Annotated in this window: 206 protein-coding genes, 4 tRNA genes, 1 pseudogene and 1 riboswitch (1 of these 212 cut by a window edge); of the genes and pseudogenes, 108 read left to right on the top strand and 103 right to left on the bottom strand. The window is 66.1% G+C overall.

Features of this window, described 5'->3' with window-relative positions; genetic code table 11:
* Nucleotides 1-111, top strand: partial view of a hypothetical protein gene (locus IEW02_RS20900; RefSeq protein WP_188546830.1) — the final stretch only. The gene continues 450 nt to the left of window position 1, outside the view; 111 of the gene's 561 nt are visible here — the last part of the coding sequence; its start codon lies beyond the left edge, outside the window; it ends in the stop codon at nt 109-111.
* A gap of 7 nt (nt 112-118) precedes the next feature.
* Here IEW02_RS20900 and IEW02_RS20895 read toward each other — a convergent pair whose 3' ends face one another.
* Nucleotides 119-544, bottom strand: coding sequence for an HIT family protein (locus IEW02_RS20895; RefSeq protein WP_188546829.1), 426 nt, complete (start codon nt 542-544; stop codon nt 119-121).
* Between the two features lie 173 nt (nt 545-717).
* Here IEW02_RS20895 and IEW02_RS20890 point away from each other — a divergent pair, with 173 nt between their 5' ends.
* The 3 genes from IEW02_RS20890 (at nt 718) to IEW02_RS20880 (ending at nt 4,974) form a co-directional block, all read left to right on the top strand.
* On the top strand, nt 718-1,959 hold the full coding sequence (locus IEW02_RS20890; protein ID WP_188546828.1) for a bifunctional glycosyltransferase family 2/GtrA family protein: 1,242 nt from the start codon (nt 718-720) through the stop codon (nt 1,957-1,959).
* Nucleotides 1,956-3,959, top strand: coding sequence for a glycosyltransferase family 39 protein (locus IEW02_RS20885; RefSeq protein ID WP_188546827.1), 2,004 nt, complete (start codon nt 1,956-1,958; stop codon nt 3,957-3,959). The genes IEW02_RS20890 and IEW02_RS20885 overlap by 4 nt, the downstream gene beginning before the upstream one ends.
* 160 nt (nt 3,960-4,119) lie before the next feature.
* Nucleotides 4,120-4,974 (top strand): DUF559 domain-containing protein, encoded by an 855-nt coding sequence (locus IEW02_RS20880; RefSeq protein WP_188546826.1) that lies wholly within the window; start codon nt 4,120-4,122, stop codon nt 4,972-4,974.
* A 39-nt stretch (nt 4,975-5,013) separates the two neighbouring features.
* On the opposite strand, the gene IEW02_RS20875 is transcribed toward IEW02_RS20880, so the two are convergent.
* Genes IEW02_RS20875 through IEW02_RS20865 form a run of 3 tightly spaced genes read right to left on the bottom strand, consistent with a single transcriptional unit; the run spans nt 5,014 to nt 7,725 of the window.
* Nucleotides 5,014-6,165 carry an MFS transporter gene (locus tag IEW02_RS20875; protein ID WP_188546825.1) on the bottom strand — a complete coding sequence of 384 codons (1,152 nt, stop codon included), beginning with the start codon at nt 6,163-6,165 and terminating at the stop codon, nt 5,014-5,016.
* 1 nt (nt 6,166) lies between these two features.
* Nucleotides 6,167-6,643, bottom strand: a complete 477-nt coding sequence (locus IEW02_RS20870; RefSeq protein ID WP_188546824.1) for a helix-turn-helix domain-containing protein — start codon at nt 6,641-6,643, stop codon at nt 6,167-6,169.
* Nucleotides 6,640-7,725, bottom strand: a complete 1,086-nt coding sequence (locus tag IEW02_RS20865; RefSeq protein WP_188546823.1) for a serine hydrolase — start codon at nt 7,723-7,725, stop codon at nt 6,640-6,642. The genes IEW02_RS20870 and IEW02_RS20865 overlap by 4 nt, the downstream gene beginning before the upstream one ends.
* Nucleotides 7,726-7,814: 89 nt before the next feature.
* On the opposite strand from IEW02_RS20865, the gene purD reads away from it, so the two are divergent.
* Both purD and IEW02_RS20855 read left to right on the top strand, forming a co-directional pair.
* Nucleotides 7,815-9,074 carry a phosphoribosylamine--glycine ligase gene (gene purD, locus IEW02_RS20860; RefSeq protein WP_188546822.1) on the top strand — a complete coding sequence of 420 codons (1,260 nt, stop codon included), beginning with the start codon at nt 7,815-7,817 and terminating at the stop codon, nt 9,072-9,074.
* A 71-nt stretch (nt 9,075-9,145) separates the two neighbouring features.
* Nucleotides 9,146-10,255: a pyridoxal phosphate-dependent aminotransferase gene (locus IEW02_RS20855; protein WP_188546821.1), complete on the top strand. Its 1,110-nt coding sequence runs from the start codon at nt 9,146-9,148 to the stop codon at nt 10,253-10,255.
* 35 nt (nt 10,256-10,290) lie between these two features.
* Here IEW02_RS20855 and IEW02_RS20850 read toward each other — a convergent pair whose 3' ends face one another.
* A complete protein-coding gene (locus tag IEW02_RS20850) occupies nt 10,291-11,301 on the bottom strand; it encodes a threonine aldolase family protein (protein WP_229746200.1) in 1,011 nt (336 codons plus the stop codon).
* A 50-nt stretch (nt 11,302-11,351) separates the two neighbouring features.
* Between IEW02_RS20850 and IEW02_RS20845 the strand changes: the two genes are divergently transcribed.
* Nucleotides 11,352-11,972: a TetR/AcrR family transcriptional regulator gene (locus IEW02_RS20845; protein ID WP_188546819.1), complete on the top strand. Its 621-nt coding sequence runs from the start codon at nt 11,352-11,354 to the stop codon at nt 11,970-11,972.
* Between the two features lie 11 nt (nt 11,973-11,983).
* A complete protein-coding gene (purB, locus tag IEW02_RS20840) occupies nt 11,984-13,405 on the top strand; it encodes an adenylosuccinate lyase (RefSeq protein ID WP_188546818.1) in 1,422 nt (473 codons plus the stop codon).
* A gap of 141 nt (nt 13,406-13,546) precedes the next feature.
* Here the strand turns inward: purB and IEW02_RS20835 are convergent, their stop codons facing one another.
* On the bottom strand, nt 13,547-14,959 hold the full coding sequence (locus tag IEW02_RS20835; protein ID WP_188546817.1) for an MDR family MFS transporter: 1,413 nt from the start codon (nt 14,957-14,959) through the stop codon (nt 13,547-13,549).
* Between the two features lie 59 nt (nt 14,960-15,018).
* Here IEW02_RS20835 and IEW02_RS20830 point away from each other — a divergent pair, with 59 nt between their 5' ends.
* Together IEW02_RS20830 and IEW02_RS20825 are read left to right on the top strand one after the other, a co-directional pair.
* Nucleotides 15,019-15,903 (top strand): phosphoribosylaminoimidazolesuccinocarboxamide synthase, encoded by an 885-nt coding sequence (locus tag IEW02_RS20830; RefSeq protein WP_188546816.1) that lies wholly within the window; start codon nt 15,019-15,021, stop codon nt 15,901-15,903.
* A complete protein-coding gene (locus IEW02_RS20825) occupies nt 15,900-18,017 on the top strand; it encodes a S9 family peptidase (protein WP_188546815.1) in 2,118 nt (705 codons plus the stop codon). Before IEW02_RS20830 ends, IEW02_RS20825 begins: the two co-directional genes overlap by 4 nt.
* A gap of 30 nt (nt 18,018-18,047) precedes the next feature.
* On the opposite strand, the gene IEW02_RS20820 is transcribed toward IEW02_RS20825, so the two are convergent.
* Nucleotides 18,048-18,737, bottom strand: coding sequence for a response regulator (locus IEW02_RS20820; RefSeq protein ID WP_188546814.1), 690 nt, complete (start codon nt 18,735-18,737; stop codon nt 18,048-18,050).
* Nucleotides 18,734-20,272: a sensor histidine kinase gene (locus IEW02_RS20815; RefSeq protein ID WP_188546813.1), complete on the bottom strand. Its 1,539-nt coding sequence runs from the start codon at nt 20,270-20,272 to the stop codon at nt 18,734-18,736. The genes IEW02_RS20820 and IEW02_RS20815 overlap by 4 nt, the downstream gene beginning before the upstream one ends.
* Nucleotides 20,273-20,408: 136 nt before the next feature.
* On the opposite strand from IEW02_RS20815, the gene IEW02_RS20810 reads away from it, so the two are divergent.
* The 3 genes from IEW02_RS20810 (at nt 20,409) to IEW02_RS20800 (ending at nt 23,269) form a co-directional block, all read left to right on the top strand.
* Nucleotides 20,409-21,791, top strand: coding sequence for a cation:dicarboxylate symporter family transporter (locus IEW02_RS20810; RefSeq protein WP_188546812.1), 1,383 nt, complete (start codon nt 20,409-20,411; stop codon nt 21,789-21,791).
* Between the two features lie 115 nt (nt 21,792-21,906).
* The gene (locus IEW02_RS20805; protein ID WP_188546811.1) at nt 21,907-22,407 is read left to right on the top strand and encodes a glutathione peroxidase; all 501 of its coding nucleotides are present in this window, start codon (nt 21,907-21,909) and stop codon (nt 22,405-22,407) included.
* Nucleotides 22,408-22,468: 61 nt separating this feature from the next.
* Nucleotides 22,469-23,269, top strand: a complete 801-nt coding sequence (locus IEW02_RS20800; protein WP_188546810.1) for a DUF2334 domain-containing protein — start codon at nt 22,469-22,471, stop codon at nt 23,267-23,269.
* Here the strand turns inward: IEW02_RS20800 and hglS are convergent.
* Both hglS and IEW02_RS20790 read right to left on the bottom strand, forming a co-directional pair.
* Nucleotides 23,227-24,519, bottom strand: coding sequence for a 2-oxoadipate dioxygenase/decarboxylase (gene hglS / locus IEW02_RS20795; protein ID WP_188546809.1), 1,293 nt, complete (start codon nt 24,517-24,519; stop codon nt 23,227-23,229). The genes IEW02_RS20800 and hglS overlap by 43 nt on opposite strands.
* Nucleotides 24,520-24,564: 45 nt before the next feature.
* On the bottom strand, nt 24,565-25,167 hold the full coding sequence (locus IEW02_RS20790) for a TetR/AcrR family transcriptional regulator (protein WP_188546808.1): 603 nt from the start codon (nt 25,165-25,167) through the stop codon (nt 24,565-24,567).
* Nucleotides 25,168-25,231: 64 nt separating this feature from the next.
* On the opposite strand from IEW02_RS20790, the gene IEW02_RS20785 reads away from it, so the two are divergent.
* Nucleotides 25,232-26,875: an FAD-binding dehydrogenase gene (locus IEW02_RS20785; RefSeq protein ID WP_188546807.1), complete on the top strand. Its 1,644-nt coding sequence runs from the start codon at nt 25,232-25,234 to the stop codon at nt 26,873-26,875.
* 70 nt (nt 26,876-26,945) lie between these two features.
* Here the strand turns inward: IEW02_RS20785 and IEW02_RS20780 are convergent, their stop codons facing one another.
* Nucleotides 26,946-27,590, bottom strand: coding sequence for an MBL fold metallo-hydrolase (locus tag IEW02_RS20780; protein WP_188546806.1), 645 nt, complete (start codon nt 27,588-27,590; stop codon nt 26,946-26,948).
* Between the two features lie 66 nt (nt 27,591-27,656).
* On the opposite strand from IEW02_RS20780, the gene purS reads away from it, so the two are divergent.
* The 5 genes from purS (at nt 27,657) to IEW02_RS25215 (ending at nt 31,481) form a co-directional block, all read left to right on the top strand.
* Nucleotides 27,657-27,890, top strand: coding sequence for a phosphoribosylformylglycinamidine synthase subunit PurS (gene purS, locus IEW02_RS20775; RefSeq protein ID WP_188546805.1), 234 nt, complete (start codon nt 27,657-27,659; stop codon nt 27,888-27,890).
* Nucleotides 27,887-28,564 (top strand): phosphoribosylformylglycinamidine synthase subunit PurQ, encoded by a 678-nt coding sequence (gene purQ / locus IEW02_RS20770; RefSeq protein WP_188546804.1) that lies wholly within the window; start codon nt 27,887-27,889, stop codon nt 28,562-28,564. Before purS ends, purQ begins: the two co-directional genes overlap by 4 nt.
* Nucleotides 28,565-28,705: 141 nt before the next feature.
* Nucleotides 28,706-29,689: an alpha/beta hydrolase gene (locus IEW02_RS20765; protein WP_188546803.1), complete on the top strand. Its 984-nt coding sequence runs from the start codon at nt 28,706-28,708 to the stop codon at nt 29,687-29,689.
* The gene (locus IEW02_RS25220; protein WP_229746199.1) at nt 29,686-30,612 is read left to right on the top strand and encodes a glycosyltransferase; all 927 of its coding nucleotides are present in this window, start codon (nt 29,686-29,688) and stop codon (nt 30,610-30,612) included. The genes IEW02_RS20765 and IEW02_RS25220 overlap by 4 nt, the downstream gene beginning before the upstream one ends.
* Nucleotides 30,609-31,481: a glycosyltransferase family 2 protein gene (locus IEW02_RS25215; protein WP_229746198.1), complete on the top strand. Its 873-nt coding sequence runs from the start codon at nt 30,609-30,611 to the stop codon at nt 31,479-31,481. The genes IEW02_RS25220 and IEW02_RS25215 overlap by 4 nt, the downstream gene beginning before the upstream one ends.
* Before the next feature lie 3 nt (nt 31,482-31,484).
* Here the strand turns inward: IEW02_RS25215 and IEW02_RS20755 are convergent, their stop codons facing one another.
* The 3 genes from IEW02_RS20755 to IEW02_RS20745 are packed head-to-tail and all read right to left on the bottom strand — an operon-like array spanning nt 31,485 to nt 34,053.
* On the bottom strand, nt 31,485-32,297 hold the full coding sequence (locus IEW02_RS20755) for an ABC transporter permease (RefSeq protein WP_188546802.1): 813 nt from the start codon (nt 32,295-32,297) through the stop codon (nt 31,485-31,487).
* Nucleotides 32,294-33,091, bottom strand: coding sequence for an ABC transporter permease (locus IEW02_RS20750; protein ID WP_188546801.1), 798 nt, complete (start codon nt 33,089-33,091; stop codon nt 32,294-32,296). The genes IEW02_RS20755 and IEW02_RS20750 overlap by 4 nt, the downstream gene beginning before the upstream one ends.
* Before the next feature lie 5 nt (nt 33,092-33,096).
* The gene (locus IEW02_RS20745; RefSeq protein WP_188546800.1) at nt 33,097-34,053 is read right to left on the bottom strand and encodes an ATP-binding cassette domain-containing protein; all 957 of its coding nucleotides are present in this window, start codon (nt 34,051-34,053) and stop codon (nt 33,097-33,099) included.
* A gap of 181 nt (nt 34,054-34,234) precedes the next feature.
* Here IEW02_RS20745 and IEW02_RS20740 point away from each other — a divergent pair, with 181 nt between their 5' ends.
* Both IEW02_RS20740 and IEW02_RS20735 read left to right on the top strand, forming a co-directional pair.
* Complete coding sequence (locus tag IEW02_RS20740) at nt 34,235-51,235, top strand: non-ribosomal peptide synthetase (protein ID WP_188546799.1); 17,001 nt, start codon at nt 34,235-34,237, stop codon at nt 51,233-51,235.
* Nucleotides 51,232-52,098, top strand: a complete 867-nt coding sequence (locus IEW02_RS20735) for a glycosyltransferase family 2 protein (protein WP_188546798.1) — start codon at nt 51,232-51,234, stop codon at nt 52,096-52,098. The genes IEW02_RS20740 and IEW02_RS20735 overlap by 4 nt, the downstream gene beginning before the upstream one ends.
* 1 nt (nt 52,099) lies before the next feature.
* Here IEW02_RS20735 and IEW02_RS20730 read toward each other — a convergent pair whose 3' ends face one another.
* Both IEW02_RS20730 and IEW02_RS20725 read right to left on the bottom strand, forming a co-directional pair.
* Nucleotides 52,100-53,329 carry an alpha-amylase family protein gene (locus tag IEW02_RS20730; protein ID WP_188546797.1) on the bottom strand — a complete coding sequence of 410 codons (1,230 nt, stop codon included), beginning with the start codon at nt 53,327-53,329 and terminating at the stop codon, nt 52,100-52,102.
* 41 nt (nt 53,330-53,370) lie between these two features.
* On the bottom strand, nt 53,371-54,339 hold the full coding sequence (locus IEW02_RS20725; protein WP_188546796.1) for an aldo/keto reductase: 969 nt from the start codon (nt 54,337-54,339) through the stop codon (nt 53,371-53,373).
* 33 nt (nt 54,340-54,372) lie between these two features.
* Here IEW02_RS20725 and IEW02_RS20720 point away from each other — a divergent pair, with 33 nt between their 5' ends.
* The 5 genes from IEW02_RS20720 to IEW02_RS20700 all read left to right on the top strand — a co-directional run bounded on the left by IEW02_RS20720 (nt 54,373) and on the right by IEW02_RS20700 (nt 60,812).
* A complete protein-coding gene (locus IEW02_RS20720) occupies nt 54,373-55,680 on the top strand; it encodes a M18 family aminopeptidase (protein WP_188546795.1) in 1,308 nt (435 codons plus the stop codon).
* Nucleotides 55,681-55,777: 97 nt separating this feature from the next.
* Nucleotides 55,778-58,045 (top strand): phosphoribosylformylglycinamidine synthase subunit PurL, encoded by a 2,268-nt coding sequence (purL, locus tag IEW02_RS20715; RefSeq protein WP_229746197.1) that lies wholly within the window; start codon nt 55,778-55,780, stop codon nt 58,043-58,045.
* Between the two features lie 4 nt (nt 58,046-58,049).
* Nucleotides 58,050-59,837: an alpha/beta hydrolase gene (locus IEW02_RS20710; RefSeq protein ID WP_188546793.1), complete on the top strand. Its 1,788-nt coding sequence runs from the start codon at nt 58,050-58,052 to the stop codon at nt 59,835-59,837.
* Nucleotides 59,834-60,442: a CPBP family intramembrane glutamic endopeptidase gene (locus IEW02_RS20705; RefSeq protein ID WP_188546792.1), complete on the top strand. Its 609-nt coding sequence runs from the start codon at nt 59,834-59,836 to the stop codon at nt 60,440-60,442. The genes IEW02_RS20710 and IEW02_RS20705 overlap by 4 nt, the downstream gene beginning before the upstream one ends.
* A complete protein-coding gene (locus tag IEW02_RS20700) occupies nt 60,432-60,812 on the top strand; it encodes a sterol carrier family protein (RefSeq protein WP_188546791.1) in 381 nt (126 codons plus the stop codon). The genes IEW02_RS20705 and IEW02_RS20700 overlap by 11 nt, the downstream gene beginning before the upstream one ends.
* A 73-nt stretch (nt 60,813-60,885) precedes the next feature.
* Here IEW02_RS20700 and IEW02_RS20695 read toward each other — a convergent pair whose 3' ends face one another.
* Entirely contained in the window at nt 60,886-61,212 is a 327-nt protein-coding gene (locus IEW02_RS20695; protein ID WP_188546790.1) for a hypothetical protein, read from the bottom strand.
* Between the two features lie 109 nt (nt 61,213-61,321).
* Here IEW02_RS20695 and IEW02_RS20690 point away from each other — a divergent pair, with 109 nt between their 5' ends.
* Nucleotides 61,322-65,368, top strand: a complete 4,047-nt coding sequence (locus IEW02_RS20690; RefSeq protein WP_188546789.1) for a bifunctional nitrate reductase/sulfite reductase flavoprotein subunit alpha — start codon at nt 61,322-61,324, stop codon at nt 65,366-65,368.
* 45 nt (nt 65,369-65,413) lie between these two features.
* On the opposite strand, the gene IEW02_RS20685 is transcribed toward IEW02_RS20690, so the two are convergent.
* Both IEW02_RS20685 and IEW02_RS20680 read right to left on the bottom strand, forming a co-directional pair.
* Nucleotides 65,414-65,992 (bottom strand): ATPase, encoded by a 579-nt coding sequence (locus tag IEW02_RS20685; protein WP_188547016.1) that lies wholly within the window; start codon nt 65,990-65,992, stop codon nt 65,414-65,416.
* Nucleotides 65,989-66,375: a TA system antitoxin ParD family protein gene (locus IEW02_RS20680; protein WP_188546788.1), complete on the bottom strand. Its 387-nt coding sequence runs from the start codon at nt 66,373-66,375 to the stop codon at nt 65,989-65,991. Before IEW02_RS20680 ends, IEW02_RS20685 begins: the two co-directional genes overlap by 4 nt.
* Before the next feature lie 105 nt (nt 66,376-66,480).
* On the opposite strand from IEW02_RS20680, the gene IEW02_RS20675 reads away from it, so the two are divergent.
* The gene (locus tag IEW02_RS20675) at nt 66,481-67,146 is read left to right on the top strand and encodes an SDR family NAD(P)-dependent oxidoreductase (protein ID WP_188546787.1); all 666 of its coding nucleotides are present in this window, start codon (nt 66,481-66,483) and stop codon (nt 67,144-67,146) included.
* Nucleotides 67,147-67,162: 16 nt separating this feature from the next.
* On the opposite strand, the gene IEW02_RS20670 is transcribed toward IEW02_RS20675, so the two are convergent.
* Entirely contained in the window at nt 67,163-67,678 is a 516-nt protein-coding gene (locus IEW02_RS20670; RefSeq protein ID WP_188546786.1) for a DUF427 domain-containing protein, read from the bottom strand.
* Nucleotides 67,679-67,847: 169 nt separating this feature from the next.
* On the opposite strand from IEW02_RS20670, the gene purF reads away from it, so the two are divergent.
* The 6 genes from purF (at nt 67,848) to purM (ending at nt 76,128) form a co-directional block, all read left to right on the top strand.
* Nucleotides 67,848-69,356 carry an amidophosphoribosyltransferase gene (gene purF / locus IEW02_RS20665; protein WP_188547015.1) on the top strand — a complete coding sequence of 503 codons (1,509 nt, stop codon included), beginning with the start codon at nt 67,848-67,850 and terminating at the stop codon, nt 69,354-69,356.
* Nucleotides 69,357-69,520: 164 nt separating this feature from the next.
* The gene (locus IEW02_RS20660; RefSeq protein WP_188546785.1) at nt 69,521-71,137 is read left to right on the top strand and encodes an ABC transporter substrate-binding protein; all 1,617 of its coding nucleotides are present in this window, start codon (nt 69,521-69,523) and stop codon (nt 71,135-71,137) included.
* 2 nt (nt 71,138-71,139) lie between these two features.
* Nucleotides 71,140-72,228 carry an ABC transporter permease gene (locus tag IEW02_RS20655; protein ID WP_188546784.1) on the top strand — a complete coding sequence of 363 codons (1,089 nt, stop codon included), beginning with the start codon at nt 71,140-71,142 and terminating at the stop codon, nt 72,226-72,228.
* Between the two features lie 16 nt (nt 72,229-72,244).
* Nucleotides 72,245-73,204: an ABC transporter permease gene (locus IEW02_RS20650; RefSeq protein WP_188546783.1), complete on the top strand. Its 960-nt coding sequence runs from the start codon at nt 72,245-72,247 to the stop codon at nt 73,202-73,204.
* Nucleotides 73,201-74,850 carry an ABC transporter ATP-binding protein gene (locus tag IEW02_RS20645; RefSeq protein ID WP_188546782.1) on the top strand — a complete coding sequence of 550 codons (1,650 nt, stop codon included), beginning with the start codon at nt 73,201-73,203 and terminating at the stop codon, nt 74,848-74,850. Before IEW02_RS20650 ends, IEW02_RS20645 begins: the two co-directional genes overlap by 4 nt.
* A gap of 180 nt (nt 74,851-75,030) precedes the next feature.
* Nucleotides 75,031-76,128, top strand: a complete 1,098-nt coding sequence (gene purM, locus IEW02_RS20640; protein ID WP_188546781.1) for a phosphoribosylformylglycinamidine cyclo-ligase — start codon at nt 75,031-75,033, stop codon at nt 76,126-76,128.
* Nucleotides 76,129-76,216: 88 nt separating this feature from the next.
* Here purM and IEW02_RS20635 read toward each other — a convergent pair whose 3' ends face one another.
* The 4 genes from IEW02_RS20635 to ygfZ form a co-directional block, all read right to left on the bottom strand.
* Nucleotides 76,217-76,405 (bottom strand): DUF3073 domain-containing protein, encoded by a 189-nt coding sequence (locus tag IEW02_RS20635; protein WP_188546780.1) that lies wholly within the window; start codon nt 76,403-76,405, stop codon nt 76,217-76,219.
* 221 nt (nt 76,406-76,626) lie between these two features.
* Nucleotides 76,627-77,589, bottom strand: coding sequence for an asparaginase (locus IEW02_RS20630; RefSeq protein ID WP_188546779.1), 963 nt, complete (start codon nt 77,587-77,589; stop codon nt 76,627-76,629).
* Nucleotides 77,586-78,224 carry an MOSC domain-containing protein gene (locus IEW02_RS20625; RefSeq protein ID WP_188546778.1) on the bottom strand — a complete coding sequence of 213 codons (639 nt, stop codon included), beginning with the start codon at nt 78,222-78,224 and terminating at the stop codon, nt 77,586-77,588. The genes IEW02_RS20630 and IEW02_RS20625 overlap by 4 nt, the downstream gene beginning before the upstream one ends.
* Nucleotides 78,225-78,226: 2 nt before the next feature.
* Complete coding sequence (ygfZ, locus tag IEW02_RS20620; protein WP_188546777.1) at nt 78,227-79,348, bottom strand: CAF17-like 4Fe-4S cluster assembly/insertion protein YgfZ; 1,122 nt, start codon at nt 79,346-79,348, stop codon at nt 78,227-78,229.
* A gap of 38 nt (nt 79,349-79,386) precedes the next feature.
* Between ygfZ and IEW02_RS20615 the strand changes: the two genes are divergently transcribed.
* Nucleotides 79,387-80,235 (top strand): aminodeoxychorismate lyase, encoded by an 849-nt coding sequence (locus tag IEW02_RS20615; protein WP_188546776.1) that lies wholly within the window; start codon nt 79,387-79,389, stop codon nt 80,233-80,235.
* A gap of 302 nt (nt 80,236-80,537) precedes the next feature.
* On the opposite strand, the gene IEW02_RS20610 is transcribed toward IEW02_RS20615, so the two are convergent.
* Entirely contained in the window at nt 80,538-81,218 is a 681-nt protein-coding gene (locus IEW02_RS20610; RefSeq protein WP_229746196.1) for a heme-binding beta-barrel domain-containing protein, read from the bottom strand.
* A 291-nt stretch (nt 81,219-81,509) separates the two neighbouring features.
* Here IEW02_RS20610 and IEW02_RS20605 point away from each other — a divergent pair, with 291 nt between their 5' ends.
* A complete protein-coding gene (locus tag IEW02_RS20605) occupies nt 81,510-83,009 on the top strand; it encodes a cutinase family protein (protein WP_188546774.1) in 1,500 nt (499 codons plus the stop codon).
* Nucleotides 83,010-83,082: 73 nt separating this feature from the next.
* Here IEW02_RS20605 and IEW02_RS20600 read toward each other — a convergent pair whose 3' ends face one another.
* From IEW02_RS20600 to IEW02_RS20580, 5 genes are all read right to left on the bottom strand, one after another.
* Complete coding sequence (locus tag IEW02_RS20600) at nt 83,083-83,388, bottom strand: DUF1416 domain-containing protein (protein ID WP_188546773.1); 306 nt, start codon at nt 83,386-83,388, stop codon at nt 83,083-83,085.
* 2 nt (nt 83,389-83,390) lie between these two features.
* A complete protein-coding gene (locus IEW02_RS20595; protein ID WP_188546772.1) occupies nt 83,391-84,224 on the bottom strand; it encodes a sulfurtransferase in 834 nt (277 codons plus the stop codon).
* Between the two features lie 51 nt (nt 84,225-84,275).
* Complete coding sequence (locus IEW02_RS20590) at nt 84,276-84,746, bottom strand: DUF4395 domain-containing protein (RefSeq protein WP_188546771.1); 471 nt, start codon at nt 84,744-84,746, stop codon at nt 84,276-84,278.
* A gap of 230 nt (nt 84,747-84,976) precedes the next feature.
* Complete coding sequence (locus IEW02_RS20585; protein WP_188546770.1) at nt 84,977-85,411, bottom strand: thioredoxin family protein; 435 nt, start codon at nt 85,409-85,411, stop codon at nt 84,977-84,979.
* Nucleotides 85,408-86,187: an LmeA family phospholipid-binding protein gene (locus IEW02_RS20580; protein WP_188546769.1), complete on the bottom strand. Its 780-nt coding sequence runs from the start codon at nt 86,185-86,187 to the stop codon at nt 85,408-85,410. Before IEW02_RS20580 ends, IEW02_RS20585 begins: the two co-directional genes overlap by 4 nt.
* A 151-nt stretch (nt 86,188-86,338) precedes the next feature.
* On the opposite strand from IEW02_RS20580, the gene IEW02_RS20575 reads away from it, so the two are divergent.
* The 6 genes from IEW02_RS20575 to pstB all read left to right on the top strand — a co-directional run bounded on the left by IEW02_RS20575 (nt 86,339) and on the right by pstB (nt 92,209).
* Nucleotides 86,339-87,112 (top strand): winged helix-turn-helix transcriptional regulator, encoded by a 774-nt coding sequence (locus tag IEW02_RS20575; protein WP_188546768.1) that lies wholly within the window; start codon nt 86,339-86,341, stop codon nt 87,110-87,112.
* A 13-nt stretch (nt 87,113-87,125) separates the two neighbouring features.
* Nucleotides 87,126-88,022, top strand: a complete 897-nt coding sequence (gene mshD / locus IEW02_RS20570) for a mycothiol synthase (RefSeq protein WP_188546767.1) — start codon at nt 87,126-87,128, stop codon at nt 88,020-88,022.
* A 190-nt stretch (nt 88,023-88,212) separates the two neighbouring features.
* Nucleotides 88,213-89,331 (top strand): phosphate ABC transporter substrate-binding protein PstS, encoded by a 1,119-nt coding sequence (pstS, locus tag IEW02_RS20565; protein WP_188546766.1) that lies wholly within the window; start codon nt 88,213-88,215, stop codon nt 89,329-89,331.
* Between the two features lie 131 nt (nt 89,332-89,462).
* A complete protein-coding gene (gene pstC, locus IEW02_RS20560; protein WP_188546765.1) occupies nt 89,463-90,512 on the top strand; it encodes a phosphate ABC transporter permease subunit PstC in 1,050 nt (349 codons plus the stop codon).
* A gap of 2 nt (nt 90,513-90,514) precedes the next feature.
* On the top strand, nt 90,515-91,420 hold the full coding sequence (pstA, locus tag IEW02_RS20555; protein WP_371829987.1) for a phosphate ABC transporter permease PstA: 906 nt from the start codon (nt 90,515-90,517) through the stop codon (nt 91,418-91,420).
* Between the two features lie 12 nt (nt 91,421-91,432).
* A complete protein-coding gene (gene pstB, locus IEW02_RS20550) occupies nt 91,433-92,209 on the top strand; it encodes a phosphate ABC transporter ATP-binding protein PstB (RefSeq protein WP_188546763.1) in 777 nt (258 codons plus the stop codon).
* 163 nt (nt 92,210-92,372) lie between these two features.
* On the opposite strand, the gene phoU is transcribed toward pstB, so the two are convergent.
* From phoU to IEW02_RS20525, 5 genes are all read right to left on the bottom strand, one after another.
* Nucleotides 92,373-93,041, bottom strand: a complete 669-nt coding sequence (gene phoU / locus IEW02_RS20545) for a phosphate signaling complex protein PhoU (protein WP_188546762.1) — start codon at nt 93,039-93,041, stop codon at nt 92,373-92,375.
* Nucleotides 93,042-93,149: 108 nt separating this feature from the next.
* The gene (locus IEW02_RS20540; RefSeq protein WP_371829984.1) at nt 93,150-95,159 is read right to left on the bottom strand and encodes an LCP family protein; all 2,010 of its coding nucleotides are present in this window, start codon (nt 95,157-95,159) and stop codon (nt 93,150-93,152) included.
* 87 nt (nt 95,160-95,246) lie between these two features.
* Nucleotides 95,247-96,386, bottom strand: a complete 1,140-nt coding sequence (gene dusB, locus IEW02_RS20535) for a tRNA dihydrouridine synthase DusB (protein ID WP_188546760.1) — start codon at nt 96,384-96,386, stop codon at nt 95,247-95,249.
* A 118-nt stretch (nt 96,387-96,504) separates the two neighbouring features.
* Nucleotides 96,505-97,470 (bottom strand): acyl-ACP desaturase, encoded by a 966-nt coding sequence (locus tag IEW02_RS20530; RefSeq protein ID WP_188546759.1) that lies wholly within the window; start codon nt 97,468-97,470, stop codon nt 96,505-96,507.
* Nucleotides 97,471-97,642: 172 nt separating this feature from the next.
* Complete coding sequence (locus tag IEW02_RS20525) at nt 97,643-98,536, bottom strand: LysR family transcriptional regulator (RefSeq protein WP_188546758.1); 894 nt, start codon at nt 98,534-98,536, stop codon at nt 97,643-97,645.
* Between the two features lie 71 nt (nt 98,537-98,607).
* Between IEW02_RS20525 and IEW02_RS20520 the strand changes: the two genes are divergently transcribed.
* Genes IEW02_RS20520 through IEW02_RS20505 form a run of 4 tightly spaced genes read left to right on the top strand, consistent with a single transcriptional unit; the run spans nt 98,608 to nt 101,948 of the window.
* Nucleotides 98,608-99,846, top strand: coding sequence for an MFS transporter (locus IEW02_RS20520; protein WP_229746195.1), 1,239 nt, complete (start codon nt 98,608-98,610; stop codon nt 99,844-99,846).
* A 54-nt stretch (nt 99,847-99,900) separates the two neighbouring features.
* Nucleotides 99,901-100,509: an AIM24 family protein gene (locus IEW02_RS20515; RefSeq protein ID WP_188547013.1), complete on the top strand. Its 609-nt coding sequence runs from the start codon at nt 99,901-99,903 to the stop codon at nt 100,507-100,509.
* Between the two features lies 1 nt (nt 100,510).
* Complete coding sequence (locus IEW02_RS20510; RefSeq protein WP_188546757.1) at nt 100,511-101,188, top strand: AIM24 family protein; 678 nt, start codon at nt 100,511-100,513, stop codon at nt 101,186-101,188.
* A gap of 7 nt (nt 101,189-101,195) precedes the next feature.
* On the top strand, nt 101,196-101,948 hold the full coding sequence (locus tag IEW02_RS20505; protein ID WP_188546756.1) for an AIM24 family protein: 753 nt from the start codon (nt 101,196-101,198) through the stop codon (nt 101,946-101,948).
* Between the two features lie 14 nt (nt 101,949-101,962).
* Here IEW02_RS20505 and IEW02_RS20500 read toward each other — a convergent pair.
* A tRNA-Lys gene (locus IEW02_RS20500) sits at nt 101,963-102,038 on the bottom strand.
* Between the two features lie 542 nt (nt 102,039-102,580).
* On the opposite strand from IEW02_RS20500, the gene IEW02_RS20495 reads away from it, so the two are divergent.
* From IEW02_RS20495 to IEW02_RS20480, 4 genes are all read left to right on the top strand, one after another.
* On the top strand, nt 102,581-103,228 hold the full coding sequence (locus IEW02_RS20495; RefSeq protein ID WP_188546755.1) for a TetR family transcriptional regulator: 648 nt from the start codon (nt 102,581-102,583) through the stop codon (nt 103,226-103,228).
* 99 nt (nt 103,229-103,327) lie between these two features.
* Nucleotides 103,328-103,400: transfer RNA gene (locus IEW02_RS20490), tRNA-Glu, on the top strand.
* 69 nt (nt 103,401-103,469) lie between these two features.
* Nucleotides 103,470-103,543: transfer RNA gene (locus IEW02_RS20485), tRNA-Asp, on the top strand.
* A gap of 39 nt (nt 103,544-103,582) precedes the next feature.
* Nucleotides 103,583-103,659, top strand: a tRNA-Phe gene (locus IEW02_RS20480).
* Between the two features lie 18 nt (nt 103,660-103,677).
* On the opposite strand, the gene IEW02_RS20475 is transcribed toward IEW02_RS20480, so the two are convergent.
* Nucleotides 103,678-103,983: a hypothetical protein gene (locus tag IEW02_RS20475; protein ID WP_188546754.1), complete on the bottom strand. Its 306-nt coding sequence runs from the start codon at nt 103,981-103,983 to the stop codon at nt 103,678-103,680.
* A 42-nt stretch (nt 103,984-104,025) separates the two neighbouring features.
* Entirely contained in the window at nt 104,026-104,280 is a 255-nt protein-coding gene (locus IEW02_RS20470) for a hypothetical protein (RefSeq protein WP_188546753.1), read from the bottom strand.
* A gap of 263 nt (nt 104,281-104,543) precedes the next feature.
* Between IEW02_RS20470 and IEW02_RS20465 the strand changes: the two genes are divergently transcribed.
* Together IEW02_RS20465 and IEW02_RS20460 are read left to right on the top strand one after the other, a co-directional pair.
* On the top strand, nt 104,544-105,437 hold the full coding sequence (locus IEW02_RS20465) for an SDR family oxidoreductase (protein WP_188546752.1): 894 nt from the start codon (nt 104,544-104,546) through the stop codon (nt 105,435-105,437).
* 93 nt (nt 105,438-105,530) lie between these two features.
* A complete protein-coding gene (locus IEW02_RS20460; protein WP_188546751.1) occupies nt 105,531-106,187 on the top strand; it encodes a response regulator in 657 nt (218 codons plus the stop codon).
* Here the strand turns inward: IEW02_RS20460 and IEW02_RS20455 are convergent, their stop codons facing one another.
* Nucleotides 106,188-106,559 carry a response regulator gene (locus IEW02_RS20455; RefSeq protein ID WP_229746194.1) on the bottom strand — a complete coding sequence of 124 codons (372 nt, stop codon included), beginning with the start codon at nt 106,557-106,559 and terminating at the stop codon, nt 106,188-106,190. It lies immediately after the preceding gene.
* Between the two features lie 96 nt (nt 106,560-106,655).
* On the opposite strand from IEW02_RS20455, the gene IEW02_RS20450 reads away from it, so the two are divergent.
* The 5 genes from IEW02_RS20450 to IEW02_RS20430 all read left to right on the top strand — a co-directional run bounded on the left by IEW02_RS20450 (nt 106,656) and on the right by IEW02_RS20430 (nt 112,195).
* Nucleotides 106,656-108,479, top strand: coding sequence for a GAF domain-containing sensor histidine kinase (locus IEW02_RS20450; protein ID WP_229746193.1), 1,824 nt, complete (start codon nt 106,656-106,658; stop codon nt 108,477-108,479).
* A 108-nt stretch (nt 108,480-108,587) separates the two neighbouring features.
* Nucleotides 108,588-109,301, top strand: a complete 714-nt coding sequence (locus IEW02_RS20445; protein ID WP_188546749.1) for an alpha/beta hydrolase — start codon at nt 108,588-108,590, stop codon at nt 109,299-109,301.
* Entirely contained in the window at nt 109,298-110,914 is a 1,617-nt protein-coding gene (locus tag IEW02_RS20440) for an MFS transporter (RefSeq protein ID WP_188546748.1), read from the top strand. The genes IEW02_RS20445 and IEW02_RS20440 overlap by 4 nt, the downstream gene beginning before the upstream one ends.
* Nucleotides 110,915-111,008: 94 nt before the next feature.
* A complete protein-coding gene (locus IEW02_RS20435; protein ID WP_188546747.1) occupies nt 111,009-111,830 on the top strand; it encodes an alpha/beta fold hydrolase in 822 nt (273 codons plus the stop codon).
* Nucleotides 111,827-112,195, top strand: a complete 369-nt coding sequence (locus IEW02_RS20430; protein WP_188546746.1) for a VOC family protein — start codon at nt 111,827-111,829, stop codon at nt 112,193-112,195. Before IEW02_RS20435 ends, IEW02_RS20430 begins: the two co-directional genes overlap by 4 nt.
* Here the strand turns inward: IEW02_RS20430 and IEW02_RS20425 are convergent.
* Both IEW02_RS20425 and IEW02_RS20420 read right to left on the bottom strand, forming a co-directional pair.
* Entirely contained in the window at nt 112,180-113,685 is a 1,506-nt protein-coding gene (locus IEW02_RS20425; protein ID WP_188546745.1) for a phytoene desaturase family protein, read from the bottom strand. The genes IEW02_RS20430 and IEW02_RS20425 overlap by 16 nt on opposite strands.
* Nucleotides 113,686-113,737: 52 nt before the next feature.
* Nucleotides 113,738-115,972, bottom strand: coding sequence for an NADP-dependent isocitrate dehydrogenase (locus IEW02_RS20420; protein ID WP_188546744.1), 2,235 nt, complete (start codon nt 115,970-115,972; stop codon nt 113,738-113,740).
* Between the two features lie 162 nt (nt 115,973-116,134).
* On the opposite strand from IEW02_RS20420, the pseudogene IEW02_RS20415 reads away from it, so the two are divergent.
* Nucleotides 116,135-116,359: pseudogene (locus IEW02_RS20415) on the top strand (response regulator); the annotation flags it as partial.
* A 121-nt stretch (nt 116,360-116,480) separates the two neighbouring features.
* Here IEW02_RS20415 and IEW02_RS20410 read toward each other — a convergent pair.
* On the bottom strand, nt 116,481-116,765 hold the full coding sequence (locus tag IEW02_RS20410) for a protealysin inhibitor emfourin (RefSeq protein ID WP_229746192.1): 285 nt from the start codon (nt 116,763-116,765) through the stop codon (nt 116,481-116,483).
* A 5-nt stretch (nt 116,766-116,770) separates the two neighbouring features.
* On the bottom strand, nt 116,771-117,865 hold the full coding sequence (locus IEW02_RS20405; RefSeq protein WP_188546742.1) for a M4 family metallopeptidase: 1,095 nt from the start codon (nt 117,863-117,865) through the stop codon (nt 116,771-116,773).
* Nucleotides 117,866-117,962: 97 nt separating this feature from the next.
* On the opposite strand from IEW02_RS20405, the gene IEW02_RS20400 reads away from it, so the two are divergent.
* Genes IEW02_RS20400 through IEW02_RS20390 form a run of 3 tightly spaced genes read left to right on the top strand, consistent with a single transcriptional unit; the run spans nt 117,963 to nt 121,161 of the window.
* Nucleotides 117,963-119,741, top strand: a complete 1,779-nt coding sequence (locus IEW02_RS20400) for an N-acyl-D-amino-acid deacylase family protein (protein ID WP_188546741.1) — start codon at nt 117,963-117,965, stop codon at nt 119,739-119,741.
* Entirely contained in the window at nt 119,738-120,343 is a 606-nt protein-coding gene (locus tag IEW02_RS20395; protein WP_188546740.1) for a TetR/AcrR family transcriptional regulator, read from the top strand. Before IEW02_RS20400 ends, IEW02_RS20395 begins: the two co-directional genes overlap by 4 nt.
* On the top strand, nt 120,340-121,161 hold the full coding sequence (locus tag IEW02_RS20390) for an alpha/beta fold hydrolase (protein ID WP_188546739.1): 822 nt from the start codon (nt 120,340-120,342) through the stop codon (nt 121,159-121,161). Before IEW02_RS20395 ends, IEW02_RS20390 begins: the two co-directional genes overlap by 4 nt.
* Here the strand turns inward: IEW02_RS20390 and IEW02_RS20385 are convergent.
* Nucleotides 121,158-122,870, bottom strand: coding sequence for a cutinase family protein (locus IEW02_RS20385; protein ID WP_188546738.1), 1,713 nt, complete (start codon nt 122,868-122,870; stop codon nt 121,158-121,160). The two genes, IEW02_RS20390 and IEW02_RS20385, sit on opposite strands and share 4 nt — an antisense overlap.
* A gap of 122 nt (nt 122,871-122,992) precedes the next feature.
* A complete protein-coding gene (locus IEW02_RS20380; RefSeq protein WP_188546737.1) occupies nt 122,993-123,454 on the bottom strand; it encodes a hypothetical protein in 462 nt (153 codons plus the stop codon).
* A gap of 79 nt (nt 123,455-123,533) precedes the next feature.
* Here IEW02_RS20380 and IEW02_RS20375 point away from each other — a divergent pair, with 79 nt between their 5' ends.
* Nucleotides 123,534-124,628: a hypothetical protein gene (locus IEW02_RS20375; RefSeq protein WP_188546736.1), complete on the top strand. Its 1,095-nt coding sequence runs from the start codon at nt 123,534-123,536 to the stop codon at nt 124,626-124,628.
* On the opposite strand, the gene IEW02_RS20370 is transcribed toward IEW02_RS20375, so the two are convergent.
* The 4 genes from IEW02_RS20370 to IEW02_RS20355 are packed head-to-tail and all read right to left on the bottom strand — an operon-like array spanning nt 124,579 to nt 127,203.
* Entirely contained in the window at nt 124,579-125,475 is an 897-nt protein-coding gene (locus IEW02_RS20370) for a pseudouridine synthase (protein WP_188546735.1), read from the bottom strand. The genes IEW02_RS20375 and IEW02_RS20370 overlap by 50 nt on opposite strands.
* Nucleotides 125,476-125,493: 18 nt before the next feature.
* Nucleotides 125,494-125,916: an organic hydroperoxide resistance protein gene (locus IEW02_RS20365; RefSeq protein WP_188546734.1), complete on the bottom strand. Its 423-nt coding sequence runs from the start codon at nt 125,914-125,916 to the stop codon at nt 125,494-125,496.
* A complete protein-coding gene (locus IEW02_RS20360) occupies nt 125,913-126,371 on the bottom strand; it encodes a MarR family winged helix-turn-helix transcriptional regulator (RefSeq protein ID WP_188546733.1) in 459 nt (152 codons plus the stop codon). Before IEW02_RS20360 ends, IEW02_RS20365 begins: the two co-directional genes overlap by 4 nt.
* Nucleotides 126,372-126,408: 37 nt before the next feature.
* Nucleotides 126,409-127,203: a DUF1206 domain-containing protein gene (locus tag IEW02_RS20355; protein ID WP_188546732.1), complete on the bottom strand. Its 795-nt coding sequence runs from the start codon at nt 127,201-127,203 to the stop codon at nt 126,409-126,411.
* A 207-nt stretch (nt 127,204-127,410) separates the two neighbouring features.
* On the opposite strand from IEW02_RS20355, the gene IEW02_RS20350 reads away from it, so the two are divergent.
* Complete coding sequence (locus IEW02_RS20350) at nt 127,411-128,469, top strand: 3-deoxy-7-phosphoheptulonate synthase (RefSeq protein ID WP_188546731.1); 1,059 nt, start codon at nt 127,411-127,413, stop codon at nt 128,467-128,469.
* On the opposite strand, the gene IEW02_RS20345 is transcribed toward IEW02_RS20350, so the two are convergent.
* Both IEW02_RS20345 and IEW02_RS20340 read right to left on the bottom strand, forming a co-directional pair.
* Nucleotides 128,447-129,112: an alpha-ketoglutarate-dependent dioxygenase AlkB gene (locus IEW02_RS20345; protein ID WP_188546730.1), complete on the bottom strand. Its 666-nt coding sequence runs from the start codon at nt 129,110-129,112 to the stop codon at nt 128,447-128,449. The genes IEW02_RS20350 and IEW02_RS20345 overlap by 23 nt on opposite strands.
* A gap of 36 nt (nt 129,113-129,148) precedes the next feature.
* A complete protein-coding gene (locus tag IEW02_RS20340) occupies nt 129,149-130,348 on the bottom strand; it encodes a PucR family transcriptional regulator (protein ID WP_188546729.1) in 1,200 nt (399 codons plus the stop codon).
* A gap of 129 nt (nt 130,349-130,477) precedes the next feature.
* Here IEW02_RS20340 and IEW02_RS20335 point away from each other — a divergent pair, with 129 nt between their 5' ends.
* The 3 genes from IEW02_RS20335 to IEW02_RS20325 are packed head-to-tail and all read left to right on the top strand — an operon-like array spanning nt 130,478 to nt 134,252.
* Complete coding sequence (locus IEW02_RS20335; RefSeq protein ID WP_188546728.1) at nt 130,478-132,208, top strand: aldehyde dehydrogenase family protein; 1,731 nt, start codon at nt 130,478-130,480, stop codon at nt 132,206-132,208.
* A 4-nt stretch (nt 132,209-132,212) separates the two neighbouring features.
* Nucleotides 132,213-133,820 (top strand): GMC family oxidoreductase, encoded by a 1,608-nt coding sequence (locus tag IEW02_RS20330; RefSeq protein ID WP_188546727.1) that lies wholly within the window; start codon nt 132,213-132,215, stop codon nt 133,818-133,820.
* Between the two features lie 6 nt (nt 133,821-133,826).
* On the top strand, nt 133,827-134,252 hold the full coding sequence (locus IEW02_RS20325; protein WP_188546726.1) for a VOC family protein: 426 nt from the start codon (nt 133,827-133,829) through the stop codon (nt 134,250-134,252).
* A 12-nt stretch (nt 134,253-134,264) separates the two neighbouring features.
* Here the strand turns inward: IEW02_RS20325 and IEW02_RS20320 are convergent, their stop codons facing one another.
* Nucleotides 134,265-135,305: an AraC family transcriptional regulator gene (locus tag IEW02_RS20320; protein ID WP_188547035.1), complete on the bottom strand. Its 1,041-nt coding sequence runs from the start codon at nt 135,303-135,305 to the stop codon at nt 134,265-134,267.
* A gap of 10 nt (nt 135,306-135,315) precedes the next feature.
* Nucleotides 135,316-136,518 carry a pyridoxal phosphate-dependent aminotransferase gene (locus IEW02_RS20315; RefSeq protein ID WP_188546725.1) on the bottom strand — a complete coding sequence of 401 codons (1,203 nt, stop codon included), beginning with the start codon at nt 136,516-136,518 and terminating at the stop codon, nt 135,316-135,318.
* A 96-nt stretch (nt 136,519-136,614) separates the two neighbouring features.
* Here IEW02_RS20315 and IEW02_RS20310 point away from each other — a divergent pair, with 96 nt between their 5' ends.
* Complete coding sequence (locus IEW02_RS20310; protein ID WP_188546724.1) at nt 136,615-137,601, top strand: LLM class F420-dependent oxidoreductase; 987 nt, start codon at nt 136,615-136,617, stop codon at nt 137,599-137,601.
* Nucleotides 137,602-137,608: 7 nt separating this feature from the next.
* Here the strand turns inward: IEW02_RS20310 and IEW02_RS20305 are convergent, their stop codons facing one another.
* The 3 genes from IEW02_RS20305 to IEW02_RS20295 form a co-directional block, all read right to left on the bottom strand.
* Nucleotides 137,609-138,298 carry a DUF3239 domain-containing protein gene (locus IEW02_RS20305; RefSeq protein ID WP_188546723.1) on the bottom strand — a complete coding sequence of 230 codons (690 nt, stop codon included), beginning with the start codon at nt 138,296-138,298 and terminating at the stop codon, nt 137,609-137,611.
* A 2-nt stretch (nt 138,299-138,300) separates the two neighbouring features.
* Nucleotides 138,301-139,956 carry a DNA repair helicase XPB gene (locus IEW02_RS20300; protein ID WP_188546722.1) on the bottom strand — a complete coding sequence of 552 codons (1,656 nt, stop codon included), beginning with the start codon at nt 139,954-139,956 and terminating at the stop codon, nt 138,301-138,303.
* A 172-nt stretch (nt 139,957-140,128) separates the two neighbouring features.
* Entirely contained in the window at nt 140,129-142,432 is a 2,304-nt protein-coding gene (locus IEW02_RS20295) for a helicase-associated domain-containing protein (RefSeq protein ID WP_188546721.1), read from the bottom strand.
* Between the two features lie 60 nt (nt 142,433-142,492).
* On the opposite strand from IEW02_RS20295, the gene IEW02_RS20290 reads away from it, so the two are divergent.
* Nucleotides 142,493-142,684 carry a hypothetical protein gene (locus IEW02_RS20290; protein ID WP_188546720.1) on the top strand — a complete coding sequence of 64 codons (192 nt, stop codon included), beginning with the start codon at nt 142,493-142,495 and terminating at the stop codon, nt 142,682-142,684.
* A 117-nt stretch (nt 142,685-142,801) separates the two neighbouring features.
* Here IEW02_RS20290 and IEW02_RS20285 read toward each other — a convergent pair whose 3' ends face one another.
* From IEW02_RS20285 to IEW02_RS20270, 4 genes are all read right to left on the bottom strand, one after another.
* Complete coding sequence (locus IEW02_RS20285; RefSeq protein WP_188546719.1) at nt 142,802-143,410, bottom strand: transglycosylase family protein; 609 nt, start codon at nt 143,408-143,410, stop codon at nt 142,802-142,804.
* A 9-nt stretch (nt 143,411-143,419) separates the two neighbouring features.
* A riboswitch (cyclic di-AMP (ydaO/yuaA leader) is annotated at nt 143,420-143,604 on the bottom strand.
* A gap of 72 nt (nt 143,605-143,676) precedes the next feature.
* Nucleotides 143,677-145,092, bottom strand: a complete 1,416-nt coding sequence (locus tag IEW02_RS20280; RefSeq protein WP_188546718.1) for a glycosyltransferase 87 family protein — start codon at nt 145,090-145,092, stop codon at nt 143,677-143,679.
* 109 nt (nt 145,093-145,201) lie between these two features.
* Nucleotides 145,202-145,597, bottom strand: a complete 396-nt coding sequence (locus IEW02_RS20275; protein ID WP_188546717.1) for a YccF domain-containing protein — start codon at nt 145,595-145,597, stop codon at nt 145,202-145,204.
* Between the two features lie 10 nt (nt 145,598-145,607).
* On the bottom strand, nt 145,608-145,823 hold the full coding sequence (locus IEW02_RS20270; RefSeq protein WP_188546716.1) for a hypothetical protein: 216 nt from the start codon (nt 145,821-145,823) through the stop codon (nt 145,608-145,610).
* Between the two features lie 184 nt (nt 145,824-146,007).
* Here IEW02_RS20270 and IEW02_RS20265 point away from each other — a divergent pair, with 184 nt between their 5' ends.
* The gene (locus tag IEW02_RS20265; RefSeq protein ID WP_188546715.1) at nt 146,008-146,424 is read left to right on the top strand and encodes a cold-shock protein; all 417 of its coding nucleotides are present in this window, start codon (nt 146,008-146,010) and stop codon (nt 146,422-146,424) included.
* A gap of 18 nt (nt 146,425-146,442) precedes the next feature.
* On the opposite strand, the gene IEW02_RS20260 is transcribed toward IEW02_RS20265, so the two are convergent.
* The 3 genes from IEW02_RS20260 to IEW02_RS20250 all read right to left on the bottom strand — a co-directional run bounded on the left by IEW02_RS20260 (nt 146,443) and on the right by IEW02_RS20250 (nt 149,430).
* Nucleotides 146,443-146,940, bottom strand: coding sequence for a DUF2771 family protein (locus IEW02_RS20260; protein ID WP_188546714.1), 498 nt, complete (start codon nt 146,938-146,940; stop codon nt 146,443-146,445).
* Entirely contained in the window at nt 146,937-148,532 is a 1,596-nt protein-coding gene (locus IEW02_RS20255; protein ID WP_371829986.1) for an MFS transporter, read from the bottom strand. Before IEW02_RS20255 ends, IEW02_RS20260 begins: the two co-directional genes overlap by 4 nt.
* 97 nt (nt 148,533-148,629) lie before the next feature.
* On the bottom strand, nt 148,630-149,430 hold the full coding sequence (locus IEW02_RS20250; protein WP_188546712.1) for a glutaminyl-peptide cyclotransferase: 801 nt from the start codon (nt 149,428-149,430) through the stop codon (nt 148,630-148,632).
* A gap of 60 nt (nt 149,431-149,490) precedes the next feature.
* Here IEW02_RS20250 and IEW02_RS20245 point away from each other — a divergent pair, with 60 nt between their 5' ends.
* The 3 genes from IEW02_RS20245 to IEW02_RS20235 all read left to right on the top strand — a co-directional run bounded on the left by IEW02_RS20245 (nt 149,491) and on the right by IEW02_RS20235 (nt 153,669).
* Complete coding sequence (locus IEW02_RS20245) at nt 149,491-150,342, top strand: DUF3027 domain-containing protein (RefSeq protein WP_229746191.1); 852 nt, start codon at nt 149,491-149,493, stop codon at nt 150,340-150,342.
* A 76-nt stretch (nt 150,343-150,418) separates the two neighbouring features.
* Nucleotides 150,419-153,106: a sacsin N-terminal ATP-binding-like domain-containing protein gene (locus IEW02_RS20240; RefSeq protein ID WP_188546710.1), complete on the top strand. Its 2,688-nt coding sequence runs from the start codon at nt 150,419-150,421 to the stop codon at nt 153,104-153,106.
* Nucleotides 153,103-153,669: a phosphatase PAP2 family protein gene (locus tag IEW02_RS20235; protein ID WP_188546709.1), complete on the top strand. Its 567-nt coding sequence runs from the start codon at nt 153,103-153,105 to the stop codon at nt 153,667-153,669. Before IEW02_RS20240 ends, IEW02_RS20235 begins: the two co-directional genes overlap by 4 nt.
* Here the strand turns inward: IEW02_RS20235 and IEW02_RS25375 are convergent.
* Complete coding sequence (locus IEW02_RS25375; RefSeq protein WP_268236759.1) at nt 153,663-153,797, bottom strand: hypothetical protein; 135 nt, start codon at nt 153,795-153,797, stop codon at nt 153,663-153,665. The two genes, IEW02_RS20235 and IEW02_RS25375, sit on opposite strands and share 7 nt — an antisense overlap.
* 142 nt (nt 153,798-153,939) lie before the next feature.
* Complete coding sequence (locus tag IEW02_RS20230; RefSeq protein WP_188546708.1) at nt 153,940-154,197, bottom strand: DUF2530 domain-containing protein; 258 nt, start codon at nt 154,195-154,197, stop codon at nt 153,940-153,942.
* A gap of 130 nt (nt 154,198-154,327) precedes the next feature.
* Between IEW02_RS20230 and IEW02_RS20225 the strand changes: the two genes are divergently transcribed.
* Both IEW02_RS20225 and IEW02_RS20220 read left to right on the top strand, forming a co-directional pair.
* The gene (locus tag IEW02_RS20225) at nt 154,328-154,759 is read left to right on the top strand and encodes an Rv0880 family HTH-type transcriptional regulator (RefSeq protein WP_188546707.1); all 432 of its coding nucleotides are present in this window, start codon (nt 154,328-154,330) and stop codon (nt 154,757-154,759) included.
* Nucleotides 154,760-154,828: 69 nt separating this feature from the next.
* Nucleotides 154,829-156,049, top strand: a complete 1,221-nt coding sequence (locus tag IEW02_RS20220) for an MFS transporter (protein WP_188547010.1) — start codon at nt 154,829-154,831, stop codon at nt 156,047-156,049.
* Here the strand turns inward: IEW02_RS20220 and IEW02_RS20215 are convergent.
* Nucleotides 156,046-157,293, bottom strand: a complete 1,248-nt coding sequence (locus IEW02_RS20215; protein WP_188546706.1) for a GNAT family N-acetyltransferase — start codon at nt 157,291-157,293, stop codon at nt 156,046-156,048. The genes IEW02_RS20220 and IEW02_RS20215 overlap by 4 nt on opposite strands.
* A 44-nt stretch (nt 157,294-157,337) precedes the next feature.
* Between IEW02_RS20215 and IEW02_RS20210 the strand changes: the two genes are divergently transcribed.
* Complete coding sequence (locus IEW02_RS20210) at nt 157,338-158,138, top strand: TrmH family RNA methyltransferase (RefSeq protein ID WP_188546705.1); 801 nt, start codon at nt 157,338-157,340, stop codon at nt 158,136-158,138.
* Nucleotides 158,139-158,408, top strand: a complete 270-nt coding sequence (locus IEW02_RS20205) for a DUF2537 domain-containing protein (protein ID WP_188546704.1) — start codon at nt 158,139-158,141, stop codon at nt 158,406-158,408.
* An 11-nt stretch (nt 158,409-158,419) separates the two neighbouring features.
* Here the strand turns inward: IEW02_RS20205 and IEW02_RS20200 are convergent, their stop codons facing one another.
* The 5 genes from IEW02_RS20200 to IEW02_RS20180 form a co-directional block, all read right to left on the bottom strand.
* The gene (locus IEW02_RS20200; RefSeq protein ID WP_188546703.1) at nt 158,420-159,139 is read right to left on the bottom strand and encodes a DUF6928 family protein; all 720 of its coding nucleotides are present in this window, start codon (nt 159,137-159,139) and stop codon (nt 158,420-158,422) included.
* 46 nt (nt 159,140-159,185) lie between these two features.
* Nucleotides 159,186-160,109 (bottom strand): septation protein SepH, encoded by a 924-nt coding sequence (gene sepH / locus IEW02_RS20195; RefSeq protein WP_188546702.1) that lies wholly within the window; start codon nt 160,107-160,109, stop codon nt 159,186-159,188.
* Nucleotides 160,110-160,197: 88 nt separating this feature from the next.
* Nucleotides 160,198-161,319 carry a phosphoserine transaminase gene (serC, locus tag IEW02_RS20190; protein WP_188546701.1) on the bottom strand — a complete coding sequence of 374 codons (1,122 nt, stop codon included), beginning with the start codon at nt 161,317-161,319 and terminating at the stop codon, nt 160,198-160,200.
* Nucleotides 161,320-161,365: 46 nt separating this feature from the next.
* Nucleotides 161,366-162,445 (bottom strand): GNAT family N-acetyltransferase, encoded by a 1,080-nt coding sequence (locus IEW02_RS20185; protein ID WP_188546700.1) that lies wholly within the window; start codon nt 162,443-162,445, stop codon nt 161,366-161,368.
* A gap of 123 nt (nt 162,446-162,568) precedes the next feature.
* Complete coding sequence (locus tag IEW02_RS20180) at nt 162,569-163,702, bottom strand: citrate synthase 2 (protein WP_188546699.1); 1,134 nt, start codon at nt 163,700-163,702, stop codon at nt 162,569-162,571.
* A gap of 171 nt (nt 163,703-163,873) precedes the next feature.
* Here IEW02_RS20180 and pdxH point away from each other — a divergent pair, with 171 nt between their 5' ends.
* Complete coding sequence (pdxH, locus tag IEW02_RS20175) at nt 163,874-164,503, top strand: pyridoxamine 5'-phosphate oxidase (RefSeq protein WP_188547009.1); 630 nt, start codon at nt 163,874-163,876, stop codon at nt 164,501-164,503.
* A complete protein-coding gene (locus IEW02_RS20170; protein WP_188546698.1) occupies nt 164,500-165,765 on the top strand; it encodes an MFS transporter in 1,266 nt (421 codons plus the stop codon). Before pdxH ends, IEW02_RS20170 begins: the two co-directional genes overlap by 4 nt.
* A 1-nt stretch (nt 165,766) precedes the next feature.
* On the opposite strand, the gene IEW02_RS20165 is transcribed toward IEW02_RS20170, so the two are convergent.
* Complete coding sequence (locus tag IEW02_RS20165; RefSeq protein WP_188546697.1) at nt 165,767-166,684, bottom strand: NAD-dependent epimerase/dehydratase family protein; 918 nt, start codon at nt 166,682-166,684, stop codon at nt 165,767-165,769.
* A gap of 108 nt (nt 166,685-166,792) precedes the next feature.
* On the opposite strand from IEW02_RS20165, the gene IEW02_RS20160 reads away from it, so the two are divergent.
* On the top strand, nt 166,793-167,482 hold the full coding sequence (locus IEW02_RS20160) for a TetR/AcrR family transcriptional regulator (protein WP_188546696.1): 690 nt from the start codon (nt 166,793-166,795) through the stop codon (nt 167,480-167,482).
* 7 nt (nt 167,483-167,489) lie between these two features.
* Here the strand turns inward: IEW02_RS20160 and IEW02_RS20155 are convergent, their stop codons facing one another.
* Nucleotides 167,490-168,299 (bottom strand): CPBP family intramembrane glutamic endopeptidase, encoded by an 810-nt coding sequence (locus IEW02_RS20155; RefSeq protein WP_188546695.1) that lies wholly within the window; start codon nt 168,297-168,299, stop codon nt 167,490-167,492.
* On the opposite strand from IEW02_RS20155, the gene IEW02_RS20150 reads away from it, so the two are divergent.
* The 3 genes from IEW02_RS20150 to IEW02_RS20140 all read left to right on the top strand — a co-directional run bounded on the left by IEW02_RS20150 (nt 168,298) and on the right by IEW02_RS20140 (nt 171,535).
* Complete coding sequence (locus IEW02_RS20150) at nt 168,298-169,242, top strand: aldose 1-epimerase family protein (RefSeq protein ID WP_188546694.1); 945 nt, start codon at nt 168,298-168,300, stop codon at nt 169,240-169,242. The genes IEW02_RS20155 and IEW02_RS20150 overlap by 2 nt on opposite strands.
* Nucleotides 169,239-170,159 carry a carbohydrate kinase family protein gene (locus IEW02_RS20145; protein ID WP_188546693.1) on the top strand — a complete coding sequence of 307 codons (921 nt, stop codon included), beginning with the start codon at nt 169,239-169,241 and terminating at the stop codon, nt 170,157-170,159. Before IEW02_RS20150 ends, IEW02_RS20145 begins: the two co-directional genes overlap by 4 nt.
* 68 nt (nt 170,160-170,227) lie before the next feature.
* Nucleotides 170,228-171,535, top strand: coding sequence for a citrate synthase (locus IEW02_RS20140; RefSeq protein ID WP_188546692.1), 1,308 nt, complete (start codon nt 170,228-170,230; stop codon nt 171,533-171,535).
* A 161-nt stretch (nt 171,536-171,696) separates the two neighbouring features.
* On the opposite strand, the gene IEW02_RS20135 is transcribed toward IEW02_RS20140, so the two are convergent.
* The gene (locus IEW02_RS20135) at nt 171,697-172,488 is read right to left on the bottom strand and encodes a carbon-nitrogen hydrolase family protein (protein ID WP_188546691.1); all 792 of its coding nucleotides are present in this window, start codon (nt 172,486-172,488) and stop codon (nt 171,697-171,699) included.
* 32 nt (nt 172,489-172,520) lie between these two features.
* On the opposite strand from IEW02_RS20135, the gene IEW02_RS20130 reads away from it, so the two are divergent.
* The gene (locus IEW02_RS20130; RefSeq protein ID WP_188546690.1) at nt 172,521-173,174 is read left to right on the top strand and encodes a GntR family transcriptional regulator; all 654 of its coding nucleotides are present in this window, start codon (nt 172,521-172,523) and stop codon (nt 173,172-173,174) included.
* Here IEW02_RS20130 and IEW02_RS25210 read toward each other — a convergent pair.
* Nucleotides 173,146-173,745 carry an MFS transporter gene (locus IEW02_RS25210; protein WP_229746189.1) on the bottom strand — a complete coding sequence of 200 codons (600 nt, stop codon included), beginning with the start codon at nt 173,743-173,745 and terminating at the stop codon, nt 173,146-173,148. The two genes, IEW02_RS20130 and IEW02_RS25210, sit on opposite strands and share 29 nt — an antisense overlap.
* Complete coding sequence (locus IEW02_RS25205; RefSeq protein WP_229746188.1) at nt 173,646-174,488, bottom strand: MFS transporter; 843 nt, start codon at nt 174,486-174,488, stop codon at nt 173,646-173,648. The genes IEW02_RS25210 and IEW02_RS25205 overlap by 100 nt, the downstream gene beginning before the upstream one ends.
* 123 nt (nt 174,489-174,611) lie before the next feature.
* Between IEW02_RS25205 and IEW02_RS20120 the strand changes: the two genes are divergently transcribed.
* Nucleotides 174,612-175,295, top strand: a complete 684-nt coding sequence (locus IEW02_RS20120) for a DUF2848 domain-containing protein (protein ID WP_188546689.1) — start codon at nt 174,612-174,614, stop codon at nt 175,293-175,295.
* 56 nt (nt 175,296-175,351) lie between these two features.
* Entirely contained in the window at nt 175,352-175,711 is a 360-nt protein-coding gene (locus IEW02_RS20115; protein ID WP_188546688.1) for an FKBP-type peptidyl-prolyl cis-trans isomerase, read from the top strand.
* Between the two features lie 4 nt (nt 175,712-175,715).
* On the opposite strand, the gene IEW02_RS20110 is transcribed toward IEW02_RS20115, so the two are convergent.
* Genes IEW02_RS20110 through IEW02_RS20100 form a run of 3 tightly spaced genes read right to left on the bottom strand, consistent with a single transcriptional unit; the run spans nt 175,716 to nt 178,812 of the window.
* Nucleotides 175,716-176,735: an isopenicillin N synthase family dioxygenase gene (locus IEW02_RS20110; protein ID WP_188546687.1), complete on the bottom strand. Its 1,020-nt coding sequence runs from the start codon at nt 176,733-176,735 to the stop codon at nt 175,716-175,718.
* 23 nt (nt 176,736-176,758) lie between these two features.
* On the bottom strand, nt 176,759-178,090 hold the full coding sequence (locus IEW02_RS20105) for a sensor histidine kinase (protein WP_229746187.1): 1,332 nt from the start codon (nt 178,088-178,090) through the stop codon (nt 176,759-176,761).
* 2 nt (nt 178,091-178,092) lie between these two features.
* Entirely contained in the window at nt 178,093-178,812 is a 720-nt protein-coding gene (locus IEW02_RS20100) for a response regulator transcription factor (protein WP_188547007.1), read from the bottom strand.
* A gap of 115 nt (nt 178,813-178,927) precedes the next feature.
* Here IEW02_RS20100 and IEW02_RS20095 point away from each other — a divergent pair, with 115 nt between their 5' ends.
* The gene (locus tag IEW02_RS20095; RefSeq protein WP_188546686.1) at nt 178,928-181,105 is read left to right on the top strand and encodes a glutamine synthetase III family protein; all 2,178 of its coding nucleotides are present in this window, start codon (nt 178,928-178,930) and stop codon (nt 181,103-181,105) included.
* Nucleotides 181,106-181,171: 66 nt separating this feature from the next.
* Nucleotides 181,172-182,515: a cryptochrome/photolyase family protein gene (locus IEW02_RS20090; RefSeq protein ID WP_188546685.1), complete on the top strand. Its 1,344-nt coding sequence runs from the start codon at nt 181,172-181,174 to the stop codon at nt 182,513-182,515.
* 68 nt (nt 182,516-182,583) lie between these two features.
* Here the strand turns inward: IEW02_RS20090 and IEW02_RS20085 are convergent, their stop codons facing one another.
* Complete coding sequence (locus tag IEW02_RS20085) at nt 182,584-184,449, bottom strand: propionyl-CoA synthetase (RefSeq protein ID WP_188546684.1); 1,866 nt, start codon at nt 184,447-184,449, stop codon at nt 182,584-182,586.
* A gap of 43 nt (nt 184,450-184,492) precedes the next feature.
* Here IEW02_RS20085 and IEW02_RS20080 point away from each other — a divergent pair, with 43 nt between their 5' ends.
* Nucleotides 184,493-185,203, top strand: coding sequence for a GOLPH3/VPS74 family protein (locus IEW02_RS20080; RefSeq protein ID WP_188546683.1), 711 nt, complete (start codon nt 184,493-184,495; stop codon nt 185,201-185,203).
* A gap of 4 nt (nt 185,204-185,207) precedes the next feature.
* On the opposite strand, the gene IEW02_RS20075 is transcribed toward IEW02_RS20080, so the two are convergent.
* The 12 genes from IEW02_RS20075 to IEW02_RS20020 all read right to left on the bottom strand — a co-directional run bounded on the left by IEW02_RS20075 (nt 185,208) and on the right by IEW02_RS20020 (nt 196,816).
* Complete coding sequence (locus tag IEW02_RS20075) at nt 185,208-186,275, bottom strand: ABC transporter substrate-binding protein (RefSeq protein WP_188546682.1); 1,068 nt, start codon at nt 186,273-186,275, stop codon at nt 185,208-185,210.
* 67 nt (nt 186,276-186,342) lie between these two features.
* Nucleotides 186,343-187,083 carry an ABC transporter permease gene (locus IEW02_RS20070; RefSeq protein ID WP_188547006.1) on the bottom strand — a complete coding sequence of 247 codons (741 nt, stop codon included), beginning with the start codon at nt 187,081-187,083 and terminating at the stop codon, nt 186,343-186,345.
* A 98-nt stretch (nt 187,084-187,181) separates the two neighbouring features.
* Nucleotides 187,182-187,988, bottom strand: coding sequence for an ABC transporter permease (locus IEW02_RS20065; RefSeq protein WP_188546681.1), 807 nt, complete (start codon nt 187,986-187,988; stop codon nt 187,182-187,184).
* Nucleotides 187,985-188,800 (bottom strand): ABC transporter ATP-binding protein, encoded by an 816-nt coding sequence (locus tag IEW02_RS20060; RefSeq protein ID WP_188546680.1) that lies wholly within the window; start codon nt 188,798-188,800, stop codon nt 187,985-187,987. The genes IEW02_RS20065 and IEW02_RS20060 overlap by 4 nt, the downstream gene beginning before the upstream one ends.
* Nucleotides 188,801-188,860: 60 nt before the next feature.
* On the bottom strand, nt 188,861-190,339 hold the full coding sequence (locus IEW02_RS20055) for a carboxyl transferase domain-containing protein (protein WP_188546679.1): 1,479 nt from the start codon (nt 190,337-190,339) through the stop codon (nt 188,861-188,863).
* Between the two features lie 60 nt (nt 190,340-190,399).
* Nucleotides 190,400-191,584, bottom strand: a complete 1,185-nt coding sequence (locus tag IEW02_RS20050; RefSeq protein ID WP_188546678.1) for an ABC transporter permease — start codon at nt 191,582-191,584, stop codon at nt 190,400-190,402.
* Complete coding sequence (locus tag IEW02_RS20045; protein WP_188546677.1) at nt 191,581-192,471, bottom strand: ABC transporter ATP-binding protein; 891 nt, start codon at nt 192,469-192,471, stop codon at nt 191,581-191,583. Before IEW02_RS20045 ends, IEW02_RS20050 begins: the two co-directional genes overlap by 4 nt.
* A gap of 26 nt (nt 192,472-192,497) precedes the next feature.
* Complete coding sequence (locus tag IEW02_RS20040) at nt 192,498-193,040, bottom strand: hypothetical protein (RefSeq protein WP_188546676.1); 543 nt, start codon at nt 193,038-193,040, stop codon at nt 192,498-192,500.
* Complete coding sequence (locus tag IEW02_RS20035) at nt 193,037-193,318, bottom strand: helix-turn-helix transcriptional regulator (protein ID WP_188546675.1); 282 nt, start codon at nt 193,316-193,318, stop codon at nt 193,037-193,039. Before IEW02_RS20035 ends, IEW02_RS20040 begins: the two co-directional genes overlap by 4 nt.
* 108 nt (nt 193,319-193,426) lie before the next feature.
* Nucleotides 193,427-195,061 carry an ABC-F family ATP-binding cassette domain-containing protein gene (locus IEW02_RS20030; RefSeq protein ID WP_188546674.1) on the bottom strand — a complete coding sequence of 545 codons (1,635 nt, stop codon included), beginning with the start codon at nt 195,059-195,061 and terminating at the stop codon, nt 193,427-193,429.
* Nucleotides 195,058-195,669 carry a hypothetical protein gene (locus tag IEW02_RS20025; RefSeq protein ID WP_188546673.1) on the bottom strand — a complete coding sequence of 204 codons (612 nt, stop codon included), beginning with the start codon at nt 195,667-195,669 and terminating at the stop codon, nt 195,058-195,060. Before IEW02_RS20025 ends, IEW02_RS20030 begins: the two co-directional genes overlap by 4 nt.
* An 82-nt stretch (nt 195,670-195,751) precedes the next feature.
* Nucleotides 195,752-196,816, bottom strand: coding sequence for an NAD(P)-binding domain-containing protein (locus IEW02_RS20020; RefSeq protein WP_188546672.1), 1,065 nt, complete (start codon nt 196,814-196,816; stop codon nt 195,752-195,754).
* A 50-nt stretch (nt 196,817-196,866) separates the two neighbouring features.
* Between IEW02_RS20020 and IEW02_RS20015 the strand changes: the two genes are divergently transcribed.
* Nucleotides 196,867-197,601 (top strand): enoyl-CoA hydratase, encoded by a 735-nt coding sequence (locus IEW02_RS20015; protein ID WP_188546671.1) that lies wholly within the window; start codon nt 196,867-196,869, stop codon nt 197,599-197,601.
* Here the strand turns inward: IEW02_RS20015 and IEW02_RS20010 are convergent.
* On the bottom strand, nt 197,589-198,572 hold the full coding sequence (locus IEW02_RS20010) for an iron-siderophore ABC transporter substrate-binding protein (protein ID WP_229746186.1): 984 nt from the start codon (nt 198,570-198,572) through the stop codon (nt 197,589-197,591). The genes IEW02_RS20015 and IEW02_RS20010 overlap by 13 nt on opposite strands.
* A 175-nt stretch (nt 198,573-198,747) precedes the next feature.
* On the opposite strand from IEW02_RS20010, the gene IEW02_RS20005 reads away from it, so the two are divergent.
* From IEW02_RS20005 to IEW02_RS19975, 7 genes are all read left to right on the top strand, one after another.
* The gene (locus IEW02_RS20005; protein WP_188546669.1) at nt 198,748-200,427 is read left to right on the top strand and encodes a purine-cytosine permease family protein; all 1,680 of its coding nucleotides are present in this window, start codon (nt 198,748-198,750) and stop codon (nt 200,425-200,427) included.
* A 90-nt stretch (nt 200,428-200,517) separates the two neighbouring features.
* Nucleotides 200,518-201,624, top strand: coding sequence for an MBL fold metallo-hydrolase (locus IEW02_RS20000; protein ID WP_371829983.1), 1,107 nt, complete (start codon nt 200,518-200,520; stop codon nt 201,622-201,624).
* Nucleotides 201,625-201,651: 27 nt separating this feature from the next.
* Nucleotides 201,652-204,036: an HAD-IC family P-type ATPase gene (locus IEW02_RS19995; RefSeq protein ID WP_188546668.1), complete on the top strand. Its 2,385-nt coding sequence runs from the start codon at nt 201,652-201,654 to the stop codon at nt 204,034-204,036.
* A gap of 32 nt (nt 204,037-204,068) precedes the next feature.
* A complete protein-coding gene (locus IEW02_RS19990; protein ID WP_188546667.1) occupies nt 204,069-204,293 on the top strand; it encodes an antitoxin in 225 nt (74 codons plus the stop codon).
* A gap of 62 nt (nt 204,294-204,355) precedes the next feature.
* Complete coding sequence (locus tag IEW02_RS19985) at nt 204,356-205,978, top strand: Na+/H+ antiporter (RefSeq protein WP_188546666.1); 1,623 nt, start codon at nt 204,356-204,358, stop codon at nt 205,976-205,978.
* Nucleotides 205,978-207,189 carry a lipase family protein gene (locus tag IEW02_RS19980; RefSeq protein ID WP_188546665.1) on the top strand — a complete coding sequence of 404 codons (1,212 nt, stop codon included), beginning with the start codon at nt 205,978-205,980 and terminating at the stop codon, nt 207,187-207,189. The genes IEW02_RS19985 and IEW02_RS19980 overlap by 1 nt, the downstream gene beginning before the upstream one ends.
* Complete coding sequence (locus tag IEW02_RS19975; RefSeq protein WP_371829982.1) at nt 207,186-208,358, top strand: sensor histidine kinase; 1,173 nt, start codon at nt 207,186-207,188, stop codon at nt 208,356-208,358. Before IEW02_RS19980 ends, IEW02_RS19975 begins: the two co-directional genes overlap by 4 nt.
* A gap of 3 nt (nt 208,359-208,361) precedes the next feature.
* On the opposite strand, the gene map is transcribed toward IEW02_RS19975, so the two are convergent.
* On the bottom strand, nt 208,362-209,126 hold the full coding sequence (gene map, locus IEW02_RS19970; protein WP_188546664.1) for a type I methionyl aminopeptidase: 765 nt from the start codon (nt 209,124-209,126) through the stop codon (nt 208,362-208,364).
* 44 nt (nt 209,127-209,170) lie between these two features.
* Between map and IEW02_RS19965 the strand changes: the two genes are divergently transcribed.
* Nucleotides 209,171-209,422 (top strand): helix-turn-helix domain-containing protein, encoded by a 252-nt coding sequence (locus IEW02_RS19965; protein ID WP_188546663.1) that lies wholly within the window; start codon nt 209,171-209,173, stop codon nt 209,420-209,422.
* Here IEW02_RS19965 and IEW02_RS19960 read toward each other — a convergent pair.
* Nucleotides 209,410-210,471: a lipase family protein gene (locus IEW02_RS19960; RefSeq protein WP_188546662.1), complete on the bottom strand. Its 1,062-nt coding sequence runs from the start codon at nt 210,469-210,471 to the stop codon at nt 209,410-209,412. The two genes, IEW02_RS19965 and IEW02_RS19960, sit on opposite strands and share 13 nt — an antisense overlap.
* Nucleotides 210,472-210,510: 39 nt before the next feature.
* Between IEW02_RS19960 and IEW02_RS19955 the strand changes: the two genes are divergently transcribed.
* The 9 genes from IEW02_RS19955 to IEW02_RS19915 all read left to right on the top strand — a co-directional run bounded on the left by IEW02_RS19955 (nt 210,511) and on the right by IEW02_RS19915 (nt 220,001).
* Nucleotides 210,511-210,942: a PPOX class F420-dependent oxidoreductase gene (locus IEW02_RS19955; protein WP_188546661.1), complete on the top strand. Its 432-nt coding sequence runs from the start codon at nt 210,511-210,513 to the stop codon at nt 210,940-210,942.
* 53 nt (nt 210,943-210,995) lie between these two features.
* On the top strand, nt 210,996-211,772 hold the full coding sequence (locus tag IEW02_RS19950) for a LytR/AlgR family response regulator transcription factor (RefSeq protein ID WP_188546660.1): 777 nt from the start codon (nt 210,996-210,998) through the stop codon (nt 211,770-211,772).
* On the top strand, nt 211,769-212,140 hold the full coding sequence (locus IEW02_RS19945) for a hypothetical protein (RefSeq protein ID WP_229746185.1): 372 nt from the start codon (nt 211,769-211,771) through the stop codon (nt 212,138-212,140). The genes IEW02_RS19950 and IEW02_RS19945 overlap by 4 nt, the downstream gene beginning before the upstream one ends.
* A gap of 2 nt (nt 212,141-212,142) precedes the next feature.
* Nucleotides 212,143-213,861 carry a sodium/solute symporter gene (locus tag IEW02_RS19940; RefSeq protein WP_229746184.1) on the top strand — a complete coding sequence of 573 codons (1,719 nt, stop codon included), beginning with the start codon at nt 212,143-212,145 and terminating at the stop codon, nt 213,859-213,861.
* A 172-nt stretch (nt 213,862-214,033) separates the two neighbouring features.
* Entirely contained in the window at nt 214,034-214,426 is a 393-nt protein-coding gene (locus tag IEW02_RS19935) for a DUF485 domain-containing protein (protein WP_371829981.1), read from the top strand.
* Complete coding sequence (locus IEW02_RS19930) at nt 214,423-216,060, top strand: monocarboxylic acid transporter (protein WP_188546658.1); 1,638 nt, start codon at nt 214,423-214,425, stop codon at nt 216,058-216,060. Before IEW02_RS19935 ends, IEW02_RS19930 begins: the two co-directional genes overlap by 4 nt.
* A gap of 70 nt (nt 216,061-216,130) precedes the next feature.
* Nucleotides 216,131-216,562 carry a type II toxin-antitoxin system Rv0910 family toxin gene (locus IEW02_RS19925; protein WP_188546657.1) on the top strand — a complete coding sequence of 144 codons (432 nt, stop codon included), beginning with the start codon at nt 216,131-216,133 and terminating at the stop codon, nt 216,560-216,562.
* A 103-nt stretch (nt 216,563-216,665) separates the two neighbouring features.
* Nucleotides 216,666-218,288, top strand: a complete 1,623-nt coding sequence (locus IEW02_RS19920) for a substrate-binding domain-containing protein (protein ID WP_188546656.1) — start codon at nt 216,666-216,668, stop codon at nt 218,286-218,288.
* Between the two features lie 135 nt (nt 218,289-218,423).
* Nucleotides 218,424-220,001, top strand: coding sequence for a substrate-binding domain-containing protein (locus IEW02_RS19915; RefSeq protein ID WP_229746183.1), 1,578 nt, complete (start codon nt 218,424-218,426; stop codon nt 219,999-220,001).
* On the opposite strand, the gene IEW02_RS19910 is transcribed toward IEW02_RS19915, so the two are convergent.
* Genes IEW02_RS19910 through IEW02_RS19900 form a run of 3 tightly spaced genes read right to left on the bottom strand, consistent with a single transcriptional unit; the run spans nt 219,998 to nt 223,058 of the window.
* Nucleotides 219,998-220,300 (bottom strand): hypothetical protein, encoded by a 303-nt coding sequence (locus IEW02_RS19910; RefSeq protein ID WP_229746182.1) that lies wholly within the window; start codon nt 220,298-220,300, stop codon nt 219,998-220,000. The genes IEW02_RS19915 and IEW02_RS19910 overlap by 4 nt on opposite strands.
* Before the next feature lie 2 nt (nt 220,301-220,302).
* The gene (locus tag IEW02_RS19905; RefSeq protein WP_188546654.1) at nt 220,303-221,028 is read right to left on the bottom strand and encodes an energy-coupling factor transporter transmembrane component T family protein; all 726 of its coding nucleotides are present in this window, start codon (nt 221,026-221,028) and stop codon (nt 220,303-220,305) included.
* A complete protein-coding gene (locus IEW02_RS19900; protein ID WP_229746181.1) occupies nt 221,025-223,058 on the bottom strand; it encodes an ABC transporter ATP-binding protein in 2,034 nt (677 codons plus the stop codon). Before IEW02_RS19900 ends, IEW02_RS19905 begins: the two co-directional genes overlap by 4 nt.
* Before the next feature lie 59 nt (nt 223,059-223,117).
* Here IEW02_RS19900 and IEW02_RS19895 point away from each other — a divergent pair, with 59 nt between their 5' ends.
* On the top strand, nt 223,118-224,410 hold the full coding sequence (locus IEW02_RS19895) for an MFS transporter (protein WP_188546653.1): 1,293 nt from the start codon (nt 223,118-223,120) through the stop codon (nt 224,408-224,410).
* Here IEW02_RS19895 and IEW02_RS19890 read toward each other — a convergent pair.
* The 3 genes from IEW02_RS19890 to IEW02_RS19880 all read right to left on the bottom strand — a co-directional run bounded on the left by IEW02_RS19890 (nt 224,390) and on the right by IEW02_RS19880 (nt 227,996).
* Nucleotides 224,390-225,781 (bottom strand): DEAD/DEAH box helicase, encoded by a 1,392-nt coding sequence (locus tag IEW02_RS19890; protein WP_188546652.1) that lies wholly within the window; start codon nt 225,779-225,781, stop codon nt 224,390-224,392. The genes IEW02_RS19895 and IEW02_RS19890 overlap by 21 nt on opposite strands.
* A gap of 237 nt (nt 225,782-226,018) precedes the next feature.
* The gene (locus IEW02_RS19885; RefSeq protein WP_229746180.1) at nt 226,019-226,489 is read right to left on the bottom strand and encodes an excalibur calcium-binding domain-containing protein; all 471 of its coding nucleotides are present in this window, start codon (nt 226,487-226,489) and stop codon (nt 226,019-226,021) included.
* Nucleotides 226,490-226,568: 79 nt separating this feature from the next.
* Complete coding sequence (locus tag IEW02_RS19880) at nt 226,569-227,996, bottom strand: APC family permease (RefSeq protein WP_188546651.1); 1,428 nt, start codon at nt 227,994-227,996, stop codon at nt 226,569-226,571.
* Between the two features lie 33 nt (nt 227,997-228,029).
* On the opposite strand from IEW02_RS19880, the gene IEW02_RS19875 reads away from it, so the two are divergent.
* Nucleotides 228,030-228,623 carry a TMEM175 family protein gene (locus tag IEW02_RS19875; RefSeq protein ID WP_188546650.1) on the top strand — a complete coding sequence of 198 codons (594 nt, stop codon included), beginning with the start codon at nt 228,030-228,032 and terminating at the stop codon, nt 228,621-228,623.
* Between the two features lie 16 nt (nt 228,624-228,639).
* Here the strand turns inward: IEW02_RS19875 and IEW02_RS19870 are convergent, their stop codons facing one another.
* Nucleotides 228,640-229,464 (bottom strand): class I SAM-dependent methyltransferase, encoded by an 825-nt coding sequence (locus IEW02_RS19870; RefSeq protein ID WP_188546649.1) that lies wholly within the window; start codon nt 229,462-229,464, stop codon nt 228,640-228,642.
* Nucleotides 229,465-229,531: 67 nt separating this feature from the next.
* The coding region (locus IEW02_RS19865) for an HNH endonuclease signature motif containing protein (protein ID WP_188546648.1) at nt 229,532-230,686 on the bottom strand (1,155 nt) is incomplete at its 5' end.

Here is a 230,686-nt window from a genome sequence, read left to right as displayed (position 1 = left end):
ACGATCGAGGTGGATGGCGCGTCGTGCACATCGGCCGAAACCGGTGTGACGTGTTTCGACGCCGGCCATGCGTTCCGACTCTCCGTTGACGAGTCGGTCATCTACAGCTGAGTCGTCGTCAGGCTGGGACGTGACTTCCGTTCCCGAGACCACGCAGCGCGCGCTTGATCTTTTCCTGCGCTTCGTCGAGCGACTCGGCAGTCGGCGACGGGTCGGCACCGGAGATGTCGAAGTCGCCCATGTCGAAGGCCGGGAACACATGCAGATGCAGGTGCGGCACTTCGAGACCGGCGATCAGCAAACCGGCACGGGGCGCGTCGAACGCTGTCCGCACGGCCTTGCCCACCTGCTGCGCAACGATTGTCAGACGACCGAACGTCGCGGGATCGAGGTCCTGCCACTGGTCGATCTCCGCCCGCGGCACCACCAGCGTGTGGCCCTGAGTGACCGGATTGATCGTGAGGAACGCGACGAGGTCGTCGTCCTCCCACACGAAGCGTCCCGGTAGGTCTCCCTTGATGATTGCGCTGAACACCGATGCCATGTTCTGCACACTAGCGGGCAGGCCGGAGGCCGGTCGGAAATGACGGGCAGGCCGGAGGCCGGTCGGAAATGGCGGGCAGGCCGGAGGCCGGTCGGAAGTGACGGGGTCCGTTCACAGGAAACTGCCAGCCCGAGTGCAGGGTGGTCCCAGAGCCGACCACCAGAGTTCGACGTATGACAACGAACGTATCCATCGGCGCAGGTGAGCAGCGCGCGGCGTCCACGTCGACCAGCGCTGTTGCCACCCTCGAAGTGGTCATCCCCGTCTACAACGAAGAGCGAGATCTGGAGACCTGCATCCGCCGACTCCACTTCTTCCTGACCACCACCGTGCCCTACGCCTCGCGGATCACCATCGCGGACAACGCGAGCACGGACTCCACCCTCGAGGTGGCGCGGCGTCTCGAAGCCGAGATCGACGGGGTTCGTGTCCGTCATCTCGGCGAGAAGGGTCGCGGGCGGGCCCTGAAAGCGGTCTGGCTCGAATCCGAGGCCGACGTGGTCGCTTACATGGACGTCGACCTGTCCACGGACCTGAACGGTCTGATGCCGCTGGTTGCCCCTCTCGTCTCCGGTCACTCCGATCTCGCCATCGGTTCACGGCTCGCGAAACAGTCACGTGTGGTGCGAGGAGCGAAGCGCGAGTTCATCTCTCGCAGCTACAACCTCATTCTGCGTACGTCTCTGCGAGCCAAATTCTCCGACGCGCAGTGTGGGTTCAAGGCCATCCGCACCGATGTCGCGCGCGAGTTGCTGCCCCTCGTTCAGGACAACGGGTGGTTCTTCGACACCGAATTGTTGGTGCTTGCCGAGAAGGTCGGCCTGCGCATCCACGAGGTGCCGGTGGACTGGGTCGACGACCCGAATAGCAGCGTCCACATCGTCGACACGGCCGTGCAGGACCTCAAGGGCTGCTGGCGGGTGGGTCGGGCGTTGGCGTCCGGTGCGCTTCCCGTCGCGGACCTGCGCCGGAGTTTGGGACGCGAACCACTCGTGAGCGGGGTGCCCGTGGGAATGATCGGCCAACTGGTGCGTTTCGGCATCGTCGGCGTGCTGAGCACCATCGCGTACGGCGTTCTCTATCTGCTTCTGCAGGACATGATGGGCGCGCAAGGAGCGAACTTCGTCGCGCTCCTGATCACCGCGGTGCTCAATACCGCTGCGAATCGGCGGTTCACGTTCGGCATCAGCGGGTCCGACGGCGCCGTCGGACACCAATTGCAGGGACTCTTCGTGTTCGCCTTCGGCTGGGTCATCACCGCAGGATCACTGTTCGCTCTGCACCAATGGGTGCCGGACGCGTCCAAGCATGTCGAGTTGGTCGTGCTGGTGATCGCCAATCTCGTTGCTACCGTGACCCGATTCGTCGCCCTGCGTTGGGTGTTCCGCCACTCCACCTCCGGGGTGACGGCATGACCGCCACTCTGGACGCAACCCACGATGCCTCGGCTGCGCCCGTCCACCCTTCCGGACGCAGCCGCTGGGAAACGATCGCCGTGACCGGCCTCCTGGTCGGCACGGCGATCGCCTACATCGTCAACCTCGGCTCTAACGGCTGGGCCAACTCCTTCTACTCCGCTGCGGTACAGGCGGGTTCGGAGTCGTGGAAGGCGTTCTTCTTCGGATCGTCGGACGCGGCCAACTCGATCACCGTCGACAAGCCACCGATGTCGTTGTGGCCGATGGAGATCTCGGTCCGCATCTTCGGGCTGAATTCGTGGTCGATTCTGCTGCCGCAGGTGATCATGGGTGTCGCCTCCGTCGCGCTGCTCTGGATCATCTGTCGGCGGCACTTCGGACCCGCCGCAGGATTGCTGGCCGGACTCACGCTCGCCCTGACTCCCGTTGCAGCACTGATGTTCCGGTTCGACAATCCCGATGCGCTGCTGGTGCTGCTGATGATCGGTGCCGTGTGGGCACTGCTGCGGGCTGTCGAAGACGGGCGCACCCGCTGGCTCGTACTCGTCGGAGTGCTGTGCGGATTCGGATTCCTCACCAAGCAATTACAGGTCATGCTGGTGGTGCCGCCGCTCGCGTTGACGTACCTGCTAGCCGGGCCGGTCGGCATCGGAAAGCGCATCGGTCAGCTGTTCGTCTCACTGGGCACCATGATCGTCGCAGCCGGATGGTGGATCGCCATCGTCGAACTGTGGCCGGCGTCGTCGCGCCCGTGGATCGGTGGGTCTCAGAGCAACTCCATCCTCGAACTGACGTTGGGCTACAACGGATTCGGACGACTCAGCGGCGAGGAAACCGGATCGGTCGGGGGAGGCGGCATGCGCGCCGGCGGCAGCATGTGGGGAGAGACCGGCATCTTGCGCATGTTCGACTCGCAGCAGGGCGGCAACATTGCATGGCTGATCCCGTCGGCGCTGATCCTTCTCGTCGCCGGCATCGTGCTGCGCGGCCGATCTCCTCGCGTCGACGTGCGCCGCGCGGCGTTCGTGGTGTGGGGTCTGTGGTTGCTGGTCACCGGTCTGACGTTCAGTTTCATGGCGGGTATCTTTCACCCGTACTACACGGTGGCACTCTCTCCGGCGATCGCCGCGTTGGTGGGAATCGGGAGTGCCACACTGTGGCGCACCAAGTCTCGGTATTGGGTGCGCATCGTCATGGCAATCTCGGTGCTCGCGGCCGGTGCGATGTCCTGGATCGTGCTCTCGCGCAGTGACACCTTCGTGCCGTGGCTTCGCTTCGTGATCGTCGCGTTCGCAGCGATCGCCGCGATCGCTCTGCTCATTCCGTATCTGACGAAGGGCCGCCTCGCGGTGGTGACGATTCTGGCGGCCATGTTCGCTGGGCTCGCTGGGCCCACGGCATACGCGATCGACACGATTGCTACGCCGCATCAGGGCTCGATCGTGTCCGCCGGGCCGAGCACCGGCGGGTTCGGTCCCGGCGGAATGGGCGGCGGGCGAGGCGGTTTCGGTGGCGCTCGTAACGGCGGTGCCGGGATGCCGGGTGGTGGGCAGATGCCGGCTGCTACCGGGATGCCGGGTGGTGCGCGTATCCCGGGAGCGCCCGGCGCGGCCGCGATGCCCGGACGATCCGGGGGTGCCGGCAGCCTCCTCATGGGCAGCACCCCGAGCGCTGCGGTCACTGCACTGCTGGAGCAGAATTCCGACCAGTACACCTGGGTCGCTGCCGCCATCGGCTCGAACAGTGCATCGGGATTCCAGCTCGCCACACAGGATCCGGTGATGCCGATCGGTGGGTTCAACGGCACCGACCCGTCGCCGACGCTGGCGCAGTTCCAGCAGTACGTCGCCGACGGCCGGATCCACTGGTTCATCGCCGGTGGCGGCATGATGGGCGGCTCCAGTTCGGGAACGTCGGCGGAGATCACCAGTTGGGTCGAGGCGAACTACACGGCCCAGACGGTGGACGGGGTGACGCTGTACGACCTGACCAGGTAGGTGCAAGGTGGTCCACTTTTCGGTCCGAGGCGCGGGATACCGCGCATTGCACCGGAAAGTGGACCAATGCGCATGTTTGGCCCTGTGGACAACCGGCGACTTATCCACAGATCCCGAGGTGACACTGGCGCGGAGACGCTGAATCGTCCACGGTGTGCCGATGGGGGTATTCACATCGGAACAATTGGGGCTCGGCCGTGGCGCAATCGCGTACCGGGTGAAATCGCAACGATTGATCCGCGTCTTGCCCGCGATCTACGCAACCGAAAAGCCGGACTACCTCGACTTGTGTACCGCCGTGACGCTGTGGAAGCCGAATGCGGTGTTGAGTCATCTAACGGCCGCGTGGTTATGGGACATGATCGACTCCGAGCCGGAGACGATTTCGGCGTCGGTGCCTCCCGATAGTGCACGCCGCGCACCGCAATGGGTGCGGCTCTTTCGCCGGCAACTCCCCGAGCATTCACGTCGTCGCGGACTGCCGGTGGTGACGAGGGCTCAGACTTTTGTCGACGTAGCCGCGATGCTGCACGGCAGCCAGCTAGAACTGTTCTTCGATACTGCGGTTCGCACGCCTGCCGAACGTCGAGAATTGGTGACGTTGTGTGAGCGCTCCAAGGGGATGGCAGGAATGACGGCGCTCCGACAGCAACTTCGACGGTGCGTGCTCAACACTCGATCGGAACCCGAGCGCCTCGTGGGACGTGCGATGTCGGCGCGAAACTTCTTCATGGAAATCAATGCGCAAATCGGGAGGTATTTCGGTGACTTCGTCGACTTTCGTGCTCGGGTGGTCGTCGAGATCGACGGTCGCGAGTTCCACATCTCGCCCGATGCGTTCAACAACGACCGGAGCCGCCAGAATCACTTGATGTTGAGCGGGTGGTTGATTCTGCGCTACTCCGCGGTGCAGGTCATGGCAAACATGGACCGCGTGATCGACCAGATCATGGCTGTGGTGCGTCGACGTCGTCGGTCGATCAACGCGTGCATGCCGGAGTGGCCATTTTCATGACTCAGACGCGAGATCCCGCGCTTCGAGCCGAATAATGGCTCATTTTGCATGACCGGCCAACGCCCTCGCCAACACGACCACCAGAACCCCGGCCAGCGGCACCACGATCAGCCCCACCCGCAGGCCGGCCGTGTCCGCGACGAGGCCGACGATGGGCGGTGACACCAGGAAACCGATGCGCATGAGCCAGCTGACGACGGCCAGTCCGGTGCCGTGGCGCAGACCGGGAAGGTCGTCGGCCCCGGACATCGCGGCGGGAACCAGGGTGGCCACACCGAACCCCGCCGCGGCGAACCCGACGATGGTGCCGGGAACCGACGGGAATGCCAGCGCCGCACCCATTCCGACGGCGGCGATCGTGCCTCCGGCCCTGGCCACCGCACGTTGGCCGAACCGGTCGACCAGCCGGTCACCGAGAAGTCTGCCGACGGTTTGAGCGCCGACGAGCGCGACGAAGCCGAGGGCTGCGACGGCCGGAATCGCGCCGAGGTCACCGTTCAGATACACCGCAGCCCAGGAGCTTCCGGCGTCCTCGACCAGTGCGCCGCACACGGCGATGACGACGAGTGCGGACAGAACGGCCACTTTGGGACCGACGGAGGACTGCGTCGGCAGCTCACCGGTCTTGGACAACGGCTCCGGTCCGGGAAGCATGAGGAAGTAGCACCCGACCGCGATCAGCGACATCAGGACGGTCGACGTGCCGAGATGGATACCGAGGGGGATGTCGAATCCTGCTGCTGCGCCGCCCATCACACCACCGGTGACCGCGCCGATACTCCAGACAGCGTGGAAGGAATTGAGTATGGAACGGCCGTAGGCTCTTTGGACGCGCAACCCGTGCGCGTTCTGGGCGACGTCGGTGATCGAATCGGCCGCACCGGCCAGAAACAGCGAGGCGGCCAAGGTGACCCACGTCGGCGACACTCCTGCCGCCACGACGCCGATCCCCGTGACTATCGTGCCCGCCACCGCGACGCGTGACGAGCGGTAGCGGCGCACGAGCAGACCGGCCGCGAGCCCCGACACCAACGCGCCGAGAGGAAACATGGCGAGAGCGACGCCGTAGATCGTGTTGGTCAGGCCGAGTTCGGCTTTGATCGCGGGGTACCGCGGAACGAGGTTCGCGAACAGTGCACCGTTGGTGAAGAACAGCAGTGAGACCCCGATGCGGGCGTTGCGAGGTTGCACGTCAGGTACCCAGATCCCCGGCTACGTCCGACGACGCGAGCAGGATGGTGAGGATCGGGACGACGTGCGGTCCGGAGATGCGGTAATCGCCACGACCTCGTTGCTCCACCAGTCGTGCCGCAGTCAAGGACTTCAGGTGGTGGTAGAGCTGGCCCGGTGACGACAAGCCCACCGCTGCCTGGAGATCGGCCGCGTCCACCGGCCCGTTCAACAGGTGCCGAACGATGCCCTGCCGCACCGGGTGGCCCAGTGCGGCAAGGACATCGACGGAGTTCTGCATCGGAAGGCGGAGAACACCGTCGGGCGTGTACTCGATCTCCCACGTCACGCGGCCGTGGAGATTGGATTCCCCCCGGTAACCGATCAGTCCACCGGAGCCCGCGCCCGGTGACGGAGGGGCGGCGACCGGCGCCTCGAGCGCAGCAACCCGTGCCTCGAGTGCGGCGAGCCGCTCCCTGAGGTCGGGTTCGTCGGTCACGCCACGCAGGCTATCCGGTCCAGCGTCGCGCGATCGCGCGCGGCGTCGATGATGAGTTGCTGCTGGTTACCGAAATTCTCCAGTACCGATGTGAACGTGGATTCGTCCATTCCTGACATCAGCCAGACCGCGGTGGCCTGTGAGCCGTCGTCGAGTGTGAACTCGAACGCCTGGGTGAGGACGCCCGGTACGCTTCCGCCCTTGAATCCCATGGCGGTGAAACCGTCGGGGGCGGGTCGCCACTCGAGTTGACGACGGATGGTGTCGGTCGCCGCTCCGAACGTTCCGCTCAGGATCGACCGGTACACCGACGTCAACTCCGAGGCGGTTCCCATCGGGCCGTTCTGCGACAGGTACTCTGCTTGCTCGCTGAGCGGGGTCGTTCCCACCAGAGTGCCGCTGTAGGCAACGCGGAAGGCGTCGTCGAATGCAAAACGTTGCGCCAACGGCCACAGGTCCCCGGTCGGATGCTCCGGATCGACTGCGCCCAGCGTCGACCCGACCAGCGTGGGGACTTGGAAGTCGGCCCAACCACCGGTCGCGGCTGCGTCGATCAGGGCCTGATCGCCCAAGCGGTAGCGCAAGTAATCGGCGGTCGCATTGTCGCTTTCCTGGATCATGGCCGAGACCATGTCGTCCAACTTCACCGTGCCCGACAGATCGTCGGGAAACACGCCGTTGTTCGGAATTCCCAGCCGGGTCAGTGCCTGCGGGTGCGCTCCGCCGTCCACGCCGGACGCGTGCCACCGCTCCCAGTCCAGGATCGGTACCTGCTCGTTCGGATCGAGCTTCCCCGCCGCCACCGCTTGTGCGTACGCCGCGAGATGTACCACCTTCACGGCGGATGCCAAGGGCTGAACCGCGTCGGGTCGGTGATCGACCACGGTCCCCTTGCCGTCGTCGATGACCAGGCTCGTGGTCTCCGACTGCGCGGGAATCTGTCCGATCCACCCCTCGGGCTGGGTGAGATCGACGGCCGGCGTCGATTCGCAGGCGGGGTCCGCCGCCGCAGGAGGGTCCTCGGCTGCGGCGCATCCCGCGAGAACCAGCAGGGCGGCGAGTGGAGCGACGAACCTCTTCATCTCATCCTCCAATATTCCGGTATTCCGTATTTACGAAACAACAAGTTAGCGGCCCGCGAGTGGAAAGTCCAGAGAAGTAGGCTGCTCCCGTGCGCGTACTCGTCATCGGCTCCGGAGCCCGTGAACATGCCCTGGTTCTCTCCCTGTCGGAAGATTCCGACGTCAGCGCGGTCCTCTGCGCCCCCGGCAATGCCGGGATCGCGAAGGTTGCCGAGACCCGTGCGGTCGACGTGGCGTCCGGACCCGCGGTCGCGGAGCTCGCAGCAGAGGTCGACGCCGACCTCGTGGTCGTCGGACCGGAGGTGCCACTGGTTCTGGGAGTGGCCGATGCCGTCCGTGCCGCAGGAATCGCGTGCTTCGGGCCGTCCGCCGAGGCCGCGAAGATCGAAGGATCGAAGGCGTTCGCCAAGGACGTCATGACCGTCGCCGGCGTGCGCACCGCGCACAGCGAAATCGTCGACAGCCCTGCACGACTCGATTCCGCGCTGGATCGCTTCGGTCCGACCTGGGTGGTCAAGGACGACGGCCTCGCCGCGGGCAAGGGTGTCGTCGTCACGGCGGACCGACTGACCGCTCGGGCTCACGCCGCCGATCTCCTCGAACACGGGCACCCTGTACTTCTCGAGACGTTTCTGTCCGGACCCGAGGTGTCGCTCTTCTGTCTCGTCGACGGCACCGACGTCGTGCCGCTGCTCCCGGCGCAGGACCACAAGCGGGTCGGCGACGGCGACACCGGACCCAATACCGGCGGAATGGGCGCCTACACCCCGTTGCCCTGGTTGCCGGAGGGCGCAGTCGAGCGCATCGTCGCCGACGTCGTCGAACCCGTTGCCGCCGAGATGGTTCGACGCGGATGCCCGTTCAGCGGACTGCTGTACGCGGGCCTCGCCGTCGACGCCGACGGACCCGCGGTCATCGAATTCAACTGCCGCTTCGGTGATCCTGAAACACAGGCGGTACTGGCCCTGCTCGATTCGCCTCTCGGAGCAACTCTGAACGCGGTCGCCACCGGAACCCTGAAAGACCTTCCGCCGCTGCAGTGGAAGGACGCTTCCGCCATCACCGTGGTGGTGGCCGCCGAGAACTACCCCGGGCGCCCCCGTACCGGAGATCCGATCACGGGAATCGACTCACCCACCGTGCTGCACGCAGGCACCGCCGTGAACGCCGACGGCGCCGTGGTGTCGGCGGGCGGACGCGTACTGAGTGTCGTGGGTGTGGGGGCCGACCTCGACGAGGCCCGCACGTCCGCATACGAGACGATGTCGCATATTCGTCTGGCCGGCAGCCACTTTCGAACAGATATCGGGCTCGCTGCGGTCGAAGGCCGTATCTCCGTACCGTCGTGAGATCCGAGCAGGAAGGCCGGAGGTCGGCCGAAACGAACAGTCGGCGCTCGCGCGTCGAACCGTTCCATGTCATGGACGTGTTCGCGGCCGCGGCGGCACGGCAGGTCACGCACGGCGATGTGCTGAGTCTGGCTGCGGGACAACCGTCCACGCGCGCACCCAAGCCGGTACTCGACGCCATGCACGCTGCCCTCGATTCACATCTGCTCGGGTACTCCGAAACGCTCGGGATACGCCCGCTCCGTGAGGCCGTCGCCCGCTACCACTCCGAGCGCTCGAATATCGCCGTCGACGCGGACGACGTGGTGATCACAACGGGCTCGTCGGGCGCCTTCACGTTGCTGTTCCTCGCTGCGTTCGACGCGGGCGACACCGTCGTCATGGCACGCCCCGGCTATCCGGCGTATCGAAACACGTTGGCCGCGTTAGGCTGCCGTGTTGTCGAACTGGATTGCGGCAGTGACGTCCGCTACCAGCCCACGGTGGAGATGCTCGACGCCCTGCCCACCCCGCCGGCGGGACTGATCGTGGCCAGCCCAGCCAACCCCACGGGAACCGTCATCGATCCGACGGAACTCGCGAAGCTCGCACGCTGGTGCGACGAGCACGGAACGCTGCTCGTCTCGGACGAGATCTATCACGGCATCTCCTACGGCGACGTCGCCACGACCAGCGCATGGGAAACATCCCGCGAATCGGTCGTGGTGGGCTCGGTGTCGAAGTACTTCTCGATGACGGGATGGCGACTGGGTTGGATGCTGTTGCCGCGCAGTCTCACTCGCGCAGTGCAGCGACTGGCGTCGAACATGACGGTCTGTCCGCCCACCACGTCGCAGGTCGCTGCAATCGCCGCGTTCACCGACGAGTCGCGTGCCGAGATCGACGCCCACGTGCACCGCTACGCCGTCAACCGGGACATCCTGCTCAGCGGTCTACGCGGCGCGGGCATCACGGATCTGGCGCCGGCCGACGGCGCGTTCTACGCCTACGCGGACGTTGCGCACCTCACCGACGACTCCCTGCGCTGGTGCTCGGACATTCTCGACCGCACCGGTGTCGCGTTCGCTCCGGGCATCGATTTCGACACCGTGCGCGGCTCGCACACCGTGCGGTTCTCCTTCGCGGGCGCCACCGCGGACGTCGAGGAAGCAATCGAGCGTCTGCGCCCGTTCCTGCACTAGGTGTATTGCCCGAGAAGTGTGCTGCCCGAGAACAACTAGGCGAGCTGGTGCAGAACCGTCTCGACGTCCGCTCGACCGACGTCGCGGTGCGTCACGAAGCGCACCTTCCCCGCCACCGACACCGCTCCGATTCCCTTGGCGGCCAACTCGGTCACCGTAGCCGACGGGTCGGGTGAGTCGGCCAGCACGATGTTCGTGTCCGGGTCGGTCACCGTCCACCCGCGCTCACGCAGGCCGTCGGCGAGCACCCTCGCATTGGCGTGATCGTCGGCAAGTCGGTCCATCGACTGCAGCGCCACCAACCCGGCTGCGGCGAGCATGCCGCCCTGACGAACGCCGCCGCCCAACATCTTTCGAATACGTCGGGCTTCCTCGATACGGGTCGCGTCCGACGCCAGTACCGATCCCACCGGAGCCCCGAGACCCTTGCTCATACACACCGTGACCGTGTCGGCGCCGCGCGTCAGCTCGGACGGCGGCACCTCCAGCGCCACCGCAGCGTTCCACAACCGGGCGCCGTCGAGATGGACGAGCAGCTCGTTCTCCTTGGCCGCGGCCACCAGGTTCGCCCAATCCGCGGGGCCGGTCACCGCCCCGCCCGCGAAGTTGTGGGTGTTCTCGAGGCACAGCAGCGTGGTGCGGAGGGCGAAGTACGGGCCGCCCGCTGCGCCCTCGCGGCGAACGGTGTCGACGGAAGGCCGACCCGGGCCACCGTCGTGCGGCAGAGCGCGAGGCATCCCGAGTGCGAGCCACGCTGCGGTGCCGAGCTCGGATCCGAGGACGTGCGCGAAGTCCGGTGCGAGAAACTGATCTCCGCGGCGTAGGTGCAACATCAACGCAATCACGTTGCCCATCGATCCGCTGGGAACCCACAGTGCGGCCTCGAAGCCCAAGACATCGGCGACGGTTTCCTCGAGCTTCGCCATCGTCGGGTCGTGATCGAGCACGTCGTCGCCGAGCGGCGCGTCGAACATCGCCTTCTTCATGTCGTCGTCGGGCGTGGTTACGGTGTCCGAGCGCAGGTCGATCTGTGGGAGTGGAGCCATGATTCCATTCTGCCCGGCTGGGGCCCCTCGAAGTGGCAGCATGTGTTCCCATGCCAGCAGGTACCGCGACGAGGGCGACGCCGAAGGGAAAACGGCGTCGGCAAGCCTTGATCACGGCGGCGGCCGACCTTCTGCTCGCGGGGGGATACGACGCGGTGCGACACCGCAGCGTCGCCGCTCGCGCGAGCCTGCCGCTGGCGTCGACCACTTACTACTTCGATTCGCTCGACGACCTCGTGGCACGCGCAGTCGAACTCAACGGCGCACGTGAGCTCGAAATCGTGCGGAACCGTCTCTGCACGATCACTCCTCGCGCCCGGGGTGCGGAAGCGACCGTGGAGTTGATGGTCGATCTCGTGGTGGGACCCGACACCGACGACAGCCGCAGAGACCTGCTGATCGCGCGATACGAACGGTTCATCGCGTCGGCTCGTCATCCCGAGCTGCGAACCATTCAGCGGCAGCTCCGGACCGACATGGAGACCCTCCTCGTCGACGCACTCGATCGGGCCGGTCGCTGCATCAGCCGGGCCGGTGCGCGCAAGATGCTCGCGATGGTCGACGGGGTGATCCTTGGCGCGCTCGGCGACGTGGACTCCGATCCTCGTGAACGCGTCCGCGAAGTGCTGCTCGGTTTGGTCGACCACGAGGCACCGCTGCTGCAGCCGTAAACTTCCCAGCTGTGAGCCGTATCCCGAATGTCCTTGCCACCCGCTACGCCAGCGCCGAGTTGGTGGATCTCTGGTCACCCGAACACAAGATCGTGCTCGAACGTCAGCTGTGGATCGCAGTGTTGCGAGCGCAGGCGGAGCTGGGTGTCGACGTTCCCGCCGACGCCATCGCGGACTACGAGCGGGTGCTGGGCGACGTCGACCTCGAGTCCATCGCGGCTCGCGAACGGGTGACCCGGCATGACGTCAAGGCGCGCATCGAGGAGTTCAACGCACTCGCCGGACACGAGCAGGTGCACAAGGGGCTGACCAGCCGCGACCTCACCGAGAACGTCGAGCAGCTGCAGATTCTGCGCTCCCTGGAACATGTCCACAGCCACGGAGTTGCCGTCGCGGCGCGGCTGGCCGAGCGCGCCGCCGAGTACAGCGGCATCGTCATGGCCGGCCGCAGCCATAACGTTGCGGCGCAGGCCACCACGCTCGGCAAACGGTTCGCGTCGGCGGCCGACGAGCTTCTGGTGGCCCTGACACGCGTGCGCGAGCTGATCGCGCGGTACCCGTTGCGCGGTATCAAGGGCCCGATGGGAACGGCGCAGGACATGCTTGATCTCCTGAACGGTGACGCTGCCAAACTGCAGCTCCTCGAGTCGAAGGTCGCCGAGCACCTCGGCTTCGCGCACGTGCTGACCAGCGTCGGGCAGGTGTACCCACGCTCGCTCGACCACGACGTGGTGTCCGCACTGGTCCAGGTCGGCGCCGGACCTTCGTCGTTCGCGCACACCGTCCGGTTGATGGCCGGGCACGAGCTGGTCACCGAGGGGTTCCAGCCGGGCCAGGTCGGGTCGTCGGCCATGCCGCACAAGATGAACACCCGCTCGTGCGAACGCGTCAACGGACTGCAGGTCATCCTGCGGGGGTACGGATCGATGGCCGCGGAGCTGGCCGGCGCGCAGTGGAACGAAGGCGACGTGTTCTGTTCCGTCGTCCGCCGCGTCGCGCTGCCGGACGCGTTCTTCGCGATCGACGGAATGATGGAGACATTCTTGACCGTGCTCGCGGAAATGGGCGCGTACCCGGCCGTCATTGCTCGTGAACTCGATCGCTACCTACCGTTCCTGGCCACGACCCGCGTCCTGATGGCGGCGGTCCGTGCCGGAGTAGGGCGCGAGACCGCGCACGAAGCCATCAAGGAGCACGCGGTGAAGGTGGCGTTGGCCATGCGTGAAGAGGGTCGCGAGCCGGATCTGCTGGACCGCTTGGCGGCGGACGATCGGCTACCTCTGGACCGGGCCGCATTGGACGCAGCGCTGGAGGACAAGTCCGCGTTCGTCGGGGCAGCGCAATCTCAGGTGGCTGCCGTGGTTGCTGCGGTCGAGGATCTGGTGGCGCAGTACCCGGAAGCGGCGAAGTACACGCCGTCGCCGATTCTCTGAGAACAACTTCGGTGTAGCCACGTGCGCTTGGCGCATGCGATGGCACCGAACGGCTCGCTGCCTGACCGAGCGACCGGAAGCCGCCGTAGCAAAAGATTTGTCTGGCAATCGGGTGCTGACACGTGCGCTCAGCGCACGCCATTACACCGAAGATTTCTTCTTGGGCAGCAGGAGGGCCAGCAGCAACATCAACACCGCCGTGCCCGCTACTCCCAGGAAGACCAGATGGATTGCGTCGGCCAGTTGGTCGGGCGGGGGATTGCCCGTGGTGTCGACGCGCGAATTCACCACGGCGCCGAAGATCGCCACGCCCACCGCGCTACCGATGGACCGGGCGAAGAGGTTGGTCGAGGTGACGACACCGCGTTCGCTCCAGTCGACGCTCGACTGCGCCGCGATGAGCGTCGGGCTCGCGACGAGGCCGAGTCCGATGCCGGTCACGAAGCACACGACCCCGACCTGCCACACCTGCGCGTCTCCGGTGATCAGGACAGCCGAGCCGGCGCCGAGCACGGTGAAGGCACCGCCCACCAGAGCGGTGGTCCGGAAACCGAAGCGCAGGTAGATCTTGCCGGACTGCGACGCGGCGATCGGCCACCCCAACGTCAGCGTGGCCAGCGCGAATCCGGCCACGATGGCGCCGGTGCCCAACACGCCCTGAACGTAGGTCGGAACGTAGGTCGTGAGGCCGAGCACCAGGGCGCCGATGAGCAACGACAGCGCACTGCTCACGATCAACAGTCGACGAGTCAGGACCCACAGCGGGAGGATGGGGTGGTCGGTATGGGATTCGATCCAGGTGAACAACGCCAAGGACGCCACGCCGAGGACGAAGATGCCGACGCCGATCGGTGACCACCACGCCCACGAATGCCCGCCTTCGAGCAGGCCCAGAATGATGGCGGCGGCACCGATGGTCAGCGCGGCGGCGCCGGCGTAGTCGATTTTCGGACGATCGCGCACTGCCGACTCGTGGAAGTTGCGCATCAGCATCCACGCAGCCACCGCACACAGCGGGATGTTGACGAAGAAAATCCAGCGCCAGGTCAGATACTCGGAGAACACACCGCCGAGCGTGGGCCCGAGTACGGACGAGATGGCCCAGACACTCGCGAGGTAGCCCTGGGCCTTGGCTCGCTCCTTGATCGTGTAGATGTCCCCGGCGATGGTGATCGACATCGGTTGCACCGCGCCGGCGCCGAGGCCTTGAACAGCGCGGAAGGCGATGAGGGCCGGCATGCTCCAGGCAAATCCGCACAGGATCGACCCGACGGCGAACAACGCGATCCCGAACAGCATCACGGGCTTGCGGCCGAAGATGTCGGCGAACTTGCCGTACAACGGGACCGACACCGCCTGAGCAAGAAGGTAGATGGAAAAGAGCCACGGAAACTGCGAGAAGCCGCCCAGGTCGTCGACGATGCTCAGGACAGCGGTTGCGATGATCGTCGAATCGAGCGCGACCAGTGACGTGCCGAGCATCAGTGAGATCAGGATGGGGCCCCGCTCGGAGCGGAAGCCCACGTCGACCTTGGTATCAGCGTTCGTTGCCATCGCTACCAGTATGACGGGCGCGCGTGACGTATCCGCAACCTTGATTAGGGTGGACTCTCGTGCGTCCCCCACTTTCGCAGTACCCGCATGTAGCGGGCGGTAAGGTCCGCGATCTGTATCGCGTCGACGACGACCATCTCCTCCTCGTGGCCAGTGACCGCATCTCGGCCTACGACCACATCCTGTCCACGCCGATCCCGGACAAGGGTCGCGTCCTGACGGCGATGAGCGTCTTCTTCTTCGATTTGCTCGGGGGGGTCAACCATCTCGCCGGCGATGCCGAGGACGAGCGCATTCCACAGGATCTGCTCGGGCGTGCGCTGGTGGTGCGGACCCTGAAGATGGCGCCCATCGAGTGTGTGGCGCGCGGCTACCTGACCGGGTCCGGGCTCTCCGACTACGAGGCCACAGGCTCGGTCTGTGGGGTGTCGCTTCCGGACGGCCTGGTCGAGGCGAGCAAGCTGCCCGAGCCCATCTTCACCCCTGCATCCAAGGCCGAACTCGGTGATCACGACGAGAACGTCGACTTCGCTGCGGTGGTCGACGCACTGGGTCCCGAACTGGCCGAGAACCTCCGGACCGCCACCGTCGACATCTACGAGCGCGCAGCGCGTTACGCCGCGACCCGCGGAATCATACTGGCGGACACCAAGTTCGAGTTCGGTGTCGACGCCGACGGCACCTTGGTCCTTGCCGACGAGGTGCTGACACCCGACTCGTCACGCTACTGGCCCGCGGATGGATACGAGCCGGGCAGAGTGCAGCCCAGCTTCGACAAGCAGTTCGTCCGCGACTGGCTCACGGGGGAGTCGGGTTGGGACCGAGCCGGTGACGGGCCTCCGCCTCCGCTGCCGGCCGACATCGTCGACGCAACCCGCGCGCGCTACATCGAAGCCTACGAACGCATTTCGGGCCTGAACTTCAACGATTGGGTTACACCATGACCGTCACACCTCCGATCGCAAAGACCGTGCCGCTCGAGCGGACGCATCACGGCGACACGTTCGTCGACAACTACGAATGGCTCCGCGCGAAGGAAGATCCCGAGGTGATCGCCTACCTCGAAGCGGAGAACGCGTACACCGATCAGCAGACCGCTGATCTGGAACCGTTGCGCACCAAGATCTTCGACGAGATCAAGTCCCGTACGCAGGAGACGGATCTGTCGGTACCCACTCGCCGCGGGTCGTGGTGGTACTACGGCCGCACCACCGAGGGCAAGAGCTACGGCATGCAGTGCCGCTGCCCCGTCGACTCTCCGGACGACTGGACGCCACCCGACCTCGCCGTCGGTGCCGACGTTCCCGGGGAAGAGATCGTGCTCGACGCGAACGTCGAGGCCGAGGGACACGACTTCTTCTCCCTCGGTGCCTTCTCGGTGAGCGACGACGGGCACCTACTCGCGTACTCCGTGGACACTGCGGGCGACGAGCGGTACACGTTGCGCGTCAAGGACCTTCGCACGTACGAGATGCTTTCCGACGAGATTCCGAACACCGCGCCCGGTGCCACCTGGTCGACCGACCAGCAGTACCTTTTCTACCAAACCGTCGACGAGGCGTGGCGACCCGACAAGGTGTGGCGACACAAGCTGGGTACTTCTGCGTCCGAGGACGTCAAGGTCTTCGAGGAACCCGACGAGGCGTACTGGGTCGGGTTCGGCGGCACCCGTAGTGACAAGTACCTGATGATTTGGGTCGGATCCAAGGTCACCACCGAAGGCTGGTATCTCGAAGCCGACGATCCCACCGGTGAATTCAAGGTCATCCTCCCGCGTCGAGAGGGCGTCGAGTACAGCGCGGAGCACGCCGTCGTCGGAGGGGAGGACCGGTTCGTCATCCTCCACAACGACGTGGTCGACGGGATCAAGGCGGAGAACTTCGTCCTGGCCGACGCTCCGGTGTCGGACCCGACCGACATGACGGTGCTGATCCCGCACCGCGACACCGTCCGACTAGAAGAGGTCGACGCGTTCGCGGACCACCTCGTCGTGTCCTACCGTCGCGAAGCGCTGACTCGTATTGCTCTGTGGCCGTTGGGTCCCGACGGTTACGGTGAGGTGACCGAACTCGAGTTCGACGAGGAACTGTTCTCCGTCGGACTGGGCGGGAACCCGGAATGGACTGCGCCGCTGCTGCGGTTCGGATACACCTCGTTCATCACCCCGTCGCAGGTGTACGACTACGACCTGGCCACGGGTGAGCGCATCCTGCGCAAGTCGCAGCCCGTACTCGGCGACTTCGATCCGTCGAAGTACGAGCAACGCCGCGAATGGGCGACCGCGGAGGACGGCACGAAGATCCCGCTGTCCGTCGTCAGCCGCAAGGACGTACCGGCAACGGGTGTGGTGCCCACACTGCTCTACGGGTACGGCTCCTACGAGGCCAGCATGGACCCGTCGTTCTCCGTCGCACGATTGTCGCTGCTCGATCGCGGCATCGTGTTCGTCATCGCCCACGTGCGCGGCGGCGGTGAGATGGGCCGCCAGTGGTACGAGAACGGCAAGATGACGACGAAGAAGAACACGTTCACCGACTTCGTCGCTGCCGCAGAGTATCTCACCGAAGCCGGTCGCGCCGACAACGAACATCTGGTGGCCGACGGTGGCAGCGCCGGTGGCCTCCTGATGGGCGCGGTGGCAAACCTGGCGCCGGAGCTGTTCTCGGGCATTCTCGCCAACGTGCCGTTCGTCGACCCGCTGACCTCCATCCTCGACCCGTCACTGCCGCTGACGGTGATCGAGTGGGACGAATGGGGAAACCCGTTGGAGAGCAAAGAGATCTACGACTACATGAAGTCCTACAGCCCCTACGAGAACATCGAGGCCAAGGACTACCCGGCCATCCTCGCCATCACGAGCATCAACGACACCCGAGTGCTCTACGTTGAGCCCGCGAAATGGGTTGCGGCGCTGCGGTCGACGAAGACCGGGGATTCCGAGGTACTGCTCAAGACCGAGATGAGTGCGGGCCACGGCGGTGTCAGCGGGCGGTACGAGAAGTGGCGCGAGGTGGCGTTCGAGTACGCGTGGATCATCGCGCGGACCGGGGCGGCCTAGCGGGAAGGCCGGAGGCCGGCCGGAATTCGATCAGCGCCAGGTGTAGCGGATCTGAGGTCGCCCGGCACGCCCGTACTCGGTGTGCCGTTCGACTATCCCGTCGTCGGCCAGGCGTTCGAGGTAACGCCACGCGGTGACGCGCGAGACGCCCACCGCTTTGGCGGCCTCGGACGCTCCCATGCCCTCGGGCCGAGACTTGACGGTGTTCGAGATCTCGGAGAGTGTCTGCGGAGCAATGCCTTTGGGAGCTGCGGCGCGCTCGTCGGCAGTGCGAAGGGAGGCCATCGCGCGGTCGATGTCGCGTTGGCTGACGGCGGTGTCGCTGTTCGCCAAGGCAGTGCGGAACTCCTGGTAGCGCTCGAGCTTGTCGCGAAACGCCGCGAACGTGAAGGGTTTGAGCAGGTAGAGCACCACCCCGTGCGCGACTGCAGACCGCACCACGGCAAGGTCGCGCTCGGACGTGATCGCGATGACGTCGGGACCGGGCCGCAGTCCACCGAGGGCGGCCGCGACATCGACGCCGTTCGCGTCGGGGAGGCCGATGTCGAGGAGCACCAAATCGATGGGCCGATCGGCCGCAATCGCATTGGCTGCGGCGCGCATCGCCGCCGCCGCCGTGTGGACCATGCCGGCGACCTCGAATCCCGTGACGCGACCGACGTAGGTTGCGTGGGCTTCGGCAATGAGGGGTTCGTCCTCGACGATGAGAACGCGGATCACTGCTTCGCTCCGACCAGAGGAATCGTTGCCGTCACCACTGAGCCGTAGGAATTCTCGGCCGTGAGAGTGCCGCCGTGGCGGGCGACGACCTGGCTGACCAACGCCAGTCCCAGTCCGCGCGAACCGGATTTGGTGGAGAAACCGCGCGCACGGGCTGCTCCGAGTGCGTCCGGGTTCATTCCCGGTCCGCTGTCCGCGACCTGCACGACGAGGTGACTGTCACGCTCGCGCACCGTCACCTCCACCCAGGGTTGATCCGACGCCTTGGAGGCGTCGATGGCATTGTCTATCAGATTGCCTGCCAGAGTGACCAATTCGCGTGGATCCGATCCGGTCGAGCCCAGTGCGGTGTCCTCGGTGACCGTCAGCTCCACCCCCTGCTCCGCCGCCTGGCTGATCTTCCCGAGAAGGAGCGCGGCCACAGCCGGCTCGGTCACGGTGTTCATCAGGCGATCGATCAAGTGTTGCGAGAGTTCCAGCTCCGCGGTCGCGAACTCGACCGCTTCCTCGGCCCGGCCGAGCTCGACCATCGTGATCACCGTGTGCAATCGGTTCGCGGACTCGTGAGCCTGCGAGCGCAGCGACTCGGCGAACGTCGTCATGGAGTCCAGTTCACCTGTGACACGCTGCAACTCCGTGTGATCACGGATCGTCATGACCGTTCCCAGCTGCCGGCCCTGCCACATCACGGGCACCTCGTCGACCACCAGGATTCGGGTGTCGGTCAGATGCATCCCGGCAGAATCTTTCTGCTGCAACGATTCCGGGAGGTCCGATCGCTTCACCGGTCCGTCGGCCAGGTTCAACAGTCGCCGTGCCTCGTCGTTGACCACGTCGGCCCGATCGTCCGAATCCCACACGATCAGACCCTCCCCGATCGAGTGCAGTACAGCGTCGTTGTGCTCGTACATCCGGCGCAGCTCGTCGGGCGCCATTCCGAGAGTCTGGCGACGCAACCGCCGGCTCAGCGCACCCGATGCGACGACGGCCAGCGCCAGTGCGCCGGCCAGGGCGCCGAGAAACACGGGCAGGCCCGACACGAACCGGTCGGTGATCTTCTCTCGGGTCAGCCCGGCCGAGACCAACCCGACGACTCGGTCACCGTCGTACACCGGCGTGACGGATCGAATGGACGGTCCGAGCGAGCCCACATAGGTCTCGGTGAACGTCTCCCCTGCCAGGGCTCGGTCGATGTTGCCTGTGAACGGTTTTCCGATCAGGTCGACGGTGGTGTGGGTGAATCGCGTGCGATCCGGCGCCATCACCACGATGAAGTCCACGTCGTTGGCTTTGCGAATCTGCTCCGTCACCGGTTGGAGCAGCGCGGTGGGGTCGGGGGACTCGATTGCTGCTGTCGTCGACGGCGTCGACGCGAGGGAGACTGCGATGGCGACGACCTGCCGACGCGTGGCGGCGTCGCTGTCATGTCGCTCGTTGATCAGTGCCAAGGTGCCGCCGAGTGCAACGAGGACGACGATGGCGGCCAGTTGCCAGACGAACAGCTGGCGGGCGACGCTCCTCGATTCGCGAGCCATCTGTTCCTCCGATCTGTTTCGTGAAACAAATTTACATATGGGTGACTCGGGTCACTTGGATGGGCGAGTATTTGACTACACCGAGCGTGACACGCCTCACGCTCCTCCGCTTCACCTCGAATCCTAAGGAACACCCATGAGCTCCAGCCTGGACGACCGGTCTGCCTACCCGCCGGTGAAGAAGAAGAGAGACAAGACCCACTGGCTCTACATCGCGGTCATCATCGCGGTCGTGGCCGGTGTCATCGTCGGTCTCGTCGCCAAGGGAGTCGGCGTCGAACTGGCCGTCCTCGGCACGATCTTCGTCAGCCTCATCAAGATGATGATCAGCCCGGTCATCTTCTGCACCATCGTGCTCGGCATCGGCTCGGTCCGCGCCGCTGCCAGCGTCGGAAAAGTCGGCGGCCTCGCCTTGGCCTACTTCCTCTCGATGTCCACCATCGCGCTGGGCATCGGCATGGTCGTCGGCAACCTCATTCAGCCCGGTACCGGTCTGAACATCCCGACCGGCACCACCCCGGCAGTCGACAAGGCGTTGGATGCAGCAGAGGGCGCAGGCGGGACCCTCGACTTCATCCAGGACATCATTCCGACGTCCCTGCTGTCGTCGCTCACCGAGGGCAGCGTCCTGCAGACACTGTTCGTCGCCTTGCTCGTCGGCTTCGGCATCCAGGCCATGGGCAAGCAGGGTGAGCCGCTTCTTCGTGGCATCGGCATCGTCCAGAAGCTGGTCTTCCGCATCCTCGCCGGCATCCTCTGGCTCGCCCCGATCGGTGCCTTCGGCGCCATCGCCGGCGTGGTCGGCGCCACCGGATTCGACGCCGTCATTCAGCTCGGCACCCTGATGCTCGCCTTCTACATCACCTGCGCCATCTTCGTCTTCGGCTTCCTGGGCCTGATCCTGCGCTTCGTCGCCGGAACGTCGATCTTCAAGCTGGTCAAGTACTTGGCCCGTGAATACCTGCTCATCGTCGCCACCTCCTCGTCCGAGTCGGCACTGCCGCGACTCATTGCCAAGATGGAGCACGTCGGAGTCGAGCGCACCACCGTGGGAATCGTTGTCCCGACCGGATACTCGTTCAACCTCGACGGCACCGCGATCTACCTGACCATGGCCTCGATCTTCATTGCCGACGCCATGAACCTGCCGCTCTCGATCCCGGAGCAGCTCTCGCTCCTGCTGTTCATGATCATCGCCAGCAAGGGTGCAGCCGGCGTCAGCGGCGCCGGTCTCGCCACCCTGGCCGGTGGACTGCAGAGCCACCGCCCCGAACTGGTCGACGGTATCGGCCTCATCGTCGGCATCGACCGGTTCATGTCCGAAGCCCGCGCCGTCACCAACTTCTCCGGTAACGCCGTGGCCACCCTGCTGGTCGGAACCTGGACGAAGACGATCGACGCCGAGCGAGTCAAGGACGTTCTGGACGGCAAGCTCCCGTTCGACGAGACCACCATGGTCGACGACGGTCACGGCGCCGCACGCGAGCCCGAATCGAAGCCGGAGATGACCAAAGCCTGACTTTCGAAAACCGACCGTCTGCCCGACAGGATCCCTGCGATCCTGTCGGGCAGTTCGTCGTTGCCGCTGCGGGTTGGCCGGAGCCCGGCCGGAAGGCATCAGATACGGTGGCGCAATGACTGAACTGCAGAACATCGGCATCAACACGCTGGGCGGGGCGCCGACCTCCCTGGAGGAGTACGACGGCCGCGCGGTGTTGCTGGTCAATGTGGCCTCGAAATGCGGCCTGACCCCGCAATACACCAAGCTCGAGCAGCTGGCCAAGGAGTACTCCGACCGGGGCCTCACGGTCATCGGAGTGCCCTGCAATCAGTTCGGTGGCCAAGAACCGGGCTCGGCGGAAGAGATCGAAACCTTCTGCTCCACCACGTACGGAGTCACCTTTCCCTTGATGGAGAAAGTCGACGTCAACGGGGACGATCAACACCCGCTGTACGCAGAGTTGACGCAGACTCCCGACGCAGACGGCGAAGCCGGCGCCATTCAGTGGAACTTCGAGAAGTTCCTCATTGCTCCCGACGGCACGGTTGCCGGGCGGTTCCGCCCCCGGACCGAGCCCGACGCTCCCGAGATCATCGCCGCGATCGACAAGGTGCTCCCCGTCCGGACGCTCTGAGTTCAGCTGGAGTCAACATCGACAGAAACCGTCGTACACCCTGGTGTGCGACGGTTTTCGTATGAGCGCACCTGTCACTCCGACCGGCCTCCGGCCTGCACCTGTCACTCCGACCGGCCTCCGGCCTGCCCGCTTGATCGTCTCCGTGTCGGGAATCCGCGACGAGACACGCGACGCAGCTGCCGAGTTCGCCTCCGAGCTGTCGAACAAGGGTGTCCGGCTGTCCCTCCTGGTGGCGCCTCGCCTCAAGGACAAGTACCGGTTGACGAAAGATTCGCAGACTCAGGACTGGTTGCGCGAGCGCAAGGAGGCCGGTGACGCCATCGTGTTGCACGGCTACGACCAGGCCGCCACCAAGCGTCGCCGCGCCGAATTCGCCACCCTTCCCGCTCATGAAGCACGGTTGCGGCTCACGGCCGCCGATCGCGTGATGGAGGAGATCGGATTGCGCACGCGGGTGTTCGCGGCCCCACGCTGGATCGCGTCACCGGGTGCCGTATCCGCGCTCCCCGCAGCGGGTTTCCGCCTGCTGGCTGGAGCTACCGCCGTCCACGACCTCGAGCGCGGAACATCGGTACGTTCGCGCGTCTTCGGAATCGGTGAAGGCTTCGGCGCTGGTTCCGGCGGCTACGTCTGGGAACCCGGCACGACGGAACCCTGGTGGTGTCGCGCGTTGGTCATGGGTGCCGGACGAGTGGCGCGCCGCGGCGGCGTGGTGCGGCTCGCCATCAGTGCGAAGCAGGTCGGTCGGCCGGGTCCACGGCAGGCGCTGATCGACGCAATCGACCTCGCTCAGTACCACGGCGCCGAATCGGCGCTCTACGAGTGGCTTCCGAGGGTGTCGTCGCGCAACATCGCTTGAAGCGACGCCGTCGACTGCGCCCGATAGAGGTCGTGTGGATCGGCCACGGTACGGCCGATCACCTCGGACATCCTGTCGACCGACCACGGTGAGCCCTGCTTCGCGTCGTCCTTGGCGCCGTCCCCGGTGAGGTTCGACCGGAAGATCCCAGCGGCCGAGGCGGGCAGGAAATCTTCGTAGACAATGGGATTCGGGATCAGCCACCCGCCCCGGATCGCCGTCGCCAGGTCCGCCGGTCGATCGTCCTGCGGCCGGTCGGGATTCATCGAGTAGGTGAAGTAGCCGATGTCCTGCGCAGCCAGCTCTGGTTCGGTGTCCGGGTAGTCGCCGTCGGCGTCGTAGATCGTTCGACCCTTCTCGGTCAGTGCGATCCCACGTGCCTCGACCTCGCCGAAGCGGACGCGCAGCGAGTCGGTGTACACGCTTGCGTCCGAGGAGCGAAACGTCCTGGGTTCGGCGAGCGCCCGAAACGACGTCTGACGCAACAGGACTGCAGGGCCGTCGGTCCGCGGTGGGCCCTGGATGCGATCGATCATCTCGATGCCGCGATCCTGCATCCTCGTGTAGAGCTCGTCGATGTCGAGGACACGCGGAGTCAGGTGATTGATATGGGTGGTAGTCACCCCGCCGATGTCGGCCGCGACCGACGACACCGCCTCGAGGGTGTCGTACCACTCGCGGTCGACCGGTTCGGAGCCGATTTCGAAGGCTGCCGTGGCGAGTTCGACGAACCGGTCCGCGTCGGAGTCGTCGAGGTCCCCTTGCTCGGCCAGCTCGAGAAGTTCCGGTGAGAACAGGGTGCGCTCGTCCAGAAAGGTCTCGAGGCGCTCCTGAAGTTCAGGACCGAAGAAGCGCCGATCGTCGGTCACCAGGAGCGAGGTGAACACCCGAAAAGGGTTGCGCGACAATTCGTCCGGGTCGACAGGCCGGAACGCCGTCGACACCACCGGAATCGGGGTGGCCGCGTCGCGCAGGTCGTAGAACCCCACGGGGTACATGCCGAAGGCGGCGAAGATGGTTGCGACGGAACGCATCTCGTTGGGAGTGCCGACACGGATGGCGCCGTGCCGTTCGGCCGACACCCGTGCAAGGGTTCCGAGGCGCTCGGCATCGGCACCGTCGCGATGCATGACATCGCGATTGACCTCCTCGGTGACCTCGACGAGCGTGGTGTACGCAGGGACTTCCCGGCCGTACATCGCGGACAGCGAGGCGGCGAAGCGGGCGCGGAGAGTCGATGTCGGCACCATCTGGCCGATGGTATCGGTGCGCGGTGGTTGTCGAGGCCACATGCGTCATCCAACGGTGACGAGTCGTCCCAACACTTCGCCGATCAATTCGACCGGCACGACGCCGGGTTCGGCCAATTCCTCGATGGCGAGGCCGTTCGAGAGGCCCAGCAGAACGAACGTGACCCATTCGGCGGGAACATCCGTCGTGACGGTGGACGACAGCGCCTGCTGCACGGCCTCGGTAATGGATGCACGGACCTGCCGGCGATGGTCGGCGAAACGTGCGCCGACGTCGGGGTCGCGAAGCGCGCGCGCCCAGTAGTCCATGAACAGCAGTTGCCACTCACGGTTGGCGACGATGGCACCGGTCAGCCGCGTTCCGAGCGCGGTCCGTGCGTCGGATGCGTCGGCCGGGAGGTTCGCCAGAACGTCCGCGACCAGCTGAGACCGGGTGTCGATCTGCTGGTCCATCAACGCGTAGAACAGATCCTCCTTCGACCCGAAGTTGGAGTAGACCGCACCCTTGGTGAATCCGGCGGCCACGGCAATGGCGTCGAGAGTGGCGCTGTCGAAGCCCCGGACCGAGAACTCGGCGAGGGCGGCCACCAGAATTCGCTCGCGGACCTGCGCTCGTGGGGGGCGGCTGACGGTAGTTCGAGAGGTCACCCGGCGAACCATACTCTCGATACCGACGGTATCGAGATCGATGGGAGTGAGTTACCGTGGTCACATGAACACTCGCGCAGCGGACGTCGTGGTCGTCGGAGCCGGACTGGCGGGCCTGGTGGCCACCGCGGAACTCGTCGAAGCAAGGAAACGCGTCATCCTGGTCGACCAAGAGAACGCGAACAACCTCGGTGGTCAGGCGTTCTGGTCCTTCGGCGGCTTGTTCCTCGTCGATACCCCGGAGCAGCGCCGGCTCGGAATCAAGGACTCGTACGACCTCGCCCTCCAGGACTGGATGGGCACGGCCGGGTTCGACCGTGCCGAGGACTACTGGCCTCGGCAGTGGGCGCAGGCCTACGTGTCGTTCGCGGCGGGGGAGAAGCGCAGCTGGCTGCGCGAACGCGGATGGAAGGTCTTCCCGTTGGTCGGCTGGGCCGAGCGCGGCGGATACGGAGCAACCGGTCCGGGCAACTCGGTACCGCGATTCCATCTGACCTGGGGGACCGGTCCCGCTCTGGTGGAGGTCTTTTCGCGCATCGTTCGCGAGGGTGTCGCCACCGGTCTGGTGACCCTCGCGCATCGTCACCAGGTGGACGAGATCGTGCGGACGAACGGAGCGGCCACCGGTGTGCGGGGGACGGTGCTCGAACCGTCGTCCGTTGCGAACGGAGTTCCGTCGTCGCGCGTCGGGGTGGCGGAATTCGAGTTCTCGGCGGGAGCGGTGATCGTCACGTCCGGCGGCATCGGTGCCAATTGGGAACTGGTACAAAAGAATTGGCCGAAGCGCATGGGAAAGCCACCCAAGCACATGCTGACCGGAGTCCCCGCGCACGTCGACGGCCGCATGCTCGGCATCACCGAAGCGGCGGGCGGCAACATCATCAACCCGGACCGGATGTGGCACTACACCGAGGGCATCACCAACTACGACTCGATCTGGCCCAACCACGGCATCCGCATCCTGCCCGGACCGTCGTCGATCTGGTTGGACGCCACCGGTAAGCAGCTCCCGGCGCCATTGTTCCCGGGTTTCGACACGTTGGGCACGCTCGAGCACATCGTCACCACGGGGTACGACTACACCTGGTTCATCCTCGATCAGAAGATCATCGAGAAGGAGTTCGGACTCTCCGGCCAAGAACAGAACCCTGACCTGACCGGGCAGGACATCCGCAAACTGCTCGAACGAGTACGTCCGGGAGCGCCGGAGCCGATCGAGAAGTTCAAGCAGCGCGGTGAGGACTTCGTGGTCGCGGACACCCTGTCCGATCTCGTCGCCGGCATGAACAAGATCGGCGAGACAGATCTGGCGCTCGAGGACATCGAGCGGCTGATCGTGGCCCGTGACCGCGAGATGGACAACGACTTCAGCAAGGACCTGTCCGTCTCCGCCATTCACGCCGCTCGAAACTACAAGGGCGACAAGGCGGCTCGCATCGCTGCGCCACACAAGATGCTCGACCCTGCGTCGGGGCCGCTCATCGCGGTCAAGCTGCACCTGCTCACCCGCAAGACGCTCGGTGGTCTCGAGACCAACCTCAACTCGCAGGTGCTGAAGTCCGACGGAACCGTGTTCGACGGCCTGTACGCAGCGGGCGAGGTCGCCGGGTTCGGCGGCGGCGGCGTACACGGTTACCGCTCGCTGGAGGGCACCTTCCTCGGCGGGTGCATCTTCTCCGGACGGGCAGCGGGGAGGGCGCTGCGGTAGGCGCCTTCGGCACACGGGTGTGAAAAAGAGTCCTCCAGCACGCTTTTCCGCACCCGAGTGCCGCAGGCGCCTACACGGTCAGGCTGTTCTCCTGCGAGAACTGGCGGAACTCCGTGCCCTTGTCGGCGAGGTTGCCGAACATGCCGAAGTAGATCGGTCGCGCACCTTCCGCCACGACGGCCTCGTGAATGGGGAAAGCGAGGCGTGGCTTCACAGCGCGCAGGAAGTCGACACCCTCCGACACCTTCATCCACGGCGCCCCGGTGGGCAAAGCCAACACGTCGACCGGCTGATCGGGCACGAACAGCGAGTCGCCGGGGTGCAACAGCTGTCCGGGCTTGTCGGCCGATCCGAGCAGGAAACCGACGTTGTCGATCAGCGGAATGTCCGGATGGATCGTGGCGTGTGTGCCGCCGACGCCCGTGGCCTGCAGATCGCCGACGGTGACGACGTCCCCTGCGTTCACCGCGGTCCACGCGTCGCCCAGCTGCGCCGCGGTCTGCGGATCGCTGAACAACCGAGCGTTCGGGTTGGCGTCGACGAGCGCGGGCAAGCGGTCGACGTCGACGTGGTCGGCGTGTTGGTGCGTGACGAAGATGGCGTCGAGGCCGGTAATTCCCTCGAATCCGTGGCTGAAGGAGCCCGGATCGAAGAGGACCGTCGCCCCCTCGATGGTGGCAAGTACACAGGAATGTCCGAAGTGAGTCAGCTCCATGTCTACGAGTATGCGCCGGGACGGTAAACTCTACAGGTCATCCCCCGATCCTTCAGGAGCGCTCACGTGGCCCGTGTCGTAGTCGACGTCATGCCCAAAGCCGAGATTCTCGACCCCCAGGGCCAGGCCATCGTCGGTGCTCTGCCGCGTCTCGGGTTCGCCGGTGTCTCGGATGTCCGTCAGGGCAAGCGGTTCGAGCTCGAGGTCGACGACAACGTCGGTGACGACGAGCTCGCGACCATCGCCGAGTCGTTCCTCGCGAACACGGTCATCGAAGAGTGGAAGGTGACGCGGCTGTGACCGCACGCATCGGCGTCATCACCTTCCCCGGCACACTGGACGACATCGACGCATCGCGCGCGGTGACGACGGCCGGCGCCGAAGCGGTGTCGCTGTGGCACGGCGATGCGGATCTGAAGAAGGTCGACGCGGTCGTCGTTCCCGGTGGATTCTCCTACGGTGACTACCTCCGCGCCGGGGCGATTGCACGCTTCGCTCCGGTGATGGGCGAGGTCATCCGTGCTGCGCAGGCCGGTATGCCGGTGTTGGGCATCTGCAACGGTTTTCAGGTCCTGTGCGAAGCCGGTCTGCTGCCGGGTGCGCTCACCCGCAACCAGAACCTGCACTTCATCTGCCGCGATCAGTGGCTGAAGGTCGAGAGCACCGGCTCGGCGTGGTCGTCGCGGTACGAGTCCGGTGCCGAGATCCTGGTGCCGCTGAAATCCGGCGAGGGACGCTTCCAGGCGTCGGAGGCCGTGTTGGACGAACTCGAAGGCGACGGTCGGGTGGTGTTCCGGTACGCCGGTGACAACCCCAACGGCTCTCAGCGCTCCATTGCCGGCATTTCCTCGGCGAACGGACGCGTCGTCGGATTGATGCCGCACCCCGAACACGCCACCGAGGCACTGACCGGGCCCAGCGACGACGGACTCGGGATTTTCTATTCCGCGCTCGACGCCATCGTCAAGGCCTGACACGTCGTAGCGGTCGGTCGCCCCGTTCGTCAGCGCCGAAACGGGGCACCGAACTGGTTGGTCCTGTCGATCGGGAACGGTCCCCGGTACCGCTCCGTCGATCTCGCGTGAGCGGCTCGGGTATGCGTAACCTGTTCTCCCATGAGGTCATTCGGTGCTCGAATGTTCGCCGTCGCCCTCGTGGCATCAGCTGTGTCGGTGCTGGGGGCAACCCCGGCGAGCGCCGACGCACATGTGACCTCGCTCGATCACGTCGAGGGCTCACGCTGGACCATGACGGTGTACTCCCCGGCCATGGGCCGTGAAATCCCACTCGACGTCATCCGCCCTGCCGGAGGCGCGCCCGCACCCACTCTCTACTTGCTGAACGGGGCAGGAGGCGGCGAGGACGGTGCGAACTGGCAGTCGCAGACCGACGTCGTCGACTTCTTCGCCGACAAGAACGTCAACGTCGTCACGCCGGCGCAGGGTCTCGGAAGCTACTACACCGACTGGATTGCTCGCGATCCCGTTGTCGGACAACCGATGTGGGCGACTTTTCTGACGGACGAGCTACCCGGTGTCGTGAACGGAGCGCTCGGTACGAACGGTCGCAACGCTGTTGCCGGAGTATCGATGTCGGCGACGTCGGTGCTCGACCTGGCGATCGACAGACCCGGGCTGTACGACGGTGTCGCGTCGCTCAGCGGGTGCGCTCGCACCGCCACCCCAGAGGCCCAACTGGCGATCCGGGGCGTCGTCCGAGTGGCGAACGGCGGCAACGCCGACAACATGTGGGGACCCCCGAACGCCCCGGCGTGGTTGGATCACGATCCGTACCTGAGGGCCGAGGAGCTTCGGGGTACCGAGCTCTACATCTCCAGCGGTAGTGGGCTTCCTGGCCGATTCGACACCCCGGAAGCCCCGCGTCACGCCGGAGCGCCGCCCCTGCTCGACCAGATTCTGGTGGGCGGTGCCATCGAGGCGGCAACCCGTTACTGCACGGTGTCGATGGCAGACCGATTGCGGGATCTCGGCATTCCGGCGACGATCGACCTTCCCGGTGACGGCACCCACTCCTGGCTCTACTGGCAGGACCAACTGCACAAGGCGTGGCCGGTGCTCGCACAGTCGGTGACGCGATGACGCGCTCGGTGTTCGCGGTGGTGACCGCGTTCAACCCCGGGATCAGTCTGGTCGAGACCTGCGTCGCCGCCGAGAAGCAGGTCGACGCCGTCGTGATCGTCGACGACGGGTCCCCGACGGACGTGTCGGACACGTTGGCGGACTGCCGATCCCGAGGATGGACCGTGATCGAATCCGAAGACAACGGCGGCATCGCGCGAGCCCTCAACCGGGGTGTCACGCACGCACTGGCGGCGGGCGCGGACGTCGTGTTGACGTTGGATCAGGACACGATCATCGGCGGCGACTATGTCGAGCGCGGCTGCAGACACCTCGACCTCGCGGAGTCGCTGGAGCTGACGGACGTGATGGCGTCGGCGGCAACCATCAACGATTTGGTTGCGCCGTTCTGGTTCGCGCACAAGGGTTTGACGTTGGCGTTCGAGCCCATCCAGTCGGGTCTGATGATCACGAGATCGCTGCTGGAGAAGGTCGGGTTGTTCGACGAGGGCTTGTTCATCGACTGCGTCGAGACCGAGTTCTACCTCAGGGCGCGGGCGCACGGCGGGCACGCGCTGGTCATCCCCGGTGGGGGAATCGAACACCTGATGGGTCAACCTCGACGGTGGGTGGCCCCGCGCCCGCTGCGCTGGATCCTACGAGGGTCTATGGGCGCGTTCGAGTTTCGCGAGGACGCGGCCTTTCGGCATTACTACATCATGCGGAACCGGTGGACCGTGTATCGCCGATACGGACGGTCGGAACCCCTGTGGTGTGCGGTGTCCATCCTCAAGGACATGTTCACCCGGCTGGGCGTCTTTGCGTTCGGGACTCGGCGAATTGCCCGAATGTATCTGACCGGGTCTGGTTTACGTGCATCCATGCGAGGTGAGACGGGCAAGATCCCGGACCGAGTGCTCAGGCGGGCGAGGTTGGTTCGGTGACCCGTGGACGCCCGAGATCGGTATCGGTCGTCATCGCGGCACACAACGCGGCACATACGATCGGTACCCAACTCACTGCACTGGCCGAGCAGACGTACGACGGTGACGTGGAGATTCTGGTGTGCGACAACGGATCGACGGACGGCCTGAAAACCGCCGTGTCGGGCCACCCAGTCCGGTACGTCGATGCGAGTGGCCGACAGGGCGCGTCGTTCGCCCGCAACACCGGCGCTCGTATCGCGTCGGGAGATTTCCTTGCCTTCTGCGATGCGGACGACGCAGTGCATCCCGATTGGCTCCAGGAGCTGACCGCTGCCGCACGCCACCACGACGTGGTGTCGGGAGCACTCGAGACACGCTCGCTCAACTCCGCGACCGTGCAACGCTGGCGCACGATGATCGACCCGGACACACCGTACGAGTGGTGGAACTATCTTCCGGTGGTGTGCGGCGCCAACTTCGGCGTCTGGCGTGATGCCTACACATCGGTCGGTGGGTTCGACGAGTCCTACGATCGCGGTGCCGAAGATGCGGACCTGAGCTTCCGGCTGCAGCTCGCGGGTTGGACGCTGACCCACGCTCCGCGTGCGCTCGTGGCCTACAGATTGCGAGATACGGAGATCGGCCTGTGGCGGCAGTCCGTGATGTGCGGCGAAGGCGACGCGATGCTGTACTCCGACTACCGGCACTACGGGATGCCTCGAAAGCCGGTGATCGCGCTGATCGACGTGACTCTTCTGGTGTTGCTCCGCAATCCTCTGCTGCCGACGTTCATCACGCGCTTGTCACGCGGGCGGTGGATCTTCTACGCGGGAAATTTACTGGGGCGCATCAAAGGCAGCCTGAAGCACCGAGTGTTCTGGGTGTAGACCTCACCTCACGACTGCCGCGCGGTACCCCCGGATTGCGGCGGGAGCGAAGGCCAGCGCGGCACCGACCGACCATGCGGCCGTGAGCAGCAGGGGCTTCGTCACGTCGAGGCCGGCCGCCACCGCTCTGATCGCGTCGACCGCGCAACTCAGAGGTTGATATTCGATGATCGGTTGCAGCCACGACGGATACGAGGCAACGGGAACGAAACCGGAATTGAAGAACAGGGCGACGTTGGTGCCGATGGCTGTCCACTCGACGATGCGAGTGTCGCCGGCGAGCAGCGCGAACGCCGTGATCATGACCGAGAACGACAGGCCGAAGCCGAGCGCAATGGCCAGTACGGCAAGTCCGCCGGGAACGCCGGTGTCGATCCGGAAACCGACGACGGCACCGACCAGCAGCACGAAGGCGACGGTGACGAGGATGCGGATCGACTCGGCGCACAGGCGGCCCACCATGGCCGAGGACCGATGCACCGGAAGGGCCCACATCTTGGCCAGCTGGCCGTTGTCGCGTTCGCGCTGCAGTCCGAGTCCACTGATCGACGCGCCCGACATCGCACCGACGAGGGCAACCATCGGAACGAGGCCGTACGAACTCGGTGCGCCCGAGTTCGGCGTGCTGCCCAGCACCAGCCAGAACAGAAACACCATGAGTGCCGGGTAGACCAGCGCTTGCAACAAGGTGACCGGATCGCGTGACCAACCGACAAGGATTCGTCGGCACTGCACACCGGACGCGCGTCGTAACGATCGAGCGCTCGACTCCGGGGAGAAGCCGTCTCGTCGGTCGAAGGTCAGGTCGTTGCTCATCGCCGATGCCTCTGTGCGTACAGAGCAAGCGGGGTGAACGCGGCGAGCAGACCGAGCAACCACAGTGCCGCGGGCACGACCGTCGCCGATGTCAGGGACCCGTCGGCAAATCCGCGCATGACGGCGGCGAAGTGCGATACGGGCTGATTGCGTGCGAACCCGCGAGCCCACGCCGGGAACGACGACTCGGGGGAGAACCCGGTCGAGAGAAGTCCGAGTACGAGTTGCGGCAGCACGAGCAGCTGAGACGTGGCCTCCGGGCTGCGCGCAATCAACCCGAGCGCGTCCGCACCGAGCGAGAGCACGGCCGAGACCAGGAGTGCGAACGCCACGAACGCAACCCCACCTCCGAATCCGCTGGTGAATCGGAATCCCAGGGCATAGCCGTAGGCGATCGCCGCGAGGATCGATACGAAGGACCGCACACCGTTGGTGACGGTGCGTGAGAGCAGGGGGATCAGCGGGTGCATCGGCATGGTGGACAGACGCCGATTCATCCCACGCATGGCGTCGAGCGCCGAACGCTGCGCCGCGCTGACCGCGGTGAATGCGGCCGTCTGCAGAACGATGATGGGAACCAGGAACTGGGCGTAGTCGAGACCGCGCTGTTCCATCAGTGTCCGAAGCGGTAGGTACAGCCCGAGTGCGAACACCGCAGGCATGACGAGCGCGACGACGAACTCGTTCTGCGTCCACGCCGAACGCAGTGCGCGGGTGGTCATGGCGACCGTCTGCCGCACGGCCGCGCGGGTCCCCCGACGGTCCGCGAGACGAGCGGTGTCGGGCCACGTCATGGCTGTCACGGGGCGGCCGGCGAGGTCAGGGTCAGGAAGACGTCGTCGAGCGACGGGTTACGAAGACCGATGTCACGCAACCGGATCGACGCGATACCCGCACACTCGATGATCTGCGACATGGTGTCGACCCCGTCGGGAGCGCGCATCCGAACGACGCCCGCGGCGGTTTCGGTCAGTGCTGACTCGCCGAACTTGTCGCGCAGAAGCGCGGCGAATCTGTCGGTGTCGCCGGGGTTCTCCAACAATGCTTCGCAGCGGGTGTCGCCGACGGCGGCTTTGAGATCGGCGGCGGTTCCGTCGGCGACGACGCGCCCATGGTCGACGACGACGATTCGGTCGCTCAATCTGTCTGCTTCGTCCAGATACTGGGTGGTCAGAATCGTCGTGATGCCGTCCTGCGACAGCGATTCGACGAGATCCCAGACCCGACCTCTGCTGCGGGGGTCCAACCCTGTCGTCGGTTCGTCCAGGAACACGACCGACGGCTTGACGACCAACCCGCACGCAATGTCGAGCCGTCGGCGCATTCCGCCGGAATACGTGGACACCGCTCGCGACGCCGCATCGGTCAGATCGAAACGTTCCAACAAGTAATCTGCGCGAGTGCGGGCTGTTCGGGTGCGCAGGCCCATCATCGCGCCGAAGAAGATCAAGTTCTCGCGGCCGTTCAATGTTTCGTCCAGCGCGGCGTATTGACCGGTCATCGAAATTCGCTCGCGCACGGCCGCAGGGTGGGTGGCAACGTCGAATCCGCAAACGGTTGCTTTACCCGAATCCATTGTCGACAACGTGCAAAGAATGTCGATCACCGTCGTTTTTCCGGCTCCGTTCGGGCCCAGAATACCCAAAACCGACCCGACGTCCGCCGAGAAGGTGAGACCTTGCAAGGCGTCGACGGTCCCGAACGATTTGCAGACGGAATCGACCTCCACTGCTTTTCCCTCGGTCTGGGACGTCATGTCGTTTCCTGTCACCTTTGGCATCGAGATGTATTGTCCATCAGTTTGTTTCGTGTTCATATTCGGTACCGATACCTGCTCGGGCGCTGTGCGTTTCCCATCATGCCACCGAAGCCCTCGGCCATCGGACTCTTCCCGCCCACGGTGTTAAGGTCCAATGCGTGCTCGAAAGTGGTGCGAAATGAACGAGTTCCCACTGTCGGCCGCGCAACGCAGTATCTGGTTCGCGCAAGAAATGGACGCTGAAACGCCCCTGGCAATTGCGCAATACGTCGATGTGCGTGGGCCGTTGGATACTGCGCTGCTCAGTGCGGTCGGTCGCGATGTCGCGCGCGAGTACGACACCGTGATGGTGCGTTTGCGTCCGACCGACACCGGTCCCGTTCAGGTGGTGGACCGCACTCTGCGAGACGAAATGCTGCACCTCGACTTTCGTGATCGCGCGGATCCGCACGCCGACGCGCTGAACTGGATGTACGAGGAGTTCTCGCGCCCCGTCGACCTGTACACTGACAGGCTTCTCGAGGTCGCCACCGTCCGCGTCGAAGACCGACGGTGGTTCTGGTACACCCGCATTCACCACATGTTGCTCGACGGGTACGGAGCATCGGTCTTCGCCGAGCGGGTGGCCGAGGTCTACACCGCACGCGTTCGGGGGACGCAACCCGGCCCCAATCGAGCGGGCACCCTCGGGGCGTTGGTGGACGACGACCTCGCGTACCGCGCATCCCCACGTTTCGAGCGTGACCGCGCCTACTGGGCCCAGCGCCTGCGTGGCCTGCCCGACCCGATCCGATTGGCGGACGGTGCCGGCCGGCCGGCGGCGCGATCACGGATCAGCGGAGTCGTCCTCACGTCGGCGGACCGGGCGGCGATCGGGCGCGTGTGTGATCAGCTGTCCACCACTCTCCCGGCGCTCGTGAGCGCAACGGCTGCACTGTATCTCGCCAGGATGGCCGACGCCGACGAAGTCGCCCTGAGTCTCCCCGTGTCCGCTCGGACGAACGCGCTCCTGCGTCGATCCGGCGGCATGGTGTCGAACGTCCTTCCGGTTCGTGCCTCGGTGTCCGCCACCACCACGGTGCGCGAACTGATCGCCGAGGTGGGTGCACAGATACTCGGCGGGCTACGGCATCAGCGCTTTCGGTTCGAGGACATGCAGGGCAGCGGTGCCGGCGGGCCCCGCGGTGGCACGCGGGCGTTCTTCGGTCCGGCGGTCAACGTGATGACGTTCCGCGGCGACGTGGTTCTGGGCGAGTGCGTGGGCAGCGCAACGATTTTGAGCACCGGACCGGTGGAGGACCTTGCGTTCGACGTGTACTCCGGGATCGGCGACGGCGATATCCGCATCGATCTCGAAGCGAATCCGTCGATCTACACCGACGCCGATCTCGATGGCCACCGCGACCGGTTCCTGTCGCTCCTGCGCAGCGTCCTCTCCGCGGACTCCGAGAGCCTGGCCGTGGACGCTCCGATGTCCGGGGGCCACGGCATCGGGTCTGTGCGTTCGGGGCCGGATGCTCCACCCGCACTGGCTCTCCCGGAGGTCTTCTCGCGCACCGTAGAGCGACACGGCGACGCCGTGGCGATCGTGGCCGGTTCGCAACGGCTGACGTACGTCGAGGTGGATGCTCGCGCCAACAGGTTGGCCCGACTGTTGATCGCGCGCGGTGTCGGGCCCGGAACCATCGTCGCGATTCTGCTGCGGCGCGGTGTGCACGCGATCGTGGCTCAATTGGCGGTCGGGAAGGCCGGCGGCGCTTTCGTTCCGGTGGACCCGACGCTTCCGGCGGATCGAGTCCAGTTCCTGCTGAAGGACAGCAGAGCGGACGTCGGTATCACCGACGAGGGACGCGGGCGTGCGGCCGGAGCCGGAACGTGGTTGCGCATGGGCTCTGCGGATCTGGACGTCGAGTACCTCACCGCCTCGCCCGCACCGGTCACCGACGCCGATCGACGTACACCACTGCACATCGACCATCCGGCCTACATGATCTACACGTCGGGTTCGACGGGAACTCCCAAGGGTGTGGTGGTGTCGCACCGCGGGATCGCGTCGTTCGCCGACGAACAGCGTCGCCGGTACGGTGTCGGACCCGGCTCCCGCACCTTGCATTTCGCATCACCGAGCTTCGACGCGTCGGTGCTCGAACTTCTGCTCGCCGTCACCGACGGCGGAACCATGGTGATCGCGTCGACGGATGTGTACGGCGGTGCCGATCTCGCGAATCTCCTGGCGACCGAACGCGTGACCCACGCATTCGTCACACCGGCTGCGTTGGCCACGGTCGACCACACCGACCTGTTCGACCTCCGCGTCGTGGTGGTCGGGGGAGAAGCGTGCTCGGCAGACCTCGTCGCGAGATGGGCACCGGGACGCAGAATGTTCAACGCCTACGGGCCGACCGAATGCACCATCATGGCCACCGTCTCGGGACCGCTGACTGCCGGCGAGCCCGTCGATCTCGGAGCACCGATCACGGGAACCGGTGTCATCGTCCTCGACCATCGACTCCGCCCGGTACCGGTGGGCGGCGTGGGCGAGCTGTACGTGTTCGGCCACGGCGTCGGTCTGGGATACCACCGCCGAGCCGCTCTCACCGCCGGTAGGTACCTTCCGAATCCGATGGCCGGCAACGGGTCGCGGATGTACCGAACCGGCGACGTCGTACGTCTCGGAGCCTCCGGCGCCCTGTTCTACGTCGGGCGGTCCGACGACCAGGTCAAGGTGCGGGGCTACCGGATCGAACTCGGTGAGGTCGACGCTGCGTTGCGAGCAGTCGTCGGTGTGGCCTTCGCGGTTGCGGACGTTCGAGAGGTCGCCGGGCGGCCGACCCTCGTTGCTTACGTTCAGCCGGAGTCCAGTTCGGCCCGCAGCGGCTTCGACAGTGTCGTCTTGGACCACGTACGCAAGATCCTCCCTGCCTACAGTGTTCCCGCGATCGTCGTGACCGTGGACAAGATCGCTCTGACCGTCTCGGGGAAGATCGACCGAGCCGCTCTGCCCACGCCGGAGCGTGTCCCGCACGAGTACGTTGCGCCGCGAACAGAACTCGAGACCACGGTGGCGAAGCACTTCGCGTCGATCCTGAGCTCCGACGACACCGACGAACAGGGGTTCGGCGCAACCGACGACTTCTTCGCAGTCGGCGGAAATTCGCTGTCCGCAACACGTCTGGCGTCGGCACTGGGCAGCGAACTGGGTGTCACCGTTCCGGTGCGGTCCGTGTTCGAGAACCCCACCGTTGCGGCGCTTGCGGTCCATGTGGGCAATCTCGATCCGGCGCAGGGCGTCCTGCCGCTGCGTCGCTACGACATCGGCAGCGGGTCGGTCCCGGTGTCACCCGCACAACACCGCATGTGGGTGCTCAACCAATTCGACACGGGCAAGGCCACGTACAACGTTCCGATGGCTCTGCGTCTACGCGGGCCTTTGAACAGCGATGCACTCGCCACCGCCGTAGCGGATCTGCTCGAACGCCACGAAAGTCTGCGCACCAGCTACCCGGACACCCCGGACGGTCCGGTGCAGCGCGTTCATGCCGTCGACGAGTTGACGGGCCGGCTCGAACTCGGCGCCGTCTCGATGTCCGAATCGGCGGCGTTGCAACGCTTTCACGAGGTCGCGAGCATCGGGTTCGACGTGACCCACGCGGTGCCGCTGCACATCGAGCTGGTGCGTGTCGGCGCCGACGATCATCTGTTGGTGTGCGTCGTCCACCACATCGGGGCGGACGGATCCTCCACGGCGCCACTCGCACGAGATCTCGCTGCCGCATACCGAGCCCGCACCGCCGGCGCCGCTCCCGAGTGGACGGCCCTGCCGGTGCGTTACCGCGACTACACGCTGTGGCACAGCGAGATGATGGGTAGCGAGGGGGATCCCGATTCGGTTGTCTCACGACAGCTTCGGTTCTGGATGGACCGACTCGGCGGCATGCCGGACCGGATCGAACTCCCGCTCGATCGGCCCCGGCCCGCCATCGCCTCGCTGCGCGGTGGACGAGTGTATCGGGTGGTGAACGCCGAGACCGTGCACAGCATCGCCGAGTTCGGCGTGCGCACCGGCACGACGCCGTTCATGGTCACCCATGCGGTGTTGGCCGTGCTGCTCGCGCGGGTGACCGGGTCCGACGACGTGGCCGTCGGAACGCCGGTGGCGGGTCGGGGGGAGCCGGACCTCGCGGATCTGGTCGGCATGTTCGTCGGCACGGTCGTGCTACGCAACCGGATTCGACTGGATCTGTCCTTCGACGACGTGGTGCGGAACGTTCGCAGCGACGACCTCGCCGCGCTGGAGAATGCGGACGTGCCGTTCGAGCGGTTGGTGGAGTTGATGAACCCGCCGCGCTCGGCCGGTCACCACCCACTGGTGCAGGTCGGCTTCTCGTACCAGAACATGGCCCCGAACCGATTCGACCTGGAGTCGGTTGAAGTGGAGGTGGTGCACGCCGACATCGACGTGGCGAAGTTCGACCTGCATCTCACCGTCGTCGAGGCCGACGGGACGCTCGATGTTCAGTGGGAGTACGCCCGTGACCTCTTCGATCACGAATCGGTCGAGCGCCTCGCCGACATGTACGAACGCGTCCTGGTCGGCGCGCTGGAGCGCCCGAACGTCGCGGTCGGTGACCTCGATGTGGTTGCTGCCGAACAACTGTCGACGATCGGTCTCGACGTGGTCCCCGAGTCGGGGGTCGACCGGACCCTGGTCGACTTCTTCGTCGACGTCGCCGGCGCATTCGCAGGGTCGATCGCACTCGTCGACGCGAGTGCGGCGGATCTCACGACGACGTACTCCGAGCTGCTCGCTCGGGTGAATGCTCGTGCCCGCGCGCTCATCGCTGCCGGGGTCGGACCCGAGGACCGGGTTGCGATCGCGTTGCCTCGCTCGGCCGAACTCGTCGAAACTGTTCTCGCTGTCCTCGTGGCCGGCGGCGCATACGTGCCACTCGATCCTTCGTCGCCGGGCGAACGGGTAGCTGCGGTGCTCTCCTCGTGCGGGCCCGCGGTGGTGATCGCCGAGCTCGGCGGAGTGGTCGCCGACGGCGCCGGAGCTCTGTCCATTCCGGTGCTCAGGCCGTCGGCGACCGGAGACGGTGGTGTGGTGCACGACGTCGAACGCCGAACACCGTTGCGGCCGAGCAACACCGCCTACGTCGTCTACACCTCCGGATCGACCGGCACTCCCAAGGGCGTCGCGGTGTCGCATCGGGCCATCGCGACACAACTGAGGTGGAAGTGCGAGCGCTTTCCCCTCGGTCCTGCGGACACGACGCTCTTCAAGACGCCGACGACCTTCGATCTGTCCGTGTGGGAATTGTTCTGGCCGTTGCTGTGTGGGGCGCGGCTGGTGATCGCGGCGCCCGACGGTCACCGCGACCCCGCATACATCGCCGACCTGATCGAGCGTCACGGGGTGACCGCCGCACACTTCGTTCCCTCACTGCTCGACGCTCACCTGGACGCGGTGGGTGAGCGATCGACGGATGGATCGGGGCTGTCGCGGATTCTGTGCATCGGCGAGGCACTCAACGCGGTCACCGCCGAGCGGGCGCAGCGCGTCACGGGAGCATCCGTGGTCAACCTGTACGGACCGACCGAGGCGGCCGTCGGGGTCACCGTGCACGGCGTCGACGCGTCGGACGCCAGTGGAATCACCGGTACGGTGTCCATCGGTGGAGCCGTCCCCGGTACCCGCATCTACGTCCTGGACGGTCGACTGCATCCCGTTCCTCCCGGCGTTCGCGGTGAGATGTACTTGGCTGGTGCGCAACTCGCGTCGTTCTACGAGGGGCGGCCGGATCTCACGTGCGAGAGATTCGTCGCCGATCCCTTTGTGGGCGGCCGAATGTACCGCACCGGGGACATGGCGCGCGTACGCCCGGACGGCAACCTCGAGTATCTCGGCCGCAACGATCTGCAGGTCAAGATCCGCGGCCAACGCATCGAGTTGGGTGAGATCGAAGGAGCGCTGCTTCGCGATCGCCGCATCGCCTCCGCTGCCGTCACCGTTCACGGCGGCGAGCGGCTCGCGGCATATGTAGTTGCGGCGCAGTTGGATACGGACGAGGTGCTGGCTTCACTGCGAGAGAAACTGCCGACGTACATGGTGCCGGCGACGGTGACGGTTCTGGATTCGTTGCCGCTCGGTGGAACCGGCAAGCTCGATCGTCGTCGTCTGCCGGATCCCGGTGTCGCACCGGCGCGCTTCGATCCGCCGGCCACGGCGACCGAACGCACGGTCGCGGGGATCGTCGCGGACCTTCTCGGGCTCGAGGACCGGGTCGGGGCCGGAGACAACTTCTTCGATCTCGGTGGCAACTCTCTGACCGCAACGCGTGTGACCGCTCGGGTCGGCGCCGCGCTCGATGTCCACGTGCCCGTGACGGCCGTGTTCGAAGCGCCGACGGTGCGGGGGCTCGCGCGGTGGGTGGACCGCACGAGGACCGAGGCGCTCCCGCCGATCACGCCGCGCGACAGAGCGATCCCCGCACTTCTGTCCAGCAGTCAGATGCGGATGTGGGTCCTGAACCAGCTCGACGTGACCTCGCCGCTCTACAACCTCCCACTGTCGGTACGACTGTCGGGCGATGTGGATCGTGGTGCGATGGTTGCCGCGCTCACCGATGTTCTCGCTCGCCACGAGATCCTTCGCACCGTGTACCCGGCGGCGGGGGGTGTGCCGCAGCAGGTCGTCGTCGAGTGCGCAGCACCCGAACCGGAATCGGACGCGGAAGCCATGATCGTACGAGGTTTCGACGTGACGGTGGACGTCCCGATCCGATGGGCGATGAGTGCCGCGAGTACGGAGACCGACGTGACCATGGTGTTCCACCACATCGCTGCCGACGGTGCGTCGTTCGCACCGCTGATGCGAGACTTGATGACCGCCTACGTGCACCGAGTCACGGGGACGGTATCGACCCTTCCCGCGCTCGGCGTGCAGTACGCGGACTTCGCGTCGTGGCAGCGCCGGCTTCTGGGCACCCGGTCGGAGAACAGACACCCGGTGCTGCGCCGGCAGAGCGAGTACCTCGCCGACGTCCTGCGTGCCCTCCCGGGACCGCTCGCACTGCCCACGGACCGCGCTCGTCCGGCGAACCCCAGCCATCGCGGGCGCACGATCACGAGCTCGATTCCGACCCGAGTGCTGCGGGACCTCCGACCCGTGATCGAACGCGGTACAACCTTGTTCATGGTTGCGCACACCGCGTTGGCGGTCGTCCTGTCGCGCCTGTGCGGAACAACGGACGTCGTCATCGGCACTCCGGTGTCCGGTCGGGGCCGCGCCGAACTCGACGATCTTGTCGGCATGTTCGTCTCGACACTCGTGCTCAGAACCGACATCGACCCGTCGGCGACGCTCGGTGAACTCGTCACGAGGGTGGCAGCTGCGGACGTCGCGGCCTTTGCGTCTCCGGACATCCCGTTCGACGAAATCGTCGACAGATTCGAGCCCGATCGTGCGGCGGCAGTCCATCCGATCTTCCAGGTCATGCTGGCGTTCCAGGACGCGGTGCCGGAGCCGGTCGATATCGCGGGTATTCACGCAACCGTTGCGCCACTGGACCTTCCGGTGTCGCGATTCGATCTTCACGTCACGATCGACGTGCCGTCGAGCGACACGCACGACGCACTGGTGCGGTGGACGTTCGCGACCGACCTCTTCGACGCCTCGACCGTGACCGATTTCTCCGCCATGTTCCTGCGGGTACTGGACGCTCTCGCCCGGGACCGGTCCGTGCCGCTGGACCGACTCGACGTCCTCGGACCGGACCGACGCCGAGAGGTTCAGAAGTGGAGCCGCGGAGAGGATTCCGCTGAACCCACGTTCGTACTGCCCGACCTGCTGGAAAACACGATGCATGTCGACGGTGACACGATCATCGTGACGTCCGGCGGCACGTCCGTGACACGGAGCGAGTTCACGAGGCGAGTGGCGAGAGCGGCGCGCGTCCTGATCGCCCACGGGGTAGGGCCCGACGCCGTGGTGGGCGTCGCGCTCGAGCGGTCTCTCGACATGTTCGTCGCTCTGCACGCAGTCGTCGTGGCGGGCGGCGCATATCTTCCGATCGATGTGTCGCAGCCCGCGTCTCGAACCGAAGCAATGCTGCGGGCGGCGAAACCGGTATTGATCGTGGCCGAGGATGCGGATACGTTCGACTCGGCGACGGCGCTCCATCCGCGTGCGCTGACCGAACCCAGTGTGTCGGAGGGCCCGCTGCACCGCGGAGAGCGGCTGAGCGTCCTGCGTCCGGACCACCTTGCCTACGTCATCTTCACCTCCGGCTCCACCGGTGAACCCAAGGGGGTCGGTGTCTCCCACGCAGGAATCGTGAACCGCCTTGCCTGGATGCAGCACGATTATCCGATCGACAGCTCCGACACGGTGCTGCACAAGACCCCCATCACGTTCGACGTGTCGGTGTGGGAGCTGTTCTGGGGACCGATCTCCGGCGCACGCACCGTGATCGCCGGGCCCGGTGAGCACCGCGACCCGGTGCGCATCGCCGAACTCGTGGACGCGCAGTCCGTCTCGGTGATCCACTTCGTACCGTCGATGCTCGACGTGTTCGTGGCCGGACCCGGTGGGCAGTTCCACGACAGCCTGCGTCTGCTGTTCACCAGCGGCGAGGCGTTGGCACCGCCGACCGTCGCGGCGGTGCGCTCCCGAACGCACGCCGCCGTTCACAACCTGTACGGTCCGACCGAGGCGTCGGTCGATGTGACGTCCCACGAGGTTGCCTCCTACGGCGCGGCACCTGCACTGGCAGAACGTGTTCCGATCGGTGGACCGGTTTCCGGAGTCACGACGACCGTGCTCGACGACCGTCTACGACCGGTGGACGGCGGCGTGTCCGGCGAGTTGTATCTGGGGGGTGTGCAGCTGGCACGGGGGTACCTGCGGAGGCCCGGGCTGACCGCGACGCGATTCGTCGCCGACCCGGCCGGGGGAGGCCGGCGGGTGTATCGAACCGGTGACGTGGTGCGGTGGAGGCGGCCGCTCGACGACGAGCGGCCCGTTCTGGAATATCTGGGTCGCAGCGACTTTCAGGTGAAAATTCGCGGCCAGCGTGTCGAGTTGGGTGAAATCGAATCCGTTCTGCTGGCCCACCGCGATGTGTCCGCTGCGGTGGTCACGGTGACGTCGGACCCGTCCGAGCTGATCGCCCACGTCGTCGCTTCCGTGGTGGGTGACGCAGAAGGTGTTCTGCGCGAACATGTCCGACATCGGCTACCGGGCCACATGGTTCCCTCTCGCGTCGTGTTTCTCGACGCGCTACCGCTCGGCTCCGCCGGCAAGGTGGACCGCCGCGCACTACCCGATCCCGGTCGACGGACGTTCACGGTCGTTCCACCTCGCACCGACAGCGAGCGCGTCGTCGCCGACGTCTTCGCCGGCTTGCTCGGAGGAGACGAGGTCGGTGCGCACTCGGATTTCTTCGAGGTGGGTGGGAACTCGCTGACGGCCTCGCGCGTCGTGGCCGAGATCCGACACCGTCTCGGCGTCACGATCTCGCTCGGCGACGTGTTCACGGCACGCACGGTCGCCGCACTCGCACACCTAGTCGACGACACCGAACCGGATGAGGTGGCGCAGCGGGCAGCGCTCGTGCGTCCGGCTCGTATCCCGTTGTCCGCTCAGCAGTACCGCATGTGGGTGCACAGCCGGATCGACCCGACGTCCGGTGCGTACAACATCGTGGCCCCGATGACGGTCGACGGACGGGTCGACGTGTCCGCCCTGCGCGCCGCCGTCACCGATGTCCTCGTCCGGCACGAGGCATTGCGGACCGTGTACCCGGAGGACGCAGACGGGCCCTACCAGTCGGTGCTCGACCCGGCGGCCGCCGTGCCGATGTCCGAGAACGTCGTCGTGCGGATCGATCCCTCCCACGACGCCGCTGAGAGAGCGATGCAGGGGTTCGATCTCGAATCATCGCTGCCTCTTCGACTTCTGGTGCAACAGTCGTCCGACGAGACGACACTCGTGCTCGTCGTGCACCACATCGCTGCCGACGGGTGGTCGATGGGCGTTCTCTCCACCGACATCGCCGCTGCCTACGCTGCACGGTCGGCCGATCGATCACCGGTGTGGGCCGGCCGAGCCGGTAGCTTCGTCGACGCGATGCTGCGACGATCCGCCCGCGCGGGGGCGGTGAACGATCCGAATTCGGTTGCGGCAGCTCAACGCGACTACTGGGTCGACAGACTGCGTGACGCCCCCGCCGCGACGGTCGTTCCGAGTGATCGCCCGCGGCCTCCGATGCCCACCCACCGGGGCAGCGCCGTCGGCGCGCGTGTGGGCGAGCGCGATCTCGCTCGCCTGTCGACGCTGGCGGGGCGCCTCGGAACCGGTCTGTTCGCCGTTCTGCACGCTGCGCTCGTGACCGCACTGGCCAGGTCTGGTGCGGGTGACGATGTGGTGCTGGGCGTTCCGACTGCGGGGCGGGACGACGCCGATACCGTCGACACGGTGGGAATGTTCGTCACGATGGTGCCGATGCGGACCCGTTACCGCCCGAAGGCGACGCCCGTGATGGCGATCGAGGAGTCCGCCGCCGCCGTCGTGGCAGCGCTGGCTCACCGCGACGTCGAACTGGACGACGTGGTCGACGCGCTCGGGATCGTGCGTGACAGTGCACTTCACCCGATCTTCCAGGTGACGCTGAACTTCGACGAATCTGCCCGTCCGGCTGCGGAATCCGTTGCGATGACCGACATTGACGTCGCGGCAGCCCGGTTCGACATGGAGTTCACGGCAACGCGTTCGGGTGATGGACTCGACCTGCGTCTGGTCTTCTCCGACGACCTGTACGTGCCGTCGACTGCCCGAGCGGTCCTGGACCGCTACGCAATGGTGTTGCAGGAGATGGGCGCCGAACCCGAGCGCGCCTTGCACCTCGTCGACCTCGGCCCCCGTGTGCCACTTCCGGAGGGAACGAACGAATCCGAACCGCGCTTCCTGTCAGACGTCCTGGCCGCGGCCGGCGACGTCGTCGACGGACGTGACGGGTCGGTCCATTCCGCGGCCGACATCTCGACATCGGCGCGGAAACTTGCTCGACTACTCATCGGCCACGGTGTCGGCGGGGAGGACATCGTGGCGTTGGCGCTCACGCGGTCGATCTCGTCCGTGACCGCCGTCCATGCCGTGGCCCTGACCGGAGCAGCGTTCGTCCCCGTCGACCCGGCCTTACCCGCCGAGCGCATCGCGTACATGCTCGCCGATTCGGGTGCGTCCCTGGTCGTGACGACCTCGGACGTGTGCCCGCAGTTACCGTCCGCTCCGGTTCTCGTACTGGACGCCGACGACACCGTAGACGCCTTGCTGGCACACGACTCCGGTCCCATCGCGGAGCGCGAACGGTCCCGGCCGAGGCATCTCGATCAGCCGGCCTACCTGATCTACACCTCGGGTTCGACCGGAATTCCGAAGGCGGTCGCCACGACGCACCGCGGCATCGCAGCGTTCGCGGACGAGCAAGTGCGACGTTACGACGTTCGATCCGGCGACACGACACTGCATTTCGCATCGCCGAGCTTCGACGCGTCCGTTCTCGAGTTGCTGATGGCGGCGCGCGGCGGAGCCACGATGGTGGTGGCGCCGACCGACGTCTACGGCGGCGACGAGCTGGCCGAATTGCTCGAGCGACTTGCCGTCACCCACGCGTTCCTCACGCCGGGAGCACTCGACACGATCGGTGATCACGATCTGCCCGCGCTGCAGACGATCGTCGTCGGCGGCGACGTGTGCCCACCGGCGTTGGCCCACAGGTGGATCGGGCGAGGTCGGCGCGTGTTCGATGCGTACGGGCCCACCGAGTCGACCGTCATGGCAACCCTCGCGGGGCCGCTGGAGGCGTCGGACGTCACGGCGTCGGTCCCCGTCGGTCGACCGATCGGTGGGACGTCGGTTCAGCTCCTCGACCCGATGCTCGGGCGCACCCCACTCGGCGTGGTCGGCGAAATGTACATCGCCGGGGCAGGACTCGCCCGCGGGTATCGGAACCGGCCCGCTCTGACCGCGGCCACCTTCGTCGCCGATCCGTTCGGTCCTGCTGGGTCGCGGCGATACCGAACCGGCGACCTGGTTCGGTGGATCGACCTCGAGTCCGGCCACGCACTCGAACACGTCGGTCGGGCGGACTCGCAGGTGAAGATTCGCGGGCATCGGGTGGAGATCGGTGAGGTCGAGCGAGCCGTACGCGCCAACTACGGTGTCGACGCGTGCATCGTCACGGCGCGCGAAGGAATGCTCGTAGCCTACGTTCAGGGGAGTGCAATTCGCCCGCGTGCGGTCTTCGACGAACTTCGAAAGTCTCTGCCCGCCTACATGATCCCGAACTTCGTCACGGTGGTCGAATCCATTCCGCTCACGACGTCCGGCAAGGTGGACCTGCGCGCGCTCCCCGAACCAGAGATCGTCGCGCGGGAGTTCGTCGCACCGACCGGCGCGCACGAGGTGACCATCGCCGGCATAGTCGAAGACGTCCTCGGAATGCCTCGGGTGGGCGCGGACGACAACCTCTTCGAGGTCGGGGGGAACTCCCTCTCCGCCACGCGAGTGGTGTCGCGCATCCGCCGCGCGACGGGTCGCAACGTCGCCGTCCGTGACCTGTTCGACGCGCCGACGGTGCGTGGGTTGGCCGAACGAGTGGGACGCGCCGACGTGGTGAAGGAAGCCGAGCTCGGCACGCTCGCGCGCCCGAGCATCGTTCCGTTGTCGCCTGCACAGCAACGGATGTGGTTCCTCAACCGGTTGGATCCGTCGTCGACGACCGAGAACGTTCCGATCGTGTTGAAGCTGACCGGCGACCTCGACCTCGCCGCGTTCCAGTCCGCTCTGACCGATCTCGTGGAACGGCACGAGGCGCTGCGTACCGTCTACCCGGATTCGGTGGACGGACCGCACCAGGTGGTCGTCGACCCACAGGACGCACCGGTCAAGATCTTTCCCCAACTGGTGTCGGAGGCGGCGCTCCTGCGCGCAGTGGACGCCGTCGTGCACACCGGTTTCGACGTCACGGCGGCGCCGCCGCTGCGGGCGGAACTGTTCGCCGTCGACGACCTGGCACGTGGCGCTCGACCGGTACACGTGTGCGTCGTGGTCGTCCACCACATCAGCGCCGACGGAGTCTCCGTCGTCCGGCTCGCGGGCGAGTTGGCCACCGCGTACAGCGCGAGAAGTCGCGGGGCAGCGCCGCAGTGGCAGCCGCTGCGCGTGCAGTACGCGGACTTCGCGGTGTGGCAACAACACGTGCTGGATACGAGCGGGTCACGAGCCGCATCGGAACAGCAGTACTGGACCGAGCGGCTTCGGGATGCACCGTCCGTGCTCGAACTCCCGGCCGACCGTGCTCGGCCACCGCGGCGGTCGGGGCGTGGTCGAAGAGTGTCGTTCGCTCTCGACGCCCGAACGCACCGCGCGATGGCAGAGGTTGCGGCAGCCCATGATTCGAGCGTGTTCATGGTGGCTCACACGGCATTCGCGATCCTGCTGGGCCGTCTCGGCGGAGTCTCCGACGTCGTGGTGGGCACACCGGTCGCGGGACGCGGTCACGAGGATCTCGACGGTGTCGTCGGCATGTTCGTCAACATGGTTGCGCTGCGGTCGACGTTGCCCGCTGCACTGGCCGGACGCGACGCACTCGAGCAGGTGCGACACCACGACCTCGATGCGTTCGCACACGCGGAAACTCCCTTCGACCGTGTAGTGGAGTACGTGGACCCACCCCGCTCCCGCGCGCACCACCCGGTCTTCCAGGTGGCCTTGTCTTTTCAGAACATCGGTGTCGCCGCCGCCGAACTAGACGGGGTCGACGTCGAGATCCTCGACGACGACACCGAGGTCGCGGAATTCGATCTGCACATGACGTTGGTCGACACGCACGACGAGAACGGAGCCGAGGGACCCGTCGAAGGATCGATCTCGTACTCGACGGACCTGTTCGACGTCGCCACCGTCGAGTCGTTCGCCCGGCGATTCGAACGTGTTCTCGCGCACTTGATCGGGGACCCGTCGCGGCCGATCGGCGCGTACGACGTACTGCTCGATTCGGACGTCACCGGTACCGCCGCGGTCGTCGGCCCGGCGTCGTCCACCACTCTCGCCGATGCGTTCGTGACGTCGTCGTCCGCGAACCCGGACGCCGTGGCCGTTCGCTTCTGCGGCACCTCGCTCACCTACGCAGGGTTCGCCTCTCGGGTCCACGGTTTGGCGCGCCGGCTGATCGCACTCGGCGTCGGTCCGGAAACGACCGCTGCGCTGGCGATGTCGCGCGGAGTGGACCAGCTCGTCGCCATGTATGCGGTGGTAGTGGCCGGCGGTGCCTATGTCCCGGTCGACGGCGCCGCCGAACGCGTCCGGACCATTCTCGACACCGCGCGTCCGGTGGTGGTTCTTGTTGCGGAGGACGATCCCTCTCCGCACCTCGACGTTCCCGTTCTCGACGTACGTACGGTCAGCGACGCGGATTGCACCCCGATTTCCGACGTCGACCGTATCGCGCCGTTGCGTCCGCAGCATCCGGCTTATGTCCTGTTCACCTCGGGATCGACCGGAATTCCGAAGGGAGTCAGCGTCTCTCACGCTGCCGTGGCCGAGCAACTGCAGTGGATGCAGCGCCGCTACCCACTGAGTGGCGATGATGCAGTACTGGTCAAGACCTCAGCGGGCTTCGATCTGTCGGTGTGGGAATACTGGTGGGCGGCACGCGTGGGTGCACGCATGGTTCTCGCCCCGGTCGGGGCGGAGCGTGATCCACGAGAACTCGCCGCCGTCATGGCCGACGAGGACGTGACCGTGCTCTGCACGGTTCCGTCGAGCCTGTCGATGCTGATCGGTACCGACAGCGTTCCCGACTCGTTGCGCCGAATTCTCTGCATCGGTGAGGAACTGCCGCCCGAACTGGGTTCGGCCGTCGCTGCATCGTCGGCGGCGGAACTGCACAATCTGTACGGCCCGACGGAAGCGGCGGTCAGTGTCACCGGCCACGAGGTCCGGCCGCCGTTCGGCGCGCGGATCCCGATCGGCACCCCGCAGGACGCGGTCGGAACCGCGATCCTGGACGAACGGCTGCGACCGGTCGTCGGTTCCGGTGTGGGTGAGTTGTACCTCAGCGGACCACAACTCGCGCGTGGGTACCACCGGGATCCGGTACGCACCGCGCTGTCGTTCGTTGCTCGGTCCAGCGGTGAACGCATGTATCGAACCGGTGACCTCGTCCGCCGTCGACCGGGCGGTGCCCTGGACTACGTGGGCCGGTCCGACAGTCAGATCAAGATCCGTGGGTTCCGTATCGAGATCGGAGAGGTCGAGTCGGCACTGCGCGGGGTCGACGGAGTCGTGGACGCAGCGGTGGTCGCCGCGGACCTCGGGACCGATCGAGCTCGGCTCGCCGCATATGTCGTGCGGACCGACGCCGCGGTGACCGTTCGTGACTCGCTACGAGAACTCCTCCCGGCGTACATGATTCCGACGTCCATCACCGAGGTGGACGTGCTGCCGCGCTCGGTCACGGGAAAGGTGGACCGCGCCCGGCTACCGGTCCCGGCTCCGGTTCGGCGCGAGTACGTTGCGCCGCGATCGTCGACGGAGAAGCTGGTCTGTTCGATCGTCGCCGACGTGACCGGCTCCGAGAAGGTCGGCGTCGACCACGGATTCTTCGAACTCGGCGGGAACTCGCTGGCTGCGACCTCCGTCGCGTCGAAGATCGAACAGGCAGTGGGGACACGTGTTCCGGTCCGCGTCCTGTTCGACACCGACACGCTCGGTGAGTTGGCCGCGGCTGTCGACGCGCTGTCCGAGACCGAGGACAGTGACCGTCCCGACGTGTGCGTCCGCCGCACCGAATCGAACGAGGCACCGGCGGCTCCCGCGCAGGAACGCATCCTGCACTGGGTGAGCACCCGGCGCACGCAGGACTGGAACGTCCCGGTGGCGCTCAGACTGGTGGGGGAACTGGACATCGACGTCGTGCGCGCGTCCGTGGCCGACCTGGTATCGGCGCACGATTCGTTGCGCACAGTGCACGCACAGACGGAATCCGCGCCATGGCTGCGCGTGCTCGAACACGCCGTCCCGGAACTCGACGTGATCGCGGTGACCGAGAGCGCTCTCGCCGATGCACTGGACGCGTTCGCCCGGTCACCGATCGACGTGACGACCGAGACTCCGGTGCGCGTGCGGTTGTTCGAGTGCGGTCCTGCGAATCATGTTCTGGCTGTGGTGGTTCACCACCTGGTCGCGGACGGTCGTGCGATGGCCGTACTGATGCGCGACATGCTGACGGCGTTCGCGGCCCGCACCGCAGGTGCACCCGGACTGCCGGCCGGTCGAGTTCGGTACGTGGACTACGCCGCGTGGCGTCACGACGTACTCGGTGACCCCCGCGACCCCTCGACCGAGTTCGCGCGCCAGCTGCGTCATTGGGACGCGCTGATGGCACGGGAGAGCGACCGGCCGAGACTGCGAACCGACCGGCCGCGCCCCGCCGTGTGGGAATCGGCAGGCGGCGCAGTCGAATTTCGAATCGAGCCGAACCGGCACGCGAAACTCGGACTTCTCGCTCGATCGGCCGACGCCGGGGTGTTCGTCGTTCTGCAGGCGGCGTTCGCCGTCGTCCTCGCCCGTCGCGGCGACGACCCCGACGTCACCGTGGCCACGGCCACCGCGAACCGACCGCACCCGGACCTCGCCGACGTCGTCGGAAACTTCTCCGAGGACCTACCGATGCGGTTGTCGGTGAACGACAGTCGGACGTTCCGCGACCTGATGGGCGGCGTGCGCAGAGCCCTCGCCGACGGTCTGGCCAACCCGGACGTCTCAGCGCCGCGCCTGGCGGCTGCGCTGGGAGTGCCGATCACGACAGCCGAGCATCCGTTCTTTCCCGCCACCCTGATCGTGCAACCGGCGGCGGACATGGTGGACAGCATCGATATCGGCGGGGTCACGGTGAGCCGAGAACCGATCGCCAACACCGTGGCGAAGCACGAACTCGAGATCACCCTCGCCGAGCACCCGGACAGTGGTGGTCTCGACGGGACTCTGCTGTACCCACTGTCGCTGTTCGACCCGTCGACGGCAGAGTCCGTCGTGCAGGGGTTCCTCGCCGTCCTCGATGCCGTCGCCGCTGACGCGGATCCAACCGTGGCCGAACTGAAAGAGCTGTTGTGACAGAAGTATCCGTGGTCATCGCTGCCTACCGGGCAGCGGACGTGATCGACGTTCAACTCGAGGCGCTCGCCGAACAGGACTACTCCGGTTCGTGGGAGGTCATCGTCAGTGACAACGAGGGCAGCGACGCGTTGCGCCGCTATCTGGCCGCTCACCCGCTGCGTGACTCTCTGTCGCTGCGGGTGGTCGACTCGTCCGACGTGCCGGGAACATCGCACGCCAGAAACGTGGGCACGAGAGCGTCGTCGTCGACGTTCGTCGCGTACTGCGACCAGGACGATGCCGTCCACCCCGGTTGGCTCGCAGCCCTCGTCGCCGCCTCCGCTGCCGCCGACCTCGTCGGAGGCCCCCTCGAACGCGACACGCTGAACGACCCGGTCGTCGCGTCGTGGCGGGCGCTGCCGGACCCCACCGAGCCGGTCGTTCTCGGTCGATACCTCCCGATGACGTTCGGCTGCAACCTCGGCATCTCCAGAGCGGTGTTCGACGCAGTGGGCGGGTGGAACGAGGACTATCCGACCGCCGGGGGCGACGTCGAATTCTGTTGGCGTGTGCAGAAGCTCGGCTATACGTTCGCGTTCGCGCCCGACGCGATGGTCGCGTACCGCTACCGCACCGAGCTCGTCCCGACATTCGAACAGGCCGCGCAGTACGGATGCGCCGAAGCGCGCGTGGCCGCGCACTTCCGGGCTCCCGGGCGCCAGTGGTGGTGGTTCCCGGCCCACGCCGCTGTGGTGGTGGCATTGGCGCCGGTGTGGCCCTGGGCGTGGTCACGCCGACGCCGCGGGGAGTGGATGTGGGTGAGCGGCAACCTGTTCGGACGAATCCAGGGGAGCCTGCGGTACCGCTATCGGTACCTGTAGGTCATCCCTCGTGTACGGCCCAGCTGTGCCCTGCCACGTCGCCGCCCGGTGACGACACAGGATCGTCGCCGAGGTTGAGCGTGAGGGTGAGCGTCGCTCCCTCGTGCGAACTCGACAGCGTCACAGCGGTGTTGGACAAATTGCTCACCTGTGACGGGGTGCGGTGCAGCCAGGGGTGCCGACGACGGATGCCGATCAGCTCTTGATGGGTGCGGAAGGTCTCGGCTCCGTACGGGGCGAGATCGTCCGGCCCGGCGGGGAATTCGGGTCGCACTGCGTCGTCCCCGCCGACTCGTTCTTCCTTCACGCCGCGGAAACCCTGCTCGTCACCGTAGTAGACGCTCGGAACTCCGGCGAGAAAGAACAACAGGGCGACCGCGTGCGGGACGTGCCGCTCGTCGGTGATGGTGCTGGCCACCCTGGTGACATCGTGGTTCCCGACGAAGGTGGCCGGAACGAAGGTGTCGAGCAAGTCGTTGCCACGTTCGATCGCGTGCGCCAGCTCGAAGAAGTTGGCGTCCTCGATCGCGCTCCAGGTCGCCTTCCACAACTCGTACTGGGTGATGGAGTCCAAACCCGACACGTTCACGTACTGCGCGTAGTCACCGTGGATCATCTCTCCCACGAACCACACGTCGGGATGTTTCGCCCGGACCGCATGAACCACCGACGCCCAGAACTGAGGCGGCACAGCGTAAGCCGCGTCCAACCGCCAGCCGTCGATGCCGCGGTCCAGCCAGTGATTCATCACGGACGCGACGTACTCGGCCACCGCGGGGTTGTCGTGGTTCAGCGTGACGAGAAGATCATGTCCCTCGAATGCAACGGGTTCGTCTCCGCGCCAACGGAACCAGCCGCCGGCCTCCGACTCCGGTCCGTCGGCCAGGGCCTGCCGAAATTTCTCGTGTTCGCGTCCGACGTGGTTGAAGACACCGTCGAACAGAATCTTCACGCCTTTGCCGTGCGCGGCCGCGATGAGGGCATCGATGTCCGCGTCGTCCCCGAGGCGGCCGTCGATACGGAAATGGTCGACGGTGTCGTAACCGTGGGTCTCGGAGGCGAACACCGGACCGAGCGAGAGGCCGTTGCACCCCAGTTCCAGGAGGTAGTCCAGCCAGTCACCGATGCGGCCGATGCGGTGCTCGACGGTGTCGATCGCTTCGGTCTCGGCCCCCACGAACCCCAGGGGATACACCTGCCACCACACGACGTGTTCGACCCAGTTCGGCACAGCAGACCCTCTCGTAGCGTTGTGGTGACTCTACGGTCCGGTCAGAACCCCGCCACCGACCGCGGCTCGTACGGCGCTTCCAGCCGGGCGACCTCGTCGTCCGTCAGTTCGACATCCAGCGCGGCAATCGCATCGTCGAGGTGAGAGATCTTGGTAGCGCCCACGATCGGCGCGGCAACGGTCGGGTGTTGCGCCACCCACGCGAGCGCGATCTGCGCACGTGGGATCCCGCGCGCCTCCGCGATGGCAGCGACCTCGTCGACGATGGTCTTGTCGCCCTCCTTGTAGAGGGTCTTGCCGAAGTTGTCGGTCTCGCTGCGCGCACTGGAGGAATCCCAGTCACGCGTGAGGCGTCCACGAGCCAGGGGGCTCCACGGAATGACGCCGATTCCCTGATCGTCGCAGAGCGGCAACATCTCTCGCTCCTCCTCGCGGTAGAGCAGGTTGTAGTGGTTCTGCATCGACACGAACCGCGTCCACCCGTTCAGATCTGCTGTGTACAGCGCCTGGGCGAACTGCCACGCGTGCATCGACGACGCACCGATGTAGCGAGCCTTACCGGCCTTCACGATGTCGTGCAGCGCCTCGAGCGTCTCCTCGATCGGAGTGAGCGGATCCCAGCGGTGGATCTGATACAGATCGACGTAGTCGGTTCCGAGTCGACGCAGACTCTCGTCGATCTGCCACATGATGTGTTTGCGCGAGAGACCGCCGCCGTTCGGTCCCGGCCGCATGCGTCCGTGCACCTTCGTCGCCAGCACGATGTTCTCGCGCTTGGTGAAGTCCCGGAGCGCGCGCCCGACGATCTCCTCGCTGGTGCCGTCCGAGTAGACGTTGGCGGTGTCGAAGAAGTTGATGCCGTTCTCCAAAGCATGTGCGATGAAGGGCCGCGAGGTGTCCTCGTCCAACGTCCATTCGTGATTCCCACGATCGGGAATTCCGTAGCTCATGCATCCGAGCGAGATGCGGGACACTTCCAGACCGGTGGCGCCGAGGCGTACGTACTGCATCCTGCCGACCCTACGCGGGCATAATTCGTAGCCATGGCGACAACACCGAGACCATCCCGACCGGCCTCCGGCCTATCCGCCGGAGCGACCGCACTCGGACTCTGCACCTTCATCGACGCCTCGCCGTCCCCGTTCCACGTGGTGGCGACGGTGGCGGTCGAACTTCGGGCAGCCGGTTTCGTCGAGGTTTCGGAGACCGATGCCTGGTCGGCCGAGCCGGGTCGGTACTTCGTCGTGCGCGGCGGGTCGATCGTGGCGTGGTCGACCGAGTCGGCGCCGGACGGTGTGTTCCGCATCGTCGGCGGCCACACCGACAGCCCGAACCTGCGCGTCAAGCAACACCCCGATCTGCGGTCCGGTGACTGGAACCTCGTCGGACTCGAGCCGTACGGCGGTGCATGGCTGAACTCCTGGTTGGATCGCGATCTCGGAATATCCGGACGCCTCGCCGTCGGGACCGGCTCCGAGGTGACGGACGTTCTGGTGCGAATCGACGAGCCGATTCTGCGCGTTCCGCAGTTGGCCATTCATCTGTCCGAGGACCGCAAAGGGGTGACACTGGATCCGCAACGGCACGTCAACGCTGTATGGGGGACCGGAAACGCGCCTGCGCCCTTCGTATCTCATCTCGCCGAGCACTTCGGCCTGGACCCGAACAGTGTTCTCGGTTGGGAACTGATGACGCACGTCGTGGCGCCGGCCGTCGTGTTCGGCGTCGGCGACGACATGATCAGCGCTCCCCGCTTGGACAACCAGGGCACGTGCTACTCGGGAACTCGGGCGTTGCTCGCCGCCGTCGATGACGAGCCGTCGGCGATTCCCGTTCTGGCACTGTTCGATCACGAGGAAGTCGGAAGCCAGTCCGACCGCGGTGCCGGGTCCGACCTCATGAACACCGTCCTCGAGCGCATCGTGCTCGCCCGCGGCGGCGGACGCGAGGATTTCCTGCGCGCGATGGCCGGGTCCATCCACGCGTCCGGCGACATGGCCCACGCGACGCATCCGAACTACCCCGAGAGACACGAACCGGCACACCGGATCTCGGTCAACGGCGGACCGGTGCTGAAGGTGAACCAGAATTTGCGATACGCGACCGACGCCGTCGGGTCCGCCGCGTTCGCACTCGCCTGCGACCGGGCCGGAGTGCCGCTGCAGCGGTACGTCCACCGTGCGGACCTGCCCTGCGGATCGACGATCGGGCCCATTCTCGCTGCCCGAACCGGACTGAAAACCGTCGATGTCGGGGCCCCGCAGCTCGCGATGCACTCCTCTCGCGAGTTGATGGGTGCCGGCGACGTCCCGATGTACGCCGATGCGTTGGCAGCGTTCCTGGTCGGCTGACCGCGGTGACCTGCAGTTCGGTGCCCTGAACACTGGTGCCCTAAACTGGATCGGTCCACTACTGAGCCGGTTCAACCCCCGGAAGGATCCACCCCACGTGTCTGTCGACTCGGTCTCCGACGCAGCCTCCACCCCCGACACTGCGCAGCCGTACCGGGAACTCGGTCTCAAAGACGACGAGTACGCACGCATCAAGGAGATCCTCGGGCGCCGCCCCACGGACGCCGAACTGGCGATGTACTCCGTGATGTGGAGTGAGCACTGCTCGTACAAGTCCTCGAAGGTCCACCTGAAGTACTTCGGCGAGACCACCACCGAGGAGATGAAGGCCAACATGCTCGCCGGCATCGGCGAGAACGCCGGGGTCGTCGACGTCGGTGACGGTTGGGCCGTCACGTTCAAGGTCGAAAGCCACAACCACCCGTCGTACGTCGAGCCGTATCAAGGCGCGGCCACCGGAGTCGGCGGCATCGTGCGCGACATCATGGCCATGGGCGCACGTCCGATCGCCGTCATGGATCAGCTGCGGTTCGGGGCGGCGGACGCACCGGACACACGCCGCGTGCTCGAGGGGATCGTCCGAGGGGTCGGCGGCTACGGGAACTCGCTCGGCCTGCCCAACGTGGGCGGCGAGACCGTGTTCGACGCGTCGTACGCCGGAAACCCATTGCTCAACGCGCTGTGTGCCGGGGTGATGCGCGTGGAGGACATGCACCTCGCATTCGCGTCGGGCGCAGGCAACAAGATCATTCTGTTCGGCGCGCGTACCGGCCTGGACGGCATCGGCGGGGTGTCCGTGCTCGCGTCGGAGAGCTTCGACGCCAAGCAGGGTCGCAAGAAGCTGCCGGCGGTGCAGGTGGGGGATCCCTTCACCGAGAAGGTGCTCATCGAGTGCTGCCTCGAGCTGTACGCCGAGCACCTCGTGGTCGGGATCCAGGACCTCGGTGGGGCCGGATTGTCCTGCGCCACTTCCGAACTCGCAGCCGCGGGTGACGGCGGTATGCACATTGCGCTCGATCGGGTGCCGCTGCGCGCCGAAGGTATGACCCCCGCCGAGGTGCTCTCCAGTGAGTCGCAGGAGCGCATGTGCGCCGTCGTGACACCGGAGAACGTCGACAAGTTCATGGCCGTATGCGCGAAGTGGGACGTGCTCGCGACGGACATCGGTGAGGTGACCGGCGGCACCAACCTCCAGATCACCTGGAACGGTGACACCGTCGTCGACGTCCCGCCGCTCACCGTGGCGCACGAGGGGCCCGTGTACAACCGTCCCGTCGAGCGGCCCGCGTCGCAGGACGATCTGATCGCGAACACCACCGCCTCCTTGGAACGGCCCGTCGGCGCCGATGCGTTGCGGGACACGCTGATGACCATGATCAGCTCGCCTCAGCTGTGCAGTCGTCGGCTCATCACCGAGCAGTACGACCGGTACGTCCGCGGCAACACGGTTCTGGCCGAGCACGCCGACGCCGGCGTGGTGCGAATCGACGAGAAGACCGGCCGCGGAATCGCTTTGGCCACCGACGCTTCCGGTCGGTACACCGCCCTCGACCCGTACCGCGGTGCGCAGCTCGCTCTCGCCGAGGCGTTCCGCAACGTGGCCACCACCGGTGCCACACCGAAGGCCGTCACCAACTGCCTGAATTTCGGGTCTCCCGAGGACCCCGGCGTCATGTGGCAGTTCCAGCAGGCCGTCCGCGGACTGGCCGACGGATGCGCCACGCTCGGAATTCCGGTCACCGGCGGCAACGTCAGCTTCTACAACCAGACCGGCGCGACGCCCATCCTGCCCACCCCCGTGGTCGGTGTGCTCGGCGTGATCGACGACGTTCATCGCCGTATCCCGACGGGCATCGGGCTGGAGCCGGGGGAGACGCTGATTCTTCTCGGCGAGACACACGACGAGTTCGACGGATCGATTTGGTCGCAGGTAGTCCACGACCATCTCGGCGGAGTGCCGCCGAAGGTGGACCTCGCGCGCGAACAGCTGCTTGCCGACATCCTCACGGCCTCTAGTCGCGACGGCTTGGTGTCCGCCGCACACGACCTGTCCGAAGGCGGGTTGGCGCAGACGATCGTCGAAGCAGCGCTCGCCGGCGAGGCGGGGTGCCGGATCCTGTTGCCCGAGGGAACAGATCCGTTCGTCACGCTGTTCTCGGAGTCGGCGGGTCGTGTGCTGGTCGCGGTACCGCGCACGGAGGAGACCCGCTTCACCGGAATGTGCAGTGCGAGGGGGTTGCCGTGGGAGCGGATCGGCGTTGCCGACGAGGGGTCGGATTCGATCGAGTTCCAGGGCCTGTTCACCGTGCCGATCGCCGAGCTCCGGGAGGCGTACGAGAAAACGTTGCCCGCTCTGTTCGGGTGAGCGAGTGACTGACACCGTTCACGAAACCCCACTCGAACGGCTCGAACAACTACCGGATTTCGTCCTGCATTCGGCGCTTCGGACGGTGCGCAAGCACCCGGTCGTGGGGTGGGCCTGGAGTCTTCTGCGACTGGACTTCACCGGCATCGCATTCGGCGCGTTCTTCGTATGTTGGTCGCTGACACCGTCGTTGCTCCCTCGCGGCTGGCTGTTCCAGGGCATTGTCAGCGGCATCAACGCGGCAATCGGGTACGGCGTGGGTGTTGCGGTTCAATGGGCCGTCAAACGCTGGTTCCTTCACAAACAGCCGTGGTGGCCGCTGCCGGATCGCATCGAGCGTGCGCTGAAGATCGTCGTACCGGTCCTGTCGACTCTCGCAGTGGCGATCATGCTCGCGGTGTCGGCGCAGTGGCAGCGCGAACTGTCAGCACTCATGAGCGCCGAGGGGACGACGACAACCGGATACTTCCGCACCGGCGCCATCATGATCGTCCTTGCGGCGCTGCTGATTTCGTTGTGGCGGACGCTGCGCGACCTCCGTCGCTACATCGCACGCAAGATCCTTCGCCGGACCAGAATCCCACGCGGGATGGCCAACGCGATCGGCGTGGTACTCATCCTCGTCGTCGGCGTCACCTTGGTTCAGGGTGTTCTGTTGCGTGGTTTCATCAGCGTCGCGAACTCGATCTCGAGCGTCAAGAACGACGAAACGCGAAGCGGCGTGGTGCAACCCACCGACGCCGAACGGTCGGGCAGTTCCGCGTCGACGGTCTCGTGGGACTCGCTCGGGTACGAGGGCCGCAACTTCGTCGCCGGGGGCCTGACGGCCGATCAGATGACCGAGGTGACCGGCCGCCCCGCCGAGGAACCGATTCGTGCGTACGTCGGTCTGGCGTCGGCGCCCACCTCGGACGAGCGTATGTCCATGGTGGTCGACGAGCTCGAACGCACAGGGGCGTTCTCGCGCAAGGCGATCGTCGTGATGCCGACCACCGGAACCGGCTGGGTCGATCCGGTGTCGGCCCGCGCGTTCGAGATGATGTACGACGGTGACACCGCGATCATCGCGACGCAGTACTCGTATCTACCGAGCTGGATCTCGTTCATCGCCGACCGTGAGGCATCGGCCGCGGCCGGCCGCATCCTGATCGACACCGTGCAGAGACGGTGGTCGAGTGAGCCCGAGGAAACGCGTCCCAAGCTCTACGTCTACGGCGAGAGTCTCGGATCCCAGGCCGGTGAAGCCGCGTTCACCGACATCAGTGACATCCGGGACAAGGTCGACGGGGTCCTCTGGGTCGGCCCGCCCAACTCCAACCGCATCTGGCAGACCTACGTCACGCGGCGCGATCCGGGCACCACCGAGGTCGAGCCCGAGTACGCGGGTGGTCTGCTCGTCCGATTCGCCGACAGCGCGGAGCGTTTGGACGCGCAGGACGGCCCATGGCCGCAGCCGCGGGTGCTCTACATGCAACATGCGTCCGACCCGATCGTCTGGTGGTCACCGAGCCTGCTGTTCGAGCGTCCGGACTGGTTGGCCGAGCCGCCCGGGTCGGATCGACTGGCCAGCATGCGGTGGTTCCCCATCGTCACCTTCTGGCAGGTCACGGCCGACATGACGAATTCGCTGGGAGTGCCGTCCGGACACGGTCACAGTTACGGCGCGTCCGCCGTCGACTCGTGGGCCGCTGTGGCGCCGCCCGAGGGGTGGACGAACGCGGACACCGAGCGAGTCCAGGCCGACATGGACGAGGTCGGCGAGAAGTTCCCGAATCTCGATGCGCCGGAATGAGTTCGAGCCCGGTGACAGCGGCCGCGGCCGCGTCCGCGCTGGTGTGGAACAACCTCGTCGCGCCCGCGGTCACGTCGTCGCCTCGTAGTCGCGCTGCGGCGAATGCTGTTGTCGCGGTGGTGTCCACCTGTGCCGCTCGACGACTGGGTGTGCGGGATCTCGGCCTGAACGGCCGAGGCTTTCGAGTGGGCGCAGCGGCGGCCTCGATCCCACTGGCCGCGTACGCAGTCGTCGGTGCGGTCCCCGCGCTGCGCACGCGATTCGTCGGTCCCCCCGAGGATGCCCCGCTGGAATGGGTGCTCTTTCGGATTCCCGTCGGCACCGTCGTCACCGAGGAGCTGATCTTCCGGTCGGTGTTGCACTCGTTGTCGCGCAGCACATTCGGGCCACGCTGGTCGCCGGCCTTCGACAGCATCGTGTTCGGGCTGTGGCACTGGCGAGTGGCCAACGGCTCCCTACCGGCCATCGCGTTCACCGGCGCGTCGGCATTGGTGTTCGACGGCCTGCGACAGCGAGGTGGCGGTGTCGTCGCACCGGCGATGTTCCATTACGCGGTGAACGGCGGCGGGGCAGTGCTGCGAAGCTGGGTTCACCGTGGCGCCTAGCAAGAAAGTCGATCCGGCCGCGCTGCGGGCGTCGCTGTTGGCAGTGTCCCCGTGGCTGGACGACCCGAGTCTCCCGAAACCCCCGCGCGCCGAGCTCGCATCCGCGGTGCGGCTGAGCGCACGCACCTTGGAGCAGACCGCTCCGGGGTCCAGCGTCGAGGTGCGCGTACCGCCGTTCGTTGCGGTGCAGTGCATCGTCGGCCCGCGGCACACCCGCGGGACACCACCGAACGTGGTGGAGACCGATGCGCGAACGTGGCTGCTGCTCGCGACCGGGCGCCTCGAGTTCGACGCCGCGTCGGCGACACTGACGGTGTCGGGCGGGCGTGCCGGGGAGATTGCGCACTGGTTGCCGCTGCTACGGCTGTAAAAATGTCCGACCGGCCTACCCGCTGCTCTCGACCGGCCTCCGGCCTACCCGCTGGTCCCGACCGGCCTCCGGCCTACCCGCTGGACCACGGTGTGATCGGTGGCTTGACCCACATGATCTTCTCGTCGACGTAAGCCCGGGCCGACGACGGATGAGCCGGATTCGCGGCTGCCCACGACGCCTTGTCGTCGAGCATGCGGGCCACGGACGTCCACGTCTCGTTCGTGCTCGGCGGGTTGATCGAGGCGGCCCTCGCCAGCTTTCGGCGTAGGTCGGGGGTCATCGACTCGAGGTCGGACGAGTCGATGTCGCGGTCCCAGAGGTAACGTGCCAGCGCTGTCGCCTTTGATTCCCGCGACTTCTGCGCGTGGTCGGAATGCGAGTAGTCCTGCGGAGCCATTCGGTGTGTCTACCACCTCACACGGTGCGCCCGCATCGGTGAGGTCGGCGTGATCTGGAGATAACCCGCGGGCAACCTCCTCGAACCGGGAGTCGCGCACCATGGGGCCATGGGTGAGACGCGCGTGTCGACGAGGACTGCGTGTTCCTACTGCGGCGTCGGGTGCGGAATCGTCGTCGAGACGTCCCACGGAAGTGGATCACCTGTCATCGCGAAGGTCAGCGGCGACAAACTGCACCCCACCAACTTCGGCCGATTGTGCACCAAGGGCGCCACGCACGCGGAGATGATGCTCGGCGACGGACGGATGACGACGGCGTTCGTACGCGAGAAGCGGGGGCAGGAACCCGTCGCGGTCTCCGTCGACGACGCCGTTCGCGACGCCGCCGACCGGTTGCGCGCCATCGTCGACGAGCACGGTCCCGACGCCGTCGCGCTGTACGTCTCGGGTCAGATGTCGTTCGAGTCGCAGTACCTCGCGACCAAGCTGGCGAAGGGATTTCTGCGGACGGTGCACATCGAGTCGAACTCACGCTTGTGCATGGCGAGCGCCGGAACCGGATACAAGCAATCGCTGGGGGCCGACGGGCCACCCGGGTCCTACGCCGACTTCGATCAGGCCGACTTGTTCTTCGTCATCGGGTCGAACATGGCCGACTGTCACCCAATCCTGTTCCTGCGCATGGCCGATCGGCTCAAGGCCGGCGCCAAACTCATCGTCGTCGATCCGCGGCGCACCACGACAGCGGACAGAGCCGATCTGTTCCTCCCCATCGCGCCCGGCACGGACCTCGCACTGCTGAACGGATTGCTTCATCTGCTGGTCGAGAACGGCGACATCGACGAGGACTTCATCGCCGAGCACACCGACGGATGGGACGCCATGCCGGCGTTCCTGGCCGAGTACACCCCCGACCGCGTCGCCACGATCACCGGTCTCGACGAAGCAGACATCCGTACGGCCGCACGGTGGATCGGCGAGGCCGGAAAGTGGATGTCCTGTTGGACAATGGGTTTGAATCAAAGTACCCACGGGACGTGGAACAGCAACGCCATCTGCAATCTGCATCTGGCGACGGGCGCGATCTGCACACCCGGAAGCGGCCCGATGTCTCTCACCGGGCAGCCGAACGCCATGGGTGGACGCGAGATGGGCTACATGGGCCCGGGCCTGCCCGGCCAGCGCGCCGTGATCTCGCCCGACGACCGGGCGTTCGTCGAGCGGCAGTGGGGGCTCGACGAGGGGACCATCCGCACCGACGTCGGCCCCGGCACCATCGAGATGTTCTCCCGCCTCGCGGAGGGCGACATCAAGGCTGTGTGGATCATCTGCACCAATCCTGTTGCATCCGTTGCGAACCGCAAGACTGTGGTCGCCGGTCTGGAAGCGGCCGAGTTGGTGATAGCCCAGGACACCTACACCGATACCGCCACCAACGCCTATGCGGACATTCTGCTCCCGGCCACGCTGTGGTCCGAAGCAGATGCCGTGATGATCAACTCCGAGCGCAACATGACGTTGCTGCAGCAGTCCATCGAACCCGCCGGAGATTCTCGGCCGGACTGGCGGCTCATCGCAGACATGGCGTGCGCGTTGGGTTTCGAGGCAGACTTCGACTACAAGAGCAGCGAGGACGTGTTCGAGGAAATTCGACGCTTCTCCAATCCCAAGACCGGCTACGACCTGCGGGGCGCTTCCTACGACCGGTTGCGCGAGACGCCGCTGCAGTGGCCGGTTCCGCCGGACGACGACGCCGATCGCCACCCCGTCCGGTACGTGAACGACGGCGTCAGCCAGGACCTCTTCGTCGACTCCGACGGTCATCGGCCGCGACTGGCGTTTCCGACCGCGAATCGCCGTGCGGTGTTCTTCGGCCGACCGCACATGGACGCCGCCGAACTTCCCGACGACGACTACCCGTTCGTGCTCAATACCGGACGGCTACAGCATCAGTGGCACACCATGACGAAGACGGGAAAGGTGGCCAAACTCAACAAGCTGAACCCCGGCCCGTTCGTCGAGGTGCACCCGGACGACGCCGATCGCCTCGGCGTCTCCGACGGCGCTCGCCTGGAGATCGGATCGCGTCGCGGCCGCGCCGTCCTCCCTGTCGTCGTGACGGATCGGGTGTTGCGCGGCAACGTGTTCGCGCCCTTTCACTGGAACGACGAGCAGGGCGAATACCTCACGGTCAACGCGGTGACCAACGACGCGGTCGACCCGGTGTCGCTGCAACCGGAGTTCAAGGTGTGTGCGGTGGCCCTACGAGCGGTGGCTCCCGTCGCCGAGCCCGCGGCAGTTCATCCTCTTGCGTCCGTCCTGGGTATCGCGGCACAGGCAGTACCGGTGTTGAGTGACGTCGAGAAGATGTACGTCGGTGGTTTTCTGTCGGCACTGGTGGGTGACGTGCATGGGGTGCCGAGCCTTCCTGCCGCAGCGCCGTTGTCGCAGTCGACACGCGTGTGGGTCGACGGTCTGCTTGCCGGAATGTATTCGCGCGCAATAGCACCGGTCGAGTCTGTCGCCGACGACCGTGAACGGGTCTCGGTACTCTGGGCGTCGCAGACGGGGAACGCCGAGGAGTTCGCACAGTCGTGCGCAGCCCGGTTGTCGGACGCCGGGCTTCGACCGGAACTGACGAACATGGACGACTGCGACCCGGGCGCGCTGACCGGTGCCGTTGTCGTGGTCAGCAGTACCTTCGGCGATGGGGGCCCACCCGACAACGGCGCCGATTTCTGGTCGCGCATCACCGCGGAGAACGCCCCGTCTCTCGATGGGGTCCGCTTCGCCGTACTCGGCATGGGCGATTCGTCGTACGACGACTTCTGCGGGCACGCACGCGCACTGGACGCACGCTTCGAATCGTTGGGCGCCCGGCGCCTCGTCGATCTCGTGCGATGCGAACCGGGCGAGGACGAGGCGGCCGCCGACTGGTTGTCGGCCCTCGCGCAGGCACTCGGCGAGAACGAGCCGACGGCGATCGGAACCCCGTCCGACAGTGGTGGAGGCGTCGCCGTCCTCGAACGAACCGCGGCGAAGAAGTTCACGAAGGCCGATCCGGTGCACGCCACCCTGACCACCAATGTCGTTCTGTCGAGCCCGAACTCGGCCAAGGAAGTGCGGCAGTTCGGATTCGATCTCGGTGACTCGGGTGCGACGTACGAACCGGGCGACTCGTTGGGCATCGTTCCCCGCAATTCACCGACCACGGTGCGTGCCTGGCTGGCGGCAACCGGATTGGACGGTTCCCGCTCGGTCGACATGGACGGCATGGAGACACCACTGTCCGAGGCGTTGGCGACGCGGTACGACATCGCGAAAGTCTCGCCCGCGCTTCTCGACTTCGTCGCCGCCCGCAACTCGGACCCCAAGTTGGCGAAGCTCCTCCGGCGCGACAACCGGACCGAGCTCGACAACTGGCTCTACGGCCGCCAAGCCCCGGATCTGCTACGGGCTTTCCCCGTACACGCAGACATGGTCGAGTGGAACAGCGTGCTCAAGAAGCTTGCGCCCCGGCAGTACTCGATCTCGTCGAGCCCGCTCGTGAGTCCGCAGGAAGTGCAGCTGACGGTGTCGGTGGTGCGCTACCGCGGAGAGAACGACAGCGAACTCGGGGGTGTCTGCTCGACGTACCTGGCCGACCGAGCGGGAACCGTCCCGGTGTACCTGCAGAAGTCACCGCATTTTCGTCCACCGTCCGACCCCTCGACGCCCATGATCATGATCGGGCCCGGCACCGGCATCGCACCGTTTCGCGGGTTTCTGCACCACCGCCGTGCGCTCGGCCACGCCGGCCGCAACTGGCTCTTCTTCGGCGATCAGCATGCCGACCACAACTTCTACTACCGCACCGAGCTCGAGGACATGTTCCGTGACGGGTTCCTCAGCCGGCTCGACCTGGCCTTCTCGCGCGACCAACGTGAGCGGATCTATGTGCAGGACAGGATGATCGAGCACGGGGCCGAGTTCTGGAAATGGCTGCAGGACGGTGCCAACGTGTACGTGTGCGGAGATGCGTCGCGGATGGCGAAGGATGTCGACGACACATTGCTGACCATTGCGTCCGTGCACGGCAAATTGAGCGAGGACGACGCGCTGGCGTTCAGGAAGAAGTTGGTCGCGGATAAGCGCTACGTGCGCGACGTGTACTGACCTCGAGTAGCCCGGACATGACACCCGCCCGGTCGCATATAGCGACTAACTCGACCAGCGATCCGTGAGCGCCCTAGGTGTCCAGCTCGGCCATTCCAGGTGTCCCACCGCAACGCCGCCGACGACCCTCGCGACCACGCGCGGGCCGCGAACGGTGCTGTTGTCGTAGAACGTGGTTGTGTCACAGTGCGGTGCCGCACGGGCTACCAGCGCCCACAGGCGCCCGTATCGTTCGCGTATCTTGACCTCGGGGACCGAGTGGCCTCCAGCCCGCACTCGGCTCGCAACTCTGTGCACCGCAAGATCTTCGGGAATCATCACGACGTGGAGTTCGATCGTGTATCCCGCGACGCGTGCGTGCTCGACCAAGCGGAGCTTCGACTCGTGAGAGAACACGGTCTCCGCGATGAAGGAGCGGCCCGCGTCGATCAGCGCTGTGCGGGTATCCGCTGCCACGAGGGCGGCGTCGTACGAACGGGACGCGGGATCTTCGGGCCACCGCTGCTTGGCGATCTCGTCTGCGTTGACGAAGGCGCTACGGGGAAGCAACGGTGCAAGGGTGAGGGCGACAAAGGTGGATTTACCGGCACCGTTGCATCCGACGACCAGATCGAGACGTTTCAGGAGTGTTGCTCCACGACCGCGACGGTGCCGTCGGGTCGATGCTCGACGATGTTCCCGAGCTCGTCCAGCGCAACGGTGGTGATGTTCTGTGCGGCTAGGAGATTGCCGTAGTGAGCGTCGGCAAGGCTCTCGTCGATCGCCGCGGAAATTTCGGCGTTGAACACGACACCTTCCTCCACGGTCAGGTCGGTCGTGTTCAGGTCCCCTCCGAGAGCGGCTTCGACGCGGCGGCGTGATGCGGTGTGTTGACTCGATACCGCCCGTCCCACGCGGGCCCAATGGTCGAGTTGTTGTTTTGCGGAACGACTTTGGCGCGCCCCTTCAGCTGCTGCGCTGTCTGCCAGGTCGGCGGCAACCCGAGTGACACGATCGGCGACTGTCATGACGTCCTCTTCTGTAGCGTTCTGCTACGACTGTAGCAGCATGCTACAAGTGCGCTCGTCGGCGACATGGGAATAGTCCGGGCGGTTGGGTGTCTTGCACTGGGTATGACTTCAATAGCAATCATCGGAGCAGGTTCCGGACTCGGCGCGGCCGTGGCACGCAAATTCGCCTCGGAAGGCTTCGCGGTGGGTCTGGTCTCGCGTAACCAGACACGTGTCGACGCGTTGGCCGACGATCTGGCTTCCGAGGGCATCCAGGCCAAGGGCTTCGCCGCCGACGTGCGCGACCCCGCGTCGATCGCGCACGCACTCGAGCAGATCACCGAGGCGCTCGGCCCCATCGAGGTGCTGCAGTACAGTCCGCTGCCGCAGAAGGACTTCATGCGGCCCGTTCTCGAGACGACGCCCGCCGACATGGTGGGACCGGTCGAGTTCTCGATTTACGGCCCCATTGCGGCTGTGCACCAGGTGATTCCGGGTATGCGCTTCCTCGGCGAGAACAAAGGAACCATTCTGTTCGTCAACGGTGGATCCGCGGTGACGCCCGGCCGCAACGTCACCGGTACGTCCATTGCCTTCGCAGGCCAGGCCGCCTACGCCCAGTTGCTGAACGAGGCACTCGGCGAGGAGGGCATCCAGGTGTCGCAGCTGATCATCGGCGGCGCGATCGTCGAGGGAGATCCGGAGAAGGATCCGAAGGTGCTTGCCGAGCACCTGTGGGACCTGCACATCAAGCGCGACCGGTTCCGGTTCCAGGTGAGCGCGGACTAGAAGGCGCGCTCGACGATCACCACCCCCAGGAGCCAGGAATCCCCTTGAACGGCCCCACGACGTCCGACGTGATCCACCCCGCGTAGAAGCCGCCCTCTTGCGCGAGGGCGGTTTCCCCGGCCAACTCGCACGTCAGTTGAGCGGGGGAGAAGGACAGGGCACCGGCGATGTCGCGGAACGGCGCGGTCGGTGACTCGTAGCTCCACCCGCCCGCTTCGAGAACCGACCCGTCGTCGCCGACGATGTCCCAGTAGGTGGCCGCACCCTTCCACTCACACATGGTCGAGCGGGCGGCGGACCGACGGATTCGGCTCGAATCGACGTCGGAGCGCGGGATGTACCAGGTGGGAGGGTGCGACGTCTCCAGAACGCGCCACGGCCCACGGCTGTCGGCGACCACTGATTCACCGAAACGGACCACGGCTCTCTTCGTCGACGATTCCAGTAGTGGGGGCCTCGGGTAATCCCAGACGGATTCCTGGCCGGGGCCGGGTGTTTCGGGCTCGACGCCGGGAGGCAAGTTTCGCTTCATCCCTCGATGATGCCCTCTTGCTCTGAGGTAGGGATCACACACACGCTCGGAATCGGTCGGGATCGAGGTCGTGTTGTTGATCGGGGAGGCCGTAGACTCAGGCCTGCACCCCTCGCCTAGCCCACAGGGAGCGCTACCCGTGACATCTGCACCATCCACACCCTCCTCGATGGACGAACCCGAAACCGAGCCACGCGAGGAATGTGGAGTCTTCGGAGTCTGGGCGCCCGGTGAAGACGTCGCAAAAATGTCGTACTACGGCCTCTACGCCCTGCAGCATCGCGGCCAGGAAGCGGCCGGAATTGCCGTCGCGGACGGATCCCAGGTGCTGGTGTTCAAGGATCTCGGCCTGGTCAGTCAGGTGTTCGACGAGCAAACGCTCGGCGCGATGCCAGGACACGTCGCCATCGGTCACTGCCGCTACTCCACCACCGGATCCACCACGTGGGAGAACGCGCAGCCGATCTTCCGCACCACCGCCGCCGGCAGCGGAGTCGCGCTCGGCCACAACGGCAATCTGGTCAACACCACCGAACTGGCATCGCGCGCCCGCGAAGCCGGATTGATGGGGAACCGTCGCGGGAGCGGCACCTCCGATTCCGACGTCGTCGGGGCGCTGCTGGCTCATGGAGCCGCGGACAGCACGCTCGAGCAGTCCGCGATGGAGCTGCTGCCGACGCTCGAAGGCGCGTTCTGCCTCACCTTCATGGACGAGCACACCCTGTACGCAGCTCGCGACAAGCACGGTGTCCGCCCGCTGTCGCTGGGACGGCTCGACCGCGGGTGGGTCGTCGCGTCGGAAACAGCGGCACTCGACATCGTCGGCGCGTCGTTCGTTCGCGATATCGAGCCCGGCGAACTGCTGGCCATCGACGCCGACGGAGTTCGCTCGTCCCGCTTCGCCACCCCCGAGCCCAAGGGCTGCATCTTCGAGTACGTCTACCTGGCTCGACCGGACAGCGTGATCGGCGGACGTTCGGTGCACTCGACACGCGTCGAGATCGGTCGTCGACTGGCCGAGGAACACCCCGCCGAGGGCGACCTGGTCATTCCGGTACCCGAATCGGGGACGCCTGCCGCAGTCGGTTACGCCCAAGGTTCGGGCATTCCGTACGGCCAGGGTCTGATGAAGAACGCGTACGTCGGCCGCACGTTCATTCAGCCGTCGCAGACCATTCGTCAGCTCGGTATCCGTCTCAAGCTCAACCCGCTCAAGGAAGTCATCCGCGGCAAACGCCTTGTGGTGGTGGATGATTCGATCGTGCGCGGAAACACCCAGCGCGCACTGATCCGGATGCTGCGCGAAGCGGGCGCACTGGAGATCCACGTGCGCATCGCGTCACCGCCGGTGCGGTGGCCCTGCTTCTACGGCATCGATTTCGCCTCGCCCGCCGAGTTGATCGCGAACGGTATGGATTCCGAGGACGGCATTCTCGAAGGTGTGCGGCACGCCATCGGCGCGGACTCGCTCGGCTACATCTCCATCGAGGGCATGATCGCCGCGTCCGAGCAACCAAAGTCTCGACTGTGCGCTGCGTGCTTCGACGGCAACTACCCGATCGCGCTTCCCAGCGAGGCGTCGATGGGCAAGAACGTCCTCGAAGGCATCCTCGGCCGCACCGCGGGTGATCCGCTGGTGCCGGACGACGACAACGTCAGCGCGCTGTCTCGGCCCTGATCGATGCGGGCTGTCCGCACTGAATTTCTACCTCCGGTCCTGCCGTCTGACAGGTAAGTACCGGTCATGTTAAAAAATTCGTAGTGTTCGTCATATGAACGACACCGGGACTCGGTAACGTGCCGTTCACCGAATCACAGAGCACCTACGAAGGACGTCCCACCATGAGCGTGCCCTCCAGAGGACGCACCACCGCTTTGATCTCGATCCTGTCCGTCGCCGCACTCACTGCCGCGGCGTGCGGATCGGGACGCACCGACGAGGGTTCCTCAGGGTCCGGCGACGCCGGCGCCGCACTTCTCGTCGGAACCACCGATCAGGTGTACGCACTCGACCCCGCCGCGTCCTACGACAACGGCTCGTTCACCATCATGAACCAGGTCTATCCGTTCCTGATGAACTACGCGCCCGGTAGCGACGAACTCGTTCCCGACGCCGCGCAGAGCTGCGACTTCAGCACTCCCACCGTGTACTCCTGCACTCTGAAGGACGGCCTGACCTTCGCCAACGGTGACCCGCTCACCTCCGCCAGCGTCAAGTTCTCCTTCGACCGCATCGTCGCGATCAACGACCCCAACGGTCCGGCTTCGCTGCTCGCGAATCTCGCCTCGGTCGCCGCACCGACGCCGACGACGGTCGACTTCACGTTGAAGTCCGCCAACGACCAGACGTTCCCGCAGACCCTCGCCACCAACACGGGCCCGATCGTGGACGAGAAGGTGTTCCCCGCCGACTCGATCATGGACGACAACGCGATCGTCGCCGCGAAGCCGTTCGCCGGCCCCTACTCCATCGACAGCTACGAGAAGAACTCGCTCGTCAGCTTCTCGAAGTTCGACGGATACAAGGGCGCGCTCGGAGCGCCCAAGACCGGCAGCGTCACCCTGCGCACCTACACCAGCTCGGACAATCTCAAGCTCGACATGCAGAACAAGTCGATCGACGTGGCGTGGCGCTCGCTCACACCCACCGACATCGACTCGCTCACCTCAGTCAACGGACTCACCGTGCACAACGGCCCCGGCGGCGAGCTGCGCTACATCGTGTTCAACCTCAACACCATGCCCGGCGGAACGCCCGAGCAGAAGCTCGCCATCCGCAAGGCCATGGCGGCGTCGGTCGACCGACAGGCGTTGTCGGACAACGTCTACAAGGGCACGTACACCCCCGCGTGGTCGGTGGTCCCCAGCGGTCTCGCCGGATCCAACACCGCGTTCAAGGATGTGTACGGCGAAACCCCGAACAAGGACGAGGCAGCCGGATTCCTCAGTGCCGCAGGCGTCACCACTCCGGTCGCGATCAACTTGCAGTACAACCCGGATCACTACGGGTCCAGCTCGTCCGAGGAGTACGCGGCCGTGAAGTCGCAGCTCGAAGCGTCGGGTCTGTTCACCGTCAACCTGCAGTCGACGGAGTGGAACACCTACAACAAGGCCCGTGTCGCCGACACCTACCCGGTGTACCAGCTCGGCTGGTTCCCGGACTTCCCGGACGCGGACAACTACCTGACGCCGTTCTTCGCTCCGGACAACTTCTTGCAGAACCACTTCGAGAACCCGGAGATCACCGCGCTCATCGACCAGGAGCGCACGACGACCGATCCGGCAGCACGTGAGGCAGTCATCGGCCAGATCCAGACGCGGATGGCCACCGACTTCGTCTCGACCCTCCCGCTGCTCGAAGGCAAGCAGATCGCCGTCAGCACGGACCAGGTGTCCGGCGTCGACCAGACGCTCGACGCATCGTTCAAGTTCCGCTTCACCCCGCTCTCGAAGGGCTGATCATGGCCACCACCACGCCGGCACCGGTGGAGGTGGGGAAGGACTCTCGGGCGAGCGCGTCGTCACGCTACGGCGCGCTCGCCCGTTACCTCGGAATTCGGTTCCTGCTGATCATTCCGACAGCCTGGATCCTGGTGACCGTCGTCTTCTTCCTCATGCGCGTGCTCGGTGACCCGATCAGCGCAGCTCTCGGAGGTCGTCTTCCCGCCGACCAGATCGCCGAACGTCGAGCGGCGGCCGGCTACGACCGGCCGATCCTCACGCAGTACTGGGAGTACCTGACCGGGCTCCTGCGGGGAGACTTCGGTCGGGCCTCCACCAACAACGTCCCCATTTCCGACGTGCTCATCACCAACGGCGCCGCGACACTGGAACTCGCGTTCTGGGCGCTGCTGGTCGCGTTCGCCGTCGGGGTACCTCTCGGCTTCTTCGCCGCGACCCACCGCGACTCGTTCTCGGACGGAACGCTGCGCATCTTGGCGATCCTGTTCTACGCGGCACCCGTGTTCTTCGTCGGCATGCTTCTCAAGCTCGTCTTCGCCGTGAAGCTCGGATGGCTCCCCGTCGCGGGTCGCGCCAGCACCAACGTCGAACTGGCTCTGCAGAACGTGTCGCCGAAAACGAACATCCTGCTGATCGACTCGTTCCTCTACGGCGACACCGGCTACACCATCGACGTCCTGAAACATGCCGTGCTTCCCGCCGTCGCACTCGGATTGCTTACTGCGGGAGTGTTTCTCAGGCTCGTCCGTGTGAACCTGCTGCAAACCCTGCAGTCCGGCTACGTCGAGGCCGCGCGGGCACGCGGGGTCGGGGCCCGGACCGTCACGCGTCGCCACGCGTTCCGCAATGCGCTCATTCCGGTGGTCACCGTGATGGGGCTGCAGATCGCCACATTGCTCGGTGGCGCAGTACTGACCGAGACGACGTTCGAATGGCAGGGCCTCGGGTTCCAGCTCGCGCGTTATCTGCAGGCTCGCGACTTCATTGCCGTGCAGGGCATCGTGACATTCCTGGCGATCGTGGTGGCCGTGATCAGCTTCCTCACCGATGCCATCGTCGCGCTCATCGATCCCAGGGTTCGATTCTGATGACAGTGAGGTTCCGATGAGCGTCGAAGTCAGCGTCGGCGAGCTCGAAGCGCCGAAGCCCCGCCGGGGCATTCCCGGTGTCGCCCTGATCAAGTCCAGTGCCGGTCTGCAGAAGTGGACCATCATCATCGGCCTGCTTCTGGTGGCAGCCTTCGTGATCGCGGCGGTGTTCGCACCGCTCATTGCGCCCTTCGATTTCGCGCAGACCAGTTCCGGCGGAGTCGATTTCGCCAGACAGGCTGCACCGAGCGCCGATCACATCTTCGGCACCTCCGTGCGCGGTGAGGACGTGTTCTCCCGCGTCGTCTACGGCGCCCGGACCGCGTTGCTGGTGATCGTGACGTCGCTGGTGCTCTCGATCGCCATCGGTGTTCCGCTCGGCCTCGCCTCGGGATACATCGGTCGGTGGCTCGACCGTGTCCTGGTGTTGTTCATGGACGCGATGTACGCGTTCCCGAGTCTGCTTCTGGCCGTTGTGGTCTCGATCGTCGTGGCCGGTGGTCAGTCCAGCAGCTTCGGCGGCATCCTGTCCGCGGCCATAGCGATCACCGCCGTGTTCGTCCCGCAGTACTTCCGGGTGGTCCGCAACGCGACGGTGTCGGTGAAGACCGAGCCGTACGTCGACGCGGCCCGCGTCACAGGCGCCGGCACGGTGCGAATTCTGTTCCGCCACATTCTCGCCAACGTCACCCAGACCCTGCCGGTCATCATCACCCTCAACGGTGCAGAGGCCATTCTGACCCTCGCCGGACTCGGCTTCCTCGGCTTCGGAATCGAGCCGACAGCGGCTTCGGAGTGGGGTTACGACCTCAACAAGGCGCTGCCCGACATCTCGAACGGCATCTGGTGGACGTCGATCTTCCCAGGTCTGGGCATCGTGCTCGTCGTGCTGGGCATGACCATGGTCGGCGAAAGCATCAGCGAGACACTCAATCCGGTGCTGCGGACACGTCGAAAGTTCACGGTGAAGAAATGACAACTCCAGCCCTGTCGCTCGATTCTCTGAACGTCACCTTCGACACCGACGGCGGCACGGTGAACGCCGTGCGGGGTGTCTCCTTCGAGGTGTTTCCCGGCGAAGTACTTGCCGTGGTGGGGGAGTCGGGATCGGGCAAGTCGGTGAGCGTGCGATCGGCCATCGGGTTGCTGCCCACCACCGCACACGTCGATGGGCTCGTCACGCTCGCATCCTCCGATGTCACGCACCTGACGGACAAACAATGGGCCAAGCTTCGCGGCGACGCAATCGCCATGATCTTCCAGGAGCCGGGCAGCGCACTGGACCCGCTGTACACCGTGGGCTACCAGATCGTGGAAGCGTTGCGCGCGCATCCCGGTGCCGACGGCAAGGGCATGGACAAGAAGGCCGCGAAGGCGCGCGCAGTGGAACTGCTCACGATGGTCGGCCTACCCGATCCGGAGCGTCGATTCGGTTACTTCCCGCACGAACTCTCCGGCGGCCAGAAGCAGCGCGTCATGATCGCCATTGCGATCTCGTGCGAGGCCAAGGTGATCATCGCGGACGAGCCGACGACCGCGCTGGACGTCACGGTGCAGGCCGAAATCCTGCGCCTCCTCCGTGATCTGAAAGATCGGCTGGGCTGTGCGATCGTCCTGATCACGCACAGCATGGGCGTCGTGGCCGACATCGCCGACCGGGTCGTCGTCATGAAGGACGGCGAAGTGGTCGAAGAAGCGTCGGTCAGCGATCTGTTCAATGCGCCGAAGGCCGACTACACCAAACGGCTGCTGGCCGCGGTGCCGACGCTCGACCCCGAGCAGACCGATCGAGAGATCGACCGGTCGGGTGCACCGGTTCTCGGCGTGCGAGATCTGGTGGTCGAGTTCTCCGGTGGTGTCGGTCAACCGATGTTCAGAGCCGTCGACGACGTCACCTTCGATCTGTTCGCCGGCGAGACCCTCGGACTCGTGGGGGAATCCGGGTCGGGCAAGTCGACGATCGGCCGGTGTGTGGCGGCCCTGCAGAAGCCGACGTCCGGACACATCGACGTGCTCGGTCAGGACGTCGGTGCGCTGAAGGGCAAGGCGCTCAAATCGCTGCGCAAGAGGTTCGGCTTCGTTTTCCAGGATCCGTCGACGTCGCTGAATCCGCGTCTGACCGTGGGGCAGTGCGTCGCCGAGCCGATGATCGTTCATCGGAAGTCATTGGGTCGTTCCGCAGGCTCCACTCCCGGCCCGGCATCCAAGGCGGAGATTGCGAAGACCGTCACCGACTGGCTCGACTCGGTGCAGCTGCCGAAGGGGACCGAGAAGCGCTACCCACACGAGCTCTCGGGCGGACAGCGTCAGCGGGCATCGCTGGCACGGGCTCTGGTGCTGCGACCGGACCTGCTGGTGGCGGACGAGCCGACCAGTGCGTTGGACGTGTCGGTGCAGGCGGCGGTGCTGGACCTGTTCGAGGAACTGCAGCGCGAGCTGAACTTCGCGTGCCTGTTCATCAGCCACGATCTGGCGGTGGTCGACCGTCTGGCGCACCGCGTCGCGGTACTGAAGGACGGCGGTGTCGTGGAGATCGGCACGCCGTGGAAGATTCTCCGCGAGCCCGAGCAGGAGTACACGAAACGCCTCATCGCGGCCATCCCCAAGCCGGAAGTGCGCTGACGCACCCGGGTGCGAAAAGGAGTATCCCAGCACTCTTTTTCACACCCGTGCGCGAAGCGCCTGAACGTGTGGCCTGACCGGCCGGTACCGTAAGGACGCGTCTCGAGCCATCAGGACGGCCCGAACCGACGATCTACGAAGACCGACGAGACCCACAGCACAGGCTGGAGCCGCTGACACATGACCGACGACACCGACCGCACCGACGACCGACCGGCGAGGGGTTCCTCGTACGCCGCGGCCGGGGTCGACATCGAAGCGGGAGACCGCGCCGTCGAACTGTTCGCGCCACTGGCCAAGAAGGCCAGCCGACCGGAGGTCATGGGAGGACTCGGCGGGTTCGCCGGCCTCTTCGCTCTCAAGAGCAGCTACCGCGAACCACTGCTTGCCGCCTCGACCGACGGCGTCGGCACCAAGCTCGCGGTCGCGCAAGCCCTGGACAAGCACGACACGGTGGGCCTCGACCTCGTCGCCATGGTGGTCGACGATCTCGTCGTGTGTGGAGCGGAACCGTTGTTCCTGCAGGACTACATCGCCGTCGGCCGGGTAGTGCCCGAACGCGTGGCCGAAATCGTCAAGGGCATCGCCGAAGGGTGCATCCAGGCCGGTTGTGCGCTGCTCGGCGGGGAAACCGCCGAGCACCCCGGCATCATGGCCGACGGTGACTACGACCTGTCCGCCACCGGAATCGGTGTGGTGGAAGCCGACGCCGTCCTGGGGCCCGATCGTGTCCGACCCGGTGACGTGGTCATCGGCATGGGGTCGTCGGGACTGCACTCGAACGGGTACTCGCTCGCTCGCAAGGTGTTGCTGGAGATCGACCGCATGTCGCTCACGGGCCATATCGAGGAGTTCGGACGTTCCCTCGGCGAGGAGCTGCTCGAGCCCACCCGCATCTACGCCAAGGATTGCCTCGCGCTCGCCGCCGAAACCGACGTGCGTACGTTCTGCCACGTGACCGGCGGCGGGCTCGCAAACAACCTGGCGCGTGTCATGCCCGCAGGTCTGGTGGCCGAACTCGATCGCGGTACCTGGAGTCCGGCACCGGTGTTCGCTCTGATCGCTCAGCGCGGCCGGGTCGAGCGTTCGGAGATGGAACGCACCTTCAACATGGGCGTCGGCATGGTCGCCATAGTGGCGCCCGAGGATGTGGACAGGGCGCTCGCCGTGCTGACGGCACGCCACATCGATTGCTGGACCTTGGGGACGGTGCGCAAGAGTGCCGACAAGGCGACCGACGAACGCGCCGTGCTGGTGGGTACCCACCCGCGTTTCTAGCAGACGCGAACTGCGGGGACATCCGATCGGATGTCCCCGCAGTCAACGGTGAGATGTCTTCAGAGAAGTGCGGGTGACGCGAAGATCGTCAGCGTCGCCAGTCTTCGTATTCGTCGTCGTAACGGGACGGCTCCCGTTCGACGACGCCTCCGCTTCGATGCGAGTCGGGCGAACCTGTGAGCTCCTTCTGGAGGCTCTCGAAGTCCGTGGACGGTGAGCTGTACTTGAGCTCACGCGCAACTTTGGTCTGTTTTGCCTTAGCCCGGCCACGGCCCATGGCTAACCCCCTCGCGAGTTGCGGGGCGGCCTGGGATTTTTTGGCGGCCCCGTCAGTTTGTTTAGTCTTCCTGAAGGACACTCTAGCGTGCGAAACGGCTACGCGCTCCCAGGGAATCGCCGGGGTCGCGCGCGCCTACGGCGAGTCGTACCGAATCGCTTCGATGGCGCCTCCGGATGAGGCGAGCATCACGTGTTCGCCACCCGAATCAGACCGCTCGGTCAGGTCAGAGGCGTGAATTCGACCATGGCTCGTACGGTGCCGACGCGATCGGCGCCCCCCATGACCGGTCGTTCCGCCAACGCCTCGAGTTCGTCGGACCACGGGGCTCCGCACCGACGAAGCGCCGCGGCGGCCAAGGGCAAACGCGCCCGGTCGTGGCCGTCGTCGATCTTGAACGCGAACGCCGTTCCGTCGGGCAACGCTGCCGCGAACACGCCGTCCGCACCCGACTTGCACAACAGCCCCGGAACGGCGGTCATGAGAATCTCGTCCTCCTTGCCGGTTCCGGAGATCAGGAACGGGTGTTCTCGTACCGCGTCGGCGACGGCGCGCTCAGGGGTGCCGGGTGCGGACGTCACGAGTCGACCGAACGAACGCGCAAGGTCGGCCAGCGACACCGGAACGATGGGCAGTCCGCACCCGTCCACACCGAGCGCGGCGGTGCGTTCGGAGGTCAGGTCGGCAATGGACGCCCCGATCGCGACCTGCAACGGGTGGGTGGGGTCCAGATAGTCCGCGAGCGGCCATTCGTTGACCACACAGGTCGCCAGCATCGCCGAATGCTTTCCCGAGCAGTTCATGAACAGCGGCGTCGGTTCGATGCCCGCCGCCATTGCGTCGGCCCGCGCCCGATCGTTCGACGGCAGCGCCGCTGGACACCGAAGGTGCGCGGCGGTGAGTCCGAAGCGATCCAGCAGCGACTGCACCAAGCGCACGTGTTCGCGCTGACCCTCGTGGGACGCGGCGGAGATCGCCAGTTCGCTCGACGTGAGCGGAACGAAGCCCGCGCGCAGCATCGCAACGGCCTGCAATGGCTTGTTCGACGAGCGGGGAAAGATCGGGCTCTCGGTGTCACTGATCTCGGACATCGACGAGCCGTCCGCGTCGACGATCACGGCGGATCCACGGTGCGTGCACTCGCGGAATCCGGACCGGACGACCTCGACGAGGGCTTCGCTCACGACCTGGTTGCTTTCTTCAGGGCTTTGGCGGCATCGCGGTAGACCTTCGGCGCGAGGTTCTTCTCGTCCATCACCCGGCGCATCTTGTCGGCGTCCGTGCCGACGAACAGGTCACGAACGGTGACGCCGTGGGCGGGGACGTTCGTGACCGTGACGGTGTCACCCGCACGAACCGAACCCGGCTGCAGCACACGGAGATACGCTCCGCAGTCACTTCTCTCGGTGAACCGTTTGACCCAGTGCGGTTCCTCGCACCACCGTGCGAAGGTGCCGCACGGCGTACGCGCGATCGTCACCTCGAGTTCCGCCGTCCCGACGATCCACTTCGAGCCGACGACGGCGTCCGTGACCGCCATCCCCTCGACCCGGAAGTTCTCACCGAACCATCCGGGGGCGAGGTCACGGCCCAGTTCGCGCGCCCACCGCTCCGCTTCCTCCGCGGAATAGGCGTACACCGCTTGATCGTGACCGCCGTGAAACTTAGTGTCGCAGCTGCGGTCTCCTTCGACACCGAGCTCACCGATCCGGACCGGCCCGTCGACCGGCCGCTTGTCGATGGCCGAGTCGACGACGCCCTTGCGGCTCAGTGGCCGGATCTCACCGACCACGCACACGGCCTGTAGTACGCCCCCCACCGTCAGCGACCTCTGAGCCGGTCGACGGCCGCCCGGCCCGCCTGCACCGCCGTCTCCTCCCGCACCGAATCGGGATCGATCGACGCGGCGCACGGTCCGGCTTCGAGCGGAGTGTCGACGGGAACGGTGCGCTTGATCAGGGCGAGAGCAATCGGCCCCAGTTCGAAATGATCGACGACGGTACCGATGCGTCCGACGGCGCGCCCCTCCGCGGAGATGCTGTCTCCGGGCTCGGGTCGTCCGTCGGCGGACCCGTCGAGATGAAGCATGACGAGTCGGCGCGGCGGCTTGCCCAGATTGTGCACGCGCGCAACGGTTTCCTGGCCGCGGTAGCAGCCCTTGTCGAGGTGGACGGCACCGAACTCGGTGACCCCGCCGATCCACCCGACCTCGTGAGGAATGGTCCGCTCGTCGGTGTCGAGATCGATGCGCGGCCGCACCGACTCCACTCGGAGGGCCTCGTACGCCCAGCTGCCGGCCGGTGCGGCACCCGCATCGACCAGCCGAGTCCACCAGCTCGTCAGCTCGCTTCGCGGGATCAGAAGGTCGAACGAGTCGGTGCGCGTCGGCCAAGGCATCCGACGAACGAAGCCGCCGTCCACGGCCTCGGCCGCGTAGGGGAGCGCCGGGGCGGAAATGCCCAGGGACGCCAGAACCGTCGCCGACTCGGGGCCGAGGAGTGAGAGGACAGCCAACTCACTGCCGTCGCGAGGCTCGGCCTTGGCCCAGAAGACCATCTTGGTCAGGAACGTCAGCAGAGCGGGACCGTGTGCGGGGTCGGTGTCGATCCAGGTGGTTGCGTCGATGTCGGTCTGTACGAAGTGGTGTTCGACGCGGCCGTTGACGTCCAGGCTCAAGTTCTCTGCGGACTGGCCGTCGGCGAGCGCGAGCAGATCCTGGCTCGAAATGGTGTGCAGCCACGTGAGCCGATCGTCTCCGCCGATCGCGATCACGGCGCGAGTGGATCGGTCCACGACCGCCGAGGTGGTGACGGCGGACCGTTGCTCACGCAGCGGATCGCCGTAATGCCACGCCGTTCCTTCGTCCGGACCGCCCTCCGGAGACGGCACCGCACCCGGGAGCCGGAGTAGAGGACTGAGCCCGACCGTCGAAGTATGTGACACACCGACAGTCTAGAAGCTTTCGGCACTACCCTCGTCGCATGTCGTCGCGTGTACTGGTCGGGTTGGACGGCGCGGTCCTGGATCCGGACGCGCCACTGCTCTTCGCGGACGATCTCGCCGCGGTCCGCGGGGACGGCATCTTCGAGACGTTGCTGGTGCGTGGGCGGCGGGTGTGCACGCTCGATCTGCACCTCGCGCGCTTGACGACGTCGGCCGAGGCCATGGATCTGCCGGCGCCCGACCTACCGCGGTGGCGGACGGCTGTCGCGGCAGCGGTGAAGGCGTGGGATTCCGACGACGAGGGTGTCATGCGCATGTCGATCGGTCGGGGCCGCGAGAGCGGTGGTCCACCGACCGGGTACGTCACGGTGGGCCCGCTCGCCGACCGCGTCCGCTCCGCCCGCCGCGACGGGGTGTCCGTCGTGACGCTTCCGCGCGGGCTCTCGATCGAAGCCGCATCGTCGCCGTGGCAGCTCCTCGGCGCCAAGACGTTGTCCTACGCGATCAACATGGCGGCCCTGCGCTATGCGGCCGGCCTGGGGGCCGACGACGTCGTCTTCGTCAGCAGCGAGGGCATGGTTCTGGAGGGGCCGAGGTCCACCGTGGTGGCGGTCACGGGTCAGTCGTTGCTCACGCCGCCGGTGGAGTACGGGGTGCTCCGAGGAACCACGGTGTCGGCCCTGTTCGAGGTGGCGTCCGGTTCCGGGTACGAGTGTGCGTACGCGCCGCTGCGTCCCGCGGATCTCATTGTGGCCGACAGTGTTTGGCTCGTGTCGTCGGTGACGCTCGCTGCGCGGGTCCGTTCGTTGGACGGGCTCGCCCGCGCGGAACGGCCGGGTGACGACGAGATTCGAACGCTGGTCGATCTGGCCGTGGAAAGCATCTGAAAAAAGTCGTTGCCGAGATTCGGAAGTCCGCGTAACTTCGGATGTACACGAGAGAGGAGGTGGTCTGAAGTTGAATTCTTCTAGGACGCGTGAGGTGGCTGTCAGCTAGCCGCAACCGCTGACGGATTGGTTTTCCGCGCGAGCGGCGAGCGAATTCCAGGCAGCTACCCGACCCCCGAGCCCCCGGTCCGTCCAGACCGGGACCCTTGTTTCGGCAGTGCATTTGTTTGTGTAATGCATTGCACGTGGAACAGCGGTAGGGCTCGGGGGTCGTTGCGTTACACGACCTGTTCCGAATGTGGTCAGCCCACGTACCGCTGAAGCCTCGCCGACAGACGCGGTTCGAGTGACCCGTCCGCCCCGATGCGCTCCTCGACGTACGCGAGGTCACCACCCTCGACGATTCCGTACAGCCGCTTTGCGCCGCCGACCAACGCGCCGGACGTGCTGCGCGCCACGACGTCGGTGACGAGTTCCCACGACGACTGGTTCAGAGCGTGGCCGTAGAACAGCTCGAGCAAGCCGGAGCTGTGGGTGAGAAGAAGTTCGATGACTTCGGCGTTCTCGTCTCCGGGAGCGCCGGAACCGCTGACCCTCCAGAAACCGCTCTCGCGCAGATCCGGGGCGAGGTAGCTGCCGCCGGTGTCGAGCTTCCAGGACCGCGCTTCCCAGCTGAGATACGGACCACCGTCGTGCTTGACGACGATCTGTTGCCCGAACGGATAGTCGCCGGTCTCGGGGTCGTGACCCTCGCCGTCGCCTCGCCATACTCCGACGAGGGGGATGAGAGCGAGCATGTCGTGATTCAGGTCGGGGCCCTGCCGCAGATTTGCGGTGTCGTCGGGCGCCGGAAGATCGTCGAGCGCAGGCAAATTGCGCCCAGCGGTCACTCGCGCGCGTTCTTCCGCATCGGCTACAGCCTGATCACCGCTGGTAACGGGCGGAAGAACCGGTTCGGAACTCTGATCGTGCGGGTCGCTCACGACTCGTCGGTGACCAAGCGGTACACGACGTACAGCGCGAACCACCCGATGAGGATGGACGCCAGGACCAGCAGGACCTCGAAGAAGATGACCACGTTCTCATCTTAACTCAGGGGGTCTAGTACAACTCTCGGGCTGGTTGCTGTGACTTGTCCCGGGGCCGGTCCGCACGACTGCGATCGCCTGTCGGCGGTGACCCCCGTCTCGTAGGGTGATCGGGCGCCGCGTGTGACCGGTGCTCAACGGTTGTGCGAGCGCGTGAGGGCGCTCGCGGGAAGTTCGGTGTGGAGAATGCGTCTTTCGTTGACAGAGTCCGTGCGCGGCGCGGCGGCAGTGCTGGCAGCTGCGGTGCTGTGCGCGTCCGGGGTGACCGCGGGTGTGGCCACCGCGGCCCCGGTCGACCCGGACGGCGCGACGCCCGGTCAGGCCCCGCTTCAGGTGTCCGACGGACCTCCGAAGGTCGACCTCCCCACGATTCTCGGGATTGCCCCCAAGTCCGACGAGCTCAACCTCGATCCGAACAATTACGCGCAGACGTGCCCCGATGTCCTCATCGTGGCGTTGTCCGGTGGTTCGGACACCTCCGTCGACAAGAACCCACTGGACGAAGAAGCGCGCCTTCCGCTGCAGAACTGGATCGCCAACCTCACCGTTCCTACCGGGGAGAAGAACGCGTCGACGCCCAACCGCGTCGGCTGGCTCTACGTTCCCTACCCGGCAACCGACGGTATCGGCATCGGCGAACGCAATCCGACGTACCAGGACTCGACGGCCGAGGGAGTTGCGAGCACCAACAGAATCCTCGACGAGAACAAGGCCAGGTGCGGCACCGCGACGAAGTTCGTCATCGTGGGCTACAGCATCGGCGCGGAGGTGGCCGAGCGTGTGAGCGTCGACATCGGCAGCCGGCCCGACGACGCGGCCGTCAACGCGAGCGACGTCCTCGGCGTGGGTCTGGTCGGTGATCCGTACCGGCCCGCGGGGACGCCGTCGATCGACATCGCGGGCCCGTCGGGCGGCGGCTTCATGTCGAGTGAGCCCAAGGACTACGGGAAGCTCACCGACAAGATGTTGTGGGCGTGCCGACCGTACGATCTCTCGTGCGATGCGCCCCGCAACATCGCGATGCTGCCGCTGCTGCTCGGAGTCTTCGGGCAGGTCCACTGGGACCCCCTCGACCTCGTCTCGACGGTGACGGAATTGTCCAACGTGGTTGCCGCCACCGCTGCCCGCTCGATCGCCTATGTCTTCGCGCATCCCGAGTTCGCGACGTCGGAAGAATCCGCTCTCGACGTCGTGCTCCGCGAGTCCGATCGGACGGAACCGCGCGGCACCCCGGACCCGCCGCCGACGCAGGCTCAGGTCCTCGCTGCGTTGCAGTGGGCGGCGGGGCCCGGCCGAGAAGTGGTGAACGCCAAGCTGAATGCGGAGCGCGTGGGCTTCGCGGAGGACAACGCGGACATCGCCCAGCTGATCACCGAGCCGTACATCGCTTTCGGCTTCCTCCAGCACCTCACCTACTGGAACGCCTTGCCGGGACGAGAGTGGGAGAGCGACAAGATGATCCGATGGATCACCACGCTCGCGCAGCAGGACAGCGAGCGACGGGACGCGGAGCAACCGCCGGCGGCCTCGACCGAACCGGCTCCGGCGCAGGTGATCCCACCGGTCGCACCCGGTTCTGCCGCTCCGCCCGCGCAGCCGCAGGTGACCATCGACGACTCGTTCGGGTCTCTGCTGCAGTCGTTCGGCATCGGCCCGCAGCCCGTTCCGATCAAGTCGGTTCCCTGATCGGCATCGCGACATGAGAAAGGCCCCGACTCCACAGGCAGGGAGTCGGGGCCTTTCTTGTCGAACGGGAGCGTCAGGCGTCGACGGTCACGTTCTGCTCGTGAATGCCCGCGCCTTCGGGGTTGATCGTGGCGCCGCCGTTGCCCGACGACGAGAGCGCACGAAGCGTCCAGTTACCGGGCGCGGCGAAGAAACGGAAATCGCCTGTGCCCGAAGCGACTACCTCGGCGGTGAACTCACCGGTGCTGTCGAGCAGGCGGACGTACGCTCCGCCGATGGGCTGACCGTCGGACGCGAGAACACGGCCGGTGATGACCGTCTCCTTCTCGATGTCGACGCCGGCCGGCAAGGTCTGTCCCTGAGTGGGTGCTCCACACATGTCTATTCTCCCAACTCGATAGGTGCTCCCACGAGGGAGCCGTACTCGGTCCAGCTGCCGTCGTAGTTCTTGACGTTGTCGTAGCCGAGCAGCTGTGTGAGTGCGAACCAGCTGTGCGACGAACGCTCGCCGATGCGGCAGTAGGCGATCGTGCCCTTCGAGGGGTCGATACCGACACCGTCGTAGAGCTCCTTGAGCTCGTCGTCGGACTTGAACGTGCCGTCCTCGTTGGCTGCCTTGCTCCACGGAACGTTCACGGCACCGGGGATGTGTCCGGGGCGCTGGCTCTGCTCCTGCGGAAGGTGGGCCGGCGCGAGGATCTTGCCCGAGTACTCGTCGGGGGAGCGAATGTCGAGAAGGTTCTTGGTTCCGATGGCGTCGATGACCTCGTCGCGGAACGCACGAATGGACAGATCGGGCGACTCGGCCTTGTACGTCGCGTGCTCACGTGTCACGGTGTCGGTGCTCAACGGCCGGCCGTCGAGCTCCCACTTCTTTCGACCACCGTCGAGCAGCCGAACATCCTTGTGGCCGTACAGCTTGAAGTACCAGTAGGCGTAGGCGGCGAACCAGTTGTTGTTGCCGCCGTAGAGGATCACCGTGTCGTCCTTGGTGACGCCCTTGGAGGACAGCAGATCCGAGAACTGCTCCTGGTTCAGGAAATCGCGGCGAACCGAATCCTGCAGGTCGTTCTTCCAGTCGAGCTTGATCGCACCCTCGATGTGACCGGTGTCGTAGGCACTGGTGTCCTCGTCGACCTCGACGAGGACGACGTTGGGTGTGGCGAGGTTCTGCTCGGCCCAGTCGGCAGAGACCAGGACGTCGGAGCGAGCCATGGATGGTTCCTTTCGGTTCGTGACGGAAGAATGAAGCGAAATCGTGCGGTGTCAGGCAGTACGTAAACGAGCGACGAGCGGATAGAGCTTGCAGCCCAAGCAAATTGCGAACGCGGCGTTCAGAATCGCGGCGAACAACGCGAACGCCGTCGCCACCACGCCCACGGCGGCGAGGCCGGTCGCGAAACCGACGACACCGATTGCGGCGAACACGAATCCGACGAGTTGAGCGAATCGCAACGGCGCGACGGGTTCGCGCTCGGTGACCGGTCCCAGACGCGGTGCGACCGCAGCGGCGAACAGCCGGCCGTACGGGCTGCGCTTGGGTCCGGCGGCCGCACCGATCGCGAAGGAGACGGCTTGCAGCAGCAGTATCACGCCCGCGGCGACGGTCGAGAACGTCGACACGAGCAGGACGACCACGAGGACTGCCGTGGTGACCCAGGCGTTGAAGCGTGGGCCGCGCACGTCGACCTGGTCGGAAGCGGCGGTGGACACGGACGTGTCGCTGGAAGGGGGCATAGGAAACTCCTGTGAGAGATGACTCGTGTCGCGTGGCAGACATGGCCGGGATCGAAGCGCCGATCGGGCGCGCAGATCACCTGTCGTGGACGGTGAACGTCAGAGACGACAACAGCAACAGCCACCGAGGCGGCACAGATCCACTGTGCGGCGTCGGGTGAGCAAAAGCTCGCGGCGGTCGATCACGGAGGCGATTCTACCCTCCGATTCATGCAGGTCCGACCGTCGGGTCAACGCGCCGACTCGATGGCGGCGACGAGGTCGCGGGCGGACGGCACTCCGGATACGCGCGAACGCTCGACCAGGTGGGCGTCGAGCACGAACGTGGTCGGTAACGACATCACGCCCATTTCACGGGCGAGCGCCGGGTTCTCGTCCATGTCGACCTCCACCTCGACGGGGGCCGGTCCGTCGACGGAAGCCGAGTCGGACACCACGGATGCGACGACTCGACGGACCGCTGCGCAGGGCCCGCACCACGACGCGGAGAAGTGCAGGACGGTCGGGACACCCCGCTGCACGCCGGCGGCCAGGAGCTGTTCGACGCGGTCGTTCGCGGCCTCCGCGGGGCGGATCGACCGGACTTTGCCCTCGCGTCGGGTGACGACGAATCCGACCACCACGGCCAGCGCGACGACCACGACGATAACTGTGATTCCCGTCACGGCGTCCGGATCGATTCGAGGTCGATGGTGATGCCGGTTCCGGTCCCCTCGATGACGATCTCGCCGCCCTCCGCGTAGACGGACGTAGGGGTAATTCCGAACGGAAGTTGCTGACGATCGATGGTCTTGGTGAACAAACCGAGAACAGTAGGTTTCAGGATGTCCGGAATGGTGAAGTCGGCCTCGCCCTCGGGTCCGAAGTAGAAGTCGCTGGCGACGATGTTCACCTTGTCGCCATCGAGCTGTAGCTCCGCTGTGACACTGACGGCCGTGTTCAACGGACCGACGGACACCGTCCCCGACAGAACGACGGCGCCGGTCGTGGTCTTCCCGGACCCGCCGGACCCACCCGTTCCGTCCGATTTGTCCGCCGGCGGCGCAGAAACCTGGAGGTCGGGGATGTCGAGGAACTGCCCGAGGTCGGTCGCCTCGATGCGTACACGCCCGTCCAACCGGTCGACGGGGACCGTACGAACCGATCCGTCGACGAGGTCGGACGCGGGTATGCGAACCCCGCGCAGCGTCGCCTCGATGGTCGTCTTGTTCACGTACTCCGTCGGTACGTCCTGCGCGCGTATTTCCACCCGGCTGTAGTCACCACGAGCGGCCTGCGTCAGAAAAGGAAATCCGTGAATGGTGACCTCCGGGTCGGCGGTCAATTCGCCGCCGTCGCGCAGTGCCCGTGAGACGCGATACTCCGAATAAGCCGCGGTCCCGAAATCGGCTACGAGCGCAATGGCGAGCAGCGCCACAACACCGACAATCAGTTTTCGCACGAGTTCCTCACGAGCTTGATCGATGGGCCGCGTCCGACGGTACCTGGCGGGAACACGCTAGTCTGTCACCCGAACATCAACTGCTCGAGCGTCCACCGCCGGGCACCGATCATCGTCGTGCCCTCACAGTCGGAAGAGAACGGGAGACACCGTGGAGCTGCTGCTCTTGACTTCCGATCCCGACCCGGAAGCCGTGTTGCCCTCGCTGTCGCTCCTTGCGCACACCGTCCGCCCCGCGCCCACCGAAGTGTCGTCCTTGCTCGAAGCCGGAACTGCCGACGTGGCACTCGTCGACGCGCGTACCGACCTGGCCGCGGCTCGGGGACTGTGCCGGCTCCTGGGAAGCGCAGGCTCCGCCGTACCGGTCGTCGCAGTCCTGACCGAGGGCGGTCTCGTCGCCGTCAACTCCGAGTGGGGAGTCGACGACGTACTTCTGCCCACCACCGGCCCCGCGGAACTCGACGCCCGTCTGCGACTGCTGGTCGGTCGACACGGGGGAGTGTCCAGTCCCGAGGCGTCGGGAAAGATCACCCTGGGTGAACTGATCATCGACGAGGGCACCTACACAGCCCGTCTGCGCGGCCGTCCCCTCGACCTCACGTACAAGGAGTTCGAGCTCCTCAAGTATCTGGCGCAGCACGCCGGACGAGTCTTCACCAGAGCTCAACTCCTGCAGGAAGTGTGGGGATACGACTTCTTCGGTGGCACCCGTACCGTCGACGTGCACGTTCGGCGGCTCCGCGCGAAGCTCGGCAGCGAGTACGAGTCGTTGATCGGCACGGTGCGCAACGTCGGTTACAAGGCCGTGCGCCCGGCTCGGGGATCCGGCAAGCCCGGACAGTCCGCGGCCGGCAACGACGACGACTACGAACCGGACGAACCCGGCGGGGTCGAGTACGCACCCGCGAACACCACCGCCTACTAGGCGTGTCAGGATCGTGACCGTGCACATCGTAGAATCCTCGCCCACTCCCGATCAGGTTCGCGCTGTCACCGAGATCATTTCTCGCGCAACGGAAATCGACGGAACCGCGCCGATCTCGGAGCAGGCGGTCCGGGCGATCTCGGTCGGGGACGGCAGCCGTCACCTACTCGCGCTCGACGGCGACGACGTCGTGGGATACGCCAATGTCGTTGCAGCACAAAGTGACAGCGAAGACGCCGTCGACATGGCCGAGGGTGTCGTCGATCCGGAGCACCGCGGCCGTGGGGTCGGTACCGCACTGGTCGACGCCGCAGTGACCGGGAGCGGCAGGATCTGGGCACACGGACAGCTGCCGGCCGCGGTGCGGGTGGCGGAGAAGCTGACGCTGACCTCGGTTCGTGAACTGCTGCAGATGCGCCGGCCGACGACGGAGACCCTCCCCGAACTCGTTGTACCGGATGGGATTTCGTTGCGCACCTATCGCGAGTCGGACGACGCCGAAATTCTGCGCGTGAACAACGCCGCGTTCGCGTGGCATCCGGAGCAGGGTGGGTGGACGCAGGACGACATCGACCAGCGGCGATCGGAGCCGTGGTTCGACCCGGCCGGGCTCTTCGTCGCCACCCCTGCGGACGAGCCGAACCATGTTCTCGGGTTCCATTGGACCAAGGTGCACGCCCCCGAAGGTGCGGACCCCCAGCTCGGCGAGGTCTACGTCGTCGGTATCGACCCGGCGGCGCAGGGGAGGGGTCTCGGACGGCTTCTGACGCTGGCAGGGCTGCACTACCTCGAGAGCAAGGGTCCCGCGGTTCTGCTCTACGTCGAGTCGGACAACTCGGCTGCGGTTCACACCTACGACAGACTGGGTTTCACCCGTTTTCACGTCGACGTGGCCTACGCCCGCGCCTGATCACAGCTCGCCCCGAGAAACGGACATACGACCCGGCTGTTCACCTCGCGTTCACCTTGCCGGGGTGTTCCGTCCATACGTGGCCTTTACCTTCATCTGCGGGCAGCATCTTGCTGCTCGATGCGGCCGTCAGGGACGCATCGGGGACTTTTCCGCTCGGCAGGTGCCGCGCGATTTCCGGAGGAAACAGGTGAATTTCCAGCGCAACGCAGTCGTTCTGGCAGCGGCGGCCATCGGGGCGATGTCTCTCGTCGCGTGCGGCAGTGACAACAACGCTGCGTCGACGGGTGTCGATACGTCGAGCTCCACCGCCACGTGCGAGGGCAAGGCCAACCTCTCGGCCGCCGGCTCGTCCGCCCAGAAGAACGCAATGGACCAGTTCGTGTCCACCTACATCGGTGTCTGCCAGTCCAAGGACAAGACGGTCAACGTCGCCTACAACCCCAGCGGCTCGGGTGACGGACGTACCCAGTTCATCGCCGGCCAGGTCGACTTCGCCGGCTCCGACTCCGCCATCAAGGGCGACCAGCTCGCACAGGCCGCCACTCGCTGCGTCGGCGGCGAAGCCTGGAACCTCCCCCTCGTCTTCGGTCCGGTTGCCGTGGCCTACACCCTCGACGGCGTCGACGACCTGACGCTCAACGGCGAGACCATCGCCAAGATCTTCAACGGTGGCATCACCACCTGGAGCGATCCGGCGATCGCCGCGCTGAACGAGGGCGTCACGCTTCCCTCCACCCCGATCACCCCGATCACCCGCTCGGATTCGTCCGGCACCACCGACAACTTCCAGCAGTACCTGACCACCGCCTCGAACGGTGCATGGACCCAGGGCGCCGGATCCGACTTCGTCGGTGGCGTCGGCGAGGGTGCTCGCGGCTCCGCAGGTGTTGCGCAGGCAGTGGCCGGCGCTCCCGGATCGATCACCTACGTCGAGAAGTCCTTCGCAGACCAGAACAAGCTCACGGTCGCGAAGATCGACACCGGCGGCGGCGGCGTCGAGCTCAACAACGAGACGGCCACCAAGGCCATCGACGGAGCAGCATTCGTCAAGGACGGCGCCGGTGACCTGACGCTGGACCTGAAGTCCATCTACGGCACGACCACCGAGGGTGCATACCCGCTGGTGCTCGCCACGTACGAGATCGTCTGCTCGAAGGGATACGACGCCGACACCACGGCCGCCGTCAAGTCCTTCCTCACCAGTGCAGCGAACGAGGGACAGGCGAACCTCGGCGAGCAGGGCTACGTGCCGCTGCCCGACTCCTTCAAGGAACGAGTGACCGCGTCCATCGACGCCATCGCCTGATTCTTGATCGCTGAACAGTTCGACGGTGGGGGCCTGGTTCTCGAATCGGGCCCTCACCGGCACCACCATCCTCGGTGGATCCATCCGCACCGAGGGTTTACCGTTTCGACCGAGAAGAAATGCGACCGCGAATGAGTGACGCGCCAACCCAGTCGGCACACCGCGCTTCCGCCACCGCCACGAGCGGGTCCGGAAGCAGCGCCCCGCTCGGAAAACCGGAGGAACCGATCAGTACGACCAAGACCGGAACGCCCAAGACAGTGGTGAGACCGGGAGACCGGATCTTCACCTCGCTCGCCACGGGTTCGGCACTGGCGATCACCGTGTTGATTGCCGCGATCGGGTTCTTCCTCGTCTGGCGGGCCGTCCCCGCGCTGAGCCGCAACGAGGCCAACTTCCTGTTCTCTCGGCAATGGGTGACCACCGACCTGAACGCCATGGCGTTCGGTGTGCTGGACCTGTTCCAGGTCACGGTGATGGTTGCACTGTTCGCGCTGGTGATCGCGATGCCGATCTCGCTCGGTATCGCCATCTTCCTCACCCAGTACTCGCCCAAGCGCCTCCGCGGGCCGCTGGCGTACATCATCGACTTGCTCGCCGCGGTCCCGTCGATCGTCTACGGCCTCTGGGGTCTGCTCGTGCTCGCCCCGGCCATCGCTCCGGTCGCCGTGTGGCTGAACGAGAACCTCTCGTGGATCTTCCTGTTCTCCGACGGCACCGGAAACATCGCCTCGGGCGGAACGATCTTCACCGCCGGAATCGTCCTCGCCGTCATGATCCTGCCGATCATCACCGCTGTCACCCGCGAGGTGTTCGTGCAGACACCCAAGGCGAACATCGAGGCCGCACTCGCCCTCGGCGCCACTCGCTGGGAAGTCGTTCGTATCACCGTGATCCCGTTCGGCAAGTCTGGTTACATCAGCGGATCGATGCTCGGCCTCGGCCGCGCCCTCGGTGAGACCATCGCGCTGTACCTGATCCTGCGCACCACATCGCAGGCGTTCGGGTACTCGTTGTTCGACAGCGGTTCCACGATCGCGTCGAAGATCGCCCTCGGATACGCCGAGTTCAACAACGACATTCAGGCCGGTGCCTACATCGCCGCCGGTCTGGTGCTGTTCGTACTCACGTTCGTCGTGAACGCCGGCGCTCGTGCGGCCGTCGCCGGAAAGAAGGCATGACCGTGACTCAAACCCTCGAATCCCCCGTCAAGAAGCCCACGTTCCAGGGCGTCAGCGGACGCAGGAAGTTCACCGACATCACGGCGACAGTGCTGGTCACCGCGTCGCTGCTGATCGCGTTGGTCCCGCTGATCTGGGTTCTCTACACCGTGATCTCGCGCGGAATCGGCGCGATCAGCACCGGCACGTGGTTCACCAACTCGCTCAGCGGACTGACGGCGTCGTCCTCGGGTGGCGGCGTCTATCACGCCATCATCGGCACTCTCCTGCAGGGCCTGGTGTGCGCGATCATCTCGATCCCGCTGGGCCTCTTCGTCGCGATCTACCTCGTGGAGTACGCCGGCAAGTCGAAGCTCGGCCGCATCACCACGTTCATGGTCGACATCCTCAGCGGTGTCCCGTCCATCGTTGCCGCGTTGTTCATCTACGCCTTGTGGATATCGACCTTCGGTCTTCCCAAGTCGGCGTTCGCGGTCTCCCTGGCCCTCGTGCTGTTGATGGTGCCGGTCGTCGTGCGCAGCACCGAAGAGATGCTGCGCATCGTCCCGCAGGATCTGCGCGAGGCGTCGTACGCCCTGGGTGTCCCCAAGTGGAAGACCATCTCGTCGATCGTCCTGCCGACGGCCCTTCCCGGCGTCATCACGGGCATCATGCTGGCGCTCGCCCGCGTCCTCGGTGAGACGGCACCGTTGCTGATCCTGGTCGGCTACGCACCGTTCATCAACTTCGACATCTTCGGCGGAGAGATGGGTTCGCTGCCGAGCCTCATGGTGTCCGAGACCGCCAACCCGACGCAGGCCGGCACCGACCGCATCTGGGGAGCAGCACTGACGCTGATCCTGATCATCGCCGTACTGAACATCTTCGCCAAATTCATCGGACGGTTCTCCGCCGTCAAGAGCAAGTAGAGGGAACCGACCATGGCAAAACGACTCGATCTCAAAGACGTCAACATCTACTACGGCAAGTTCCACGCGGTGGCCGATGTGGGCCTGTCCGTTCCTCCGCGCAACGTGACCGCGTTCATCGGTCCGTCGGGCTGTGGCAAGTCCACGGTGCTGCGGACGATGAACCGCATGCACGAGGTCACGCCCGGCGCGCGAGTCGACGGCTCGATCCTGCTCGACGGGGACGACATCTACGGCAACAACGTCGACCCGGTCGGTGTCCGCCGCACCATCGGCATGGTGTTCCAGCGCCCCAACCCGTTCCCGACGATGTCGATCAAGGACAACGTGGTTGCCGGCCTGAAGCTGCAGGGTGGACGGTCGAAGAAGGAGCTCGACGAGACCGCCGAGCGGTCCCTCAAGGGCGCCAACCTGTGGAACGAGGTCAAGGACCGTCTCGACAAGCCCGGTGGTGGCCTCTCGGGTGGTCAGCAGCAGCGTCTGTGCATCGCGCGCGCCATCGCCGTGCAGCCCGACGTGCTCCTCATGGACGAGCCGTGCTCGGCCCTGGACCCCATCTCCACGCTCGCGATCGAAGACTTGATCACCGAGCTGAAGAAGGACTTCACCATCGTCATCGTCACGCACAACATGCAGCAGGCTGCGCGCGTGAGCGACCAGACGGCGTTCTTCAACCTCGAAGCGACGGGTAAGCCCGGCCGTCTCATCGAGATCGACGACACCGAGAAGATCTTCTCGAATCCGACGCAGAAGGCCACCGAGGACTACATCTCGGGCCGCTTCGGATAAATCGTCACCTGTTCTCCGACTCAGGGGCATATTCGGTCGATCCACTCGACCGAATGTGCCCCTGAGTCGTGATGCGCAGCAACAGGTCGACACACGAATAAGGGGCACCCCGAGTCGCATCACTGCGCTCGGGGTGCCCCTCAGTCGTGAATGGGTTCCGTTACTACTTCGCCGGAATTGAATCCAGATCCGACGGCAGCGAGCCGGTGACGAGGAAGATCACGCGGCGTCCCACCTCGACGGCGTGGTCGGCGAAGCGTTCGTAGAAGCGGCCGAGCAGGGTGACGTCGACGGCGGCAGCCACGCCGTGGCTCCACTCGCGGTCCATCAGGACGCTGAACAAATGCTTGTGCAGGTCGTCCATTGCCTCGTCCTCCTCGCGCAGTTTGGCGGCGCGCTCGGGATCGCGGGTTTCCAGGACCTCCCGCGCCGACGCTCCGAGAGCGACGGCAATGCGCCCCATTTCCGCGAAGTACCCGTTCACTTCCTCGGGCAGTGCGTGCTGAGGGTGGCGACGGCGCGCGATCTTCGCGACGTGGAGGGCGAGTGCCCCCATGCGGTCGATGTCGGCGACGATCTGGATGCCGGACACCACCGAGCGAAGATCGCCGGCGACGGGTGCCTGCAGGGCGAGGAGGGCAAAGGCGCGCTCCTCGGCAGTCGCGCTGAGCTCGGTCATCCGATCGTGGTCGCCGATCACCTGCTCCGCGATCCGCAGATCCGCCTGGAGCAGCGATTGCGTCGCCCGCTCCATCGCTTTCCCGGCCAAACCGGCCATCTCCCCGAGGATGTCGGCGAGCTCTGTCATCTGTTCGTTGTAAGCCACGCGCATGACGTGAATTTTACGGGCAGAACCGCACATACGGTGCATGCACGCGATGAACGCGGGGTGAATGGCGCGGGAAGGCCGGAGGCCGGTCGGGCAGAAGACCAGCCATGCTCACGCGCAGGTGTCGTCCGCTGCGTTGGTGACGGTCAAGTCTGCCGGAAGTGCGACGTCCGTCACGGGGAGTGTCGAGGTGGTACCGATGGCGGGAAGCTGCGTGCCGAGGGGCGTCGGGGCGACGACCGTTCCGGCGAAGTCGGAGCCGACCACGACCTCGATGATGCCCCCGAGGCTCGCCGTCTCCTCCAGGAGGGAGCCGGGGAGTCCGCTGGCGACCGTCGCCGCTTCGCTTTCCTGGCCTGCGGCGTAACGAACGACGGTCTGTGCGCTGGTCGAGTCCGCGTTTCCGGTGCCGACGATCTGGAATCCGTACGACGCGAGACCGTCGGCGGTCGTGGCGGCGAGGCCGCTCATCTCCGACCCGTTGGACACCTGCACCGACACCGTCGACGGGTCGACTGCCAACGAGAGGACCGGAGCCGGAGGAGGAGTCGTCGGCGTGGTGGGCCCGGTGATGGACCGTGATTCGCCCGGCAGCGGTTGGTCGTTGATGATCGCGGTGAAGATGGCCGTGATGTCGGACATACGAGGGATCTCGTTGCCGTAGTCGGTGGTGCCGGCGGTCGGAACGGTGAGGAAGGTGACGGCACCGGCATCGACGTCGCGCAGCGATTTGCCCAGCGTGAGGAGGTCTGCAGTCTTGACGTTCTCGACGAACGTGTCCCGAGTGAACGCCGTGACGAAGCCATTGAGCTTGCCGGGATCGAACAGAACCTTGTTCGAGAGCACCGACCGCAGCAGCGACGACAGGAAGAGTTGCTGGCGTTTGATGCGGCCGTAGTCACCGGTTCCTTCGGCCTCGACCTTGCGGGCGCGCACGTAGTTCAGTGCTGTGGCCCCGTTGATCAGCTGCGTACCGGGATTGGCGAGTACGGTGCCGAGTTCGTCGTCGATCAACGGGGTGGTGGTGCAGACGTCGACGCCGCCCACCTCGTTGACCATCGACTCGAAGCCGGCGAAATCCATTCCGACGAAGTGGCTGATCTTCAGTCCCGACATTTTCTGGATGACCTTCACCAGACACTTCGGACCACCCAGCGCGTAGGTGGCGTTGAGCTTGTCGCCGTCGGCGGCCTCGTACATCTCGCCGGTGTAATCACCTGTGTTCGAGTCCCACCCCTCGCACTCGGGACGTTCGACGTCGAGGTCGCGGGGGAACGACACGGCCACCACCCGAGAACGATCGGCGGGAATGTTCACCAGCATCACGGTGTCGGATCGGGCGCCTTCCGCGTCGGCGACACTGCCCGCACCCACCTCGCCGCTGGCCCCCGCGCGGGTGTCGGTGCCGACGATCAGATACGTCTCGTCACCGTACTGGCCCGGTGCGTCGACGACGTCGGTCGAATCTGGATCGAGTGCCGCCACCTGCGAGAAGCCCTGGTCGGTGGAGCGAAGATACGCCCACACCACGCCGGTCAACACCAACGCCATGACGGCGACGAACGAGACGAGCACTCGCCCGGCCATCCTGGCGCGTTTGCGTTTGCGCGCGCGGTTGAGCGCCAGGCGGGTCAGCGTGGGAGGCGCAACCGGGCCGACCGCCTCTGGTTCGGCATGGGGGCGTTCGACCGCAGGAGGGTTCGGCGGCGGGGTGGTCGGCGGAGGGGTGGTCGGCGGAGGGGTGGTCGGCGAGACGGGAGCGGCATCCACCGCGGGCAAGCGGGTGGTCGGCGCGTCCTCGCCCGGGTGGGAGTCGATGTCGGGCGGGGAGGAGCGGGTCGGCTCGTCGTCCGTCGTACGTGAGAGTTGACCGATCTGATCGACGAGTTCGGCGACGGAGACTCGTCCCGTCGTCTCCGGGGCCTGACGACGACCGCGAATACCGAACTTCCTGGCCGGAGCTGGCGGCGGTCGGTCCGGCTCGGGCGGTGCAGGTGCCTCGGCCGGGGGAGCCGCGACGGGAGGTCGCGGACTGGGCGGGCGCGGTGTCGGTTGCCGCGAATCCGGAGCAACGTGCGATATTCGACGTTCCCAGGGAGCGGGCCGACGCGGTGTGGGCACACCCGAGTCGTTGTCGTCACCCACCTGGCGCCCTGGCCTTCCGCTGCGTTCCGATCGCCGGTGCGATGGTCCCGACCATGATACTGATCATCCGCCGGAGTGCATCAGATCGGCGCCCTCGGGCACACGCGCATCGTCGGGGTCGTCGAGCCATCCTTCGGGCAGCGATACCGCACCCGGTGAACCCTGGCGGCCACGAGGGCCCTCGGCGTCCTTCGGGAACGGAACGGTCGGATCCAGTTGGGCGAGAAGCGAATCGAGCTCCCCGAGCGTCGACACAGTGGCCATCTTGACGCGGAGGTCGGAGCCGGCGGGGAACCCGCGCATGTACCAGGCGACGTGCTTGCGCAACTCACGGAGGCCTCGATCTTCCCCGTGATGGTCGGCCAGGAGTTCGGCGTGACGACGCATGATCTGTGCGACTTCGCCCAGGTTCGGTGGTGTCGGCTCGGGGCGTCCGTTGAGCGCCGCGCTCAGTTCCGCGAACAGCCATGGGCGGCCGAGGCATCCCCGTCCCACGACCACTCCGTCGCATCCCGTCTCGCTCATCATGCGCGCAGCGTCGTCAGCGCCGAAGATGTCTCCGTTACCCAGAACCGGTATGTCGGTGACGTGCTCCTTCAGGCGAGCGATCTGTGACCAGTCCGCCGTGCCCGAGTAGCGCTGTGCCGCGGTCCGGGCATGCAACGCGACTGCCGCTGCACCCTCGCCGGCGGCGATACGGCCCGCGTCGAGGTGCGTGTGGTGCCCGTCGTCGATGCCGATGCGGAACTTGACGGTGACCGGCACCGAGGTGCCCTCGGTGGCTTTGACCGCTGCCGCGACGATGCGCCCGAAGAGCGATCGCTTGTAGGGCAGCGCTGCGCCGCCGCCCTTACGGGTGACCTTGGGAACGGGGCAACCGAAGTTCATGTCGATGTGGTCGGCCATGTTCTCGTCGACGATCATCTTCGCGGCGTCGTACGTGGTGTCCGGATCGACGGTGTACAGCTGCAGCGATCGCGGCGATTCCTCGGGAGCGAACGTCGTCATGTGCAGGGTGGCCGGTTGGCGTTCGACCAAGGCGCGAGCGGTGACCATCTCGCAGACGTACAGGCCCGACGTGCTGCCGGCCCGCGCGATCTCGAGTTCGCGGCACAGCGTGCGGAACGCGACGTTGGTCACGCCGGCCATGGGTGCCAGGACCACAGGGCTGCGAAGCTCGAGGGATCCGATCTGCAGCGTCATCGAGAGAACTCACACACCAATAGCGGTCGGGAACAAAGGTCGTGCCCGGTCACCGTTTCCAGTGACCGGGCACGATCGAGAATACGTGGCGAACGTGGACCGTCGCCAATTCCAGTTGTCAGGACGCTTGCTGTTCCCGTTTCGCTGCCTCACGGGCGAGCATCCGGTCACGCTGCTCCTCGAACTTGAGGACCTGTCCCTCGAGCTTCTCGATGAACGCGGCGAGCGACTCACGTGTCTGCTCACCTTCGGCCGTGAAGTCGGTGCGCTCGAAAATGTTCCACTTACGCAGAACCGGCATCACGACGTCCTCGAGGTGCTGACGCAGGTCGTAGATGCCGTGCTTGGCCATCATCGCGCCGTTGCGGCGGAAGTTGGGCATGCCTGCTCCGGGCATCTGGAAGTTCTGAACGATGTCGCTGATCGCCTTCAACGTCTGATCCGGGGCGATGTCGAGGCCGGCGCCGCAGAGGTTGCGGTAGAAGATCATGTGCAGGTTCTCGTCCGCGGCGATGCGCTGGAGCATGCGGTCGGCGATCGGGTCGTTGCAGACCTTGCCGGTGTTGCGGTGACTCACGCGGGTCGCCAGTTCCTGGAACGTGACGTAGGCGACCGAGTGCAGGAAGCCGATGGCGTCGGTATCGGTGGCGACGGCCGAGGCGAACCCGTTGGTCATGTGCTCCATGCGGGCCTGCTCGAGAGCGACGGGATCGACACCGCGGGTGACGACCAGGTAGTCCCGCATCACGATGCCGTGGCGGTTCTCCTCGGCGGTCCAGCGGCCGACCCAGGTACCCCAGGCGCCGTCCTGCGAGAAGTTCTCAGCGATCTCCCGGTGATACGACGGAAGGTTGTCTTCGGTGAGGAGGTTGGTGATCATCGCGGCCTTGGCGACCTCGTCGAGACGCGACTGCTCGGGCGTCCAGTCCTCCCCGCCCAGAGCTGCGAAGTTGCGACCTTCGTCCCACGGAACGTAATCGTGTGGATGCCATTCCTTCGCCATGGAGAGATGCCTGTTGACGTTCTCTTCCGCAACCGGCTGCAGCTCCGAGAGCAGCTCGAGTTGTGTCAGATCCCTTGCCATGCGTTTCCTCCAAGTCGGTTAACTACTGCCGAGAGCCTACGGCACCGTAACCATGATGTGAATTGCTTCGATCTGCGCGTCTGCAGCCCGCTACCAGTGAGTATTCGCCGCTGACCACGTGTTCGAGGGCCTACTGCAGCGGAAACAAACTCCAAACCCAGTATAGATCCGGCTAGGTGGGGCCCTCCCTTTGTGACAACTCCGCGTATGTGGCGAATTGTGTTGTGGGTGTCGATGAATTTCGATGAATAGGCGTGACTATTCCGATATCGCGCGCCGTCACGGCGTTGTCGAATGGCACCAGAACCACACCCGCCGGCGGTGGCTCGGCGTCGTTGACCGGCATGATCGCGACTCCCAGGCCGGCCGAGACGAGTCCACCGATGGTCGTCAGTTCGCTCGCTTCGAAGACGATGCGCGGTGTCATCCCTGCTTCCGCGCACTGCTCGTCGAAGATCCGGCGCATGCCGAACTCACGGTGCATGGTGATGAACGACTCGTTCTCCAGTTCGGTGAAACGCACCGATTCTCGACTGGAGAGCGTGTCGGCCTCCGCCACCGCGAGCGCCAATTTCTGGTGCTGAATCACGGTCCATCGCACATCCGAGCGACGCGGCCGCGGCGACACCACGGCGATGTCGCTCTGCCCGTCGGCCACCCGATCGGCCAACAGGTCCGCCGCTCCCTGGAACAACTGGAACCGGGCGTCGGGGAATCGGTGACGAAACTCGCGGATGAGCTGGGGGACCAACCACGTACCGAACGAGTGCAAGAAGTCGAGGCGAATCGTCGTTTCGCCCTCGGTGGCCATGTCGGCGATACGCCGTTCGGCATCCTCGAGTTCCGCCAGCGCGCGGATGCAGTGATCGCGCAGAACTACGCCCGCGGCCGCGAGGTTCAGGCGCCGCCCGTGCCGAACGAACAGGGGCGCTCCGACGCTCGCCTCGAGGCGTGCAAGTTTGCGAGACAGTGCCGGTTGCGACATGCCGAGCGCGCTGGCGGCCGACGTGACCTGTTCGAGGTCTGCGAGGGTGACGAACCAGCGCAGGTCTTCGGTCCAGTCCATATGCGTATTCTGCATCAAGACCGACGGAGTATGCATTTTACAAATCATTTCGCGTGAGTAAGAGTTTTCTCATGCCCGAGATGACCACCGCGCAGGACGTCCTCGACACCCCGCACCGCCGCGGATCCGTGGGATACCGCCGGATCACCCTGGCGTTGTTCGCGGCCGGACTCGCGACGTTCGTTGCCATGTACTGCGTTCAAGCTCTGCTGCCCGCGCTGACCGATGCGTTCGGAGTGAGCCCGGCGGTGTCGGCCCTCGCGGTCTCGGTGACGACAGGCGTGCTGGCGCTCGCCATCATCCCGGCGAGTGTGTTGTCAGAGCGATACGGGCGCACCCGCGTGATGGTCGCGTCGGCGCTCGCGTCCAGCGTGATCGGTCTCCTCCTCCCGTTGAGTCCCACGATCGAGGTCCTCCTCGTCGGACGTGCGATCCAGGGCGCCACCCTCGCCGGTATTCCTGCGGTGGCGATGGCGTACCTCGCCGAGGAAGTTCACGGCAACGATCTGGGAGCGGCGATGGGGCGCTACGTCGCCGGCACCACCATCGGAGGTCTGCTCGGACGCGTCGTCCCCTCGGGTGTGCTCGATCTCGGTTCGTGGCGGTGGGCGCTGGAATCGGCTGCTGCCGTTGCGCTGGTGTGTTCGATCGTCCTCATGCGTGGGCTTCCGCGGTCTCGGTTCTTCCGCGAGCAGCGCATCGACGCTCGGACCGTGCTGTCCAATCTTCGCGGCCACCTTGCCGATCCGACTCTGCGCATTCTCTTCGCGCTGGGCTTCATCCTCATGGGCGGTTTCGTGTCCGTCTACAACTTCCTCGGATTCCGTTTGACTGCAGCGCCTTTCGGTCTTCCGCAAGGAATCGTCGGACTGATCTTCGTGATGTATCTGGCCGGAACGTGGTCGTCCACGGCAGCGGGTCGACTCGCCGACCGGATGGGCCGAGCGCGGGTCCTTCTGGCCTCGGTCGGCATCACGGTCGCCGGTCTGGCGCTGACGGTGCCCGACTCGCTGCCCTTCGTGCTGGTCGGCGTCTTCCTCTTCACCGCGGGTTTCTTCGCTGCACACTCCGTGGCGAGTGGGTGGGTCGGTCGGGTGGCGACGACACACCGTGCGGAAGCCTCGGCCCTTTACCTGTGCGCGTACTACCTCGGATCGTCCATCGCTGGGGCCCTGGCGGGTGTGGCGTGGGGAATTGCGGAGTGGGCCGGGACCGCCACGTTCGTCGCGGGTCTGCTCGTCGTTGCAATACTGCTGGCGCTGAGGATGTTTCGCGTCAACGCCGGTAGTGACCGGAAAGTGACCGCCTGATCCCTTCCGCTGGCGGGTCCGCTCTGCCATAGTTCCCACGTGGCGCAGCTGAGGATGAACGGACACCGCGTGCTGGTGGCGGACCTGGCCGGGGACACCATCAAGGCTGTCACCGGTTCGATGGTCGCCTACGAGGGCAACGTGAGCTTCAAGAACGCGGGCATGGGCGGCGGCGGCGGACTCCGAGCCGCACTGAAACAGCGTGTGACCGGTGAGGCGTTGTCGCTCATGGAAGTGAGCGGTCAGGGCACTGTCTACTTCGCCGTCGACGCCCAGGACATCACGATCGTCGAGCTCACCGGAGACGCGCTTCATGTCGAAGCGTCCCAATTGCTGGCGGTCGTCGGACAATTGAGTACGGACGTCAAGTTCGCCGGGCTCCGCGGCGCGTCGTCGGGTCAGGGACTCTTCACCACGGTGGTGAGCGGACACGGACTGGTGGCGCTGCTGTCCAAGGGCGGGCCACCCATTGCACTCGAGGTGAGTCCGCAGTACCCGCTGGTGGTGGATCCCGATGCGTTCGTCGCGCACCGTGGACAGCTGAACCAGAGCTTCGTCACCGACGTGACGTGGCGGTCCGCCCTCGGTGGGGGAAGCGGCGAGGCGTTCTCTCTGCGGTTCGACGGGCAAGGCGTCGTCTACATCCAACCCGAGGAGCGCTGACATGCCTCTGGAATCGGTGAACAGCAAGGTCGTGAAGTCGATTCTCACGCCGGGGCAGAACGTGCTCGCCCGCCGCGGGTCGATGCTCTATTACACCGGTGACGTCCGCTTCGTGCCCCACTCGATGGGGGGCGGCCCTGGTGCGATGCCGAACGTGGGCGGCGTGATGGGGATGGCCGGCCGGATGATGTCGGGCGAGCACGTCGCGATGATGGCCGCCGAAGGTCACGGCGAAGTGTTCTACGGACACGCGGGCCTGCACACCGACGTCATCACCCTCGACGGATCGTCGATTCTCAGCGTCGAGGCAGACCGTCTCCTGGTTCACGACGGCTACCTGTCGAGTTCCGTTGTGGCACTGACGTCTCAGGGCGGAATGCGTGGGGCGGTGCGCGGCGCCATGACCGGTCAGGGCCTGTTCACCACTCAGCTGACCGGGCAGGGCAGTGTGGCCGTGCTGTCGCACGGTGGGTCGACGGCGCTCGAGGTCGGGCCGAATCATCCTCAGGTGGTGGTGGATCCGCAGGCGTACGTGTGTCACCTCGGGCAGATCAACGTGGAAATCGCCGCGAGCGTGGGGTGGCGCGACGCCGTCGGCAAAGGGTCCGGTGAGGCCATCCAGTTGAAGATGACGGGCATGGGCACGGTGTGGGTGCAGGCGTCCGAGCAGAAATTCTAGGAGCGGCATGAGTATCGAAGTGCACAATCCGATGACGTTGCCCGTCAACGACAATGTGCCCGGCAACGACTACGCGTTCTGTGTGGAACTGGCCGGCCAGCCGTGGTTCACGGCGAAGGGCGCGATGATTGCGTACTACGGCAACATCAGGTTCGAACCGCTCGGTCAGACGTCGATGGTGGCAATCGTGGCCGCCAGGTTCTCGTCGCCGCTCTACGCCAACGATTGGGTGCTCGCCCAGGGCCAAGGCAAGCTGATCCTCGGGGACCGCGGTTTCAACATCAACTCGTTCGATCTCGACGACGGCAACCTGACCATCCGTGCGGCCAACTTGCTGGCCTTCGAGCCAGGCCTGCAACTGAAGCAGTCCATCGTTCCGGGTTTCCTGACCCTGCTCGGAACGGGCAAGTTCCTGGCGTCGTCGAACGGGCCGGTCATGTTCGCCGAACCTCCCTTGCGTATCGACCCGCAGGCGCTCGTCGGATGGGCCGACTGCCCGTCGCCCTCGCACCACTTCGACGCCGACTGGATGCAAAGCTTTCTCGGCGCGGCTCGGGGAATGCTGTTGGGCGCCAACACCGGTGAGGAACGGCAGTTCGACTTCACCGGCGCGGGAACGGTTCTGGTCCAGTCGAGCGAGAAGGTGGTGAACGACGGTCATCTGCTGAAGCACATCGAGTCGGAGACGGTGTCGCTCGGTCAGAACAGCCTGCGCGCACTGCATCAGAGCATCGGGGCGCGGTTGAGTCAGCAGCAGTGACCTCGCAGTAGACGTGGTGCCCCCAGTAGGACTCGAACCTACGACCTGCGGATTAAAAGTCCGTAGCTCTACCAACTGAGCTATAGGGGCGCAGTCGGGAAGCATAGTTGACCGTCGTGGACGGCTGCAGCCAGGTTGGACCGGCCACCCTCAACAGGTGTCATCCAATGTCACCACTCGTCGACCCGGGCTCGGTTGGAGATGTAACCATTCCTGTCGAACCGCCCCGAGCCGAAACGGTTCGGCAATTGGTGGACTTTTGGTCAATCGGATGAATCGGGCGCGCTGCGATCGGTAAATTGGCTGTGCACATTCACAATGGCGAACAAACAATTTCGGGAGATAGTCCAGTATCCGATTCGTCGCCATTGCGGCGACCTCGCTCGTCCAGCCGTTCTGAGCAGCAGAAACTCGGGTGCGCACCCCCTGCGGCGCACCCGAGTGATGTATACCGTACCATTTGGTGTGTTTACTACGCGAGTTCGAACAGCTCATCGCGATTTGCCTGAGAGTGTCCTGACTCGAAGCTCGAATCGGTATCCGAGAAAAGGCATTGCCAGGTTTATCGGCTAGTGTCGCTTGAGAATTTGACAATCCCGCGAGGGTTTCGTGGCTTCGGAGGCACCAGCGCAATGGCACAGCAAGAACGCGCTCGACGCACTCGCGCCGCAATCGTCGAAGCGGCAGCATTCGAGTTCAGCAGACGCGGCTACGCCGCCGCGTCCGTGAACACCATTCTCGAAGGTTCCCGCGCGACGAAGGGCGCGATGTACTTCCACTTCGCCTCCAAGGAGGAATTGGCGCGAGCGGTCCTGAAGACCGCCGCCGAAGAGTACGTCGCTATCACCGGCAAGAAGCGGTCCGACGACCTCGATCCGTTCGAGAAGCTGCACGAAGTCGTCGTCGACCTCGCCACCGAGTTCAAGGCCAACGTCATCGTTCAGGCCGAGTTCCGTCTGATCATCGAGCCCGAGTTCTACTCCGGGATGCGAACTGGAGCGGGCCAGATCTGGGGCCGAACCGCCTTCGAACTGGCGGAAGAAGCAGCTCGGCTCGGCATCCTCAAGTCCGGTGTCGAACCCTCGAAGTTCACCCGCGTGCTCGCGGCCTGCCTGGCCGGACAACGCTACATGGCCGACCTCATGGCCGTGGACACCGATCTTTCCGCCCTGTTCGAAGAGTCCCTCGAGGTGGTTCTGTCTGCGATGGCGACGCCCGAGTGGCTGGCTCGGTGGGATGAGCGAGGCTGGCCGATTCGCGACGCTGCCAGCGTCGAATAGGCCTCTGAGCAGGAGATTTGGGAATTGTTCCGGACGTGTCATAAGCTATCCCAGCTCCCAACGGAACGCCGTTGGGGTACGGCCGGAGCAATTCGGCGGGCCCCCTTCGTCTAGCGGCCTAGGACGCCGCCCTTTCAAGGCGGTAGCGCGGGTTCGAATCCCGTAGGGGGTACGCATGGCCTTTACCGGCCGTGCCACAACTGAAGATGTGACGCAGTTCGAAACACAGGTAGTACAGCAAGGCCCTGTGGCGCAGTTGGTTAGCGCGCCGCCCTGTCACGGCGGAGGTCGCGGGTTCGAGTCCCGTCAGGGTCGCAAGAAATCTTTTCTCGGCATTCGCTTCGGGTGCCACTCGGCCAGGTAGCTCAGTTGGTACGAGCGTCCGCCTGAAAAGCGGAAGGTCGCCGGTTCGATCCCGGCCCTGGCCACCATCGCACTTTCATCCAGCCTCACCCGATCTTTCGGGTGAGGCTTTTTTCGTCGCCACCGTTGTCAGAACGGCGGGGTGCGGCCTGGGTGCCGCCGTCGTGCCACTTGGACCGTCGTACGCCGGCCCGGTCGCGGAGATTGCGCTTGCGGGCTTGCGCAGCTTCGTCCGGGTTGTGGTCCGTCCACAGCTCCCAGATCGTGTCCCGCAACGCCTTGACGTTGTACAGGTGCGCTGCGGCGAGGACATCGGGTGCGAGCACGGCGACGGTGGCGTCGGAGGCCCGGGCGAGAACACCCGCGATCACCTCGATGCGGGCGTAGTCCAACCCGCCTGCGGTGAATTCGGTGTCGATCAGCGGGAGCCGGTGTCAGAGCTGTTCTCCGGCGTCGAGCATGGTGGATGCGGCGGAGAAGGAGACGTTCAACGCCACCGACACATCGTTCGCCGCCGCTTTCGACGCGCGCACAAGATCACCGTCGCCGTTGCGTGCCTGACGGTCGAACTCGACACCGAGCCGCACGTCGAGCAGGTCGTAGGCGTCGTGCACACGCCGAGCGTCGAGGCGGTTCGACTGCCGCTGCGTCTCGGACAGGGCAACGGTCAGCTCGGGTGCGGTTCTCACCGCACCCGCTACCTCATTACGACCCCCCGGTCCGAACATACGTTCTGTATTACGTCACCCGACTGTAGTCCGCAACATCAATAATGCACTCGTGCAACAGAATTCGAGCTCGTAAATATGTCGGCCCCCTATGCATAAGGTTGGTAAGCCACGTTTCGCACGGGACTGATCCGGTTACCCCTAACCGGGACAGGGTCCAGCAGCGGCCCGTCTCGTAGACGCTTCGGCCCGATGGCCGCCATTTCCGATAGAGGGGTCCAAACATGACCGATCAGTACACATTTCGCGATCCCAGCACCATGTACGCCGACTTCGAGCCGAAGGAGGTGTCCCAGCCCGGCGCGGGTCTCGACTCGAAGATGGACAGCCTCGCCGACCTGGGCGCCGATACCTACCGCGGCTCGGGCCGCCTCGAAGGGCGCAAGGCCCTGATCACCGGTGGAGACTCCGGTATCGGTGGTGCGACGGCCATTGCCTACGCACGGGAAGGCGCCGACGTAGCGATCTCCTACCTCCCCGAAGAAGAATCCGACGCCGAGGCGATCGCGAAGCTCATCACCGACGCCGGACGCAAGGCAGTCAAGATCCCCGGTGACATCACCAGCGCCGAGCACTGCCGCACCTTGGTGGAAACCACCGTGCGTGAACTCGGCGGCCTGGACGCCCTGGTCATCAACGCCGGCAAGCAGCAGTACGTGAACAACATCGAGGACCTGACCGACGAGGAATTCGACGCGACGGTCAAGACCAACATCTACGCCATGTTCTGGACCGCGAAGGCGGCTGTGCCGCACATGCCGCCGGGCTCGACCATCATCGGATCGTCGTCCATCCAGGCCTACCAGCCATCGCCGCACCTGATCCACTACGCAATGACCAAGGCGGCGATCAACACCTTCCTGAAGGGTTTGTCGCAGCAGGTTGCAGATCGTGGCATTCGAGTCAATGTCGTTGCGCCCGGTCCGGTGTGGACACCACTGCAGACCGCGGGTGGTCAGCCGACCGACGCACTGCCCACGGTTGGCGAAGGAACCCCGCTCGGCCGGTGGGGTCAGCCCGCTGAACTGGCAACGGCGTACGTCTACCTCGCATCCCCCGAATCCAGCTTCGTTATCGGCGAAACACTCCACGTAAACGGTGGCATGCCGACGCCCTGACGTTCGTAGCAGTCGAATCGGGTGCATTCATTCTTTAGAGTGAGTGCACCCGAACGCTGTCCGAGTGCCTTCGGCCGACGGAGGGGCGTGCCGATGGCAGGTCTACAGGTCGTGCTGGCCGACGACGACGTCTTGCTGAGAGAAGGTCTGTCGAGCCTGCTTGCGAGCTCGGGGCTCGAGGTGATCGGTCAGGCCGGTGACGCGCAGGAGTTGTTGGCGCTGGTCCGCGCCAACCCACCGCAGCTGGCCATCGTCGACATCAGGATGCCGCCGTCGCACACCTCCGAAGGGCTCGATGCGGCGCTCGCCATTCGCAAGGAGTTCCCGGACACGGCAATCGTATTGCTGTCCTCGCACGTCGAGGTCGATCACGCCCTCGAACTCCTCGCCGGCGGTCACGGCATCGGTTACCTGCTGAAGACTCGCGTCACCGACATCGCCGATTTCGTCGACACGCTGGACCGCGTCGCGAACGGCGCATCCGTTGTCGATCCGGCACTGGTGCACGAGTTGGTGACGGCGCGCCGACGCGACGATCCGCTGGCAGTGCTGAGTGTTCGCGAGCGAGAGGTACTGACTCTGATGGCCGAGGGACTCTCGAACTCCGGCATCGGTCGCCGTCTGTGGATCACCGAAGGGACCGTCGAGAAGCACGTTCGAAGCATTCTCACGAAGCTGAACCTGGCCGAGACCGCCGACGATCATCGCCGCGTCCGAGCTGTGATGGTGTTTCTCGATGCGACGACATGATCACCGCGCCATCGTGCGCGCGATGAGCTCCACCGACATCGCGAACTTGGGAACGAACCCCACCGCGGCACTCGCCTCGACCATGTCGACGAAATCGTCCTCGTCGTGGGTGGACACCAGAACGATGGCCGGGCGGGGATGGAGGTCGAGACCGGCGAGTGCTTCGACGACCTCGAATCCATTCTCCCCGCCCAGATCGATGTCGACGAGTATCACATCGGGCTTTCCGACGGTTACCGCCGCGAGGGCGTCGTCCGATGTCGACGCTGTTCCCACCACGTCGATTCCCGCTGCCTCGAACATGGAGCGCGCAGCCGTGCAGAACGCAGGGCTGTCGTCCACGATCACGACGCGGGAGATGGGCGGGTTCACCTCGTCCAGAGTGTCAGACGTATCAGGCCGGGGCATTACCGCTAACCGGAACATCGTGTGACTGCCGGCCGGCCGAGTGAGACGAGGCCGCGTCAAATGAGGCCACGAAGGACCGGATGGGATCGGTACGTCTCCATGATCCTTCGTCCGTCGTCGCCCCCCGCGGTCTGGGGTGTGGCAGCCGTGTGTGGTGTGCTTGCTGCCGAAGTTCTCGTCGTCCTTGCGCTGCGGCGCATCTCGCCGGAGAACCCGTTCGGGGCGGTGTTCCTGCTGGGAGTGCTGATCGTCTCCGCGGGGTGGGGTATCGCGACGGCCTTGACGATGTCCGCTGCCAGCGCTGTCGCGTACGCATACCTTCATGCGAGCGAAAGTCCGGACAGCCTCTATCCGGCAATCGTGGTGTTCGTGGTGTTGGCGTTGGTATGCAACCTTCTTGCCGGCCAGGCTCGACTGCGGGGGATCGAGTCCTACCAACGCCGTTGCGAGGCAGATCTTCTCGCCGAACTCGCGCGGACCATGCTGCGCAGGCCGAGCGTGCGCGAGATCGGTGACACGGTGAGTCGACGACTGAGCGACGTGCTCGATCTTCCCCCTCCGTATGCCGTGTTGGAATCGGGCACGGCCGAGGACAAGCCGGGGTACACCCGAATCGTTTTGCGCGACGGCGATCTCGACATCGCAGTTCTGTTCCTGCCCGATTCGTTGTCGGCGTCGGAGTCTCGGCGCGTGAGCCGCGTCGTTCCCGCTCTCGAGGCGCTCCTGGCGGCGGCGCGCGACCGAGAAGCGTTGCACCGGAGCACCATCGACCTCGCCAAGCAGCAGGCCGCGTTGCGGAGGGTGGCAACGCTGGTCGCGCTCCAGGGCGACCCAGCGGACATCTTCCCCGCCACCGTTCAGGAACTGTCGCAGTCCCTCGGCGCGGAGCACGTGTCGTTGGTCCGATTCGACCCCGACGGATTCTGTACCGTTCTCGGAGGGTGCGACGACGACATGCAGCGCGATCATCTCGAGGTGGGTGAGCGTCTGGAACTCGGTGGACGCAACATCTGCACCGAGGTTCTCTCGACCGGCGCTCCGGCCACGGTCGACTACACCACGGCTACCGGACCGATCGCCGGCCGACTACGCGAACGAGGCTTGCTGCAGGGTGTCGGCGTTCCGATCAAGGTGGACGGGAAGACCTGGGGGGCGGTGGTGGTCGGAGCGGTCGACCGCACGCCGATACCCGACATCGCCGCGAGACTCACCGATTTCGCCGATCTGGTGGGTACCGCGGTCTTCAACAGCGAGACACGAGAACAACTGACGCTGTCCCGGGCGCGCGTCATTGCCGCTGCCGATCAGGCGCGGCGCACCATCGAGCGTGATCTGCACGACGGCGCGCAACAACGCATCGTCTCGCTCAGTATGGAGTTGCGGGCAGCGCAAGCAGCAGTGCCCGTCGACCAGCCGGCCCTGTGGTCGCAACTCGACCGCACAGTCGACGATCTCGCCCAGCTGCATGCCGATCTGCAGCAACTCTCGCGTGGAATCCACCCGGCCATCCTGTCCCGAGGCGGTCTCGGCCCTGCCCTCAAGACGTTGGCCAGACGGTCGCCGGTACCGGTGTCCCTGACGGTCGACGTCGGTGTCAGGCTGCCCGAGCGCATCGAGGTGGCCGCGTATTACGTGGCGGCAGAGGCGATGACGAACACCGCGAAGTATGCGCAGGCCACGGAAATCGTGGTCACCGTGCGCCTCGACGGCGGCCTTCTCGACTTGACCGTGACCGACGACGGCGTCGGCGGGGCCACGACGGAGGGTGGATCTGGACTGTTGGGACTGCACGACCGGATCGAGGCAGTCGGCGGAACATTGACGGTGGCGAGCCCGCTCGGACTCGGTACGGCTCTCATTGCGCAGGTGCCGATTACCGGCTAGCCGGTAACGGCACTGGGCGGCAGCAGCGACGACAACGGTTCGGCGAAAGACGAATGTTGCCTCAATGCCGTCGAATACATCGACTGCCCTGAGCAACGGGAGCTCGTCATGACCACACCCACCGTCGTCCTCGTCCACGGAGCCTTCGCCGACGCCGCCAGCTGGGCGCCCGTCACCCGTCGCCTTCTCGACACGGGCCACGCCGTCGTCGTCCCTGCCGTACCCAACCGCAGTCTCGTCGGTGATTCGGCCTACATCAGGTCCGTCGTCGAGCAGATCGACGGCCCGGTCCTCCTCGCCGGTCACTCGTACGGCGGCGCGGTGATCACTGTCGCGGGCATGGCAGACAACGTCGTCGGACTTGTCTACGTTTCCGGGTACGCACTCGACGAGGGCGAAAGCCTCGGCGAACTCCAAGGCCGCTTCGCCGTTTCCGATCTCGCCGCGAACCTCGTCTACACCCCGTTCCCCGTCGAGGGTTCGGAGCCGGGCACCGATGTCTCGGTCAAGGTCGATGCGTTTCCCGCCGTGTTCGCCGGCGGCATCGACGTTGCGACCGCCGAGGTTCTCGCGGTCGGCCAGCGTCCCCTCGCAGCCCTCGCATTCAGCGAAACCGCCTCTGCTGCAGCATGGAAGACGAAGCCGGGCTGGGGCATCGTCAGCACCGAAGACCACACGATCAATCCGGAGGTGGAGCGCTTCGGCTACGAGCGTGCCGGTCTGAAGAGCGTCACCGAACTCGACGCGCCGCACCTGGTGATGCTGGCCAAGCCCGACGAGGTGGTCGCCGTGATCGAAGACGCACTGTCCGCTCTGTCATGACCACCGACCTCGCGAAAGCCCCCATCGCCGATGCGCCCTCGGCGTGGGCGCCGCTGCGAGGGCGCATCTACCGCACGCTGTTCATCGCTCAGCTGGTGTCGAACATCGGACTGTGGATGCAGACGGTCGGGTCGCAGTGGTTCCTGGTGGAACACGACAGCAGTGCCACGGTGGTCGCTCTGGTGCAGACGGCGAGCCTGCTGCCCACGCTGTTCTTCGCGTTGCTCGCCGGCGGACTCGCTGACCTGCTCGATCGCCGCAGGTTGCTGATCGCGGTCAGCACGTACACGGCTGCTGTCGCGGCGATGACCGCGGTCCTCGCCTTCACCGACGTGCTGACCCCGACCACGTTGTTGGCCATGACGTTCCTGCTGGGGTGCGGATCTGCTCTGTCGTCTCCCGCGTGGCAAGCCATCCAACCCGAACTGGTTCCGGCCGAGCAGATCCCGGCAGCATCCGCCCTGGGCGGCGTCACCGTGAACGGTGCGCGCGCCATCGGCCCGGCCATCGGCGGCGTGATCGTGGCCGCAGCCGGACCGGCTGCGGTGTTCGCGATCAACGCGCTGACGTTCGTCGTCATCCTCGGCGCACTGGCCTGGTGGCGCCGGCCCGCGGACGATCGGACCGTCGACCGGGAACGCCTCGGCAGGTCCATGCTGACCGGGCTGCACTACATGCAGTCCGCACCGATCGTCCGCCGAATTCTGTTGCGTTCGGCCCTGTTCGCGTTCCCGGCCTCGGCGTTGTGGGCCTTGTTACCGCTGGCGTCGTCGCAGCATCTGCACTTCGGTGCGTCCGGGTACGGGTTGGTGCTGGGCATGCTCGGAGTGGGCGCGGTGTCCGGGGTCGCGTTGTATCCGCGGTTACGAAAGTCGATGTCCGCCAACAACTTGCTCGCTCTTTCGGCAGTGACCTACGCCGTCGGCGTCGTCGCCGTGGCCTACCTCCCCGCCGGCGCGGCAGTCCCGCTCCTGCTGCTGTCGGGAGCGGCGTGGATCGCGACTCTCACCACCCTGAACGCGTCGATTCAGCTCTCCCTCGCGCACTGGGTACGGGCGCGAGGAATGTCGATCTACCTGCTTGTTTTCATGGGGTCTCAGGCGTTGGGGTCGTTCGTCTGGGGCGTCATCGCGTCGCAGGTGGGTTTCGCTGCAGCCCTACTGATGTCGGCGGCGCTACTGGTGGCGACCGCTGCAAGCGTCGCCGTAGTTCCACTGCGCGCCGACACCGGCACACTGCCGCGTGGTGTGTCGGCGGCGTGGCCGACTCCGACAGTAGTATTCGGACCCGAGCCCGACGACGGCCCCGTTGTGATCTCGATGACGTACCGGGTGCGACCCGAGTCGGTGGCCGACTTCGACCGCGCCATGGTGGCCGTCGGGAAAGCCCGTCGCCGCACCGGCGGCTACTCGTGGGGACTCTTCCGCGACGGGACCGACCCGGCACTGCGTGTCGAGCAGTTCACCGCCCCGTCGTGGGGCGACTTCGAACGCCAGCATCGCGAGCGCTGGACGGATTCGGACCATCAGCGCATCACCGAGGCGCTGGAATACACCGTCACCGGGGCCACCGAGAAGGAGGAGCACCTGTTCGGTCTACCTGCTACCCGGTAGTGCGAGACACCCGCCAGCGGCGAGGACATCGCGGGCTCGGTGGACGAAAGTTGTCTTCGAGCAAGTCAGCGAAATTCGAACTCAGGAGGACACCATGCCGTACATCACCACCACCGACGGAACCGAGATCTACTACACCGAGCAGGGGACGGGTCAGCCCGTTCTGTTGAGCCACGGCTGGCCGTTGTCGTCGGATGCCTGGCAGGTGGAGCTCAAGCTTCTCGCCGATGCCGGCTACCGCGCCATCGCTCACGACCGCCGCGGTCACGGCCGCTCGTCGAAGACGTACACGGGCAACGACATGGACACCTACGCACGCGATGTCGCCGAACTGGTCGATGCGCTGGACCTCCACGACCTCGTAGTGATCGGGCACTCCACGGGCGGTGGTGAAGTGGTCCGCTACGCCGCGCAGCACGGCGCCGGTCGCGTCGTGAAGGTCATCACGGCCGGAGCGGTTCCGCCGGTGATGCTGAAGTCGGAGAGCAACCCCGAGGGCACACCCATCGAAGCACTGGACGGCATTCGCGACGGCGTGCTCACCGACCGCTCGCAGTTCTACCAGGATCTGTCCAACGCATTCTTCGGTGCCAACCGCGATGGTGCGCAGGTCTCACAGGGAGCGAAGGACGACTTCTGGCGTCAGGGAATGCTCGTGAATCTCGCCGCCGCCTACGACTGCGTGAAGGCGTTCTCCGAGACCGACTTCACCGAGGATCTGAAGGCGCTGACGGTTCCGATATTCATCGCTCAGGGCGACGACGATCAGATCGTTCCCATCGCGGCCGCTGCGAAGAAGTCGATCGAGCTCGTCAAGGACGGAACGCTCAAGGTCTATCCCGGTGCGCCGCACGGAATCTACGGCGCGTACCAGAAGGAACTGGACCAGGACATCCTGGACTTCATCAAGAAATGACCGTCCCGCTCGCACTCGGTTCGATCGGCAACGTCTTCTACTTCGTCGACGATCTCGAGGCTGCAGTCGATTGGTACTCCGCCCGGTTGGGTCGCTCTCCGATCCAGCGGGGCGGAGCATTGGTGGCGTTCGACATCGACGGTGTCCGGCTCACCTTGCACCGGAACGACGAGCTGAACTCGTCCGGACCGGCGGGAGTCTCCGCGTACTGGACGGTCGACGATGTGGATGTGATTGCCGCGGAGTGGATTACGCACGGCGCCGTGGCGCACCGCGGACCCAAGACTGTCTTCACGGGCGAGAGGCTCTGCCAGCTACTCGACCCCTTCGGCAATCTGTTCTCGGTACGTCAAGCTCCCGCGTGACCGATCATGTCGGCGACGATCTTCGCCGACATGATCACCAGGGGCAGTCCTCCGCCGGGATGTGACGACCCGCCGACGAGGTAGAGGCCGGGTACCGGCGACCGGTTGGAGGGGCGGAGGAACGCGGCCGTCGCGGAATTGGACGAGGTGCCGTATATCGACCCACCGGGAGTCATGGTCCGACGCTCCAGGTCGGCGGGAGAGATGATGCGGCGGTGGCGGATGCGACTTCGGATGTCGACGCCGCGTTCGGCCATCTGTTCCACGATGGAATCCGCGTACCGTTCGCTCAGACCCGGTGCATCCCAGTCGGTTCCGTTATCGGGATCGTGCGGTGGTGCGTTGACGAGGACGAACCAGGCGCCGGTGTCCGGGCCGGGAACGATGGCCGGGTCGGTCGGTGCGCTGATGTAGATCGTCGGACGCTCGACCGGCCGTGCGCGGCCGCGCCGCCCGAACACCGAATCGAATTCCGCGTCGTAGTCCTCGGTGAACATCACGTGGTGATGTGCCTGGTCGGCCGGCGGATCGTCCACTGCAAGAAGCAGAACGAAGCCGGACAGTGATCGCGTGGTGCGGCGCAGACGTCGCCGCGCGGCAGCGACGCCGCGGTGCCGTCGACCGAGCAGATTGTCGTACACCTGGTGGGCGTCGGCGTTGGCCACGACGGTCTCGGCGTCGATCATCGATCCGTCGTCCAGGCGCACACCGGCGACACCGTCTGCGCCGCAAGTGATTTCGTCGACCCGGGTGTTCAGTCTCAGCTCGACACCGAGCGTCGCACATCGATCGGCCAGCGCCTGCGCCAACCTGTACAGCCCACCGTCGATGTACCAGGAACCGAACGCCTGCTCCGCGTACGGCACGGTGACGAGAGCCGCCGGCGCCGTCCTGGGATCCGAGCCGGTGTAGGTGGCGTATCTGTCGAGGAGCATGCGCAGGCGCGGGTCGTCGAGGTACTTCGAGCCGACACCGCGTAAGGACTGCCACGGTGCCACCGCCCGGACGTCGCCGGGCTTGCGGGCCAGTCGCACCATGGTCGACATCGAGATGGGGGAGCGCAGAAACGGCGTTTCGGTGAGATCCCAGATGCGACGGGACCGTTCGAGGAAGCGGGTCCATTGCGCTCCACGACCTTGGCCCAGGGCAGCGTCGAGTGCAGCCGGAATCTGCTCGACCTCACCCGGGAGATCCAGGGTGACTCCGTCGGGAAAGGTGTAGCGGCAGGCAATCGGCAGTCTCGTCAGAGTCACACCGGCGTCCGACGCGGAGCTTCCGGTGGCGCTGAACAACTCTCGCAGTTCGTCGGGCATCGTCACCAGCGACGGCCCGGTGTCGAAGGCGAACCCGTCGACGGTCTCGAGACCCAATTTCCCGCCGACGCGAGCGGCCTGCTCGACGAGGGTGACGGTGTGACCCTGCGCGGCCAGTCGAGCAGCTGCGGCCAGTCCGCCCACACCGGCGCCGATCACCACAACTCGTCGGGTCATGGCACCAGTGTGCCCGGCAGCGGATGCGCTCCGCCGCCGGGCACGGTCGTGCTTACGTGCGGGCCGACTCCAACGTGTCGTTGAACGTCTTGCTCGGCCGCATGACAGCCGCCGTCGCCTCGTGGTCGGGGAAGTAGTACCCGCCGATGTCGACCGGCTCACCCTGCACGGCAGCGAGTTCGGAGATGATGGAATCCTCGTTCTTCGCCAGCTCCTCGGCGAGCGGAGCGAAGTGCTTCGCCAGCTCCGGGTCGTCGGTCTGGTCGGCCAGCTCCCGGGCCCAGTAGAGCGCCAGGTAGAAGTGGCTTCCCCGGTTGTCGAGCTCGCCGGTCTTGCGCGACGGGCCCTTGCTGTTCTCGAGCAGTTTGCCGGTCGCGGCATCGAGGGCCTTGCCCAGAACCGTCGCCTTGCCGCCGGTCTTCTTGCCGAGATCCTCCAAGCTGACGGCGAGGGCGAGGTACTCGCCCAACGAATCCCAGCGCAGGTGGTTCTCCTCGATCAGCTGGTTGACGTGCTTGGGTGCAGAACCACCTGCGCCCGTCTCGTACAGCCCGCCGCCGGCCATGAGCGGCACGATCGACAGCATCTTCGCGCTGGTGCCGAGCTCGAGAATCGGGAACAGGTCGGTCAGATAGTCACGCAGGATGTTGCCGGTGGCCGAGATGGTGTCCAGGCCGCGGGCGACGCGCTCGAGTGTGTACCGCATCGCGCGGACCTGCGACATGATCTGAATGTCCAGGCCGTCGGTGTCGTGATCCTTCAGGTACTTGCGCACCTTGCCGATCAGTTCGTTCTCGTGCGGGCGGTACGGGTCCAGCCAGAACAGCACCGGCATTCCCGAATCGCGGGCGCGCGTCACGGCGAGCTTGACCCAGTCCTGGATCGGCGCGTCCTTGACGATGCAGAGGCGCCAGATGTCGCCCTTCTCCACGTTCTGGGTCAGCAGCACCTCACCGGTGGCGTTGTCCACGATGTCGGCGACGGAGTCTTCTTCGATCTCGAACGTCTTGTCGTGCGAGCCGTACTCTTCGGCTTTCTGGGCCATGAGGCCGACGTTGGGAACGGTGCCCATGGTGGTGGGATCGAACTGGCCGTTCGTCTTGCAGAAGTTCACCATCTCCTGATAGATGCGGGAGAAGGTGGACTCGGGGTTGACGGCTTTGGTGTCCTTGGGCCGACCGTCGGCTCCCCACATCTTTCCGCCGGCACGAATCATCGCGGGCATCGATGCGTCGACGATGACGTCGCTGGGGGAATGGAAGTTCGAGATACCGCGGGCCGAATCGACCATCGCCAGTTCCGGGCGGTGCTCGTGGCACTTGTGCAGATCTTCGACGATCTCGTCGTGCTTCGACGCCGGAAGGGACTCGATCTTGCTGTAGAGGTCGGACAGTCCGTTGTTGACGTTGACTCCGAGCTCTTCGAACAGCTCCCCGTGCTTGGCGAACGCCTCCTTGTAGAAGGTGCGCACAGCGTGGCCGAACACGATGGGGTGCGAGACGCGCATCATGGTCGCCTTGACGTGCAGCGAGAACATGACGCCCGTGTCGTAGGCGTCCTGCATCTGCTCTTCGTAGAACTTGTCCAGCGCCTTGGCGCTCATGAACATGGAGTCGATGACGTCGCCGTCGTTCAGCGAGACTGCCTTCTTCAGGACCTTGGTCTCGCCGCCCTTCGTCTTCAGTTCCATGCGGACCTCGCGGTCACCGTCGACGGTCATCGACTTCTCACCGTGGTAGAAATCGCCCTCGCGCATGTGCGCGACGTGGGTGCGCGACGCGGGTGACCACTCGGTCATGCTGTGGGGATGCTTACGCGCGTACTCCTTGACGGCCTTCGGTGCACGGCGGTCCGAGTTGCCTTCGCGTAGAACAGGATTGACGGCGCTACCGAGGCACTTGGTGTAGCGGTCGCGGATCTCGCGCTCTTCGTCGGTCTTCGGGTTACCGGGGAAGTCGGGGATGGCGTACCCCTTGTCCTGGAGTTCCTTGATCGCGGCGAGCAGCTGCGGCACGGACGCGCTGATGTTCGGAAGCTTGATGATGTTGGTGTCGGGATCCTGCGTCAGGCGTCCCAACTCGGCGAGGTTGTCCTCGACGCGCTGATCTTCGTTCAGGTAGTCCGGGAACTCTGCGAGGATGCGGGCGGCAACCGAGATGTCGGTGGATTCGACGCTGATGTCGGCCGCGTCGGCGAACGCGCGGATGACCGGCAGAAATGCGTGGGTTGCAAGCATCGGAGCTTCGTCGGTCAGGGTGTAGATGATGGTCGGCTGCTTCGCGTTCATGTTTCGCTTTCGCCTCGATTTCTTCTGGTGCTTGTGGCTTCGTCTTTTCGTGTCCGACCCCAACGTTTATCACGTCGGACCGGGTTGTGTGACGAGGGTTTCTCCTCGATACCTTCACATTGTCCCCCCGAACTCCCCACATTCGCGCAATACAGTCCTCTCATGACTGATCGCCGAATACTCGTGGTCGACGACGAGGTCACGATTGCCGAGTCGATCGCGTCGCGCCTACGAGCGGAAGGGTTCGTCGTCGACATCGCCGGAGACGGACCGACTGCCGTGCGGATGTGTGACGAACTGCGTCCCGACCTCGTCGTTCTCGACGTGATGCTTCCCGGCTTCGAAGTGTGTCGACGGATTGAGGCGCAGCGACCCGTGGCCGTACTGCACGACTCGTGGTGGCAGTTCAATGCGGCTCGTGCGGAGGCGAGGTCGATTCTCGACGCCCGGCCCGTGCTGTCGAACCCATCGGCATGCGACACGGTTCACTGAGCCGTTGTGCATCGAGCTAGCGCCGGCCCTCGCGCAGCGTCCGCTCGGCGAGTTCCCGCAGGGGCCCGGTGAGGTAGGAATCGGCCATCTCGCAACTGCGGTCACCGACACCGATCTGCCAGACGAACCCGTCGGGAACACGGTGCGGCGCAGGCTCCTCGGCCAACCGATCGAGGATTGGCAGCGACTCCTGCACCAGCGAATGCCACTCCGGCGCACGCTCTCCGAGCTGCTCCAGGTTGACGGCACCGCGGCGGGTCATGCCGGCGACGCCGCCGCTGCGCACCACCACGATGTCCATCCTGATCAGGTCTTTCTGTCCGCCGCATCCATGGGATCGACACCCACGGTAGACCATGCCGACGCGATGGCACGGTGAACATCGGACTCGGTACCGAACAAGCTCGATGCCGTGGCCAGGGTGGCGCTCGAGAACCCCGCGAAGTCGACCGTGGGGGAGAGGGTGCCGGAGGTGAGGGTGTCGAACCAGACGCGTCCGGCACGCTCCCAGGACGACCCGCCGAGAGCCTGCGCGGCCACCGCGAACACGCGGTTGGGAATGCCGGAGTTGATGTGGACTCCGCCGTTGTCCTCGGTGGTCTCGACGTACCCGGCCATGTCCGCCGGCTGTGGGTCCTTGCCCAGCACATCGTCGTCGTAGGCCGTTCCGGGTTCGAGCATGGATCGCAAGGCCCGTCCCTGAACGGCCGGAAGAAACAGTCCTTCGCCGACCAGCCACGACGCCTCGGCCGCCGTCTGCTTCTTCGCGTACTGCTCGACCATCGCGCCGAAGACGTCGGACATGGATTCGTTGAGTGCCCCGGACTGCCCGACGTACTCCAGGCGTGAGGTGAATTGCGTGAAGCCGTGCGTCAATTCGTGCGCGATGACTCCGACGGACACGGTGAACCGGGTGAACACCTCGCCGTCACCGTCGCCGAACACCATGCGCGACCCGTCCCAGAACGCGTTGTCGTAGTCCTGGCCGTAGTGCACCGTGGCGTCGAGTGGCAGGCCCTTGTTGTCGAGACTCGACCAGTCGTAGACATCCTTGTAGAAGGTGAAAGTGTCTCCCAGTCCGACATAGCTCTCGTCGGTCGCGAGATCACCCGTGTCGGGGTCGCCTTCGCTGCGCACCGTCTTGCCTGGCAGTTCCTGCTTGCCTTCCGCGTCGGAGATGGTGCGGGTGAGCGTGCCCGCCCCGGGCACGATGGCGGTTCGCCGAGGTGACGAAGAATCGCGACGGCTGCGCATTTCCGAGTCGATCTGCAGTGTCCTACGCGCCCCGTCAGCGGCTGTGGACAGACGTGCGCTCGGTCGCGACGGCTGATCGGCGATGCGCTGCAGAAGAAACGGCGGCACGACGCCCTGGCACGCGGTATGACGGTCGGTGTTGGTCATGCGATCAACGGTAGACGGGGCCGCCGACAATCGCAGACGACTATTGCGAGCAACCGCTCTCTAAGTTACGGTTCCTTCATCGAGTGATGGAGGTCACATGATCGAATTCGACGTGGTAATCACCGGCGGAACCGTCTACGACGGGAGCGGCGGTCCCGGAGTCCGCGCCGACGTCGGCATCGTCGGCGGTGTGGTCCGGGCGGTGTCGTCGTCGCCGCTCGAGATCGGCGCGGCGACCGAAGTCGTCGACGCGCGCGGAAAATGGGTGATGCCCGGCTTCGTCGACGTGCACACCCACTACGACGCAGAAGTGCTCGTGGGCCCCGGCCTCGAAGAATCGGTACGGCACGGTGTCACCACCGTGCTGCTCGGCAACTGCTCGCTCTCGACGCTCTACTCCACTCCGGTCGACATCGCCGATCTCTTCAGTCGTGTCGAAGCTCTGCCGCGTGACCATGTGCTCAAAGCGGTCGACACGCACAAGACGTGGACGACGCCCGAGGAGTACATCGAGGCGCTGGAACGACTTCCGTTGGGTCCCAACATCGCTGCGCTGGTAGGGCACTCCGACCTCCGCGCTCACGTCATGGGTCTCGACCGCTCGACTGATCGCACCCAGAAGCCGACGCGCCAGGAGTGGGCAGCGATGTCGGATGCGCTGGAGACGGCGCTCGACGCCGGGTTGCTCGGCATGTCGACGATGACGAACCCGTGGGACAAACTCGACGGTGACCGGTACCGGTCACGCTCGCTGCCCTCGTCCTACGCGCGGTGGAGCGAGTTCCGCGGCCTGCACAAGATTCTGCGCAAGCGCGGACGACTACTGCAGAGCATTCCGAACCTGAACACCAAGTACGACATGGTGTTCTTTCTTGCCTCGGCCACTGGCTTGGGTCGCACGCCGCTGAAGACGTCGCTCCTCGCCGCGGCGGATGCCAAGGCGTCTCCGTGGATTCACCGCATCTTCGGGCCACTCGCCCGTGCGGTCAACGGTCCCGGCAAGGGCCAGTTCCGCTGGCAACATCTACCCACGACGTTCGACGTGTACTCCGACGGTATCGACCTCGTCGTGTTCGAGGAGTTCGGGTCCGGACGTGCCGCGTTGCACCTACGAGAAGAGTTGGGCCGCAACGAGTTGCTCGCCGACGAGGCTTACCGCAGGTGGTTCCGCGCGGACTTCGAGAAGAAATTCTCCTCGCGCGTGTGGCATCGCGATTTCGCCGATGCGCAGATCACCGAGTGCCCCGATGCGTCGGTGATCGGCAAGAACATCGCGGAGGTCGCTGCCGAGCGCGGGGTGCACGTCGTGGACGCTTTTCTGGACCTGGTCGTCGAACACGGACGAAAGCTGCGGTGGCACACCACCATCGCCAACCATCGCAAGAAGCAGATGGACAAGTTGATCAATCAGCCCGGTGTGACGGTCGGTTTCTCCGACGCCGGCGCGCACCTGCGCAACATGGCGTTCTACAACTTCGGAATTCGGTTGCTGCACCGGGTGAACGAGGCGCGCGGAGACAGTCGCCCGTTCATGTCCGTCGAGAAGGCGGTGCACAAACTGAGTGCCGAGCTGGCCGACTTCTACGGCGTCGACGCCGGCCATCTCCGGTTGGGGGACCGAGCCGACATCGTGGTGGTGGACCCTGCAGGCCTCGACGACGACGTCATCGCCTACCGCGAGCAGACGATGCCGGAGTTCGGCGGACTGAGCCGAATGGTCAACCGCAACGACCGCGCCGTCACCGCCACGCTCGTGTCCGGTCGGGTCGTGTTCTCCCGCGGCGAGTTCGCGCCGTGGTTCGGGGTGTCGGAGCGAGCGGGCAGCTTCCTGCGCGCCGGTGTGGTGACCGCGCCGCTCGTGACGGAGCGTGTGTGAGCCCGAGCCAGCAGGAGCGGCGCACCGAGACCATCGGGAAGCTACTGGACGCGGCCATTTCGTCGCTGTGCGAGAAGGGCTACGCCGGAACGACAGTGAGTGAGATCGTGACCCGTGCCGGCGTCTCGTCCGGCGCGCTGTTCCGGCATTTCGACACCCGACTCGATATCGTCGTCGCTGCGGCCGACGAGGTTCGGCGCCGGCAGTTCGTCGAGTTTCGCGAGGGTCTGTCGGCATTCGGCAACGCATCGGTCGAGCATTGCCTGACGTTGCTGAGGGCGGCCTGTCGGGCCCCGATCAACGGCGCCTGGTACGAACTGCTCACCGCAGCCCGTTCCGATGGCGAGCTTCGGGAGCGGCTGCGTCCGTTCACCATTCGGTACCACGAGGAGATCTCTCAGCTCGCTCGGACGCTGCCGATTGCGGGGATGATCGACGCCGAGCACCTGGAAACGGTCATCTTCACCGTGGTTCACCTTCTCGACGGTGAGGCACTTGCCGCCGTGGTGCACCCGCAGCCCGAGCAGGAAGCCGCCCGGCTGAAGATGATCGCCCATCTGCTGCGCGGTGGGACCGTGCTCTCACTGACCGAGGCTGGATGAGCACCTGGACAGTCCGTGTGCCCGGCGCCGACATCGCTGCCTTCGAGTACGGAAACCCGAACGCCGCGTCGACAGTGCTTCTGGTGCACGGGTATCCCGACGATCATCACATGTTCGACCCGTTGATCGCCGAACTCGGTGACTCGGTTCGGATAGTCGCCTACGACACGCGGGGGAGTGGCGCCAGCGTCGCCGACGACCGGCGCGACAACTCCATCGAACGTCTCGCCGAGGACGCATACGCGGTGGTGGAGTCGATCCGCGGTCTCACGGGCAAGGTCCACGTCTTCGCGCACGACTGGGGGTCGTTGCAGATGTGGGAGGCCATGTCGTCGCCGCGGGCGACAACGACATTCGCGTCGTACACCTCGGTGTCGGGTCCGAGCCTGGACCACCTCCGGCAGGTGTCACGAGCGCGAATGGTTCGTCCGACGCGGTGGTGGTCCGTCGCGGCGCAGCTGAGCAGATCGTGGTACGTCTTCGCTTTTCACGTTCCCCTCCTGAGCCGACACGTACCGACGCTGCTGGCCGCGTTCGGATCCGAAGACGAACCGACTCCGACCGAGGCGGATCAACAGCGCGGCATCGCTCTGTATCGGCGAAACCTGCTGCGCCGGCTGATATCCGGGCCGGAGCCGAGGTGTGGTGTGTCGGCCACGGTCGTGGCTCCGACCCGCGATCGCATGCTGTCGCCGAATTTGACGGAGGGCCTGAGCGATTGGATCCCGACCCTTCGTGTCATCGAGGTGGATGCGGGCCACTGGTGGCCCTACACCCACCCGAAAGATGCAGCAGCGGTGCTGATGTCCTCGCTCTAGGAGGCCGGCACGCTCGTCGGCGCGGGGCACGTGGCCGTCGGCGCGACCTCGACACCGGCTTCGGCCTCGCACGTCGCCGTGGTGGACGGCGCGACGGTCTCGTCGGTCACCGATGGGATCGTCGCATCCGTCGTCTGCACCGATTCGCTCTGTGTCGGAACGGCATCGGACGTGGTCGTGTCGGACGGTGTCGTGGGCGCGGGGGCCGTCGACGTGGTGTCGGGCAACGGGGTGGTCGACGTGGAGGACGTCGTGGTGGCGTCGGCAGTGGTCGTCGCCGTCTCGTCGGTGGACATCACGGCCTGGACTGCGGCGACTGCTGCAACCGGGTCGGCCTGGACCGTGCGGAGTGCGGCTTGCTTGACCACGGGATCGGCGATCGGCTTCTTGGCCTGAGCGTCCTTCGCCAGTTGCGTGAGCCAGGCAGCGGCGTACTGCGCCGACGTCAGCGGCTTGCCGTTGGCCAGGTCTGCATCTCGCCAGTAGTCGAAGTGATGTCCGACGCCGGGGCCGAGAGTGAGGCCGTACGGGTCGTTCATCAGGACCGGCACGGTGTTCTGGTTGTCGGTGATCAGGCCGACGACTTCCTTGAACAACTTCGACGGGAGGTAGGCCAGATTCGAGGCCTTGTCGCTGTCGATCGGTGCCGTCGTGTCGGACTTCGACACCGGTGTCGTCGCGGCCTTGCTCGGGTCGTAACCGGGCTCGGACACCTTGATCAGAACGTCGAGGAACGTCTCGTCGCTTGCCAACCAGTTGGGCTGCGACGCAATGTCGTTCAGAGCGAAGAACGCGACGCGACCGATCACGGTGGCGACGTCCGCGGCGGTGGCCGGAGTCAGTCCCTCACGTTCGAAGGCGTCGACATTGACCTGGCGACCGACATTGGCGAGCAGGTGAACGATGCTGGTGCTCTCGGGTAGCGAGCAGGTGAGGTCGCCGTTCGAGCAGAAGGACGCGACCTTGCCGTCCAGTGCGCCGAAACTGCCGGACGTGCCCGGGAGTGCGCCGGCGCCGGTAGCCGTGGTCTGACCGTTCTGGTAGTTCGTGTCGAAGTTGTCGGGTCGGCTGTACGGGTTCGCGGCGCCCGGGAACGGGCCTTCACCACTGGTGCGTCCGGCGTCGGCCAGGATGACGACACCGACCACCTTGGACGGGTTCACGATGGCGTACTTGCCGTCCGTCGGAATCTGGTTGCCGACCTCCATCGCCGTACGACGAGCGACGTCTGCCCCCTCGCTGTAACCGACGATGGCGAAGCGGGTGCCGGGGCAGGACGCCGAGATGGCCGACATGACGGACTTGGCGTTGGAGACCCCGGTGTCCACGGCGGCGTCGTACGACGACATGTTCGCCGGGTACTGGAGGTAGATCGCGGCGTAGGACTCGGGGTTCACCGCGCTGTTGGCCGGACTCACGACCTCGTCGACCCAGTCCGACTCGAAATCGTCCGAAAGCGCGGCCGGGAGTTGATTGCCGTTGGCGTCGGTGAGCAGCTTGACCCCGGCGCCGGGAGCACCGTTGCGTCCGCCGATTCCGATGCTGACCATGTCGTAGCACGTGGACGTGGAGACCAGTTCGACGGCAGGTGCGTCGGTCGTGGCCGCGCCTCCACCCGTCAGCGCAACTGCGCCGGCTGCGACGACACCGAGCGAAGCGAACGCTGCAATGCTGGCGGCAATTCGCCGCGACGGACGTGTGAACGACATGTGACCTACCTCGAACGCGTGGTGCCCTGTGATCCCCGTCCCGCCGTGTGGCGGGTCACCCGCATGTCGGCACGGGCAGCCGGTTCGTTACAGGAACTTACGGATCGGGGGTCGCGACCAGCTCAGGGGCAGGCGATCTTGGCCTGGTCGTAGATCTTCTTCGCGTCGTCGGCGCTCGGAGCGGTGCCGTTGTTGGTCGCGTTCTGCTCGATACTCGTCACCACTGCGCCCTCGTCGGCGCCGTCGGAGATCTGCTGGCATGTGCTGGTGAGCAGTGCCTTGATCTCGTCGTCACTCTTGCCCTCCGCGAGCGAGGAGAACTGGGCCTTGTAGGCGGCAACGAAGGTGGCGCCCTTGGCATCGTCGAACAGTCCGCCCGCGTTCTCGGCAAGCGATCCCGCACTCGACCTGACACCCGGCGCCGCGGACTGCACCGAACTGACCGCTCCCTCCGCAGCGTTGTTGGCGGAGGTGAGCAGGTTGTTCGCGGTGTCGGAGGCGCTCTGCTGATCGTCCGAACTGCACCCCGTCAGGAGCAGAACGGCAGCGGCGGACGCGGAGATGACGGCAGTGGCGAGTTTCATCCGTGCATCGTAAGAGATGGGGAGAACCTCGAAACGGAGAACGCCGGTCACGGACGAGTCGAGGTGCCCATAATTGTCGATGGCCACAACCAGCGCCGATCGGCCGGTGCGTACGTCCGGCTCCCGAGTGCTTCGCAACGCATACGGAACACCGTCGGTGGAAACCTTCTTGCTCATCACCATCGCCACGATTCTGCTGACTCGCGCGTACTTGGAGATCACCGATTATCCGCAGGTCGGCGGTGGCTCACTCCACATCGCGCACGCGCTCTACGGCGGCGGCTCGATGGTCGCAGCGCTGATCGTCGGGTGGATGTTCGTCGGATTCGGCGTGCGTGTGTGGACCGTCGTCCTCGGCGGGGTCGGGTTCGGTCTGTTTCTCGACGAAGTGGGCAAATTCGTGACAACCGCCAACGACTACTTCTACGGCCCGGCGGCCGAAATCATGTACATCGTCGTGGTCGCAGTCCTGGTCATCGGCCGGCTCGTGCGTGACCGCCGGCCGCCGAACGCGCAGGAGTGCCTGGCGAACGCGGCAACGATCGTCGCCGAGGGAATCGCGCACGGTCTCCCCGACAGCCGACGACAGTGGGCAGGGGAGTTGTTGGTCCGAGCGCGCGAGTTGGGCGCGGACGAAGATGCGGTCCACGGTTGTGCTGCGGTCCTGCTGCGTTGCCCGCGCGATCGTGGTCGACTCCGAGGTGCTCAGCTCGCTCTGTCGGCGAGAGTGCCACGGCTGTTTCGCAGTCCACACTGGGTGTCGGTCGTGGGTTGGCTCTTGGTTCTCGTGTCCGGCGCCGGAGCTGTCCTCGGCACCGTCGCACTGGTGCTCGGCGGCATCGACCTGAATCGTCGAGACCTGACACTTCAGTTGGACGACATGAACCTTGCCGACGGAATCCTCTTCGTGAGTGCGCTTCTCACGTTCGTTCTCGCGGCGCCCGCGATGATTGCCCGACGTCGCACCGACAGCGTGTGGCCACTGCGGTGGCTTCGGGCGGCGGCTCTGATCTTCACGATGCTGAACGCTCTCGTCGATTTCGCCCAGGAGGGTTTCGCCGCGCTGGGCAGCGTGGTGGTCGGGTTGTTCTGCCTCGCAGTCATTTCGCACCGCATCACGGTGGTCACCAGGGGAGCGACCGCGACGAAGAGAAGCGGCGACGTTCGGCTGTGAGCGGATCCACGAACTCGATACTGCGAGCGAGCAGTCGAAGTGGCGAGCGATAGTCGTCGGCCGCCACTTCGGTGACGTCGGGATACAGCGGGTCGCCCTCGATCGGAAGGCCGAGCGAGTTCATGTGGACGCGAAGTTGGTGTGTCTTGCCCGTGTGCGGATGGAGGCGATACAGCGCCCTGTTGCCATCGTGCCGAACGATGTCGATGTCGGTGACCGCATTCGGCTCACCGGACACCTCCATCGCCTGAAGAGAGCTGCGGTCCTTGATGATTCGGCTGGCCACCGTTCGGGGAAACGCGAGGTGCGGGCGGTAGGGGGCGACGGCCTCGTAGGTCTTCGTCATGGTGCGATCGCGGAACATCTCCTGATAGGCGCGTCGCACCTCGGGCCGAACGGTGAACAGAAGGACACCCGCCGTCAGCCTGTCGAGTCGGTGCGCAGGACTGAGCTCCGGGATCTCCAGTTCGCGGCGCAATCGGACCAACGCCGTCTGAACCACGAATCGGCCGCGAGGAGTGGTGGCGAGAAAATGCGGTTTGTCCACCACGACAAGGGATCGGTCCCGATACAGAATGTCGATCGCGAACGGTACGACCGGCTCGTTCGGTGGGTCTCGATACAGATAGATATCGGCCCGAGGTGTCACCGGGGTCGCGTCGTCGATCGGAACTCCGGCCGCGTCGACCACCTCGCCGGCGTCGATCTTCTCGCGGATTCGGTGGGCGTCCGCGGGAAAGCGCTCGGTGAGGTAGGCGAGCACGGTGGAATGAGTCACGGGCGGGTCCGGCAACCTGATTCGCGACGGACCGAGTCCGTCGCGAATCGGGAGCGGAGGCTTCGGCATCCGGTGAACGGCGGTCGATCAGTCGTCGGCGACGGTGATCGTGACGTCGATGTTGCCGCGAGTTGCGTTGGAGTACGGGCACACCTGGTGCGCCTTGTCCGCGAGCTCCTGAGCCTTGTCGTGCTCGACGTTCGGAAGCGTGACCTCGAGAACGACAGCGAGTTCGAAGCCGCCGGCGTCGTTCGGGCCGATGCTGACCTGCGCGCCGACGGACGAGTCGTCGATGTTCACACCGTCGTTCTTGGCGACGATGCGCAGCGCGGAGTGATAGCAGGCGGCGTACCCGACGGCGAAGAGCTGCTCGGGGTTGGTGCCCTCACCGCTGCCGCCCATCTCCTTCGGCGATGCGAGGTCCACATCGACCTTGCCGTCGGTGGTCCGTCCGTGGCCGTTGCGGCCGTCTCCGGTTGCGAGTGCTTCGGCGGTGTACAGAGTCTTCATGGTGTGCCTTTCTGTTGTGCGTCCACGGATTCGCGGAGCGAACCCGTCAGTCGATGGAGCAAGTGGGCCAGGCCGGACATTTCGGCTTCGGTCAATCCCGATGCGGCGAAGAGACATTCGGGAAGCGCGTGTGCGCGCTCCCGAAGTGCCGAACCGGTGTCGGTCAGGTGTATGTCGACGCGACGCTCGTCGCCGGTGGAGCGTAGGCGGGTCAGATGCCCCGCCTGCTCCAGACGCTTGAGCAACGGCGACAGAGTGCCGGAATCGAGTTCGAGACGCCGACCGAGTTCACCGACGGCAAGACCGTCCTGTTCCCAGAGGGCCAGGAGGACGAGGTACTGCGGATAGGTGATGCCCAGTTCGTCCAAGAGCGGCCGATAGACCGCGGTGGTTGCCCGCGACGCCGAGTGGAGCGCGAAGCACACCTGTCGGTCCAAGGCCACGAAATCGCTCACAGACAAGACTGTAGAGCACAATTAGATTGTGCACAACCTACATGCGTGCCCACCGAGCGAGAACGAACGCGTACAGGCCGTACAGCGCGATCCCGACCGCGGCGAGAACGAGCAGAATCTGCCCGAAAGGTTGTGCGCCGAGCTCCTTCACGGCGCCGTCGATCCCCGTGGCCTTGCTGGGATCGGAGGTGACAGCGGCGACGACCACCAGAACGCCGGCGCCCGCGAGAGCGAGTCCTTTCGTGGTGTACCCGAGCAGTCCCAACGTCTGAATGCCCTTGCTGGGGTTGGTCTTCAGATCGTCGACGAAGTGTCGAGAGAGCCCTTTGTAGATGTGATAGCCGCCGACCGCCAACACGACCACACCCGCAGCGGCCACCACCACGGTGCCCGGGCCGGACTGCATCAGGCGCGCGGACATTCCGGCGTTCTGACCACCGCTCGACTTCCCGGTGCCGCGAGCGAAACCGAATGCGGACCACGCGAATGCGAAGTAGACGACAGCCAGCGATGCAGCCTTGAGGCGGTCCAGAACACTTCCCGAATCGCTGTCGGATCGCTTTCCGACGATGGCTTCCATCACCCGCCAGAGCGCCAAGGCAACGAACGCCGCGACGGCAACCCACATCGCGATGCGACCACCGGGCTTGCCGGCCAACTCCCCGAGAGCTCCGGATTGATCCGCATTCCCGCCCTGTCCGAAGGCGAGCCGGAAGATGATGAAGGCGATGAGCAGGTGCACGAACCCACTCACCGCGTGACCGGCGCGAGCGGCCTTCTCGAAAGCGTCGGTGTTCTGGGCACGGTCCGCGAGTTGTTCGCCCTTCGTCATCGGGAAAGAGTATCCGCCCTCTAATGGGACGAAATGCACTTTGCTACTGTGGCGCCGTGCAGCGAGCATATTTTTGGTTCAGCAGGCCGGCCCTCGGTGGTCCGGTCAGCGGAACCATGCGCTGACCACCTCCACCACGAAGAGCCGGCTCGACCGGCTCTGTGGAGTTACGCGGTGCCGGTCCGTATTCGACAAGGACCATTCCCCATGATCACACCGCTGCTCGATCACTCTCGGATCGTCTCCTGCGATCCCGTTCCGACACCGGCCGACCTGCGTCTCAACGTTCCGGCGTCCGACGCCGCCCGCTCCACGGTCGGCCGCGCCCGCACCGCCGCATCCGACATCGTGGCCGGTAGAGACGACCGTCTGCTGGTCGTGGTCGGCCCGTGCTCGGTGCACGACCCCCGCGCGGCAATGGATTACGCCGCACGCCTGGCCGAACAGTCGCGGCGCCACCGTGATCGGCTGCAGGTGGTGATGCGGGTGTACTTCGAGAAGCCGCGCACCACTCTCGGGTGGAAGGGCCTGCTCAACGACCCGCACCTCGATGGTTCCCACGACATCGCGACCGGGTTGCTCACCGGCCGAATGCTGTTGCGCGACATCGCCCAACTGGGGCTGGCGACCGCCGGCGAGTTCCTCGACCCGGCCTCGTCGGAGTACCTCGCCGATCTGGTCGGGTACGGCGCCATCGGCGCGCGCACCGCGGCGAGCCAGGTGCACCGGCAGATGGTCAGCGGATTGCCGATGCCGGTGGGTATCAAGAACTCGACCGACGGCGACGTGCAGGTGGCCGTCGACGGTGTGGTGTCGGCGGCGTCGGCCCACCGGTTCCTCGGGACCGACCCGTCGGGCCGACTCGCGTCCGTCGGCACCATCGGCAACCCGGATGCTCACGTCATCCTTCGAGGCGGGTCGACCGGCCCGAACTACGACGCGGCGTCGGTTGCGGACACCGTGGCGCGCCTCGGCCGCGCAGGTCTGCCGCAGCGAGTGGTGATCGACGCCAGTCACGGCAACAGCGCCAAGAATCATCTACGGCAACGAGACGTGTTGCGCAACATCGCAGCTCGGGTGGCGATGGGCGAAGATGGCATTGCCGGCGTGATGGCCGAGAGCTTCCTGGTGGAAGGGCGACAGGACCTCGGCGCCGGCCCACTGACCTACGGACAATCCATCACCGACGCCTGCCTCGGCTGGGACTCGACCGTGGAGCTGCTCGACGTGCTCTCCTCCGCCGTCAGCGCACGCCGCGCGGCCTGAACTGGATGCTGATCCGCGGTCCGGTGGGCCGTGTGCTCTTGGGAATGCAGTGCTCCCACGTGCGTTGGCACGAACCCCCCATCACCAGAAGGTCTCCGTGCCCCACGCTGTGGCGGATCGACGGTCCGCCACCGCGCGGACGTAGCAGCAGGGGACGGGCGGCTCCGAGCGAGACGATAGCCACCATCGTGTCCTCGGAGGCACCCCGTCCCTTCTGCGAACCCGACCGACCTCCGGTCTGCCCGCCATCGTCGGCGTGCCACGCCACGCTGTCCCCACCGTCGCGGTAGTAGCACAGCCCCGCTGTGGTGAAGTTCTCGCCGAGCTCGACACGGTAGTGCTCGTCGAGAGCCGACTTGACCTGCAACAGGAAGGGTTCGGGAAGGCGCGTCGGGTCCGAGTAGAACGACTGGAGTCGGGGGACATCGACCACCCGGTCGTACATCTGTCGCCGCTCGGCGCGCCACGGCACCGCGTCGACCAACGAGGTGAAGAGGGAGTCGGACCCGCTGATCCACCCCGAAGCGACGTCGATCCATGCGCCGGCGGTCAAGTGGGTGCGGCGTAGCGCGGTACGGAGGTCGGTGAAACTCGGCCCCTCGGCCTCCACATCGAACAGCGATGCCTGCAATGCACCTGTCATGAAGGCATCGTATCGCACGATCGAACAGGTGTTCGATCATCCCAGCAACTGCACCGAACGCAGTCCGACGAACAGCTCGGCCGCATGTACGGGATCCGAGAAATTCCGTCCAGTCAGATCGTGGATTCTCCTGAGGCGGTACAGGATCGTGTTGCGGTGGTAATGGAGCCTTTCCGCGGCACCGGCCGTGGAACCGCGGGCGTCGAACCACGCATCCAGTGTGCCGAGAAGGCTGTCCCGTTCGTCTGCCGGAAGATCGAGTACCGGTCCGAGAATCTGCTGTGCGGCAAGAGATCCGGCGCCGGGATTGCGAACGAGTAGCAGTGACACCGGTGCCGTGTCGTAGCGCACCACCCGAGTCGATCCCACCGGTGCGCATCGGCGCGCGAGCCGCGCCTCCTCCACGGCGCTCGCGGTCGTGTGGGCGCGGCCGAAGACGCCGCTGACTCCGATCCGCGACCCGTAGAGCGACCCCAGTGCGTCGACCGCGGTGGTGAGATCGGCAGCCGATCCCGCGCACAGCAGACCGAGGTGTCCGTCGACGGCGGTGTCCCACACCGAGTCCACGCCGAGTGCGTTCACGGCCGATTCAGCCGTTGCCGTGGTCCGAACGCCGTCGGTCGACACCTCCGCCGATACCACCACGAAGGTGCCGGTCTCGGGAATCAGAAACGCGCGCAACGCGTCCTGCACTGCGGATGGATCGGATCCGCGATCACCGAACAGAGTGCGAATCAGCAACCGTCGGGAATCGAAGTCCTCGAGTGCTCTCAGATCGGCCGCCTCACGATAGGCGTCGGCCGCCGCGTCGGAGTAGACGTCGACGATGGCCCACACCTCGGCGGCCATCGCCAGCAGCGCCGCGTCGGCATTGCCGTCGGCCAGCGCCAGCAGCGACTCCCAGATCATGCGGCCGCCCAGACGGAAGGCATGCAGCAATGCTGCGAGGGGAACGCCCTGCTCGGCCTTCAGTCGACCGGCTGCACGAGCCGAGTCGAGATCCATCGGGGTCGATTCGGACAGGGCTCGGAGCATCGACACCATGTTGTCCATGCAGGCGCCGCGCAGCTGCTCAGGGGTCAACCGTGTCGATTCCGTGTAGGAGTGCTCCGCGCTCAGAATTCGCTCCACGAGTCGATCGCAGAGCACGTCCGCCGAACTCATCAACCCAGCCGCCAGGTCGGCCGGGGAAGGCACGTCGGGGGCGTCCGGAACGTGGTCGGCAACCGTCGTCATGAAACGCAACGATAAACCGGTCGGGTAAGCGGCGCCACACCCGATTTTGTGCGGCCGCACAGGTAGCCCGGGCTACATTGCCAGCGGCCGCCTATGGCACAGATCACGAAAATGGACCACAATCGACGCATGACGACACAAACCCCCGACACCGAGACACCCCAGCGGTTCCCGGAAGTCGACGCCGCACTCGACGACCTCGCCGAGGGGGAGAAGACCTGGGCGGCTCTGCCGCTCGCACGGCGCCGCGCTCTGCTCGACCGCATTCGCGCGCTCTCCTCCCAGCACGCCACCGAATGGGTCGACGCGGCGACGGGTGTCAAGAAGCTCGATCCGTCGTCGCCGCTCGTCGGAGAGGAATGGCTGTCGGGGCCCTACTCGATGATCACCGCAGCAACTCTTCTCGCGCAGAGCATTGCCAAGCTCGAGTCCGGGCAGAGCCCGCTCGCCGATGCCAAGTTCGGCACTGCGCCCGGCGGCCGCAGCACGGTCAAGGTGCTGCCCATGACCACCTGGGATTCGCTGCTTCTGAGCGGGTACACGGCCGAGGTCTGGCTGGAGCCGGGTGTCACCGAGACCGAGGCGCGCGCCACCGCGGGGCTCGGTCAGAAGGACCCGACCGCGACCGGCGGTATCGGAGTCGTTCTGGGCGCAGGCAACATCACGTCGATCGCACCCCTCGATGCGCTCTACGAGTTGTTCGCCTTCAACCGGGTGGTTGCACTCAAGCTCAACCCGATCATGGATCCCATGCTCCCGGTGCTGCGGAAGGTGCTCGCGCCTCTCGTCGAGATCGGTGCCGTGCGCATCCTGACCGGCGGGGCCGACGTCGGCACCTACCTGGTGCACCACTCGCAGGTCGCACACGTACACATGACCGGCAGTTCGCTCACCCACGACGCGATCGTCTTCGGCACCGGAGACGACGGCGCGAAGCGCAAGGCAAGCGGCGAAGCCTTGCTCGACAAGCCCATTTCCAGTGAGCTCGGCGGGGTGTCGCCGACCATCGTGCTGCCCGGAAAATGGACCAAGGCCGACATCGCCTTCCAGGCCGAGCACGTCGCGACGCAGCGGTTGCACAACGGCGGATACAACTGCGTTGCCTCGCAGGTCGTCGTCGTGTCCGCCGACTGGCCGCAGAAGGACGAGTTCCTCGCGGCCCTCCGCACCGCCCTGGACGACGCCCCGGCCCGAGTGCCGTACTACCCCGGTTCCGACGCTCGCGTGGCGTCGGCCACGTCGTCGTTCCCGAATGCAGAGCGCCACGGCCCGAACGGCGGTCGTGTGTTGGTGACCGATCTCGATCCCGGCTCCTACGCCCCGCTTCTGCAGACCGAATATTTCTCGCCCGTTCTCGGCGTCGTCGAATTGCCCTACAACGGACGGGAATTCGCCCGTCGCGCGGTGGCGACCGCCAACGAGGACTTCATCGGCACCCTCGGAGTCAATATCGTGGCGCATCCCGACACGCTCGCCGAACTGGGGTCGGAACTCGAGACGCTGATCGAGTCGCTGAAGTACGGAACCGTCGCTGTCAACGCCTGGACCGCACTCGGCTTCCTGACCGCCGGAGCTCCGTGGGGAGCGTTCCCCGGACACACTCTGGACGACGTGCAGAGCGGAATCGGCGTAGTGCACAACGCATACCTGATCGAGCGACCGGAACGCACGGTGGCGCGCGGCCCGTTCCGGCCCGCGCCGCGGTCGATTCTGAACCGCGAGATGGCACTCACGCCGAAGCCGCCGTGGTTCGTCACCAACAAGACGGCCGCCACGACGGGTCGACTGATGACGGTGTTCGCCGGGGCTCCGTCCTGGACCAAACTGCCCGCGTTGTTCGCGTCTGCGTTGCGAGGCTGACCGCGTGAGCACACCGACGATCGCGGACTACGTCGTGGTGGGATCCGGATCCGCCGGCGCCGTGCTGGCCAACCGGCTCAGCGCACCGTCGGGGAACGACGTGGTGGTTCTCGAGGCAGGTCCGGAGGACAAGAACAAGTTCGTCAAGATCCCGGCCGGTTTCTCCAAACTCTTTCGGAGCGAGGTCGATTGGGACTACCTGACGGAGCCGCAGCCGGGACTGGCCGACCGGCAGATCTACTGGCCGCGCGGGAAGATGCTGGGCGGATCGTCGTCGATCAACGCCATGATGTGGGTCCGCGGTTTCGCGGCGGACTACGACGAGTGGGCCGAGCACGCCGGGTCCGGATGGTCCTTCGCGGAGGTGGCCCGATACTTCGAGAAGATCGAAACGATCCAGGACGCAACGGGTTCCGGTCAGGGCAGTACCCCGATTCAGGGCAACGACGGTCCGATGGTGGTGTCGAATCAGCGCAGCCCGCGCAACATCACTTCGGCGTTCCTCGACGCGGCCGACCACGTCGGCTACCGAACGGAACCGGCCAACACCGACGAGCCTCGTGGTGTGTCGCGCACGATGGTCAACCAGAAGCGTGGCTCGCGGTGGAGCACGGCGGACGGCTATCTGAAACCGGCGATGGCGCGAACCAACCTCGACGTCATCACCGAAGCGCTCGCCACCAGGGTGATCTTCGACGGAACACGCGCCGTCGCAGTGGAATACGTCAAAGACGGTGAGACTCGCACGGTCCGTGCCCGTAAGGAGATCGTGCTGGCCGGCGGTGCGATCAACACCCCGCAGTTGCTGATGCTCTCGGGTATCGGGGGCGCCGACCAGTTGAAGGCCCATGGCATCGAGGTGCTCGTCGACGCGCCCGGCGTCGGTGCGAACCTGATCGACCACCTGGCTTCCCTGCTCGGGTACAGCGTGGACGACGACTCGCTCTTCTCGGCGGAGAAGCTTCCCGAACTGGTGAACTACCTCGTCCGGCGGCGCGGCATGCTCACCTCCAACGTTGCCGAGGCGTACGGATTCGCCCGCAGCCGTGCCGATCTCGACCTGCCCGACCTCGAGCTGATCTTCGGACCGGCGCCGTTCTTCGACGAGGGGCTGGTCCCGGCGACAGCGCACGCGGCCGTCGTTGGCACCGTATTGCTCAAGCCGGAAAGTCGCGGAACCATCACGCTGCGGTCGGCGGACCCGACCGCGAAGCCGATCATCGACCCGCGCTATCTCAGCGACAGCGACGGCGTCGACCGCGCGTCGATGCTGGAGGGTCTGCGTATCTGCGAGTCGATCGCCACGGCGCCGGCGCTGAAGGAACGATTGGGAGACCGAATCCGTCCGGACCTGCCTCTCGATGCGCCCATGGACGAGGTGCTCGTCGCCGCCCTCGAACGCGCCTCGCACACGCTCTACCACCCGGTGGGAACGTGCAGGATGGGAACAGACGACGCCAGCGTCGTCGACCCGGAACTCAAAGTGCGTGGAGTCCAAGGACTTCGGGTGGCCGACGCGTCGGTGATGCCGTCGATCATTCGTGGGCACACGCACGCGCCGTCGATCGTGATCGGTGAGAAAGCGTCGGATCTGATCTTACACGGAAGGTGACAAGCAGTGGCGTACGCATTCCAGGTGACGGTGGACGCGCAGGATCCGCACGTGCTTGCAGCATGGTGGGCGGAGACGCTCGGTTGGACGGTCGAGCCGACCGACTCCGATTTCATCGCCGACCTGGTGAGCAAAGGTGCCGCGCAGGAGTCCGATACTCGGGTGTTCGAGGGTGCACTTGTGTGGAAATTCGGCTCGGCGATCGTCGACCCGACCTCGCCCGGTCGCCCACGTGTGTTGTTCCAACTCGTTCCGGAGACGAAGACGGTGAAGAACCGGATGCATCTCGACGTGCGGGTGGGCGACGACCGTCGCGCCGTCGCGGATGCTTTGATCGCACGCGGCGCCACGTACATGCACGACGGGCAGGGCGGCCCGTTCCAGTGGATCACCCTCACCGACCCGGAGGGCAACGAGTTCTGCGTGACGTAGCCGGGCGAGCTTTTACCGATACGCCCCGGGCGTCGCCCCGGTCCACCGCTTGAACGCGCGCCGGAACGCGCTGGGCTCGGAGAAGCCGAGCCGAGCGGACAGCTCGTCGACGGACTCACCGCGCCCCAGACCGGCAACGGCCATGTCGCGCAACACTTCTTCACGCAACTCGCCCAGCGACGTACCCTCCTGGCGCAACAGTCGGCGCAGGTGCGGGGCGCTGACCGAGAGCACGTCCGCGATGTCGGTGGCGGTAGCGGTGCGCCCCCGCGCCCCGGTCTCCAGAACTCGGCGTACCAGGCTCGCCGCACTGGATCCGTAATCACGTTCGGAGAAAAGAAGATTCGGCGATTCGCGGAGGTAGTCGTCGAGCGAGTCCTCGTTCTGGACGATCGGAGACCGCAGGATGGACGTCTCGAACTCGAGCGCGGCGACGTCCGATCCGAACGACACCCGAGCCCCGAAGATGTCGTCGTAGGTGCGCGCCGCTGCGGTGCCCGGCATGGCGTACGGCATTTCGACAGCGGTCAGTTTCACGCGCCGTCCCACCAACCAGGCCGAGAACCGGTGCCAGAGGATGAGCAGGAAGTCGGTCTGCAACCGACTCGCGATCTCGGCCGACGCCGGGGAGACCCGCGTCGCCAGCAGCGTCGTGGTCGGCTCGATCTCCAGTCGAGTGGTGTGCTCGCCGCGTAGCAACATCGACTGCGGAACTCCGGGGAAGACGCGGATGACGTCGTTCATCCGCGTCAACGCGGTGCCGAGGTCGGGGCAGTGGATCAGAGTCAGGCAGATGACCCGAAAGGTGCCGCGCCGCACCGGTTCCGATCCGAGCCCGACGAGTTCGTCGCCGGTGAGCTGCCATGTCGCGCGGGTGAACGCAGTGACTTGCTCGGTGGTCAACCGCATGTCGTCGCGCGCCAACGTCCGCTCGTCGATGTCCGCCGCTCGAAGACACGACGACAGATCGACTCCCGTCTCGGTGGCCAACACCACCGCCGCCCGGACGAAGTCGACGGGAATGGTGCCGGTTCGGCTCGTCTCGGTCGTCACGACAAATTTCTTATCCGCTTGCTGTGGACCGTAGCGCTGTGGACCGTAGCGCGGTGAGCCGCGTTGCGGCCTCGGCCAGCACGTCGTCCTGTTTGCAGAACGCGAAGCGCACCAGCGTCTTCCAGTGCTCGGGGTGGTCGACGAACGCATCCACCGGCACCCCGACCACACCGATGCGTTCGGGAAGTGCACGGCAGAACGAGTCGGCGTCGTCGAAACCCAAGGGTGCGATGTCGGCGCACACGAAGTAGGTTCCCTGGCTTTTCTTGACCCCGAAGCCGGCGTGACGGAGCGCGGCGGCAAGGGTGTCGCGCTTGCGCTGCAACGAGTCCCGAAGATCGAGGACCCACTGCTGCTCGTTGTCGAGTGCGTAGGCGACGGCGGGCTGGAACGGTGCGGCGCCGACGAAGCTCATGAACTGTTTTGCTGTGCGTACGGCGTCGATCAGGGGAGCCGGACCGCACGCCCAGCCGGTCTTCCACCCCGTCGCGTTGAACGTCTTTGCTGCGCTCGACACGGTCACGGTGCGCTCGAACATCCCGGGGAGCGTGGCGATGGGGGTGTGGTGACCGCCGTCGAACACCAGGTGCTCGTACACCTCGTCGGTCAACACGAGCAGGTCACGTTCGCGGGCCACGTCGGCGACGGCCTCGAGCTCGGCATCGGTGAACACGGTTCCGGTGGGGTTGTGCGGCGAATTGACCACGATCATCCGAGTGGCCGGTGTGACGGCGGCGCGCAGCGCGTCGAGGTCGAGCGCGAATCCGTCCCCGTCCGCGACGAGAGGAACGGACTTGCGGATACCGCCGGCCAGTGCGACCGCGGCGGCGTACGAGTCGTAGTACGGCTCGATCAGGACCACTTCCGAACCCGGTTCCACCAGGCCCAGCATCGCTGCGCTGACGGCCTCGGTGGCGCCGACGGTCACGAGAATCTCGCTGCCGGGGTCGTACTCGGTTCCGAACCGGGCGGCGCGGTCGCGGGCGACGGCCTGCCGCAACACCGGCATACCGGGCCCGGGCGGGTACTGATTCAGCCCGGAGGCGATGGCCTTACGAGCAGCCTCCAGCATCCCCGCAGGCCCGTCGGTGTCCGGAAAGCCCTGGCCCAGGTTGACGGCGTCGTGGGTGGTCGCGAGGGCCGTCATCTCGGCGAAGATGGTGTGAGCGAACGGCCGTAGACGCTTCACCGTGCGGAGTGCTGGCGTCGACATACTTCAAAGACTAGATGACCACCGGGAAGGCCGGAGGCCGGTCGCTGATCCCCGGGAAGGCCGGAGGCCGGTCGCGTCCGCGGTTACGATCGGACCATGCGATTCGGCTTGTTCGTTCCTCAAGGATGGCGCCTCGATCTGGTGGGCATCGCGCCCGAGGATCAGTGGGCGGTGATGAACGGCGTCGCGCAGCACGCCGATGCGGGGCCGTGGGAATCACTGTGGGTCTACGACCACTTCCACACGGTTCCGGAACCGACCGACGAAGCGACGCACGAGGCGTGGTCGTTGATGTCGGCTTTCGCTGCGTCGACGTCGCGCGTTCGACTGGGGCAGATGTGTACGTCGATGGGCTACCGCAACCCGGCGTATCTCGCCAAGGTCGCCGCGACCGTCGATCTGATATCCGGCGGCCGTGTCGAGATGGGCATCGGCGGCGGCTGGTACGAGCACGAGTGGCGCGCATACGGGTACGGATTCCCTACCGCCGGTGAGAGATTGGGTCGCCTGGACGAGGGTGTGCAGATCATGATGCAGGCCTGGACCACCGGTACGGCCACCCTGGACGGCAGGTACTACCAGGTCGACGGCGCGCTGGTGCGTCCGCTTCCGTTGCAGCACGGCGGAATCCCGCTGTGGATCGCCGGCGGCGGTGAGAAGGTGACGTTGAAGATCGCCGCCAAGTACGCGCAGTACACGAACTTCGACGGCACGCTCGAGGGATTCACGCACAAGTCGTCGATCCTGCGTGGCCATTGCTCCGCAGTCGGTACCGATTTCGACGCCATCGTCCGCTCCGCCAACTACAACGTGGCCATCGGTTCCACGGAAGCCGAAGTGGAAGAACGACTTCGGGCCCTGGAGGCCCGCATGACCGATTACGTCGGGGCCGAGAAGGCGGCCGGCGCACTGTCGGCGTTCCGGAACCTGCCGGGTGTCGGCACACCGGAGCAGATCGTGGAGAACCTCACGGCGCTGCAGAAGGAGGGCCTCGCCTACGGGATCTTCTATTTCCCGGAGGCGGCCTACGACCGCACCGGTATCGAGATGTTCGAGCGTGAAGTGATTCCGGCCCTGGGCTAGGCCGTTGCTAGTGCCGCTTGTGCAACAGCTCGGCGGGTAGGTCGTGCGGGTCGATCAGTAACCGGTGGTTCTCGGCGGCGTGAATCGTGTCGACCAGAGTCAGATTCTCGTGCAACAGGTCCCACGCGAGTTCGTCGATGTGCTGGTCGGCCCCGGCGATGACGGACGGGTCGGTGGTCGCCCACGCCAGCGGTAGCAGAACCACCCCGCTCCAGGTGTTCGGATCGGTGCGATTGAGACGCTCGTGAAGTACCGCGACGCTCGGCACCTTTTCCCCGACGCTCTGCTGATGACCGGGGAGTCTGCGCACCGCGCGGGTCACCAACGCCATGTGGGCGATGTCCACGTCCGGCTTGGACACGTCGATCAACGACAGCAGAACCACTCCGTGCCGCCACGTTCCGGCGACCACCGCGGGAACCAGCACTCCGCGTTGGTACAGATCGTCGACGTCGCGGGAGCGCAGCGCCGCCGTGACGGCGACCCACAGCGCCACGATCGTGGCCAGAACCACGACGACACACAGGATGTACGACCACGGGTGATCGAGCCGGAAGAGAACGACGCCCACGGCCGCGAGGACGACTGCCGCGGCAGCAGAGAGATGCCACCGCCGTCGTGCCCTCGCCACCGTTTCGTCCACGGCCTTCGCATGAGCGCGGTCGACCGCGAAATCGAAACGGGCTGAGTCGGACACCGTCAGATCGCCGGTCCCAGTAGATCGTCGGCGTCGGTGATGCGGTACGCGTAGCCCTGCTCGGCCAGGAACCGCTGGCGGTGGGCTGCGTACTCGGCGTCCAGGGTGTCGCGCGAGACCACCGAGTAGAAGTGCGCCTGGCCGCCGTCCGCCTTCGGCCGCAGCAGCCGGCCCAGACGCTGAGCCTCTTCCTGACGAGACCCGAACGTTCCCGACACCTGCACGGCCACTGACGCTTCCGGTAGGTCGATCGAGAAGTTGGCCACCTTGCTGACCACCAACACCTGAATCTCGCCCTTGCGGAACGCGTCGAACAGCAGCTCGCGTTCCTTGTTCTTGGTCGAGCCCTGAATGACGGGCGCGTTCAGGGCTTCGCCGAGTTCGTCGAGCTGGTCGAGGTAGGCACCGATCACCAGGGTCGGTGCGTCGGTGTGCTTGGCCAGGATGGATTTCACCACCGGGATCTTGGTGCGCGCCGTCGAACACAGCTTGTAGCGCTCCTCCGGCTCCGCGACGGCATAGGCCATGCGTTCGGCGTCGGTGAGCGTGACTCGAACCTCGATGCAGTCGGCGGGAGCGATCCACCCCTGCGCTTCGATGTCCTTCCACGGCGCGTCGTACCGCTTGGGCCCGATGAGCGAGAACACGTCACCCTCGCGGCCGTCCTCACGCACCAACGTCGCCGTCAGTCCGAGACGGCGCCGAGACTGCAGATCGGCGGTCATGCGGAACACGGGTGCGGGCAGCAGGTGCACCTCGTCGTAGATCACCAGACCCCAGTCGCGCGAATCGAAGAGTTCGAGGTGCTTGTACTCACCCTTGGTCCGCCGAGTGATCACCTGGTAGGTGGCGATGGTGACGGGGCGAATCTCCTTGCGCTCGCCGGAGTACTCGCCGATCTCCTCCTCGGTCAGGGACGTACGGGCGATCAGCTCGCGCTTCCACTGCCGACCCGCGACGGTGTTGGTGACGAGGATCAGGGTGGTGGCGCCGGCCTTCGCCATGGCGGCCGCACCGACCATCGTCTTGCCCGCACCGCACGGAAGCACGACGACACCCGATCCGCCGGCCCAGAACGAGTCGGTTGCCATCTGCTGGTAGTCGCGCAGTTCCCAGTGCCCGCCCGAGAAGTCGAGCTCGATGGGGTGCTTCTCGCCGTCGACGTACCCGGCGAGATCCTCGGCGGGCCAGCCCACCTTGAGCAACATCTGCTTCAGACGCCCACGCTCGCTGGGGTGGACCAGGACGGTGTCCTCGTCGACCATCGCGCCGAGCATCGGCGCAATCTTCTTGTGCCGCATGATTTCCGTGAGCACGGCGCGGTCCAGGCTCACCAGTGAGAGCCCGTGCACCGGACTCTTCACCAGCTGGAGCCGACCGTAGCGGGCCATCGTGTCGACCACGTCGACGAGGAGGGGTTGCGGCACGGCGTACCGAGAGAAGCGCACCAGCGCGTCGACGACCTGCTCCGCGTCGTGGCCGGCCGCGCGCGCGTTCCACAGCGCCAACGGCGTGACGCGGTACGTGTGCACGTGCTCGGGAGCGCGTTCGAGTTCGGCGAACGGGGCGATGGCCGCACGGGCCTCGCCCGCCTGCTCGTGGTCGACCTCGAGCAGCAGGGTCTTGTCGGACTGGACGATCAACGGTCCGTCGGTCACGTTCACCTCTCTTGTGGCCCACCGGTGGTCGATCCGTGGTGAGCGCAGTTCGTTCATTGTCCGCCACGACACCGACAGTGCGCGTTGCGGGCGAGCTACCGCACAACCGTCCCCGCCGCTCGCCTATTCCCGGCGGAGTACCCCGGAAGCGACGTCCGCACACCGACGGCGGTCAGCCGAGCAGCGAGACCGACGTGATTCGGTGCAGGGTGAAGTGTCGGACCAAGCCGCCCGCGGGGTCCCACGCATCGAGCTGGCCGCCGCCGACGGCAACCGGCTCGACCACGCGTTCGGACGACACACCGGCCGCGTCGACGTACCCGATGCTCACCGACGATCGGGACGCCGCCGCACGCTGCAGCAGCGCTATGGTCGCGGCACCGGATGCCCGTGTGCCGTCGGAACGGACCCCTTCGGATCGACGCACCTCGCTGGCCTTGGTGCCGGCTCTCATCTCGCCGACGAGTCGGCCGAGCTGTTCGTCGGTGGGAACCGCTGGGGTGCGGTACAGCGGTCGGGAGCGGCGCCCGACGACCCGTGCACCGCGGGTCGTCACGTCGACGATGGTGCCCGACGAGTCCTCACCCGCCGGCGCGAAGCCGGCGGCACGCAGGTGCGCGAGGACGTCGGCCAAGGGTGCCTGCGAGATGGCCACCGTCGGCGCCAGCGCGCGCAGCGCCAAGGGTTCCGCAGCAGGAGAGGCGAGGACCTCGGCAAGCAGTGCCGGGTCCTCGCATCGCACGAACGCCGATGCCACACCCGCTCGGAGACGCCCGTGCCGACGGGCCACGTCGTCGATCAGATACGTCAGTGCCTGCGGAATGGGCGTGCGCGAGGTTCCCGCGAACAGCGCGTGCAACTCGGCGGCGGACATGCCGGCGTCCAGCGCTCGACGCAGACTGGTCTCGCCGAGCCGGTACATCGTCGCCGCCCCGGCCGATTCGACGTCGGCGATCAAGGCCATCGTCTGATGAAGCTCGGGTGTCAACGGGCCGGGCGCCACCACCGTGAGGTCTGCCTGGACCAGCACGTAGTCGATGGGTTCGGGCATCGCGGTGTGCATGGCGGCCGCGGCATCGGCGCCACGGATCAGCGCTCGCCCCGCGGACGTGAGGGCGCCGTGCGCGACGATGCCGAGCGTGGTGGCCTCGGCGACGAATTTGGTGACGGGGGTCAGGCCGAGTCGAGGGGCGATCCGGGGACGCCGCCAGGTGGCCGTTCTCACCAGGTCGGCGACGTCGACCGATTCGCCCGCGCGCAGGTCCGCGAGGACGCCGAGGACGACTCGACGATCGCGTGGTGCGGCCGTGGACCGGGCTTCGTCGGACAGGGCTGCAACCGGCTTGTCGTTGGCGTCGCGCATTCCGATCAGCCACGGCAGGCGAGCGGTCTCGAGCCACCCGGTGGCCAGCGCGGCCCACCGCTTGGCGGGCGATGCGGCGGTCCACGCGTCCAGGGCGGGAGTGGGCGCCCACATGTCGTCACCGTTGTCACCGGGCGGGGGCGGATCGGGCATGCCCGACGCGATGAGTCCCGCAGCGGCGAGCAGTTCGACAACCAGTGCGACGCGGGTCTCGTCGACCTCGGCGGACTTCGCGACCCGCCGCAACTCTCGCACGCCGAGGCCGCCGGCTTTGAGTGTCGGCGCCGGTGCGGAACCCAGAGCGTCGAGAACGCTGGCGCACTGGCGGAGGAGTTCGAGAGCTTCACCGGCGGCCGTCGCATCGATGTCGGAGATCGGGTGCGACACCGCGGTGACGGCCGGTGGAGTGAGAGACGACGGATCCGAGACCGGTTCGCCGCGCAGCGCTTGCGAGACCTGCTGCGGGAGCTCGACCGTGTTCTCGTCGAGCCAGGTGAGCAGACCGGCCGCAAGCAGGCGCTGTACGGGACGGTCGGGGGGCGTGCCCGGCGCTGCGTCCTTGGTGCGGCCGATGGACGACGATTTCGCGAGGGTGGTCAGCAACTCCCGCTCACGAGGTTCGATGGACGCAAGCGCAGCGTCCACCCGCTCCGCTGTCAGCTCGGGCTTCGCGTCGAGGATGCGTCCCACTCGCCACGGCACGGCGTCGCGGGCCGACGGCACCATGGTCAGATCGGTGGTGCCTCGAACCAGTGCGCGGCTGCGCAGCACGTCGAGTGCGGCCGTGACGGATTTCTTGGTGGCGCGTTTGCCGACGAGGGTGTCGAGTCGGGTCCGTGACACCGGGTTGTCGTCGGCGCGTTCGAGAGCGAGATACTCGACAACCGTGAGGGCGAGGGTGTCGAGGTCTTCGGCGGCACGCAGCACCGACGCGCGCTGCTGGGAGCGGCCCGCGAGGACGTCGAGCGTCGCCGGGGGCGGAACCGTGAGGTCGGGGCGCAGACGCAGCATCTCGGTGAGCTGTTCGTCGGTGCGCGAGGACATCCAGTCGGTCAGCGTGACAACGCCCTCGTGTGGTGCCGAGCCCGGCTGCGGGCTCTCGGTGTCGGTCATCGAACATCAGAGTAGATACCTGGGGTGGCCGACGCCCCGGCGCGGATGTCAAAATGAGCTGTGGCTAACAAACCGAAACAGCGATATGTCGATCCGGGCTGGCCGAAGGGCACCGACGACGAGGACCATCCGGTGACCGAACTGGCGTCGTCGCGCGCCGGCGGACTGTCGCCGTTCGGCGAGGACACCGAGTTCCCGCTGCCGGCGGATTCGCTCCCGTACGCGCACCCCGAGACGGTCATCAACCGCTGACCTCGTCCGACTCGGGGGCACCCGCACACGTGTTATCGGATGTGCCCCTCGCGAGTCGGTGACGAACGCGACGAAGCCCCCACCCGAATGGGATGGGGGCTTCGTTCGTGCTCGGTTCTAGCGGGGGAGCAGGTTCTTGTTGGCTTCGTAGAAGCCGACCAGCTGCGGATCGAGCTGCAGGTTCTGCGTCGCGGACTGGATGAAGTTCACGATGTTGGGATCGGCGGTCACGGCCTTGACCGCGTCGGTGATGCCCTGAATCGCTGCTGCGTTCGAGTCCTGCGCGCCCTGACCGATCGACGCGAGGTCCGGCAGCGCCGGGACCGCGGGGGTCGACGGGGTCTCGCGCTCGGTCGGCGAGCTGCTCAGTCCGAGCTTCGAGGAGCAGGACGGCCATGCGCCCCATCCCTGGCTGCCCAGGACGCGCTCGGCAACGGTGATCTGCTCTTCGCGGGATGCCTGGTTGGCGGTTGCGGCGTATTCGCCACCGCCGTGCGAGGTCCACGTGCTCGGGGAGAACTGCAGTCCGCCCTGGAATCCGTTACCGGTGTTGATGCCCCAGTTGCCGCCGGCCTCGCACTGCGCGAGCTTGTCCCAGTCGGAGTCGGGGGCGGCGTTGGCCGTTCCGGAGAAGGCGAGACCCGCGGTGGTCATGATGGCGCCGGTAACGGCGACCTTCGCGACGGTCTTGCCGGTGGTGCTGGGTTTGCGATGACGTCCGCTCATAAGGGGTAGAAATCCTCTCCACACGCGCCTGCGAGGTCAGCTGTCGGGTTCGGGCTGAGAGGTAGCCCGGCGTTCGCGCTCCTGGCTGGAACGGTTCTGCTTCACCCCAAGGATCGCAACGATGTGCGGCCCGGTTGCACTAGGGAGACGTGGTGGGTCCCCCGCCCTCGTCCCTGATTCTGCTTAGTCGGAAGCCCCTGGCCCGCGGGACGAGGTTTGGCGCGGCGGGTGGGGGCGGCGGCCGAACTTTCCGGCCGAGGGAGAACTTACGTGGCTTCCCGCCCCGATGTCACTATTCGATAACTATGGGTGTCGCGGTGGGAGTTTGGCCTCTGACTCGCTGGTCGCGATTTCTCCCAGCTAGGACGATCGGGGGGTGTCGTTACCGGGGTGGACGTCGTTCCGTTACCTACTCGTGATGTGACCGAAGTCACATCACGAGCAGGTGTCGAGACGGACGGTTCCCGCGGCTCGGACCGACGCAGCGCGATTGCGGCCCCGACGACCACCACGAGGTAAGTCAGGGGATACGCGCTCTGGATGACGACTCCGACCGCGAACGACGGCGGCGGAAGCATGAAGGTCCCGATGGCGCGCACGCCGTCGGGGTAGGTGAAGTACCAGCAGCCGAGCGGCGCCATCAGCGCGAGAGGCAGCGCCCACAGCACGCGTGACCTACGAACAGCCATGTCCATCGTCAGCACGATCAGTGGAACGAACCACACCCAGTGATGACCCCACGAGAACGGCGACACCATGGGCGCCGTCAGTCCGGTGATCGTCAGGCCGAGCAGAACGTGACCACGGCGATGCGCGATCACGGCGACGGCGATCCCGGTCGCACCGACCACCAGGACGCACGCGGCCCACAGCGCGAACGGAGGGTTGACGGTCTCGAGCCAGCGCGGTAGGGCGCCGCGGATGGATTGATTTGCTCCGGAGGACGGCGCGCCGATCCGCGTGGACTCCGACACGGCGGTGAACCAGTACCGCGTGGCGTCTGCGGGGATGACGACGAAGCCGGCCACCACGGTGGTGAGGGTGGCCACGGCCGCCGTGGCCGCCGCCCGCCACTGCCGGGTGGCGGCGAGGTAGACGACGAACAGTCCCGGGGTGAGCTTGGTTCCCGCAGCCAGGCCCGTGGCGACCCCGCGCAACCGGCTCCCCTCGGGGCGCGTGAGGTCCCAGAGCACGGCGACCATCAGCAGGAGGTTGATCTGACCGAACCAGATGGTCATTCGCACGGGTTCGAGCCAGGTGAACACGACCGCCAGAGACGCGCTGACGGCCGTGAGCCACACGTCGTTCGCGTAGCCCAGATGACGCCAACACAGACGGACCGCGACGTAGAGAAGTACGAGATTGCCGATCCAGAACAGCAGCTTCGTGGTGATCATCGAGATCAATCCGAGGGGAGCGAAGATCAGCGCTGCGAAGGGCGGGTAGGTGAACGGGAGGTCGTCGGTGAGATTCCCGTCGTAGAGCGGGGTGCCGTGCAGGACGGTAAGTCCACCGGCCCGATAGACACCGGCGTCGACTGCGTTCTGGAACAAGCCGAACAGGGGGGTGTCGAGCGGGATGAGGCGATCGTGGGCGATCAGTGCGACGACGGCGGCGACAACGGAGACGGCGACCAGGATGCGGTGGGCACCGAATGATCGTTCCGGCGCACCGGAAGTCACGAGCGCAGGTCCTTCGACACGCTCGAGACTTTAGAGCACGGTTGGTACGTTTACCATCGGCGCGCCGCAGATCCCCCGTGCAGGCTGTGAGAAGCCATGAACGGGTAGGTCACAGGTAGCGGGGACTCGCTGCGTCGACGTCGACGATCTCCTTGCCCAGGGGCATGAGCGAGACCGGAATCAGCTTGAGGTTCGCGATCGCGAGCGGGATTCCGATGATCGTGATCGCCATCGCTATGGCCGTGACGATGTGGCCGATCGCCAGCCAGATTCCGGCGACGACGAACCAGACGATGTTGCCGATCGCGGACCCGACACCTGCGGTCGGCTTGGACACCACGGTGGATCCGAAGGGCCACAGCGCGTAGGCACCGATACGGAACGCCGCGATGCCGAACGGGATGGTGACGATCAGGATGCAGCAGATGATTCCGGCCAGAAAGTAACCCAGGGCGAGCCACAACCCGCCGAAGACGAGCCAGATGATGTTCAGAAGCAGTCGCATTCGTCCGAATCTACCGGCGTGCGCGCCGACCGGATCGAAGCGTGAACGCGATCATCAGCACGAACCCGAGCGGAAGAAAGATCATGGCTGTCAGGTAGAGCCACAGACCCGGAGCGCCGCCGGAGACGAGAACGGCGAACATCGCGATGATGGCCACCACCCCGATCACGAAGCAGACCGATGCGAGGGCCAGCAGCACGGGTGTCTTCTTCCGGGTGTCGGTCACAGCTACCCACCGTAAACCCCGACGCCGAAAACCCCGGTGCCGAGCCCGGCCGAGCGCGCGTAGGATGGGACGAACTTCGCGCCCCGCTCGGCCGTGCACCATTCCTTCCGGTGACCGACGAGCAGGCGGCGCGAATTTCTTTTGGTCCAGGTGCGATTCGAGCAGATTGAACGGGTGATTTACGGTGCCGACCGGCAAGGTGAAGTGGTACGACGTCGACAAGGGCTTCGGATTCCTGTCGCAGGACGAGGGTGACGACGTCTACGTGCGCTCGTCCGCGCTGCCGGAGGGTGTCGAGGGGCTCAAGGCCGGCCAGCGCGTAGAGTTCGGCATGGCCGCCGGGCGTCGCGGTCCGCAGGCACTGAGCCTGAAGGTGCTCGAACCCACGCCGTCGGTGCGCCAGAACACCGCGGCGGTCCGTAAGGAGCCGTCGGCGCGCAAGCACACGCCCGACGAGTTGCACGGCATGGTCGAAGACATGATCACCCTGCTCGAGGCAACCATCCAGCCCGAGCTGCGCAAGGGCAAGTACCCCGATCGCAAGACGTCGCAGAAGATCTCCGAGGTCGTGCGGGCCGTCGCTCGCGAGCTGGACAGCTGACCCGGTCGGTTTTATACGTCAGCCGGCGGCCGTCGCGATCGACCAGATCGCGTGACTGACGATTTCTTCCTGATTGGTGTCGGTGTCGATGACACCTGAGGGCAGTCGCACCTCCACACCGATCAGGGCTCGCCCGTCGGGATCCACGGCGGGAACGGTCATGCTGTTGCGCTGATCCGGCAGGAAGAAGGCGTCGTTTTCGACGACGTCACCGTCATCCCCCTGATACACCGTGGCCAGTCCCCACGGTGCCTCCGAGATCGCGGTCGGAAGCGACAGCTGCAGGGGATGACCGGGGCGCACCGGCACGGTCGCTGTTTCACCGTCGTAGTCGCACAGGGGTGCGCTGACCGGGCAGTACCGGAACGGCGCCACCTCGACCGCACGGCCGTCGGCGAACGCGGAGACGGTGGGTGGGACGTCGGGAGCGTTGCGAATCACGACGAACATCACCGCGGCGAACGCGACGGCGATCACCGCCAACAGCGCGGACACGAGGGCTATCGTCCGGGTCACTGCGCAGCTTTCTCGGTGGTCCGGGCGCGCTTGGTGGCGTCGGCAATCTCCTGTTTCGCCTGCACCGGACGGTTTCCGCCGAAACCGGGGAACATGGACAGCCCGCGGTAGGTCAAGATCGTTTGCACCAGGCCGATGGTAAGCACCACCGACACGACGGTGAAACCGAGCCAGTACTCGGTGGGAAGCAGCACACCCATCGTGCCGCCGATGACCCAGCTCAGCTGCAGGACCGTTTCGCTGCGACCGAATCCCGACGCGATCGATTCCGGTGGGAGGTCGTGTTGGAGCGACGCGTCGAGCGAGACCTTGGCCAGCGCGCTCGCCCCTGACGCCACCAACGCGGCCGCCGCGGCGAGCAACAGGTTGTCGGCGATCGCGGCGATGATCGCGATGACCGTGACGGCAATCGTGCAGCGGAGCACCATCATCGACGGCCGGCCGAGCTTCATCCGGGCACCTGCCGCATTGCCGGCGAAGTTGCCGATCCCGGCCGCGACGCCCACCAAGCCCAGCATCAGCGCCTGTTGCAGCGGCTCGTGCTCGGTGCGGGACTTCGCGACGAAGGCGATGTAGAGCGTGAGGAATCCGGTGAGCACGCGGATGGTCCCGTTGCCCCACAACCCGGTCAGCACCGCGCGACCGAGCGGTTGGCGTCGTTTGCTGGGCTTCGTGTCGGGTGAGATCACTTCCGTCACGGCGTCGGCGTGGTAGCTGATCGTGGCCGGCACCTCACCTTCGGTGACCTCGACCCACGCCGGAATGCGCATGCTGAGGTACGCCCCGAGGACGGCGATGGCGCAGGTGAACCACAATGCTCCCGCCGAGTTCGACAGGAAGGCGATGGCACCGGCGAGACCGCCGGCGACGATGGTGCCCCCGATCAGGCCGAACACGGTGAGTCGCGAATTCACGCGGACGAGGTCGATGTCGGGTGGTAGGACCCGTGGGGTCACGGCTGACTTGAGTACGGCGAACGACTTGCTCAGCACCATCATTCCGAGCGCCGCGGGGTAGAGGCCCCAGGTGTCGTAGTTGAAGACCAACACCACCGCCAACACGGCTCGCAAGCCGAACGAGGTGGCGAGTGCCAGCCGCCGGCCGTTCTGCAGCCGGTCCAGCAGCGGCCCGATCAGTGGGGCGATCAGTGCGAACGGCGCGATCGTGATGACCAGGTAAAGAGCGACCTTGGTCTTGTCCTCCCCGGTGGCCGCAGAGAAGAAGAGCGTGTTCGCGAGCGCGACGGCCATTGCGGCGTCGGAGGCGAAGTTGGCCATCGTCGCGTAGGTCAGGGCGGTCAGTCCCGACTTGTCGGCTCCGTCGGCGGTGGCCGCGCGACGGAAGGACTCGACACCCTTGTTGGTCAGCTGCCGACCACGCATCGCGGCGACGCGGGTGACCGTCAGCTTGCGCGGCGGCGTGGGGGCCTTCGGACCGACGCGAGTCCGGCGACTGGTGTCCTCGTCGTCCGCGGGGGTGACGGGATGCAGGGGTGGCAGCGGCGAACGCCGCGGGGGCAGCGCTTCGGACGGCGAGTAGTTCGCGAAACCGGGGTGCTCGGTGTGCTCACGGCGCCCGTCGTCACCGCGGATGTCGCGGGTGTCACCGTTGTCGTTCACGTTCGCGATTCTTCCCTAGTCGGCCGCGGTCGTGACACCCGTATGGCATTCGCCACGCCCGGCGACTCGGTCAGGAATTTCGCGGAACGAGAGATACCTCGAAGGTGGTGGGCCACAGCTTGCCCGTCATCAGGAAGCGATCGGTTCCGGGGACCGCCGCGATGCCGTTCAGCACGTCCACCCCGTCGGCGTCGGATCCGAGCGCGGATCGCAGGGGGGACGCGTCGATGTCGGCGGTGACCAGGCCCGACGTGGTGTCGATGCGCACGATGTCGTTTGTCTGCCAGACGTTGGCCAGCACGCCGTCGGGCGTGCATTCGAGTTCGTTGAGGCGGTCGCGCGGCTCTCCGGACCGCGTCACCGCCACGGTCCCCGTCACGTCGAAGGAGCTGGGGTCGCGCAACGTCAGGGTGGAGGAGCCGTCGCTGGTGACCAGTCGACCGTCCGCCAACGCGCAGATGCCCCAGCCTTCGCCCGCGTACTGCACGCGCGCTTTTTCCGCCAACGTGTCGGGGTCACGGGCGATGGCGATGCCGTTCTGCCACGTCAGCTGCCACACGGTCGCGCCGTCTCGTGTGCGCGTGATCCCCTCACCGAACAGGGGAACGGGTAGGTCGGCGCGCGCAACGACCTCCCCCGACGCCAGGTCCGTCGCGGTGATGCGCGACTGCCCGGAACGTCCGGTGCCCTCGATGAGCCGCCCGTCGTCGATCTCGAAACCCTGCGTGAACGCTGTCGGATCGTGCGGAAACGTCCGTTCGATACGGACGTCGAAGCCGGGGACGTCCGCCGGCGGCGTCGATTCGGCGGACGAGCACGCCGACACACACGCCAGAACCACGAGGGTCATCGAAACGCGACGGCCGAACATGACGCAATCATGCCCCGACCGGCCTCGAACCTTTCCGCGCCGTACGGCAAACTGTTGTGCGTGAGTGTTGTCTCCCCGAATCAGACCGTGTCCGACCCGACCGCCGTCGACTCTGTGCTGGCTGACGCCGTCGAGTCGGCCCGTCAGGCCGTCGTCGATCTCGGTGAGGGTGCGGCCGGTACCCACCTGGGGGTCGAGCCTGCCGGTGTGAGTGCCGCGGTCCATCGCTTCGCTGCCGACCTTCCCGGTTACGGCGGATGGCAGTGGGCGGTCGTCGTCGCCGCCCCACCGGGCGCCGATGCGGTGACGGTCAGCGAGGTCGTGCTGCTGCCGGGGCCCGATTCGCTCGTCGCGCCCACCTGGATTCCCTGGGACCAGCGCATTCAGCCGGGTGACCTGTCGCCCGGTGACCTGTTGCCGCCGCCGGTCGGCGATCCGCGACTCGTTCCGGGGTACGTCGCCACCGGTGACCCCGAGATCGACGACGTCGCCCTCGAACTGGGCTTCGGCCGCACGTCGGTCATGAGTCGAGAGGGCCGCCTCGACACGGCCGAGCGCTGGGCCGAGAGCGACTACGGGCCTGATTCGCCGATGGCGAAGACCGCCCCGTCCACCTGCGGCAAGTGCGGGTTCTACCTGCCGATCGCCGGTTCGCTCAAGGCCGCGTTCGGGGTGTGCGGCAACGAGATGTCCGCCGACGGTCACGTGGTGCACGCCGAATACGGGTGCGGCGCACACTCGGACACCGTCGGCCCCACCGGCGCCGGATCTCCCGCCTTCGACGCGTACGACGACGGCGCCGTGGAGACGGTGGCACGACCCGCGGTCGTGGACGTCGAGGCGGAGCCCGGGACAGAGGCGGAGTCCTTAACCGAGGAAGAGTCCGACCCGGAGACGGAGTCGACCCTTTAGCTCCGCAGACGCCGTCGACCTCGTAGCGGACCCCTTCGGGACCGCCGCGCTCAGAGCGTCGGTCCTCGCGTCGTGGGTGTCGTCTCCGACCCGCCTGCGCGAGGATGCGGCCACCGAAGCCGATCTCGTACGCGGGGGATACCGCGATCGAGTGCTGACCGAGATGGTGCAGAACGCCGCCGACGCCGCGGGCCGTGCCGGAGTGCCCGGCCGGGTGAGGGTGTGGGTCGACGGACGACACCTGCACGTTGCGAATGTCGGTGCGCCGCTGACTCGTTCCGGCCTGACCGCACTCGCTGCGCTGCGTGCTTCCGACAAGTCCGACGGTGCCATCGGTCGCTACGGGGTGGGTTTCACCGCGACCCGAGCCCTCGGCGACGAGATCGAATTTCGCAGCCGCACAGGGTCCGTCGTGTTCGGAGCGGACCGGACACGGCAGGCGCTGACGGTAGCCGGACTCACGGAGCCCGAGGCCGGCATCCCCGTTCTTCGATTGCCGTGGCCGGGAGCCGAGCCGCCCACCGAGGGATGGGATTCCGAGGTCGTGGTGACCGCGCGGGGCGACGTCGACTTGACGCGGTTGCTCGCCGACTTCGAGTCCGAGGTGATCGACCTCCTTCTGGAGGTGGAGGGTGTCGAGTCGATCACGTTGAGCGGCAACGTCTTCAGCAGGGTCACGACCTCGAACCGATCAGCGGTCGGGGCGGCCGGCGGCCGGCCGGGACTCGAGGACGTGCGCATCGGTGATCTCGTGTGGTGGCAGGGGCGCACCGACCACTCACGGTGGCTGATGCCCGTCGTCGACGGATACCCCCGCCCGGTTCGCGAGGACGTGCTGCGCGCCCCGACGCGATCCGACGAAACCCTTTCGCTCCCTGCCGTTCTCGTCACGGACGTACCCCTCCAACCCGATCGCCGACGGATCCTGCCGGGGTCGTCACTGCGAGATGTGGCGGCCGGGTACGCGGGTGTCGTGCGTACGTTCCCTCCGCCCCTGCGGCTGTCGATGGTCCCCCGGCTGGGTCTCGCGACGGGTCCTGTGGACGCCGAGATCCGCGAACTCGTCGGGCGCGATCTGATGTCGAGTCCGTGGGTTCCGACCGTCGTTGGGGACGACGTTCGTCCGTCCGATGCGGCCGTCCTGCCGGGCGCGAGCACGGAGTTGTCCGAGATCCTGTCCGACGTGGTGCCGGGTTTGGTGATCGGCGATCTTGCGGACCCGTCCGACACGTCACTTCTCGCGAGCGTGGGTGTGCATGTTCTGGGACTGTCGCGGGTGGTCGAGATGCTTTCCGGTGTCGCCCGTGATCCCGAGTGGTGGCGTTCGCTGTACGAGGCGCTCGCACCCCTGGTCCGTGATGGCGTGCATGCGGAAGAGGTTGCGGCACTTCCGGTTCCGCTGACCGACGGCCGCACCGTCACCGGACCGCGCACGGCGATCGTGCTGCGCGACGTGGGGGACGAGCCGATCGGACGCGTGTCCTGGGCGAGGGTGATCCACCCCGCAGCCGTGCACCCGCTTCTGAGTCTGCTCGGCGCGCAGGATGCGCGCGCTGCCGACGTGTTGGCGGACCCGGCGCTCGGTGCGCTGCTGGAGGACGACGACTACGTCACCGACGAACTCGTCGACGAGGTTCTCACGCTCGCAACGCGATTGGGGGGTAGCACGGCGCTTGCGTCGACGCTCGGTCGGCTTCCCCTCGAGGATGCGGACGGCGAGGTTCGTGCGGCAGACGAACTGCTGCTGCCGAATTCACCGCTCGCTACCGTCCTCGTGGCCGATTCGCCCTTCGGGCTGATCGCGTCGTCTCTCGTGGAGCGTTACGGCGCAGCGGCGTTGCGTTCGGTGGGGGTGGGGTGGACGTTCGCAGTCGTGCGTGAGGACGCTCCGACCGGCCCGGATCACGATCTCGACGACGAGGAGGCGTGGTGGGACTCGTTGCCGGACGAGCCCGATTCCCTTCTGGCCGTTCGCGATCTCGATCTCGTCGACGAGGATGCGTGGCCGGCCGCACTGACGGTTCTGCTGGACGATCCGGAGACGGCGGAGGCAGCGGCGGACCGGTTCGGCTACACGGCATGGTGGTTGCGTCGGCACGCGCGGATCGACCGGCAGCGGTTGGGGACCCTCAGGCTCCCCGCGCACGTCGTGTTCGAGGGGCTGCTGGATCCGCTGGAGCACCCCGACGCCGATCGGACGGCGTCGTTGCTCGCACCGGAGACCGTCGACGGCGTCGACCTCGCGCGGACCCTGCTCGACCGGCTGGCGGACGACCGTCGTCGGGTGTCACCGGCGGTGGCGGTCGCGACCCATGCCGCCCTCGCTGCGGCGGTGGAGTCGGGTCGGTTGGACGTGGGGGACATCGAACCGCCGGCCGCGGTGCGGTCGGTGTCCGGCGTGGTGTGCTCGCCGGACGACGCGCTGGTTCTCGACCGAGCGTGGCTCGCGTCGGTGGTCGACCCCGCGGTGATGGTGCTCGGGGCGTTGGAGTCCGCGGAAGCGTTGGCGGACGTCCTGGACTGCCGGACCGCGTCGAGCGCCGTCGCGGCGACGGTCACGAGTGTCGGTGTGGACACCCCGGCGGCGTCGGACCCCGCGCTGACCGTGGCGAGCGTCCTGTCCGGACTGCGGTTGCCGTCCGACATCGTCTGTGTGCACGAGGAATTGACGGTCGGCCTCGACGACGGTCGTCAGCGAGGCGTGCCGTTCTGGGTCGAGGAGGCCGGTCGAGTGCACGTGAGCAGAAGGTGGGAGTGGCGATGACGCAGGTGGATCGAGGCGTTCTGAACTGGGTCGTCGATCATCGGTCCCCGGCGCTCACTGACGTGTTCACGGTGATCACGACGGCGGGCAACACCGCGGTGATGGCGGTTCTCACGGTGGTCGTGGCCGCGGCACTGTGGCGGCTACGACGACGGGGCGACGCCGCGGCGGTCGTGATCGCGGTGTTCGCGTCGTGGCTGATCATGAACGCGATCAAGTTCGTGGTGCGACGACAGAGACCACCACAGCCCGAGCGGATCGTCGACATTGCGACATATTCTTTTCCGTCCGGACATGCGATGGTCTCGGCTGCGTTCGTGACTGCGGTGTTCGTGCTGATTGCCACCAGTGGGGCACGCCGGGCCACGGTTCTCCTGTCCGGAGTTCTCCTCGGACTGGTCACCGTGGCGATCGGCGTGTCGCGGATCTACCTGGCGGCGCACTGGTTCACGGACGTCTTCGCCGGCTGGGCCCTCGGCGTCGCGTGTTCCGTGCTGGTGATGACCGCCGTGCGGCGGTGGATCGTTCAGCGGCTACAGGATCGAGTGGTAACGGCTCAGTGATCGCGCTGAGCGATGACGAGCAACTCGTCACGCATCGCGGGGCTGCTGACCGCGTTGGCACGTGCATAGAGCTCGCGCAGCGAACGGCTGTTGCGGCGGCGGGCGATGAAACTTTCGACGAACTTCACTTCTGGTACCTCAAAGCACTTGTTGGTTGGTAACTGACATAACTGATTGTCCACGTTACGGTTGTGTTACTCAACCTGCGCAGGGGTGAGTTCGCGCACGTCAGAGGCCCAGATCACACAGTCGAGAGTCGGATCTGGAGAGTCAGACGAGACCGCGTTGAGCACCCTTGTCTCCGCGTCGAGCCGACCGGCGCTGCGCGGCGAACAACGCGAACCCGAGACATCCGACGGCAATGCCCGTCCAGCACGTCGGCAGCGCAGAGGACCAACGGTCTCCGCCGACCAGTACGACGATCGTGGCGATCACCCACACCGCGATTCCGCCCGCGATGACCGTGGACGGCTCACTCCATCGGGCAGGAATCGACGGGAGCTGTTGCCCGGGATCAGGATCCGACATTTGCGGAACGCTACCCGCATCACGGCCGGTCAGGTGTGTTCGGCCACACGAACGACGGCTGCGCGTAAGGAAAACAAACTGTGAACCCCGACCCAGCGCCGTTAACCGAACTGTGACGTATCCTCTGCCTGTGACTCAGGAACTGCGCACCCTTGCCGGCGATCTCGCATTGGCAACTGTGCGTCTCGGCAGACACCTCCGTGGTCGTCGCTCCGAGAGTCAGGTGAGCCTGACGCAGCTGTCCGCATTGGCCACCCTGGCGCGTGAAGGCTCCATGACGCCGGGCTCGCTGGCTGCTCGCGAGCGAGTGCAACCGCCGTCCATGACCCGTGTGGTCGCGTCGCTCGGGGATCTCGGACTGGTCAAGCGCGTTCCGCATCCGACGGACGGCCGACAGATCATCGTGTCGCTGTCCGAGTCGGGCCAGGCGATCATCGACGACGAGACCCACGCGCGCGAGGTCTGGCTGACCGAGCAGCTGCGTGTGCTGGACCCCGAGAAGCTGGCCGTCCTGCGCGAGGCCGTCGACATCATGACCGCGATCGTCAGCAAGAGCGAGTAGTTGACGCGCAGATCGTGAGCGTAACTTAGTACTTGTGTGTGATGCCCCGTGAGCCCCGGACGACCCTCGTTGTTCGACGCCCTTCACGGCCGTAACTACCGACTCTGGGCGTCCGGCCAGATCGTCTCGCAGATCGGGACGTGGATGCAACGCGTCGCGCAGGACTGGTTGGTACTCACGCTTTCCGGTGGCAACGGTCTTGCCGTCGGTATCGTCATGGCCCTGCAGTTCGGGCCCACCCTGTTCCTCTCGGTATGGGGTGGTGTGCTTGCCGACAGGTACGACAAGCGAAAACTTCTGATGGGTACGCAGGCCGCGGCAGCGATGTTCGGCCTGATCCTCGGCCTTCTCGACGTGGGAAACATCGTCGAGTTGTGGCACGTCTACGTCATCGCGCTGCTGCTCGGGTGTTCGACCGCCATCGACTCTCCGATTCGTCAGTCCTTCACCATCGAGATGGTGGGCAAAGAGAAGTTGTCGAACGCGATCGGTCTGAACTCGATGACGTTCAACACTGCACGCATCATCGGCCCGGCCATTGCAGGCGTGTTGATCACCGTCGTCGGAACGGGGTGGGTGTTCCTGATCAACGCGGTGTCGTTCGCCGCCGTACTGGGGGCGCTGGCGGCGATGCGTAGCAGCGAACTCTTCACTGTCGAACGCGCCGAACGCGCCAAAGGGCAAGTGCGCGCGGGTTTCCGCTATGTGTGGAGCCGCGGCGATCTTCGCGTGCTGCTTGCGACGGTGTTCGTGGTGTCGACCTTCGGCATCAACTTCCCACTGAGCCTGTCGGTGTTGGCACGCAACGGGTTCGACAAGGGCGCCGACGCGTACGGCCTGCTGACGACGGTGCTCGCGGTGGGCACCTTGCTGGGGGCGACTCTGGCTGCACGGCGCCGCGGGCCCGCGGGCATGAAGTTGTTCGTCTACTCGGCGGTCGCCTTCGGACTACTCGAAACCGTTGCCGGGCTGATGCCCTCGTTCGTCGGTGTAGCGCTGGTGTTGATTCCCACGGGGGCGGTCCAGCTGACCGTCACGATGGCGGCGATGAACATCGTGCAGGCCTCCGTCCCGTCGGACATGCGAGGACGAGTGATGGGCATCTACATGCTCTGCTTCCTCGGCGGCACCCCGATCGGCAGCCCGTTACTGGGCAAACTGGCCGACGTCGTGGACCCGCGGGCGCCGCTGGTGATCGGCGGAGTGGTGTCGCTGATTGCTGCCCTGTGCGCCTACGCCGCCTGTCGGCGCTACCTCGGAGCGCAGGCAGTACTGGCCCGCTCGGGTTAGAAGAACCACCCGATCTCGGGTTGGCGTTCCGTGGAGAAGGCCAGATCGAACTCGTGCAGAGCCGTGTCGCTGGTCGCGACGACTCGCCCGGCCGAGGCGAACTGCCGAGCCCGGTGCGCGCCGAGGTACATGCTGCCCAGAACCGAGATCGCCGTCGTGACGTCGGGCTCGGCGTCGGTACGGGTCACCTCGGCGCGGCCGCCGCTCACGCGCAGACGGAAGCGGCCGCCGGCGCTCAGGAACGGGTCGTCGATCTGCAGAACCAGGTCCGTGTCGATGGCGTAGGTACGGGCTTCGAGCGCGACGGGCACATCCATCAGCCGCACCCACAAACCGTCTTTGACACCCTGGATGGCGGGGGCGCGCCGATCGGTGAGCAGCGTGAACAGCGGGTCTCCGGGCGGCAGGGTGACTTCGATGTTGTCCACCAGGTCGATGCCGCACAGCACCTGCCAGAGTGCCGAGCGTGCCTCGTCGGTGACGGCGACGAAATCGACGACGCGCGCCTCCTGCGCCCCGGCCGTGCCCACGCGCTCGCCCCGGCGGTAGGCGACGTACCCGTCGGCGTGGACGACGAAGAAGAGCGGGCTGAAACCGTCGCGGCTGTTCTCTCGATCGGCGAAGAACCGTTCCCACCGCACCGGCGGCATGGGCTGAGCGCCGGGGGTGATCGCCTGCCACCGGCGATAGATCTCGGGCAGCAACTGCTGTGCGGTGGCGCTCTCGACCAGACGCGTTCCGTCGGCGGAGGGCGCATCGGGGTGGAAGCGAGCGAACCGGCGATCGAGGGCGACGGCGACGCCCGCGGTGGCTGCTCCGTACCCGAATCGCTCGTAGATGGTGGCTTCGCTGGCAGTCAGTACCGACAACGGCGTGCCGGCTTCCTCGAAGTGAGTGTGCTGCTGCGTGAACATCTTTCGCAGAATGCCGCGACGGCGATGAGTCGGCGCCACCGACACCCACGAGACGCCCGTCGCCGCCAGCGAGGTGCCACCGGGAACGGTCACGTGCATCGGGAAGTGCATGGTCACACCCACCGCGAGATCGCCGTCGCACGCCAGCACGATCTCCGAGGAGTCGGTGAGAAGCTTCGTCTCGGCGAGGTCCTGGGCGTTCTGATGCTCACCGAACGCGTGCGCGTCGAGGAGCGCGATGGCGTCCCAGTCGTCGTCGGTGGCGGGTCTGATCGTGATCTCGCTCGCGGGAAGGCCGGAGGCCGCTCGGGTGTTCTGATCGGTACTCATCACCCATGAGCTTTTCACACCTGTCGTCCTGCGAGAATGAGTCGGTGGTACGAGTCCTGGACATCACCGATCCCGCCGACCCTCGGCTCGACGACTTCCGAGACCTCAACTCGTCGGACCGGCGCCCGGATCTGCCGGAGGGAAAAGGCCTGGTCATTGCCGAGGGCGTTCTGGTGGCGCAACGACTCCTGCATTCCCGCTTCAGGGCGACGGCACTGCTCGGGGTGGACCGGCGCCTGTCCGAACTGCAGGACGACCTCGACGCCGTCGACGTTCCGTTCTACCGGACCACCGCCGACGTGATGGCCGCAGTGGTCGGGTTCCACCTCAACCGTGGTGTGCTCGCGGCCGCCGCGCGGCCGCCCGCCCTCGAGCTCGACGACGTTCTCGCCGGAGCCCGAACCGTCGCGGTCCTCGAAGGAGTCAACGACCACGAGAACCTGGGCTCGATGTTCCGCAATGCTGCCGGGTTGGGTGTCGACGCAGTGCTGTTCGGTGGTGCGTGTGCCGATCCGCTGTACCGGCGAGCCGTGCGAGTGTCGATGGGCCACGTGCTGCGGGTTCCGTTCGCGTCGGTTCCGGATTGGCCTCGCGGGCTGAGCCGGTTGCGGGACAGAGGTTTTCAGCTGATCTCGTTGACGCCGAATCCGTCGGCCGTCCCGCTGGCCGAGGCGATGACAGGGGACAAGGTTGCCGTTCTTCTCGGTGCCGAAGGGCCCGGCCTCACCGAACACGCGATGCGCGCCACCGACATTCGAGCTCGTATCCCGATGGCGCCGGGAACGGATTCGCTCAACGTGGCGACTGCGGCGGCGATGGCGTTCTACGAACGAGTGCGGGTGTAGATGACCGACTCCGAGGACACCCCGTGGTTCGCCGGAATGTTCTGTGCGGCACTGGCTGCGGTTCTGGTCGGTGCACTGATCATGTCGATGGGGCTGGTGTTGAGCATGATCAGCGTCGTGTTCGCGGTGATCGTGCTGGTGGTGGTGATCGCCGGTGCCGCACCCACTCTGATGCGGTACCGGCGGAGACCGGTGTGGCGGTGGGTGATTCCGGGAGCGACGGTGGGCGCCGCGGTCGGAGTCGTCGTCGTGCTTGCCGACGTGCTCTGAGGCCTTCTACGTCAGGAGACCTTGCGCCGAAACAGTCCGCGCTTGACTTTCCTCGGCTCGGGAGCGGGTGCCGACGGCTGCGGCATCGACTCGCTGGGGTCGCGCATCATGAAGTCGCACAACAACACCGAGAGCGGATCGATCTCACCCTCGTGTGCTGCGCCGATCATGCGCACGCCCAACCAGTGTGCGCTCGCGCTGTCCGCGAACTCCTGAGGATGGAACGGCAACGCCTGCGGGTCGGGCATGACCCCGTCGGGGTACTGCATGGGGTGTTCACCGGCCCAGAACGGACGCTCCCACGGACCCGGGAGCCCCTCGTCCTCGTGAATGTAGGACGGAGCGGCGCTGAACGAGCGCCGCAGCACCCCACCGTGCCACTCGGCAAACGCTCCCCACGCGAATTCCGCTTCCGCAGCCAAGAGGTACGTGCGTTCCGCCCGAACTCGGCTTACCCACTGCTCGGACAGGGTCGACGGCTGCACGACGGCGGACTCGGCCGAACAGACGACGGTGACGCCGGGAAAACACCCGACGAGAACTCGGCGTGGTGTGGTCACCGCGGCGAAGGCGCTGATCGGCGCCGTTCCGACGGATTTTGGTTCCAGACCCGGGTAGAGCTGCCGGGCGATCGCCGCGGCGGCGTCCAGGTCACTCGGTCCGCCGGATCGGAGCACGGCAGCTGGATCGGATGCGTCGACGTACCAGATCGCCGACGCCGGGACGCCCACTACGACGCCCCTCGGTGCGGACGGGACAGACGATGACGAGGTTCGGTCATCGCCCGTTACTGCGGACGCCGAGCAGAACATCTTCCCAGGACGGCATCGCGGGCTTGCCGCGCTTGTCCTTGGCGCCTGCGTGTCCCGGAGCAGGCCTGGGTGTCGGTACTGCGGCCGGTGTCGGTGCTGCGGCCGGGGCCGGTGCTGTGGCCGAAGCAGATTCGGGGCTCGGTGCCACGTCGTCGGTTGTCGCTGCATCGGCAACAGCCGATTGGGGTATCGAGGGCTGCTCGGGCGCGCGGTCGCTCTCGGATTCGGTTCCGTAGTACTCGTCGAGAGTCTGCTGCGACTCGTCCGCTGCGGGGGCGGCCGAGACCGGCGCGAGCCCGCGCAGTTGCCGACCGAAGTCAGGGTCGATGAGCTCGGACGCCGCGGTGTCCAGGGGAACGACGCTGCCACCGTGTGCATCGGGCTGAAAACGCCAGTGCGCCGCAATGGTGGTGCGCCCGGCCTGCCACTGGAGTTGAACCACCCAGTGATTCTCTTCGTCGCGCCAGGCGTCCCACTCGGCCGCGTCCATGGAATGTCCGCGTCCGCGGAAGGCCAGCGTCACGATTTCGGCGAGAGTCAGAACGGCGGGACCGTCCTCGCGCACCGGGTGGCCCAGTTGAGCGAGGTCCGCGGCGCGGGAACGTTCGAGCAGAACCGGGTGGGCGTACCGCTCGACCTTGCTTGGAGCCATTCCCGATTCTTTCGCCACCTGCGCGATGGACGCGCCGGATCGGATTCGCGACTGAATCTCGCGGGGACGCATCAGTGAGTCCATTTCGATCTCGATCTGTCCGAGCCGAGCGGCGTCTCCGCGTGCGGCAGCGCGTAATTTCTCGTCGGCAGGAATTCGGAACTTGTCACCGTTCGCGTCCGCGCAGACGATGTGCTTACCGTCGGACGCCAGGCCGATCACGTGGATGTCTCGCACGGTCACTCCTTTGCGTCCGGTCGAAAGCGTAGCTCTCGTGCCGAGACCGACTCTAATGCACGTCCGCCGACGATCACGCCGGACACGCTCACGTCAGGTTGGCGACCACATGATCGATGCACGCGGTCAGAGCGGTGACGTCGTCCGGATCGACCGCGGGGAACATCCCGACGCGCAACTGGTTGCGGCCGAGCTTGCGATACGGCTCGGTGTCGACGATTCCGTTGGCGCGCAAGATCTTTGCGACTGCGGCGGCGTCCACCGAGTCGTCGAAGTCGATCGTTCCGACGACCTGTGAACGGTGTGCAGGTTCGGCGACGAACGGCGTCGCGAAGGAAGACTTCTCCGCCCAGCCGTACAGGCGCGACGACGAATCCGCCGTTCGGGACGTCGCCCAATCCAATCCGCCATTACCGTTCAGCCATTCGATCTGGTCGGCGAAAAGCAGCAGAGTGGCCACCGCAGGAGTGTTGTAGGTCTGATTCTTCGAGCTGTTGTCGATGGCGATGGGCAGCGACAGGAAGTCGGGAACCCAGCGACCCGACGTGGCGATCTCGTCGACGCGGGCTAGAGCCGCCGGACTCATGAGCGCGACCCACAGTCCGCCGTCGGCAGCGAAGTTCTTCTGCGGTGCGAAGTAGTAGACGTCGGAATCGGCGATATCGACCGGGAGGCCGCCGGCGCCGGAGGTGGCGTCGATAGCGACGAGGGCGTTCTCCGAGCCGGCCGGACGCTGAACGGGAATGGCCACACCGGTGGACGTCTCGTTGTGTGCCCAGCCGATGAGGTCGACGGACGGGTCCGACGTCGGCTCGGGGGCGCTGCCCGGTTCGGCCTTGACGACGATCGGGTCGCCGATGAACGGGTTCGCCTTGGCCACGGACGCGAACTTGGAGCTGAACTCGCCGTTGGTCAAGTGCAGCGACTTCTCACGGATGAGGCCGAACGCCGCGGCGTCCCAGAACGCTGTGGTTCCGCCGTTGCCCAGGACCACCTCGTAACCCTCGGGTAGCGAGAAGAGGTCGGCGAGCCCGGACCGGATGCGTCCGACGACGTCCTTGACCGGCTTCTGGCGGTGACTGGTGCCGAACACGGAGGCGCCGACGTCGACGAGGGACTGCAGCTGCTCCGGCCGCACCTTGGACGGGCCGCACCCGAAGCGTCCGTCCTTCGGCTTGAGGTCGGCGGGGATCGTCGGCGTGTCGGCCATGGCGTCGTTGCGTCCTAACGTCTACGTGAACAGGGCGCTCATGAGGTTAGTCGGCGGGCGGTGGCCGGTGTGAACCGGTCGAGCGGGGGAGCCGGCGCGGGGCGCTGCGGGCGAGTCGCTCCAACCGCCGGAGCGTCGGCGACGACCAGGCAGTCAGTTCGGTCGCGCGCTGCACCGTCACCGGTCCGCTCATCTTGTACCGCTGCACACCTGCGCCCCAGTTGACGTGGCAGATGACAGGGTCCGCCAGGTAGGACAGGACGACGTCCGCGTTGGCCACGGTCCCGGCGCTGTAGCGCAGGAAGTCCGGGGAGACGGCGTTCGAATACACCCACGCTTCGTCGGAACTCTCCAGGCAGATCGCGTAGGCGGCGACGACGTCGTCGATGTGAGCGAGGAGAACGCGAGCACGGTTCGCCCTGCAGTGGGCGAGAACGGTGTCTCTGAACGTGGCGAGCTCTGCGTCGTCGACACCATCGGCCCGATTCAGAGCGTCGTTGCGTCGGGCGCGGATGGTCATGATGTCGCCCAGGTGTGGGGCCAGCTCGTCAGGCCGGCGGATCCAGGACAGTCGCAGTGATCTGCCGTCCGACGCGATACGGTTGCGCGCCTTGGACACCGCGGCGCGGGTGTTGCGGCTCAGCACGGTACCGGCGGTCTGATCGTCGCCGACATCGAGACGGGGCGAACTCGAACCGGGAGCGACGCGGGCCGATCTGGTCGCCGACGCCAACTGTCGAGCGGCAACACTGTCCGCGGGAAGGCCCGTCAGACGCAGGACCCAGGGGGCCGACACCTCGCGAAGAGCGTCGCCGATCGCGGTGGTGAGGTGATCGAGAGCGTCGCACCCGTCGTAGAGCAGGCTTGTCGGTTCACCACGTTCGCCGGCCTTGACGATGCGCTGAATGCCACGGCGGGTCGAGGTCGCGAGTACCGCGATGCCGGTCGTCCGGTCGCCGTCGAAGGTCCGTACGGCGAAGGGGCGCATGTGCGGACGGTGATGCAACCACGGGCCGATGGACTCCCACCTGGCCGACGCCGGTGCATCCACTGCGTCGCCCAGAGCGGACATCTCGCCGGTGAAGCGTGCGATCCGATCCAGTTCGAGAATGACCTCGAAACGCATCCCCTGCAGATCCCCCTACCTCGGCGCCGTCTTCGGCTCGAGTTTAAGGGAAATCGGTCTGTTTCGTCTGTCGGCCGATCGGAGTACGTGGCTCTCCTGAGTTCGCGAACCCCCGCGCACCGCTCAGGCGATGTTCCCCCAGCCCTCCACGGACTCGGGGGACCGCGGCTCGGGGCCGGTGTAGATCGCGGCGGGCCGGACCAGTCGGCCCAGACGCTTCTGCTCGAGGATGTGCGCGCACCAGCCGGCGGTGCGGCCACAGGTGAACATCGCGGGCATCATGTGCGCCGGGACCTCGGCGAAGTCGAGGATGACCGCGGCCCAGAATTCGACGTTGGTCTCGATGGCGCGGTCGGGGCGGCGTTCGCGCAATTCGGTCAGTGCGGCCTGCTCCAGCGCGGCGGCGACCTCGAATCGCGGCGCGTTCAGGCGTTTCGCGGTAGCGCGGAGCACACGGGCGCGGGGATCCTCGGCCCGGTACACCCGGTGCCCGAAGCCCATCAGCTTCTCCTTGCGGTCGAGGATTCCCTTGACCAAACCGCGTGCGTCGTCGGTCTTCTCGACCTCTTCGATCATCGGCAGCACGCGTGCCGGGGCGCCGCCGTGCAGGGGACCGGACATGGCACCGATGGCACCGGAGAGTGCGGCGGCAACGTCGGCACCGGTCGATGCGATCACGCGGGCGGTGAAGGTGGAGGCGTTCATGCCGTGCTCGGCGGCCGACACCCAGTACGCGTCGATGGCCTCGGTGTGCTTCGGGTCGGGGTCACCCTTCCAGCGCGTCATGAAACGCTCTGTGACGGTGGAACATTCGTCGATTCGCGACTGCGGAACCGCCGGCTGATAGATGCCGCGTGCGGACTGCGCCACGTAGGACAGAGCCATCACGGACGCCCGCGCGAGATGCTCGCGGGCGGTGTCGTCGTCGATGTCGAGCAGCGGTTCGTATCCCCAGATCGGGGCGAGCATCGCAAGGCCCGCTTGCACGTCGACGCGGACGTCGCCGGTGTGGATGGGGAGTGGGAAGGGCTCGGCCGGTGGCAGACCGGGGCCGAAGCGACCGTCGACGAGCAGGGCCCAGACGTTGCCGAAGGTGACGCCCTTGCTCACGAGGTCTTCGATGTCGACACCGCGGTAGCGCAGTGCGCCACCGTCCTTGTCGGGCTCGGCGATGTCGGTGGTGAACGCCACGACGCCTTCGAGGCCTCCGACGAACCCCTCGGGGACGGCGGGCTGTGTCGAGCTCTGGTCGGCCATGGCAATCCTCGTTCCCGTGTGCCCCGGTGGGGGCTGTTGCGAGCACCATAGCGGTTCGAATGCACGGCCAGTACCAGCAGCCGCTACCACACCGACCCGGGAGTAGCGTTCGTTTCCGTGACGAACTCTCTCCCTCCTGCGGAACGGCGCGCGTCCGCCGACCTCGCGGCGATGCGCGTCAGCTACGGCGGTGACGCCGACCTCGTCGAATCGTGGCTGGACGACGGATGGTTCCCGCTGGTCACGTCGTGGTTGGACGAGGCCGTCGCCGCGCAGATCGCGGAGCCGAACGCCATGGTTCTCGCCACGGTCGACGCCGACGGGCATCCCGCGACGCGCACGGTGCTGTGCAAGGAGATCACCCCGGCGGGTGTCGTGTTCTACACCAATTACGGTTCGGCGAAGGGCGTTGCGCTGCAAGCACATCCGTATGCTTCCGCTTCGTTCCCGTGGATCGCGATTCAGCGTCAGGTCACCTTCCGTGGGCACGTGTCGAAGGTCGACGCGGCGGACACCCAGGCCTACTGGAACACCCGACCGCGCGGATCTCGCCTGGGTGCGTGGGCGTCGGAACAGTCGAGCCTCGTCTCGTCCAGGGAGGCGCTCGAGCAGCGGTTGACCGAGGTGACCGCCCGCTTCGAGGGCGACGACGACATTCCGGTTCCACCCGATTGGGGCGGCTTCCGGATCGCCCCCGTGTCAGTCGAGTTCTGGCAAGGACGAAACAACCGGCTGCACAACAGGATTCGAGTCGACATCGACGAATCCGGTACGACTATGCTGGTGCGTCTGCAACCGTGAGCCCTCGTATTCTGGCGGACACCACTCCGCTCCAGAACCGGGATTACCGGCGCCTGTGGGTCACCGGGATCGTGACGGTGATCGGTGCCCAGCTCTCGATCGTCGCGGTGCCGCAGCAGTTGTTCGCCATCACCGGTAGCTCGGCGTACGTCGGGCTTGCCGGCGTGTTCGCGTTGGTGCCGTTGATCGTCTTCGGGCTGTGGGGCGGTGCCCTCGCCGACGTCATGGACCGCCGGACATTGCTCATGATCAGCTCGGTCGGTATCGGGGCGACGTCGGCGATGCTGTTCGTGCAGGCGTTCCTCGGTTTGGACAACGTGTGGATCGTGTTGGTGCTGTTGGGGGTTCAGCAGGCGTTCTTCGCGATCAATCAGCCGACGCGCAGTGCGATCATCCCGCGTCTGCTTCCGCCCGAGCAGCTTCCCGCGGCGAACTCGTTGAACATGACGGTGTTCAACTTCGGCGCCATCGCCGGCCCGCTCCTTGCCGGGGTACTCATCAAACCTTTCGGACTGTCGACGCTGTACTTGATCGACACCGTGTTCCTGTCCGCGACGCTGTGGGCGGTCTACCGGCTACCGAAGATTCCGCCGACCGGCGACTCCCGGCGTGCCGGGCTTCGGGAGGTGATCGCGGGCTTCGCCTACCTGACGACGCAGAAGGTGCTGCTGGCGTCCTTCGTCGTCGACATCATCGCCATGGTGTTCGGCATGCCCCGCGCGCTGTTCCCCCAGATCGCGCACGAGACGTTCGGCGATCCCATCGAGGGCGGATTCGTTCTCGGACTGTTGTTCGCGGCCCTGTCCGCCGGCGCCATTCTCGGCGGAGTGTTCTCGGGATGGCTGCCGCGAGTGCAGCGTCAGGGCGTCGCGGTGATCGTCTGCATCGTGGTGTGGGGCGTGGCGATGATCGGGTTCGGCGTCTCGGTCGGGGTGGCGGTGGTCGGTGGGGTGTCGTGGGCTCTCTACGTTGCCCTGGCCTTCCTCGCGCTCGGCGGCGGTGCCGACATGATCTCGGCGGCGTTCCGCAGTTCCATGCTGCAGTCCGTGGCCACCGACGAGATGCGAGGACGCCTGCAGGGCGTGTTCGTCGTGGTCGTCGCGGGCGGCCCTCGCATCGGCGATGTGCTGCACGGCTTCACCGCGGTCTACGTCGGAACCGCTGTCGCGGCGGCCGGCGGCGGTGTCCTGGTGGTCGTGGGCGTCGTCGCTGCGGCGCTTGCGATTCCGGCCTTCGTGAAATACCGAGTCGCACGGCCGTAGATCACGATGTCGCGCTGCGACGGCAGATCTCCTCCCACGGCGACGGCGCCAACCCGAGCTCCTTCTCGCTGAACGACGAGTCCAGGACGTACGGAGACGTGCGTTGGTAGGACAGCTGATTGAGCTCACGCACCATCGGAACGGCAAGCCCTGCGGCGAGAGTGACGGCGCGAGGAATCGTCAGCACGCGGACCGGTGACTTGCCCACCGCTGCAAGCGATTGCGTGATCGCCTCGGTCAGCGTGCGCGGCGCGTTGGTCGGCGCATGCCAGACGCGGCCCCACGTGTCGGGCCGATCGACGACCGCGACCAGGGCGCGCGCCTCGTCGAGCACGTCGGTGAAGGAGTGCGGCTGATCCTTGGCGTCGACCACCCACGCGGTCTTGCCCTGCAGAGCGGCAGGCATCACCCGGGTGACGTGGCCGTTGGCTCCGACGCCGAGTCCCATGTAGTCCGACGCCCGCACCTCGACGGCGCGGAGGATTCCCGCGTCGTGCGCCTCCTTCAGTTCGGCCCACATCTGCGCGCGCAGAACACCTTTGTGGTCCGTGGCGGCGTCGGGCATTCCTTCGACCATGCGGCCACCGGCGACCGGGCCGTAGGGGTAGAGGCAGCCGGTGACGGCCAGGACGGCGCCGGTGCGTTCCGCGGCGAGCCGCAGTGATCGTGCGAGCGGCGGCCAGACGTCCTCCCACGTCGTGTAGTCGGTTGGGTTGGCGCAGTTGTACAGCGCCACAGCACCTTCGGTGAGCTCGGCGAGAGCGTCGGAGTCGGAGGCGTCCATCGCGACCGATTGCGCGGACTCGACGGCCGTCCCGCGCCTGGTCACGACGACCACCTCGGACCCGCGGTCGGCGAGCAGGCGAGCGACGGACGTGCCGACGGGGCCGGCCCCGACGACGATATGACGATCGGACATGGCTGAAGCCTTTCGTGGAAGGAAGTGAGAGCACCGCTCTCTTCGAGAAGCATGCGCCGCCGACCCGTCCTTGTCAAGAGCAGTGCTCTCGGTTGGTAGAGTTGGACGATGACGCGAGCGCAGAACCGCACTGACGTGACCGATCGGATTCTGGCGTCGGCACGGGTCCAGCTGGCGGAGATCGGACCCGCGGCACTCTCGCTCCGAGCGGTCGCCCGCGATATCGGCATGGTGTCGTCCGCGGTCTACCGTTACGTCGCCAGCCGCGACGAGCTGCTCACGGCGTTGATCGTCCAGTGCTACGACGAGCTGGGTGCCGCCGCCGAGCAGGGCGACTCGCTGCACGATCGCGACGACGTCCGCGGACGCTGGATGTCGGTGTGTGGGGCCATACGAACCTGGGCGAACGCCCATCCGCACGAGTACGCACTGCTCTACGGGTCACCGGTACCGGGTTACGTAGCGCCGGACAACACGATCGCGCCGGCGACGCGCACCACGATGGTGCTGGTCGAGATCGTGGTCGACGCACACCGCGGCGACGAAGCGGCGCGCGAGACGGGGGGAGTCGTCTACGAAGGCGCCCGCGAGTTCATCCGGAACGACTACCGAGTCCGAACGGGCGACGACGTCGACTTCATCGACGACGCCCTCGTGATGCGCACACTGTCGGCATGGACGACGATCTTCGGAACCATCTCGTTCGAACGGTTCGGGCACCTCGTGGGATCGGTGACCGACTACGCGGCGTTCTACGACGACGTGGTTGCCGACCTGGCGGAACGGCTGGGCGTGTGAACCCGCGTCAGTGAACCGTCAGCTGCCACACGGTCAATGCCGCGAGCGCTCCGGCGCCGTTCAGTGCCCAGTGCAGACCGATGGGCGCCAGAATGGACTTTCCGCGATGACGTAGCCAGGTGAAGACGAACCCGGCCACCGTGGTCCCGGCGACCGCGCCGCACACACCCACGACCTGACCGAAGACCCCGGTACCCAGAACCGACGAGAACCCGGCATTGCCCGACGTGAGTCCGAGCGACGAGGCGACGTGCCACAACCCGAACAACAGTGAACCGATGACGGCCACGCCGCGGATGCCGAACCGGCGCGCGAGGTTGGCGTGCAGGACACCACGGAACGCGAGCTCCTCGGGCACGACCGTCTGCAGCGGGATGATGACCAGGGCGGCGAACAGCGTGGCGCCGACGTTGACTCCGTATCGCTCGTTCAGGAACGCCGATTGCGTGAACGGGATGGAGGCGGCCACCGCGACCACGAGCAACGTCACGGCGGCTGCGGTCACACCGTGTTTCGCGCCGCGCCCCCAGTTCTTCAGTCCGAGATCGCTCCAGTGCAGACCACGCGCTCGGGCGAAGAACAGCAGGACGAGCGCTCCCACCGGCACCGCGGCCACAGCCACCGGCGTGGGCGCGTAGTGAGCGGTGAGGTTGAATCCGACCAGTGCCGCGATGACGACGGCGATGTCGACTGCGGTGCGATTGATCACGGGAGTGAAGGCTCTCGAAGGCACTCCCCAAGCTAACAAAGAATCCTGAGAACCCCTTGCGGGTAGGCCGGAGGCCGGCCGGTCGGTGTGAGTACCGTCTGAATGCATGACCGAGTCCTACGTCATCGAGAACGGTCCGTACCGAGCCGAGGTCGTGGCCACCGGAGCAGGCCTGCGCGTGCTGACTCGTGACGGTCGCGCGCTCACCGAGACCTGGCCGGTGGGGGAGAAGCCGCCGCTGTCGGCCGGATTGATTCTGGCGCCGTGGCCCAACCGCACCCGTGACGGACGGTTCACGTTCGAGGGCGACGAACATCAACTCGAGATCACCGAGCCGGCAAAGAACAACGCCAGCCACGGACTCGTTCGTCGTCGTGACTGGACCTTGGTCGACCACGGCGACTCACGCGTCGAGCAGACGATCGACGTCGGCGGCGAGCCGGGCTGGCCCTACCCGCTGCGCATCTCCGTCGTGCACGCGCTGGTCGAGTCCGGACTGATCGTGACGCACTCGGCCACCAACACCGGTGACACAGACGCGCCCTTCGCCCTCGGGATCCACGCGTTCGTCCGGGCCGGTGACACCCCGCTCGACGAGTGCACACTCACCGTTCCGGCGGGAACGCGTCTCCCGGTGGACGCGGAACGCAATCTGCCGCAAGGTAATTCGATCCCCGTCGCCGGCACCGAGTACGACCTGTCGTCACCGAGGTCCCTCGACGGTCTGTGGTTGGACACCCCGTTCAGCGCCTTGCTGCCCGACGCGGACGGCATCACCCGGTGTCGGCTGACGGCCCCGGACGCGCCCGCGACGGTTCTGTGGACGGACGAGAAGTTTCCGTGGGTTCAGGTGTTCACCGCGGACCCGAAGAACGATCAGGCCTACCCGGACCGCGGCCGGGCCTTGGCGATCGAGCCGATGACGGCACCCGTCGACGCGCTCAATTCGGGGGTGGACCTGATCGTGTTGAAACCCGGCGAAACGTGGACCGGGACCTGGGGATTGGGGCAGGAGTGGAGCTTGCGGAACGACCAGGGGGAGCAGGAATGACCATCTTGGTGTGTGGCGAGGCGTTGGTGGATTTGGTTCCCCACGACGGAGGACCGCTCCTGGCCCCGAGACTGGGCGGCGGCCCGTTCAACGTCGCCGTCGCGCTGGGCCGGTTGGGCAGCCGCGTGGAGTTTCTGTCGAGAATCTCGACCGACGCGTTCGGCCGCGATCTCGTCGACTGGCTGCACGCCTCCGACGTACGGACGTCGATTCTGCAGCGCGGCGACGAACCGACCACGCTGGCTCTCACCGCCCTCGATCCGACGGGGGCCGCCGAGTACTCCTTCTACGCCGACGGCACCGCCGATCGATTGGTCCGCGACCCCGAGGTCGTTCCGGACGACATCACGGCCGCATCGTTCGGCACGTTGTCCCTGCTGTACGAGCCCGGCGCATCGGTCTACGGCGCGCTGCTGCACCGGCTCCACGCCCGCGGTGTGCTGACGATGCTCGATCCCAACATTCGTCCGGCAGCCATGACGGACGGCGAGCACTACCGTCGACGGTTCCGGACCTGGTTGCCGTCGGTCGACATTCTCAAGGTGTCCGTCGAGGACGCGGGGTGGCTCGCCGAGGGCGACGAAGGCAGCACGCCGCAGCAGTGGCTGGAGGCCGGTGTGACCGCAATCATCGTGACCCGCGGCGGGGAGGGGCTCTCCGTCATCACCGTCGACGGTGAGATCGCGGTACCCGGGGTCAGGGTGACCGTCGCGGATACGATCGGCGCAGGTGACACCGTCCACGGCGCACTTCTGCACAGCCTCGACCGAGCGAACGAGTTGTCCGTCGACCTTGTGCGGGGCTTCACCGAGGATCGGTGGCGAGAGGTGCTCGGCTTCGCTGCTCGTGCTGCGGCGATCACGGTCTCCCGGCCCGGTGCGGACCCTCCCTGGGCGAAGGAGCTGGCGGGCGACTAGTTTCTATCTTCGAGACCTGAAGCTGGTGACCACCGTGTATGTACACATGAGCTCGAGAGGGACCATTCGTGCCCGCTGAGAACGCTGACAACGCCGCAAAAGCCACGCTCACCTATCCGGGTGGCGAATACGAGATGGGCATCTCCAAGGCCACCGAAGGCAACGACGGCATCGAACTGGGCAAGCTGCTTGCCACCACCGGGTACACCACCCTCGACGGTGGGTTCGTGAACACCGCGTCGACCAAGTCGGCCATCACCTACATCGACGGCGACGCCGGGATCCTGCGCTACCGCGGATACCCGATCGACCAGCTCGCCAAGGAATCCTCGTTCATCGAGGTCAGTTACCTGCTCATCTACGGCGAACTGCCCACGTCCGATCAGCTCGAGGACTTCACCGACCGAATCCGTCGGCACACCTTGCTGCACGAGGACCTCAAGCGATTCTTCGACGGGTTCCCGCGCAACGCTCACCCGATGCCGGTGCTCTCCAGCGCGGTCAACGCACTCTCGGCGTACTACCAGGATTCACTGGATCCCTTCGATCCGGAGCAGGTCGAACTCTCGACCATCCGCTTGCTCGCAAAGCTGCCGACCATCGCGGCCTACGCGTACAAGAAGTCCGTCGGCCAGCCGTTCCTGTACCCGGACAACTCCAAGGGTTACGTCGAGAACTTCCTGCGCATGACGTTCGGTCTGCCGGCCGAACCGTACGAGGCGGACCCGGAGGTCATCAACGCGCTCGACATGCTGCTGATCCTGCACGCGGACCACGAGCAGAACTGCTCCACGTCGACGGTGCGTCTGGTGGGTTCGTCGGATGCGAACCTGTTCACCTCGATCTCCGGCGGCATCAACGCACTCTGGGGCCCGCTGCACGGCGGCGCCAACCAGGCCGTGCTCGAGATGCTCGACCGCATCAAGGACGAGGGCGGCGACAGCGCCGACTTCCTGCGTCGGGTCAAGAACAAGGAAGACGGCGTGAAGCTCATGGGCTTCGGGCACCGCGTCTACAAGAACTACGACCCGCGTGCCGCCATCGTCCGCGAGACCGCGCACACCATTCTGCAGAAGCTCGGCAGCAACGACGAGCTCCTCGAGATCGCGCTCAAGCTCGAGGAGGCGGCCCTGGCCGACGACTACTTCGTCGAGCGCAAGCTGTACCCGAACGTCGATTTCTACACCGGCCTGATCTACCGCGCCATGGGCTTCCCGACGCGGATGTTCACGGTGCTGTTCGCCCTCGGCCGCCTGCCGGGATGGATCGCGCACTGGCAGGAGATGCACCAGGATCCCGCGGGCAAGATCGGTCGTCCGCGTCAGATCTACACCGGATACACCGAGCGTGAGTACAAGGGTGTGAACGGGCGGTAGTTTTCGCCCTCCCCTTTTCGGACTCAGGGGCACCCTCACGTAGATAGATCGACCGAGGGTGCCCCTGACTCGTGTTCAGTAGTTACTTGCCGCGAGTCAAGGGCACATTCAGTCGATCTACCGGTACGAGGGTGCCCCTGAGTCGGAACCGGGACAGCCCCCTAGAACCGCCGATTCGCCAACACCGGCAACGTCTTCCGCACGGCATCCACGTCGTCGGTGTCGATGTCGACGGTCAGCAGTCCGGGGCCTGCGTCGAGAGAGTCCAGCACCGCGCCGTTCGGTCCGACCACCATCGAATGTCCGACGCCCAGGGGTGCGCTCCCCTTCACTTCGTGACCCGACGCTTCCGGGTCGGCCTGATCGCACGCGGCAATGAACGTGGTCGAATCCAGTGCCCGCGCCCGTGCGAGAAGGGTCCACTGGTCCACCTTGCCCGGTCCGCGGCCCCACGACGCCGGAACGACGGTGATGCGCGCACCTCGATCGGCCAGAGTTTGGAACAGGCCGGGGAAGCGGATGTCGTAGCACGTGGCCACGCCCACGCTCACCCCGTCGATCGTCACGACGAGCGGTTCGGAACCCGGTGCAACAGTGTCGGATTCAGCGAAGCCGAACGCGTCGAACAGGTGAATCTTGTGGTACGACTCCTCGAGGCCGCCGCCGGTGACGAGCATCGTGTTGTGCACCCGGCCGTTGTCGGCGGGAGTGAACATGCCGGCGATCACGGTCACGTCGGCGGCAGCGGCCAGCGAACGCACCGCGCTCGCCCATGGACCGTCGAGCGGTTCGGCGGCGTCGACGATGGGTCCGTCGAACGACTTCATCATCGCTTCGGGGAAGACGACGAGACTGGAACCGGCGGCGACGGCGGCATCGATCTGCTTCTCGACGAGGCCGAGGTTCTCCTGCGGGTCCCGTGTCGCGGTCACCTGGGCGAGGCTGATTCTCATCGATCACTCCATTCATCGGGTATACCTAGTGTATGCAATCCGGTCGCGACCGCGCGTACGCCTATCTCCGCGACCAGGTTCTCACTTCGCCCGCCTCCACCGGGACGTTTCTGAACGAAGGCGAACTGGCGTCGGCGATCGGGGTGTCCCGTACCCCGGTCCGAGAAGCGCTGCTGCTCCTCGTATCCGAGGGTTTGATCGAGATGGTGCCCAAACGCGGCGCGTACGTGCCGCCGGTGTCGGGACGCCAGATCGGCGAGTTGATGGATCTGCGCGGGGTGCTCGAGCGGCACGCCGCGTCCCGATCCATCACCCACGGCAACGCTCCGGTGACGGAGATGACGCATGCGCTGGCCGAACAGGAAACGTTGGCGGAACTGAGCATGTCGAACAGCGGCCTGTCCGACGATGCGTCCAAGCGGTTCATCCACTGGGACGGTCTTTTCCATCAGGCGCTCATCGACTCCGCGGGAAGCGAATTGCTCTCGCGCACCTACGCCGGATTGCGCGCTCGTCAGCTGCGTGTCGGGTTGTCGGCCCTCGTCGAGGTGGCCGGCCGCCAGCATCATGTGTGCGGGGAACACCAGGCCATCGTCGACGCGCTGGCTGCGGGCGACGAGGGCCTGGCGTTCACGGCGATCGACGATCATCTCGTCGTCACGACATCGATTCTGTTGCGGGCGTAGACAACCTGGACGCGACGTACTTCTCCTCCTCGGCGGCGTCGGGTCCGCGGCCGAGCATCAACCCGACGACGGTCACGACGCCGACGATCACGATGTAGACGAAGATCGGTACCCAACTGTCGAGCTTGTCGAGCAGCAGCGTGAAGATGATGGGGGCCATGGCGCCACCGAACACACCCGCGATGGTGTACGCCAGCGAACTTCCGGTCGAGCGCAGGCGAAGGTCGAACTGTTCGGTCACGAAGGCGGCCTGCGGCCCGTACATGAACGAGTGGAACGCCAGTCCCACAACGATTCCCAGGATGAGCAGGCCCAACGACCCGCCGCCGATGATCAGGAAGAACACGGCAACCCAGACGACGCCGCCCACTGCGGCGATGCCGTACAGCAGGCGCCGGTTCATGCGGTCCGACAGTGCGCCGGCCAGCGGGATCAGGGCGAGCTGGCATGCGGATCCGACCAGGATGGCAGTCAGTACCTCGCTGCGCACGAAGCCGAGGCGGTTGACTCCGTAGGTGATGGAGAAGACGGTGAAGAGTGCGTAGACGACGTCCGGCGCGACTCGGGACATGATGGCCGCGAGGAGCGAACGTCGCTGCGTCCGAAAGACTTCGGAGATCGGTGCTCACCGCTCTCCTGCATTGCCTTGAACACCGGGGTGTCTTCCAGCTTCAGCCGGATCCACAGGCCGAAAGCGACGAGGACGGCCGAGAAGAGGAAGGCCACGCGCCACCCCCACGACTCGAACTGGTCGTCCGTGAGCGTGACGGTGAGCAGCGCGAGTGCGCCGTTGGCCATGAGATTGCCTGCGGGCGGACCGATTTGAGCGGCGGACGCCCAGAACCCCCGCTGGCGTGGATTGCCGTATTCGCTGGACAGAAGGACCGCGCCACCCCACTCGCCGCCCACGGCGACGCCCTGAGCGAAGCGGAGGAAGACCAAGATGATCGGTGCCGCGACGCCGATGCTCCCGTATCCGGGAAGCAGGCCGATCAGGAACGTGGTCACGCCGATCAGCAGCAGCGTGATGACGAGGAGCTGTTTACGTCCGATCACGTCGCCCAGGCGACCGAAGACGAAGCCACCGATCGGACGCGCGACGTAGCCGACGGCGTAGGTGGAGAAGGCGAGGAGAGTGCCGGTGAGCGGGTCGCTGTCCGGAAAGAAGACCTGCGGGAAGACCAAGGCGGCCGCAGCGGAGTAGACAGCGAAGTCGTACCACTCGAGTGCGGTTCCGGTCAGGCTCGCCGCGAAGGCCTTCGCGAGGCCCTTACGGTCCTCGGGCGCCGAGGCGGTGGTGGTTGTGCCCTCCATGACGCCTCCTTTCGATTAGATCGTATCGGTTGGTGTGTTCATATACTTGCTGTATACAAGACGTATGCGCAAGCCCCACCGCGTTTGGAAACACAGAAGTTACGACCACGACCAGGAGATCCCATGACCGACCTGACGTTCACACTTCCCGACGGTTCGACGGAGACAGTTACCGTCACCACTCTTCTGAACGCGGGCTACGCCGGACGCGACCAGGCCGAGGTGCAGTCGCACATCGACGAACTGGCCGAGCTCGGAATCCCTGCGCCGCAGACCATTCCAGCGATGTATCCCATCTCGCCCTACCTGGCGCAGCAGACCGATCGGGTCGACGTCCAGCACGGCCGCACGTCGGGTGAGGCCGAGTGGGCACTGGTGGTTCTGGGCGATACCGCCGACGACGTCCTGCTGACCGTCGCCTGCGATCACACCGACCGCGACCTCGAAGTGCACAGTGTCGCCTGGAGCAAGAACGCAGCACCCGACGTCCTGGGCCACGACGCCTGGCGCCTCACCGATATCGCGGACCGTATCGACGAGATCACCCTGACCGCCTGGGTCGACGGCGACACCCTGATTCAGCAGGGATCGATGGCCGATCTGCTCGCGCCGCACTACTGGCTCGGTGTCCTGAAGGAACGCGATCTTCTGCGCCGCGGCACCGTCCTGATCTCCGGCACGATCTCGATGATTCCGGGTGTCGACCAGTTCGCCGATTCGTGGCGCGTCGAGCTGAAAGACCCCGCGACCGGCAACACGATCGACTGCGCATACCGCGCGGAGCGCATGCCGCAGCCCATCGGCTGAGACCACGCGCGTTAGAGTCGGTTCGAAAGAGAAGCCGAATCGACTAGGAGATTTCAGTGACGAAGCCCGAGATCGATTTCCAGGGCGGAACCCCTCCCACCGACCTGGTGATCGAAGACATCACCATCGGTGACGGTGACGAGGCCGTTCCCGGCGGCAAGGTCGAGGTGCACTACGTCGGCGTCGAGTTCGACACCGGCGAGGAGTTCGACTCGTCCTGGAACCGCGGCGAATCGATCAACTTCCCCCTCCAGAGCTTGATCGCCGGCTGGCAGGAAGGCATCCCCGGCATGAAGGTCGGCGGGCGTCGCCAGCTGACCGTCCCGCCCGAAATGGCCTACGGCCCCGCCGGCCGCGGACATCGACTCTCCGGCAAGACGCTGGTCTTCGTGATCGACCTGCTGGGCGTCGGCTAGTCCCTCACTCCAGCGCCGCTGCCACTCGCGCGGCCTCGCGTTCTGCGGCGGTGTTGATCGTTCCGCCGCGTGACCCCGCCAGCTTGGCTCGAATGTGGTCGGCGACGGTCACCGGCTCGTACAGCGGGGAGCCGTGCGAGGGCAGCGGTGCGATCACGGCATCTATGTTCCCGTCGTGGAAGAACGCCGCCGATCGCCGACGCTGGATGGTTCCGTCGACGATCGGCGGTTTCACGCGGTGCAGCGTGGACATCCAGCGGTCGTTGGTGAGCCGGGCGGTGAGGTCCCCGAGGTTGACCAGTAGAGCGCCGTCGGCCGGGGACACGTCGTGCCACACCTGGTCGGTGCCGAGGACCTGCAATCCGGCAACCTGATCCGCCCAGAGGACCGTCACGATGCCGTAGTCGGTGTGAGCGCCCATGCCGGTGAGTTCGCCTTCGAGGTGGACCTCACCGGGCGGTAGGGCGTAGTTGTTCATCCGGAATGCGTCGACGGAGTGGTCGGTGAGGTCGTCGAACGAACCGACCCCGAGAGCGTCGGCAAAGATCCTGGTCAGTGTTCGCGCCACGCGGGAGGCGTGCGCGTAGTACGCCTCGACGCCGGCCCGAAATTCGTCGGACGGCCAGATATTGGACGGGTAGTCCGCTTCGGGCAACTCTACCGAGGGGTAGTCGGACGCCTGCGCTCCCACGTTGAACGCCTCGAAGAAGTCGTTCATCCGGTCGGCAGATTCGACGCCGAGGCTGAGCGAGAGCGACTCGCTCTTCGGCGCGCTGTAGCCGCGGTTGATCGACGGCGGGGTGATGAAAGCCCGTTTGTCCTCGGGTGACATCCCGAAGAACGAGTCCATGGCATTGGCGAGGCCGGCGATCACGTCGTCGGGGACTCCGTGTCCCACGATCTGAATGAAACCGACTGTGCTGCATGCGAAATCGATGTCTTCGGCGACCGGTCGACGTGCGTCCGGGGAGCCGCCGTCGACGACGTACGGGGAGATGTCCACCGTCGGGACGTGAAAGGTCATGGTGCAATCTTGCCGACCTTCGGTCAGGGCTGCAGTACGTATGGATCGCGTAGATCCAGCACCAGGCGTGCCCCGCCCAGGTCGCTCGTCTCGAACCGGGTGGTGCCGCCGTGCAGGTCGGCCTGCTGGGCAACGAGTGCCAGTCCCAGTCCGGAGCCTCCTTTCGCGGCGCCGGCGCCGCGTTCGAAGCGGCCGAACACGGTGTCTCGCTCGGATTCGGGAACCCCGCTGCCGTCGTCGTCGACGGTCACGGTGACGGACTCGCCCGAGCGGGCCAGTCCGATCACCACCAGGCCGGCGTTCCCGTGCCGCACCGCGTTCGTGATCGCGTTGTCCAGGGCGAGCCGCAGGCCGGTCGCAAAGCCCCGCACGACGACGGGTCCACGTGCGTCGACGCGTACCTCGACCGACGGGAAATGCCGCATGGCGTCCTGCGCCGCGAGGTCGGCCACATCGGCGACGTCCACGGCCACGCGGTCCGAGTCCGACGACAGCTCGCCCGAGGCCAGGCGTTCGAGTGCGGTCAACGTCGCTTCGACTCGTCCCTGCGTCCGCTGCAGGTCGGTGAGGATCTCCGCGCGTTGCTGTGCATCGAGGTCCAGTGTGCGCAGCACCTCGATGTCCGTACGCATCGCGGTCAGTGGTGTGCGCAGTTCGTGGGCGGACACGGCCGAGAAGTCGCGCGCTGTTTCGAGGGCGGCTTCGGTGCGGTTCTGGGCGTCCGTCACCCGCCCGAGCATGTCTCCGACTGCGGCCGCCAGCTCGTCGGCTTCGCGCACGCCGGTCTTGGACTGCGGGGGAGTCGGCGGTTGCTTGCGAACCTGCGCGGTCAACCGCAGCAGCGGGCGGACGGCGCTGCCGCCGAAGATCCAGCCCAACGCGGTCGAGGCGCCGACGGCGAGAACGCCCGCGACGAGGACCTGCCGTCGCTGCGAGGTGGTGACGTCCCGGGCCTCGGCCAGCGGCACGGCGATGGAGATGCTGGTGGTGGGCCGGTCGGGCACGATCGCGGTGAACACCCGGAACTCGGTGCCGTCGACGTCGGCGGAGGCGCTTCCCGGCGGGAGGTCCGGGAGCTCGGGACGTGTCGTCGCCCGGATCTGACCGCTGTCTCTGATCGTGATGCCGAACGCGCGCGATTCGCTGAGGTTGCCGAGGAACATCTCGAAGGTGGGCGCCCGGGCGACGACGACGTCCGACGCGGTTTCGAGGCGACGGTCGAGCTGGTAGACGTTGTTCCGCGAGATTGCGAACGAGACGTAGACGCCGATGGCCGTCACGATCACGAGCGCACCGAGGGCGGCGGCCGCAGCCACGCGTGCGCGGAGCGAGAACGATCGCCGCGGGCTTCTCACGCTCACGATGCTCGCAGCACGAATCCCACGCCGCGGACGGTGTGCAGGATTCTCGCCTGGCCGTCCACTTCCATCTTGCGGCGCAGGTAGCCGACGAAGACGTCGACGACGTTGGTGTCGGCGACGAAGTCGTATCCCCACACCAGATCGAGCAAGCGCTCACGCGAGAGCACCACGCCGGCGTTGCGCGCGAGGACCGCCAGCAACTCGAACTCACGCTTCGTCAGATCGAGCGGGCGGCCGGACAGGGACGCCTGATACCCCGGCACGTCGATGGTGAGCGGCCCGATGGTGGAGGCCGTGGTGGCCGGTCCGGACGCGGGCGCGCTTCCACGCCGACGCAACATCGCGTTGATTCGGGCGACCAACTCGGCGAGGACGAACGGTTTGGTGAGGTAGTCGTCGGCTCCGGATTCCAGCCCGGCAATGCGGTCGTTCACGGAGCTGCGGGCGCTGAGAACGCAGATGGGAATGTCGTTCCCGCTGGCCCGCAGCACGGTGACCACGCCGTTTCCATCGACGACGGGCATGTTCATGTCGAGGACCACCACGTCGGGCGCCTCGTCGCGCACGGACTCGAGCGCGCGAGCACCGTCGACGGCGGTCAGGACCGAGAAACCGGACAGACGCAGGCCGCGTTCGAGGGACGCGAGCACGTCCGCGTCGTCGTCGACGACGAGGACGGTGGCGGCAACGGAGTCGGTCACCTCGCAATTGTGCATTGCAGTGGTCACAGTTCGGAAACACTCCCGCCACGACAGCTTCGTAGAGTCCGCGGGGTCGGAGTCCGTAACGCCGTTACGGAATCTTCTTTTTCCTCGAGGGGACAGCAAAAAAATGAGTGGAAACGCCGTTCGCCTGCAAGCGATCCAGGACGTCGAGGCCTACGTGCCCCCAGCTTTCGATTTCTCGGTGTCGCAGACCCCGAGCGAATTCTTCGGCGAGAACGTCTTCAGCAAGGTCGTCATGCAGAAGCGACTGCCGAAGTCCGTCTTCAAGTCCGTCATGGCCACGATCGAGGGCGGCAAGAAGCTCGACCCGGCGGTCGCCGACGCGGTCGCCTCGGCCATGAAGGACTGGGCGCTGGAAAAGGGTGCGACGCACTACGCCCACGTCTTCTACCCGCTCACGGGCTTCACGGCCGAGAAGCACGACAGCTTCTTCGACCCGACGGGCGACGGCACCGCCCTCGCCGAGTTCGCCGGCAAGACCCTGATCCAGGGCGAGCCCGACGCGTCCAGCTTCCCCAACGGCGGACTGCGCAACACCTTCGAGGCCCGTGGCTACACCGGGTGGGACGTGACCAGCCCGGCCTACGTGCTCGAGAACCCGAACGGCAACACCCTCTGCATCCCGACCGTCTTCGTCTCGATGACCGGTGAGGCGCTCGATCACAAGACCCCGTTGCTGCGCAGTCAGCAGGCGATGGGCGGGCACGCCGAGCGCATCCTGAAACTGTTCGGACACGAGAAGCCGGGCAACATCGTCTCCTTCTGCGGCCCCGAGCAGGAGTACTTCCTGGTCGACCGCCACTTCTTCCTCGCCCGGCCCGACCTGCTGAACGCCGGCCGCACACTCTTCGGCGCCAAGCCGCCCAAGGGTCAGGAGTTCGACGACCACTACTTCGGTGCCATCCCCGAGCGCGTGCTCGGCTTCATGATGGACACCGAACACGAGCTCTTCAAGCTCGGCATCCCGGCCAAGACCCGCCACAACGAGGTTGCGCCCGGTCAGTTCGAGATCGCGCCGATGTTCGAGCGCGGCAACGTCGCGGCCGACCACCAGCAGCTGCTGATGACGACGTTCAAGACCATCGCCAAGAAGCACGGCATGGAGTGCCTGTTCCACGAGAAGCCGTTCGAGGGCGTCAACGGATCGGGCAAGCACGTCAACTTCTCGCTCGGCAACGCCGATCTGGGCAGCCTCCTGGTCCCCGGTGACACCCCGCACGAGAACGCGCAGTTCCTGGTCTTCTGCGCCGCGGTCATCCGCGCGGTGCACAAGTACTCGGGTCTGCTGCGCGCGTCGGTCGCGTCGGCCACCAACGATCACCGCCTCGGCGCCAACGAGGCCCCGCCGGCGATCATCTCGATCTTCCTCGGCGACCAGCTCGCCGACATCTTCGATCAGATCGCCAAGGGTGCGGCCACGTCCTCGAAGGGCAAGGGCACGATGATGATCGGCGTGGACACGCTGCCGATCCTGCCCACCGATCCGGGCGACCGTAACCGCACCAGCCCGTTTGCGTTCACCGGCAACCGCTTCGAGTTCCGCGCACCGGGCTCGATGCAGACGGTCAACGGACCCATGGTCACCATCAACACGATCATGGCCGATTCGCTCGACTACATCGCCACCACACTCGAAGCTGCCGTGGCAGAGGGCACCGACTTCGACGAGGCCGTGCAGAACGTGTTGACGCAGATCATCACCGACCACGGCGCCGTCGTCTTCAACGGTGACGGGTACTCCGACACCTGGCCCATCGAAGCCGAATCGCGCGGCCTCGCGAACCTGCGCACCACGCTCGACGCGTTGCCGGAGCTGATCACGCAGGACGCGATGGATCTGTTCGACAAGTACAACGTCTTCAACAATCGAGAGATGCACAGCCGCTACGAGATCGGTCTCGAGCAGTACATCCTCACGATCGGTGTCGAAGCGCGGCTGACCTCGGAGATCGGCACGACGTCGGTTCTTCCGGCCGCCGTTCGCTACCAAACCGAACTGGCGCAGAACGTTGCGGCGCTGAAGGCAGCCGGAGTCGACGCCGACACCACCGCACTCACCGAGGTGACCGCCCCGATCACGACACTGCGCGCCGCACTGGCCACGCTGAAGGGCGCCTTGGCGCACGAGGGTGGAGACGACGCACTCGGCCACGCCAAGCACGCGCAGGAAGAGTTGCTACCCGCGATGGATGCAGTCCGCGCCGCAGCGGACGAGCTCGAGGGCATCGTGGCCGACGATCTGTGGCCGCTCCCGACGTACCAGGAGATGCTCTACGTGCTGTAACCCCGAGCGAAGACCGCCTCGAATGGGGCGGTTTTCGCGCACGGCCGATGTGGGCATACTCGATCCATGCCTTCCGTTCTCTGGTTCCGCCGCGATCTCCGCCTCGGTGACCACCCAGCCCTGGCCCGCGCCGCCGAATCCGACGGCTCGGTGCTGGGGCTGTTCGTCTTGGACGAGAAACTCCTCACGCCGTCCGGCTCGGCTCGCCGGGACGTGCTCTTCCGCATGCTGACCACGCTCGACGAACAGTTGGACGGCAACCTGCTCGTGGTGCGCGGCGACCCCACCACCGTCGTGCCGAAGGTGGCCAAGGCCGTCGACGCGACCGACGTGCACATCACCGAGGACTTCGGTCCCTATGGGCGCGAGCGCGACGCCGCGGTGGGCGAGAAGGTGGACCTGGTGGCCACCGGGTCGCCCTACGTGATCTCGCCCGGCCGCATCACCAAGGACGACGGTGACGGTTTCAAGGTCTTCACCCCCTTCTACCGACGGTGGCTCGATCACGGGTGGCGCGGCCCGGCCGACACTTCGGTGAAGACGGCGACGTGGCTCGACCCGTCCGATGTTTCCGGCGGACCGAAGCGGGTCGACATCCCGACCGAGAAGGGTGCGGACGTCGACATCGAAGTCGGTGAAGACGCTGCCCTGAAGCAGTGGAAAGAGTTCTACGACAATCGCATTCGTGAGTACGACGACGAGCGTGATCGTCCGGATCTCGACACCACGAGCCGAATGTCGATGCACCTCAAGTGGGGCGCCGTCCACCCGCGCACCCTCCTCGCCGACATCGCGAAGTCACGCAACGAGGGCGCCGAGTCCTACCGCCGAGAACTCTGTTTCCGCGATTTCTACGCCGAGATTCTCGCCCGCCGGCCCGACAGCGCGCGCGAGAACTACATCAAGAAGTTCGACGCCATCGAACTCGACACCGGCAAGCATGCCGACGAGCTGTTCGACGCGTGGTGCGAGGGCAAGACGGGGTATCCGATCGTCGATGCCGGTATGCGTCAACTGAACTCCGAGCACTGGATGCACAACCGAGTGCGGATGATCGTGGCGTCGTTCCTGGTGAAGGATCTTCACCTGCCGTGGTGGCGCGGAGCGCGGTACTTCATGGCGCAGTTGCGTGACGGTGACCTCGCGAGCAACCAGCACGGCTGGCAGTGGACGGCCGGAACCGGAACCGATGCGTCCCCGTACTTCCGGGTGTTCAATCCCACCACGCAGGGCGAGAAGTTCGACCCCACAGGTGATTACGTACGCCGGTGGATTCCCGAGCTACACGAGGTGGAGGGCAAGGCGGTGCATGCATTGAAGAACGGTCGCCCGGAGAAGTACCCGGACCAGATCGTCGACCATGCGCACGAGCGGCAGGTGGCGCTGGAGCGGTTCGGGAAGATCAAGTAGGCGCCTCCGCCGCCTGTGCGCCAAAAAGTACCTTCGGAGGTACTTAAAGGCGCACGGGTGCGAAGCGCCTACAGCCTTCGCAGCGCGTCCAACACCGACACGTCCTCGATCGTCGACGGCACGATCACCTCGTCACCGTCGGCGATCTGCCGCATGGTCTTTCGAAGTATCTTGCCCGACCGCGTCTTCGGCAGCCCCTGCACGACGGTCACGTCCCGGAACGTGGCGACGGCACCGATCTGATCGCGCACCATGGCCACCAGTTCCGAGCGAAGCGTCGCCTCGTCGATCTCCTTGCCCGCCTTGAGGACGACGTACCCGCTGGGCCGCTGGCCCTTGATGTCGTCGTGGATGCCGATGACCGCGCACTCCGCCACGGCCGGATGCGATGCGACGACAGCTTCGATGCTGCCGGTCGAAAGCCGATGTCCGGCAACGTTGATCACGTCGTCGGTACGTCCGAGGACCGAGACGTACCCGTCGGCGTCGATGAATCCCGAGTCGCCCGTGAGGTAGTACCCGTCGAATGCCGTGAGGTACGACTTCACGAAACGCTCGTCGTCGTTCCACAGACCGGTGAGAGTGCCGGGCGGCAACGGTAGAGCGATGACGATGTTGCCCTCGTCGCCCGTCTCGACGGGACCGCCGTTCTCGTCGACGATGCCCACACGAAAGCCGGGTACCGGTACCGTCGGTGACCCCGCCTTGATCGGCATCGGTTCCAGGCCGCGGAGATTCGCGCAGATGGCCCACCCGGTTTCGGTCTGCCACCAGTGGTCGACAACGGGCCGGTCGAGGATGCGGCTCGCCCATTCGTAGGTGTCCGGGTCGAGTCGCTCACCGGCAACGAACAGGGTTTCCAGAGACGACACGTCGTGGTCCGCGAGGAGTGCGACGTCGGGATCCACCTTCCGGATCGCACGCAGAGCGGTCGGCGCCGTGAACAGCGCGCGGACCTTGTGGTCGTCGATGACGCGCCAGAACGCTCCGGCGTCGGGTGTGCCGACCGGTTTACCTTCGTAGAGAACGGTTGTCGCGCCGACGAGGAGGGGCGCGTACACGATGTACGAGTGGCCCACCACCCACCCGACGTCCGAGGCCGTCCACATGACCTGACCCGGTCCGACGTCGTAGATGTTCTTCATCGACCACGTCAGCGCGACGGCGTGGCCACCGTTGTCCCGCACCACGCCCTTGGGCTTCCCCGTGGTACCCGAGGTGTAGAGGATGTAGAGCGGATCCGTGGCCGAAACCGTCACGGGCGCAGCGGGTTCGGCGTCGGCGGTCACCGAGTCCCAGTCGAGCCAGCCCGCGGGTAGCGCCCCGCCGATCTGCGGCCGGTTCTTCACGATCACCACCGAGGGAGGCGACGTCGACATCTCGAGCGCCGACGCGATCAGCGGGAGATACTCGACGGTCCGGCCCGGTTCGAGTCCACCGGACGCGGTCACCAGTGCGACCGGTCGGGCGTCGTCGATACGCGCCGCGAGTTCCTTGGCAGCGAAGCCGCCGAACACGACCGAATGGACAGCGCCGATACGGGCGCAGGCCAGCATGGCAACCACGGCTTCGGGAATCATGGGCATGTACAGAATCACCCGATCGCCGGCCCCGACGCCGTGCGCGGCCAGTGCGCCCGCGAATGTCGCGACGTGCTCACACAGCTCGGTGTAGGTGAACGACTGCGCGGTTCCGATCATCGCAGAGTCGTAGATCAGTGCGGTGCGCTCGCCGTGACCCGCCTCGATGTGCCGGTCCAGCGCGTTGTAGCAGGTATTGAGTGCTGCGCCTGGAAACCACCGATAGAAGGGCGGGGACGAATCGTCGAGTGCGCGTGTGGGCGGAACGACCCAGTCGACCGCGGCCGCAGCCTCCAACCAGAACGTGTCCGGATCCTCTGCGGCGGCGGAAAATGCTGCGCGATAGGCACTCATGAACCGCACTCTATTCCGACGCAGACGCAAGTATGGTCGAGTCATGACTCTGATTGCGGAGGACGTGCTGTTGCTTCTGCTCGACGACGGGTCCGGCAAGCCCATCGTCGACAGCACCAAGCTTCCCCGCGTTCTCGCCGGGGCGCTGGTGCTGGAGTTGGCGATGTCGGGAGTACTGCGACTGTCGGAGGACGGCGAGCACGTTGCGGGAAGGCCGGAGGCCGGTCGGATAATCAAGAAGGGCCGACTGCTGGTGACCGATGCGCCGCCGCCGACGGACCCGCTCCTCCGTCGGGTGGCCGAGGCGGTGGCCACCAGTTCGCGCCCGATGACCCCGAAGCGCGCCATCGAGAAGTTGCAGAAGGGTCTTCGCGACGACGTGGCGTCGCGTCTCGTCGAACAGGGATTCGTCGGCGAGAGGCGCGGCAAGATCCTCGGAGTCTTCCCCACCACAGCGTGGCCCGCGCGCGACAAGGCCTACGAGGCCGGCATCAGGAACGCACTCCACGGGGTCTTGGTCGACGGCCTCACCCCGCAGCCCCGTCTCGCCGCCGTCGTGTCGCTTCTGTGCGCGATCGACGCGGTGGGGAAAGTGGTCGACGACGCCGACCGCCGCGCGGTGACCAAGCGTGCCAAGCAGATTGCCGACGGCGACTTCGCCGGAGCAGCAGTGCGCAAGGCGGTACAGGACGTCAACGCGGCCCTCATGGTCGCGATGATGGTCCCCGTGATCACCGCGGGCGGTTCGAACTAGACGGTCACTTCAGATCGGGGTTCTCCGCGTACACCTCGGCGAGTACCGACATGTCGAACAGTTCGTCGGCGGAGATGTCGATCCCGGCTTTCGCGAGTGCCGCGATGTTCTCGTCGATCAGCGTCTGGCTGATGGTGAACAGCCCGTTGGCCTCGGTGTCGGGCGAGGTGACGAGGGTGTTCTGAGCCGTTGCCTCGGCGGTCTGCTCCGCCAACTCGAGGTTCTGATCCTTCCCGTAGATTTCGACGGCCAGTCGGGCGGACTCCGCAGGGTTCGCAACGGCGTCCTTCCAGCCGAGGATTTCGGCCTTGAGGAACGCCTTGAGCTTGTCGCGTTCGTTGTCGATGGTCTCCTGCTTGACGGTGAACGTCTCGGCGACGAGCGGGAGCCCGAAGTCGGCGAACAGGAAGTTGCTGTTCGGAAAGCCTTTGCCTGCGAGCGTGATCGGCTCGTTCGTCACGTAGCTGACCCAGCCGTCCACCTCGCCGTTGGCGAGCGGACTCGGGTCGAACTGGGCGGGGACGATGGTCATTTGGTCTTCGGTGAGCCCGTTTGCCGAGAGCAGCGCACCGAACACCAACTGATTGGAATCCTGCACGCCGATCTTCTTGCCGACCATGTCCTGCGGGGTTCTGATGGGGTTCGCTGCGGAGCTCACGATCGCGAACGGGTTCTTCTGGAACGTCGCTCCGACGATCTTCGCTTCCAGCCCGTCGAGCACGGCCGGGGCGGTCAGCTGAGGCGCGGACATGCCGATCCACACCTTGCCGGTGTCGAGACCCGCTTCGACACCGGTGCCGGCGGCTCCGCCTGCAACCAGATCGACGCTGCCGAAGCCTGCGTCCTTGTAGTAGCCCTTTTCGATCGCGAAGTACTCGCCCGCGAACTCGATGTTCTTGATCCACGACAGCTGAACAGCGACAGTGCCGTAGGTGCTGCCGTCGTCGGACGTGCCGCCCGCGGCCGACGAATCGTCGCTGCTGCATGCAGCCAGTACCGCGGTGCCGCCCACGGCCACGCCCGCCAACGCGGAGTAGCGGAAGAACGAACGGCGGTCGAAATTCTGTGTCATGAGCGGAACACTAGGGCGGTTCCGTTTCGCGGAGTTTGCCCGTGAAGCGGCGAAAGTGTCGGGCGTGTTACGTCTTTCCCGCGTTCGGCCCGAACCTCGCCAACGCGATCTTCTCGAACACACCCACTACCGCGTACAGGACGATCGAGACGACCGTGATGACCACGATCGACGACCACAGCTCGTTGTACTGATACTTGGGAATCGACTTGATCATCGACGAGCCCAGGCCCCGTCCACTGCCGAGCCATTCGCCGATGAGCGCTCCGATGAGCGCGCCGGGCACCGAGATTCGCGCGGCCGCGAACACGGACGGCAGCGCCGAGGGAACCGCCACCATTCGCATGGCGGTCCACGAATTACCGCCGTAGGCGGCGATGAGGTCCTGGGCCTGCCTCGGGGCTTGGCGCAACCCCACCATGATCATCACCAATGCGGGAAAGAACACCACGATCGCCACCATCGCGGTCACGCCGACGATTCCGCGGCCGAAGATCAGCACGATGATCGGGGTCAGCGCCACCAGCGGAACCGAGCGCAACAACATCGCGACAGGCATGAAGGTCTGCTCGACGCTGCGGAAGAGCACGAACACGGCCGCAATGATCAGAGCGCCGCCCATGCCGACGACGAAGCCGACTCCGGCGTCTCGCAACGTGATTCGTAGATTGCCGAACACGCTCGACCGCGCCTCGGCGGACCGTGATCCGGTGAAGAGGTATTCCCATACGTCGGCCGGTGTCTTGCCCACGCGTGGGCCGACTTGCGGGAAGGCGTTCAGGAACACGACCCAGATGACGAGCAACATCACGAAGGCGATCAGAATCGGTACGAGGAAGCCGACGATGGAGCGACCCGCGCCGTAGGCGGATTCGCCGCGCGTGACTCGCTCCTCGGTGGTGGTGCTCACTGCTTGTCTCCCGAGGTCCAGGGGGTGACGATGCGTGCGATCACCGACACGATCAGATAGCCCGCTCCGGCGAGAAGTGCTGCAGCCAAGGCCATTCCCCAGGTCCGGGGCACGTTGTAGGACGTCTGAGCCGCGGTGAGCGCGACTCCGATCCCGCTGTCGACGCCGCCGAGGTATTCACCGAGGATCGCTCCGAGAACTGCAGCGGGGGCGGCGATCTTGAGCGCGGCGAACGTGGCGGGCAGAGCGGCGATCAGCTGGACGCGGCGGAATTTCTGCCAGCGGCCGCCGCCGTACGCAGCCACCAGATCAAGGCTGGCGGTGTCGGCGGAACGCAGTCCCGACAGCGTGCCGACCATGGTGGTGAAGAAGCAGTACATGCCGGCGAGGAACACCGTCGGCGTGCGCCCACCGAAGACCACGAGAATGATCGGACCCAACGCCAGAAGTGGGGTGCAGTAGCTCAGGATCGCCAATTGTGTTGCGAGAGACTCGATCGGCGGGATCAAGATCACCAGCACCGCGAGGACGATGGCCAACACGTTTCCGTAGAGAAATCCTTTGAACGCGCCTTGCGCGGTGATGGAGAAGTTCGGCCCGTACAGCGCCCATCCGTCGTCGAACATCGTCGACACGACGGTGCCCGGCGTCGGAATCGTTCCGCTGCCCACGCCGGCGGCGGCAATCACCCACCACACCGCGACGAGGCCGACGATGCCGATCAGCCCGCCGAGCCAGGTCGGTCGTCCGAACGATCGACGCGTCGTCGACGGTGTCGGAGGGGCATCGAGAACGGCGGTCACGCGACACCCTCGCCCGGCTTGGTTCCGAACAGCAGCCCGGACAGATAGTCGTGGATCTTGTGGAACTCGGGCGTGCGCATCATTTCCGGGGTCCGCGGCCGAGGCAGATCGATGTCGACCACTTCGAGGATGCGACCTGGCCGCGGACTCATGACGGCGACGACGTCGGAGAGGAACACTGCCTCGGCGATGCCGTGCGTGACCATCAGTGTCGTGGCCGGCTTCTCGGTCCAGATGCGCAGCAGCTCCAGGTTGAGCCGTTGGCGAGTCATGTCGTCCAGTGCACCGAACGGTTCGTCGAGCAGAAGAACGGTGGGCTTGACCACGAGGGCGCGCGCGATCGACACGCGTTGGCGCATACCGCCCGACAGCTGCGCCGGTTTCGCCTTCTCGAACCCTTCGAGTCCGACCAGTTTCACCAGGTCCGCGATCTGTGTGTCGTCGGGAGTGATGCCGGCGACCTGCAGCGGAAGCTTGATGTTGGACAGCACCGTGCGCCACGGCAGCAGCGCCGAGTCCTGGAACGCGATGCCGAGTTCGTGGTCCTTTCGGATCTCGCTCGGGGACTGGCCGTTGATCAGCGACGTTCCTGCGGTCGGGGTGTCGAGGCCCGCCAGGATGCGCAGAACGGTCGACTTGCCGCAGCCCGACGGTCCGAGAAGCGACAGGAACGCGCCCTCGCTGGTCTTCAGGTTCACGTCGTCGAGGGCGGTGACCGACCGTCGACCCATCGTGAACGTCTTGCTCAGGCCGGAGATGTCGAGTCCGGTCCCGAGGGGCCTGTCGGTGCGGGCGACGGAGCTGCTGGTCATACGCGCAGAGTAGGAGGCTGCCGTTTCGGTTTCGTTAACCGCGAAGCCGATCGCCGAAAATCAGCGGGGCATCCCGACGGTTCGGAATCGGGCGAGCCGTGCCGCGTGCCGATCCGACGGTGGTACGGCGCGTACCGACGTGAGCTCGCGGGCAATTGCGATACCCATGTCGCGGATCCACTCGGGCCCCTCGGTGACGATCGTGTCGACGATGCCGTCCCGCCGAAGGTCCACCGCACGCACACCCTGAGCCCTGGCCATGTCGGCGGCGTGTGCGGTGTCGCGGTGGACGATCGCACTCGCACCTTCGGGCGGCAGGGGCGCGAGCCATCCGTCCTGAGCGGCGATCACCCGGTCGGCTGGCAACAACGCGAGTGCACCGCCTCCGGTTCCCTGACCGAGGACGACCGACACGGTCGGCGTTCTCAGCAGCACGAGAGTGGAGATGCAGCGGGCGATCTCGGGTGCGAGCCCGTCCTCTTCGGCTTCCTGCGACAACGACGCCCCCAGGGTGTCGATGACGAGAACCAGGGGAAGGCCGAGTTCCTCCGCGAGGTACATCCCGCGGCGTGCCTCGCGCAGGGCCGCCGGTCCCATCGTGCGGGAGGGGGTCTGACCGCTTCGGTCCTGACCGAACAGCACGCACGGCTCTCCACGAAACCGTGCCATCGACAGCAGCACGGTGCCGTCGGCGTCACCCCTGCCGGTGCCGCTCAGCGGGATCTGCTCGGTCGCGCAGTAGCGCAACAACTCTCGAACTCCGGGCCGATCCGGTCGACGGCTGAGTTCGATGGACGTCCACGCGTCGACCTCGTCGTCGGCGGTGGCGTCGACAGGAATCTCCAACACCCGGCTCGGTGTCGGGGGACTGCACAGCACGGTCAGCGCACGGTGGAGCAATCTGCGCAGGTGCGTCACGGTGACCACCCCGTCGATCACTCCGCAGCGATACAGGTTCTCGGCGGTCTGCACACCGTCGGGAAACTTCTCCCCGTACAGCGCTTCGTACACTCGGGGTCCGAGGAAACCGATCAGGGCGCCGGGCTCGGCAACGGTGATGTGGCCGAGGGATCCCCACGATGCGAAAACTCCACCGGTGGTGGGGTTTCGGAGATACACCAGATAGGGGAGCCCGTGCTGCTTGTGCGCGGTGACGGCGGCGGCAATCTTCACCATCTGGACGAAAGCCAGTGTGCCCTCCTGCATTCGCGTCCCACCGGAGGTCGGTGACGCCAGCAGGGGGAGACGCTCTGCGGTCGCGCGTTCGACTGCGGCAGTGATGCGCTCGGCGGCGGCAACCCCGATCGAACCGGCGAGAAAGGAGAACTCGCACGCCACCAAGGCGACACGCCGTCCCCGAACGGTTCCCTCACCCGTCAGAACAGATTCGTCGACGCCGCTTTTCGCTCGCGCTTTCTCGAGGTCCGCGCGGTAACTGTCGTTCGGGAAGACGTCGACCGGCGGGGCGTCCCACGAGAGATACGAATTCGGATCGAGGACGGCGGAGCGAACCGTTTCGGCGGACGTTGTGGAGGGCACGGACAGAACACTACGGGTGCGGAAAGGAGTACACCGATACTCTTTTCCGCACCCGGGCCGTCAGGCCTTCAATGCTTCCTTCCACGACACCGTCTTACCGATACGCAGGATCGACCGCTGGTAGACGCGGGCGCTGACCCAGGCGAGGGCGACGGTGGCGGCGAGCATCAGCGCGATGGTTCCCACGATCTGATAGACCGGCGCGACCCCGGCTGCGATGCGCAACGGCATCAGAATGGCGGAGAACGGTGGTATCCAGCTGAGCACGGTCGGCAAGGTGCCTTCCGGATCGTTGATCGAATAGAAGGCGCTGAAGAACATCAGCATGATCAAAATCAGCAGGGGCATCGTCGTTGAATTGACGTCCTCCTGGCGGGACACCATCGACCCCGCAGCGGCATAGAGGACAGCGAAGAATGCGAAGCCGAGGATGAACCAGCCGAGCGTTCCTGCGAACACGGACACAGCCGTCGAGGTGACTGTCAGCGTTCCGGTTGCCAGGCCGGCACCGAGACCGGCCACGCCGTAGGCGACCAGTTGGACCAATCCGACGGCACCGATGCCGATAATTTTACCCCACAGCAGTTGCAAGGGTCGGACGGTGGACAACAGCAATTCGACGACTCGCGACGACTTCTCCTCGACGACGCCCATCGCCACGTAGGTGCCGAAGCCGATGATCTGTCCGTACAGCAGGAACACAGCGACGAAACTCAACGCGGTCCTCTGCCCTGCCTCCGGGTCGGGCGGGTCGATGGCCTCCACTGTGACAACGGAATTCGCGGTGGCGGCGGCGAGGTCGGCCGGATCGACGCCGAGGCCGGTCAGTGCAGTCGACTGAGCAGCAGATGCGACGGCAGTGTCGAGCACTGCCTTCAGCGAGGGGTCGACATCGGATTCGGTGATCGCCGTCGCGGAACCGTCCGGGGAGGTGACCAGGGCGACGTCGACGTCGCCGGACGAGACATTCTCTCGTGCGGACCCGGGGTCGGCGAGCTCGCGCACCTCGACGGGTGTGCCGATCTGATCACCGACGGCGGTGATCGACTGTGAAAGTGCAGGATTACCGACGAGTCCTACTACCGGTCGGTCGTCGTCACCGCCGCCAGAGAAGATGGAGAACGCGACGATGCCGCCGATGATGACCAACAAAATGATGGCGTTGGAGACGAGGAAGCTCTTCTTACGAACCTGAACGTCGAACTCGCGCTTGGCGATCAGTGCGACGGTGTGGCTGCTGTTCATGCGACTACCTCCCGGAAGAGTTCGGTCAAGGACGGCTTGGTCAGGGTGAATTCGTGAACCGGGCCGGTAGCGAGTGCGGCGGCCAGAACAGCTTGATCGTCGGCGCCGTCGCCGAGTTCGAGGACGGTGCGTCCGCTTTCGTGCCCGAGAACCGAGACGCCGGCGAGAGACGACGCCCAGCCCGGCTGTGCATGCGGAGCAACTACTTCCAGTCGTGAACCACCCTGCCCGCGGAGTTCGTCGACGGTTCCGACGGCACGCATCTTGCCGGCGCCGATGATCCCGACTCGATCGCACAGGCGCTGAACCAGGTCGAGCTGATGCGAAGAGAAGATCACGGGCACGCCAGTTTTGGCCTTCTCGAACAACACGTCGCTCATCACGTCCACGGCGACGGGATCCAGCCCGGAGAACGGTTCGTCGAGGACGAGGACAGCCGGATCGTGAATCAAGGCTGCTGCCAGCTGAACTCGTTGCTGGTTACCCAGTGACAGCGCGTCGACCGTGTCGTTCAGCCGCTCGGCGATACCGAGCCGGTGCGTCCACGTCGCGGTCGCGTCCTTCGCATCCGACGACGACAGGCCATGCAGCTCCGCCAGATACGTGAGCTGAGCACCCACCTTCATCTTCGGATACAGGCCACGTTCCTCGGGCATGTACCCGATGGTGCGACGGACGTCCAGATCGACCGGTTTGCCGTCGATTCGAACTTCACCCGAATCCGCGGACAGAACTCCGAGCGCGATCCGCATGGTGGTCGTCTTGCCGGCGCCGTTGCTGCCGACGAAACCGAACAGTTCGCCGGGGCGGACTTCGAAACTGACGCCGTCGAGGGCGACAGTGGAGCCGTACCTCTTGTGCACGTTGTCGATTGTCAATGTCGTCATGGCGATCCTTTCGTCGAGAAGAGTTGTCAGACAGTGTCTTCGGGATCCGGGTCGGGTCGGGTCCAGCCGAGGATCATGGTGGGACTGCAGCCCCCGACGAAGAGACAGGCGAGGACGAGGATTGCTCCGGATGCGGCCAGAGCACGGCCGGGGTCGTCGAGCCACTGAGAACCGAGGTACAGGTAGAAAGCGGGGACGACGGTGATGCCCTGCGTGATCGACAACGCCAGGGAGCGTGCCTTGTTGCGTTCGGCCAGCTCCCATTCGTCCAGCGCGCCGGTCGGTGAGTCTCCGCGCTGGTCGGAGACGATCTGCAGCGTCGTCCAGAGCGGCAGGGACGCCAGACATGCCGCGGCGAAGACGACGATTCCGACGGTCGGCTGGAATGCAGCAACCACACCCGCCGCCATCATCGACGCGAACACCAGGACCAATCCGAGTACGAGTTGTCGTCGTCGTTGCTGGGTGCGCAGGCGGGGGAAGTAGGACTGGGTCGTCTTCTTCTGCTTCAGATAGCTTCGCGTGCGTCGTTCCTGGTATCGGTCGAACACGCTCATCGGTTCGGTCATCGTTCGCCTTCCTGATTGGGTCGTCCGTAGACCTCGGCCGACAGTGGTCCGAGTTCGGTGCGGGAGAACACTGCTTCGATCGGGAGGTCGAAGACGTCGCAGATGCGCATCGCGAGATCGAGGCTGGGGTAGTGATCACCCCGTTCGAGCGCCCCCACGGTCTGTGGGTTCACCTCGACCAGTTCCGCCAGCTGGGCCCGGGTCATGCGACGCTCGGCCCGCAGAACTCCGATGCGGTTGTGGATGGGGAGGGCTTCCCCTTTACGTACCGGGCTCATGCATCAGAGTGTTGTATAAACCCAACGATGTGTCAATGGGGCTAACGATTTGATGAGGTACGGATCGCGGCCTTCCCAGGCCCTCCCAGGGCTGCCCAGCCCCGGGTCCTACGTCTCGGTGAGCGACCCGCCCGCCATCACCCAGTGCCGCGTACTGCGGACTGATTCGAGCATGCGCCGGTCGTGGGTGACCAGGAGAATTGTGCCGTCGAACGAGTCGAGTGCCGATTCGAGCTGCTCGATCGCGGGCAGGTCCAGATGGTTCGTCGGCTCGTCGAGAACCAGCAGATTGACCCCGCGCGCCTGCAGCAGTGCCAGTCCCGCGCGGGTGCGTTCACCGGGTGAGAGAGAGTGCGAGGGGCGCAGTGCGTTGTCTCCACGCAAGCCGAACTTGGCCAGCAAGGTGCGCACGTCGGCTTCGGCCCAGTCGGGTACTGCTGCGGAGAACGAGTCGGCCAATGATTGCGAACCGGCGAAAGCTGCTCGCGCCTGGTCGATCTCACCGACAGCAACCCCGGATCCCAGCGTTGCGGTTCCCGAATCGGGGGTGAGACGGCCGAGAATCACCGACAGTAGCGTCGACTTACCGGACCCGTTCGGCCCGGTCACCAGCACGCGGTCGCCTGCGTCGATCCGAGTCGTCACAGGCCCGAGCGTGAACGAACCTCGTTCGACAACAACGTGATCGAGAGAGCACACGACGGTTCCGCTGCGGGGCGCGGCCGCGATCTCCATCCGCAGTTCCCATTCCTTGCGCGGTTCCTCGACCACGTCGAGTCGCTCGATCCGGCGTTGCGTCTGGCGAGCCTTGGCCGCTTGCTTCTCGGTGGCCTCGGCGCGGAACTTGCGACCGATCTTGTCGTTGTCCTTGGATTTGCGGCGCGCGTTACGGACTCCATGCTCGAGCCAATTGCGTTGCATTCGAATGCGATCCTCGAGTCCCGCCTTGGTGTCGGCGAACTCCTCGAACTCTTCGCGGGCGTGCTGGCGGGCAACGTCGCGCTCCACGAGGTACGCCTCGTACCCGCCGTCGTAGACCGCGATCTGCTGCTGAGCGAGGTCGAGTTCGACGATGCCGGTGACCGTTCGCGCCAGAAACTCGCGGTCGTGGCTGACCAACACCAGTGCGCAATCCGTCTCGACGACAAAGCGTTCGAGTCGCTCGAGGCCGGCAAGATCCAGATCGTTGGTCGGTTCGTCGAGGAGCAGGACGTCGTATCGAGCCAGCAGCACGGCCGCGAGCCCGGCGCGTGCGGCTTGACCGCCGGACAGCGTCGACATGGGTACGTCGACCGCGACGTCGAAACCGAGATCGGCAAGCACCTTGTGCGACCGCTCGAGCAGGTCTGCGCCGCCGAGGGCGAGCCAGCGTTCGAGGGCAGGGGTGTACAGATCCTCCGCATCCTCCGACGCAAGTGACTCGGCGGCGGCGTTCATGGCGATTTCTGCGTCGTGCACGCCCGTTCGCCGTTCCAGAAAGCCGAACACGCTTTCGCCGTCGACCCTCGACACCTCCTGGGCGAGGTAGCCCACGGTGGCGTCGGGTGGAGTCAAGCCCACCGAGCCTGTGGTGTCGGCGGTTCCGATCCCGGCAAGCACCGTCAGAAGCGTCGATTTGCCCGCACCGTTGGCCCCGACCAGACCGACCACGTCCCCGGGCCCGACCGTGAGGTCGAGACCTTCGAACAGCGGCCGATCACCGCGGTAGGCGGAAAGATCGTCGACCCGCAGCACAGCACTCACGCTGAAAGTATGACCGGACGTGTCGACCGGGCGAAATCGGTTCTCGCGGCCCGATACGCGACCAACGCACAGCCCAGCAGCATCAGTACTCCGTGAGCGATGCGGACCGGGGGCGGGCCGTAGAACTGGGGGAGGAAGAGAACGAATCCTGCGGCGAACGGGATCGTGAACCAACGCCATCTCGACCACGTCGAGACTGCGAGCGACACCGCACCGACCGCCAGCAACACCAACCCGGCGGCGAACATCGTCGCCTGGACCGCGCCGTAGCGGATGGGATCGGCAAGGCTCATCAGGTTCAGGTCACTTTCGGACAGTGCACGGGTCCCGATGGCGTGCAACGAGAATGCTTCCGCGCCGTAGTAGGGGAGAACGAGTCCGGTGCCCAGAAGCATCGTCACCCCCGTGACTCTCGATCCGATCGCAGCGACCGCCGAGGCCGCCGCGATGAAGCCCAGCATGGCGAAGAGATGGGCCGGCACCCACTGGTTCGAGGCGAACGCACGCGCTCCCTCCAGCCCGGTCTCGTCGGAGTAAGGGCGAACAACGGGATAGGCCAGAAACAGAACACCGGCGACGGCGAACAGGGCGACGACGGAACGATTCATGGATGTCCTTCTAGATGAGAGCGGCGCTCTCGAACGAAGGAAACTATCCGTCAGTCGACGACGTAATGCAAGAGCACCGCTCTCACACCGTCGTCAGCAACTCCTGCACCGCTGCTCGGCCGGCGCGGTTGGCGCCGACCGTGCTGGCCGAAGGCCCGTATCCCAGGAGGTGAATCCGCGGGTTCCTCTCGACCTGCGTCGCCAATCGGCCGGTCATCGTGATCCCACCTCCGGGTCCGCGCAGATGCAGGGGCGCCAGGTGATCGAGTGCACTACGAAAGCCGGTGGCCCACAGGATGACGTCGGCCGCCACCGTGGTTCCGTCCGACCATTCGACGCCGGTCGGCGTCACCCGGTCGAACATCGGATGACGCTCGAGTGCTCCGCGTTCGCGCGCCGCTGCGAGGCTCGGGGTCAGCAGCAGACCGGTCACGGACACCACGGACCCGGGCGGGAGTCCGCGGCGTACCCGGTCCTCGACCATGGCGACGGCCTCCCGTCCCACGTCGGGCGTGAAGTCGCGGTCGAGCCACACGGGCTCCCGTCGGGTGACCCAGGTCGTCGACGTGACCAGCGAGATCTCGTCGAGCAGCTGCACCGCGGAGATGCCGCCGCCGACCACGACGACATGCTTGCCTCGAAACTCCTCCGCGCTGCGGTAGTCCTTGGTGTGCAACTGTCTCCCCGCGAACGTCTCCATTCCCCGGTATCGCGGAACGAACGGTTGCTCCCAGGTCCCGGTCGCATTGATCAACCCGCGTGTGGCAATCGTGTCGGTCGAGGTCTCGATCGAGAAGTGATCGCCCCGATCACAGACGACGACGACGACCTTCGCCGGTCGGCGCACCGGCAGTGCGAATCGCGATTCGTATTCGGCGAAATACTTGGGAACTGCCGCCGAAGCGGGCACTTCGCCCGGATCTGCTCCTGCTGCAAGGGTTTCCGCGAATTCCATACCGGGAAGGTCGTGCACCCCGTTGACGGTCTTCAGAGTCAACGACGGCCACCGGAACTGCCATGCACCGCCTGGACCAGGCGATCCATCCAGAATCAGGTAGTCGTCCCAGGGGGCCAACCCGGAGCGGCGCAAGTGGTACGCGGCCGACAGGCCCGCCTGACCTGCCCCGATCACGACCACGCGTTTCATGCAGGTAGGTTCGCAGACACCACCATTGCGTAAGAAAGTGGGCCACGCCGATGTCTGTCGGAATCACTCGAGACGGCCACGTCCTCACGATCGAACTGCAGCGTGAAGATCGCCGTAACGCTCTGAACACCATGCTGTGCACCGAGATCCGCGAGGCAGTGGAGGCTGCGCCGGATCAGGGCGCGCGGGTCATCGTGCTGACCGGGCAGGGTACGAGCTTCTGTGCCGGTGCGGACCTGTCCGGAGACGCGATCCCGTCCGAGTTTCCCGCCGCGCTCATCGGTCTGATGCGAGCGGTGAGCGCCGTGCCGATTCCGGTGGTGGCTGCGGTCAACGGTCCGGCCGTCGGAGCCGGTGTGCAGTTGGCCATCGCCTCCGATCTGAGAGTCGTTGCGCCCGACGCGTTCCTCGCAATCCCGGTCACCAAGCTCGGAATTGCCGTCGACAACTGGACCGTCCGACGCTTGACCGAGGTGGCCGGCGGAGGCGTGGCGAGAACGATTCTGATGGGTGCCGACAGGGTGGGTGCGCAGCAGGCGTTCGCGTGCGGACTCGCCAACAAGATCGGTGGTCTCGACACCGCCCTCGAATGGGCCGGGTCGATCGGTGATCTGGCCCCGTTGACGCTGCGCCACCTCAAGCTGGTCTTCAACGACGACGGAAGCCTCGACCCGCCCAACGACATCCAGCGTGCCGCCTACGAAGCGGCATGGGGAAGCAAGGACGCGGTCGAGGCCCGTAACGCCCGGCTGGAGAAGAGGCCTCCCGTTTTTCAGGGAGCCTGAACGGCCGCCGCTGCCAAGGTCGGCACCGTCCTGTCCAGAGCCCACGGGATGGACAACACGGTCGGCAGTCCGAGGCCCGCGATGGTCTGTGTGTCGTCCAGCTTGGCGACCGAATTCCGCTGTGCGGCACCGAGTCCGGCGACCGACGGGGTGGATGCGTACGTGGTGCCGTCGTCGTACGCCAGGATGACGTCGGCATCGATCTTGCCGATGAGTTCCGGCGCCACGTCGATGTAGAAGTCGTCCTTGGTTGCGGCGAGCTCCTCGATGCCGGGTGGCGTGCTGAATCCCAGTTCTTCGATCAGTTTCACACGCGGGTCACCGGGTAGGTAGGCGGCGAGGGCGCCGCCGTAGAAGGACACGACGCTTGCGCTCTTACCTGCGAACTCGGGATGGGCCGCGGCGGTGTCGGTCAGGGCTTTCTGTGCCTCGGCCACGGCCTCGGATGCCTCGTCCGTCTTCCCCAGCGCCTGGCCGACGATCAGGGTCTGGTCCTGCCACGTCGTCTGCCACGGCTTGTCCGGGTAGGCGACGGTCGGGGCGATCGCGCTGAGCGTCTCGTACGCGGTCTGGTCGAATCCTTGGTACGGCGCGAGGATCACGTCGGGATTCAGTGCGGCGATGGCCTCGTAGGGCAGAGACGTCGTGTTGTCGAGCAGCGTCGTGACCGACGGATCGAAATAGCTTTCGTTCCAGGGGTATACGCCGGCTTCGGTGTTGCCGTAGGTGATGCGTAGCTGACCCACGGGCTTCTCGCCCAGTGCGTACACCGCGTCCTCACCGCCGAGGGTCACGATGCGTTGCGGCGCAGACTCGATGGTCGTCGACCCGAAAGTGTTCTCGATGGTCACCGGGAACGCTCCCGACGACGTGTCGGCGGCGGAGTCGGTGGCCGAATCGCTCGCACCGCAGGCGGACACGAGTGCCACCGTGGTCAGGAAGGCGCACAGGACTGCCGATCGTCGTTTCACGTTTCTCACCTCGTCGTCGTTGGAGAGGTAAGCCTAACCTACGTACGTTCAGGCATCGTTACGCGCCGGACACACACCAACCACAGGGTCGAAACACGGCGAACCTAGCGTCATCCCGCATCACAGGACATCGCGCCGCCCCGTGCGTCGCGTACAGACAAGGACCGCCACTCATATGACCGCTGTCGACGATGGGACCTCCGGTGCGGCAAAGCCGTTGACCGCGAGCGAGAACACCGCACTGAAGGAGACTCTCGAAGATTACACGCTCCGATTCGCCCCCCGCAGTTATCGCAAGTGGGGCACCGGAGTCGTCGCGACCTCCGCGCTGGGCGGCATCGCCTACCTCGCCGACTTCGCGATCGGCGCCAACATCGGCATCTCGTACGGCACCGGCAACGCGCTCTGGGGCATTCTGGTCTTCGCCGTCGTCATCTTCCTGACCGGTCTGCCCCTTGCCTACTACGCTGCCCGCTACAACATCGACCTCGACTTGATCACGCGTGGAAGCGGTTTCGGCTACTACGGGTCGGTGGTCACCAATGTCATCTTCGCCACGTTCACCTTCATCTTCTTCGCCCTCGAAGGTTCGATCATGGCGCAGGGTCTCGAACTGGGTCTGAACATTCCGTTACCGATCGGGTACGCGGTCTCCACGTTGATGGTCATCCCGCTGGTCATCTACGGAATGAAAGCGCTTGCGAAGCTTCAGGTCTGGACCACCCCGCTGTGGCTGATCCTCATGGTCCTGCCGTTCGTCTATCTCGTCGTCTCGAACCCCGACTCGGTCGGGCAGTTCATGGCGTTCGGTGGCGCCAACGGTGAGGCCGGCAAAGGTGTGAACCTCGGGTCGGTCATGCTCGCGGCCGGCGTCTGTCTCTCGCTGATCGCCCAGATCGCCGAGCAGATCGACTACCTGCGCTTCATGCCTCCGAAGACGCCGGAGAACAAGCGCCGCTGGTGGACTGCGGTGATCCTCGCAGGACCGGGTTGGGTCATCTTCGGCGCACTCAAGCAGGTCGTCGGTCTCTTCCTCGCCGTCTACCTGATCGCCAACGTCGTCGACGGTGCCTCCATTGCCAACGAGCCGGTGCACCAGTTCCTCGAGATCTACGAGAACTTCATGCCGGGCTGGCTCGCCATGACCCTCGCGGTGATTCTCGTCGTGATCAGCCAGATCAAGATCAACGTCACCAACGCGTACTCCGGATCCCTGGCGTGGACCAATTCCTACACCCGCGTCACCAAGACGTACCCGGGCCGCATGGTCTTCGTGCTGTTCAATCTCGCCGTTGCGTTGGTCCTGATGGAAGCCAACATGTTCGACTTCCTGAACAACATTCTCGGCTTCTACGCGAACTGCGGTATCGCGTGGATTGCCGTGGTCGCCTCGGACATCGTGTTCAACAAGTACATCCTGAAGCTCTCGCCCAAGGTGCCCGAGTTCCGCCGCGGCATGCTCTACAACGTGAACCCGGTCGGGTTCGGATCGATGGCCGCGTCGGCAATCCTGTCCATCCTTGTGTTCTTCGGAGCGTTCGGGTCGGCCATCAAGCCGTACTCGCCGCTCGTCGCCCTGGTGCTCGCCCTCGTCCTGCCGCCGATCCTGGCCGTGGCGACCAAGGGCAAGTACTACCTGCGCCGCACGGACGACGGCATCGACCTGCCGATGTTCGACGAGCACGGCAACCCCTCCGACGCCACGCTCCTGTGCGTCGTGTCCGGAGTCGAGTTCGAACGTCCCGACATGATGCTGTCGAACGTGCCGGGTCCGAACGGGGAGAAGCAGTACATCAGTTCGCTGTCGCTGAGCACCGACAAGACGGGTGAGCACATCCTGCCCGCTCAGAAGTAGGTCCGCCCGCAGCAAGTCTGCGAGAGGAGAGTGCGCCCGAGCCTGCCCGGCTCGGGCGCACTTGTCGCGTGGGCACCTAAACTGGACATCGTGAAGCCACGCAACGTCGTCTCGACTGTTCTTGCCGCTGCCGGGCTCACGTGGTTGGTGCGCGCCGCGTGGGGCCTGCCGAGCGCGATGGGTGCGTCGCGAAACAGGATCCAGCCGTACGCTGCGGCGTCTCCGCACTACCGCAATCGCAGATTCGGTAACTCGATTCCGAGTTCCGCCGCGAGCCCTGATCTGAAGATCTTCCGGGACCTGCTGACGCAAGGTCGCAACGGTCGCCCCCGCCGACCGATTCCGCTCGCCACCCCGCTCGCCCCCGCCGAGGCCGGCGACATCGCCGTGACATGGTTCGGTCACTCGTCCGTTCTGATCGAGATCGACGGCCGACGCGTTCTCACCGACCCGGTGTGGAGCAATCGCGTGTCCCCGTCGGCACTGGTGGGTCCCGCGCGTCTGCACCCCGTTCCTGTTGCTGCGGAAGCGCTTCCGCTCATCGACGCAATTCTGATCTCCCACGACCACTACGACCACCTCGACCGGGACACCGTCCGGATTCTTCTCGACACGCAGACGGCGCCGTTCGTGGTCCCCCTCGGGGTGGGTTCGCACCTCCGCCGGTGGAACGTCCCCGAGGACCGCATCGTCGAACTCGACTGGGATCAGGCCACCGTGGTCGCCGGCATCACTCTCACCTGTACGGAAGCGCGGCACTTCTCCGGGCGAGGGCTCGTTCGCGACACCACGCAATGGGCATCCTGGTCCATCGCCGGTCCGTCGCACTCGGCGTTCTTCGGCGGCGACACCGGCTACACACCGCGCTTCTCGACGATCGGCGAGACGTACGGCCCCTTCGACGTCACGTTGCTCCCCGTCGGCGCCTACAACGAGCAGTGGCGCGACATTCACATGAACCCCGAGGAAGCCGTGCAGGCGCACGTGGACCTGCAGAGCGCGGACGCGGGGCACGGCATCGTGATTCCGGTGCACTGGGCAACCTTCAACCTTGCGTTCCACCCCTGGTCCGAGCCCATCGAGCGGCTGATCGAAGCGGCGACGACGCGCGGCGTACACGTCACGGTGCCGATGCCCGGCCAGCGCGTCGACGTCCTGCGCGGCTCGGACCGTCAGCCGTGGTGGGAATTGAACTGACCTGTCCGATATGCGAGCCTGTCTCGTATGACGAGTGGCCTGACGTCGGCGGAAGTGACCGAACGGCGACGGGACGGCCGTTCCAACGACATCCCGGATCGGGCGAGCCGCAGTGTGTCGGACATCGTGCGCGCCAACGTGTTCACCCGCATCAACGCAATTCTGACGGTGTTGCTGATCATCGTCCTGGCCACCGGTTCCGTCATCGACGCGATGTTCGGGCTGCTGATCGTCGCCAACAGCGGGATCGGAATCGTGCAGGAGATCCGGGCGAAACGAACGCTCGACGCACTGGCCATCGTCAGCGCGGCCAAGCCCTCCGTCCGACGCGACGGCCAGGTGTCCGAGCTCGCCCCGAACGAGGTGGTCCAGGACGACGTCATCGAGCTCGGGCCGGGTGACCAGATCGTCGTCGACGGCGATGTGATCGAGGCATCCGCGCTCGAGGTCGACGAATCCCTGCTGACCGGCGAAGCGGACCCGGTTCACAAAACCGAAGGGACGCATGTTCTTTCCGGCAGCTTCGTCGTATCGGGCAGCGGCGCCTACCGGGCGACGAAGGTCGGCGGCGAGGCCTATGCGGCGAAGCTGGCGGACGAAGCCAGCAAGTTCACCCTGGTCGCGTCGGAACTTCGCAGCGGGATCGACCGCATCCTGAAGATCATCACCTACCTGATGATTCCGGCGGGTCTGCTCATCGTCTACAACCAGCTCTTCGCCAGCGGTGAGAGCATCCGGCCCGCACTGAACGGCATGGTGGCCGCGCTGGTCCCCATGGTTCCCGAGGGACTCGTGCTGCTGACGTCGATCGCGTTCGCGGTCGGTGTCGTGCGACTCGGCAAGAGAAATGCTCTCGTGCAAGAACTTCCGGCCATCGAGGGTCTGGCGCGCGTCGACACGGTGTGCGCGGACAAGACCGGCACCCTGACCGAGAACGGAATGCGGGTCTCCGACGTCCGAGTCCTTGCCGGCGACCGTTCGGAGGTGTCTCACGCACTCGCGGCGTCGGCCGCGGCGGATCCACGACCCAACGCCAGCGTCGCTGCGATCGCGGAGGCCTACGACGAGGTCCCGCCCTGGACGCAGACGGCTGTGGCACCGTTCTCGTCGGCCAACAAGTGGAGCGGATATTCGTTCGGGGAGAACGGAAACTGGATTCTCGGTGCACCGGATGTTCTGCTCGACCCGACCGGCGACGTCGCCCGGACCGCGGAGGCGCTCGGGTCCAGTGGCCTGCGCGTGCTGCTTCTCGCCACGTCCGACGACAGTGTCGACGCTCCCTCCGCGCCCGGTGCCGTCACGGCGCGCGCACTCGTCGTCCTGGAGCAGAAGGTGCGCTCCGACGCGCGAGAAACCCTGGAGTACTTCCAATCTCAGGACGTGGTGGTCAAAGTCATCTCGGGTGACAACGCAGTCTCCGTGGGCGCGGTCGCCGGTTCACTCGGTCTGGACGTCGGCGGCGACGCGGTGGACGGCCGCAACCTGCCCGACGACCGAGACGCACTCGCGGCGGTGCTCGACACGTCGACGACGTTCGGCCGGGTGCGCCCGGATCAGAAGAGGGAGATGGTGGCCGCACTGCAGTCGCGCGGACACACGGTGGCCATGACCGGCGACGGTGTCAACGACGTGCTCGCACTCAAGGACGCCGACATCGGTGTCGCCATGGGATCGGGAAGCCCCGCCACCCGCGCCGTTGCTCAGATCGTGTTGCTGGACAACAAGTTCGCCACCTTGCCCTATGTCGTCGCCGAGGGGCGGCGTGTGATCGGCAACATCGAACGCGTCTCCAACCTGTTCCTGACCAAGACGGTGTACTCGGTGATACTCGCGTTTCTCGTCGGCGTATCGGGCCCACTGTCGCAACTTTTCGGTTTCGACCCGCTGCCGTATCCGTTCCTCCCTCGGCACGTGACGATCGCGGCGTGGTTCACCATCGGCATCCCGGCCTTCCTCCTCTCGCTCGCACCCAACAACGAACGTGCCCGATCGGATTTCGTCGGACGTGTACTGCGACTGGCTGTTCCGTCGGGTCTGATCGTCGGATCGCTGACCTTCGTGTCCTACCTGCTCGCCTACGCCGGACCGGACGCGAGCGCCGCGCAGAAGACTCAGGCAGGCACCACCGCGCTGATCACCCTCATCGTCATCGCGCTGTGGGTCCTTGCGGTGGTCGCTCGCCCGTACGTGTGGTGGAAGATCGCGCTGCTCGCCGGATCTGCGGCGGGGTACCTGATTCTGTTCTCGGTACCCGTCCTGCGACGCTTCTTCCAGCTCGATCCGTCGAACGTCTCGGCCACCACGTCGGCTCTGGTTCTCGGGGTGATCGGGGCCGTCGGCGTGGAGATTGCGCATCGAGTGGCGCGCCGCGGGCGAGTAAGCTCCTCCAGCGGGTCCCTGGTTCGTTCGTGAGGGGGCCCGTCCACATCGATAAGGGAGCTGTCATGGGTTTTGCCGACACACTGAAGGGCCTGATCGGCAAGGGTAAGAACGCTGCCGCTCAGAACTCGGACAAGATCGACAAGGCCGTGGACAAGGCCGGCGACATGATCGACAAGAAGACGCAGGGCAAATACGCCGACAAGATCGACAAGGTCCAGGACGCCGCGAAGAAGGCGAACCGGAACAACGGGAACGGACAGGCCGGAGGCCGCCCGCCCGTCGTCTGAGCTTTGCCGGGTAACAACTCGCCAGTAGTCCAGAACTCGGGGGAACCGTCACACTGTTCGGTGTGGACGGTTCCCTCTTTCTCTTGGTCGTGGTCGGGGCGGTGGCCATCGCAGGCTTCGCCAAACGACTGGATCTGCAGGTACCGCTGGTCCTGGTCGCGGTCGGATCTGCCGCGTCCTTCATTCCCGGTCTCCCGCGTCTGGAGCTCGAACCCGATCTGATCCTCGGAGCCGTGCTCCCGCCGCTGCTGTACTCGGCGGCCCTGGACTTCTCGTTCGCCAGCTTCAAGCGCAGCTTCGGAACCATCGTTCGCCTGGGCGTGGGTCTGGTCGTGGTGACGACCGCAGCGGTGGGGTTCTTCGCCTTCTGGCTGGTACCCGAACTCACGCTCGGTGCAGCGCTCGTTCTCGGCGCAGTCGTGGCCCCACCCGACGCGGTCGCGGCGGTGGCGGTCGGCCGCAAACTGGGGCTCTCGAATCGGGTGATGTCGATTCTCACCGGCGAATCCCTGGTCAACGACGCCGCCGCACTGACGTTGTTCACCCTGACGACGGCAGCGGTGACGGGCAGCCGCACCGGGATCGATTCGCCCGTGCTGTTTTTCGTCTACGAAGTGGTGGGCGGTGTCGGCGTCGGCCTCGTGCTGTCCCGTTTGGTCAGGTTCGTTCGGACGCGGATCACCGACTCCGCGTTGGCGACTGTCCTGGGCATTCTCGTACCGTTCACGGCGTACCTCGCGGCCGAGGAAATACACGCCTCCGGGGTACTGGCGGTGGTGACCGCCGGTTTCGTGCTCGGCGCCGCCAGCTCGCGCGACACCATTCGCACCCGCAATCAAGAGCGGCAGGTGTGGTCGACCCTCGATCTGCTCCTCGAGACGTTCGTGTTCGCCTACATGGGCCTACAGCTCAAATTCGTCATCGACGACGTTCGTGCCGAAGGCCTTCCCGTGCATCACATCTTCGCGTACGCGTTGCTGATCCTGGTGCTGGTCATCGCGGTACGGCCGCTGTGGATCTTCGCGGGCATGGGAATCGAGCGATTCCTGCCGGGGAAGGCACGTTCCGGGCTCACCTGGCGGCAGAACCTGGTGATCTCGTGGGCGGGTATGCGGGGTGTGGTGACCTTGGCGGCGGCCACCGGTGTTCCCCTGACCACGTTGCTGGGCAACGACTTTCCCGGTCGCGGGGTGATCCAGGCAATCGCATTCACCGTGGCGGTCGGAACACTGCTTCTGCAAGGGTTGACACTGCCACTTCTGGTGCGGCGGCTCGACGTCGCAGACCCCGACGAGGCCGACTGGTGGGACGCCCAAACCAGGAAGGCACGATCGATCTCGCGGCAGGCGGCACAGAAATATCTGCACGAGGCAGCGACCCGAATGCCCGAGACCATGACCGCAGAGCAGAAGAACGAAGTCGTGATGCGGGTGCGTCGATCCGTCCTGGCCCGCATGCAAGCCGACGAAACCGAGGAGAACCAGGAACGTGTGGCGGCCGCAAAACGTACGGGCGCGGTGTTCGACCGGGTGCGGCGCAACGTCCTGCGCGCGCAGCGCGACGCCCTCCTGACGGCCCGCGATTCGGGCGACCTCGACGACGAGGTCTTGCGTACGGTGTTGGAAGGAATGGATGTCGAGCAGGCGGCAGCCGAACGCCGTATCGAGAGGTTGAGCGGAGACTGATGCATCTCAGGCGAACAGCAGCCGGTGTCGTGGCTCTGGTTCTGCTCGCAGGATGCTCGACGTCTACGACAACCCCGTCCACCGCACCCCCGTCCACCACGACCCCGACGCAGCCCACGGTCCCAGCGCCCGCGGGTGACGAACGGGGGCAGATCGTCTCCAGCGATCTTCTCGGCCAAGTCGACCAGAGCATCAGCGCGCTCGGAGCCAGTGAATACCGCGTCACCTACCGATCGACATCCGGGCTCGACGGTGGGGGCGTGATCGTCTCGGGGACCGTGTTCGTCCCGGCGGGGACAGCGCCCACCGGTGGATGGCCGGTGGTGTCCGTCGGCCACGGCACCACTGGAGTCACCGACGAATGCGCTCCGTCGCTGTATCCGAACCTGCTGGGCAACATCACGACGGTGGCTCCCGCACTCGCTCGCGGCGCGGTCGTCGTCGTGACGGATTTTCAAGGGCTCGGTACGGACGGTCCGCATCCATACCTCGACCCGACGTCTGCCGGGTACGACATGATCGACGCCGTCCGGGCGGCCCGCTTCGTTGCACCGACGGCGGGAACCCGCTGGGCGGCGATCGGCACCTCGCAGGGTGGGCAGGCGTCGTGGGCCGCTGCGGAGATGGCGCCGCAGTACGGCGACGGCCTCGAGTTCCTGGGCTCGGCAAACCTGTCACCGGCCGCGGATCTGTCGAAGGTCGTCGCGGACGGTAAGTTCGATCTTACTGTGCCGCAACAGTTCCTGATGCCCTTCGTACTGGAGGGGTTCCAGGCGCGCTATCCCGACGTGCAGGACAGCGACTATTTGCGTGGCGGTCTCGCGGCCAACAAGGACGTCTTGATCTCCTGTACCGGGGACCTGGCCTCACAGAAGTTCCTCGCCGCCGGTCAGATAAAGGAAGACGACGTATCACCGACGTCGCCGGAGGCGTTGGAGCGGATCCGCCAGTGGTTGGTGGACATCTCGCTCCCGAAAACCGCTGCGGCAGCACCGATGATGGTGTTGGCCGGTGGTCGCGACAACCTCGTCCTCCCCGCGTGGACCGAAGACGCGACCAGGCGCGCGTGCGCACTCGGCGACACGATCGACTTCAGGCTGCGTCCGGATCAGGGGCACGCGGACGGCGCCGCGGTCGGCGAGGGAATCGACTGGATCTTCGACCGGTTCGACGGTGTCACGGCTGCGAACACCTGCGGGTCGCTGCCGTGACCGCCACCGCTGCCGTCGCGATCGTCGCCATCGCGGTGGTGGTGATGGCCGCGCTCTTCGTCATCACTCGGCGCAGCGGACAACCTCTGACCACGCCGACCGAGCGCGCCGTGCACGCAACTCTGCACACCGCCTCTCGTGCCGCGCGGCCTCTGCGGCGTGGTCTGGACGAGACGTCGGCGGCGGAAGCTGCACCGCACCTTCGTGTTCTGATCGGGGCCGACGCGATGATCGTCGCCGACGCGGACGGACACATTCTCGCCAACACCGCGGACGACGATGATCTGGCGGGCGAGTTCGACGAGGCGTCGCGTCGAGCGATCGACGGTCAGCGCCGAGTGCTGGTGCGGCTCCGCGCATCCGGTGACTCCCCGGCCCGGTCGCTGATCGTGCAGCCGGTGGTGACAGACGGTGTCGGGGTCAGTTGTGTTCTGGGTGCGGCCACCGTCGCGGAGCCGGGCCCGGGCATGATCGGTGCGTGCACCGAGGTCGCTCGCTACGTGGGCGAGCAGATCGAATTGGCCGAACTCGATGCTGCGCGTGGACGTCTGGACCGCGCCGAGGTGCGGGCGCTCCGAGCGCAGATCAGTCCGCACTTCGTCTACAACTCGCTCACCACCGTGGCGTCTTTCGTCCGAACGGATCCCGATCGCGCGCGTGACCTGGTGCTCGAGTTCGCAGACTTCACCCGCTACTCGTTCCGCAACTCCGGCGAGTACACGGTGCTGTCCGACGAACTGCGCAACATTGATCGGTACCTGACGCTGGAGCGCGCGCGGTTCGGAGACTCCCTCGACGTCACCTTGCAGATCGCGCCGGAGGTCCTCAATGTGGTGGTGCCGTTCCTGGCCTTGCAACCGTTGGTGGAGAACGCCGTTCGGCACGGCGTGGCCGGGCGGGGGAGCGGGCGTATCACCATCATCGCCGCCGACGAGGGAACCGACGCCGTGATCAGCGTGGAGGACGACGGCGTCGGCATGGACCCCGAACTGCTCCGATCCGGATCGATCGACTCGGAGGAGGGAATGCACGTCGGCCTCGCGAACGTCGACGACCGACTGCGCGCCACCTTCGGCAACGATTACGGCCTCGTCGTCGAGACGGCGCCGGATGCGGGGACCAAGGTGAGTATGCGTATTCCGAAGTTCAGGCAGGGGATTCGGGCGTAGGAGCTACCGAGCCGTCAACACCCGCGGCCCGTCCTCGGTGATGGCGATCGTGTGCTCGGAGTGCGCCGTTCGCGACCCGTCGGCGGAGCGGATGGTCCACCCGTCGGGGTCGTAGACGATCTTGTCGGTGCCGATCGCGAGCCACGGTTCGAGCGCGATGGTGAGCCCGGGCTTCAGTGTCAGCCCGCGTCCGGCCCGGCCCTTGTTGGCGACGTGGGGATCCTCGTGCATCGTGCGGCCGAGCCCGTGTCCGCCGAACTCGGTGTTGACCGGATATCCGTAGCGGTCGGCGACCTCGAAGATTGCGGCGGAGATGTCGCCGAGTTTGTTGCCGGCCTGCGACGCGTCGATGGCGGCGGTCAGCGCGACCTCGGTTGCTTCGACTACCCGCGCGTCCTCGGTAGCGGGCGTACCCACGATGACGGTACGAGCCGAATCGGCGACCCATCCGTCGATCTCGACGGCGAAGTCCATGCTGAGCACATCGCCGTCGGCAAGGGTGTAGTCGAACGGCAACCCGTGCAGCACAGCGTCGTTCACCGACAGGCAGATGACGTTGCGGAACGGGCCCTTGCCGAACGAGGGGGAGTAGTCCCAGTAGCAGGACGTGGCGCCGCGGGCGGCGATCAGTTCGCGTGTGCGGTTCTCTATCTCGAGCAGGTTCACGCCGACATCGGCCAGCTCACCCAGCTCGGTCAGCGTGTCGGCGATGAACCGGCCCGTGACGTGCATCTTCTCGACCTCGGCGGGCGTTTTCAGTTCGATCATGCGGTCGAGTGTACGGTATTTAAATACCGGGTAGAGTGGCCTCCATGGTTCGTAATCCGCTCACCCCGCATCAGGTCGAGGCCGGTCGACGCATGGGCGTTCTGCTGCGTGAGGCCCGCGGCGATCGACCGTTGGGCGAGGTAGCGGCCGCAGCGGGGATGTCGCCGGAAACGTTGCGCAAGATCGAAACCGGGCGTCTGCCCACCCCCGCGTTCGGCACGGTGGTCGCGCTCGGTGAGGCGTTGTCGCTCCCGATTCAGGCTCTGGCGAACCTGTGGAGCAGTCAAGCGGTGTGACCGGCGGGTGGCAGCACGCTCCGCACGAAGTCCAACCCGGCCGCGAAACCGCCTTCCTCCGCGATCGAGTCGTGTTCGGAGTCGAAGGTGGCCAGCTCGTATTCTGTTCCGGTGCCGTCGAACTCGGCCAGTAGCCGCATCGTCAGCGACAACGGCACCATGGTGTCTCTCGTGCCCTGTGCGACGAAGATCGGCCGGTTGTACCCGTAGGTCGGTACGCGCATGTAGTCGCCGAGAGCTCGGACGAAGGCCGGTTCGGACAACGGCCTCGTCAGCATGGAATTCAAGGTCACCCCGTCGACGACGTCGCCCCACTTGTCCACGCAGACGTCGGCCAGTGCGGCGAGGACACGCCGCCCCTCGTCGCTGAGATACGGCTGAACGTCGAACACGTTCGGCCTCAGCGACATTCCGGACAAGATTGCGCCGGCGATGGCGACCAGTCCGGTCAGCTCGGGGATCCTCGGTGCGTGCGGGCCGGCCATCGGAAGCAGCGTTTCGACATGGGACGCGGGGGCAATGACAGCGGTGCCGCGGTAGTCGAGCTCGGGTGCGTACTTCGCGGCGATGCTTCCCGCTCCCAGCGCTGCGTGACCGCCCTGCGACACCCCGAACGTCACCCAGCGCTCCGACAATCCCGAATCCGCCTGTCGGGCAGCGCGGACGATGTCGATCGTCGCTGTCGCCCCGGTGCGGATATCCAGATACGGATGCGACTGCGCCGCGGTAGGTGTCAGACCCAGATAGTCCGTGGCCACCACGGCGTACCCGGCGCGGGCCAGTTCCGAGAGGAACGAAGCGTCGTGTGGTGCCCCGCGCGACGCCGTCAGTCCGCAGTACCGGCCGATTCCCGACGTCCCGTGTCCCCACGACACGACGGGCCATCCGCCGGGCGGCGCCTCACCGGCCGGAAGGAACATCAGTCCGGCTGCCACGGTGGGTGTTCCGTCCGAGCCTTCGGTCAGGTAGGCGATCTTCGACACTCCGGGACTGCCGCACCATCTCATCGGAAGCGGCGCGGCGGACAGAAGGTCACCCGCTCGTCTCATGAGCGAACACTATGCGAGGGCGCCCGATATCGTGCACGCATGACCGACGATGCGTTCGACCCCTACGCGCTTCTGGCCGAGAGCACTCTCGGCGTCCTCGCGACGATCAAGTCCGACGGCCGCCCTCAGCTCTCTCCCGTGACCCCGTTCTACGACGCAGCCGCCGGCGTCGTGCTGATCTCGGTGACCGACGGCCGCGCCAAGACGAAGAATCTGCGCCGGGATCCGCGGGCCAGCGTCGAGGTGACCGGGCCGAACGGGAGGTCCTGGGCCACTGCCGAAGGCACGGTGACCCTGATCGGTCCGAGCTCGGACCCGAACGATCCCGCGGTCGATGCCCTGGTCGAGTACTACCGATCAGCATCGGGGGAGCACCCCGACTGGGACGAATACCGCGCGGTGATGGTGTCCGACCGCCGCGTCCTCGTGCGGATGACCGTCGAGCGGGTGTACGGGCAGCGCATCGGCTGAACAACCACAGTCCGTGTCCGAATCGAGGTCGGGCGTGGCACGATCGTCTCACTGTGACGAACGAGCACCCCGGACTCCGCCTTCTGGCTGTCGACGACGAGCAACCTGCGCTCGACGAGCTGGTGTTTCTGCTGCGTGCACGTCCCGAGGTGGCGTCGGTGGCGGCGGCCCGCGATGCGACCACCGCACTGCGGCTGCTGCGCGACTCCGAATTCGACGGTGTGTTTCTCGACATCGACATGCCCGGTCTGGACGGTCTCGAGCTCGCGGGCGTCCTCGCCAATTTCGCGTCGCCGCCCGCGGTGGTGTTCGTGACCGCGCACGACGATCGCGCTGTCGCCGCCTTCGAGATCGGGGCTGTCGACTACCTTCTCAAGCCGATTCGCGACGAGCGCCTGTCCGACGCTGTCCGCCGGGTGTCCGAACGACGGTCGTCTCCCGCACCCGATGACGACGACGACCGGGGCGAGGTCATCCCCGTCGAGCTGGGCGGTGTGACCACCCTGGTGCAGCGCAGCACGGTCGCCTGGGTCGAGGCCGAGGGGGACTATGCGCGTCTGCACACCAGCGAGGGTAATCATTTGGTTCGGATTCCGTTGTCCACGTTGGAAACTCGGTGGTCACAGCACGGCTTCCTCCGGGTTCATCGTTCCTACCTCGTCTCGATCGGCTTGGTGACGGGGATCAAGACGGTCGGATCGGGACTCGTGGTGTGCCTGCGGGGATTCGGCGGCGCCCCCGCAGTCGAGTTACCCGTCAGCAGGCGGCACACCCGCGAGCTCCGCGATCGTCTGGTCCGCGGACCGCGACGGGCGCGAGCGAGCCAGTGAGCGCCGACGGGGCGTCGCGGCCGCGGGAGCGCGTGGTTCTCGCGCAGCGACGCGGCGCCCGCATCGTGCGAACGCGGGTGGAGGTGCAGGAACAGACCGAGGTGGGCGACGCGATGATTCGCGGCCTGATCCGTGCGCAACTTGCGGTCGCGATGCGCACGGCGGTGGTCGTGGTGGTTCTGCTGTGTTTGTTCCCCGTGTTGATGGCGGTGCTTCCGGAAGTGGGCGAGCTGACCGTTGCGGGCGTCCGGTTGCCGTGGCTGGTTCTGGGCATCGTCGTCTACCCGGTTCTGCTCGGCGCGGGATGGTTGTTCGTGCGCGTTGCGGACCGCAACGAGCGGGAATTCACCGACCTCGTCGAGGACTGACGGTGACGTACACGCTGCTCGCGGTTCTCGCCTCCGCCATCGCGACGATCGTCGTCGGTGCGTACGGAGTTCGGTTGGCGCGCACCACATCCGACTTTCTGGTGGCCTCGCGCAGTGTCGGCCCGCGCTGGAACGCGGCGGCCATTTCCGGTGAATACCTCTCCGCTGCATCATTTCTCGGCGTGGCGGGGCTGATCGCCAAGTACGGTGCGGACGCTCTGTGGTACCCGATCGGTTTCACCGCGGGCTATCTCGGGCTGTTGCTTTTCGTCTCGGCGCCTCTGCGCCGTTCGGGTGCCTACACCGTCCCCGACTTCGCCGAGTTCCGTCTGGGCTCACCGAGACTGCGTACCCTCGCCATGCTCGTCGTCGCGGGGATCTGTGCGTTGTACCTGGTGCCGCAGTTCCAGGGAGCGGGTCTGACGCTGAACATCCTGCTGGGCGTGCCGGGCTGGATGGGCGCGCTGATCACCGGTGTCATCGTGATCGTCAACGTGGTCGGCGGGGGAATGCGGTCGATCACGTTCGTCCAGGCATTTCAGTACTGGCTCAAACTCACCGCGGTCGCAGTGCCCGCAGTGGTACTCGCGGTGCACTTCGCCGCAGACGATCGCACTCTCGGCACGTCCGCCCCGCCGACCGTCGATCAGGCCACGTCGGTGGACATCACCACCGACGTCGTCGTCCAGGTGACGGACTCGGTCGACGTGGTCGTCCGCGGAACCGTCGACGGTTCCGCTGTGGACGGGCCGCTCCGACTCGGGGCGGGCGACCACACGCTTCTGTCCGGCACGGTGCTCGAATTGCCAGCCGACGCACCGGTTCCCGTGGTGGCGGGCGCGCCGGTGGACGGCGACGAGTGGATGTCGCCGGGCGGCGGGCTCGGCGGTCCGTTCCCGATGTTCCAGGTGTACTCGCTCATCCTCGCCACGTTCCTGGGCACGATGGGTCTACCGCACGTGCTGGTGCGGTTCTACACGAACCCCGACGGCCCGGCGGCGCGCAGGACGGCATTGGCCGTCGTTGCCCTGTTGTCCGTCTTCTATCTGTTTCCCACCGTCCTCGGGGTGTTCGCGCGGCTCTACGTTCCGCAACTCTTGATCACGGGAGCGTCCGACGCCGCGGTGCTGTTGCTGCCGGCGTCCGCCATCGGCGGGCTCGGCGGCCAGCTCCTCGCCGCGTTGGTGGCGGCCGGTGCGATCGCCGCCTTTCTGTCGACCTCGTCCGGACTGCTCATCTCCATCGCCGGGGTTCTGAGCACCGACGTCCTTCGCGGGCGCGTCAAGGACTTTCGCATCGCCGCGGTCCTCGCGGGAGCGGTGCCGCTCGCGTTGTCGGTGGGCCTGGTCTCGCTCGACCTCTCGCGGACGGTGGGGTTGGTGTTCGCCATCGCGGCGTCGACCCTGTGTCCGCTTCTCGTGTTGGGCATCTGGTGGCGCGGGCTCACCGCAGCCGGCGCGGCCGCCGGTCTGATCGGTGGGGGACTGGTGTCCGGAGGCGCGGCGACGGTGGCCGTCCTCGGCGGACTTCCGACGAAGTTCCTCGGGGGGTGGCCGTCCACGATCGTGGGCTATCCGGCTGCGGTCAGTGTGCCGCTCGCGTTCGCGTCGATGGTCGGAGTCAGCCTGCTCACACGGGGGACGATCCCGGTGGACATCGGTCGCATCATGACGCGGATGCACGCTCCCGAGAGGCTGGGAATGAGCAAAGAACGTCTGTAGTGGCTGCCGAATTCGGTCGTTCCGCGGGCTCCACTCCGACCGTTCGCAGGGCGCCGCCGACCGTTCGGCGCACCGACACGCACCTCGGCGTGTGACCCCGGCCATAGGCTCCCGGTGTGACGGCCCTCTCACTACGGTTCTCGGCTATCAGCCGTTTTCGAGAGGACAGCCAGTGACCACAGCCAACGCCGGACCCGGTGCGAGCGGGCAGGCCGGAGGCCGGCCGGACATGCCGGCCGAGCGCCGCGTGCCGGAGCCGCAGGAATTCGTCGACATGCAGGCGAGCCCGGAGTTCCAGGACCTCAAGCGCCGTCTGCGCCGGTTCGTGTTCCCGATGGCCGCGTTCTTCCTCATCTGGTACATCAGCTTCGTGCTGCTCGGCGCCTACGCGCACGATTTCATGGGCACCAAGGTGATCGGCAACATCAACGTCGGCCTGCTTCTGGGCCTTGCTCAGTTCGTCACCACGTTCGTCATCACCGGTATCTACGTGAAGTTCGCGAACCGCGAGCTCGACCCCCGTGCCGCCAAGATCCGTGAAGAGCTCGAAGGGCCGATCGCATGACATTCCTCGCTCAAGCAGCCCAAGCCGAAACCGTCGGCAACCCGATCGTCAACATCTCGATCTTCGCTGCGTTCGTCGCCATCACGATGATCGTCGTGATCCGGGCCAGCAAGAACAACAAGACCGCCGCCGACTTCTTCACCGCCGGCGGCGGATTCTCCGGCCCGCAGAACGGCGTCGCCATTGCCGGTGACTACCTTTCCGCGGCAAGCTTTCTCGGCATCGCGGGTGCCATCGCGGTGTACGGATACGACGGCTTCCTGTACTCCATCGGCTTCCTCGTCGCCTGGCTCGTCGCGTTGCTCCTGGTGGCCGAAATGCTGCGTAACACAGGTAAATTCACGATGGCGGACGTGCTGAGCTTCCGTCTCAAGCAAGGTCCGGTTCGCACCGCCGCGGCGATCTCGACGTTGACGGTGTCGCTGTTCTACCTCCTCGCGCAGATGGCGGGAGCCGGCGGCCTCGTCGCGCTGCTGCTCGACATCTCCGACCGCACCGGACAGTCCATCGTCATCGCCGTCGTCGGCGTCCTGATGATCGTGTACGTCCTCGTGGGCGGCATGAAGGGCACCACCTGGGTGCAGATCATCAAGGCGGCGTTGCTGATTGCCGGTGCCGGCTTCATGACGATCCTGGTGCTCGCGAAGTTCGGATTCAATCTCTCCGAGATCTTGGGCAGTGCACAGGAAACGGTGTCCGGCTCGGCGACAGAGGCCACCGCGGCTCGCGACGTCCTTGCTCCCGGCGCCCAGTACGGCGGCTCGACCACGTCGAAGATCAACTTCGTCTCGCTCGGTATCGCTCTGGTGCTCGGCACCGCCGGTCTGCCGCACGTGCTGATGCGCTTCTACACGGTGCCCACCGCCAAGGAAGCTCGTCGCAGCGTCGTCTGGGCCATCGCGCTCATCGGTGCCTTCTACCTCTTCACCCTGGTGCTCGGGTACGGCGCCGCGGCCATCGTCGGACCGGACCGCATCCTCGCGGCCGCCGGCGGTCAGAACTCCGCAGCACCGTTGCTCGCGTTCGAACTCGGCGGTGTGATCCTGCTCGGCGTCATCTCCGCGGTGGCGTTCGCGACGATCCTGGCGGTGGTCGCCGGCTTGACCATCACCGCGTCGGCATCGTTCGCCCACGACATCTACGCCAGCGTGATCAAGAAGGGCCACGTCGACGAAATCAAGCAGGTCAAGGTTTCCCGTATCACCGCAGTGGTGATCGGCCTCGTCGCAATCGGACTGGGCATTCTGGCCAACGGTCAGAACATCGCGTTCCTCGTGGCGTTGGCCTTCGCCATCGCGGCCGCCGCAAACCTGCCGACCATTCTGTATTCGCTGTTCTGGCGACGTTTCACCACCCGCGGTGCGCTCTGGAGCATGTACGGCGGTCTGATCTCCACCCTCGTGTTGATCGTCTTCTCGCCCGCCGTCTCCGGCTCGAAGACCGCGATGATTCCGGGCAGCGACTTCGCCTGGTTCCCGCTGTCCAATCCCGGAATCGTCTCCATCCCACTGGCATTCCTGCTGGGCATCGTCGGAACGCTCACGTCGAAGGACAACGAGAACACCGACAAGGCAGCCGAGATGGAGGTCCGCTCGCTGACCGGGGTCGGAGCGGAGAAGGCAGTCAAGCACTGATTCTTTGGGACATTCCCCGACAATGGCCCGACGCACACCTCACCGGTGTGCGTCGGGCTAATGTGGCGTCGTGGCCAAATTGGATGTATCGATCGCTGTTCCCCTGGACCCGGAAACGACGTGGAAGAACGCGTCGAACCTGGAGGACTACGAGAAGTGGCTCAGCATTCACGACGGGTGGCGTAGTCCCATTCCCGACGAGCTGACCGAGGGTCTGGAAGTCAGTTCCATCGTGGCGGTCAAGGGGATGCGCAACCGCGTCAAGTGGACTTTGCTGAAGTACGAGCCGCCCAAGAAGCTGCAGCTCAAGGGCGACGGCAAGGGCGGCGTCAAGATCAAGCTGCTGGTCACGGTTACCCCCAAGGGCGACGAATCCGAGCTGAAACTCGACGTCGACATGGGTGGTGCGCCACTGTTCGGTCCCATCGGATCGGGTGTCGCGCGCGCCCTGAAGGGCGACATCGAGAAGTCGCTGAAGAAATTCGTGGAGCTGTACTCCTGACCGTGAACGGGCAGTAGCGCTAGTATTCGGCGGTCGAACGAACTAGCCGCAGCGGGGGTTGTGGCCAAACGGGGGATACCCCCGCTCGGGGGGAATCGAACGTATGCCGGGTCGGCACAGCGCGCCGGGTGCGAGTAGCACCGTCAACAGGGTCTCGCTGCGCTACCTCGCCGTGCTGGGAGCGGCACTCCTCGTCATTGTCGGGGGCGTCTTCGCAGCCCAGCGCGTTCTCGCCTTTGCCGGCTGCGAGAGCACCGGCGACGTCACGGTCTCGGCCGATCCCGCCCTCGTTCCGGTTCTGAACTCCGTCGTCTCTGCCACGTCCCCCGAAGATCTCGGGTGCGCGCGCCTGATGATCGTCGCCGACGACGCCGACGTGACGTCCGCCGCCGTGGCGAGGGGAGACGGTCCGTCGTTGTGGATCCCCGATTCGTCCGAGTCGATCGGCAAGGTTGCGGCATCGACCGGGCAATTGGTGGACATCGCCAGCCGGTCCATCGCAGCGTCGCCCGTGGTGATCGCCGCTCGCACGGGCGAGCTGCCGTTCTTCGACTCCTGGCTCACCGCCCTGCAGTTGCCGACGCTGCGTCTGGGAAACCCGCTGTCCAACAGCGTGTCTCGCGCGCCGGTGCAGGCGGCGCTGGCCGAGGCGAGCGGAAAACCGGGCGGGGTGGATGCGGTGTCCACCGCGCTGGTGCCCATCGCGCAGGCGATGGCCGGACAGGCTCCGGGTGATTCCGCTGCCCGGCTCGCCGACGTGGCCGACGACGGAGGGGTCGCGGTGGCCTCGGAGCAGCAGGTGGTGTCGTGGGCGGGTGCCCCGATGGCGGCCACCGCACCCAACACCGGGGCCGGTGTGCTCGACTTTCCGATCGCCGTGACGGCGCCGGTGGGACCGACACGCGACGCCGCGAAGGCCGCCGGCGTGGCGCTCGCCGACGTGATGCGGAGCAATGCAGCACGCACGATTTTGTCCGACAACGGCTTTCGGTTCCCCGACTTGGCGCCCCTCGACGAGGGTCGGGGCGTCGGCGACGTCATCGCCCTGGTGCCCACCGACCGCGGCGTAGTCGAGTCGGCATTGCGCAGATTCTCCGTTCTTGCCTTGCCGACTCGCGGCATCGTGCTCGAAGACGTCTCCGGTTCCATGGGAGACGCGGTCGGCGGTGACACCCGGATCGGGCTGACGGTCAAGGCGAGCGCCACCGGCGTCGGTCTGTTCCCCGACAACGCGTCGCTCGGCCTGTGGGCGTTCTCGATCGGACTCGGCGGCGGCTCGCAGGACTGGCGCGAGCTGGTGCCGCTCCGCACCTTGAACGAGGTGGCCGACGGGTCGACCGGTCGGCAAGCGCTCACGAACGCGATCGGCACATTGCCCGCGCTGGTCGGCGGCGGAACCGGACTCTACGACACGACTCTCGCGGCGTGGCGCCGGATCAAGGAGGGGTACGACCCCACGGCGTACAACAGCGTCATCGTCCTGACCGACGGCGGCGACGACGACCAGAACGGCATCGACCTCGATACCTTGCTGCAGACCCTCAAGAGCGAGCAGGACCCCGCGAAGCCGGTGTCGATCGTGACCATCGGTATCACCGACGACGCCGACGCCGGCACGCTGCAACAGATTTCCGCCGCCACCGGCGGTACCAGTTTCGTCGCACGCAACCCGGCCGAGATACCCAATGTCTTCGTCACCGCATCGAAAAGCCGGAACGGTGGCTGACATCGGCTAGCATTCCGGGCAACTCGGGGGGGTGAGGGTGTGTCGGGTCGACACAGTGACGGCGGACGACGGCGTTCGAGACAACGACGTTCGAAAGGCAGGGGCCGCCGCGCCGCTCGGGCCGCCTCCCTCGCCGTGGTGCTGCTTCTGCTGGCCGCGGGCGGGGTCGTCGGCTATCGCGCCTGGGCCGGCTCGCGGGCGCCGTCGTGCGATTCCACCACGTCGGTCACCGTCGCTGCCGATCCCACGGTGGCTGCAGCACTGAGCGACGTGATCGAGTCGACCACCGCGATCGACCGGAACTGCGTCGACTACACGATCTCGGCGCAGTCGCCGTCCGACACAGCGGCCGCGCTGGCCGACCCAGCAGCCCCCAAACCCGATCTGTGGCTTCCGGATTCGTCGTTGTGGTTGCTGCGAACGCTTCGTTCGACGGGAACGCTCCCCGAGATCGCCACCTCGTCCGTAGTCAGCACGGTGCCGGTGGTGATCGGTCGGACGGACCAACCGCAGAGTTTCGAGTCGTGGCAGGACGTGCTGCGTGCGCCAGGGCAGCGAATCGGCGATCCTCTCACCGCCAGTCCCGCCGACGCCGCCATTCTGTCGGCACTTGCGGAAACGGAAGTGTCGAACGCCGGCACGAGTGCGGTGGCGGACTCTCTCGTCCCGCTGGCGCAGGCGTTCGCGCTGCCGGACAACGACGCTCACGACATACCCGACATCGTCGACAAGGTCGTCTCGTCCGGCGGTACCGGCGTGGTGACGGAGCAGGCGATGGTGGACTACACGGCCACCGATTCCGCTGCGCCGCTGTGGCAGTCGGTCCCGGCCAGCGGCGCCTACTTCCTCGACTACCCGTTGGCCGTGACGGCCGGCGCCGGCCCGGAGTATGCGGACACGGCGAGGGCCGGCAGGTCGCTGGCCTCGCTGCTGGCCGGGGACACGGCGCAGAAGACGTTGACGGCGAACGGGTTCCGCCCGTCCAGTGCGGTTGCGCTGAAGTCGGGGGGTGTCGGCGCAGTCACTGCACTGCAGGTGCGCGATCCCGGTGCGCTCGAAGAGATCCTGCGCGACTGGGCGGTGTTGGCGCTGCCGCTGCGCACGTTGGTGCTCGAGGACGTGTCCGGTTCGATGGCTGCACCGTTCGCCGACTCGACACGCATGGGGCTCACGGTGGACGCGAGCCTGTCGGCGAATTCGCTGTTCAACGATCGCACCCAGATGGGCATGTGGGCTTTTTCTACGGATCAGGGGCCGGACGGGCAGGACTACCGCGAACTCGTTCCGCTGCAGGGTGTCACCGCCTCGTTCGACGGCAAGCCGCAGCGGCAGGCCATCCTCGACGCGGTGAGCAACCTTCCGACTCTCGTCGGTGGTGACACGGGGCTGTACGACTCCACACTCGCCGCGTTCCGCAAGGTCAAGGAAGGATTCGACCCCAAGTTCGTCAACAGCATCATTCTGATGACCGACGGCGCCAACGAGGATCCGGGCAGCATCAGCCTGCCGGACCTGGTGGCCACGCTCGAGCAGGAGCAGGACCCGTTGCGCCCCGTCGTCATCGTGACCGTCGGTATCACCGCTGACGCCGATGCCGGTGCCCTACAACAGATTTCGGCGGCCACGGGCGGCACGAGCTGGATCGCTCAGGATCCGCGAGACATCTCGAACATCTTTGTCGAAGCGTTGAGCGCGCGGAAGTCCCGCCTCTAACGGTCGAGGTAGAACTCCGCGGTCTCGGTCGCCACCGCGGCGACGGCCGTCGCGAGGCCCGGTTCGAGGTCGAGTGCGTCCGCCAACGCACTTCCGCGGAGATCTTGTGTGCGCAGCAACTCCCACGCGCGCTCGACCAATCGGACCGACGTCGTGAAATCGAGTTCGGGCCGATTCGAGCGCAGCGCCGTCGCGGCCCAGTCGGGATCGAATGTGCCGTTGGGCGGGCCGAAGACGCGCTCGCCGGACGAGTAGCTCTGGGCGGGCAGGCCGGAGGCCGGTCGTGGATCGCGAGTCATGTCTAGAAACTAGTCCCGACGAACCCGGCCGCGCATATCGCGAACACCACGACCAGTGCGGCGGCGTCGGCCGGTCCGGGTCGGCGCCGGTCCTTCGTGATGCGTCCCGACCCCCCACGCACCTCGATCGCTTCGGCCATCTCCGTGGACCGCCGGATCGCCGTCGACACGACGGCGGTGAGAGCGTCGACGAGAAGCGAATCGACGTTGCGAAACTTGTTGCGACGCAGCCGTCGTGCGGCGAACAGGGTGTAGATCTCGTCGACGAGCAGCGGAAGTGCACGCAGGCACAGGGTGAGCGACGCCGCCCATTCGTCGACGGGGGCGCCCAGTCGGCGCAGAGGCGACGCCAGCCGAGCGACCGCCGGCGCGACCTCGGCCATGGGCGTGGTCCACGCGACGGTGATCGACGCCCACAGCACGGCGAACGTGAACAGCAGACCGCGCCCGTAGACGGCGAGGGCGTCCACGCCGAGGACGAGGTTGATCGCACCGCCGAACACCACCAGTGCCCACAACCACCAGGGCGGCCGCGGCAGCGCGAGAGGTGTGATCCGAGCTGCGACCATGGTGAGCAGCAACAGGGCGGCCACCGCCGCCAGCATCGACCAGGAGGGCTGAAGCAGAAGCGACGTGCTGATCGCGGCGACCGACACCAGTTTCGTGCCTGCCCAGAGCCGATGCACGACGCTCGTGCCGGGGACTTCGCGGAGGAAGGTTCCCTTCATGCCGTGACTCCTTCCGGCGTCCCGACGAGCGTGCCGGAATCCAGTGTCACGGTCCTCGTGCGCACCGATTCCATCCCGTCGAGGTCGTGCGAGATCACGACCAGAGTGAGCCCGGACCGTCGAAGGTCGGCCAACAGGCCGGTGATCTCGCGACGACCCGGTGGATCCAGCCCGGCCAGTGGCTCGTCCAGGATCAGCAGCGCCGGTCTGGTGATCAGCAGCCCTGCCAACGCCACGCGCCTCATCTGACCGCCGCTGAGTTGATCGATGCGGCGGCCGGCCATCATGCGGTCCAACCCGACGGAATCGAGTGCGAACGAGACCTCGCGCGAGCCCACTTCGGGACCGCCCGCGGCGGCGATGTCTTCGCCGACGGTCCGTCGCTGCAGTTGCAGACGTGCGTGTTGGAACGACAGAGCGACGGTTCCGACCTTGGACGAGATCGGGGCCCCGTCGACGGTGGCCGTGCCCTCCGACGGCGCGACCAGCCCCGCCATGATCCAGGCGAGTGTCGACTTCCCGGATCCGTTGCCGCCGACGATCAGGACGCCCTCACCTCGGTGAACGGCGAGGTCGATTCCGGTCAATGCCCTTGTTGCCCAAGGGGTTCTGCGGGCGTAGACGTGACCCAATCCGCGCAGTTCCAGCACGACCGGACCCACCCCGGGACTCTCGGCGAGCGGCGGATGCATCGGCGCGGGCGCCATCCACTCGCGGCGATGGTCCACGACTGCGCCGCGTTCGAGATGCACGACGCGCTCGGCCCGCTCGGCCTCGGTGATGCGATGGGTGATGAGCACGACGGACATCTCGTGCCGACGCGGGAGAGCGGCGAGCACGTCGACGAGATGACGCTGTCCGGCCGGGTCGATCATGGCGGTGGCCTCGTCGGCGACGAGCAGACGCGGCCGTCGTGCGAGGGCGGCAGCCACGGCGAGACGCTGCAGTTCGCCGCCGGAGAGTCCGGACGTCTCTCGGGCGGCGTACCCGGAGAGGCCGACTTCGGCGAGCAGCGCCTCGACCCCGTCGGCATCGGGTTGTTCGTCGATCGGAAGACCCCACAGCACGTCGTCGCCGACACGTGATCCCAGCACCTGAGTCTCGGGGTGCTGCAGGATCAACGCAGTGCCGCCGTGCAGGCCGAGGCCGGGTACTCCCGGACGGTCGATCGTTCCGGCGGTCGGTTCCGCTCCGACGAGAAGCCGCGCGAGGGTCGACTTCCCGGACCCGTTGGCGCCGACCACCGCGACGAACTCACGTTCGCCGACCTCGATGTCGACGCGATCGAGGGCATCGGCACGGGCGTCGGGGTAGCGGTAGGAGACACCGCGCAGTCGCACCGGCAGGGGACCGATGGGCCCGTCGTTCACCGGTCCGAGCGAGTCGACCTGTTCCAGCCCGTCCAGTCGCGCAAGAATCGCGGCGAGGACGTACCAGGCGAAGACGGCGCTGATGACGGTTCCCACGAACGTCGAGACGAACACCAGGACCCACCAGTAGCGCAGAACCGTCGACGCCCCGTCGGCGAACGTGGTGGCGGCGTCGGCGAACGCGTCGTATCGGGCGAACAGCTCGGTGGTGCCGCGGATCGAGTTGTCGATGACACTGATGATCAGAGTGCGCAACGGTTCGAGCAAGAACAACAGCCCGGTGGTGATCGCTCCGAACGCCACTCCCGCGAGCACGGACTGGGCGAGCACGCCGACGATGCTGCCGCCTCGGCGCTTCGTGCGGCCCACGATGCCGCCGATCACGGCAGTGATGACCATCGAGATCACGGCGCCGGTTCCGGAGGCGACGAACGCCACCACCACGGCGCCCGTCGACGCGACGGTCAGCGCGCGCAGACGGTGACGTTGCGCGATCACGGCAAGCGGAACGATGGCGATGAACTGCAATGCGCCGGCCGCCGGCACCAACTCGCCAACCACCGAGAACGCGACGGCGAGCGCGGCCATGACCGAACCGGTCGCCAGTTCTGCCGGTCGCAGCGCCGCCCGTTTCGCGTAGTTCGAGTCAGTCCGAGTCACGCTGTCGAGTGTGCCATCGACGCGCGGTACAGCATGCCCGGCGCTACACTCCCCGTCTGATGTCACAGCATCTCGGGAGCGAATCACCACGCATTCACCGCGCGTGGATCGTCGCCGCGGTCGCGTTCCTGGCGCTCGTGGGTGCTGCCGGGTTCCGGGCTGCTCCGAGCGTTCTCATGGTCCCGATTCAGGACGAGTTCGGGTGGTCCCGCGGTGTGCTGTCGACGGCCGTCGGTATCAACCTGCTGCTGTTCGGTCTGACGGCACCGTTTGCCGCAGCTCTCATGGAACGCTTCGGGATTCGGACCGTCACCGCCTGTGCGCTCACCGTCGTCGCCGTCGGCAGCGGTGCGAGCGTCTTCGTCACGGCGCAGTGGCAGATCGTGTTGACTTGGGGCATCCTGATCGGCCTCGGAACGGGCTCGATGGCGCTGGTGTTCGCCGCCATGGTCACCGACCGGTGGTTCGTGCGCCGCCGCGGCCTCGTCTCGGGCATCCTGACGGCGGGTAGTGCGACGGGCCAGCTGATCTTCCTCCCGGTCATCGCCCAGCTGGCGACGAACGTCGGGTGGCGAGCTGCGTCGTTGGTCGTGGCGGCCGGCGCGTTGGCCGTCGTCCCGTTCGTCCTGGCGTTCCTTCGTAACTCACCCGCCGAGGTCGGACTGCTTCCGTACGGCGCCACCTCGGTACCCGAACCCGTTGCGTCACAGGGTAACCCAGCGCGACGCGCCATCTCGGCTCTGGTCGACGCAAGCAGGGTCCGGACGTTCTGGGCACTCGTCGCCGGATTCGCAATCTGCGGAGCAACCACCAACGGACTCATCGGCGTCCACTTCATCCCGTCGGCACACGATCACGGCATGCCGCAAACCACCGCGGCGGGACTGCTCGCGGTGGTGGGGGTGTTCGACATCGTCGGGACGATCGCGTCGGGGTGGCTCACCGACCGCTTCGATCCGCGCATCCTGCTCGGGGCCTACTACGCGTTCCGTGGGGCCGCGTTGCTGTTCCTGCCGGCGCTGCTGTCCGATTCGCTGCACCCGAGCATCGCGCTGTTCGTCGTGGTCTACGGACTCGACTGGGTGGCGACGGTTCCGCCGACGATCGCTTTGTGTCGCGAGGTCTTCGGGGCCCGCGGCCCGCTGGTGTTCGGGTGGGTGTTCGCCGCCCACCAGATCGGTGCCGGCATCGCCTCCGTGGTGGCCGGCGTGGTGCGCGACGCCACCGGCCAGTACACCTACGCCTGGTTCGGCGCGGCAGCGTTGTGTGCCGTCGCCGCGGTGATCAGCGTCGGAATCGCTCGTCGACCGAGCGATTCCGACGCCGACGAGTCAGCCCCGGTAGCCGGCTGATTCGCTGCGACCGTAAGGCTGGCTGCCGCCCGACCGGCCTCCACCCGCGGGGCGACGACGACGTCCGCCGCCTCCCGCAGTGCCGCCGCCGGCGGCGCGTGCGCCACCACTACGGCCTGCACCTGCGTGTCCACGTCCGCCGCCTTGCTTCTGCGGCTGGGCGGGAGCCTTGGGTGCGGGTTTGACGTACGCGGCTGCCTCGCCGACCAAGTCCGTGACCTGGTCGGATTCGGCGGTGACGCGGGTGGGAGCCACATCGATCTTGGCCTTGCGCATCAGCAGGTTCAGATCGCGACGCTGCTCGGGCAGCACGACGGTGACCACGTCACCGGCGCTGCCTGCGCGAGCGGTGCGACCACTGCGGTGCAGGTAGGCCTTGTGCTCTGCCGGCGGATCCACGTGCACGACCAGCTCGACGTTGTCGACGTGCACACCGCGGGCGGCGACGTCCGTTGCGACGAGCACGCGTGCGTCACCGCTCGAGAACGCGAGCAGGTTGCGGTCACGTGCAGCCTGCGAGAGGTTGCCGTGCAGGTCGACGGACGGGATGCCGGCTTCGGTGAGCTGGCGAGCCAGCTTCTTGGCCTGGTGCTTGGTGCGCATGAACAGGATTCGACGGCCGTTGCCGGACGCCAGGCGCTGCACCAGTGCCTTCTTCGAATCGACGCCACCGACCTCGAAGATGTGGTGCGTCATCGCGGCGACCGGCGAGTTCTCGTCGTCGACCGAATGCTGGACGGGGTTGCTCAGGAACCGCTTGACCAGCTTGTCGACGCCGTTGTCCAGCGTGGCCGAGAACAGCAGGCGCTGCCCGTGCGACGGGGTCGCGGTCATGATGCGGGTGACGCCGGGCAGGAAGCCGAGGTCGGCCATGTGGTCGGCTTCGTCGAGCACGGTGATCTCGACGTCGTCGAGGTTGACGAAGCGCTGCTGCATCAAATCCTCGAGGCGGCCGGGGCAGGCGACGACGATGTCGACACCGCGGCTGAGCGCAGTGGTCTGGCGGGCCTGCGAGACACCGCCGAAGATCGTGGTGACCCGCAAATTCGCCGCCATGGCAAGAGGTTCGAGCGCAGCGGCGATCTGGGTTGCCAACTCACGAGTGGGGGCGAGGATCAATCCGCGGGGACGGCCCGCGGGCCGAACTCCCTTGGCGCTGTCGCCGAGTCGCGAAATCATCGGGATGGCGAACGCGAGAGTCTTTCCGCTGCCGGTCTTTCCGCGCCCGAGCACGTCGCGTCCTGCGAGCGTGTCGGGAAGGGTGTCGGCCTGGATGGGGAAAGGCTCCTTGATTCCGGCGGAGGTCAATGCGCGAACGAGACGCTCACTGACACCGAGGGACGCAAAGGTAGGGCTTGAAACAGAAGTCATGAAGAGTTCGATTGCCTTTCGGGGCATCGGCGCGCCCGACTTCGAGCGCGCAACTGGCGAGACTGCCGGTGGGCAGTTCCGATCGCCGTAAGAAGAGCTCGTGCGGTGGGTACCGACTCGTCCCCGTGGGGATGCGTTTCCACGACGTTGGCCGCGCACCATGGCGCGACACGAACGACTATACCCGCACCGTGCCGGTTGTCTGACAGGTCGCGGGGGTGTTGCTGCTCACCCGAATCAGGTTTCGCAGGCCACGCCGTCCTTGTCTCGGTCGAGCTTGGTCGAGTAACCGGGGTCGCCGACGTAGATAGGCGCCGCACCTGCGGCCCGCACGTCTGCGCAACTTCCGTACGACACCGATGCAGGAGCCACCGGGGCGGGAGCAGGTTCGGGTGCGCGAGCAGGCGCGGGTGCGGGGGCCACGAACGGGACCGGGGCCAGGGCTGGAACGTACGGCCTGTCCAGATCGACGTCGGCATCCGCCGGTGGCGGTACGACGATCACCTCCGCGGACGTGGTGTTGACCGGAGCAACGGTGGTGGTCGTGGTGGTCGGCGTCGGGGTGGTGGTTCTGGCGGTGGTGGCTGTCGTCGAGGTGACGGTGGGGAGCGGCGAAACGCTGGGGACCACCGGTTCCGAGGAATCGGTGGACGCGCAGCCCGCGAGAAACAGCAGTGCGGATGCGACGGCGAGGTGTCGGAGATTCACGGCGGGCGCTTTCGTCGAAGTGTCACCGACCCCCGCGAGTGATGTGCTGCGAGCAGTGTCGCACAGAACCGACCGTGCGTTACGTGTTGGGCGTTCTCAACGTGGCTGCCGCGACGCTCTTGTACCTCTCCGGCGAGACGTGACGGATGCGCAGCGCGACGACGACACCTGCCAGTGCCACCAGAATCAGAACCACCGGTATCGCGTTGACGACAGCGGAGTCGGATCCGGTGAGAGTGCTGTAATGGATTCCGGCGAGGACGAGTCCGGAGGCGAGCCCGATGAACCCGATCGTCGGCGCAATCTTGGTGCGCCAGAGCGATCCGTCGTCACGGTTCCAGAAGAACACGACCACCGAGAGAGCCGTCGACGCTTGGAGCGCAATGATGCCCAGCGTTCCGAGGCCGATCGCGCCGGCTGCGACGACCAGGTAGGGGTCCGATCCCGCGATCGCGAAGACCGCGATCACTACCGCGGTGATCGCGGTGACGGTCATGCTGCCGATGTGCGGACTGAAGTGCTTGGGGTGGAAGCGGCCCAGCGTCGATGGCAGCACCCGCTCGTATCCCATGGCGAACAGGTATCGACTGGCCGCGTTGTGTAAAGCGAGATAGGACGCAAGAACGCTGGTGCACAGAAGGATTGCGGTTCCGTCGTAGAGGACGACTCCGCCGTACTCACGCGCGAGGGTGAACAACAGGTTGCCCAATTCCGTGCGCGCCAAGTCGGATGCGTTGGCTCCTCCCGCGGCGCCGACGATGATCCAGCTGGTGAGGACGTAGAAGACGGCGATGACCGACACCGCGATGTAGGTCGCACGCGGGATGCTACGTCTCGGATCCTTGGTTTCTTCCCCGTACAGCGCAGCGGATTCGAAGCCGATGAAGCTCGAGAACGCGAACATCATTGCGATGCCGAGGGATCCGCTGAACACCTGCGTGGGCGTGAACGACTCGAGGGGGAGGGCGGCAGAGCCCTTGTTCGAGACCACCAACAGATCGAACAGCGTCAGGAAAGCGAATTCGAGAGCCATCAGAACGCCGAGCACCTTGGCGGACAGGTCCGCGTTGCGGAAGCCGAGCGTCGCCACGATGGCAATGGAAACCGCAGTGAATACGTACCAGGGAATGTCGATTCCGGAATCCAACAGGACCAATCGGGTGAAATACCCGAATGCGGCAGACAGGCCACACGCAAGCGACATGTAGGCCACGACCGCGACGTATGCCGCAGCGACGCCGGGGGGCTTGCCCAGTGCCAAACCGACATAGGTGTAGAACGCCCCGGTGTTGAACACCTGTTGGCTGATCGCGGAGAAACCGACCGAGAAACACAGCAGTACAACCGAACTCAGAAGGAATGCGGCAGGAAGACCGGCACCGTTTCCGCGAATCAGTGCGAGAGGGACGTTGCCGATCATGGCGGCCATCGGCGCGGCCGCGGCGATGACGAGGAATACCACGCGACCGGTGGTCAGCGTTCTGCGGTCGTCGGGCGCGCTCGTCATACCTTGCAAGCTACCTTGACGCACAATGGCCACATGGTCTACCACCGCGGCTTCGATCGCGTCGTCAACTTCAGCGATGCGGTGGTCGCTATTGCAGCCACGTTGCTGATACTCCCTCTGGTCGACAACGCGACGCCCGATCAAGGGCAGAACGCGTTCGCACTGCTGCTCGACCACAGCGACGAACTCTGGGCCTTCGTGCTGACGTTCGCCGTGATCTGTCGGCTCTGGGTGGTGCAGCACGGCATTTTCCGGACACTCGTCGGCTACACCACCCCGCTGCTGGCGGTGAACTTCCTCTGGCTCATTTCCGTTGTCTTCCTTCCGTTCCCGAGCAATCTCATCGCCAAGGGAAGCCAGGAGTTCCCTGGATCGGCCAGCATCTACGTCGGCACCATCGCGCTGGCGACCGGTGCCACCATGCTGACTCGCATCATCGTCAGGCGCACCCCTGAACTCGAGGTGGAGGAGGAGCGGGGTTCTGTGCCTGTCGGGCATGCTGTGATCACGTTCGTTCTGATGCTCGCCGCGTTCGCCCTGTCGTTCACTCCCGTCGGCCTGTTCTCCCTCGTTGCGCTGTTCCTCGAGCGGCCGGTGACCAGGGCCGCGTCGTCGTTTCGTCGATAGTCGCGCTGCGGCATACCTACAGCTGAGCTCGAACGATGCGACTCGCGCGCAGCTGGTCCGGAATGTCGTTCACGAACCGAGTCAACTCGCCGCTGTAGCTGTCGACGAGCTCGGCAGCGGAGCGATCCTCGATGTGAGTGAACCCAAGAACACGTAACTGTCTCGCAAGGTCGTCGGGTGTGAAGTAGGTGTGCCACGCCTCGCCTGCGGCGGCCAGGCGGTCTGCGCGTGCCTGCAGGTGTTCGCGACTCTCGTCTGTGTGTGCGGGTTGTAAATAGTCGAATACGACTTCCGTGGGATGAGGCTGACCGGCCACGTACTCGAGTGTGGAGAGTGCGGCGTCTGGAGTCAGGTAGAACACGACGCCGAGCCAGACGAACACGGCAGGCTCTGTACTCCGAAACCCGTTGTGTTCCAATGCTCTTGTAAGTGAGTCGGTCTCGAAATCGACCGGTACGAAGGTCACCGCCGCGGGGACATCGATTCCGGCATCCATCAGTCGTCCGCGCTTCCACGCTTGGGTCGCCGGATGATCCACCTCGAAGGTCTGTAAGCCACGGTGTGAGTGGCGGAAACCGAAGGTGTCCAGACCGGCGCCCAAGATCACGACCTGCCGCACGCCCGCGTCGTGAGCGGTTGCGACGCAGTCTTCGGCAAATCGAGCGCGGGCGGCGAAGAACAGCCGCCGCGGTCGGTCGCTGGCAAACACCGACTGTTGTACACCACGGATGAGGCGTTCGACGAACGGATCGTCGAGAATTGCGGCGCGATCGAGGACCTGGTGATCGGCGCGCGCACGGGCGGTCGCCAGGGCCGTCTGGCTGGGAACTCCTTCTTCCACGCCATCGAGGCTACTCACCCCGGTTCGACACCGGGGTGAGGACAGACCACTCCCTCAGGAGTTGTTGTCAGCGTTGCTCTTTCGGTGGGTACAGCAGCTCTTGTGGGTGGTGGAAGTGGTTCACCCGCCCGGTCCGAGAACTGTCCCATGCTTTCGGTGGGTGCCAGAGTGTTCGCCCCGGATAGGGGTGATCGTCGCCGGCAATCGTTGTCGCCCAGTCGTTGTCCCCCGGCCCGACGATGCGGTGATGCTCCTCGCACGCCAAGGTGAGAGTGTCGATGTCGGTCATCCCGTCGTCGACCACCCATTCATCGGTGTGGTGGACCTGGCACCACACCCCAGGTTTGCTGCACCCGGGGAAACTGCAGCCTCGTTCGGTCGCGTAGAGCACCAACCGCTGGTCCTCGCTGCCCAACCTCCTGGTCCGCCCCAGATACAACGGCCGTTCGTGCTGGTCGAGCAGCAGCAGGAACGCGTGCTGACCCGACGCCATCCGCAGCGCATCACGCACCGCGATGCTCGACCCCGTCGCGGTGATCGCCATCCCCGACGCCGCCTCCAACTGCGCCAACGTCATCGTCACGATCGGCGCACACGCGACCCCTCGGTGCTTCCCCGCTCGCCCCGACGCGAGGTAGCTGCGCAGGATGACCTTCAGCGCGTCGTGGCGACGTTCACCGGCGGAACGCAGATCCCAGCGGGGTGGGTCGGCGGGGGTAGGGGACGCGGTGTCGGCGTCCGTTCCGTCGACGTCGGTGACGTCGTCGTCCGTGTCGTCGAGGTCCAGCTCGAGGTCTGCGCCCGGCTTCCCGTCCTGGTTGCTCTTGTTCCCGCCGGCAACGTCGTCGTCGGTGTCGGTGGGTTTCGCTCCGGGCTTGCCGTACTTCGCATCCAACGCCTGCGCCGCCGCCAACATCTCCGAATCGAGCAGACCCCGTGCCGGTGTCAACCCGTCCTTGCCCTGCTTTCCGAACGTCACGAACGGCGTGCGTTCTTTGTCCTTCTTGTCCTTCGGCTCCGGGCCGTCCTCGTCGATCAACCGCGCCAACCGATCCGCCGCCGCCTCGAACTCCCGCGGCCGCAACGACCGGCACAACGCACCCAACTGCGCCTCCGCGTGCGCGCGGGTCTCGAGGTCCACCTCCTCGGACAGCTCCGTGAAGAACTTGCTCACGATCGACACATGCTCGTCGGTGATCACCCCGTCGCGCACGGCCGCCGC

The sequence above is a fragment of the Rhodococcoides trifolii genome (assembly GCF_014635345.1).
Classification (GTDB): domain Bacteria; phylum Actinomycetota; class Actinomycetes; order Mycobacteriales; family Mycobacteriaceae; genus Rhodococcoides; species Rhodococcoides trifolii.
Note: the sequence above shows the minus strand (reverse complement) of the source record. Positions and strands in the feature narration are given on the sequence as shown.

Excerpts from the sequence above, each read along its gene's own strand:
- IEW02_RS20895 (WP_188546829.1), bottom strand. The coding sequence starts at position 544 with ATGGCATCGGTGTTCAGCGCAATCATCAAGGGAGACCTACCGGGACGC.
- IEW02_RS20890 (WP_188546828.1), top strand. The coding sequence starts at position 718 with ATGACAACGAACGTATCCATCGGCGCAGGTGAGCAGCGCGCGGCGTCC.
- IEW02_RS20885 (WP_188546827.1), top strand. The coding sequence starts at position 1,956 with ATGACCGCCACTCTGGACGCAACCCACGATGCCTCGGCTGCGCCCGTC.
- IEW02_RS20880 (WP_188546826.1), top strand. The coding sequence starts at position 4,120 with ATGGGGGTATTCACATCGGAACAATTGGGGCTCGGCCGTGGCGCAATC.
- IEW02_RS20865 (WP_188546823.1), bottom strand. The coding sequence starts at position 7,725 with ATGAAGAGGTTCGTCGCTCCACTCGCCGCCCTGCTGGTTCTCGCGGGA.
- IEW02_RS20855 (WP_188546821.1), top strand. The coding sequence starts at position 9,146 with ATGGACGTGTTCGCGGCCGCGGCGGCACGGCAGGTCACGCACGGCGAT.
- IEW02_RS20850 (WP_229746200.1), bottom strand. The coding sequence starts at position 11,301 with ATGGCTCCACTCCCACAGATCGACCTGCGCTCGGACACCGTAACCACG.
- IEW02_RS20845 (WP_188546819.1), top strand. The coding sequence starts at position 11,352 with ATGCCAGCAGGTACCGCGACGAGGGCGACGCCGAAGGGAAAACGGCGT.
- IEW02_RS20835 (WP_188546817.1), bottom strand. The coding sequence starts at position 14,959 with ATGGCAACGAACGCTGATACCAAGGTCGACGTGGGCTTCCGCTCCGAG.
- IEW02_RS20825 (WP_188546815.1), top strand. The coding sequence starts at position 15,900 with ATGACCGTCACACCTCCGATCGCAAAGACCGTGCCGCTCGAGCGGACG.
- IEW02_RS20815 (WP_188546813.1), bottom strand. The coding sequence starts at position 20,272 with ATGGCTCGCGAATCGAGGAGCGTCGCCCGCCAGCTGTTCGTCTGGCAA.
- IEW02_RS20810 (WP_188546812.1), top strand. The coding sequence starts at position 20,409 with ATGAGCTCCAGCCTGGACGACCGGTCTGCCTACCCGCCGGTGAAGAAG.
- IEW02_RS20805 (WP_188546811.1), top strand. The coding sequence starts at position 21,907 with ATGACTGAACTGCAGAACATCGGCATCAACACGCTGGGCGGGGCGCCG.
- IEW02_RS20800 (WP_188546810.1), top strand. The coding sequence starts at position 22,469 with ATGAGCGCACCTGTCACTCCGACCGGCCTCCGGCCTGCACCTGTCACT.
- hglS (WP_188546809.1), bottom strand. The coding sequence starts at position 24,519 with ATGGTGCCGACATCGACTCTCCGCGCCCGCTTCGCCGCCTCGCTGTCC.
- IEW02_RS20785 (WP_188546807.1), top strand. The coding sequence starts at position 25,232 with ATGAACACTCGCGCAGCGGACGTCGTGGTCGTCGGAGCCGGACTGGCG.
- IEW02_RS20780 (WP_188546806.1), bottom strand. The coding sequence starts at position 27,590 with ATGGAGCTGACTCACTTCGGACATTCCTGTGTACTTGCCACCATCGAG.
- IEW02_RS20765 (WP_188546803.1), top strand. The coding sequence starts at position 28,706 with ATGAGGTCATTCGGTGCTCGAATGTTCGCCGTCGCCCTCGTGGCATCA.
- IEW02_RS25220 (WP_229746199.1), top strand. The coding sequence starts at position 29,686 with ATGACGCGCTCGGTGTTCGCGGTGGTGACCGCGTTCAACCCCGGGATC.
- IEW02_RS20755 (WP_188546802.1), bottom strand. The coding sequence starts at position 32,297 with ATGAGCAACGACCTGACCTTCGACCGACGAGACGGCTTCTCCCCGGAG.
- IEW02_RS20750 (WP_188546801.1), bottom strand. The coding sequence starts at position 33,091 with ATGACGTGGCCCGACACCGCTCGTCTCGCGGACCGTCGGGGGACCCGC.
- IEW02_RS20745 (WP_188546800.1), bottom strand. The coding sequence starts at position 34,053 with ATGACGTCCCAGACCGAGGGAAAAGCAGTGGAGGTCGATTCCGTCTGC.
- IEW02_RS20740 (WP_188546799.1), top strand. The coding sequence starts at position 34,235 with ATGAACGAGTTCCCACTGTCGGCCGCGCAACGCAGTATCTGGTTCGCG.
- IEW02_RS20725 (WP_188546796.1), bottom strand. The coding sequence starts at position 54,339 with ATGCAGTACGTACGCCTCGGCGCCACCGGTCTGGAAGTGTCCCGCATC.
- IEW02_RS20720 (WP_188546795.1), top strand. The coding sequence starts at position 54,373 with ATGGCGACAACACCGAGACCATCCCGACCGGCCTCCGGCCTATCCGCC.
- IEW02_RS20705 (WP_188546792.1), top strand. The coding sequence starts at position 59,834 with ATGAGTTCGAGCCCGGTGACAGCGGCCGCGGCCGCGTCCGCGCTGGTG.
- IEW02_RS20695 (WP_188546790.1), bottom strand. The coding sequence starts at position 61,212 with ATGGCTCCGCAGGACTACTCGCATTCCGACCACGCGCAGAAGTCGCGG.
- IEW02_RS20690 (WP_188546789.1), top strand. The coding sequence starts at position 61,322 with ATGGGTGAGACGCGCGTGTCGACGAGGACTGCGTGTTCCTACTGCGGC.
- IEW02_RS20680 (WP_188546788.1), bottom strand. The coding sequence starts at position 66,375 with ATGACAGTCGCCGATCGTGTCACTCGGGTTGCCGCCGACCTGGCAGAC.
- IEW02_RS20675 (WP_188546787.1), top strand. The coding sequence starts at position 66,481 with ATGACTTCAATAGCAATCATCGGAGCAGGTTCCGGACTCGGCGCGGCC.
- IEW02_RS20670 (WP_188546786.1), bottom strand. The coding sequence starts at position 67,678 with ATGAAGCGAAACTTGCCTCCCGGCGTCGAGCCCGAAACACCCGGCCCC.
- purF (WP_188547015.1), top strand. The coding sequence starts at position 67,848 with ATGGACGAACCCGAAACCGAGCCACGCGAGGAATGTGGAGTCTTCGGA.
- IEW02_RS20660 (WP_188546785.1), top strand. The coding sequence starts at position 69,521 with ATGAGCGTGCCCTCCAGAGGACGCACCACCGCTTTGATCTCGATCCTG.
- IEW02_RS20655 (WP_188546784.1), top strand. The coding sequence starts at position 71,140 with ATGGCCACCACCACGCCGGCACCGGTGGAGGTGGGGAAGGACTCTCGG.
- IEW02_RS20650 (WP_188546783.1), top strand. The coding sequence starts at position 72,245 with ATGAGCGTCGAAGTCAGCGTCGGCGAGCTCGAAGCGCCGAAGCCCCGC.
- IEW02_RS20645 (WP_188546782.1), top strand. The coding sequence starts at position 73,201 with ATGACAACTCCAGCCCTGTCGCTCGATTCTCTGAACGTCACCTTCGAC.
- purM (WP_188546781.1), top strand. The coding sequence starts at position 75,031 with ATGACCGACGACACCGACCGCACCGACGACCGACCGGCGAGGGGTTCC.
- IEW02_RS20635 (WP_188546780.1), bottom strand. The coding sequence starts at position 76,405 with ATGGGCCGTGGCCGGGCTAAGGCAAAACAGACCAAAGTTGCGCGTGAG.
- IEW02_RS20615 (WP_188546776.1), top strand. The coding sequence starts at position 79,387 with ATGTCGTCGCGTGTACTGGTCGGGTTGGACGGCGCGGTCCTGGATCCG.
- IEW02_RS20605 (WP_188546774.1), top strand. The coding sequence starts at position 81,510 with ATGCGTCTTTCGTTGACAGAGTCCGTGCGCGGCGCGGCGGCAGTGCTG.
- IEW02_RS20600 (WP_188546773.1), bottom strand. The coding sequence starts at position 83,388 with ATGTGTGGAGCACCCACTCAGGGACAGACCTTGCCGGCCGGCGTCGAC.
- IEW02_RS20595 (WP_188546772.1), bottom strand. The coding sequence starts at position 84,224 with ATGGCTCGCTCCGACGTCCTGGTCTCTGCCGACTGGGCCGAGCAGAAC.
- IEW02_RS20590 (WP_188546771.1), bottom strand. The coding sequence starts at position 84,746 with ATGCCCCCTTCCAGCGACACGTCCGTGTCCACCGCCGCTTCCGACCAG.
- pstC (WP_188546765.1), top strand. The coding sequence starts at position 89,463 with ATGAGTGACGCGCCAACCCAGTCGGCACACCGCGCTTCCGCCACCGCC.
- pstB (WP_188546763.1), top strand. The coding sequence starts at position 91,433 with ATGGCAAAACGACTCGATCTCAAAGACGTCAACATCTACTACGGCAAG.
- phoU (WP_188546762.1), bottom strand. The coding sequence starts at position 93,041 with ATGCGCGTGGCTTACAACGAACAGATGACAGAGCTCGCCGACATCCTC.
- dusB (WP_188546760.1), bottom strand. The coding sequence starts at position 96,386 with ATGACGCTGCAGATCGGATCCCTCGAGCTTCGCAGCCCTGTGGTCCTG.
- IEW02_RS20530 (WP_188546759.1), bottom strand. The coding sequence starts at position 97,470 with ATGGCAAGGGATCTGACACAACTCGAGCTGCTCTCGGAGCTGCAGCCG.
- IEW02_RS20525 (WP_188546758.1), bottom strand. The coding sequence starts at position 98,536 with ATGGACTGGACCGAAGACCTGCGCTGGTTCGTCACCCTCGCAGACCTC.
- IEW02_RS20520 (WP_229746195.1), top strand. The coding sequence starts at position 98,608 with ATGCCCGAGATGACCACCGCGCAGGACGTCCTCGACACCCCGCACCGC.
- IEW02_RS20515 (WP_188547013.1), top strand. The coding sequence starts at position 99,901 with ATGAACGGACACCGCGTGCTGGTGGCGGACCTGGCCGGGGACACCATC.
- IEW02_RS20510 (WP_188546757.1), top strand. The coding sequence starts at position 100,511 with ATGCCTCTGGAATCGGTGAACAGCAAGGTCGTGAAGTCGATTCTCACG.
- IEW02_RS20505 (WP_188546756.1), top strand. The coding sequence starts at position 101,196 with ATGAGTATCGAAGTGCACAATCCGATGACGTTGCCCGTCAACGACAAT.
- IEW02_RS20495 (WP_188546755.1), top strand. The coding sequence starts at position 102,581 with ATGGCACAGCAAGAACGCGCTCGACGCACTCGCGCCGCAATCGTCGAA.
- IEW02_RS20465 (WP_188546752.1), top strand. The coding sequence starts at position 104,544 with ATGACCGATCAGTACACATTTCGCGATCCCAGCACCATGTACGCCGAC.
- IEW02_RS20460 (WP_188546751.1), top strand. The coding sequence starts at position 105,531 with ATGGCAGGTCTACAGGTCGTGCTGGCCGACGACGACGTCTTGCTGAGA.
- IEW02_RS20450 (WP_229746193.1), top strand. The coding sequence starts at position 106,656 with ATGAGGCCACGAAGGACCGGATGGGATCGGTACGTCTCCATGATCCTT.
- IEW02_RS20445 (WP_188546749.1), top strand. The coding sequence starts at position 108,588 with ATGACCACACCCACCGTCGTCCTCGTCCACGGAGCCTTCGCCGACGCC.
- IEW02_RS20440 (WP_188546748.1), top strand. The coding sequence starts at position 109,298 with ATGACCACCGACCTCGCGAAAGCCCCCATCGCCGATGCGCCCTCGGCG.
- IEW02_RS20435 (WP_188546747.1), top strand. The coding sequence starts at position 111,009 with ATGCCGTACATCACCACCACCGACGGAACCGAGATCTACTACACCGAG.
- IEW02_RS20430 (WP_188546746.1), top strand. The coding sequence starts at position 111,827 with ATGACCGTCCCGCTCGCACTCGGTTCGATCGGCAACGTCTTCTACTTC.
- IEW02_RS20425 (WP_188546745.1), bottom strand. The coding sequence starts at position 113,685 with ATGACCCGACGAGTTGTGGTGATCGGCGCCGGTGTGGGCGGACTGGCC.
- IEW02_RS20420 (WP_188546744.1), bottom strand. The coding sequence starts at position 115,972 with ATGAACGCGAAGCAGCCGACCATCATCTACACCCTGACCGACGAAGCT.
- IEW02_RS20410 (WP_229746192.1), bottom strand. The coding sequence starts at position 116,765 with ATGGACATCGTGGTGGTGCGCAGCGGCGGCGTCGCCGGCATGACCCGC.
- IEW02_RS20405 (WP_188546742.1), bottom strand. The coding sequence starts at position 117,865 with ATGACCAACACCGACCGTCATACCGCGTGCCAGGGCGTCGTGCCGCCG.
- IEW02_RS20400 (WP_188546741.1), top strand. The coding sequence starts at position 117,963 with ATGATCGAATTCGACGTGGTAATCACCGGCGGAACCGTCTACGACGGG.
- IEW02_RS20390 (WP_188546739.1), top strand. The coding sequence starts at position 120,340 with ATGAGCACCTGGACAGTCCGTGTGCCCGGCGCCGACATCGCTGCCTTC.
- IEW02_RS20385 (WP_188546738.1), bottom strand. The coding sequence starts at position 122,870 with ATGTCGTTCACACGTCCGTCGCGGCGAATTGCCGCCAGCATTGCAGCG.
- IEW02_RS20380 (WP_188546737.1), bottom strand. The coding sequence starts at position 123,454 with ATGAAACTCGCCACTGCCGTCATCTCCGCGTCCGCCGCTGCCGTTCTG.
- IEW02_RS20375 (WP_188546736.1), top strand. The coding sequence starts at position 123,534 with ATGGCCACAACCAGCGCCGATCGGCCGGTGCGTACGTCCGGCTCCCGA.
- IEW02_RS20370 (WP_188546735.1), bottom strand. The coding sequence starts at position 125,475 with ATGCCGAAGCCTCCGCTCCCGATTCGCGACGGACTCGGTCCGTCGCGA.
- IEW02_RS20365 (WP_188546734.1), bottom strand. The coding sequence starts at position 125,916 with ATGAAGACTCTGTACACCGCCGAAGCACTCGCAACCGGAGACGGCCGC.
- IEW02_RS20355 (WP_188546732.1), bottom strand. The coding sequence starts at position 127,203 with ATGACGAAGGGCGAACAACTCGCGGACCGTGCCCAGAACACCGACGCT.
- IEW02_RS20350 (WP_188546731.1), top strand. The coding sequence starts at position 127,411 with ATGATCACACCGCTGCTCGATCACTCTCGGATCGTCTCCTGCGATCCC.
- IEW02_RS20345 (WP_188546730.1), bottom strand. The coding sequence starts at position 129,112 with ATGACAGGTGCATTGCAGGCATCGCTGTTCGATGTGGAGGCCGAGGGG.
- IEW02_RS20340 (WP_188546729.1), bottom strand. The coding sequence starts at position 130,348 with ATGACGACGGTTGCCGACCACGTTCCGGACGCCCCCGACGTGCCTTCC.
- IEW02_RS20335 (WP_188546728.1), top strand. The coding sequence starts at position 130,478 with ATGACGACACAAACCCCCGACACCGAGACACCCCAGCGGTTCCCGGAA.
- IEW02_RS20315 (WP_188546725.1), bottom strand. The coding sequence starts at position 136,518 with ATGTCGACGCCAGCACTCCGCACGGTGAAGCGTCTACGGCCGTTCGCT.
- IEW02_RS20310 (WP_188546724.1), top strand. The coding sequence starts at position 136,615 with ATGCGATTCGGCTTGTTCGTTCCTCAAGGATGGCGCCTCGATCTGGTG.
- IEW02_RS20295 (WP_188546721.1), bottom strand. The coding sequence starts at position 142,432 with ATGACCGACACCGAGAGCCCGCAGCCGGGCTCGGCACCACACGAGGGC.
- IEW02_RS20285 (WP_188546719.1), bottom strand. The coding sequence starts at position 143,410 with ATGAGCGGACGTCATCGCAAACCCAGCACCACCGGCAAGACCGTCGCG.
- IEW02_RS20275 (WP_188546717.1), bottom strand. The coding sequence starts at position 145,597 with ATGCGACTGCTTCTGAACATCATCTGGCTCGTCTTCGGCGGGTTGTGG.
- IEW02_RS20250 (WP_188546712.1), bottom strand. The coding sequence starts at position 149,430 with ATGTTCGGCCGTCGCGTTTCGATGACCCTCGTGGTTCTGGCGTGTGTG.
- IEW02_RS20235 (WP_188546709.1), top strand. The coding sequence starts at position 153,103 with ATGACGCAGGTGGATCGAGGCGTTCTGAACTGGGTCGTCGATCATCGG.
- IEW02_RS20230 (WP_188546708.1), bottom strand. The coding sequence starts at position 154,197 with ATGTCGGATCCTGATCCCGGGCAACAGCTCCCGTCGATTCCTGCCCGA.
- IEW02_RS20215 (WP_188546706.1), bottom strand. The coding sequence starts at position 157,293 with ATGAGTACCGATCAGAACACCCGAGCGGCCTCCGGCCTTCCCGCGAGC.
- IEW02_RS20205 (WP_188546704.1), top strand. The coding sequence starts at position 158,139 with ATGACCGACTCCGAGGACACCCCGTGGTTCGCCGGAATGTTCTGTGCG.
- serC (WP_188546701.1), bottom strand. The coding sequence starts at position 161,319 with ATGGCCGACACGCCGACGATCCCCGCCGACCTCAAGCCGAAGGACGGA.
- IEW02_RS20185 (WP_188546700.1), bottom strand. The coding sequence starts at position 162,445 with ATGCGTTTCGAGGTCATTCTCGAACTGGATCGGATCGCACGCTTCACC.
- IEW02_RS20180 (WP_188546699.1), bottom strand. The coding sequence starts at position 163,702 with ATGGCCGACCAGAGCTCGACACAGCCCGCCGTCCCCGAGGGGTTCGTC.
- pdxH (WP_188547009.1), top strand. The coding sequence starts at position 163,874 with ATGCGCGTCAGCTACGGCGGTGACGCCGACCTCGTCGAATCGTGGCTG.
- IEW02_RS20165 (WP_188546697.1), bottom strand. The coding sequence starts at position 166,684 with ATGTCCGATCGTCATATCGTCGTCGGGGCCGGCCCCGTCGGCACGTCC.
- IEW02_RS20160 (WP_188546696.1), top strand. The coding sequence starts at position 166,793 with ATGACGCGAGCGCAGAACCGCACTGACGTGACCGATCGGATTCTGGCG.
- IEW02_RS20150 (WP_188546694.1), top strand. The coding sequence starts at position 168,298 with ATGACCGAGTCCTACGTCATCGAGAACGGTCCGTACCGAGCCGAGGTC.
- IEW02_RS20155 (WP_188546695.1), bottom strand. The coding sequence starts at position 168,299 with ATGCATTCAGACGGTACTCACACCGACCGGCCGGCCTCCGGCCTACCC.
- IEW02_RS20145 (WP_188546693.1), top strand. The coding sequence starts at position 169,239 with ATGACCATCTTGGTGTGTGGCGAGGCGTTGGTGGATTTGGTTCCCCAC.
- IEW02_RS20135 (WP_188546691.1), bottom strand. The coding sequence starts at position 172,488 with ATGAGAATCAGCCTCGCCCAGGTGACCGCGACACGGGACCCGCAGGAG.
- IEW02_RS20130 (WP_188546690.1), top strand. The coding sequence starts at position 172,521 with ATGCAATCCGGTCGCGACCGCGCGTACGCCTATCTCCGCGACCAGGTT.
- IEW02_RS25210 (WP_229746189.1), bottom strand. The coding sequence starts at position 173,745 with ATGTCCCGAGTCGCGCCGGACGTCGTCTACGCACTCTTCACCGTCTTC.
- IEW02_RS25205 (WP_229746188.1), bottom strand. The coding sequence starts at position 174,488 with ATGGAGGGCACAACCACCACCGCCTCGGCGCCCGAGGACCGTAAGGGC.
- IEW02_RS20120 (WP_188546689.1), top strand. The coding sequence starts at position 174,612 with ATGACCGACCTGACGTTCACACTTCCCGACGGTTCGACGGAGACAGTT.
- IEW02_RS20110 (WP_188546687.1), bottom strand. The coding sequence starts at position 176,735 with ATGACCTTTCACGTCCCGACGGTGGACATCTCCCCGTACGTCGTCGAC.
- IEW02_RS20100 (WP_188547007.1), bottom strand. The coding sequence starts at position 178,812 with ATGCACAATTGCGAGGTGACCGACTCCGTTGCCGCCACCGTCCTCGTC.
- IEW02_RS20095 (WP_188546686.1), top strand. The coding sequence starts at position 178,928 with ATGAGTGGAAACGCCGTTCGCCTGCAAGCGATCCAGGACGTCGAGGCC.
- IEW02_RS20090 (WP_188546685.1), top strand. The coding sequence starts at position 181,172 with ATGCCTTCCGTTCTCTGGTTCCGCCGCGATCTCCGCCTCGGTGACCAC.
- IEW02_RS20085 (WP_188546684.1), bottom strand. The coding sequence starts at position 184,449 with ATGAGTGCCTATCGCGCAGCATTTTCCGCCGCCGCAGAGGATCCGGAC.
- IEW02_RS20080 (WP_188546683.1), top strand. The coding sequence starts at position 184,493 with ATGACTCTGATTGCGGAGGACGTGCTGTTGCTTCTGCTCGACGACGGG.
- IEW02_RS20075 (WP_188546682.1), bottom strand. The coding sequence starts at position 186,275 with ATGACACAGAATTTCGACCGCCGTTCGTTCTTCCGCTACTCCGCGTTG.
- IEW02_RS20070 (WP_188547006.1), bottom strand. The coding sequence starts at position 187,083 with ATGTTGCTCGTCATCTGGGTCGTGTTCCTGAACGCCTTCCCGCAAGTC.
- IEW02_RS20060 (WP_188546680.1), bottom strand. The coding sequence starts at position 188,800 with ATGACCAGCAGCTCCGTCGCCCGCACCGACAGGCCCCTCGGGACCGGA.
- IEW02_RS20050 (WP_188546678.1), bottom strand. The coding sequence starts at position 191,584 with ATGAACAGCAGCCACACCGTCGCACTGATCGCCAAGCGCGAGTTCGAC.
- IEW02_RS20045 (WP_188546677.1), bottom strand. The coding sequence starts at position 192,471 with ATGACGACATTGACAATCGACAACGTGCACAAGAGGTACGGCTCCACT.
- IEW02_RS20040 (WP_188546676.1), bottom strand. The coding sequence starts at position 193,040 with ATGACCGAACCGATGAGCGTGTTCGACCGATACCAGGAACGACGCACG.
- IEW02_RS20035 (WP_188546675.1), bottom strand. The coding sequence starts at position 193,318 with ATGAGCCCGGTACGTAAAGGGGAAGCCCTCCCCATCCACAACCGCATC.
- IEW02_RS20025 (WP_188546673.1), bottom strand. The coding sequence starts at position 195,669 with ATGAATCGTTCCGTCGTCGCCCTGTTCGCCGTCGCCGGTGTTCTGTTT.
- IEW02_RS20020 (WP_188546672.1), bottom strand. The coding sequence starts at position 196,816 with ATGAAACGCGTGGTCGTGATCGGGGCAGGTCAGGCGGGCCTGTCGGCC.
- IEW02_RS20015 (WP_188546671.1), top strand. The coding sequence starts at position 196,867 with ATGTCTGTCGGAATCACTCGAGACGGCCACGTCCTCACGATCGAACTG.
- IEW02_RS20005 (WP_188546669.1), top strand. The coding sequence starts at position 198,748 with ATGACCGCTGTCGACGATGGGACCTCCGGTGCGGCAAAGCCGTTGACC.
- IEW02_RS19995 (WP_188546668.1), top strand. The coding sequence starts at position 201,652 with ATGACGAGTGGCCTGACGTCGGCGGAAGTGACCGAACGGCGACGGGAC.
- IEW02_RS19990 (WP_188546667.1), top strand. The coding sequence starts at position 204,069 with ATGGGTTTTGCCGACACACTGAAGGGCCTGATCGGCAAGGGTAAGAAC.
- IEW02_RS19980 (WP_188546665.1), top strand. The coding sequence starts at position 205,978 with ATGCATCTCAGGCGAACAGCAGCCGGTGTCGTGGCTCTGGTTCTGCTC.
- map (WP_188546664.1), bottom strand. The coding sequence starts at position 209,126 with ATGATCGAACTGAAAACGCCCGCCGAGGTCGAGAAGATGCACGTCACG.
- IEW02_RS19965 (WP_188546663.1), top strand. The coding sequence starts at position 209,171 with ATGGTTCGTAATCCGCTCACCCCGCATCAGGTCGAGGCCGGTCGACGC.
- IEW02_RS19960 (WP_188546662.1), bottom strand. The coding sequence starts at position 210,471 with ATGAGACGAGCGGGTGACCTTCTGTCCGCCGCGCCGCTTCCGATGAGA.
- IEW02_RS19955 (WP_188546661.1), top strand. The coding sequence starts at position 210,511 with ATGACCGACGATGCGTTCGACCCCTACGCGCTTCTGGCCGAGAGCACT.
- IEW02_RS19930 (WP_188546658.1), top strand. The coding sequence starts at position 214,423 with ATGACATTCCTCGCTCAAGCAGCCCAAGCCGAAACCGTCGGCAACCCG.
- IEW02_RS19920 (WP_188546656.1), top strand. The coding sequence starts at position 216,666 with ATGCCGGGTCGGCACAGCGCGCCGGGTGCGAGTAGCACCGTCAACAGG.
- IEW02_RS19910 (WP_229746182.1), bottom strand. The coding sequence starts at position 220,300 with ATGACTCGCGATCCACGACCGGCCTCCGGCCTGCCCGCCCAGAGCTAC.
- IEW02_RS19905 (WP_188546654.1), bottom strand. The coding sequence starts at position 221,028 with ATGAAGGGAACCTTCCTCCGCGAAGTCCCCGGCACGAGCGTCGTGCAT.
- IEW02_RS19895 (WP_188546653.1), top strand. The coding sequence starts at position 223,118 with ATGTCACAGCATCTCGGGAGCGAATCACCACGCATTCACCGCGCGTGG.
- IEW02_RS19890 (WP_188546652.1), bottom strand. The coding sequence starts at position 225,781 with ATGACTTCTGTTTCAAGCCCTACCTTTGCGTCCCTCGGTGTCAGTGAG.
- IEW02_RS19880 (WP_188546651.1), bottom strand. The coding sequence starts at position 227,996 with ATGACGAGCGCGCCCGACGACCGCAGAACGCTGACCACCGGTCGCGTG.
- IEW02_RS19875 (WP_188546650.1), top strand. The coding sequence starts at position 228,030 with ATGGTCTACCACCGCGGCTTCGATCGCGTCGTCAACTTCAGCGATGCG.